The organism is Pantoea agglomerans, assembly GCF_021397715.1.
GTDB lineage: Bacteria > Pseudomonadota > Gammaproteobacteria > Enterobacterales > Enterobacteriaceae > Pantoea > Pantoea astica.
On record NZ_CP090207.1, the window covers coordinates 4,006,578 to 4,183,504 of the forward strand.

A 176,927-nucleotide genomic window follows, 5' to 3' on the forward strand; every position below is an offset into this window, starting at 1 on the left:
GCTCTCGCGAGGTCGCTTCTCTTTGTATGCGCCATTGTAGCACGTGTGTAGCCCTACTCGTAAGGGCCATGATGACTTGACGTCATCCCCACCTTCCTCCGGTTTATCACCGGCAGTCTCCTTTGAGTTCCCGACCGAATCGCTGGCAACAAAGGATAAGGGTTGCGCTCGTTGCGGGACTTAACCCAACATTTCACAACACGAGCTGACGACAGCCATGCAGCACCTGTCTCAGCGTTCCCGAAGGCACCAATCCATCTCTGGAAAGTTCGCTGGATGTCAAGAGTAGGTAAGGTTCTTCGCGTTGCATCGAATTAAACCACATGCTCCACCGCTTGTGCGGGCCCCCGTCAATTCATTTGAGTTTTAACCTTGCGGCCGTACTCCCCAGGCGGTCGACTTAACGCGTTAGCTCCGGAAGCCACTCCTCAAGGGAACAACCTCCAAGTCGACATCGTTTACGGCGTGGACTACCAGGGTATCTAATCCTGTTTGCTCCCCACGCTTTCGCACCTGAGCGTCAGTCTTTGTCCAGGGGGCCGCCTTCGCCACCGGTATTCCTCCAGATCTCTACGCATTTCACCGCTACACCTGGAATTCTACCCCCCTCTACAAGACTCAAGCCTGCCAGTTTCAAATGCAGTTCCCAGGTTAAGCCCGGGGATTTCACATCTGACTTAACAGACCGCCTGCGTGCGCTTTACGCCCAGTAATTCCGATTAACGCTTGCACCCTCCGTATTACCGCGGCTGCTGGCACGGAGTTAGCCGGTGCTTCTTCTGCGGGTAACGTCAATCGACGCGGTTATTAACCACATCGCCTTCCTCCCCGCTGAAAGTACTTTACAACCCGAAGGCCTTCTTCATACACGCGGCATGGCTGCATCAGGCTTGCGCCCATTGTGCAATATTCCCCACTGCTGCCTCCCGTAGGAGTCTGGACCGTGTCTCAGTTCCAGTGTGGCTGGTCATCCTCTCAGACCAGCTAGGGATCGTCGCCTAGGTGGGCCATTACCCCGCCTACTAGCTAATCCCATCTGGGTTCATCCGATAGTGAGAGGCCCGAAGGTCCCCCTCTTTGGTCTTGCGACGTTATGCGGTATTAGCCACCGTTTCCAGTGGTTATCCCCCTCTATCGGGCAGATCCCCAGACATTACTCACCCGTCCGCCACTCGTCACCCAAGGAGCAAGCTCCTCTGTGCTACCGTCCGACTTGCATGTGTTAGGCCTGCCGCCAGCGTTCAATCTGAGCCATGATCAAACTCTTCAATTTAAGTTTGATTTGCTTAAACAAGTTAAGCGGTGCTCATCTGTAAAACGTCATAATGAATTTCATTATGTGTTCACTCGTGAGGCTTGATATTTTTTACGTCCGGAGACGCTGATATCAATCCTGCGAGTGCCCACACAGATTGTCTGATAAATTGTTAAAGAGCAGTGCGAGCAGCGGGTTAACCGTCTGTCGCGAGGTGGCGTATATTACGCTTTCCTCCTTCAGAGTCAACTTCTTTTTGGGAAGTTTTTCTCCGGCGGCGCAGTCTCCTGTGCCTCTCAACCCGGCGGCCGGTAAGCCGTTGTTCCGTGTCGATGGAGGCGCATTATAGGGAGTTCGCGCGGGCTGACAAGCGTTTATTGCAAAAAGATTATCGTTCGAAGTAATTTTCATCAAATCGCGTTATTTCGCTACAATTTGCCTGGTAACTGTGCAAAATCATTGGCAAAACGGCTGACCTGTTGCCAATCGGTGTACTCCACTTCTTTAGTAGAATCGGTCTCGCCACCGGTCATTCGCATGATCAACTGAATCATGACGCGGTCAAACCAGCGATAACGCGGATAATAGAGCGCGCCCGCAAATACCGCACAGCAATCTGGCTGCCACGGCGACTGTGTTAAGAACTTCTGGGTATAGGCATTGGTTTCCGGAGAACGCTTCTCGGGTTTGCGCGCTGTCAGGTTCACAGAGAAGAAGCCACTGGTGCGCTGCTGCAATTCGTGCAGATGCTGCTTAACGAATTTGTCGACTACCGGCTGGAAGTGACCATAACGAATCGATGCGCCAATCAGCACCCGATCGTACTCTGCCCAGTCAGGTGTAGTGGCCTCCTGAATATTCAGCACATCACAGTTCTGCTGCTGACCGATCTGCTCAGCAATATAAGAGGCGATTTTTTGCGTTTGTCCGTCACGGGTCGAGTAGAGAATCAGCGCTTTCATTTCAGCATCCTTTTTTAATTACTCACGCCAGAAGGTCGGCGTGAACAGCACCAGCAAGGTAAAGACCTCGAGACGCCCGAATAGCATGGTGGAGATCAATATCCACTTCGCCACATCATTCATTGAGGTGAAGTTATCCGCGACCACACCCAGGCCGGGGCCGAGGTTATTGAGCGTGGCAGCGACAGCAGCAAAGGCCGAGAAGTCATCCACGCCGGTAGCGATAATGGCCAGCATACTGATCAGAAACACCAGCGCATAAGCGGAGAAGAATCCCCAGACCGCCTCAAGGATACGCTCCGGCAGCGCCCGGTTACCCAGCTTGATGGTGTAAACCGCATTCGGGTGGACCAGACGTTTAAGTTCCCGGTTCCCCTGCTTGCACAACAGCAGGATGCGGATCACCTTCAGGCCACCACCGGTTGAACCGGCACAGCCACCAATAAAGGCGGAGCAGAGCAGCAGCACCGGCAGGAACAGCGGCCAGCGTGCGATGCTGTCGGTGGTGAAACCGGCAGTGGTCGCCATGGAAACCACCTGGAAGAACGCCTGGTTCAGCGTCTGCCAGCCACTGGCGTAAACATTGTGGAACCAGAGCACCAGCGTGCAGATCAACACCAGCGTCAGCTGGACGCCGATAAACATCCGTAACTCCGGGTCACGCCAGTAGACGCGCAGATTACGGCCACTCAGCATGGCAAAGTGCAGACCGTAGTTACAGCCGGAGATCAGCAGAAACACCGCCACGATGGTATTAATGGTGCCGCTATTAAAGTAGCCGATACTGGCATCGTGAGTGGAAAAGCCTCCGATAGCGATAGTCGAGAAGCTGTGCCCTATCGCGTCAAAGGCTGGCATCCCCGCCAGCCACAAGGCCAGCGCACAGGCCACCGTGAGCAGAACGTAGATCAACCACAGGGTCTTGGCTGTTTCGGCAATGCGCGGCCGCATTTTGTTATCTTTCAGCGGTCCCGGCATCTCCGCGCGATAAAGCTGCATTCCTCCGACACCCAGTATCGGTAATATCGCTACCGCTAATACGATGATCCCCATACCGCCGAGCCACTGCAGCATCTGCCGATAGAACAGAATCGCCTTTGGCAGCGAATCGAGTCCGACCAGCGTTGTTGCGCCGGTGGTCGTCAGACCAGAGAACGATTCGAAGAATGCGTCAGTTACCGACAGGTGCGGCTGTTCAGCAAAGATAAACGGCATCGCCCCCACGCTGCCCAGCACCGTCCAGAACAGCACCACAATCAAAAATCCTTCGCGTGGCTTGAGTTCGGTCTTCTGTTTGCGGTTTGGCCACCACAACAGCGAGCCGATCACCAGCGCCATCATAAAGGTCTGGCTAAAGGCCCGACCGGCACCGTCACGATAAATTAATGCGACCAGGCCGGGCAAAATCATCGTCACTGAAAAGAGGATCACCAGCAGACCGACTATGCGGGTAATGGCGCGAAAGTGCATTCAGCCGTTCCTTTAAATAAAAGAGAAGAACATCAAGGTGTGAGCGGGATAAGCGATAACGCGCCCCGACTAAAGTCTGACAGATTTTGCTGGAATCCGTCGATTTGTCCATAAGGCAGAGCCAGCGTCAGTACGATGCGGTCCTGGTACTGGCTGTCAGTGACTTTGCCTTCGACGCGCTGCACCAGCCGTTCGATATCGCTGAGCTGCGCATAGTCGCATTGCAACGTAAACTGTTTCATCGGCACTTTACGCTGTCGCGGCAGTTGCCTGAGGCCCTGCTGCACGCCGCCGCCATATGCTTTCACTAATCCGCCCGTGCCCAGCATGATGCCTCCGTAATAGCGCACCACCACCGCGGTAATTTCACCGATACCGGCCCCCATCAACTGCGCCAGCATCGGTTTGCCTGCAGTACCCGACGGCTCCCCATCGTCCGAGAAACCCAGCTGTTGTGAATCATCTGGCGCACCGGCCACCCAGGCCCAGCAGTGATGCCGGGCAGCGGGATGCTCATTTTTTACCTGCTGGACAAACGCGCGCGCCGCCTCAACGCCGTCGGTGTGGGCCAGCAGCGTAATAAAGCGGCTCTTTTTGATGGTCTCCTCACTGAGGCTGACAGCCACAGCGGGAATATCAAAAGCGTCCATCAGGCCAGATGCAGGTCGCGGGTCATGTTCTCAACGCGATGCGCATGGATCACCACGTTATCCTCAATGCGAATCCCGCCGTAAGGCCTGAGCGCATCAATGGCCTGCCAGTTGAAATGCTGGCTGAAGCGGCCTTCACGCAGCGGCGCCAGCAGAGAATCAATAATATAGAAACCTGGCTCGATGGTTAATACCATGCCGGGCTGCAGCACGCGGGTGCAGCGCAGATAAGGATATTGCGCGGGCGCCGCAAGGTGGGTGCCCTGCTCATCCTGCATAAACCCGGCGACATCATGCACCTGCAGGCCGAGCGGATGTCCTAATCCATGCGGCATGAACGGCCCGGTCAGATCTTCCGCCACCAGCGCCTCTTCGCTGATACCCTGCACCAGCTCGAACTTCAGCAACATCTTAGCGATACGCTGATGCATCTGCAGATGATAATCGGTGTAACGCACGCCCGGCTTCAGCGTGGCGATCAGCGCCAGCTCTTCCGCATTCATCGCCTCGACCATCCGGGCATACAGCGAACCGCTCTGCGCCGCGTAGCTGCGGGTCAAATCCGCGGCATAGCCAAGATATTCGGCACCCGCATCAATTAAGAAGCTGTGGCGCTTTGCCGGCGGCTGATGATCCAGACGGGTGTAGTGCAGCACCGCCGCGTGTTCATTCAGCGCAATGATATTGCCGTAAGGCACGTCGGTATCGCGGTGGCCGGTAGCGGTCAGATAGGCCTGGTTGATATCAAATTCACTTAAACCGGCAGAGAAGGCCTCTTTGGCGGCGCGATGTCCGGCCACGGCCAGCTTCTGCGCCTGGCGCATACAGACCAGCTCATACTCGGTTTTGATGCTGCGATGGTAATGCAGGAAATCGATCACCGCTTTGGGATTGATATTGCCGGAGCTGATGCCAAGTTGCGCTGCCCGCGCATTTACCGGACCGATATAGGCGACATTCTCACGCTGAGCAGGTAGCAGCTGCGCAATCTCATCGGCATTTTTCAGGCCGATGACCTCAATATCTGCGGTCCAGAAACTTTCCGGCAGCGGCTCAACGTTGTGCCAGTAGTCCACCGGCGAGTAAAACCATAACTTCGGTTTATTTACGCCATCAACCCACAGCCAGCAGTTCGGCACCTGGGTCACCGGCACCCAGGCCTTAAACTGCGGATTGACCTTGAACGGATAGGTGTGATCATCCAGAAACACCGTCAACAACTCACCGGAATGGATCAACATCGCATCCAGTTTATTGTGTGCCAGCACCTGCTGCGCCCGTTGCTGCAACGTGGCGATATGCGCGTGATACAAGGTCTTCAGTGAATCCATTGACGTCTCTCCAGTGTCGCGAAATGGCCGCAGTTTAGCATACCCCTTAATCGGATGCCGCGTTGAGAGCGGCTGTGATCTTGTTAGCAAATAAGCAAAGAGCCGTTTGCAAAAAATTAACATCACTCCCACACTCTCGATCATCTGGTATGACCAGATCACTTTTCCGCGGTTTCAGGAGACGCACATGCTCTACCAAGGCGCTAACCTTTCTCTTCGCTGGCTGGACGATGGCATCGCCGAGCTGGTTTTTGATGCCCCTGGCTCGGTCAATAAGCTTGATACGCAAACCGTCGCCAGCCTGGGCGAAGCCATTGCGGTGCTGGAGCAGCAGTCTGACCTGCGCGGCGTGCTGCTCAGCTCAGCTAAACCGGCGTTTATTGTCGGCGCTGACATCACCGAGTTCCTCTCGCTGTTTGACGCACCGACCGAAAAACTCAGTCAGTGGCTGAGCTACGCCAACACTATTTTTAACCGGCTGGAAGATTTGCCGGTGCCGACACTGGCCGCTATCGATGGCTACGCGCTGGGGGGCGGATGTGAATGCGTACTGGCCACCGATCTGCGTGTCGCCACTGCCGACGCCCGCATCGGCCTGCCGGAAACGAAACTCGGTATCATGCCAGGCTTCGGCGGCAGCGTGCGTCTGCCGCGTCTGTTAGGTGCCGACAGCGCCATGGAGATCATCGCCGCCGGTAAAGACGTCGACGGAAACGCGGCGCTTAAACTCGGTCTGGTCGATGCGGTGGTGCACCGCGATAAACTGCGCGAGGCGGGTATCACCATGCTGAAGGCCGCGGCGCTCGATGGCAGTTGGCGCGCGCGCCGGGCACCGAAACTGGCACCGCTGAAACTGAGTCCGATTGAAGCCGCAATGAGCTTCACCCTGGCCAAAAGCATGGTGATGCAGACCGCAGGCAAACATTATCCGGCACCGATGATGGCGGTAAAAACCATTGAAGCGGCCGCCGGTCTTGGCCGTGATGATGCACTAAAACTGGAAAATGCCGCTTTTGTCCCGCTGGCCCAGTCTGACGAAGCGCGGGCGCTGGTCGGTATCTTCCTCAACGATCAATATGTTAAAGGGCTGGCGAAAAAACGCGGCAGCGAAAGCGGCGCGCCAGCGCAGGCGGCCGTGTTGGGTGCTGGCATTATGGGTGGCGGCATCAGCTACCAGTCAGCGTGGAAAGGTGTGCCGGTCAAAATGAAGGACATCAATCCACAGGCGCTGACGCTCGGCATGAATGAAGCCAGCAAGCTGCTGAATAAGCTGCTGGAGCGCGGCAAAATTGACGGCAACAAGCTGGCCAGCGTGATTGCGACCATACAGCCTACGCTGGATTACGCCGGTTTCGAGCACGCCGACGTGGTGGTCGAAGCCGTGGTCGAAAACCCGCAGATCAAAGCGAAGGTGCTGGCTGAAACCGAACAGCATCTGCGTGACGATGCCATCCTGGCCTCTAATACTTCCACCATTCCCATCAGCCAGCTGGCCCAGGCGCTGCAGCGTCCGGAAAATTTCTGCGGCATGCACTTCTTCAATCCGGTGCCGCGTATGCCGCTGGTTGAAGTGGTGCGTGGCGAGAAAACCAGTGAAGCAACTCTGAGCAAAGTGGTGGCCTGGGCCAGCAAAATGGGTAAAACCCCGATTGTGGTCAATGATTGCCCCGGCTTCTTCGTCAATCGGGTGCTGTTCCCCTACTTCGCCGCCTTCAGCCTGCTGCTGCGCGACGGTGCCGACTTCCGTCAGATTGATAAAGTGATGGAAAAACAGTTTGGCTGGCCAATGGGACCGTCATGGCTGCTGGATGTGGTTGGCATTGATACCGCGCATCATGCGCAAAGCGTAATGGCGGAAGGTTTCCCGCAGCGTATGAAGCACGACTATCGCGATGCGATCGATATGCTGTTTGAGGCCGGTCGTTTCGGTCAGAAAAATGGCAAAGGCTTCTGGCGCTGGGAAAACGACAAAAAGGGCAAACCGAAAAAAGTGGCGGACAGCGAGGTCGACACTCTGCTGCAACAGGTTTGTCAGCCTAAGCGGGTCTTCAGCGATGAAGAGATCCTGAATCGCATGATGCTGCCGATGCTGAATGAAGTGGTGCGCTGCCTGCAGGAGAAGATCATCGCCTCGCCGGCCGAAGCGGATATGGCACTGGTGTACGGTCTCGGCTTCCCGCCCTTCCGCGGTGGCGCCTTCCGCTATCTCGATACCTTAGGCAACAGTAACGTGGTCGATCAGGCCCGGCGCTACAGCGCACTCGGCGGCCTGTATGAATTGCCTGAACTGCTGGTGCAAAAAGCGCATCAGCATCAGAGCTGGTATCCCGCCGCCAAACCAATTGACGAAGCCGCGCTGAAAAGCGCCTGAGGGCATGAATATGGAAAATGTGGTGATTATTGATGCGGTACGCACGCCGATGGGACGTTCAAAAGGCGGTGCTTTTCGTCATGTACGTGCCGAGGATCTTTCCGCCCATCTGATGCGTGAACTGCTGAGCCGCAACCCGGCGGTCAATCCTGCCTCGCTGGACGACATTGTCTGGGGCTGCGTGCAGCAGACGCTGGAACAGGGGTTTAACATCGCGCGTAACGCCGCGCTGCTGGCTGAAATACCGCACTCGGTTCCGGCGACGACCGTCAACCGCCTGTGTGGCTCGTCGATGCAGGCACTGCACGACGCGGCGCGCGCCATTATGGTCGGCGATGCGCACAGCTGCCTGATTGGCGGCGTGGAACACATGGGGCACGTACCGATGAGTCACGGCGTCGATTTTCATCCGGGTCTTGGCCGCACCGTCGCCAAAGCGGCCGGAATGATGGGATTGACTGCCGAAATGCTGGCGCGTATGCATCATATCAGCCGTGAACAGCAGGATGCGTTTGCCCTGCGCTCGCACCAGCGCGCCTGGCAGGCCACCCAGCGCGGTGATTTCAAATCGGAGATCGTCGCCACCGCTGGTCACGACAGCGACGGCATTCTCAAACGCTACGATTACGATGAGGTGATCCGTGAAGAGACCAGCGCCGAAGGCCTGGCGGCACTGCGTCCGGCGTTTGATCCGGTCAATGGCACGGTAACAGCGGGCACCTCATCAGCCCTGTCTGATGGCGCGGCCGCGATGCTGGTAATGAGCGAATCCCGCGCCCGTGAACTGGGACTGACGCCACGCGCCCGTATCCGGAGTATGGCGGTAGTTGGCTGCGACCCGTCGATCATGGGCTACGGTCCGGTGCCAGCCAGCAAGCTGGCGCTGAAACGTGCTGGTCTGAGCGTCAATGATATTGACGTGTTTGAACTCAACGAGGCGTTTGCAGCACAAACGTTGCCCTGCATAAAAGATTTAGGTCTGCTGGATCGGCTCGATGAGAAGGTCAATCTGAATGGCGGAGCCATTGCGCTGGGTCACCCGCTGGGCTGTTCCGGGGCGCGTATCAGTACCACGTTGCTTAACATCATGGCGCGACGCGATGCGCAGTTTGGTCTGGCGACCATGTGCATTGGTTTAGGTCAGGGTATTGCCACCGTATTCGAGCGTCTGTAATACGTTGGGTCACTTCTTTGTCCGATTTACCCGCCCGTGATGGGCGGGTTTTTTCTTTCGGCCTGTTGTCGATCAGATGAAGGCGAAAGCATCACCATACATCTGCGACTCCAGTGCACCGCGCTCGGCACAGAAGCGATCGCGCGCGATCTTAGCCATCTCGAAACGGCCAGCAATGTAGATCTCATGCTCGCTCAGCGTACTGAAATCCTGCATCACCGCGGTCAGCACCGTACCCGACCGTCCCTGCCAGCCCGCGTCCGGCTGCTCGACCACCGGAATCACCTTCAGGTTGGGGTGTTTCACCGCCAGCGCATCCAGCTCATCCAGGTCATACAGATGCTTCAGCTCACGTCCGCCCCAGTAGATGGCGATATCACGCTCCGGCTGCTGCGCTAACGCGGTCAGCAGAATGGAACGGGCATAGGAGAAGCCGGTACCGCCCGCGATCAGAATCAACGGTTTGCTGCTCTCTTCGCGCAGCCAGGCATCACCGTGCGGCATGTCGACGGTGATCTGACGATCGTCACGGATGCGATCCATCACCGCCATCGCGTACAGGTTGAGATCGGACGCGCCGATGTGCAGCTCAATGATATCCTTTTCCATTGGCGTTGAGGCCAGTGAGAACGGGCGCTTATCACGCTCATCCATCACCACCATCAGATACTGTCCCGCGCGAAAACTGAAATCCGCTTCCGGAATCAGGCGAACGCGATACACCGTGTCGGTAATCGCTTCAACTGAAGTTACTTTACAGCTTAACGTTGTCATGCGTTCCCTCTGTCGGGTCGTCTTTATGGTTGTGCTCGCCATCAACGCTGTGGCGGCTGATCAAAAATACCTAACTCATCCCAGATAGCGTCAATGCGCGCGGTAATCGCAGGATCTTTTACGATCGGGGTGCCCCATTCGCGCTGCGTTTCGCCCGGCCATTTGTTAGTGGCATCCATCCCCATCTTCGACCCCAGCCCGGAAACCGGTGAGGCGAAATCGAGATAATCGATCGGCGTATTTTCCACTAACACGGTGTCACGCGCCGGATCCATGCGGGTGGTAATTGCCCAGATCACATCATTCCAGTCACGCGCATTAACATCATCGTCACACACAATAACAAATTTGGTGTACATGAACTGCCGCAGAAACGACCAGACGCCAAACATTACCCGTTTGGCATGTCCCGCGTACTGCTTTTTAATGGTCACAACCGCCAGCCGATAGGAGCAACCTTCCGGCGGCAGGTAGAAATCGACAATTTCCGGGAACTGCTTAATCAGAATCGGCACCAGCACTTCATTCAACGCCACACCCAGCACGGCGGGCTCATCCGGTGGACGGCCGGTATAGGTGGAGTGATAGATGGCCTGATGTCGCTGGGTAATGTGCGTCACGGTAAATACCGGGAAGCTATCTACTTCATTGTAGTAGCCGGTGTGATCGCCGTAAGGCCCTTCCGGCGCCATGTCGCCCGCTTCGATGTAGCCTTCCAGCACGATCTCCGCGCTGGCGGGAACTTCGAGATCGTTCGACAGGCATTTCACCACTTCGGTTTTATTGCCGCGCAACAAACCGGCAAACGCATATTCTGACAGCGTATCCGGCACCGGCGTTACCGCACCGAGAATGGTGGCAGGATCAGCTCCGAGTGCCACCGAGACCGGAAAACGTTCGCCCGGATGCGCTTTGCTCCACTCCTGAAAATCGAGCGCGCCGCCCCGGTGCGACAGCCAGCGCATAATCAGACGATTTTTGCCGATGACCTGCTGGCGATAGATACCGAGATTCTGCCGCTCTTTATGCGGACCGCGGGTGACGGTCAGACCCCAGGTAATCAGCGGCGCGGCATCGCCCGGCCAGCACTTCATCACCGGAATGCGCGACAAGTCGACCTCATCACCGCTGAACACCACTTCCTGACAGGGCGCATTACGCAGGCGTTTGGTCGGCATGTTGAGCACCTGCTTAAACTGCGGCATCTTATCGAACAGATCGCGAAAGCCCTTTGGTGGCTCCGGCTCTTTCAGAAACGCCAGCAGTTTGCCTACTTCCCGCAGTGCACTCACCTCTTCCTGACCCATCCCCATGGCGACGCGCTTTGGCGTGCCAAACAGGTTACACAGTACCGGCATGTCATACCCTTTCGGGTTTTCAAACAGCAGCGCCGGGCCGCCGGCACGCAGCGTACGGTCAGCGATTTCGGTCATTTCCAGAACAGGATCAATCGACTGCTTAATTCTTTTTAACTCACCGCGCTGTTCGAGCAGCGCGAGAAAGTCTCTTAAATCGTGATATTTCATGCGGCTTTAGCTTTCCGGCCAGAGTGAATCGGCCATTATAGGGCTGATTATGCGGTTGTGTTGAGGTTTATACGGCAACCTTAATCACAGCGAAAAGGGACCAGCGGCTGCAGCGCGCGGGTATCGTGGTAAGCCTGAATCGGCTCGCCGTGGCGGAATACCTTAAAGTCTTCGTTGCGGACGCTGTGATAGCGTAGCCGATCGTCATGCAGATGCAGAAAACTGCCTTCACGCAGGGCAATGACCGATTCGGCTGGATTAACGGCACAGAACTCCGCCAGCCGCTCGTCGCGTGTTTCGCCCATATGACCGGTGGCGCTGGCATCCAGGTAGTGAGGATTGATCTGCACCGGGAACAGCCCCAGCGCAGGCAGCACCACGCTGCTCCGCACCGGCATATCATTGGTGGTGCGAATCGACGGCGTCGCCACATTACAACCGGCGCTCCAGCCGACGTACGGCACCTGCCGCTCACGCACCGCACGCTGTATCGCCACGATCAGCCCCTGTTCATGCAGCATCTGATTCAGTAACCAGGTATTGCCGCCGCTGACCAGAATCAGCTCCGCCTGGGCGATGGCCTCAGCAGGCGAGGCAAACGCGTCCAGAGTACGCACCGGAATGCCCAGCGATGCACTGAGATCGGCGGCGCGCTGCGTATGATCGCCACGAATAATGGCGTAAGGGATCAGGACTGCCGAACGGATAGCGCGTCGGGCAATCATGGCGTGTAACTGCGGCTGTGCATAACCCAGCAGCGGCGCATCATCCGCCAGCTTGCCGTTGCTTAACAAAAAGAGTTTCATCAGATGATCCTTTTCGCCGGTATGATGGCCATCGAGTCTGATACAGAGCAGGGTGAAACGTCAATTTCCAATCGCCTTTTCTGTCGCTATCCGGCATCTTAAGAAAAGTCTCAGTTTATTTTCTGCGCGGTGCGCTTTTCCCCTGCCCGATGCGCTATAACTCTGGCAGCAGGTTTGCTATTCTTAGCGTCCATTCGATGGGAGCGGTTATGGAATCCTGGTATTTACTCTATTGCAAACGTGGTCAGCTATTGCGCGCGAAGGAGCATCTGGAGCGGCAAGAAGTGAATTGCCTCAGCCCAATGATCGCTCTGGAAAAGATCGTGCGCGGTAAACGCACCACGGTGAGTGAACCGCTGTTTCCTAACTATCTGTTTATTGAATTTGATCCGGAAGCGATTCATACCACCACCATCAGCAGTACGCGCGGCGTCAGTCATTTTGTGCGGTTTGGCACCACGCCCGCCACGGTGCCGCCAGCGGTGATTGAAGCGCTGGAAACCGACGTGCCGCAGATTATGCTCGATCCTGAAACGCCACAAATCGGTGATGAAGTGGTCATCACCGAAGGAACGTTTGAAGGACTGCGCGCCATCTTTGCCGAACCGGATGGCGAAACCCGCTCTATCCTGCTGCTCAATCTGCTGAATAAGCAGGTGATGCGCAGCGTGGATAACAAGCAGTTCCGCAAGATTTAAGCCAGTCTGAACAGCGTACGCGCATTCTGATCGACGCGGGCCGCCAGCGCCTCGCTACTCTCGCCACGCCATGTCGCCACCTGATTCACAATATGCGGTAAAAAGCAGGGCTCATTACGACGAGAGGTTGGCCGCGGGCGCATGTCGCGCGGCAGCAGATAGGGCGCATCGGTCTCCAGCAGCAGCTTGTCAGCCGGAATCAGCGGCAGCATTTCACGCAGTTCAAGTCCGCGGCGTTCATCGCAGACCCAGCCCGTAATCCCCACCGATAACCCCATCGCCAGGCACGCTTCCAGCTCTTCGCGCGTGCCGGTAAAGCAGTGGATCACCGCCCCCGGCAGTTTTGGCAGCCAGGGCGCAACGATCGCCGCAAAGCGCGCATGGGCTTCGCGACAGTGCAGAAACACCGGCATATTCAGTTCGGCTGCCAGCGCCAGCTGCGCCTCAAACGCATACTCCTGTTGCTCATGGGCTGACAGGTTACGGTTAAAATCGAGCCCGCATTCACCGATAGCGACCACTTCCGGTTTCTCCGCCAGCCGGCGCAGCGTGCTGGCGATCTCCGTTGACCATTCACTGGCGTGGTGCGGATGGACGCCCGCGGTGGACCAGCAGAAGCCCGGCTGATCTTCAGCCAGTTTCTGCGCCTGCTGGCTCTCCAGCGCATTGGTGCCGGTAATCAGCATCCCGGTGACGCCCGCTTCGCGCGCGCGTTTAACCACCTTTGGCCGGTCGGAGGCGAATTGCGTGCTGGTCAGGTTTACACCGATATCAAACATAATTTTTCCCACAGTTTACTAAACAAAAACCGCCCCTGAGGGCGGTTCGGATTGATCTCTTCCCGCCGGTGCGGGGCGTAAAGATCGCGTCAGGATTCGGAGTGATGCTCTTCATCCTGCGCCCGACGGCCTTTCCCCACATAGTAACGGGAAAAGAATACGCCGACTTCAAACAGGCAGTACATCGGAATAGCGAGCAAAGTTTGGGAAAAAACGTCCGGCGGCGTCAGTAACATGCCGACCACAAACGCCCCGACCAGAATATAGGGGCGTTTCTTTTTCAAATCGTCCGGGCTGGTAATGCCGGTCCAGCACAGCAGCACGATGGCCACCGGAACTTCAAACGCCACGCCAAACGCCATAAACAGGGTCATGACGAAATCGAGGTATTTGGTGATGTCAGTCGCCATGGTGACGCCAATCGGCGCGGTTTTGGTGAAAAAGCCAAACGCCAGCGGGAAGACGATAAAGTAGGCAAACGCCACGCCGACATAGAACAGGACGGTGCTGGAAAACAGCAGCGGCATCACCAGTTTACGTTCGTGACGATAGAGCGCAGGCGCGATAAACGCCCAGACCTGATAAAGGATCACCGGCACCGCCAGAAACACCGACACAATAATCGTCAGTTTGATCGGGGTGAAGAACGGTGAAGCCACATCGGTGGCAATCATGCTGGAGCCAATCGGCATCTGACTGATCAGCGGCGCCGCCACCAGTTGATAGATATCGTTGGCAAAATAGACCAGCGCCAGGAATATCACCAATACGGCGATGATGCAGTTCAGCAGTCGCTTACGCAGCTCAATCAGATGACTGATGAGCGGTTGGGTATCTTCAACGGCCATTATCGTTCATCACTTGCAGAAGAGGGAGAGGCGGAAGTGCGTGTGGTGGTGTCAGGTTTGTTCACCGGAGCGACGTCAGCGCTCACCGGCGCCTGGGCTGGCGCGCTGGCTACCGAAGCCGGGGACGGATTCCCGGCTGAAACAGCCGGCGCAGCTGGTTGCTGTGCCGGTGCCTGGGCCGGTGCGCTGGCCTGATGGTCAGCCGTCGCAGGCGTCGGCGCCGTTTCTGCCGATGCAGGATGATTTGCCGCCGGCTGCGGCGCGCTGTGCTGTGGCGAGTGGATGGTGTTGGCTTCGTCTTCCTCTTTTTCAATGTCGATGCTCTGACTGACCGAGCGTTTCATTGAATCCGCGGTTTTACGCAACTCTTCCATCGACTCTTTCAGCTCAGGCGATAGCGTGCCGCGGCCCGCTTCTTCCACCTTTTTCAGACTGTCCTGCAGTTCCTGCAGTTTCAGCTCCTGCGCCAGTTCGTTTTGCACATTGGCTGCCAGCGAACGAATCGCCCTGATCCAGCCGACCACGGTTTTCACCGCAACCGGTAAACGTTGCGGGCCGAGTACAATCAGCCCGATCACGAACACCAATACCAGTTCACTAAAGCCAATGTCGAACACGGTTTACACCTGCTTGTCGTTCTTAACGTCTTCTTTGGTCGCCGAAGTCTGCTGTTTGTCCGCCAGCGTTTTGGCGTTGAAGTCAGCGTCCTGTTCTTTCGGTTGATCCTTTTTGTCATCCTCGTCGCCCATGGCTTTTTTGAAGCCACGAATCGAGGAGCCTAAATCTGAACCCAGATTACGCAATTTATTGGTACCGAACAGAAGTACAACAATCACGGCAATAATTAACAATTGCCAAATACTGATACCGCCCATGAGATAGCCTCTAATATTCTGTGAAAAACGATGCGGTAATGCACCACAGAGCGCCCTTTTCAATTCGGGACTGAGCCAGCGACATTACCGTGTTTTAGGCTGAAGTGACAATCAGTTTGTCTTACGCCAGCCGATTAACCATGAGACGATGCCCGCCGCCATCAACACCGCCGGGAACAGGTCCCAGTCCGGTCGTGAAAGCAGCACTGCCGTGCCGCTGAGCAGCAAGGTCGCACCGACACCAAACAGATAGCGTGCCTGATGATGCCGGCTACGCTGCGCATTAAGATCGCCCACTAATTTGTCAACGCTGTGCCGCAGAAGTTTATGCTGACGCATGCTGTCATAAAACAGTTCCGGCAGTTCTGGTAACTTTTCAGCCCAGAACGGCGCTTTCTCTTTCACTGCCCGGATAATGGCGGGCAGGCCGACCTGATCTTTGATCCAGTCTTCCAGGAACGGCTTGGCAGTCTTCCACAGGTCGAGCTGCGGATAGAGCTGACGACCAATCCCTTCCACATACAGCAGGGTCTTTTGCAACAGCACCAGCTGCGGCTGAACTTCCATATTAAACCGACGCGCCGTATTGAACAGATTCAGCAGCACGTGACCAAACGAAATCTCGGCCAGCGGCTTTTCAAAAATCGGCTCACAGACGGTGCGGATCGCAAACTCAAAATCTTCAACGTTGGTATCGGGCGGCACCCAACCTGAGTCAACGTGCAGCTCCGCCACCTTGCGGTAGTCGCGGTTGAAGAAGGCGATAAAGTTTTCCGCCAGATAGCGCTTATCTTCTTTGTTAAGCGAGCCGACAATGCCGCAATCGATGCCGATATACTGCGGATCTTCCGGATGCTCATAGCTGACGAAAATGTTGCCCGGATGCATGTCCGCATGGAAGAAGCTGTCACGGAACACCTGGGTAAAGAACACCTGCACGCCACGCTCTGCCAGCAGCTTCATGTTGACACCGTGCCGTTCCAGCGTGGCAACATCTGAAATCGGAATGCCGTAAATACGTTCCATCACCATCATGGTTTCGCTGCAGTAGTCGGAATAGACTTCCGGCACGTAGAGCATCCGGCTGTCTTCAAAATTGCGGCGTAACTGAATGGCGTTGGCGGCTTCGCGTAACAGGTTCAGCTCATCAAGCAGAGTTTTTTCATAATCGCGTACGACTTCCACCGGACGCAGACGACGACCGTCGGGCAGCAGACGCGGCACCCAGCGCGCCAGGCGGTAGATCAGCTTCATGTCCGCTCTGATCACCGGCAAAATATCGGGGCGAATGACTTTAATCACCACTTTCTTGCCGGTCGATTTCAGCGTGGCGGTGTGAACCTGGGCAATCGAGGCTGACGCCAGCGGTTTGATGTCAAAATCATCAAACCAGGTTTCAATCGGTGCGCCCATAGAGGCTTCGATCTGTGCTTTGGCTTTGACGCCATCAAACGGCGCAACCCGATCCTGCAAAATTGCCAGTTGATCGGCGATAGCTGGCGGGAACAGGTCACGGCGGGTCGACAGCATCTGACCAAACTTGATCCAGACCGGTCCCAGCTGCTCCATCGCCATGCGCATACGCGCACCGGTCGGTTCGTGCGGATGCAGATTAGGTAACCAGAAAATGCAGCGACGCCACAGGCGAAGCGGAAGAGTAAGGCGCGTGTTGGGAATCAGTTCATCAAGGCCATAGGACAAAAACACCTTCATGATCAAATATAAGCGGCGGATCTCTCCAAAACTCATTTTGCCTCCAGCTGCGCCAGACGCGCATTAAGCGCCTCAAGCGAACGTTCCATCGCGTCTACCTCCTCAGAAAACCAGGCTAATTCGAGCGAGCCTGGCGCGACACGCCACTCTTCGGTCAGTACCTGACCGAGGTCATCCTGTCGACGCCCGACTTCGCCTTTCACCAGCCGGAATGCCCGCTGCGCGCCCTGACTGATGCCCTGGGCCGCGATATCACCAACCCAGGGCGCCAGATACTCTGCCGGGTCCAGCTCGGCCAGATCCATCAGCGCGGAAAACTGCTGTACCACCTGCAAATCGCCTTCCACCTGCAGCTCACCGCTGCGAATCAGCGGCGTCAGTTGCTGGCGGTCACGCAGCTTCGGCAAGGTTTTCAGAGAGGTAATCACCGTACAGTCACTGTTGTCCTGCCAGTCAGCCAGCACATCCAGTTGCTGTTCACTGAACACCAGCACCAGCGGATGGGAAAACTCGCTCAGACGCAGCGTCAGGACCTTACCGGTCAGACGCTGCCGTGCCGCCTTCAGGCCGCGATCGCGATACAACATGCGGTTCAGCGCGGTTTCCAGGCCCGCGGTAATCAAGGGCGTTAGCTTCATCACCATCTCACTCAGAACTTAAATCCACGGTGTAAGGCCACAATGCCGCCGGTCATATTGGAGTAAGTGGTATTTTCAAAACCGACGTCGTTCATCATCGCTTTCAGGGTTTCCTGATCGGGATGCATACGGATCGATTCGGCCAGATAGCGATAGCTCTCAGCGTCCTGCGCTACCAGTTGCCCGATGCGCGGCAGAATATGGAAGGAGTAAGCATCATAGGCTTTGCTCAGTGGATCGATCACCGGTTTGGAGAACTCCAGCACCAGTAAGCGTCCGCCCGGCTTCAGCACACGGAACATCGAGGCCAGCGCCTTCTCTTTTTCCGTTACGTTGCGTAAACCAAAGGAGATGGTGATGCAGTCGAAGTAGTTATCCGGGAACGGCAGAGCTTCTGCATTGGCCTGGACGTAATTGACGTTACCGACCACGCCAAGATTGCGCAGTTTTTCGCGGCCCATCTTCAGCATCGAACTGTTGATATCAGCCAGTACAACCTGGCCGGTTTCGCCCACCAGGCGAGAAAATTTAGCCGTCAGATCGCCGGTACCGCCGGCCAGATCCAACACGCGCTGTCCGCGACGTACGCCGCTGCTGTCAATGGTAAAACGCTTCCAGATACGATGGACGCCAAAGGACATCAAATCGTTCATCAGGTCATATTTTGCCGCTACGGAGTGAAACACATCCGCAACTTTGTCGGCTTTTTCGCTTTTGGCGACCGTCTGAAAGCCAAAATGGGTGGTTTCCTGCTGTGATTCATCTGCCATCGGTTTTACCTGCTCCACAAACAATACTTCCCGAAGTGTATCAGAGTCACGGAAGTCAGGCACGCTACGCCCATACTATTCGTGGAGGCGTCTCACACGCATGTCACTGTCATCCGTATCGTCGTCATGATCCGGCTCTTCGGCAGCCGGATGTTCCGGCATTGCCCGCTCCACCAGCTGAGGATTAATCGAACGTTTAACCTCGACCCCCAGCGCACGAAAACCTTCCGTCTGCGCAATCAGGTTGCCGCGCCCTTCGGCCAGCTTTTTCATCGCTTCACGGTAGCTGATTTGCGCCTTATCCAGACTGTGACCAATGCCGCTCATGTCATCGACAAACAGCCGCATCTTGTCATACAGCCGGGTCGCCCGATCGGCGATACGCTGCGCATTGCGACTCTGATGCTCGTAACGCCACAGATTATTAATGGTACGCAGCGCCACCAGCAGCGTGGTCGGGCTGACCAGCATAATGTTTTGCTGCAGCGCCTCGCCAATCAGCTCTGGCTGGCGATCGATCGCCAGCAAAAAAGCCGGCTCGACCGGGATAAACATCAACACATAATCGAGCGATCGTAAACCGGGCAATTGTTGATAATCTTTACGTCCCAGCAGCCGAATGTGGCTGCGCATCGCGCTGACATGTTCCTGAATCGCCTGCTCACGCTCAACCTCATCTTCCGCGTTGAAATAACGTTCGTAGGCGACCAGCGTCATTTTGGCATCCACCACCACATCTTTTCCCTGCGGCAGACGAACAATCACATCCGGCTGCATCCTGCCCTGCTGCTCCGACTGAATGCTGACCTGGGTTTCATACTCATGACCTTCACGCAACCCGGAGGCTTCCAGTACCCGGCTGAGCACCACTTCACCCCAGTTGCCCTGAATCTTGTTGTCGCCTTTTAGCGCTTTGGTGAGGTTGAGCGCTTCCTGCGCCATTTGCGCATTAAGCTGCTGTAACTGGCGGATTTCGTGGGTCAGGGTATGCCGTTCACGCGCCTCCGCGCCGAAGCTCTCATGCACCTGGCGGCGGAAGCCATCCAGCTGTTCGCGCAGCGGACCAATCAGGCTGTCCAGGCTCTGGCGATTCTGCTCATCGACGCGGCGGCCGCTGTTTTCAAAGATTCGGTTGGCAAGATTTTCAAACTGGGCGCTGAGGCGTTGCTCGCTGTTGGTCAGCAGACGCTGCTTCTCTTCGGCAGCGAAGCGGGTCTCTTCAAGGCGGATGGTCACTTCTCGCAGTTCTGCTTCCTGGGCACTGTTAACCTCCAGCTGGTTGCGCAGTTCCCGATTAAGCTGTTCGCTTTCGTTGCGCCAGTAGTCGAGCTGTTGCAGACGCTCATTGGCGCCGCTCAGCGCGCCATGCAGCTGGCGTAACTCCTGTTCACGCTGCTGTGCCTGCTGCTGAAGCTGATCCATCTGCTGCTGCTGGCGCTGCTGCGCCTCTTCCAGCAGACGGCGTTCGGTTAAGAAACTGGCGGCCTGATGCCCGGCACGTAACTGTGCCAGCATCCAGCCAATCCCTGCTCCGGCGAGCGCCAGGCAGACGCTGATAATGATGTGCTGATCCATGATTTCCCCGCGACTCAAGCTGCTGAGGGAAAAGGTAGAGTCGCACTGTATGAATGTCCAGATATATTTACATGCCCTCAACCACTTAGCGCACGGTCACCGTCAGCTTTCCGGCCTGCCACTCATCAATCAGGAAATAGGGCATCGGCAGCAGCCATTGGCCATTTTTCACCTGAGCCGGGTAGTGCCAGCTTTTGCCGTCACCGCTCATTTCTATCTGCTGACGGGCACCGTCGGCGGCATGGGATTGACCGGTGAGGCTGGCAAAGCCGACATTACTGCCGACGTGAAATCGGGGCATCTGCCAGCGCACTGGCGGATGTGCTGGCCACGGCTGCGCCTGATGAAAATGAAACAGTTCATCATGGTTGAGAACACTTTCACGCACCGTTGGCCACAGCGCCGTCTTGAGGAAAGACTGATCGGTAAAGCGTTCGCTGCCGCGGTATTGCGCAATAAATTCGCGCATGGTCTGTTCGACCTGACGAAAAACACCGTGACAGCCGCCCCACATGCCGGCCAGCAGCAGTTCGGTATGGGAGAAGTAGTCGCGCATATGATGGAACCAGTAAGGCGACGCCAGCCAGGCGTTGACCGCCGCCACCTCGCGCTCGGAGAGCAGCGAGTCGGCATCGCGGACGATAAAGCGTTTCACGCCGGGATCGTCCATCACCAGAAAGCGCCACAGCGTCGGGAACAACGTTTTTTCGTGGGACATATCGATCCGCTGAACGTGCGGTTGATCGAGCCGTTGCCAGACATGCTGCGGCACGCTGTCATCCAGATAGATGCGACACACCCAGCCCGGATAGAGCTCAGGCGCCACCTCAACGTTTTTAATCAGGGTTTCGCAGTAACGCGGCTGGTCACCATACAGGCTGAAGGCGATCACATTCTGCTGCGGCTGGCTGAGGTCGATCGGCTCGGGCTGCGCAGCGGGAAACGCAACCCGCGCGCCCTGCCGGAAACGGGCGTCCGATTGCTGCAACGATTCCAGGCCGTAACGCGTCACCTCATCCTGCTTATCCAGCCAGCCACACACTTCGGTCAGGCCATCCAGCCAGGTGGCTGACGCGGTAGCGCGCACCGCCGGTGGCGACTGGTAAATTTTCTGGTAGGTTTTGTAGGCTTTGTGATGCTGACCGAGACGCATCAGACAGAGCGCGTAGTCGCTGAGTACCTGCATCTGATGGGGCTGATAGCGCAGCACCTCTTCGCAGTAGCGGGCAGCCTGCGCATAATCGCCCTGCTGCATGGCGGCGCGAAACTGTGCGGCACTGCTCTCAAGACGGGCATTGAGCGCAACGGGATTCAGGTTAACGGCGGGACGACGAACGGGAATAGTCTTGCGCATCGGGCACTCTCAGCTTCCGTTGAAAGGCTGCGCCGGGGCTATCCGGCAGCAGGCTGGCCTTATGTCCGGCCGTTAACCTGCTGCCTGACAGTAAGGGTTATAACAAGCGGCGAGCCGCTTCAACCACAATTTTTACCGCATCGCTTTCGGTCTGTTTCATCGTCACCGCATCCGGGATCTCTTTCTGGGTACGGTTAACGATCACGCCCGCCACCATGCCGGCTCGCAGCCCCTGGCTGGCGCACATGGTTAACAGTGTAGCGGATTCCATCTCATAGTTGAGGACGCCCATCTCCTGCCACTCTTTCATCGATCCCTGGAAGCGATTCACCACTCGCCCGGAGAAGGTGTCGTAGCGCTCCTGGCCTGGATAGAACGTGTCAGAAGAGGCGGTGATGCCGATATGAGTCTTCGCGCCACAGGCTTCTGCTGCGGCCACCAGCGCCGTGGTACAGGCAAAGTCGGCCACGGCCGGGAACTCCATCGGCGCGAAATGCAGGCTGGCGCCGTCAAGACGCACTGACCCGGTGGTTACCAGCACATCGCCAACGTTGATGTGCGGCTGGATAGCGCCGGTGGTGCCCACGCGCAGGAAGGTGCGTACGCCAAGCTGCGCCAGCTCTTCAACCGCAATAGAGGTGGAAGGGCCGCCGATGCCGGTTGAGCAGACCACCACCGGTTTGCCGTCCAGCTTAGCCAGCCAGCTGGTAAATTCGCGGTGTGAGGCCAGATGCGTGGCATCCTCCATCAGTCCGGCAATCTTCTTCACGCGCTCCGGATCGCCGGGCACAATCGCCAGGGTGGCGCCCTGCAGATCGGCTTTCGTCAGGCCCAGATGGAAAACGTCAGACTGTGTCATTTCAGACTCCTGTTAAGGGAAGGTAGCGCGTCACTCTACGTCAGCACGCCCGATAAATATGTGACAGCATTCACCGAAGAAAATGAAAGTTACATTTATCACTAAAAACAATGTGATGTTTATCACAATATCACATCGGTTTCGCTGACATTGGCTTCGCCGGGGCTGTGTCGGCCTCATCACAGTGTTAAAGAGGTGGATGGTATTGTCCGCTGCTGACTCTGTTACCCGACGTCTGGCTCGCACGGTGTCCGGCCAGGCTATAGTTACGTGATTGCGCCATTGCTTGCACGGAGAGAATAATGAAAACCAGTGATAATATGACACAAAAAGCCGCGGCAGGGACCTTTGCGCCTGCCGTTCTGCCCACCGCTTCTACCACCATTATTACCGACAGTCCGGCGATTCACGCCGGTGAGACCTCAGTGCCAAGCCAGGGCGAAAATATGCCCGCCTTTTATGCCAGACCGAAATCTGCCGACGGTCCGTTACCGGTGGTGCTGGTGGTGCAGGAGATCTTTGGCGTCCATGAACACATCCGTGATATCTGCCGCCGTCTGGCGCTGGAAGGCTATCTGGCTATCGCTCCGGAACTCTACTTCCGCGAAGGCGATCCCAACGATTACCACGATATCCCGACCCTGTTCAGCGAGCTGGTGAGCAAAGTGCCCGATACACAGGTGCTGTCCGATCTTGATCATGCGGCCAACTGGGCGGCGCGTAACGGCGGCGATATCCGGCGTATGGGCATTACCGGGTTCTGCTGGGGCGGCCGCATCAGCTGGCTCTATGCGGCGCACAATCCGCAACTGCGCGCGGCCGTCGCCTGGTATGGACGTCTGACCGGCGATCGGACCATGAAGCAGCAGAAGCATCCTATCGATGTCGCCGTCGATCTTAGCGCCCCGGTGTTAGGTTTATACGGTGGACAGGATGAGGGGATTCCGCTGGAGAGCGTTGAGCAGATGCGTCAGGCGCTGCACGCGGCCAATGCCACCGCGGAGATCATCGTCTATCCCGAAGCCGGACATGCCTTTAATGCTGACTACCGTCCGAGCTACCATGCTGAATCTGCCAGTGATGGCTGGGCGCGGATGCTGGCCTGGTTCAGGCAGTATGGCGTCGCATCGCAATAAGCAAAAAAGGGGCGCTGTGCGCCCCGATATCGTAACAGCCTCGCCGTTCTGACCCGTTTTATGCTGTTTCATCACGCAGCTTCTTCGCCGCCGTCACCATGTTTGCCAGCGCCTGCCGCGTCTCGGTCCAGCCGCGCGTTTTCAATCCGCAGTCCGGGTTCACCCACAAACGCGCTTCCGGAATCCGCTTCGCCGCTTTCCGTAACAGCGCTTCCATCCACTCGACGCTCGGTACGTTAGGCGAATGAATATCGTAGACGCCCGGACCGATTTCATTCGGATAGTCAAAGTGTTCAAACGACGCCAGCAGATCCATGTCGGAGCGTGAGGTTTCAATGGTAATCACATCCGCATCCAGCGCCGCGATAGAATCCATGATGTCGTTAAACTCGCAGTAACACATATGGGTGTGAATCTGGGTTTCATCCCGCGCCACCGCGGCATTCAGGCGGAAAGCCTCGACCGCCCAGCTCAGATAGGCAGCCCAGTCAGACTGATGCAGCGGCAACCCTTCGCGCAGCGCTGGTTCATCAATCTGGATAATGCCAATACCGGCTTTTTCCAGATCGGCGACTTCATCACGCAGCGCCAGCGCAATCTGTTTCGCGATGGTTTCACGCGACACATCTTCGCGCGGGAAAGACCAGCACAGAATCGTCACCGGGCCGGTCAGCATCCCTTTCACCGGCTTGTCGGTCAGCGACTGGGCATATTTCGCCCATTCAACGGTAATCGCTTCCGGCCGGCTGACGTCACCGATGATCACCGGCGGTTTCACGCAGCGTGAGCCATAGCTCTGTACCCAGCCATTCTGGGTAAAAACAAACCCATCCAGATGTTCGCCGAAGTATTCAACCATGTCGTTGCGTTCCGCTTCGCCATGTACCAGCACATCCAGCCCCAGCCGCTCCTGCTCAGCGATCGCCTGTCTGATGTGCTCAGCGATGCCGGTGCGGTAATGATGGCTGTCGAGGCGGCCCTGTTTAAAATCGAGACGCAGGCCGCGAATTTCCGGCGTCTGCGGGAAAGAGCCGATAGTGGTGGTTGGCCAGGCAGGCAGATTAAAGCGCTGGCGCTGTGCTTTTGCCCGCTCGCTGTAACGGCTGTGACGTTCGCTGTCCTGCGGCGTGATGGCCTGCAAACGCTGACTGACCGCGGCGTTATGCACGCGACTGGAGTGCGCACGGGCCCGAATCGGCGCGCTCCAGGCCTCCAGTGACGCGGCATCGTTGCGGTTGAGCGCCTGCGTCAGCAGTGAAAGCTCGGTGCATTTTTGCAGCGCGAAGGCGAACCAGCTTTTCACTTCCTCATCCAGTCGCGTCTCGACGCTCAGGTCGATCGGACTGTGCAGCAACGAGCAGGAGGAGCCAATCCACAGCTGCGCGCGCTGGGCGATCAGCGGCTGCAGACGCGTAAACCAGCGGCTCAGATCGGCACGCCAGACGTTACGTCCGTTGATCACCCCCAGCGACAGCAGCCAGCTGGCCGGTAATTGCTGATTCAGTTGCTGAATATCATCCCGGCCGTGTACCAGATCGACATGCAGCCCCTGCACCGGCAGCTCACGGATCACCTCAATGTTCTGTCCGATGCTGTCGAAATAGGTGGTCAGCAGCAGTTTACTCTGCCCCTGTAGCGCATCAAAGGCGGGCCTGAACGCCTCACGCCATGACTGCGGCAGCTCCAGCGCCAGCGCCGGTTCATCAATCTGCACCCATTCGATGTCACGTTTCGCCAGTTCCGCCAGGACCTGCTGGTAGACCGGCAGAATCGCCTGCAGCAGCGAGAGGCGGTCAAACGGCTCGCCTTTCACCTTACCCAGCCACAGATAGGTGATCGGTCCCAGCAGCACTGGCTTGATGTTGTGGCCCAGCGCCAGCGCCTCATCGACTTCATCCAGCAACTGGGTCCAGGCCAGTCTGAAAGTCTGGCCCTGGGTGAACTCAGGCACGATGTAGTGGTAGTTAGTGTTAAACCATTTGGTCATCTCAGCCGCCGCCGCCGGCTCACCGGTCGGTGCCCGGCCACGGCCCAGACGAAACAGCGTATCCAGATCAACCGAACCGTCTTTATTCTGATGGCGCGCCGGCACGTTGCCCAGCATCAGGCTGGTGGTCAGCACATGGTCGTACCAGGCGAAGTCGCCCACCGGCAGCAGATCGATGCCCGCCTCTTTCTGTTGCTGCCAGTGACGCGCCCGCAGCTCACGGCCCACCGCCAGCAAATCCTGCTGGCTGCTGTTACCGGCCCAGTAGCTCTCCTGCGCTTTTTTCAGTTCGCGACGCAGGCCAACACGGGGAAAACCGAGGGTATGGTTGAGGATTGTCATTCGCTGTTCTCCAGATAATCTTTCACTTTGGCTGACAGCCAAAGATGTTTAGCCGTCCAGATGTTTACACCGCTATAATCTGCGGGTACTGTATGTTCCTCAAGCGCAATATGTTCATTTTCGATGTGAAGGACTCTCATGATCGAACTCAAGCACCTGCGGACGCTTCAGGCTCTGCGTAATACAGGTTCGCTGGCGGCGGCGGCATCCCAGCTTCATCAGACGCAATCGGCGTTGTCCCACCAGTTCAGCGATCTGGAACAGCGGCTGGGATTCCGCCTGTTCGTGCGTAAAAGTCAGCCGCTGCGCTTCACGCCACAGGGCGACATCCTGCTGCAGCTGGCCGAACAGGTGCTGCCGCAGATCCAGCAGGCGTTGCAGGCCTGCCATGAACCACAGCAGACCACCTTACGAGTGGCGATTGAGTGCCATAGCTGCATCCAGTGGCTGACGCCAGCGCTGGATAATTTCCGTCAGAGCTGGCCGCAGGTGGTGATGGATTTCAAATCAGGCGTCACCTTTGATCCGCAGCCTGCGCTGCAGCAGGGCGAGCTGGATGTGGTGCTGACCTCCGATATCCTGGCGCGCTCCGGGCTGTTCTATTCGCCGATGTTTGATTTTGAGGTGCGACTGGTGCTGGCACCGGATCATCCGCTGGCGCAGGTTGAACATATCGCACCCGAGGATCTGGCCGACGAGGTGCTGATGATCTATCCGGTGCAGCGTCAGCGCCTCGATATCTGGCGTCACTTCCTGCAGCCAGCTGGCGTCAGCCCGGCGCTGAAAAACGTCGATAACACCCTGCTGATGATCCAGATGGTCTCGGCGCGGATGGGCATTGCGGCGCTGCCGCACTGGGTGGTGGAGAGTTTTGAGAAGCAGGGGCTGGTGGTGACCAAAACGCTGGGCGACGGGCTGTGGAGCCGTCTTTATGCCGCAGTGCGCGATGGCGAGCAGCGTCAGCCGGTGCTGGAAGCCTTTATCCGCTTTGCCCGTCAGCACGCCTGCGAACATCTGCCCTTTGTGCGGGATGCGCTGCAGCCTGCCGCGTTAATGCAGCGGTAAGTCGCGAGGTACAAACCTGCGCGAGCAACAGTAAAATCCCCTATAATGCGCAGCCTGTCGACTGACCATGAGAAGATCTCACCATGACTAACAACGATATTCTGCGCAGCGTGCGCTATATGCTCGATCTGAGCGATGCCAAAATGGTGGAAATTTTTGCGCTGGCGCAGTGTGAAGTCCCGCAGACGGATATCCAGGCGTGGCTGAAAAAAGATGAAGATGCCGCGTTTCGTCCCTGCCCCGATGTGCTGATGGGCTACTTTCTTAACGGCCTGATCTTTTACCGTCGTGGCAAAAGTGAAGAGATGCCGGCTCCTTCCATTGAGCGCAAGATGAATAACAACATCTTTATGAAGAAGTTGCGCATCGCCTTTGATCTGAAAACCACGGATATCCCTGAAGTGCTGAAACGCGCCAGTTTCACCGTGTCGCAGGCAGAAATCGGTGCGATTTTCCGCAAACCTGACCACAAAAATTACCGTGAGTGCGGCGACCAGATTCTGCGTAACTTCCTGAAAGGCCTGGCGATGATTCAGCGCCCTAAGAGTGGGAAGCCTGCCTGATATCGTGTCATCCCGTCGGCAATAGAGCGCTGCTGCGTAAAGCCGGCGTCAATGCATCCCTGGAGCGCCAGCCGCCGTTTTTGTCCCGGCGGCGGACGCTTTACTTCTCAGCCCGCCCTCTCCTCTTTCATGTTCGCTCTGATCCCCGGTTTAACCGCGATGATGCTGTCACGTCTCCAGGGCTGGCGCGTCAGAAGAGCGAAGCGTCCAGGCCGGATGGCCCGGCCGATCCACAGGGAGGTGAGATTCCTTGCGATCAGGCGCGCCAGCCCGGAAGGCCGCACCTATGCAACAGCCGCTATTTACCGGTGTCAGCGCACCCATTTCACCTTATAACCGGTCACTGCGCCCCACCACCCAGCGCTTATGCACCCACAGCGAGGCGAGGATCACCAGCGCGCCGGCGATAAAGCTCGGCCAGTGCGGCTTCTCCTGCCAGATCGCCAGGTTAACCAGCAGTCCGGCGGGGACGTGCATGTTATTCATGATGCCCAGCGTGCCGGCATCAACCTGGGTCGCACCATAGTTCCACATAAAGTAGCCGAGACCCGAAGCGGCCACGCCCAGCCAGACCAGAATGCCCCATTGCAGCGAGGTGGTCGGGAGTTTCTGCGGATTGCCCCAGATGAACCAGGCGATGACCGCAATCACCACTGCGCCAAGGTAGAACCAGGAAAAGGCGGTGTGCTGCGGCATCGGACGGGTCTCCTGCAAACGCTTGTACCCCACCATACCGGCAGCAAAGCAGATGTTCGCCAGCTGCACCAGCAGCAGGCCAACCCAGAAATTATCGCTGACCTTGTCATAGCGGATAATGGCCGCCCCGGCGACCGCCAGCAGCGCGCTGAAGATATAGCCGATCCGCAGCGGACGGCGGCTAATCAGGTCATAGATCAGGGTCACATAGAGCGGCGTCATCACCGTAAACAGCAAAAATTCCGACACGCTGAGATAGAGGTAGGCTTCAAAGCTCAGCAGATACATCACTCCTAACTGCAACATCCCGACCAGCATATAGAGCAGCAGAGTTGAGGGACGGTAACCGCGCCAGCGCAGAAAAGGCAAAAAGACTATTGCGGCCAGCGCCAGGCGCATCAGTACAGAAAACCAGCTGTCCACCTGGCCGGCAAGATACTCGCCAATCAGGCTGAACGAAAAAGCCCACAGAATAGTGGTGATGATCAATAAGAACACGGTAACGACCCCGAAGTTAACAGAGCGTCAGTGTAAACAATGTGCTGTCGATCGGCTGCACTATCTGGTTTACATCCGATTACTTTTAAAGCAAACAATGCGCAACTGCTGCAACAGCTCAACCCCGCTGTAACATCCCCGTCTCCTGCTGGCGACGTTTTTCCCCGAATGCGCGAAATAAACCATATGGTGATCACTTTCGCTCGTCGCTGTAATAAAACTGTAACAAATGTGTCACGCATCACAGTAACGTCAGGTCACTAATTTTATTCTTTGCGCGAAATGGAACATCACGTCGCCATTTCTTTTTGTCTTTTTTGACCCCACCGCTGGGAATGTAAAAAACCATAATGTGCCCTGGAGGGCCTCACTGATGCTGAGTATTTTTAAACCTGCACCACGTCAGCCGCAGGTAGCAGCGGATCGCGTCGATCCGCTCTACCGTCGTCTGCGCTGGCAAATTTTTATTGGGATCTTTTTTGGCTATGCCGCCTACTATCTGGTCAGAAAAAACTTTGCGCTCGCGATGCCCTATCTGGTCGAGCAAGGCTTTTCACGTGGCGATCTCGGTTTCGCCCTGTCAGGCATTTCGATCGCCTATGGCTTCTCGAAATTCATCATGGGCTCAGTGTCCGATCGCTCGAATCCGCGCGTCTTCCTGCCAGCCGGACTGATCCTGGCCGCGGCGGTGATGTTGTTTATGGGATTCGTGCCCTGGGCCACCTCCAGCATTATGGTGATGTTCGTGCTGCTGTTTGTCTGCGGCTGGTTCCAGGGCATGGGCTGGCCACCGTGCGGTCGTACCATGGTGCACTGGTGGTCGCAGAAGGAGCGCGGCAGCATTGTCTCGGTGTGGAACTGCGCCCATAACGTCGGCGGCGGCCTGCCACCGCTGCTGTTCCTGCTTGGCATGGCGTGGTTCAACGACTGGAAAGCGGCGCTCTATATGCCCGCCTTTGGTGCCATCCTGATTGCGCTCTTCGCGTTTGCCCTGATGCGCGACACGCCCCAATCCTGTGGCCTGCCGCCGATCGAAGAGTATAAAAACGACTATCCGCCAGATTACGATGCCAGTCATGAAGAGGAGTTAACTGCTAAGCAAATCTTCATGAAATATGTGCTGCCTAACAAACTGCTGTGGTACATCGCGCTGGCGAACGTTTTTGTCTATCTGCTGCGCTACGGCATTCTCGACTGGTCGCCGACCTACCTGAAAGAGGTGAAGCACTTCACGCTGGATAAGTCCTCCTGGGCCTACTTCCTGTATGAGTATGCCGGTATTCCGGGCACGCTATTATGTGGCTGGATGTCAGACAAAGTGTTTCGCGGTAACCGCGGGGCCACCGGCGTGTTGTTTATGACGCTGGTGACGATCGCCACGGTGATTTACTGGCTGAACCCGGCGGGCAATCCTGGCGTTGATATGGCCTGTATGATCGTGATTGGCTTCCTGATTTATGGTCCGGTGATGCTGATTGGCCTGCACGCGCTGGAGCTGGCACCCAAGAAAGCCGCCGGCACCGCCGCAGGTTTTACCGGCCTGTTTGGTTATCTGGGCGGTTCGGTGGCGGCCAGCGCCATTGTCGGTTACACCGTTGACTACTTTGGCTGGGATGGCGGTTTTCTGGTGATGATTGCCGGCTGCGTACTGGCGGTGATCCTGCTGTTGCTGACCATGGTCAGCGAGCATAAACACAAGCAGAAACTGGCCTGACGGCAATAAAAAAGGGCCGGTTAACCGGCCCTTTGTTTGCGCGATATCCTCAGGAAAGGTAGAGCGTGCGCAGCGTCTGTGGCACCGCATCATCAGCATTCGAACCGATCACATCCAGCTCCGGCAAGGTATCTTTCAGCCGCTGATGGGCGTTCTGCATGATATAGCCCTTACCCGCCATGCTCAGCATCTCCACATCATTCATGCCGTCGCCAAAGGCGATACAGCTATGCAGCGTATGGCCCAGCTGCTTCGCTACGGCCTCCAGCGCATGCCCTTTCGATACGCCACCCGCCATCACTTCGAGGCAGGTCGGCAGTGAAAAACTGACGTTAACCCGATCGCCCCAGCGCGCTTCAATCGCCTGCTCCATCGGGATCAGATGCTCAGGATCTTCACAGGTAAAAAAGACTTTACTGATGTTATCGGTTGGCAACAGACCCGGTTCATAGACCTGATAGTTAAATACCGATTCACGGAAGTAATCCTGCTCAGCCGGGCGGGAACGGCTGACAAACCACTCATCATCACGGTAAACGTGGGTCAGAATATCGCTGTGATGATACTGCAGACCAAACAGATCATTCGCGATGTCTTCGTCCAGGTTATGGCTGAACACCAGCTCGCCCTGAGCATTATGCACCCGTGCGCCGTTGGAAGTGATCATGTACGCCGGGATAGCCAGGCTATCGCGCATCTGTCCGACATCAATATGATGGCGGCCGGTGGCAAACACGAAATGAATATCCTTTGCGACCAGCTGTTGCAGCGTTTCGCGCGCAAAAGGCGTCAGGCGATGTTCGGGAGAAAGCAGCGTGCCATCCAGATCGGATGCAACGATGTGGTACATGAAAACCTCGGGTATCTGATTCTGCTGGCCGAAGCCAGTCGGATAATGAACGTCAGCGATGCGATGAAAAAAAGTCGATCACTGCATTAAGCGCTTCGGCGCGCATGTTGTCTTTTTCAAACAGGATCTCATGACGCGCACCGTTAATCACGCGCGGTTTATTCCCTTCGCACGGATGACCTGCCGCCGCCATGGCAGCACAAAAGAGATCCTGCGAGCGGTTATCCACCACCTGATCATCACTGGCCTGCAGCAACAGCAGCGGCGTAGTGATTTTATCGGCCTGGCTGATGATGTTGCGACCCGCATGAATGCCTTCGCGCACCCAGTGATACGTCGGGCCACCCACGCGAATCGCCGGATCGTCCGCATAAAAACGCAGGCTGCGGCGATAACGCTCGGCGCTGTGCGTCAGCCGGTTGATGCCAAACGGATGCGCACGCCAGCGTCCGGTACCCAGCGCGTAGCCATCACGCAGTGCCGGCCGTTTCTCAGCCCAGTCGAGGATCCGGTGCGCCAGGAAAGAGGGCAACGGCAGCGCAATGCCAAACATCGGTGCCACCAGCGCAACCGCATGGAAAGCCTGCGGCTGGCGCGCCAGAAACAGCGTTAAAATCGCCCCGCCCATAGAGTGGGCCAGTGCATAACGCTGCTGGTAGTGACCGCTGACAATCTCTTTCAGGTAGAGCGTTTCCAGATCGTCGACGTAGTGGGTAAATTCAGCCACATGACCACGGTGTGAATCTTCCAGCAAACGATCGGATCGGCCCTGACCGCGATGATCGAGGATCACCACGTCGAAACCACAATGAAACAGATCGTACGCCAGCTCAGGATATTTTATGTAACTCTCAATGCGGCCAGGCACGATCAGAATGACACGCCGATGTTGCGGAGAGGTGAAACGCACATAGCGCAGGGTGAGATTCCCGACGCCGATAAACTCACGTTCCTCACGGCGGTGCCAGAAGTCGAGCAGCGGCCCGGTAGCAAAGGCAGCAAAGGCTTTTTCTCGTTGCAACCAACTGGCTTTATGTTGATTCATTCGCCCCCCTGATGACCGGAAAAAAGAGTCTTTAATGCGGTACGTCGGCCATAGCGCCGCGCTTATTTCTGGCGTATTGTGTCACAATTCTGCCGCCAAAGAGAGCGCAACCCATGACCATCGAATGGTGGCTGACCTATCTGCTGACCACCACAATTTTAAGCCTGTCGCCCGGTTCCGGCGCAATCAACACCATGAGTACCGGCATCAGCCACGGCTATCGCGGCACGGTGGCCTCTATTTCCGGTTTGCAGGTCGGCCTGGCGTTGCACATCGTGCTGGTGGGTATCGGTCTGGGGGCGCTGTTTTCCCAGTCGCTGCTGGCGTTTGAAATCCTGAAATGGGCCGGTGCCGCCTATCTGGTGTGGCTCGGCATTCAGCAGTGGCGGTCAGCGGGCGGCATCGATCTTGATGCGGTGGCTAAAGCGATGCCACGCCGTCGCCTGTTCAAACGCGCGGTGCTGGTCAACCTGACCAACCCGAAAAGCATCGTTTTTCTTGCCGCGCTGTTTCCGCAGTTTATCCAGCCACACCAGCCGCTGCTGATGCAGTATCTGGTGCTGGGCGTCACCACCGTGGTGGTCGATATTATCGTGATGATTGGCTACGCCACGTTAGCGACGCGCATTGCAGGCTGGATCAAAGGGCCGAAGCAGATGAAGCTGATGAACCGTATTTTTGGCGGGCTGTTTATGGCGGTGGGTGCGCTGCTGGCAAGCGCCAGAAAAATCGCTTAATCCCTGACGCGCCGACGCACTCAGGTCGGCGCGAAAGATTATCCCTTCTTCCCCTTCTTCGCTACGGCGCTGTCAGTGGCACCGCACGCAGTACCATCATGCCCGGTTTTGAACGCATATATTCCCTGAATGGCGTATCGACAACTTTGCGATTGGCGGCCAGGGAGGAGGCGTTCCTGAACCACAACTGACCATCATGCCGGACAGCAATCCCCACATGGGAGACATCCAGCCCCTGCTGTGTGGCGTAAACGCCCACATAATCGCCGGTTTGGATCTGCTCCAGCACCTGAGGTGTGATTGCCTGGGCCGGGATGTAGGTAATGTGGCGTGATATCACACCCAGGCCCGGCACCCGTTCTGTTCCGTTGGCCTGATGATTGAGTTGCTTCACTACCGTCACCGCCTGTGGGCTGAGGGTGCGGGTGATGTCATTGGCATTGCGCGGACGGTCAGCGAACCAGTCGGAGAAAAAGTGGCGTCGCTTCAGATAGCTGACCTCACCGTCAACGTAGCGGGTTCGAATCAGGTTAGCCTCAAAGCTGGCCCGGTCGTGGCTGCGGCTCAGCGCCTGCACGTAATCCAGCAGCGTGAAACAATCGACACCGTTGAAATTGATCACCAGCACTTCAGGGGTATCAGGCGAACCTGTCAGCGTATTCGCTTGATAGGGTGTCCCGAGAAAAGCAGCAGAAATCTGGCTAATCCTTTCACCCTGCTGCTGATCTGACGTCGGAAGCCCCTGCGCCAGGATCACCGACACTTTATCCGCTTTCGCCGATTCAGGGGCTCGGTAATCGGCAGCATCGTGCGAGGCGCAGGCGCTGAGACAAGCCGTCACTAATAGCAATAACGCGGTGTTGACTCTCATCATCCTCTCCATGAAAAAACAGTCCGTAGACCTGACCTTACCGGAGGTGATGGTTTCATTGATTAACCAATAGTGACTATTTATCTGAGGTTACAACAGCGCGCCATCGGCAGACGCCGAGCGTAACAGCCGTCACTCAGATGAAATATCGGGGAGAGGAGAAGTGAAGTGTATGCCGGATGCGCCACGCGCGCTCCGGCATAACCTGGCGGGATTAGCGAGAGATGATCAGATGAAGACCAAAGCCAGCAAACAGCACGCCTGCCATGCCATCCACCCACTTGGCTAACCGCTGATACTTATTGCGCATCCACGGCATCGCGAAAATGGCAGCCACCAGCGCGAACCAGGCAAAGGTTTCGCCGACAATCAGTAAAAACAGCCCCCAGCGCTCCGCTGCACCGACGTCGTCACCGACAAACAGGGAAAATACGCTGCCGAAGTAGATGATCGCTTTCGGATTCGACAGATTGGTCAGCAGCCCTTTGATAAAGCTCATGCCGCGTTTCGGCAGCTCAACCACCGGCTCATCCTGCTGCGGCTGTTTGTGACGCTGACGCGCTGAACACATCAGCTGCCAGCCCATCCACAGCAGATAAAGGCCACCGCCGACCATAATGATCTGATGCAGCCAGGCCATTTTCTCCAGAATCAGATGCAGGCCCATCAGCGCCACACCGGCCCAGACCACAATCCCGAGCGTAATGCCCAGCACGCCCATCATTGCCTCTTTGCGCGAACGGCTGGCGGCAGTCTGAGACACGAAAAAGAAATCGGGGCCGGGGCTCATCAGAGCCACCAGATGAACCAGCGCCACGGTAGCGAATAACATCAGCATATGCAGTGTCCTTTACTCTTCATCATCAAGGTGCTCTTTGATCATCACCAGGAAAGGTTTGCCAAAGCGCTCCAGTTTACGGTGGCCGACGCCATTGACGCTGAGCATCTCTGAGGCGCTGACCGGCATCTGCTCGGCCATTTCGATCAGCGTGGCGTCATTGAACACCACGTATGGCGGAATATTCTCTTCATCAGCAATCGCTTTGCGCAGCTTACGCAGCTTGGCAAACAGTTTGCGATCGTAGTTACCGCCGTGAAACTTCGCCGGACTGTTGCTTTTCGGCCTGGCGGTAATCAACCGCGGAACCGCCAGCATCAGCGGCACTTCACCACGCAGCACCGGCCGTGCCGCTTCGGTCAGCTGCAGCGCCGAGTGCATGGCGATGTTTTGCGTGACCAGCCCCAGATGAATCAGCTGGCGTAACACGCTGACCCAGTGCTCATGGCTCTGATCTTTGCCCAGCCCGTAAATCGGCAGTTTGTCGTGCCCGAGCTCGCGGATTCGCTGGTTATTGGCTCCACGCAGCACTTCGACAATATATCCCATGCCGAAACGCTGGCCGACGCGATAGATACCGGAGAGCGCTTTTTGCGCCTCAACCAGACCGTCGTAGCGCTTGGGCGGATCGAGACAGATATCGCAGTTGCCGCACGGCTGCTGCCGGCCTTCACCGAAGTAGTTGAGTAGCACCAGACGGCGACAGGTCTGCGCTTCCGCGAAGGCCCCCATCGCGTTGAGCTTATGACGCTCAATATCCTGCAGCGGACCCGGCGCTTTCTCTTCGAGACATTTGCGCAGCCACGCCATATCTGCCGGATCGTAGAGCATCATCGCCTCAGCCGGCAGGCCATCACGCCCTGCTCGTCCGGTTTCCTGATAGTAGGATTCGATGTTGCGCGGAATATCGAAATGTACCACAAAGCGAACGTTAGGCTTGTTGATGCCCATCCCGAATGCCACCGTGGCGACCACGATTTGCAGATCGTCGCGCTGAAACGCTTCCTGCACCCGGGCGCGCTGCTCGCTGTCGATTCCGGCATGGTAGGCACCCACGCTCAATCCACGGCTTTGCAGGCGTGCAGCGGTGTCTTCGACCTTCGCCCGGCTGTTGCAGTAAATGATGCCGCACTTACCGCGCTGATCCTGCACGTAACGCAGCAACTGCTCGGTAGGTTTGAATTTCTCGACCAGCGTATAGCGAATATTGGGGCGGTCAAAACTGCTGATCTGAATCAGCGGGTCCTGCATATGCAACAGGTTAACGATATCGTTGCGGGTGGTTTCATCGGCGGTAGCGGTCAGCGCCATCACCGGCAGCTCCGGGAAGCGCTGACGCATCCGTCCCAGCGCACCATACTCCGGACGGAAATCGTGGCCCCACTGAGAAATACAGTGCGCTTCGTCCACCGCCAGCATGGCGGGCTGCCAGTGCGCCAGATTTTCGAGGAAGTTATCCATCATCAGGCGTTCTGGCGCGATATAGAGCAGCTTAACCCGACCGGTGCGGCAATCCGCCATCACCGTCTGCTGCTGCTCACGCGTCATGGTCGAATTGAGGTAGGCCGCCGCCACGCCGTTGGCCAGCAGTTGATCCACCTGATCTTTCATCAGCGAGATCAGCGGCGAAACCACCAGCGTCAGCCCGTCGCGTACCAGCGCCGGGATCTGATAGCACAGTGATTTACCGCCGCCGGTCGGCATCACCACCAGACAGTCGCGCCCGCTCAGCGCCTGGTTAATGATTGTCTGTTGACCGGGACGAAACTGCTGGTAGCCGAAGGTATCCTGCAATACCTGCTGCGCCAGCGCTTCCTGATTAAGGACTGCCGAGGTTGCCACGCTATTCCTGTCTTTCGTTAGGGATTAGAACAAGTCGTTAAGTGTTACGCCGACACCCAGACGGGTCTGACGATGGTCGTAATCGATCAGCGATTCGCCATAGCCGCTAAATACCTGCGTATAGAAGCGAACGTGCTCCGAGATCGGATAGCTCCAGCCAAACGTCGCGCCGCCATAACCGCTGTTCCAGTTATAGTTGCCTTCTACACTGAAGATACTATCGCCGAGCATGTAACCCAATTTGGCGCGGTAGTAACCCATATATTTGGTGATATCGGGATTATCATCGCTGCTATCCCCTTCCGGAATGCGGTACCAGGGTTTGATCTCCGCCATGAAGTTGCCGTTCTGCGCCATCAGACGTGTATAGACGCGGTTCCAGCTACGTGAAGTGGGGTCGCTACGGCCATTGGATTCATGGTTGAGACCCACCTCAACATCACGCAGGGTCCAGCCCGCGAACGAGTAATCGGTCGCCCAGCCCAGAAAAATCTGCGGCTCATAGTTGGTTTCACGAAACGGGGATGACTCACCGCGATTCGACAACTGCCACCAGGAACGCTGCGTATAAGAGGCCGCCAGCACCGAATTATCACCCAGGATACCGCGCCACAGCGGGAACGCCAGGCTGAGCTGGAATTTTACCTCATCCTTACGGGCATTTTCAGCCCAGTTATAGGAGGAGATCGCCTCTTTATTGAGATCGCTGGTATAGGTATAGAGAAGATAGTTGTTCTCATAAGGATAGAGAACAAACGGGTTGTCATGCTTCTCCAGCAGGTTAGCGATAATGCTGCCACGCACCTGCGGCGCGTCATGAACATCTTTAACCTGAGCTTCGTCCGCCTGCGCCAGTGCAGGAAGTAATACCATAGCCGCCAGCAAGGCGCGATGCTTACGCATAAAATTCTCCGGTGAGCGCTGCGTAGTAAAAAGTACCGAAAGGGTGTGTTAAAAAGCAGGCCATTCTACACACAAATGGCAATGATGATGAGAGCTGATTTCTTAAACTGGAAACCCCCTCGCGAGCGGCATAGAATACACAGCTCATTAACATTACGCGCCCCTCTGGCCCGAATTTTTCAGGACACCGCATCATGTCATCACTCGTGCTGACGCAGCAGGAAGCTCGCCAACTGGTTGGCGAAATTTTCGTGTATCACATGCCGTTTAATCAGGCGTTAGGCCTGGAACTGACGCGGCTGGAGGCTGACTATGCCGAAATCAGTTTTGCCAACAAAACCATGCTGGTCGGCAACACCGCACAGCAGATTTTGCACGGCGGGGTGATCGCCTCGGTGCTGGACGTCGCGGCGGGCATGGTATGCGTCAGCAATGCGCTCACCCGCCAGCAGAGCATCAGCGAAGAGGAGTTACGTCAGCGTCTCTCCCGCATGGGCACCATCGACATGCGCGTTGATTATTTACGGCCGGGACGCGGTGAACGCTTTACCGCCACCAGCAGCCTGCTGCGCGCCGGCAACAAAGTCGCGGTGGCCCGCGTCGAATTACACAACCAGCAGGGCGATTATATCGCCACAGCAACCGCCACTTATCTGATCGGCTAATTTTGCCTGACAACGGAACTGACATGGATACGCAACAAACTCGCCAGGGCGTCGGCTTTGCACTGGGTGCTTACTTTATCTGGGGTATCGCCCCGGCTTATTTCAAACTGGTGAAAGCCGTTCCGGCAACCGAGATCATGACGCACCGGGTTATCTGGTCAGCCCTGTTTATGCTGATCCTGATCTCCCTGACCCGCAGCTGGCCTGGCGTACGCAGCGTGCTGCGCCAGCCGAAAAAAGTGCTGTTGCTGGCGATCACCGCGCTCACTATCGGCGGTAACTGGCTGCTGTTTATCTGGGCAGTCAATAACCAGCATATGCTGGAAGCCAGCCTCGGCTACTTTATTAACCCGCTGATTAACGTGGTGTTCGGCATGCTGTTTTTGCGCGAGCGTTTTCGCCGCTTACAGTGGCTGGCGGTGTTGCTGGCTACCGTCGGCGTGCTGGTGCAGCTCTGGCAGTTCGGTTCGCTGCCGATTATCGCGCTGGGTCTGGCGCTAAGCTTTGCCTTTTATGGCCTGCTGCGTAAAAAGATTCAGGTGGATGCGCAGAGCGGGATGCTGATTGAGACCCTGTGGCTGTTTCCGCTGGCGGCCATCTACCTGTTTGGCTTTGCCGACAGCGCCACCAGCCACTTATCCGCCAATCCGCTGAGCCTGAACCTGAAGCTGGTGGCGGCCGGTATCGTTACCACCATTCCGCTGATGCTGTTCGCCGCTGCCTGTAGCCGCCTGCGTCTCTCCACCGTCGGTTTCTTTCAGTACCTGGGCCCGACGCTGATGTTCGTGCTGGCGGTGGTGTTCTACGGCGAGACTATCACGCCAGACAAAATGGTGACCTTTGGCTTTATCTGGCTGGCGCTGCTGGTGTTCGTCTGTGATGCGGTGGCATTTTCATTCCGTGGCCGGCCGCGCATAGCGTGAGATAAAGCGCGCCATCGCCGGGCCGGTCAACAGGATGGTGAACAGCCGCAGCGTCTGTAATGCCATCACAAATGCCATGTTGACCTGGGTGCCGGCAGCAATAATCGCCACCGTGTCCAGCCCGCCGGGACTGGTGGCGAGATAGGCCGTCATCAGATCGATATGCAGTACCCGCGTCAGCATCCACGCCAGCCCACCACAGAGCAGCATCAATCCAAAGATTGACGCCAGCATCTGCGGCAGCGTACGTAATGCCAGCAAAAAGACCGGTCGGGTGAAGCGCAGCCCGACGCTCCAGCCGATCAGCGCGTACGCCAGCGCCAGCAGCCATTCCGGCACCTGCAAAACCGCTATTTCACTGCTGTGCAATGCCGCACCGGCCAGCGCCGGCAGCAATAAGGCACCGGAAGGAATACGCAGCCGGGTGCCGAGCCATGCCCCTATCAGCATGACCGCCAGCGTCACCGCAAAACCGCGATTCAGCGGCGGGAACCAAATCGTCGAAATGCTGTGGGCTGCATCGCCCAGCCCGATTCGCGCCACCATTGCGGCCGCCGTCGCGACAAACAGCACCCGCAGATACTGCATAAACGCCACCAGCCGCACGTCAGCACCAAAATCACCGGCCATCGCCACCATCGCTGAGGCACCGCCCGGTGACGATCCCCATGCGCCGGTCGGGCCGGGCAGATGACTGAAGCGAACCAGCAGAAAACCCGACAGCCCGCTGGCGGCCAGCGTCAGCAGCAACACCGCCAGCACCACCGGCCAGTCCTGAATCAGCGGCGTCAGAATCGAAGGTGAAAGGCTCTGCGCAATCATGCAGCCCAGGATCGCCTGAGCCAGCAGAAACAGCCGTTTATCAATTCGCAGCGTGGCGCCGGACAGCCCCATCACCACTCCGACAATCATCGGCCCCAGCAACAGCGCGGCGGGCAGGTGAAAAAATTGCAGCACGCCGCCCAACAGCACCGAGCTTAATAACAGCAGTGTCCATTGTGCGCGCAACGAGAGAGCGTCCATAAGAAGTTAATAATTTGTAAAAAGAGGGGAGTAGATTACGCAGAAATGCAGACCGGGACCAGCAAAACGGGCCGTATCAGACGACCCGTTGCACGCTTTATAACCAGTTTTTACGTTTGAAGTAGAGGTAGGGTGCCAGACCCGCCAGAATCATCAGGCCGATGGCGGCCGGATAACCAAAGCTCCACTTCAGTTCGGGCATAAACTCAAAGTTCATGCCGTAGCTGGAGGCAACCAGCGTTGGAGGCAGGAACACCACCGACACCACCGAGAAGATCTTGATGATGCGGTTCTGTTCGATGTTGATAAAGCCCATCGCCGCCTGCATCAGGAAGTTTACCTTCTGGAACAGCGACTCGTTGTGCGGCAACAGCGATTCGATATCGCGCAGGATTTCACGCGCCTGTTCCAGCTGATTGCCCGGCAAACGCGCTTTACGCACCAGGAAGTTGAGCGCGCGCTGGGTATCCATCAGGCACAGGCGCACCTTCCAGCCGATATCTTCCAGTTCGGCTAAGCGGGACAGCGCCAGATCGTACTCTTCGCCCTGCTGACCTTCCATGATCACCCGGCTGAGTTTTTCCAGCGCGCTATAGATGTTTTCAATCTCATCCGCCAGCTGTTCGATTTTGGTTTCAAACAGGTCGAGCAGCAGTTCGAACGCATTGCCGTCAATCAGGGTCTGGTTGCGGGCACGCATACGATAGAGCCGAAACGCCGGCAGTTCGCGTTCACGCAGCGTGTAAAGGCGGCCTTCACGAATGGTGAACGCCACGGTGGAGTTACCGGCGTGATCTTCCGCATCTTCATAAAAGAAGAAGGAGTGGATATGCAGGCCATCTTCATCTTCGAAGAAACGTGCTGAGGCCTCGATATCTTCCAGCTCAGGTCGGGTTGCCAGGCTCTGACCCAGCTCCGATTGCACCCGTTCACGCTCACCCTCTTCCGGTTCGATCAGATCAACCCAGACGGAGGTGGTCAGTTTGTCGTTTTCGTCTTCCAGCTCCAGACGCGTCAGGCGGCTGTGATCCAGTTTAAATGCGCTCAGCATAGCAATACTCCCCATTGCAGACTAAATGGGACAAGGCCGTTCGCCGTTCCGCAAAGCGGAACGGGCAACCTGAACACGGAAACAGAGTTTCAAGGGTAAATCAGTGCTGACTCGTGCGACGGGATTAGTAAAGGGAGGTCGCTGATAACCGCTAAGGCTACCCGCGTAGAGAGGTAGCCTTAGATGTTATTCCTGTTATCCAGGTTAGTGAGCCAGCATCGACTGGGCGTGTCCAAGGCATTGTCCTCTCATGATAATAGTGGGCGCATGTTACGCTGAGACGAAAAAGTCGTCAACCGCAGCTAAAGGGTTTCCAGTTTGGCGTAAGCCGCCACTAACCACTTGATTCCCTGCCCCTGAAAGGCCACCTGCAGGCGGCTGTGCTCACCGCTGCCTTCCAGATTAATGATGGTGCCTTCACCAAATTTTGCGTGGTGAACCCGCTGGCCGAGCGCGAATCCGCTGTCGTTTTTGCTCACCGGCGCGCCCATCCGCTGGTGGTTCACCGGCCGGCTGACGCTGGCGCGTAAGCGCACCTCTTCGATGCACTCTTCCGGCAGTTCGCCGATAAAACGGGAAGGCCGGTGATACACTTCCTTACCATAGAGTCGGCGGGTTTCGGCATAGGTCAGGGTCAGCTTGATCATCGCACGGGTGACGCCAACGTAAGCCAGACGACGCTCCTCTTCCAGCCGGCCGCCTTCATCCAGCGACATCTGGCTTGGGAACATCCCCTCTTCCATCCCGACGATAAACACCTGGCTGAACTCCAGCCCTTTTGCCGAGTGCAGCGTCATCAGCTGCACCGCATCCTGCCATTTGTCCGCCTGGCCTTCGCCCGCTTCCAGCGCCGCGTGCGATAAAAAGGCCTGCAGCGGCATTAAATCTTCATCTTCATCCTGATAGCTGAACTGGCGCGTGGCGGTCACCAGTTCCTCAAGGTTTTCGATACGAGCCTGGCCTTTTTCGCCTTTCTCCTGCTCGTACATCAGCCACAGGCCGGAATCTTTGATCACCCGATCGGTCTGGACGTGCAGCGGCAACTCTGCGGTTTCGGTAGCCAGCGAATCAACCAGTTCACAGAAGCGTTGCAGCGCCGAGGCAGCCCGACCGGCCAGCGCCCGGGTCTGCAGCAGTTCACGCGTCGCCTGCCACAACGTCATCTGCCGTTCACGCGCGGTCTGACGCACCACGTCGAGCGTGCGATCGCCGACGCCACGCGTCGGGGTATTCACCACGCGCTCAAATGCCGCGTCATCATTGCGGTTGGCCATCAGACGCAGATAAGAGAGCGCATCTTTGATCTCCTGACGTTCGAAGAAGCGCATACCGCCATAAATCCGGTACGGCATACTGCTTTGCAGCAGCGCCTCTTCCAGCACGCGCGACTGGGCGTTGCTGCGATAGAGAATGGCGCAATCGTTCAGCGCATTGCCGTTTTCCATCCACGTCTTGATGCGGTTTACCACAAAGCGCGCTTCGTCCAGTTCGTTAAAGGCGCAATAGATGGAGATAGGCTCGCCGTCGCTGCCGTCGGTCCACAGCTCTTTGCCCAGACGTCCGTTGTTGTTGGCGATCAGGGCGTTGGCAGACTTCAGAATGTTATTGGTGGAGCGATAGTTTTGCTCCAGGCGGATGGTTTCCGCGCCGGGAAAGTCCTGCAGGAAGCGCTGAATATTCTCAACCTGCGCGCCGCGCCAGCCATAGATAGACTGATCGTCATCACCGACGATGATCACCCGGCTGCTGTCACCCGCCAGCATACGGATCCACGCATACTGAATGTTGTTGGTATCCTGGAACTCGTCCACCAGCACATTGGTGAACCGTTCGCGATAGTGATTAAGAATGTGCGGCTTGTTGAGCCACAGCTCATGCGCGCGCAGCAGCAGTTCAGCAAAATCGACTAAACCGGCGCGGTCACAGGCTTCCTGATAAGCCTGATAGATGCGCAGCCAGGTCTGTTCGACCGGGTTACCGTAGCTTTCGATATGCTTTGGCCGCAGGCCTTCATCTTTTTTGCCGTTGATGTACCACATGCCCTGACGTGCCGGCCACTGCTTCTCATCCAGGTTCATCGATTTGATCAGGCGCTTGAGCAGGCGCAGCTGATCTTCGCTGTCGAGGATCTGAAAATCCTGCGGCAGGTTAGCGTCCAGATGGTGCGCACGCAGCAAGCGGTGCGCCAGGCCGTGGAAGGTGCCGATCCACATCCCGCCCTGACTGGTACCGATCAGTTGCTCAATACGGTGACGCATCTCGGCCGCCGCTTTGTTGGTAAAGGTCACCGCCATGATCGAGTAAGGTGAGCAGTTCTCGACCGACAGCAGCCAGGCGATGCGATGCACCAGTACCCGCGTTTTGCCGCTGCCCGCGCCTGCCAGCACCAGCAGGTTACTGCGCGGAGCCGCAACGGCCTCGCGCTGTTTGTCATTCAAACCGTCGAGCAGTTCAGAAACGTCCATAAGCCCCGTTTACCAAAGAAGAGAAGCGTCGTCGTCCGGTCTGGTCCGCCTGATGGCAGGCCACGCGTTGCGGCAGCCGGTTGATGCAGCCGGCGGGTTTAAACCCGGCGACCGTCACAAGCGCAGCGCGAAAACTGGGAAGACGACTGGATAAATTTACAGCCATTATAGCAGTGAGGTGAGGGATGCCAACTGCGAAATTTCGACGTGCGGCAGCAGGCGCGCATCCGCGATCTGCATCAGGTTGCCCTGGCGCAGGTTAATCCAGCAGGCCTGCATCCCACAACGCAGCGAGCCCGCCACATCGGTAGTGAGATCGTCGCCGACGTGCAGAATGTGTTGTGGCGCAATGTTCAGCCGCTGCGCCGCCCGCTGATACATATCCTGCCACGGCTTGGCGCGCCCATCCGGTCCGGCCCGCAGCGTGAACTGAAAGTAATCAGCCAGCCCCATTTTTTCCGGGCAGGCATTACCGTTGGTGACCGCCACCAGCGGCACTTTTTCCGCCAGTTTTTTCAGCGTCTGATGGGTCTCATCCGGCATCTCAACCTGGCTACGCCATTGATGAAACACCGCCATCACCTGCTCTGCACCCGCCGTCGCTTCAGCAGCCGACAAGCCAATATTCAGCATCGCCAGCTCAACAGAACGCCGACGCCATTCCGACACGTCGTGATAGATCTCCGGCTCACGCTGTAACAGCTCATCACGCAGCGCCTGATAGGCCTGCGGCGTAAAATCGCGCAGCGCCGGATGAAAGGCCTGCAACGCCGCATGTGACTCAGCGGTGGTCCGGCGGATCACCGGATAGTTATCATACAGCGTGTCATCAAGGTCGAAGGTGATCGCTTTGATGGCAGCCAGCGGACGATAAAACTTCATTCGTTCTTTCCTCGTTTGGCCCGGGGATGCGCAGCATCATAGACCGAAGCCAGATGCTGGAAGTCGAGATGGGTATAAATCTGGGTGGTCGAGAGGTTAGCGTGGCCCAGCAGCTCCTGCACGGCGCGCAGATCGCCGCTCGACTCCAGCAAATGAGTCGCAAAGGAGTGACGCAGTTTATGCGGATGAATATGGCTGGTGACGCCCTGCTTAATACCCCATTCGGCGAAGCGCTTTTGCACGTTGCGCGTCGATATCCGGTTGCCGCGCGTAGAGAGGAACAACGCGTCATCTTCAGCGTTAAAGGCCGCTCGCAGCGGTAACCAGTGCTGGACCCAGCTGACAGCGGTGCGGCCAATCGGCACACGACGCTCTTTGCTGCCCTTACCCACCACCCACACTTCGCCGGAGTCGAGATCGACGTGGCGACAATCCAGATTCACCAGTTCAGAGAGACGCAGCCCGCCGCCGTACATCACTTCCAGCATGGTGCGGTCGCGCACCGCCAGCGGGTCGCTGGGATCGATCTCCAGCAGTTGGTTGACGTCATCCACATCAATATTTTTTGGCAGATGGCGCGCCTTACGCGGCGTCATCACCCCTTTAGCCGGGTTGGCGCTGAGTAAACCCTGGCTGACCTGCCAGTCGAGAAAACTGCGCAGCGCGGAAAGGCGTAACGCGAGGCTGCTGGCGGCCAGGCCGGCGCGACGACTGCGCGCGGCCATGCTGCGCACCTGCGCCGGCTCCAGCTGCGCCCAGCTACTGAGCTTCATCTCATCGGCAATCGCCACCAGCGCCGCCAGCTGGCGGGCATAGCTGCTCTGGGTCAGCGGACTGAGCTGGCGCTCCACTTTCAGGTAGCGCAGAAATCCGTCGACGGCCTCCTGCAGCGCGCTGTTCATGCGCGTTCAACCCAGCGGGCCAGCAAATCAGGCATCATCTGCGACAGGTGCTGCAACAGCAGCGTTCCCATGCCGGATTGATAATGCTGGCTGTCGCGGCTGCTGAAGATCAGCACGCCCAGATCGCCCGCTTCGCCCATCAGGGACATTGCAACCGAACCGATTGCTTTGGCCTGCGGCAACAGCAGCAGTAATTCCGGGCCATTGATATTACCCAGATAGTGATGCTGATTACCGAAGCGCTGAATCCGCAGCGGCTCAAACGCCTGACGTGACAGGCTAAGCTGGAAGAAATCAGAGGGCGCGCCGAGCTGCCATTTATCACTGAACAGGCGCACGTTAGCACCGGCCAGGCCGAGTTCACGCGCCCAGCGATGCAGACGATTAAGCATCTCCTGCAGCGAATCGGCCGCCGCCAGATGGCTTTGCAGCGCCAGCAAGCGATCAAACAGCTCGTGATTGGCGGTCGCCTGCTCCATCAGCAGGGTGATCTCTTCTTCCAGCTGCTGAATGTGGTTACGCTGCCGCGCCATGTGCCACTCAACCAGTGACACGCTGCCGCGCACCGGATGCGGCACCGCCATCTGTTCAATCTGGCGGGCGTTGCGGATGAAGAAATCGGGATTTTGCCGCAGATAATCGCTGACGGCCTGATCGTCCAGCAGAACGGTAGTGTCGGTCTGCTCTTCGATATTTTTCATAGATGAATAAACCCATCGTAGACGTGTGTGGCAGGCCCGGTCATATAGAGCGGCTGACCCGCCCCTTTCCAGGCGATATGCAGCGTTCCACCGGGCAGATCGACGCGCACTTTAGGCGCCAGAATACCCTGCTGAATGCCGCACGCAACGGCAGCACAGGCACCGCTGCCGCACGCCTGCGTTTCCCCTGCGCCGCGTTCATACACGCGCAGACGAATATGTTCCGGACTGATGATTTCCATAAAGCCGACGTTAACGCGATCCGGGAAGCGTTCATGGCTTTCCAGAATCGGGCCCAGCAGTTCAACCTGCGCGGTTTTCACGCTTTCGACCTGAATCACGCAGTGGGGATTGCCCATTGAAACCGCGCCCAGCATCACCGTCTGTTCGGCAACGCGCAGCAGATAGAGATTTTCAGCTTTATTGGCGCGAAACGGCACCTGCTGCGGCTCGAAATTGGGCTCGCCCATGTTGACGCGAACCTGATCGTCCGGCGTAACGCTCAGCACCATCCGGCCGTTTTGGGTACTGACGCGGATGTCGCTTTTGTTAGTCAGCCCTTTTAGCTGAACGAAGCGGGCAAAACAGCGCGCGCCGTTGCCACACTGGGCGACTTCACTGCCATCGGCGTTGAAAATGCGATAGTGGAAATCGAGATCGGGATCGTAAGGCGGCTCAACAATCAGCAGTTGATCAAAACCGATCCCCAGATGGCGATCGGCCAGCCGGCGGATCAGTTCCGGCGAGAAAAAGACGTTTTGCGTCACCGCATCGACCACCATAAAGTCGTTGCCGAGACCGTGCATTTTGGAGAACTGCATTTTTTGCTCCGCCGGATAAGCCATGATATTAGTTCGCTTGCGCGCTCGAATCGCCGGTCACCAGACCGTTCACATCCGCTTTAGATGCATCGGCTTTCTGGCGTTCAGTCGGCGCTTGCTGTTTCTTCGGCTGGTCCTTTGGCGGGAAGTAGAGCGGCCCTTTCAGACCACAACCGGCAAGGCTGGTCACGGCCAGCGCCATCGCCAACAGGCTTATCACTTTCTTCATTCTTTATGCTCTTCATGTCCTTTACCTGGATGCTTATCATCGCAGTTGAAGTTGGAAAAGCAACAGGAAATGCCCGCAAATAGCGTGAGCAGAGTGTCAGGCCAGGAAGATGATGGCCGCCTGCACAGGCAGGCGGCCGATCGCTATTAATGCACCTGATAGCGCGGCTGATAGTCGCCGTTGTCGTTGTCAGGCTGCGAGGCGCACAGCTGGGTCAGCGTCTGGCTGCGGAACGGAATCACCTGGAAACGTTCGCCAGTGTTCACGATCTGATAAAACTGCGGCAGGTTGAAGTTGATAAAACTGGAGCCGTAGGTGAAACGATCGTGCGATGAGGAGTAGAAGCGGCTGACGTCACGCACCAGCTCCTCTTTGCTGCCTTCACAGTGGTGATACACCTCGACCCGATTGGTCTCATCCAGAATGTAGATATTGAAACCACGCTCATCGGTGGTGTTTTCAAAAAAGAACTGGATGATGCCTTCGCTGGCATAGCCGTTCACCACCGGCGGCAGCGGCGTCTGGTTAGTTTCAACCTTGATCGACAGGCCGTGCAGCTTGTTGTTGGAGATGGCACCGTAAAATTCAACCGCGTTTTCCAGCTTCTGTACCGACACACTCATGCGTTCAAAGAACAGTCCCCAGGTCTGGCCCGCCATGCGCAGCGCCTTAAAGCGGCCCGGCTCCTGACGCGTACTGGAGAGACGCAGCTCAATGCATTCCGAGACCAGCTGCTGCACACGGGTGCGGATCAGGCCGCGCAGATGCTGACTGTAGCAGAACACTTCGACCGTATCGGGTGGCGCAGCATCCTGATGCATTTTGCCAAGGATGGTTTTCAGCCCTTCAATCATCGCCTGTTCGCCGCTGAAGTGCAGCGTACGCACCTCATTCCACGAATTACGGTAGAGCAGGTCGATACTGCCGATCAGGCACTGTTGCTGCTGGCCAAAGCTGAACACATCCAGCTTGCGGAAGTCGAAATGCACCACCTGATTGCGAAACGCCGAGGTCGGATCGTGCTCAAGATTGACGATAATCGCGAGGTGGCGAATTTCACACGGACTGTAGAGCGCTTTCGGCGTCGGTGCCGGCAGACGCAGCGGGAAATGACTGGAGACGTCATTGACCAGCTCCTGCAGGCGCGCCAGATCGCAGATCTCATTGCCTTTAATGTGCAGCCGGGTTTTGCGGGTCAGCAGACCGTTAAACCACGCCCACGCCACCAGCTTATTCAGGTAACGGTTATATTCCAGCGGCTGATGGCTGATGATCGAATCCATGTCCGGTGCCTGATTATACAGATACCAGCCAGAGCGATTGGCCCGGCCAGGCGGCACGTGGATAAAGGTCAGATTCGGTTCAGAGAGATCGGGCGAAATCTGCGGATTCACCAGCGTCACTTTGCCCGGCAGTGCTTCAAACGCGGCGTACAGTTTACGGGTCAACACACCGATATCCTGCGGACTTGCGCTGACGCTTAAATTGTTGCGGCGGGCGAAGCGGATCAGATTGCGATAACTCTGCATCATCGCATCCAGCAGTTCGTTGTGCGCTTCACGCACCCGCTCGATTTTCCACTCGGCGCGGTTATCCAGGATGGCAATTTTCTCTTCATCCCAGCCCCACTCTTTCACCAGCTGCAGCAGAATTTCACGCCGCCAGCCGGTGCGATGCTGATGTTCTTCGGTGCTGAGTTTTTCGCACACTTTAAGATAGAAGCAGCGGCGCACCAGATCGAGACGTGGCTGATCGTCCACGCTGGTCAGATAATGGGTGACGCGCTCCAGCATCATGAAGTAGGGATCAAGCCCGAAGCAGATGATTTCGCCGTCGTGCAGACGCTGTTTGATGTCCATCGCCAGCAACTGCGTATTCGGGTATTCCCAGCTGTAGGCTTCCAGCAGCAGCGTTTTCAGCACCGCTTTGTAGGGTGAGTCGATGCTTTTATAGAGCTGCCACAGGCTGGCGCCGAAATATTCTTCCGCCGACAGCGTACCGAGGCCGCCCAGATCGAGCCACTCATTCGGCGTCAACACGCCTTTGGCATACAGCGACATCACGTAGTCGTCGTAATGGTGCTCTTCTTCGCCCGGCACCATATTCCACAGGATACGTTTACCCGCCATGCGCACCGCAGTACGGTAAAACTCATCCAGCAGCAGAATGTGTTGTGTCGAGCCGCAATCTTCCCCGCCCAGATTACCGCTTTCGTTATGCCGGAAACGGTTCTCATCGATCAGGAAAAAGCTCACTTCCACGCCCATGGAGACGCACCACTTCTGCAGCATGGTACATTTACGCTGCAGATTAAGGCGCTCTTCATTGTCCAGCCAGGATTGATGGCAGACCCAGATGTCGAGATCCGACACGCTGTTCTGACCCACAGACGAGGTGCTGCCCATCGAATAGATCGCCGTGATCGGCATTTCGCCTTTTGGCGTATCCGCCAGACGCAGGTCGCTGTCGCCGGTCAAATCGGCCAGCAGCTGACGCTGATTTTCATCAGGCGTGAAGAAGCTGATGCCATGTGGAACGCTACCTTCAAGGTAACCCGGCATCTGCGGATGTTGATAATGTAATAAGGTTGGCAGCAGACTGTAGACGCGCTGAAAAGCGGGTCCCATGGCAGCCAGTGCACGATCGACGCGCAGCTGGTTGATTGCATCCAGTCTCTGTTTCAGTGTCTCAATGTAGAGGTACAAGACGTTTCGCCTGATTGTCCCAGTGTTTAAGCACCCTGTTTCCACCATCTGCCGCTTATGAAGTGTAAAAGTGGGCAGATTATTGCTGGAAACGTGATCAATCTAACACCCGGCAGATTGACCGTAAAGAAAGTTGCGCTACTTAACAGTTTAGCACGTTCTTACTGGCTTCCCGCCTTTTCAGCACCGGTATCAAATGAGGCTTGATAAATCGGGCCTAATCCGCGAGCAGGCCGTTTTCAATCCGTTGAAACTGACAGCATTCCCCCATAGATGATAGGATATTCAGTGAACGATCAAAATGGTTAACAGCATGTTAGACAAAATTTTCAGAATTGCTACAAGACAAAGTCCGCTGGCCTTATGGCAGGCACATTATGTACAGCAACGTTTGATGAGCGCCCATCCTGGCCTGCGCGTTGAGCTGGTGCCGATGGTCACCAAAGGTGACATTATCCTTGATACCCCGCTGGCCAAAGTGGGCGGTAAAGGGCTGTTTGTCAAAGAGCTTGAACAGGCGATGCTGGACGGCCGTGCCGATATGGCGGTGCACTCGATGAAAGATGTGCCGGTCGATTTCCCGCTGGGGCTGGGTCTGGTCACCATTTGCGAGCGCGATGATCCGCGCGATGCGTTCGTTTCTCATCATTATGATTCGATTGATGCCCTGCCGCACGGTGCGGTGGTCGGAACCTCCAGCCTGCGCCGCCAGTGCCAGATCAGTGCGCGTCGCCCCGATCTGGTGATTCGATCGCTGCGCGGTAATGTCGGCACCCGCCTCGGCAAACTCGATGCCGGTGAATATGACGCCATTATCCTGGCCGTCGCCGGTCTCAAGCGTCTGGGCCTGGAAGATCGTATCCGTCAGGCACTGCCCGCTGAGATTTCACTGCCCGCCGTCGGCCAGGGCGCGGTCGGCATTGAATGCCGCATGGATGACAGCACCTTAATCAGCCTGTTACAGGCATTAAACCACGATGATACTGCCGTCTGCGTCAAAGCGGAACGGGCCATGAACACCCGCTTAGAGGGCGGCTGTCAGGTTCCTATCGGCAGTTTTGCCGTGCTGGAAGGCGATGAGCTCTGGCTGCGTGGCATGGTCGGCGCACCGGATGGCAGCGTGATGGTTAGCGGCGAGCGGCGTGGACCGCGCGCGCAGGCCGAACAGATGGGCGTTTCACTTGCGGATGAACTGCTGAACGGCGGCGCGCGTGAAATTCTGCGTGAGGTCTATCAGGGGCAGCCGCCGGCATGACGATCCTGGTGACGCGTCCGGAACCCGCCGCAGCAGAGCTGGTGTCACGCCTGCATGCGCTGGGTAAGCAGGCCTGGAGCCTGCCGCTGATTGAGTTCGCGCCGGGCGTCGATCTGCCTCAGCTGCCGCAAAAGTTAGCGGCGCTGCAGCCTGGCGATCTGGTTTTTATCCTGTCACAGCAGGTTATCCACTACGCTCAACACGCGATCACAGCGTGGCCCGCCGGGCTGGACTATTATGCAATTGGTCGTTCTACTGCACTGGCGTTTCATACCGCCAGTGGCCATCAGGTGACCTGGCCGCATGCGCAGGAAACCAGTGAAGAATTAATCCGGTTAAACACGCTGCAACAGGTTGCCCACAAACGTGCCCTTATTTTACGGGGCGACCCTGGCCGCGAGCTGCTGGCGGACACGTTAACTCAGCGGGGCGCAGAGGTAAGCTTTGCGGCCTGCTATCAGCGCTGTCAGAAGCAGTACAATGGCGCGACAGAAGGCCGGAGATGGCGCGATCGTGGCGTCTCAGTGCTGGTGGTCACCAGCGGTGAAATGTTACAACAGCTTTTTTCGCTGTTCCCCGCAGTTGATCGCGAGGAATGGCTGCTCAACTGCCGACTGATTGTCGTCAGTGAACGTTTGGCTACCCTGGCCGCAGGATTGGGTTGGCAGGATATTCAGGTAGCCGATGGTGCCGATAACGATGCGCTGTTGCGCGCGTTACGCTGAACTTTAACAATGGGATGTGCCACATATGACGGAACAAAAAGACTCCTCCGCCATGGTTGAAGAAACCACCCCAGCGGTTGACCGCTCTGCTGCCAGCAACACCACACCACCCCGTAAAGCAAAAAACGGTGGCATGGTGCTGGGTGCGGTTGCGATCGTCATTGCGCTGGCGATTGGTGCGGGTTTATACCTTAATGGGAAACATCAGGCTGATTTACAGGCACAGACCAACCAGCGCCTGAGCGAGCAGCTTAGCGCGCTCCAGCAGCAGGCCAGTAGCGATAAGCAGCAGCTCACCCAACAGCTGAGCAGCACCGAAACGGCCCTGCAGAAAGCCGAAGCACAACAGGGCGCATCCACAAAAGAGCTGGAAACGCTGCGTGAGAAAGTCGCCGTAATTTCAGGCAACGATGTCCGTAGCTGGTTGCTGGCACAGGCTGATTATCTGGTGAAACTGGCCGGTCGCAAACTGTGGAGCGACCAGGATGTCACTACCGCTGCCGCGTTGCTGAAAAGCGCCGATGCCAGTCTGGCCGATATGAATGACCCGAGCGTAATGAATGTTCGTCGCGCCCTGACTCAGGATATCAGCACGCTCTCTTCGGTCACTCAGGTCGATTATGACGGTGTGATCCTGAAACTGAACCAGCTGTCGAACAACGTCGATAACCTGCGTCTGGCCGATAATGACAGCGATGATGCGCCGATGGATAGCGACGGCGGTGAACTGTCAGGTTCGGTGCGCGAATGGCGGCAGAATCTGGTGAAGAGCTGGCACAATTTTATGGATGACTTCATTACCATCCGTCGCCGTGACAACACCGCACAACCGCTGCTGGCCCCTAATCAGGACGTTTATTTGCGTGAGAACATTCGTTCTCGTCTGCTGATCGCCGCCCAGGCGGTGCCACGCCATCAGGATGAAATCTACAAACAGTCAATCGACACCGTTTCTGCCTGGGTTCGCGCCTGGTACGACACCAATGATGCCGCCACCAAAGCGTTTCTCGCCCAGCTGGATGAGCTGAGCCAGCAGAGCATCAATATGGACCTGCCAGATAATCTGGAAAGCCAGCCGTTACTTGAGCAACTGATGCAAACCCGCGTGCGGAACCTGTTAGCGCAACCCTCTGCCGCTGCTAATCAGCAGGGAGGCTAAGCATGCTTAAGGTATTTATCCTCTTTATCCTGCTGATTGCGGGCGTGGTGCTGGGACCGATGATCGCCGGTCATCAGGGCTATGTGCTGATTCAGACCGATAACTGGAATATCGAAACCAGCGTTACCGGCCTGGTGATTATCCTGATCATCAGCCTGCTGGTGATTCTGGCGGTGGAGTGGCTGCTGCGTCGCGTGCTGCGTACCGGTGCCCGTACCCGCGGCTGGTTTACCGGCCGTAAGCGTCGTCGCGCCCAGCGTCATACCCAGTCGGCGCTGATGAAGCTGGCAGAAGGCGACCATCGTCAGGTTGAAAAGCTGCTCTCTAAGGATGCCGATCATGCAGATGTGCCGGTCGCTAACTACCTGCTGGCGGCGGAAGCGGCGCAACAGCGCGGTGATGAAGCCCGCGCCAATCAGCATCTGGAGCGGGCGGCTGAGCTGTCAGACAGCAACACCATTCCGGTAGAAATTGCCCGCGCGCGAATTCAGCTGGCGCGTAACGAAGATCACGCCGCCCGTCACAGCATCGATCGATTACTGGAAGTCGCGCCGCGCCATCCTGAAGTGCTGCGTCTGGCCGAACAGGCGTATATCCGTACCGGTGCCTGGAGCGCCCTGCTCGATATACTGCCTGCGATGCAGAAAACCCAGGTCGGCGATGACGATCATCGCACTGCCCTGCAGCAGCAAGCCTGGCTGGGCCTGATGAGTCAGGCGATGGCCGATCAGGGTAGCGATGGACTGAAGCGCTGGTGGGGCAATCTGAGCCGTAAAACCCGCCAGGAAACGACGCTGCAGGTGGCGATGGCTGACCACCTGATTGAGTGTGACGATCACGATACCGCGCAGTCAATCGTGCTGGAAGGGCTGAAACGTCACTATGACGATCGGCTGGTGCTGCTGATGCCGCGCATTAAGAGCGGCAATCCGGAGGCGCTGGAGAAAGCGTTACGCCAGCAGATCAAACAACACGGTGCGACGCCGCTGCTACACAGCACGCTGGGTCAGTTGTTGATGCGTCATGGTGAATGGCAACAGGCGGCCGAGGCGCTGCAGCAGGCGCTGGCGCAACGTCCTGATGCGTTCGACTATGCGTGGCTGGCGGATGTGTATGATCGTCTGCATCGTCCGGAAGAAGCGGCGAAAATGCGTCGTGAGGGGTTACTGCTGACGCTGAAGAATAATCCCGGCGGCTGATCGGGCTTAACAGAGTATGAAAGCCGGGCATGCCCGGCTTTTTTGTGCCCGTCATTTACCGTCCGTTCAGTAACACGCAGATAAAAAAACACCTGCCATTGGCAGGTGTAAGATCAGGTCGGTAAGACAACCGGGAGGTACCTGACTCAACGTGGTGTCCGTTAACCCTGTAAGACTTATGCGATACAGGCAGGCAGACAACAGGTACCTAAAAATTGGCTCTGCATCATTCCCAGGTTTATGTTGCATCAGCAAACATAAGAGGTGGAATGAGCATCTACAAAATCATTATTGCATAATTCATGCCAGGTTTATGATTTTTTTTAAAACCTCAATAAATCAGCAAGTTAAAGAATTAACTGAAAGCATCTTGCGGGAGACCTGCCGGGAAGTGTAGGTATTTAGCGACAGCGGTGACTTTCTCTGTCTCTGAATAGAGACAGTTAAAATAAACTGACTGTGAACGCAATAATAACAATGACTTATCTGTCGGCAATTCACGACGCTGCCGATCCAGTTCATACTGCTGGCGAAATCAAAGTGGGATGAATCTGGCTACACGCGCAGACACGCTTCTACCATTGGGCAGGCTTCAGGAAGCATACGCCTTTCGCAAAGACGCAAAAAACGCCTTCACTGGCGGGCTCAGTGCGGGCGATTACGCACCTCATCCCTGAGGTGCGCCCGTAGCCAGGCTAACGCTTTGCGTTGTTTAAAAACGTTCCCCGCGGTTTTGTCTCTGGCCCGCGATGCTTTGCTACAGGCGTATGCTTCCTTCGCTTCACGTCTGGCAGACACATCAGGTACTTAGATTAGCACTCCAGACGGTTGCCAGCCCAAACCAGAGTCAGTCTGCCCGCAATGCAAATGCTCAACGCGCAGGGAATAGGGTCAGAGGAGGAAAGCGTCCCGCGCCAGGGACGGCGCGGGCCGAGCGGCCATGGATGGCATTAGCGCCTTTCCGATCTGACCGTATTCCCTGTGCAGGCTCGAACTTACAGCTACGCTGTTCCTCTGCCCCCTACCCCAATCTCCCGCAGAAATTCTCATCCTCTTTTTATTCAGCCGAAAAAAAACCTGTCTTTTCAGACAGGTTTCTAAAATGGTCGGCGAGAGAGGATTACCCGGCTCTGCGAGCCGCGCCCTGCGGGCCGTTGCTGAAGCAACGTTGTCTCGCTACGCTCGGCTCAAACCTCCTTCGGAGATTCTCATCCTCTTTTTTTACTCAGACGAAAAAAAACCTGTCTTTTCAGACAGGTTTCTAAAATGGTCGGCGAGAGAGGATTCGAACCTCCGACCCACTGGTCCCAAACCAGTTGCGCTACCAAGCTGCGCTACTCGCCGATTTTTTTAACTGTTTTGCCTGGTGCGAAGAGAGGGACTTGAACCCTCACGTCCGTTAAGACACTAACACCTGAAGCTAGCGCGTCTACCAATTCCGCCACCTTCGCGTATCCCAGCAAAATCTGGGGTGGCTAATGGGACTCGAACCCACGACAACTGGAATCACAATCCAGGGCTCTACCAACTGAGCTATAGCCACCACAATACTTAATGTTACAAGTTCAAAACCTGCAGCATCTGAATCTTTACTGCCAACTAACGCGGTAAATCAAACCACCGAAGCTCATGCGCACAAACGATATGGCGCGCCCGACAGGATTCGAACCTGAGACCTCTGCCTCCGGAGGGCAGCGCTCTATCCAGCTGAGCTACGGGCGCGTAGCGCCGTTGCGGATGTGCATACTAGAGATAAGCGCCAATCGTGTCTAGTGCTTTTTCAATAAAAAAACGCGTTTGATTACGCTTTGTGCATTTCGTCGACAAATAGTGCACTTCTCCCGCCGTAACGGGTAAAAACGCGGCATTAATCAGCAATATCAGAGATCGCCCCGCCAGTGATAGCGCAAATATTTCAGCAGTTTTAATTGCCGCCGCAGGCGACTCGGTTGCCTGATCAGCCGGTAGAGCCACTCCAGTCCGAGCCGCTGCCAGATTTTAGGCGCACGCTTCACATGACCGGTGAAAACATCGTAGGTGCCACCAACACCCATATAGAGCGCATCAGGCCATTGAGCACGGCACGCCAGCATCAGCAGCTCCTGACGAGGAGAACCCAGCGCCACCGTCACCAGCTTCGCGCCACTGGCAGCCACGCGGGCAAACAGTGCGTCCTGTTCGGCTGGGGCAAAGTAACCATCCTGCGCCCCGACAATGTTCACATTCCACTGACGACGCAGCTTGTCGCAGGTTTCATCCAGCACCGCCTGACGTCCGCCGATCAGAAATACCGGCGTGCCTTCGCGTCCGGCCCGCTCCATCAGCGCTTCCCATAAATCTGCGCCCGCAATGCGCTGCACCGACGCCTGCGGGTATTTTTTACGAATTGAACGGACGATGCTGATGCCGTCCGGGTAAGCGAACTCCGCCTGCGCTAACAGGTTACGCAATCCCTCATCCTGTTCAGCAGTCAGAATCTTTTCTGCATTAATAGCCACTAAGATGCCGCTGCGCACGCCCTGCGGCGGCATTAAAAAATCCACCGCCGACGGCATACTGTCGAAGCCATACAAGGTGACGCCGCGAATCAGGTACTGCGGCGAGTCAGGTAACTTTGTCATATCTTCCGTCAATCCCAGAGGTTATTCAGGAGGGGCTATGTAACACCCGCCTGCTGCGGTCGCGAATTAAACCAGCGCGATCCAATAACCAGAATAGTAATTTAGCCAGGCCCAGGCAGGCGGCAAAAATAATCGCGAAAAACACCACGCGTGAGCCAAACGCATCCAGCCCTTCACGGGCCAGCACGATCATGTTGAACACCGCACCAAAACAGAAACTTTGCAGGATCGCCCCGCTGTAGCGATTGGTTTCCTGGCAGCCGCGCGCATAGAGCGCATCGAAGGCTTTAATAATCATCCCCACCGCCACCGCGCCAACAGGAATCGCCCAGACGCCACCCATTACCACCAGCGAGCCGATCAGCGTCGGTGAAATGGCCAGTCCCGAGTGGTTGTTCAGCACTTCCCAGGTGAAGTAGTTTGCGCTGTTCAGCACCGCCAGCGGACGATCCGGCCACAGCCAGCTGGGGATAAAGACATAAAAGTCACGCCACAGCGGCGCCAGCCCCTGGAACTCAATACGGGCATAGTTATCCAGCAGTAACGCCAGATTCTCCCACGGCGAGAAGGTATCACGCGTCAGGTAAAGGAAGGTGTAAAACGCTTCATCGCCCATGACGTCGAGGTTGTAACGGCGCAGCGCCAGCCAGAACATTCCGGCAATCGCCATGACGCCTGCGGTCGCCAGCATCCACAGCGTAATCCAGCCGCGGGTGATGCCGATAAACAGAAACAGGGCGAAGGCGATAATAATATTGGCCCGGGTCCCGCCGACCAGCGCATAGGTCAGCAAACCAAACGCGACTGTCACCACCAGAAACAGCAGCCAGTTGCGCTGCGTCGGACGCAAAAAATAGGGGATCAGCATCGCCGGAATAAAGAAATAGAAGAAGCGTTTCAGCGCCACGCCAGAGACTTCACTGGAAAAAATCTGGTTATAGGCGGTCAGGCGGAACAGCAGAAACCCATTGTGGATGAAAAACACCGTCACGGTACCCAGCGCCACCAGCGCCAGAATGACACAGGTCAGATGGGTTTCGACCCGATTCATCTGCAGCCAGGGTTTAGCGGGCGGAGCATTAGCGGGCCTCAGCCGTACCTTATAGCTAACGTAGTAGATGGCATAAAAACCTGTGGCCGACAGCAGCGCCTCCAGCAGTGAGGGCACCGGCACGACCCCGACATTGAAGCGGAACACCAGTATGCTGGTCAGCGGAAAACCAAAGTAGAAGGTCAGTAAAAACAGCAGAGTGAAGAACAGGTGAAAGTTAAAACGCACCCGCTTAAACTCCCGCCAGGTCAGGGTCAGAATAAACCCCAGCGACAGCAGATAAACCATCAGCAGACCGCTAAACTGCATAAGGCTCATGACAACTCCCCTTCGCTGAGGCGTAATGCGTTGCGCCATCCCGCCAGATAGCCGGGGGCAAAAAAGGCGATCGCCTGCTTATCGCAGCCAGCCAGCTGACGGCGTGCTTCGGCAACGACCGCTGGCGTCAGCGCATCCTCACTGAACAGCACCGGCAGCTGCTGCTCCGCTACATCCCGCCAGAACGGATTTTTACGACTCAGAACAAACGGCACGTTGGCCTGAATCAACAGGCATAAAGTCCCGATGCCTTGCTGGCGTTCAAACATAAAATAACCGACATGGCAGCGCGCCAGCAGCGCTAAATAGTTATCAAACGCCATTTTTTCAGTGATCAGGTTCACCTGACCCTGCGGAAACAACGCCTCAGCCGCTGCCTGCACCTGACTGATATAAGCCTGATTGTTCGGCGGATAACCCAACGGCACCTCGATGCGCACCTGGTCGCCAAACTGCGCGCGAATCGCCTTCAATCCATCAATGTGCCGGTTGCTGGGATCGCCTGAATTTCCCAGCAGCAGAGTAAACGTCGGATCGGGCGCAGAGTGAATCGCGACTTCCGGCATGCGGGTCGGGAAATAGAGCAACGCGCCCGGCACCCGACGATGGCGCTGCTGGTAATGATGCAGATCGCCGCGGGTGGCAAAAACCTGCGCCACCCGTCCCTGCGCCATCCGGCGCAGAAAATAGAACAGGCGAAACTTCAGGCTGCGTGAATCTTCATACAGATCGGCGCCCCAGACGTGCCAGAACAGCTGGGAACGCTGCAGCTTACCGCTGAGTAGCGCCAGCCAGATCCAGGGATTGAACTGGCCGTGGCAGAAAAAGCGTTGCTGACGATTGCTGGCCCGCTGCAATACCGCCTGCGCCAGCGCCTTTTTACTGGTAAAGCACTCAATCTGTAAGGCACCGAACGGCGCTACGCTCTCAGGCTGCTGCGTCACCACCATAAAGTGGCGAGGTTTGGCCGCAGGCTGTTCAACGCTCAGTACGTCGTTGAAAAAGCGCAGCACCGTAAGGTTGTGGTGGGGAATATCCGATCCCAGAACGTGAATTAAAGTCATTTTTTCCGGCAATAAATCATAAAGGCGCCACAACACAGGGCGAAATAAGCCATATAGGTAAACATGTAGGCCTGCGCCGCACCCGTTGCGCCATGTAACGGGATCAGCCAGCGTGAGAACAGCGTCAGCAACACAAACTGGCTGATCTCAGTCAGAACATAAAAGCGCAGCGAGGCTTTGGCGATCACCAGATATCCGAAAACGTAGGCGCCCACTTTAAAAACATCGCCACACAGTTGCCAGATAAACAGATCGCGCATGCCGCGAAACGCATCGGAAAACAGCAGGCTGATGGCAATATCACGCAGAACCCAGACGCCAAAACTGGCCACCGCCACCGCCGGCAGCACAAAGCGCAGAGCACGCCCTATTTCCAGCGCGATATCGCGTTTGTTATCCAGTCGCGCCAACGTCGGCAGCAGCCAGACGCTGAAGGTAGCGGTGATAAATTGCAGGTAGGCATCAGAGATGCTGGTCACGCCCTGCCAGAGACCGACCTGCGCCCAGCCCTGCTGCGCCGCCAGCAGGTTACGCATCATCACCCAGGCCACCGGCAGCGTTACGGTGGTAATCAGCGCCATCAGGGTATATTTGGTCAGGTTACGGGCCAGTTCAGGCTGCCATTGCGGACGCAGCCAGCTGAGCGGCAAAGGGATGCGGCGTTTCAGCAGCGCCATCGCCGGTAGAAGCAGTAACGCCGGTACCAGCGCCAGCCCGATCAGTGCGCCCTGATAACCGCCAAACCACCAGCACAGCAGATAGCCGGCGACCCCAATCAGGCTGCCGAGAATCAGCGCCAGCGCATTGCCGCGCGCATCACGATAGCCTTTCAGCAATGCCAGACTAAAGTTCGCCCAGGCAATGCCGAGCTGAAGAAACGCCACCACGCGGATCACGTTCTGATAGCGATCGTGACCAAACAGCGCATGGCTGATCGGCCCAGCCGCCAGCAGGAACAGCAGCGCCAGTACGCCGGAAAAGCCCAGCACCATGGTCGACGCGGTACCGACCAGCGCCCGCAACTGCTCCGGCTGCTGCTGATATTGCGCCACATAGCTGGTCACGCCGTTGAAAATGCCGGCACCGGCCAGCACGCCCAGTACGGTGATCAGCTGACGAAAGTTTCCAGCCTGACCGACGCCTTCCGGCCCGAAGCTGACCGCCAGCAGTTTGACCACCAGTAACCCGGCAACAATTTTTACCAGCGTGGACGAGGCGGTCCACACCGAGGCTCTGGCGAGTGACATCAGGAAAAGAAGCTCAGCAGCGAGCTGATAACCGTGCTCTGGTTATTATCCGACAGGTTGTAAAACAGCGGCAGGCGCAGCAGACGCTCACTTTCCACCGTGGTGAAACGATCGACGCCAGCAAACTGCGAAAAGCGCTGACCGGCGGGTGAACTGTGCAGCGGAATGTAGTGGAACACCGTCAGTATCTCGGCTTCTTTCATCCAGTTGATCAGCGCCTGACGATCGTCCTGATCGCGCAGTTTGATGTAGAACATATGCGCATTGTGCTCGCAGCTGGCAGGGATCACCGGCAGATCGATGCGCCCCTGCTCCGCCAGCGGCTGAAGCGCATCGTAGTAACGCTGCCAGAGACGCAGCCGTTGCTGATTAATACGTTCGGCCGCTTCCAGCTGCGCCCAGAGATAGGCCGCCTGCAGATCGGCCATCAGGTAGCTCGACCCCATATCGCGCCAGGTATATTTATCCACCTGACCGCGAAAGAACTGGCTACGGTTAGTGCCTTTTTCCCGGATGATCTCGGCGCGTTCGACCAGGCTGGCATCATTGATCAGTGTCGCGCCACCTTCGCCGCCGGCGGTGTAGTTTTTGGTTTCATGGAAGCTGAAGCAGCCAATATGGCCGATGGTGCCCAGCGCACGGCCTTTGTAGCGTGACATCACGCCCTGCGCCGCATCTTCTATCACAAACAGATTATGCTTCGCCGCCAGCGCCATAATGGTGTCCATTTCACAGGCCACGCCTGCGTAGTGCACCGGCACGATGGCGCGGGTTTTTTCAGTGATGGCCGCTTCGATCAGCGTTTCATCAATGTTCATGGTGTCTGGACGCACATCGACAAACACAATGCGCGCACCGCGCAGCACAAAGGCGTTGGCAGTAGAGACAAAGGTGTAGCTCGGCATGATCACTTCATCGCCAGGCTGCAGATCGATCAACAGCGCCGCCATCTCCAGCGACGCGGTACAGGAAGGCGTCAGCAGCACTTTTTTGCTGCCAAAGCGCTGCTCCATCCACTGCTGGCAGCGACGGGTAAAACCGCCGTCTCCGCACAGCTTGCCGCTGTTCATTGCCGACTGCATGTACTCAATTTCGGTGCCCACAACCGGGGGTGCGTTAAATGGAATCATGACCTTTCCTGTAGAACCAGTAGGCGGTGCTGTCGATGCGGGCACCGCTGCGTAAATAGAGGCGCATCGCCGTAAGATTGCTGAGCTGAGTGGCGACATGGAGCTGCGCCAGCTGCCGCGCCCGCGCCCAGTCTGCTGCCGCCAGCATCAGCCGCTGACCCAGCCCCTGGCCCTGCGCGTCAGGCAGCACCGCCAGCAAGCCGATGCGGGCATCACCGTCCACTTCACGCAACGAGACGAAACCCTGCAGTTGGCCTGTGGCATCCGCAGCTACCAGGCATTGGTGATCAAAGGTGCCACGCACCGCATTTTCAATCCACTGGGCGTAGAAACGCCCGCTGGCGTCGGGCGCATACCAGGGCGCGCGGAAACGGCTCTGACTGAACAGCTGCGAGGCCGCCTCGCGCAGTGACGGAATCTGCGCCTCGCGCGCAATGCGAATGCCGCTCTGTCGTTCGGTCTGTTTAATCGCCAGCGTCAGGTCCGCTTCGCCTTCCACCAGCTGGAACCGGTGCTGCTGCAGCGTATCAATCAGTGCGGTCTGGCTGGCAGGTACTTTAATCTGCAGCAGCGCGCAGGGATGCTGCAACGCTGCGTCCAGCGCAGTATCACCGTTAGGATCCAGCCGCACGGTGTCGATACCGAAGAACTGGCTCTCCCAGCTAAGGGGATTAATATTGACGTGGACGGGCATGTAATAAATCCAGCAGGTATTGGCCGTAGCCAGTTTTCGTCAGCGCTTCGCCGGCCGCACGTAGCTGGTCATCACTCAGCCAGCTGTTGCGCCAGGCGATCTCTTCCAGGCAGGCGATTTTAAAGCCCTGGCGCTTTTCGACCGTCTGCACAAACATGCTCGCTTCCACCAGGCTGTCATGGGTGCCGGTATCCAGCCATGCGAATCCCCTTCCCAGCAGTTCGACAGTCAGCTCACCGCGCTCAAGGTACATCTGATTAATAGCAGTGATTTCCAGTTCGCCGCGTGACGAAGGTTTCACCTGTCTGGCGAAGTCGACCACCTGATTGTCGTAGAAATAGAGGCCGGTGACCGCCCAGCGGGATTTCGGTTGCGCTGGCTTTTCTTCAATAGAAATCGCTTTAAAGTCATCATCGAATTCCACCACACCAAAGCGTTCGGGATCCATTACCTGATAACCAAACACAGTTGCGCCGCGGTTCTGCTCTGCGACTTTCTTCAGCTTCGGACTGAAGCCCTGGCCGAAGTAAAGATTATCACCCAGCACCAGGCAGCAATTGTCGTCACCAATAAAAGATTCACCGATGATAAACGCCTGCGCCAGCCCATCCGGATGAGGCTGAACCGCGTAACTCAATCGAACACCAAATTCCGTCCCGTCGCCAAGCAGGCGTTCAAACTGCGCCCGATCTTCTGGTGTAGTAATCAGCAAAATATCGCGAATACCCGCCAGCATCAGCACTGACAGCGGGTAATAGATCATCGGTTTGTCATAGACCGGCAGCAGTTGTTTTGAAACTGCACGGGTGATGGGATGTAAACGTGTGCCCGATCCTCCGGCTAAAATGATGCCTTTCATCGCTGCTCCTTTCGCTGTTTATTGCGATAAGCCGAGGCGCTCGCCACGGTAGCGGCCATCGAGAATGGCTTGCCACCAGTCGGGATTCGCCAGATACCAGGCGACTGTTTTACGCATGCCGCTTTCAAACGTTTCCTGCGGCGTCCAGCCTAATTCGCGCGCGATCTTACTGGCGTCAATTGCGTAACGCTGGTCATGGCCGGGCCGATCGGTAACGTAGGTAATCAGGTCGCGATAATGGGCCAGCCGCTGCGGTTTTAGATCTGCCGCCAGCTCTTCCAGCAGGCTGCATACGGTTTCCACCACTTCAATATTACGCCGCTCATTATGGCCACCAATATTATAAGTCTCACCGGGCTTGCCCTGGCTGACCACCTGATACAGTGCGCGGGCATGGTCTTCTACATAGAGCCAGTCACGTATCTGTTGTCCGTTGCCGTACACCGGCAACGCTTTACCCGCCAGCGCGTTAATGATGGTGAGCGGGATCAGTTTTTCCGGGAAATGACATGGACCATAATTGTTTGAACAGTTGGTCACCAGCGTCGGCAAACCGTAGGTTCGGCGCCAGGCACGGACTAAATGATCACTGCTGGCTTTACTGGCAGAGTAGGGGCTGCTGGGAGCGTAAGGCGTGGTTTCGGTGAAGTAATCCTCGCTGCCATGCAGATCGCCAAACACTTCGTCAGTTGAGATATGGTGGAAAATAAACGCCGCTTTGCGTGTAGCATCCAGCGCTTGCCAGTAAAAGCGTGCAGCTTCCAGCAGCTGGTAAGTTCCAACGATGTTGGTTTCGATAAAGGCAATCGGCCCATCAATAGAGCGATCAACGTGACTTTCCGCAGCCAGGTGCATCACACAATCGGGCTGATAGCGGTCAAAGATCTGATCGAGCGCCGGGCGATCGCAAATGTCAGCCTGCTCAAAGTTAAAACGTGGCGAATCGGCGACGCTGCTTAGCGAAGCCAGGTTGCCAGCATAGCTGAGTTTATCGACCACCACGACCTGATGATCAGTTTCGGCAATCAGAAAGCGCACCAGTGCCGAGCCGATAAAACCGGCACCGCCAGTAACCAGAAAACGTTTCATCGCCAGACGCCTTTGGTATCAACCACCCACTGCTGACGGACTGCGGCGGCATCCACTGCGCGGAAAGCGCGGTGATCAACCAGCATCACCAGAATGTCCGCCTGTGCCAGCGCCTGCTCGCTGGAGACCAGCGTGGCTTTGTCATTCAGCACCTCCGGAATCTGATCGATGTGCGGTTCAACCACCCAGCTGGTGCCGCTATGCCAGTCAGCAATCAGTCGCGCAACGCCCATTGCCGGACTTTCGCGCAGGTCATCAATGTCAGGCTTAAAGGCCAGACCGAAACAGGCAATGGTCAGATCGCTGGCACGCTTGCCGGTTTGCGTCAGGCTGTCCGCCACCGCCGTTTTGACCTGATCCAGTACCCATTGCGGCTTGGCGTCATTCACTTCGCGCGCGGTCCGAATCAGACGGGCCAGTTCAGGATTCTGCGCCACGATAAACCAGGGATCGACGGCGATGCAGTGCCCGCCCACGCCCGGGCCAGGCTGCAGAATGTTAACGCGCGGATGACGATTGGCCAGCGCAATCAGTTCCCAGACGTTAATCCCCTGAGCGGCGCAAATCAGCGACAGCTCATTTGCAAAGGCGATATTAACGTCACGGAAGCTGTTTTCGGTCAGCTTACACATCTCAGCGGTGCGGGCGTTGGTTTCCACGCATTCGCCTTTCAAAAATAGCCGATAGAGTTCACTGGCGCGTGCCGAACAGGCTGGTGTCATGCCGCCAATCACCCGATCGTTATTGATCAGCTCTACCATCACCTTGCCCGGCAGCACCCGCTCAGGACAGTAAGCGATAAAAATATCGGGCGTCTCACTCTGCTGCGGGAAACGCAGATCGGGACGCGCAGCCGCCAGCCACGCGGCCATCTGCTCGGTGGTGCCGACCGGCGAGGTAGATTCAAGAATCACTAAATCGCCCGGTTTCAGGACCGGCGCGATCGACTCTGCTGCGGCTTTCACAAAGCGCAGATCGGGCTGATAGCCCGCCTGGAACGGCGTTGGCACCGCAATCAGAAACGCGTCAGCGGCTTCCGGCTGGGTGGTCGCCCGCAAATCGCCGCGCGTCACGGCAGCGTGCACCACCTGGTCTAAATCGGGTTCCACGATATGAATCGCGCCACGATTAATGGTGTCAACCGCACGGGCATTGATATCAACGCCCACCACTTTTTTTCCCTTTGAGGCAAAAACGGCTGCCGTTGGCAGCCCAATGTATCCCAGTCCAATCACGGAAATGGTTTCAAAACTCATAAGTCGGCTCGGTTATCTTTTAAGGCTTGTAAAATACGGCCACAGGCTTTGCCATCGCCATACGGATTATGGGCATGGCTCATCGCCTGCCAGGCGTTATCGTCAGTCAGCAGGGTGCTGACCTCAGCCACGATTCTGGCAATATCCGTCCCCACCAGTTTTACCGTACCGGCATCGACCGCTTCGGGCCGCTCGGTGGTATCACGCATCACCAGTACCGGCTTGCCCAGCGATGGGGCTTCCTCCTGAATCCCTCCCGAATCGGTGAGAATCAGCCAGGCGCGGTTCATCAGCCAGACAAAAGGCAAATACTCCTGGGGCTCGATCAGAATGATATTTTCAATGCCGCTAAGTATACGGTTAACCGGCTCGCTAACGTTGGGGTTCAGGTGCACCGGATAGACGATTTGCGCTTCCGGATGCTGACGCGCAATCTGCGCCAGCGCGCTACAGATGCGCTCAAATCCGTCGCCAAAACTTTCACGCCGATGGCCGGTGACCAGCACCAGCTTCTTGCTGTCGTCGAGGAACGGATAGCGGGCCGCCAGCTGAGCATTCAGATTGGTGTCATCCAGCACCCGATCGCGCACCCATAACAGCGCATCAATCACCGTGTTGCCGGTCACCACGATGCGCGCATCCGGCAGATTTTCCTGCAGCAGATTCTGGCGCGATCGCAACGTCGGTGTGAAATGGAGACGGGCAAGATGGCCGGTGAGTTTGCGGTTTCCCTCTTCCGGCCACGGCGAGGCGAGATCGCCGGTGCGCAGTCCGGCTTCAACATGACCCACAGGGATTTGCTGATAAAACGCCGCCAGGCTGGCCGCTAAGGTGGTGGTTGTGTCGCCGTGAACCAGCACAATGTCCGGTTTGAAGTCGAGCAACACGTTCTTCATGCCCTCTAAAATGCGGCAGGTGATCTCGGTCAGCCCCTGCTCTGGTCGCATAATATTGAGGTCGTAGTCCGGCTGCAGCTGAAACAGGCGCAGCACCTGATCGAGCATCTCGCGATGCTGTGCCGTGACGCACAGCCGCGATTCAAAAGCCGGATCCTGCGCCAGCGCCTGAACCAGCGGTGCCATTTTAATTGCTTCAGGACGGGTACCAAATACTGTCAGAACTTTCACACTGTTTCTCTCAATGACGCTGGTCTGAGATCAGACGCGGACGACGTGTCAGCGCCACACCAGCACCCACCAATGCCCCTACGGCACCCCACATAATCATCATGAACAGGCGGCGCGGACTATCACGCGACACCGGCTCTTCCGGGGTACGCAGGTAACGGTAAGTCTGGAACTTGCTGTTCAGTGTCGGGCCGGCTACCAGCGTGGTCAGCATGGCTCTGTTCTGATCATAGCTTATATCGAAGTTGGGTCCGGTGGCGCGCAGGGTATCAAGCTGCCCCTGTAACACCGGCTTGCCCAGCAGAAACAGATCGCTGTCCGCCAGGTTTTCCCCGGCTTCGCGCGCCTGCTTTTCATTAATCCCCTGCTGGCTGGCGATCTTCAGCGCCTGCTCCAGGCGATGTTGCTGACGCTGAAACACCGCGTTAGCCACATCTTCCTGCCGTTTGACCTGCGCCTGAAGCTGCGCCGTCCGTGCCTGCCAGGCACCTTTAAACTCTTCATTCAGATGGCGTGCCGCCCGCTCGCTGGCGTAAGCAATGTACTGGCGCAGCAGGTTATTGGCATCGCTGGCGGTTTCCGCTTTAAGGCGGACATTGTCCGGCAGGTTATGTGCTGCATCGGCTGGCGTGAACACAATATTGCTGATCATATCGTCGAGCAGCGCGGCATCGTTGTGCGCGTTACCGGTTTTACGGCTTTTATAATAATCGGTTTGCTGCCAGAACTCGCGGCGCGTATCCCACGAGGCGAGTTGCATGGTGAACTCCTGATAGACCTCATCCATCACCGTGGGCGAGGGAGCAGAGAGCGTCAGCGCGTTATTGCGCACATCCAGGTTGGCAAGAAACTGCTGCTGCGCATAGTAAGAGCCCAGCATGTTGACGGTCGGGCGATCGGTAACCGCGGTGGTGCTCCAGACCTGCCTCATCAGCAGGGTCGCCAGCCAGGCGACCAGAGCAAACAGCAGCGCCAGCCCGACAATCCAGCGCTTGCCTTGCCATAAACGGCAACACAGGCCGCGAATATCCAGTTCGTTGTCCACAATCTCAGCAGGCATGGCAGCGTTATCCTTTATCAGCGCTTAGCGGGGTAAATTGTTTTTGGCGTTACGGTAATGGCTCAGACGGCGTTTAAGACGCCGGACACGTCGCGCCACGCGCCAGGCATGCTTCAGGCAGTAGCCGTAAACCATGAAGGCCACCAGGAACAGCAGCAGCATGACCCATTCCGGGATGAACGCCAGGTATTCACCCAATACACCGATACCGGCAAGAATCGCGGCAGCAACGGTGATCAGCACAAAGGCCTGACGTGAGCTAAAACCAGCGCGCATGATCAGATGGTGGATATGCTGGCGGTCAGCAGAAAACGGGCTCATGCCTTTACGCAGACGGCGGTACATAATCGCTACCATGTCCATTAAAGGAATGGCGATCAGCCAGAGTGCGGTGACGGGAGTGATGGGATGGCTCAGACCCTGCGTCGTTTCCAGCAGAATCCAGATGATAGTGAAGCCGATCATTGTGCTGCCGGCATCGCCCATAAACACTTTAAAGCGGCGGCCGAGGAAGCCGAGGTTAAGCAGGATGTAAGGTAACGTGGCGGCGATCATCGCAAAACACCACATGGCGAGGCTGGTCTGGCCATCAAAGTAGAGGATGATGCCCATCGCCGCGAAGGTGACCGAAGAGAGTCCGCCGAGCAGGCCGTCAATGCCATCAACCATATTAAAGGCGTTAATCGCCGCCCAGACGGCAAACAGCGTCAGCACATAGCCAAACGGGCCGACAATCAGTTCAAAGGGGCCGACGATAAACCCAAGGCTCAGCAGATAAAGTTTGGCGCCGGTCATCATCACCACCGCGACGATCGCCTGCACCACGGCACGGATTTTCACGCTGATATCGAAACGATCGTCCAGTGCGCCAACCAGCACCAGCACCCCGGCGCACCCCAGATAGAGCAGCGCATGGGGCAGATAATAATTGGTTATCGCGAAGGTGAAGCAGATACCTGCAAACACAGAAATGCCGCCCACCAACGGAATCGCGCCATGATGGCGTTTACGTGAGTTAGGCTTATCAACCAGACCAATTTTTTTAGCTGCTTTTCGGGCAAAAAAGAGGAAAGCCAGGGAAAAGAGAAAAATTAAACCAAGCTCAGTACTCATAGTGAGTAAATTCACGTTAAACGCTCTCAGCTAACATCACGGGCAACAATACGCGAAACAATGCGCTTATCGCTGCGTCGGATTCCGAATTCTGCATAAAGAGATGCACGAACGGTCATTTATTCGCCACCACTACCACAGTCATTATTAATGCTCCTGCCAGTGTTCAATCCTATAGCTCAGAAATGAAAAACGCCACGTTGAGACGTGGCGTAAGGTCGATTTTCTGCGCATTTAGGCTAAAAAAGCCGAATCTGTGGTTCGGCTTTGCAGTATCGGATTAGGAACGCTTCATCATGTCGAAGAATTCGTCGTTGGTTTTGGTCATCGCCAGCTTGTTGATGAGGAACTCCATCGCGTCGATCTCGCCCATTGGGTGAATGATTTTGCGCAGGATCCACATCTTCTGCAGCTCTTCCTGAGAAGTGAGCAGCTCTTCTTTACGCGTACCGGAACGGTTGTAATCGATCGCCGGGAAGACGCGTTTTTCAGCAATTTTACGTGAGAGATGCAGTTCCATGTTACCGGTACCTTTAAACTCTTCGTAAATCACCTCATCCATCTTCGAACCGGTATCAACCAGCGCGGTCGCGATGATGGTCAGGCTGCCGCCCTCTTCCACGTTACGTGCTGCGCCGAAGAAACGCTTAGGACGGTGCAGGGCGTTGGCATCGACACCACCGGTCAGGACTTTACCTGAAGCCGGGACCACGGTGTTATAAGCACGCGCCAGACGGGTGATGGAGTCGAGCAGGATGATCACATCTTTCTTGTGCTCAACCAGACGCTTGGCCTTTTCGATCACCATTTCAGCAACCTGAACGTGGCGCGAAGCAGGCTCATCGAAGGTCGAGGCGATAACTTCGCCTTTCACCAGACGCTGCATCTCGGTCACTTCTTCCGGACGTTCGTCGATCAGCAACACCATCAGGGTGCAATCCGGGTAGTTATACGCCAGGCTCTGCGCGATATTCTGCAGCAGCATGGTTTTACCGGCTTTTGGCGGTGCCACGATCAGACCACGCTGACCACGACCAATCGGTGACGCCAGATCCAGCACACGTGCCGTCAGATCTTCCGTTGAGCCATTACCCCGCTCCATACGCAGACGTTTATTTGCGTGCAGCGGCGTGAGGTTTTCGAACAGAATCTTATTACGCGCATTTTCCGGCTTGTCGTAGTTAACTTCGTTAACTTTCAACAGCGCAAAATAACGTTCACCCTCTTTAGGCGGACGAATTTTGCCAGAGATGGTATCACCTGTGCGGAGGTTAAAACGGCGAATCTGGCTGGGGGAAACGTAGATATCATCAGGACCGGCGAGGTAGGAGCTGTCTCCGGAACGGAGGAATCCAAATCCGTCCTGTAATATCTCCAGCACGCCATCACCAAAGATGTCTTCGCCGCTTTTCGCGTGCTGCTTCAGGATGGAGAAGATAATGTCCTGCTTGCGCATACGAGCCTGGTTTTCCAGCCCCATATTTTCGCCGAGAGTAATCAGCTCAGCAACCGGCGTATTCTTTAATTCGGTAAGATTCATAGTGATGGGTTCTTAAACTCGGGGTAATACTCGAAATGTTTGTCGTGAATGGTATGGCAATTAATCCATGCCGTTAATGGCTCTTTTCGACTCTTCTCGACGATCATCGTCTGGGATGGCGACCTGGAAGCGAGGAGACGGTCGATTGCGATGCCAGAGTTGGAGCTAACCGTCAGATTGCTAAACCGTTCTATCTTTATAAGGTACAGTGCGACAGGGTTTAACAAGGGAAAACTTTAGATGCTAACTACAAGGTAAGTTCGTAATGCAGTGTTGGTAACTTAGCACGCCTGAAAGCGAACGTCCAGCAGCAGGAGATAAATTCACCACTGCCAGACGTTCAGCCCTGAATTACGCCAGGTTGGCGTTCAGGAACTCTTTCAGCTGGCCTTTAGACAGCGCGCCCACTTTGGTCGCGGCGACTTCGCCATTTTTAAACAGCAGCAGCGTCGGGATACCACGAATGCCGTATTTCGGTGCCGTGCCTGGGTTATCATCAATATTCAGCTTAGCGATGGTCAGTTTGCCATCATACTCTTCTGCAACTTCATCAAGGATTGGTGCGATCATTTTGCAAGGACCACACCATTCAGCCCAGAAATCTACCAGTGTAACGCCGTCGGCTTTCAGCACGTCGGTGTCGAAACTGTCATCAGTCAGATGAACGATTTTATCGCTGCTCATGTTTTACTCCACAAGATTATGCCTGGCGAATTGGCGTAATATAAACCAATGTAGGTTGACTTTATTTCATCGGATACGCTTTCGTAAAGCGATAGTAAGCTGATATTCTACCACACTATGAGCAAAACACACTTAACTGAACAGAAGTTTTCCGACTTCGCCCTGCACCCAAAAGTCGTTGAAGCCCTTGATAGTAAAGGCTTTCAATACTGCACGCCGATTCAGGCGTTAGCCCTGCCCTTTACGCTTTCCGGGCGTGATGTTGCAGGCCAGGCGCAAACCGGTACCGGCAAAACGATGGCGTTTCTGACGTCAACGTTTCATCATCTTCTCTCTCATCCTGCGCCTGAAGGTCGTCAGGTTAACCAGCCACGGGCATTAATTCTCGCGCCAACGCGTGAACTTGCCGTGCAGATTCATGCCGATGCAGAACCGTTAACCGCCTCAACCGGCCTGAAACTGGGCCTCGCCTACGGCGGTGATGGCTACGATAAACAGCTGAAAGTGCTGGAGCAAGGCGTCGATATTCTGGTCGGGACCACTGGCCGTCTGATTGATTACGCGAAGCAAAACCACGTTAACCTCGGTGCCATTCAGGTGATGGTGCTGGACGAAGCCGACCGCATGTTCGATCTCGGCTTTATTAAAGACATTCGCTGGCTGTTCCGCCGGATGCCGGCAGCGACCCAGCGTCTCAGCATGCTCTTCTCCGCCACGCTCTCTTATCGGGTGCGTGAACTGGCGTTTGAGCACATGAACAGTGCTGAATATGTTGAAGTGGAACCGGAACAGAAAACCGGCCACCGCATTCAGGAAGAGCTTTTCTATCCGTCTAACGAAGAAAAAATGCGCCTGCTGCAAACCCTGCTGGAAGAAGAGTGGCCGGATCGCGCCATTGTGTTCGCCAACACCAAGCACCGTTGCGAAGATATCTGGGGCCATCTGGCTGCCGATGGTCATCGTGTCGGCCTGCTGACCGGCGATGTCGCTCAGAAGAAGCGCCTGCGCATTCTTGACGACTTCACCAAAGGGGATGTGGATATTCTGGTTGCGACTGACGTTGCCGCCCGGGGCCTGCATATTCCTGCCGTGACGCACGTGTTTAACTACGATCTGCCGGATGATTGCGAAGATTACGTACACCGTATCGGTCGTACCGGTCGTGCGGGCGCCAGCGGACACTCCATCAGCCTGGCCTGTGAAGAGTACGCGCTGAACCTGCCGGCGATTGAAGAGTATATCGGTCACAGCATCCCGGTCAGCAAGTACAACAGCGATGCATTACTGACTGACCTGCCGCCGCCTAAGCGTCTGGCACGCAGCCGTACCGGCAACGGTCCGCGTCGCGGAGGCAACAACGCTAATCGTCGCGGTGCGCCACGCAACAACAACCGTAAACGTTCGGGTTAAGCTCACCATGCTAAGCGCATCGTCACTTTATGCTGCGATTGATTTAGGTTCTAACAGCTTTCATATGTTGGTGGTGCGCGAGGTGTCTGGCAGTATTCAGACCATCGCGAAAATTAAGCGCAAGGTACGCCTTGCGGCCGGTCTGGATAAAAGCAACCATTTGTCAGCTGAGGCGATGACGCGCGGCTGGCAATGCCTCAAACTGTTCTCTGAACAACTGCAGGATATCCCTCTCGATCAGATCCGCGTGGTGGCAACCGCCACGCTGCGTCTGGCAGCGAATGCGCAGGAATTTCTCGATACGGCGCAACAGATTCTCGGCTGTACCATCAACGTCATCAGCGGTGAAGAAGAGGCTCGCCTGATTTATCAGGGCGTGGCGCACACCACCGGCGGTTCCGATCAGCGTCTTGTGGTCGATATCGGCGGCGGCAGCACCGAGCTGGCGACCGGTGATGGTTCGCATGCCACCGTGTTATTCAGCCTGTCGATGGGCTGCGTGACCTGGCTGGAGCGCTTCTTTAGCGATCGTCACCTGGCGAAGGAGAACTTTGACCAGGCGGAACAGGCGGCGCGCGAGATGATCCAGCCGATTGCCGCGCAACTGCGTGAGCAGGGCTGGCAGGCCTGTGTCGGCGCGTCGGGTACGGTGCAGGCGCTGCAGGAGATCATGGTGGCGCAGGGTATGGACGAGCGCATTACCCTGAATAAACTGCAGCAGCTGAAGCAGCGCGCTATTCAGTGCGGTAAGCTGGAAGAGCTGGAAATTGAAGGGCTGACGCTGGAACGGGCGCTGGTGTTTCCCAGCGGCCTGTCGATTCTGATCGCCATCTTTCAGGAACTCGCTATTGATAGCATGACGCTGGCGGGCGGCGCGCTGCGTGAAGGGCTGGTTTACGGCATGCTGCACCTGCCGATCGACCGCGATATCCGCACCCGCACGCTACAGAACGTCCAGCGTCGTTTTAGCATCGACGTAGAGCAAGCCGATCGGGTCCGCCAGCTGGCAGAACGTTTTTTCCGTCAGGTCTCTACCCTGTGGAAGCTGGATCAGCGCTGCCGTGACCTGCTGCTCAGCGCCTGCGCCATTCATGAGATTGGCCTGAGCGTCGACTTCCGCCATGCGCCGCAGCACGCCGCTTATCTGGTCCGTCACCTCGATCTGCCCGGCTTTACCCCGGCGCAGAAGAAGTTGCTGGCCTGTCTGCTGCAGAATCAGAGCGGCAGTATCGACCTGGCGTTACTGGCGCAGCAGAATGCCCTGCCGCCGCGTCTGGCGGAACGGATGTGCCGTCTGCTGCGTCTGGCGATCATCTTCTCCAGCCGCCGTCGCGACGACACCCTGCCGGCAGTCCGGCTGCAGGCTGACGATGACGCGCTGCATCTGACTTTACCTGATGGCTGGCTGGAGGCGCATCCGCTGCGCAGCGAGCTGCTGGAGCAGGAGAGCCATTATCAGTCCTATGTGCACTGGTTACTGACCCTGTCGTAACCGGCACCCGTTAAGGCAGCCTGAGGCGCGCTGTCGTCGCCTCATCCCCTCTTCCACCGGCTTAGCCTTTCTTCGCCTTATCCAGCATCGCGCGCAGGCCCGCAACCCGACTCTGTCCGGTTTTCATCCGCTCTTCGGCACTCACCACTTTGCGCTCCGTCTCCCACTGCAGATCGTCCTGCGGCAGTTCCAGCAGAAAACGGCTCGGCTCCGGCCGCACCAGTTCGCCATACTGCCGACGTTCACGGCAGAGGGTAAAGGTCAGCTCTTTCTGCGCCCGCGTGATGCCGACGTAAGCGAGACGCCGCTCCTCTTCGATATTGTTCTCATCGATGCTGCTCTGATGCGGCAACAGTCCCTCTTCCATCCCCACCAGAAACACATAGGGGAATTCCAGGCCTTTAGACGCATGCAGCGTCATTAACTGCACCTGATCAAGCTCTTCGTCGCTTTCCCCGCGCTCCATCATGTCGCGCAGGGTAAAGCGCGTGACCACCTGCGCCAGGGTCATCGGTTCATCCAGATCGCTGCCTTCCAGCATCTCCGTCATCCACTGAAACAGCGTGTTGACGTTCTTCATCCGCATCTCTGCCGCTTTCGGACTGCCGGAGGTTTCGAACAGCCAGCTTTCATAGTCGATACCGCGAATCAGGTCGCGTACCGCATTCACCGGCTCGCGTTCGGTCAGCTGGATAATCTCGTTCAGCCAGTGGGTGAAGCGTTGCAGATGTTCCAGTCCGCGTCCGCCCAGCGTCTGACCCAGACCGACATCAAAGCTGGCGTTAAACAGGCTCTTGTTGCGCAGGTTGGCCCATTCGCCCAGTTTTTGCAGCGTCGCCGGGCCAATCTCGCGGCGCGGCGTATTGACGATGCGCAAAAAGGCGCTGTCATCGTCGGGATTGGTCAGCACACGCAGATAGGCCAGCAGATCTTTGATCTCCGGGCGTGAGAAGAACGAGGTACCGCCCGAGATGCGATAGGGAATACGGTTCTGCATCAGAAACTTTTCAAACACCCGCGACTGATGGTTGCCGCGGTAGAGAATGGCGTAGTCTTTATACTGCGTCTTGTTGATAAAATGGTGGGCAATCAGTTCGCCGGTCACCCGCTCCGCCTCGTGCTCTTCACTGTTGGCGGTGACCACCTTCAGTTCACTGCCCAGACCCAGTTCAGAGAACAAGCGTTTTTCAAACACGTGCGGATTATTGGCGATCAGGATATTTGCCGCTTTCAGGATGCGCTGGGAGGAACGGTAATTCTGCTCCAGTTTCACCACCTCCAGCGCCGGAAAATCTTCTTTCAGCAGCACCAGGTTTTGTGGCCGTGCCCCGCGCCATGAGTAGATCGACTGATCGTCGTCGCCCACCACGGTAAAGCGCGCCCGCACCCCAACCAGCAGCTTCACCAGCTCGTACTGACTGGTGTTGGTATCCTGATACTCATCCACCAGCAGATAGCGAATGCGCTGCTGCCAGCGCTCACGCACCTCCTGATTACGCTGCAACAGCAGCGTCGGCAGCAGGATCAGATCGTCAAAATCGAGCACGTTACAGGACTTGAGATGCTGGTCGTAAAGGGCGTAGCAGTGGGCAAAAATTTTATCGCGCTCTGAACTCGCCCGTGCCGCTGCGTGCGGCGGATCGACCAGATCGTTTTTCCAGTTCGAGAGGGTCGAGATCAGCTGCTGCAACAGGGTTTTATCCTCTTCCAGCCACTCTTTCGTCAGCTCTTTCAGCAATCCGAGCTGGTCCTGGTCATCAAACAGCGAAAAGTTGGACTTCATGCCCAGCGCCGCCGTTTCACGCTTGATGATCTCCAGCCCCAAAGTATGGAAAGTGGAGATCATCAGGCCGCGCGCCTCTTTGCGGCCCAGCGTCTGCGCCACACGCTCTTTCATCTCACGAGACGCTTTATTGGTGAAGGTGACCGCGGCGATATGGCGCGCCTGATAGCCACACTCCCGAATCAGATGGGCGATTTTATTGGTGATTACGCGGGTTTTGCCCGATCCCGCGCCCGCCAGCACCAGACAGGGACCGGTAACAAATTCGACGGCGCGTTGTTGGCTGGGGTTTAAACGCATAGGAAAATCGCTCAGTTGAATCAAAAGAAAGGGGTTTATACTGGGCGGCAATTATACACAACCGAGATAGCAACATGGCGAAAACCGCGGCGGCTTTACACATCCTGGTGAAAGAGGAAGCACTGGCAAAAGAGATTCTGGCGAAACTGGCAAAAGGCGGGAATTTCCAGCAGCTGGCAAAGAAGCACTCAACCTGTCCCTCCGGCCGTAACGGCGGCGATCTGGGGGAATTTCGTCAGGGACAGATGGTGCCGGCATTTGATAAGGCGGTCTTTACCTGCCCGCTGTTAACGCCATACGGGCCGGTAAAGACCGGTTTCGGTTATCACATTATCAAAGTGCTCTATCGCAACTAATTACTTCTTCTGCTTCATCTGCTGCAGGACGGTGCTGCACTGGTTGTCTTCGTTATCACTTGGAGAGATCAGTGCCAGCAGCGCCGCTGCCGGCCCCACGACCGCGCCCAGCGCCACGGCAGCGGCACCCCGTGCCAGCAACGGCCCCGTTTTCACGCCCGCATCCGGATTTTTAAAGGTGCCACGCACGTAGAGCGGGGAGCGCAGCGTCACGATGCGGATGCCTTTACTCTCCGGATTCACCGAAAGATCCAGCCGCTCACTGGCGAAGTTTGCATTGCCTGACACATTGATAATCGCGTTCTCGGTATCAAACACAAACAGGTTAGGCGTCGCCACACCATTCTGCAGTTTGAGATCGGTGGCGGCGCAGTTGATGCGCACCTGATCATCACCAAACAGCTTGCCCACCACATAGTTACCAACGTTGAGTCCGGCAATTTCCATCAGGCTGCGGCTAATCAGCCCATCATTCATCAGCAGTTTGAGCTGCCCGTTACTGGTCGCCAGCAGATCGGCCACTGAGTTACCGGTGCCGGTAAAGCTGGCATCGCCATTGAGCTGGCCACGGCTGTTCTTCATCGCCTCGACATTCGGGAAGAGCTGACGCAGCTGCAGCTTACGTATATGAAGGTCAACCCGACCGCGCATCGGCGAGTGATCCCCCTCCAGCCGGATGGTGCTGTTGAGCGCACCGCCCGCCACACCAAAGCGCAACGGGTCCAGCAGCAGATCGCCGTTTTTCAGCTGCAAATGGGTATAAAGATCGCTTAACGGCAGCGAATTGCTGTGTTCGATACGTTTACCGCTGAACTTCACGTCGGCATCCATCACGTCCCAGTTTTTGGTATCAAACTGGTCATGTGGCAATACCCGATCGGCGGGCTGGCTCGATTTCTCTCCGCGCCGGGCTTTTGCCTGCGCGGTTTTGTCGCTGCCTTTGCCGGAATCGACGCCAATCAGCGGACCCAGATCCGCCATCCGCAGCTGGTCTGAAGTCAGTTCACCGCTGAGTCTCGGCCGCGGTTTGCCCTGGCTATAGATCAGCGAACCGTGAATATCGCTGTCACCAATGTGGCCGTTGAATTTTTCATAGCGGTAGACCGCGCCTTTCTCACCACTGAACTTCGCGATCAGGTGACCGTCCGTTTCATACGGAGGAGTGTCAGGCAACAACACGCCGGTCAGCCCGTACAGATTCGCCAGTGTGTCACCCGAGAAGCGCAGCCGCACATTGAGTCCGCCGAGGTTCATCGGGTCCTGAACTCCGCCGGTGACCTGGACCCGCGTGCTGCCGTTACGCAGGTCAGCCTGCACCGGGAACGGCGTGTTCTGACTGCGCAGCGACAGCATCCCGCCTATTTTGCCCTGACCACTGAGTTTCTCGTCGTTATAGGTGCCGTTCGCCTGCCAGCCGAAAACAAAATCGCCCGCGCCCTGCTGCTTATCATCTCCGCCAGCGATCTGCGCGTAAGGCACCGGTTTACCCAGCGGGTTAACCTGGACCGTTACATCGGCGTGGTTGATGGCATCGCGATAGCGGATCTGGCCCTGATCGAACAGGATGTTATCGAGACGGAATGACCAGGCGGAAGGCGCCGCATTCTGATCTTTGCTGTCGCTGTTAGCGAGGTTAAAGGTCCAGTTATTTTTCTTATCCGCGGTCTGAATCAGACGCGCATCGGGTCGCTGCAACTTAATCCACGGAATGAACAGCTCTTTATGCAGCAGCGACAGCGGTGACAAGGTGGCATCGACCCGCTGCAGATGTACCATGGTGACGTCAGCAATATCAGGCGGATTACCCAGCATGATATCTTCCGCATGCAGTTGCGGCCACGGTACCCAGCGTCGCCAGCCCGGTTCCTGCGGATTGCGCGCCCAGTTAACGCCCAGATCGCCGCGTATTGCAAAGGGCCGATTGAGTTCGGTTGAGACTTTCTGATTGATGGTGGGTTTCAGGCGATTCCAGTCAAAGGTGGCGATCACCACGATGATGACCACGATTAACAACAGCAGAATCCCTACTACCCAACTGACTATTTTCCCGGTACGCGACATTGCGCTTTCTCCTTGCACGTTCACTGTCTCCGTTAAAGATAGTCGAGACCGTGAGCAACGGCGTCAGGGAAGCTGGATAGTGAGATGATTCAATTCAGAAAAGGGAAGCGGGCGCGAAAAGAAATAGCCTTGAGCGGCGATGGCGGGTGAGCGTCTGACCTGCTGCCACTCCTCTTCCGTCTCCACGCCTTCAACGATGACGCCATTACAGTAACGGTTGATCAACGCCAGCAGCATCGAAAACAGGCTGCGTCCTTCGTCGGAATTGCGCAGCAGGATAAACAGTTCGCGCGACAGTTTAATGTAGTCATATTTCAGTTCGGTCAGCGCCGAGAAATTGGCCATGCCAGAGCCAAAATCATCCAGCCACAGTGGCCCCAGCTCCGGCATCTGCGCCACCATCTCTTCCTGCGGCAGCACATGGTGCTCTGTGAGTTCAAAGCGTACCCAGGGCAGACGAGCAATCAGGCTGCGGATCGCCGGATGATGCTGCAGCGCTAACAGAGACGGACCATCAATGTTGACCGAAGCGACCACCCCATGTTGTTCGAAAAAGGGTGTCCACTGCATTAACAGTTCGAGTTGTTCATGCACCACATGCAGCCGCTGGGGGATATCCAGCCCGGCAAAATAGGCTTCCGGCGACAGGCTTTTTTCAGGTGCCAACGGATGCGTAATTGCCGTCAGCAGCTCGATTGCCAGCAACCGTCCCGTCACCTGATAAATCGGCTGGAAGCGATAGCATCGTTGGCACTGGTGCCAGAAATGGGGTGTTTCCGGTTGGGCGTTGAGGTCAGTTGAAGATGGTAGCCATTGACGAATACTCTCCATCACCATGGTGTTTTCCTGGTTGGTAACGAGCGCTCAAAATGGGCGACTCAACGGTGATTATCGACCATGCCTGTGATCGCTTGATGAAATGTCCAGCCACATCAAAGCGGGAAGTCTAACAACCTTTGAGCTGACACAATCGCCAAAACAAGCCGAACATAGCGCGCTTTATCTGCCAGATCGGTGCTATTCGTCACCTTAAGTTAAATTAAAACACCGTTTTAAAAGCATTGACGTCTGCCATACCAGACGCGAGACTATGGCGATATTTCACTACAGGTCTAAAACCATGACGCAGAAAAAAATTGCCATTATTGGTGAATGCATGATTGAGCTGTCCGAAAAAGGTGAGAACATTAAACGCGGCTTTGGCGGTGATACGCTGAATACTGCGGTCTACATCGCCCGTCAGGTGGATCAGCAGCAGCTTCGGGTCGATTATGTTACCGCGCTGGGTGTTGACTCGTTCAGCGATCAGATGATCGCCGCCTGGCAGCAGGAAAAGGTCAATACCGATCTGATCCAGCGTCTCGACAATAAAATGCCTGGCCTGTATGTGATTGAAACCGACGCTGAGGGTGAGCGCACCTTCTGGTACTGGCGCAGCGATGCCGCCGCCCGTTACTGGCTTGACAGTCCTCAGTCAGAAGCGATCTGTCAGCAGCTGGCGCACTATGACTATCTCTATCTGAGCGGGATCAGCCTGGCTATTTTAGCCCCAGCCAGCCGCGATAAACTGATGCTGCTGCTGGATCGCTGTCGCGCCAATGGCGGTAAGGTGATATTTGATAACAACTATCGTCCGCGCTTATGGGCCGATCAGGCCAGTGCCCAGGCCGCTTACCGCGCCATGCTCAACCGCACCGATATCGCTTTTCTGACGCTGGATGATGAACATCTGCTGTGGGGCGAACAGCCGCTGGAGGCGGTAATTGCGCGCACGCGTCAGGCCGGTGCCAGCGAAATTGTGATCAAACGCGGCGCAGAATCCTGCCTGGTTGCCATCAGCGACGATCCCCTGATTGATGTGCCAGCGGTCCGTCTGGCAAAAGAGAAGATCATCGACACCACCGCCGCTGGCGACTCGTTCAGTGCCGGTTATCTGGCACGCCGTCTGACAGGTGCTTCAGCAGAAGCGGCGGCACAGCGCGGTCACCTCACCGCCAGCACGGTGATTCAGCATCGCGGCGCGATTATCCCGGCCGGGGCGATGCCCGACTAAACGACGGCTGCGGGCCGGTTATTACGACCACGGATAACCCGCCCGACGCATTATTCCTTCTTAACAGCCCGCAGCGAAATATCCGGTAAATTTCAGCTAACAAAGCGGGCTGTATCGGCCATTTACCTTAAACAAATAAATCATCGTTAATCGCCGGCCCCGCACCGCTAGCGCCTCCAGAACATCTTATAAATTATGTTTTAAAATTAGTGAGTTACTCTTAAAATCCCGCCACCAGGCATAGTCCGAATCTGGCCATTTTTGTCGTTTTCGGATGGACGTCCGCCGGAAAAAAGACCATCTTTTAATCAACAACAGCAGGACGCTGTGCTCTCCGGCCGCGAAAAAAACAATTAAAACACTCCTCGCATCAGGACATGTTATGCACACAGAAATTATTAATATCTGGCCTCAAGGTGATGCGCCAGGCGCCAGCGATTCACGCGCGCAGCCACAAATCATCGATATGGCGAAACAGTATGAGCCTTACGATCGGGCCGCCACTGGCGTACGCTGCCCGGAAATGGCGATCTGGTATCCGGTAGAGTCGAATGGCATTACCCTGCTGGTCGCGCCGGGCGGCGGTTATCATCGCGTGATGATCGACCGCGAAGGAAGCGCGCTGGCGACCTTCTTCACCTCAATGGGCTACACCCTGGCGGTGATGACCTACCGGCTGCCTTATGATGGTCATCACGAAGGTCCCGATGCGCCGCTGGCCGATGCCCAGCGCGCGGTGCGGGTGCTGCGTGAACGGGCACAGCGCGGGCTCAACGGCAAATATATCGTGATGATGGGCTTTTCAGCGGGTGGTCACGTCGCCGCCAGCCTGGGTACCCGTTTCGCCGAGAAGCTCTATCCGGTGCAGGATGGTGCTGAAAACTTCTCGCCGCGTCCGGATGCGATGGTGCTGGTCTATCCGGTGATCAGCATGCGTGACGGCATGGCGCATGAAGGTTCACGCACCCGCTTGCTCGGCGCGTGGCCGGATCAAAAAACCATTGAAGCCTATTCACTGGAAACGCGGGTACACCCGCTGGTGCCACCGACGCTGTTGATTCACGCTGCCGACGACGAATCGGTTTCGGTGAACCATAGCATGGCGTTTTTCGGCGCGTTACGGCAGCACAATGTCCCGGCAGAAGTGCATTTCTATCAGAAGGGCGGCCACGGATTTGGAATCCGCGGCGTGGCAGATTTGCCCCTCGCCAGCTGGCCGATGTTAGTGACCGAGTGGCTCAGGGCGAAAACCTGATTATGCGGCTGGCGGCTGGATGTCGCTGGCGCTGCTGTCCGGCTGGCTGGCATCGTTGCCGGTCGCCGGCACCACAGGCGGTGCCATCACCTTTTCCCACTCACTTTGCAGGCTTTTGACGTTGGTTTCGGCTTCGCCTTCCGGCTGAATCAGCACCATCATCAGCTCCTGGCTCAGTTGCTGACGCAGCTCCTGATTCAGCTGTTCACGGGTCAGACCGGCAAGAAAGGTCTGACGCAGTTTCTGGTACTGCTCCGGCGCGATATCCACCACCGAGTTCCGCTGCGAGCGCAGTCGCTGGCTCATCAACACATCGGTATCGGTGCGGGCATAGGTGGTGAACAGCTTATTCAGCTCCAGCAGCTTCTGCGCCATCAGCGCATCAAACTCCTCCTGCGGTAAACCTTTGTCGCGGACTGCCGCCAGTTCACGCGCCACCAGATTCATGTTCTGCGCCAGCGTCTCATTGCGTGCATCGAGATTGATTGAGCATTGCGCACGCTGGTAAAGCACGCGGCAGTCAAAACCGACCTGCACGCCCTGCGCTTTGCTGTCGCTCAGCGTGCGCTGCACATGCCAGAACAGCGCTTCACGCGCCAGATCGCCCTGCCAGTAACGCTGCAGGTTCTGGGAGTCGCGAATCGGTTGCCACGGCGTATCCCACACCAGCGACAGGCGATCCTGCGTCATTTTGCCGCTGACCAGGTTAACCGGCTCGTGCGGCAGCGGCGATAAGGTTGGCAGCGGCGCAGGGGTTTCACGTTTGCCGGTCAACGGCGAAAACGCTTTGTTGATCTGCTCGGAGAGGCTACGGCTTTCGACATTACCCACCACGTACAGCGTCATCGCATCAGGGGTATACCACTGACGGTAAAAATCATTCAGCTGGGTTAAATCGACCGGGGCACGCGGTTGCGCTGCGGGATCGTGCGCCAGCAATGCCGAACCTTTCAGACGATAGCGCCACCAGACATCCTGGGTATCTTTCGGCCAGGTGGCGACCGGATCGGATGCGGACAGGGCGGTATTCACCACCTGCTCGGTAATCGCCATGTTGCCTGCGGTGGCCGCCAGCCAGTTCAGGGCTTCTTTCAGCAGTTCGGGGCGATTGTTGGGCAGGCTGAGGTTGTATTGCGTGAAGTCATAGGAGGCGATAACGGGCGGCAGCGGATGCTGGGGGTCCATCGCCTGTTGCCATAACGCCCGCTGCTGGTTGGTGTCGAGCGCGGTGTTATGCACCATCGCCAGACGTGGCAGCAGATGGCTGAAGCCCGCCTGTTGCGCACTTTCGACCAGCGAGCCGGTATTCACCACCATACGCAGTTCGATGCGGTCACTGGGACGTTGCGGTGTGGCCAGTAACTGCCAGTTAAATCCGTTATCCAGCTTGCCTTCCTGCCAGGCCGGATCCGGTTGCAGCGTTTCTGCCTGGAGACCATAGCTGGTGGCTGCCAGCACTAATCCACCAACCAAAAGCCGAATTCTGGTGCCCTGCATGTGAACCCCTACTCAAATAATTCAAATATCGTTATCGCTGGCACGTTTTGCCGCTGTTATTAGCGAACCGGCTGGACGCCGAATCGCGCTGTTATCCAATAACAGAGTGTTTGACCACAGGAAGCTCAGGATGTCGCGCAACGAAGTGAAAAACGTCAAAAAAAACAAGTAGGGTTTATTATCCAAATGCCCGCTGTCAGGGCAAGCGACAGCGGGCATTTGTCGGGATTTAAGTGAAAATCAATGATTAAACGGAAGGTTCAGACGCTTTTTTCGCCTTATTCCGGCCAGCAAGCGTGTCATTCAGCTGTTTTTGATCCAGCTGGTCGACCCATTTTGCCACCACCACGGTCGCCACGCCGTTACCCACCAGATTGGTCAGCGCACGGGCTTCAGACATAAAGCGGTCGATACCCAGAATCAGCGCAAGTCCGGCCACCGGCAGATGTCCCACCGCGGAGAGCGTTGCCGCCAGCACGATGAATCCGCTGCCCGTCACCCCGGCTGCCCCTTTCGAGGAGAGCAACAGCACCACCAGCAGCGTGATCTGATGGAAGATATCCATGTGCGCATTGGTGGCCTGGGCGATAAACACCGCCGCCATGGTCAGGTAGATCGAGGTCCCGTCCAGGTTGAAGGAGTAACCGGTCGGTATCACCAGTCCCACCACCGATTTCTTGCAGCCGAGCCGCTCCATCTTATCCAGCATACGCGGCAGCGCAGACTCGGAAGAGGAGGTGCCCAGTACGATCAGCAGCTCTTCTTTGATGTACGCGATAAATTTGAAGATGCTGAAACCGGCAAACAGACGCGCAATCAGCCCCAGCACAATCACCACGAACAGAATACAGGTGATGTAGAAGCAGATAATCAGCTGGCCGAGCTGCACCAGCGAACCCACGCCATACTTACCGATAGTGAACGCCATGGCACCAAAGGCCCCGATAGGCGCCAGCCGCATGATCATATTGATAATGCCGAAAATGACTTTCGAGAAGTTTTCAATCACGTTGAAAATCAGCGTGCCGGTGTTGCCGAGGCGATGCAGTGCGAAACCAAACAGAATGGCGAACAGCAGCACCTGCAGAATGTTACCGCTGGCAAAAGCACCGATCACGCTGTTAGGGATCACATCCAGCAGGAACGCCACAACGCCCTGCTGTTCCGCCTGCTGCGCATACATGGCCACCGCTTTGGCATCCAGCGTCGCCGGATCGACGTTCATCCCGGCACCCGGCTGCACCACGTTGACCACCACCAGACCGATAATCAGTGCGATAGTACTGACAATTTCAAAATAGAGCAGCGCCACCGCACCGGTGCGGCCGACCGCTTTCATACTTTCCATCCCGGCAATGCCGGTCACCACGGTACAGAAAATCACCGGGGCGATAATCATCTTGATCAATTTAACAAAGCCATCTCCCAACGGCTTCATCTGGGTCCCGAGTTCCGGATAAAAATGGCCTAACAAAACGCCGATGCCAATCGCCATCAGCACCTGGAAATAGAGGCTTTTAAAAAGTGAGGTTTTCATAAACAGGTGTCCACTAACGCCGTGAGGTGATGTTGTCGGATTCGTTATTGTGACTGACGGGCAACACAGGCGGCGCCTGACAGTAACCCGAAAATAACACTCTGTTTACGTGATTAATACAGGCTGACAAACCAGCGGGAAATGATACCGACGTAATTCTGAACTGAAACGCTTCAGCATGGGGTTTTGTAACTAAAATTCTCGCAAAATCAATGAATCAGGCAATTATTCCGTCAGTGAGGGTTTTTCAATCCATGCCTGATTGAATCGCGCTACCGGCAGCGCTTCAGCATAAAGGTAACCCTGACCGATGTAGATACCGCGCGCCAGCAGCCAGTCGCGCTGCTCAGCGGTTTCGACCCCTTCAGCAATCACGTCCAGGTGAATAATGTCAGCGATCGCCGCCACGATGCGCACCATGGTGTCATCAACGGGCAGCGCCGCCACAAAGCTGCGATCCATCTTGAGCTTATTGACCGGCAGAGCTTTTAACTGATGCAGCGAATTGAGGTTGGAATAGCCCATGCCAAAATCATCCAGCGCCACCGCGACGCCGGTTTGTTGCAACATCCGCAGCAGCGAGATCGCCTGCTCGGCATCACCGATATGGGCGGTTTCCGTCATCTCCAGCACAAAGGTGCCGGGCGCAATCTGATGGCGCGTCAGCAGCGCCTGCAGATGGGAGACCATCGCGGTATCGCGCAGCTGAACGGCAGAAATATTGACGCTAAGCGGCAGCATGATGCCCTGTCGCTGCCAGCCTGCCAGAATCCGGCACGCCTCTTCAAATACCCAGCGGCCAATCGCGGTAATGACGCCAATCTCCTCCGCGCTGGCGATAAACTCTTCCGTCAGGCCAAAACTGCCGTCCGGCTGACGCATACGCAGCAGCGCTTCCGCGCCAGCCAGCTCGCCGGTTCGCATATCAATCTGCGGCTGCAGGTAGAGCGCGAACTGATCGTCATGCAGCCCCTGCAAAATATCGTGTTCCTGGGTCAGGCGTTTCTGTGCCCGCTCGGTTAATGCCGCATCGAAGAACAGAATCTGATTTTTCCCCTGATGACGCGCCGACATCATGGCGGAGGTCGCGCGATCGAGCAGCTCATTGGCGCTCAGCGGCTGGTCGTCGCGCAGCGCCAGCCCGATGCTGGCGTTAGGTCGCAGCTGCAACTGATGCAGATTCACCGGCTGGTTAAGCCGAATCATCAGGTTGCGCGCCAGCCGCAGCGCGCGGAATGGATTACTGGCGCGCTTCATCAGCAGCACGAAATCGCTGGTGCCGGTCTGAGCCAGCAGCGTGTGGTCATCCAGCGTGCTGCGGATCTTCTCGACCAGGGTCAGCATCAGCGTGTCACGCTGCTCATCACTCAGCACGCCGTTGGCTTCCTGCAGGGTCTCAATACGGATCACCATCAGGCCGAGTGGCTGGTCAGGGTTGCACATATACTGATCGACCAGCGCCAGAAACAGCGCCCGGTTGGGCAGGTCGGTGACGTCAAAATGGGTGGTCAGCCGGCTCATCTCATCGTGTACCGATTCCAGCACCTGCTGATTACGATTGTAACTGCGGATCAGCATGCCAATCTCATCGTCGCGATGGCTCGGCGGCAGCGTCAGTTTGTGGGTCAGAATCGACTGTGGCGGCAGCTCCTGCAGTTCACGCGAGATATTACGCAGCGGATGCACCACCAGCCGGTTAATGCACCAGCTGATCGCTACCGACAGAATCAGCGCCAGCAACAGATAGGTGGTGATCATGGTCGACAGAGTACTGAGGATGAACTGGTAAACGCGGGTCGAGTTAGCCTGCAGCACCAGATAGGCGAGAGGTTTCGGCAGGCCGGTATTCTCGACCGAGTAGAGCGGCAGCGTTATCTGCACCGGCAGCTCAAACAGGCGCGCCACCAGCCGCGGCACCGGTTTTTCGTTTTCAAAGTCAGCGTGCAGCGCCTGGAAGGCGTTGGGCAGCACCACATCGGCACGCGATAAAATCCCGGCGGGCTTCAGTGAGTGAAGAATGCGTTCGGCCTGCGGAATATCGGCTCTCAGTACCGCTTCCGAGAGCGGCTGACGCACGGTATGAGCGATATTCTCCATCTGCTGGGCGTAGTCAATCCTGCGCTGCTGCACAAAATGAAACAGTTGGATGACGATAAAGATGCTGATGGTGATAACCGCAACCAGCGAAACCGTCGCCATCTGCTTTATCGTAAGTGACCGGCTTACCCGCAAAAATTCTCTCCTGACGATGAAAAAAGCCCAGATAGCAGACAGTACAATGCCCGCCAGTATATCCCATAAACTGACTTTTTTACCGTCTGAAAAGTCCGGCTTTTTCCCGGTCGGGATTATTTGAAATCCGCGTAAGGGGTCAGCGGCTGTGGCGGCATATCCAGATCCCCTTCCCAGCCAGCGGCAGAGTAACGCACGTAAATAAGCCCGTGACTTGGGGTATAGTCTTTCGCCTGTTGAATATCGACGCCCACCCCGATAAACCAGTCGGGCGTGATACGACGTTCAACCACGCCCTGCAGCGTATACCCGGTGCCGCTACCGGTGCTGCTGGCGGAAACGGGATTGCTGGCAAGGGTAAAACCGGGATTGACCGGATAGCGCTGCTGCGCATCGGTTTTCGAATGTGACCAGGAAACCGAGCCGCCCAGGTCGAACGACCAGTTTTCCGTACGCTGTCGCCAGGTGACCGGCACGGAAAAGGAGAGATACTGCTGCGGACTGTAGTAGCCGCCCTGACCGAAGGTGTAATCGCTGAGATCCTTCTGGTAGTGCCAGAGCATGCTGTTCAGCCCGACGGTGGCCCGGCGATTATCGCTATTAATGAGCTTGTAGTAGTAGCCGGCCATTAAGCGCTCGCGACTGTTATCCGCAACGTTTTTACCGGTGATCTGATGCGCGCTGATGTCGCCCCAGACACCGTGCGCCCCACCCTGATCGTAACTCAGCCCGATGCTGCCACCCGTTGCCACTACGCCGCCCCAGCTTTTTCCACCGTTGGTCGCTGGATCGCGCGCGCCCGAATAGGAAAGCAGCGAACTGGCGATCGGCCGTCGCGAGGCGGTCAGCGTCACGCCAAGATCTCTGACGTCAGTTTTCCAGCTCAGACCGCCGGTCCAGTTGGTCACCTCAAAGCCCAGCGGCGTGGTACCCAGATCCGCTGACCAGCGGTCATTATGCCAGCCGACGCCCAGCGCGGTGCCCTCGGCGCGCTGACTGGCATCGCGGCTGCATCCGCCGGAACTGGCGTCGTCGCAGCTACCAAACTGCTCGTTGAAGCTGCCGTTGCGGGTGGAAAAACTCCCTGCCGAGACGTCCACCCGGTCGAGACGGAAAAAACCGCGTCCGTCGGCAAACGGACTTTCCGCCTGTAGCATGGTGGTATGGGCAGTAAAGTCGGAGACCCCAGCCGTACCCTTATTGCGCGAATAATCCTGCTGCACCGTCAGCGTGGTCTCACGCTGACGATAGAGATCGGCGGTGTCGCTGCGAATACTGCGCTTCAGCCAGTCATCCTGGGCCTGAGTGCGTGTCGCGCGGCTGATACTTTCGCCGCTGCCGATACCGCTGGCTGTCATCGCCTGACGATAATCCGCCAGTGCGATCTCTGGCTGCTGCTATGTGCGCTCCAGCCGGGCCGCATCACGAAACACCAGTGCCTTATCCTGTGAAGGCGGCAGTGACGCAGCGCGCTGCTTCAGGCTGGCAAAGCGCACGGCAGCCTGCGTGGTTTCGCCCACCGCCTGCCATGCCAGCGCGGCGCGGCGATCGGCATTAAGAGTGTTGGGCTGGGCTGGCTGCTGCTCAAGTGCCTGCCGTGCTTCACCGGTGCGCTGGAGCGCGACCAGCGCTTCGATTCGTCCCAGCGCTGCGTCGCCGCTATCCGACTCGCGCGACAGCACCTGCTGATAGGTCTCCAGTGCCTGCTGCGCATCCCCGCGAGCCAGCGCCCAGTCGGCCAGCGTCAGGTCGCGTCGACTGGAAACCGGCTGCTGGTAAAGCAGCATCACCGCTGCCGGCTCCTGCCCTGCCGCACGAAGCGCTTCAGCGCTGGCAAAAATTTTATCCTGCCCGAGCCGGTCAGCCAGCTCATGCATATTGCTGTTCCACTGCGTTTCAGGCAGGCGATGCAGCGTTGCCAGTGCGGCGTCATCATTATCCCGGCTGGAAAGGTAGAGTGCGGCGGCGTAGACCGCAGTCGCATCTCCGGGATGCTGCTGTTGCAGCGTCGCGATCTGCGCATCCGCCTGTTGGGTGGCCCCACCGTCGCGTAGCGCGCTCGCCAGCCGATAACTCAGCCAGACGTCATCCGGCTGCAACGCCAGCGCCGCCCGATACTTCTCTGCCGCCTGCGGCCATTTATTCTGTCGGGCGAGCGCATCGGCCTCGGCGCGCAGACTGTCACTGCGTAGCGCGCGCAACGTTCCCGCCATCTCGCGCTGCTGCGCGGCAGGTAGCGTACTGATAAACTGCATTACGCGGGCAGGCGACTCGGCCTGATAAAGCCCGGCCAGGCGACGCACGGTGGTGGTGTTGGTCGCGTCAAGCCGCAGCGCATGCTGCCAGAACAGTTCGGCACCTGCCGCATCTTTACGCGCCATCGCCACATCGCCCATGCCAATCAGGGCATAGCTGTAGGTGCTATCAATTTTCTGTGCGGCGCGGTAAGCGCGTTCGGCTCCCTCAACGTCATGCTGCGCCAGCGCCTTGTCGCCCTGTTCGACCGCCAGCCAGTAACGGTTAGTCTGCAGCAGCGACTGCCATTTGCCGATCAACGTGCTCTGCTTGCCCGCCTCAACGGCGCGCTCCAGCCAGAGCACCGCCACATCACGATGGCCGGCGCGTGCCTGAGTCTGCCCCATTGCACCCATCAATTCGGCGTCGTTGGGGTTATCCTTCACTGCCCGGCTAAGCGCTGCCATTGCATTATTGACATCGCCCGCCTCGACCAGCGCCAGGCCACGCATCCGTTCGCGATAGGCGGGATCGGCGAGCTGCGCCTGCTGCTTCGCCAGCACATCGGCGCCCTGCTGGTGTGCGTCGCCGTCGATAAAGACAGCCAGATAAGCCTTTAACTGCGCCACGCTGCTGTCGCTGACCGGCTGATCGTTGATTTGCTGCAGCCAGAGATCGGCGGCGGCGGCGCGTCCGCCGTTGCTGTTTGCCAGCTTTTTCAACTGCGCTATCGCCTGCGCCGGCTGCTGTTGATCAAATGCCATGCGTGCAATTTGCAGCTCAACCCCGATATTGCCCGGGTAGCGCTGCTCCAGCGCCTGCAGCTGCTGGTAAGCGACGCTCTCCTGACCGGGAATGCGTGCCAGCAGCCGCCAGTATTCCAGCGCCGTATTTGCATCCGGAAAAACCCCGCCGAACAACGCATCGTAAGCACTTTTCGCCTCCGCCAGGTGCCCCGAAGTGGCGAGCAGGCGCGCCTGCTGTAGCTGCTGCCGCCCATCCGACGACATCAGCGTCAGGCCGACGGCTGATTCACGCGTCGCGGCCGAGTCGGGCGCAACCTTTTTCAGCTGCTCCAGTAGCATCTGCGCTTTAGGGATATCGCCCTGACGCAGCGCCAGCCGCAGGCGAGCCGCCAGCACCTGCGGATTATCGGGATCGATCTTCTCAAGCCGGTAGAGCGATTGCTGCACCAGATCGTATTTGTTGGTCGACTCGCCGGTGCGTACCTGTGACAGCAACCATTCGACCGGCGACACCTCCGGTCCGTCGACCGGTGCAGCCAGCCCCGGCAGCGCACTCAGTGCGCCGAGCAGCATGCCTGCCCGCAGCACCCGGGCGTTATTCATCTTCATCCAGTAAACGACGACGGGTAATAATTCGCATCAGACGCCAGGTCATCAGCGCGAACAGCACCACCACAAAGAGTGCGCAAAGTGCCAGCCAGAAGGGATGGATTGAGAGTAGCGACCAGAGACGCTCCCACCACGGCAGATGACCAACGTAGTAGCTCTCTCCCACGCGCAGACTGTTAACCCCTGACTCGCGGATCACCACGGTGGAGCCAGACATCGTGCCACGCTTGCCGCTGTCACCCATCGCCTCGTTGAGCAACTGCCAGCTGCGCGGCGTGCCATCGGCGAGCAACGCGACAACGCTGCGCTGATCGTAAAAAGGTGACTGGAAGCCAATCACTGTTGCCAGCGGGCCGCGGGAGCTGATAGTCGTCGTGCTTTCTGCCGCCTGCTCGCGCTGACTTTGTGGGTTCACCTCCGGAGTGATCCGTCGCACAGGCTCTTTCAGCCAGCTGGCGGTAGCGTCAACCAGCGCAGGGATCTGCTGGTCATCCTGAAGATCTTTAGGGATGACGCCGATCATCAGCAGATCAACATCCTGCTTCTTCGCCGTGTCCCAGTCATCGGTCAACTGAACGCGCAGCGCCGGATAGCCGGTTTGCGCACCCATATTGCCCAACGTATTCAGCAGCGTGCTGACCTGTTCTGCATCGGGCTTTGGCGGCATCAGTACCAGGGTTTGCGCCAGATCGGCGTAGCGGCTGAACGGAAAGCCCGCATTCGCCCACGCGCGCAGCGACGGCATTTCGATGTAGTGGCGATAGCCGGAAAAATCGATGCTGGAATTGTCGTCCACCACCACATGATGCGTAATCGGCGTTGCGGTTTCGCAGCGCCCATCCGCGTTGCCGCTGATGGTAATGTTGGCGTAATCAAAATCGAAGCGCAGCTGATTCACTACCCCGAGGCGCAGCGCCGGAATCAGCAGCTCATGGCTCTTGTCCAGCATTCCCTGTATCAGCGGAATATGCAGCAGCTGCTGACCCGTGGTGTTTTTCGGCGGCAGCGGATAATCCTGAATGAACTGATTATTCAGGTTGACCGCCAGCCGTGAGCCATCCGACTGGAAAGGCGCGGTATAGCGATAGCTCAGATCCATATCGATACCGCGCGCGCGAACCAGGAAGAGATCGGGCGGCAGATTGAGGGTCAGACTAACGGGATTAGGCTGCACCCCATCAGACTGCAACTGATTCTCATATTGCGTCAGTTCGGCGAAAGTGGTGCGGCGATCGGTTCGCACCCAGTTAGGTGCGTCATAGGCCTGGCGCGGGGAGAGCAGCTTAACGCTGTCGATGGTTGAGATATCGCCGCGCAGCAGCAGCTCACCCTGGGCGATACCCTGAACCGCCGTCAGCAAGTCCTCATCATTGCGTCCCAGAATCAGCAGCATTTTTTCATACGGATTATCGGGCTGGCTGACAATCTCTACTGTGGGTTTCGCCACCGGCGGCAGATCTTTCAGAAAATCCGGGCGCGCATCGTTGGTGGCAAACACCACCGCATGCTGCTGTTGCGGCAGCTGATTGTAGAGCACCGGAAAGCGCTGCCCGCGCCAGCCCGTTTTGCTGCCAAACCAGGAAGCAAGAATGGCGGCGGCCCGCTGCTGCGTGACATCCGGCTGGGCGCTGAACACCATCGGCAGGGTCAGCGGTCGCGTATCCCGCGAATCAAAAAAGGGTTCGGGAAAGTGAGAGAGGTCATTTTTCAGCGGCAGTTTTTGCAGCGTCAGATCGATGCCGCTCTGTTTGCCGATATCCAGCCAGATTGCGCTATTGGCAGGATTTTCACAGACGTTGGCGTAGTGGCCCACCAGCTCGAAACGCACGCGGTTAAAGTCGGTAATGTAACGCGGATCTATCGACAGCTGCGTCTGGGTCTCTTTACCCAGCTGTTCCGGCGTCAGGGTGATCAGACCGACCAGCTCATCATTGAGATAAACCTTCAGCTGCGACAGCGTCGGCAGCAGTGCGGGCGAAGGCCGAAAGCTGAGGTTCAGCAACGCGCGCGTCACCACCTCATCGCTACGCACACCGAACTCAATCTGTCCGGTGGTGCGGGTGCCACGCAGCGTCATGCTGCCTGGCGGCGGTGCCAGCTGGGCAAAGCTCAGCTGGCTGTTCCGCAGCGGTGCGCCGTTATCCTGCGGTAAAGATTGCACAGGCGTTACACCATTGATGTTTGCGGGCACGTCCTCCTGCGCGGCGGCACAGCTTAACGTTGCACTGCCCAGCAGCAGAGCGGCAAACCACCTGTTTACTCTCGGTATCGTCATATCATCAACTCAATGCGTTTTTTGAAGCCGGCACACGTCCGATGCCTTGTGGCAACAGCGAGGCCAGCCAGCTCACCCCAACGGTAAGCAGGTTAAACAGCCGACGTAACTGCGGTGGGCCATATTCCGCCAGGCGCAGGTAACCTTTGAAACCGAGGATCATGATATCGGCGAGGCTTTGCACCGGTTTATCTTCCGGAAAACCGTCCTGCCACAGCGCCCAGGTATCGGCGCGGGCGAAGGTACACTGGATAAATTCAATATGCTGCTGGGTGGTCAGCTGATGGAGACGCACGCCAGCACGGTGGCCAAAGACACGCTGCACCTGGCACGGGAAGCTGAACTCCTGCTGTCCACGACGCAGCAGCAGCCACACTTTTTCATTCTCCCGCAGCGCATCCGGCTCGCGCATCTCCAGCCCGACACCGCCGTCAGAGTAATCACGCAGCGTACAGGGCAGCATATGACCATCTTCGCGTGCAATGGCGGCCGGCATGGCGATCTCCACCCGGTGCGCCTCACGGATCTGCCGTGCTTCAACCGAAACCGCTACCGCACCGCCAAGAATAATCATGTTGTAGAGCACCCAAATCAGGCTCACCCATACCGTCAGTACCTCATTGGCCGGACCGTGCTGCATGCGCCAGAACGCCATCAATACCCCCGCGAGGTTGAGCAGCACCAGCAGCATATAGGGCTTGGTTATCACCCAGTCCAGATGCTGCTCCTCCACCAGCCCGCCTTTTGCGGTGACGTTAAACTTCCCTTTATGAGGATTGAACAGCGCCACGGTGGTAGGCCGGGCGATATACCAGGCCAGCACCGTCTCGTAGACCTCGCTCCAGAAAGAATGTCGCCAGCGTCCCTGAATACGCGAGTTGGTGAGGCTGGTATGCAGCATATGAGGCAAAACATAAATGGCGATCGCCAGTGCAGGCGCGTAGATGATGTAGGCATGACAGAGCAGAAACGCCAGCGGCGCCAGCAGGAAGACCAGCCGCGGAATGCCAGAGAGAAAATGCAGCATGGCGTTGGCATAACAGAGCCGCTGTACCCACTTCAGCCCCTTACCAAACAGCGGGTTATCAAGGCGGAAGATCTGCACCATACCGCGTGCCCAGCGGATACGCTGTCCGATATGCGCTGACAGACTTTCGGTCGCCAGTCCGGCCGCCTGAGGAATGCGGATGTAGGCAGAGGTGTAGCCGCGCCGGTGCAGACGCAGCGAGGTATGGGCATCTTCGGTAACGGTTTCCACCGCAATACCGCCAATTTCATCCAGCGCGCTGCGGCGCAGCACGGCGCAGGAGCCGCAGAAAAAGGTGGCATCCCAGGTATCATTACCGTCCTGCACCAGCCCATAAAAGAGCGAACCCTCATTGGGCGTACGACGAAACCGCCCGAGATTGCGCTCAAACGGATCAGGCGAGAAGAAGTGATGCGGCGTCTGCATCATCGCCAGCCGGGGATCTTTAATAAACCAGCCCATGGTCATCTGCAAAAAGGCGCGCGTCGGTACATGGTCACAGTCGAAAATCACCACAAATTCGCTGCGGCAGTACTTTTTCAGCGCGTGATTGATGTTGCCGGCCTTGGCGTGCTCATGGGTGGGACGGACGACATAGTTGATACCCACGCTGGCGGCAAAGTCGCGGAATTCCGGCCGGTCGCCGTCGTCGAGCAGATAGATATTCAGGCGGTCTTTCGGCCAGTCGATGCCCATGGCAGCGTAGATGGTGGGTCTGACCACGCTGAGCGGTTCGTTGTAGGTTGGCACCAGCAGATCGATGCCTGGCCACTGATCCCGATCGACAGGCATCGACACCGGCTGACGGTTAAGCGGCCAGAGCGTCTGAAAATAGCCCAGCACCAGCACCACCCAGGCGTAGGTCTCTGCCGCAATAAGCAGCAGACCAAACACCAGACTCAGCGGATCGTCCCAGTTCAGCGTCGAGGTATAGCGCCACCAGAGGTAGCGGCACGATACGGTCAGCGACAGCACAATCAGCATCATGGTCGGGAAACGCCCCGGTACGCGTCGTACCAGCATCGCCAGGCTCCAGAGCAGTACCACAAAGATAAACTGCGTCATCAGACCAAAGGGCTGGCTGATACAGAGCAGCGCCAGCAACGTGGCAAACAGGGCGGTGACGGCGAAGAGGCTGCGTCGCACCAGCGGCGACAGCCGCTTCAGCCACTGTTCGATGCGCACATCGATTCCCTGGGTCTGTGAGTGGGCAACGGCCCTGTCCAGCCAGCGGTAGCCATGATGGCGCCAGCCAGACAGCGCACCGAGGCCGCGGAAACCGCCACGAGCGCGATCGCTCTGCGGCAGGATCACCAAAAGCCACAGCGTCTGGATCAGATAGCGCAGGATATCCAGTGGTCGCGGCCGCTCCGGCGAAATGTGCGGATAGAGCCGGCGGCGCTGCTGAATAATCCGCTGCCAGCCCGGCGTTTCGAAGCGAAGCAGCATCAGGCCCAGCACCGACCAGAACAGATGGAGCGCACTGGCGAAGCGGGACGCGCCATTGCCTCGTGCGGTGGTGTAGCCCCTGTGCAGCGATTGCCAGGCGGGCGCGGTTAACAGCCAGCACAACGGATTCAAGAGCTCACTCCATTCAGATTGAGCAGCAGCCAGCTTGCCAGCGTGATGATCTCTTCACTGACCAACGCATGTGGCCGGTATTCGCCGACCGGCTGCTTCATCATCAGCGCTTCTGCCAGCGCCTCATCCCGGTGGATCAGCAGCGGGATCAGCGGATTCAGCGAGGCCATCCAGAGCTGATGAAGATCCTGCTGCAGACGGCTGTTGGCATTAAACTGATTGATAATAAAACGGGTGCGCGCCGGGAACTGACGCTGGCTAAGCCGCAAATGGCAATTCGCGTCTGGCTGAGTGACGCACAACAGGCTGTCCAGCGTCGGATAGAGCGTTTCATGCCAGGGCAGGGTATCGGCAGGCAAATCGAAAATAATCCACTGATAGCGCGCCCGCAGGTCCGGCAATGCCTGGAGCAGCGGCGCGGCGATCGCCTCATTCTGTCTGGCAATAGTCAAAGCATGCTGATGGGAAAGCACCCCATGAGGCAGCAAATCAGGACCATCGGGATAGCGAAGCCCGCTGTGCTGCCAGTCACCGCCCTCACAAAGTGCTTTCATCCAGCCATTATCCTGCTGAGCGGGCAGATTAAAATGCACGCCGAGCTGGCTGACCGGGGAGCCATCGATCAACAATACTCGCTCGCCGAGTGCCGCCAGCGCCCAGCCCAATCCGGCACAAAGAGAAGTCGTGCCGACGCCGCCCCGTACGCCCTGAAGCGCGATCTGCGGCATCAGCGATCGGTCTCAGACTGGCTGGCAAGGGTTTCCGCTAACAGCGGCCAGCGCGACACGATCGCTTTCAGGCGCTCTTCCCGCGCAATGTCGACATAGCGGAAAGAGTGCAAAGAAAACGCATCACGCAACGCACTAATATCATCCTGACGATCGCCATCAGCGGCAACAGGGTTATAGAGATTGTGGTTTTTCATTACTGTTCGCCAAAAATAAAACAACGTCACACTCAGGATGACGGACTGCGCGTAAAGGAAAGTTGAAAAACATTTCCAGAAACGCGGCAATTGCAGAACAATGTGAGCCGGCCTGTGATTAGCAATGTTTAAATTTCTCAGGTTACATCCCGGCCTGTCTATAATAAGCTAGCCTGGACTGGAAAAATAACGAATTCAATATGAAAAATTCTTTTTCGCTGGGGCTGTTGCATGTTCAGCCTGAATTAACGGCATTGCAAACGCCTGGCTGTTATTGGGTGACCTGTGCGCGGCAGGATGACGCCCGCACTTTTATTCGACAGGTAATTTCACATCAGCAGGCCGTAACGCTGATCAGCGCTGACCAGCCACCGCGTGATTTACTGACGCCCGACCCCATTGGCGGACCCGATCGTATCCCGCTGTTTTCTCTTTCCAAAAGCAAAGGCAGTTTGTTGCAGCTGGAAAGTGATTTTCTGCGCACGCTCGGCAGTAAAAATGGGTTAGTGATATTTAATAGCAACACAGCGCAATGGGATAAGCTTGATGACGCAGAATTATCCCGCTGGATAAAGGGCATGCGTCAGACGCTGCATAAAAGAAAGCTCACCCTTTTAATCGTGACCTCCGGCGCCACAATAATAAATCTGAGTAATCATCTTCAGCGTTATTTTCGTCAGCTGGATGGCGTTGCGCATTTGAGCTTTCAGCAGGATAGCTGGCAGTATCGAATTAACTGGTGGTATACCGCGGAACGCCTGCTTGCCGATCGGGCAATACGTCTGGGCTGTGAAAATGAACGCTTTTTTACCTTAAATGAAAAGCAGGAACCGCTGAGCCTCAACGACGAGCAGCATTATCTTGCGGACAACATCGTGCTCGAGGGCGCACCGCCGCTTTCACGCCAGTGGCAACTGTTCGAGGATAATGAACAGGTCTGGTTGCGGGCGCAGCAGGCCAATGCCGCAACGGTGATTTTCAGCCTGACCCGCAGCGAATATATCAACGAACTGGCGAAGATGGTGCACAGCCTGCGTCGTACACGCGGCAACGGCCTGAAAATTGTGGTGCGCGAGATGGGTGCCAGCCTGCGTTATAGCGACGAACGTCTGCTGCTGGCCTGCGGTGTGAACGCCATCGTCCCGACCAACGCCACACTGTCGCGCTTTCTGACCACGCTGGAGGGCCTTCAGGGACAGGTGTTTAACCGTCGCGTTCCCGCCAGTCTTGAGGCGTTAACCGCTTCGTTGCAGCCTCTGCATGAGAAAGGCTACCTGCGTCTCGACGCCTTCTGTCAGTCAGTCGGCCAGTTGATCAGCAATACCCTGCTGCCGGAAAATGATAAGGGCCTGCTGGTCGCGTTGCGGCCGGTGCCACAGCTTAAGCCTCAGCAAATCCTGACGCTCTGTAAACCGCGCCGCTTTGGCGACCTGGTCACGGTGCTGGAAGATCGTGTCATCCTTTTCCTCTCTTCCTGCCGCTACAACGACCTTGATAAAGCATTGAAATATATCTTTTCTCTGCCTCACGACGAGCTGTTTGCTAACCGGATGGTCTGGTTTGAGGATAATCAGATCCTCGCGGAAGTCAGCAATATCAAGAAACTGACGCCGATGGCAATTCAGGATCTGACTCCGGTATCAGAGACGGTCCGCGCCGCCGTTGAGAGCCGGCCTGAAACAGATGAACGCGCTGCACCGCAGCCCATCACTTTATTGCCGGAGAACAAAGCCTGATGAATCTGATGGACTGGGTACAAATTGCGCTACTTATTCTGGTTATCCTGCTGTTTTTAAAGCCGTTATATCAAAAATGGCTACCCCGTCGCTGGAACGGCATCATGAATCGCCTGTTGCCGGCGCGCGCGCTTAAATCGGAAGGTCACTGGCAGCGTCAATCCTCTGAAACGGATAGAAAAAATTAATGAATACTGATCAACCTGCGGCGGCCTCCTCTTCCCGCTTCTGGTCCTCCTGGCGCGGACTGGGCGGCTGGAATTTCTACTTTTTACTGAAGTTCGGCCTGCTGTGGTATGGCTATCTCAATTTTCACGCCCTGAGCAATCTGGTGTTTCTCGCCTGGCTGCTTTTTCCGTTACCCTCGGCGCGCCTGCATCGCATCCGCCAGTTGATCTCGATTCCGGTTGGCATCGCGCTGTTCTGGCACGACACCTGGCTGCCAGGACTCAGCAGCATACTCAGCCAGGGCGATCAGCTGGCGGGCTTCTCTGCGGCCTATCTGCTCGACCTGGCCGATCGCTTTATTAACTGGCAAATGGTGGGGGCCGCCTTTGTGCTGCTGGTTCTCTATCTGTTTGTTTCACAATGGATTCGCATCACGGTGCTGGTTTCGCTGATGCTGATCTGGCTTAACGTGCTGACGATTGCTGGCCCGGCGATGTCGCTGCTGCCGACCCGGACGGCCACGCCACAGGTTGTATTGAATCAGACGCCCAGCGGCGGCCAGCCAGCCGCCACGCCGGACGGTCTGGAGCAGTCTGCGCCGCCGACCAGCGCAAATCTCACCGCCTGGCTGAACCGCTTTCATGAAAGTGAACGCCAGCGCGTGACGCATTTTCCCGACAATCTGCCCGCCGATTCGCAGCCTTTCGACATCCTGGTGATCAATATCTGTTCGCTCGCCTGGTCTGATATGGATGCTTCTCAGCTGCGTAACCATCCGCTGTGGCAGCATTTCGACATCATGCTGAGCAATTATAACGCCGCAACCAGCTACAGCGGACCGGCAGGCATCCGACTGCTGCGTGCCAGTTGTGGCCAGACCTCGCATAGCGATCTCTATAAACCTGCCGATCCGCGTTGCTATCTGTTCGACAATCTGGCGAAGCTGGGCTTTAAAGAGCAGTTGATGATGGATCACACCGGCGTATTCGGTAACTACCTGAAGGAGGTGCGCGAAGGCGGCGATATTCAGGCACCGCTGATGTCACAGGCGGGTATCACACCAGAACTGACATCATTCGACGGCTCGCCGGTCTTCAACGATGCGCAACTGATGCAGCGCTGGCTGGACGACCGCAGCAAAAGCAGCGATGCGCGCAGCGCCACTTTCTACAATCTGATCCCGCTGCACGACGGCACCCGCGAACTCGGCAGCACCAAAACCGCGCCGTGGAAGCCGCGCGCGCAACTACTTTTCGATCAGCTTGATGCCTTTATGACGCAACTGGAGAAGTCGGGCCGACGGGTGATGGTAATGGTAGTGCCTGAGCATGGCGCAGCATTGCAGGGAGATAAGATGCAGATGTCCGGCCTGCGCGATATTCCCAGCCCGGATATTACTCACGTACCGGTAGGCATTAAGTTCGTCGGAATGAAGGCGCCGCATCAGGCTCAGCCATTGAACATTGATGCGCCAACCAGCCTGCTGGCCTTATCAGAGATTGTGTCGCGCGTCGTAGATGGGCAGGTTTTTAATGCCCCGAATGTGAATATGTCGGTGCTGACTGACAAGCTGCCGCAGACGCCGGTGGTGTCGGAAAATGACGGTGCGGTGGTGATGATGTATCAGGGCAAACCCTGGATCAGGCTGAACGGCGGCGACTGGGTCGCCTATCCGCAGTAACGCGTAACCGCCGGGCTGCAGAGCCGTGACCCGGCAGTTAAAGGCGGAGCAGGCGCGGCGCCTGCTCCCTGTGAGCGCGTGGCTGTCGGTGGCAGAACAGCGGCCAGCGCCGCCATTCTGCTGGTTATCAGCGCTTCTCCTGAAACGCCTGCCAGGTCAGCAACTGCAGACTGGCAGAAAAGTAGTTCTGATCCGCAGCCAGCTTATCGCTCAGATAGCCGGTTTCATTCAGCGTCAGGTCACGTACCGCCAGCAGTCCGCCCTCAAGATGGTAAGGTGCAGGGGCATTCGCCAGCACGTCGAACCAGGCGGGTGTCAGCATGCGGCTGTAACCCTGCCAGACGCGCTGAAACGGCACCAGTGCCAGGCTGTGCGGGTCATACCACCAGATGTTCAGCGGCACGCGAATCGCATCGTAACTGAAGCGGTTCGAGTAGCCGACGGCCGGGGCAACCGAACCGTCGGCATTCAGTGCGACCCAGTCCATTGGCAGCCCGGTTTTGCCAAAGCTCAGCTTACCCAGCAGATCAAAGCCATCGTTAATCAGCTTATCCCAGACCTGAAGATGGCTGTGTTCACCAAACTCGCGCCACGCCTGAAACAGGAAGTAAGAGGGATTGAGCACCACATAACTGACTTTGTTAAAGCCCTGCGCACCCGGCAGCATCACGGTGTGGCCGCCAAAACTCGTGACATCCAGCCTGATAATGGCGCGCTGAATACGGTCAGATTCCTGCTGGTAGCTCTCCACCTGCCATTTCTGTGCAGCACGCTGTAGTGCCCAGGCCAGCAACACATCGCCATCCGAGGCGTTATTTTTGTCGGCGACCGGGTTGTCACTGCCTGGCACGTAGCGCCAGTAGAAGAGATCGGTCTGCGGATTACGCAGCTGGCTGCGCGTCCACTGCCACAGCCGATCGAAGGTGGCGCGATCGTTGTTGGCCACCGCCAGCAACATGCCATAACCCTGACCTTCGGTGTGGCTGACGTTGTTATTGGCGGTGTCAGTGATCCGCCCTTCTGAGGTCACAAAGCGACTTTTAAAAGTCTCCCAGCCGCTGGCATTGGCCTGCGCGCTGCAGGCCAGCAGTAAAACAGAGCAGAGCCAGACCCGCCAGAGTGGATTACGTTTCATTTCCGATCCTATTGATATCGATAGTGCAGCGTGCTGCCATCGTTGAGTTCAAGCGTAACCGGCACAATGCTGCTGCCGCCCTGGCCCTGCAACCAGCCCGAAAAAAGTCCGGCCATCACCGCACCAAACGCCGCCTGCCAGTCAGCCGGAGAGTGGGTGTTGTCGCCTGCCGGTAAGGCGTGATACGCAATCAGCAGCGCCTTCTCTTCCGGCTGAAGCTGCACAAAACCCCAGTTAAACCGCGCCAGTTGCAGATTGCACTCGCGCTCCAGATCCTGCACGGTACGCGACTCTGGCAAAGGATAGCGGGTCGCCAGCGATTCCCCCATCTTATAGAGAAAGGCTTCTGCCTCCTGCTGACCGGCGTTGGCGATCATCCCGTCAATCAGTACGCTGACCAGGTCAAACCAGCCCGGCTGATAAGGATGCGATACCCCCGAATGCTCACTCATTACTTCTCTCCGAACAGGTAACGGACATAGAGCTGCGCGCTGCTTTCGTTGTAGTCACCAAAGGTGTCATAACCCAGCTGGCCGCCAATCGTCACATCTTTATTGAGTTTGTAGTCCGCCCCGGCGTGCAGGTTGTAGCCGATGCCGTTTTTGCTGCTGCCTGAATAGTAAGCGTCTTTCACGCTGCCGCTGGCGGCAAGGGATTCCAGCTCTGACTGCAGGCTGGCATCCGCCGGGAAGTACGCGCTTTTATCCTGACTGTAGGTCTGATAACCGGCTGCACCGCCAATATTGACCTTCAGATCGTCAAATTTGCGGGAGAACTCAATCGGGAAGGAGACCGACGCATAGTTCTGCGGGCTGAAGTAGCCGCCCTGACCGTAGCTGAAATAGCTGAGGTTTTTCGAGAAGTCCATCCATGACAGACTCATGCCCACTTTCAGCTCGCGATCGTCAGTGTGGAACGGACGGAGGTAGGCGCCGGCCGTCGCCTGCAGGTTGTTGTTGCTGGCGACATTCTCGCCAAGGTAGCTGTACGCGCCCGCACCGGCGTAGAAACCCGCATCGCCATTGTCGTAGCTTAACAGGGCGTTAGCGCCGTTTTTGGTGACGCGTCCCCAGCGTTTGCCGCTGGCTTTATCTTCTGCGCCGACGTAAGAGAGCAGGCTGTCGGTAATCGCGCGACGTTCACCGGTCAGGATCAGCGTCAGGAAGTCGGTGAGTTTCGGTGACCACTGCACGCCACCAACCAGGGTACTGAGATCCTGGCCCAGCGGCGTACTGCCGATATCCACTTTATAGCTGTCGCCCTTCAGCGCCAGATTCAGCTCCACGCCCGAAGCGGTTTGCGAATCGGTGGTGGCGTTCGGCAGGTCATTCACCGTTGCACCGCCTGCGGCCACTACCCTGCCCTGACTCAGCGCATTGGTGCCGAAACGACGCCAGGCATCGGCTGCGCCACTGCCCGCCGTAAGTGACACCGGCGTGGCGGTAAAGTCGAAGCGCGCCGTTTCAAACGGCACGGTAGAGAAGGTCAGCGGCGCTTTAGCTTCCGTCAGCTTGCTCAGGCCCGACTCGCCATCACGCCCGCGCACCTGCACCATGCCCTGACTCCAGCTGCCGGTTTTCTCCTGCAGCGAATCCATCATGGTGTCGACATCGTGCAGAATCTGTGACTGCCGGGAAACAGTTTCGCCGCCCGCGGCCGGTTCACCCTGCGTTGTCACGCCAGCGGCAACGCCCGCAGGTGCCGCCTGCCACGGCAGCACGGTGCCGTAGCTGGATGGTGAACGTCCCACCGGCGAAGTATCACGGTTGATAAACGGATTATCCGCCAGCGCCAGTCCGCCCACGGTCGGCACGCTGCCAGGCTGCGCGCCCTGCAGGCCAATCAGCTGACCGCGCGCTGAACGCAGATAAGCCATCGCCTGAGAATGCTCGCCATTGGCTTCCGCCACCCGCGCCAGCAGCAGCAGACGATCCGGTGTCTGAGTCGTACTGTTAAGGCCGCGACTCAGCTCATTAGCGCGCTGCACATTGTTCTGCGCCAGCGCGACGTTGATGGCCCCGACGCGCGCATCCTGCGTCGGCGTATCCTGGGTCATCAGGTAGTCATAGACCACGCCCGCATCGCGGTTCATCTTGCCGTCCTGGTAGAGACGGGCCATCGCGAACATCAGATCGCGGTTCTGCGGATCCTGCTGCAGTGCACCAATCAGCTTGTCATACGCCACCGCGTACTGACGCTGCTGTCGCAGGCGATCCACTTCGTTAATCAGATAGCCATTGCGAATACCGGCCAGCTGCGTCGGCGTACTGCGCGCCTGCAGTTCCGGGTTGCTGAGGAAACGCTGCGCCTCACTGCCGAGGCCCGCCTGATTCAGCACCATCATCTGCGCGGCATAATCGCCCGCATTGCCCTGCACGCCACGCTGCAGGTTAGCCCGCACCACCGAAACGGCGCTGGTGAGATCGCCCGCCTGCGCCAGCTTCTGCGCCAGGTTTCCGGCATCAACCGGGTTGGTGGGTGGATTAACCGTGAGCGCCTTCAGGGTATTGGCGGCGGCAGCCGTCGCGCCCTGCGCCAGATACTGGTCGGCCGTGCTCATCTGCAGATTGAAATTAACCCGCTGCGCCAGTTCACGCATCGCCGCCGTCTTCGCGTTAGCGGGAATGCGCGACAGCAACGTGCTGGCCTGTTGCCAGCCGCCGCTTTCGCTGGCGTTAAGCGCACCGGCATACAGTTCGCTGGTGCTGGCCCCGTTACGCATCACCGGCTGCATTACGTTGGCCGCCTGCAGCGTGTCGCCCTGCTGACGGTAGAGCCGGGCTAAATCGAGCCGCAGCCAGCCATCCGTGGGATAGCGCTGAATACCCTGCTGCAGCGTCGCAATGGCAGCGGCATTGTTACCGGCCGCCAGTTGACGCTTCGCCTGCTGACGCAGCGCATCGGCTTCATTGGCCCGTGGCGTGACGCTCTGGCGCACGCTGTCCGGCAGTGCCCCCAGCAGCGTGTTAGCTTCGGCGCCCCGATTCTGCTGACGCAGAACGTAGAACAGCCCCTCTTTGGCGCTGCGGTTATCCGCATCGCTTTGCAGAATAGTGCGATAGAGTTGCTCCGCCTGCTGCGGCTGATTGGTGCGGCGCAGCACGTCGGCGCGGAACAGTCTGGCGGCCAGCCCTTTTTCGCCGTCAGCCTGCACCAGTGGTTCGCTTAATGTCAGCGCCTGCGCCGTGTCTCCGCTTTTCAGTGCCTGCTGGGCGCTGGCCAGCTGTGCATAAAAACGCGCATCGTCAGCCTGCTGCTGACGCGATGAACCCTGATCGCCGCCGAGCTGAGCAGACCGCTGCAGATAATCCGCCGCTTCCTGATAACGTCCGGCTCGCTGGGCCACATAACCCATGCCCGCTAACGCATCGGCATCCTGCGGATTCGCGCTCAGTACTTTTTCAAAGCTGGACTGCGCACCGCCGACGTCACCGCTGTTGAGCGCGCTGAATCCGGCCCCTTTTTCTGCGCCGCCGACGTTTTTACGGTAGTAGTCGATCACCGCTGAATCCTGCGGATGACGTTGCTGCCAGGTCTGATAGAGCGCCGCATCTGACGGCTGTGGACCGAGCCACAGCAGCGCCTGACGCAGTGAGCGGTCGGCATCCTGATTACCGCTCGCCAGCGAACTCAGCACCTCAATGCCTTCGCGACGGGTCGGTTCCTGATAGGTCAGCGCTTTACCCAGCGCCAGCCGCGCGCCGGTGTCCTGCGGATGCTGAGCCGCAAACTGGCGCAGTGCCTCAACCGCCTGCGGCAGCAGCGTACGGTCGCCCGCCATAGTAAGGTAATATTCTGCCGCGACGCTGGGTGGCGGCGCATTGCCGCTGAAGGTGTTGCGCCAGGTCTGTAACGCCGCCGGAATGTTGCCGCTGCGCGCCTGCTGACGCGCCAGCGCAAGCTGCGCCTGCGGAATGGTCTGCATCTGGCGCGCATTATCCAGCTCGCCGAGGTGCGGATCGTTGGGGGAGACCTGGCTCAGCCGGGCGCGATACTGCGCCGCCGCCGCAGTGTCGCCGCCCTGCTGTGAATAGAGCGCCAGCAGGTAGAGCGCCTGAGTGTTGTTGGGTTCAACCATCAGCACCTTTTGCAGTGAGGCTGTCGCCAGGTCGTCATGCGCTTTCTGATGCCAGTAAGAGGCCTGATCGAACAGCGCCTGCAGCGCCGGGTTGGCGCTTTCCGCCGCCAGCAGCGGCTGTGACAGGGCCAGCGCGCTGCCCAGCAGCAACGCCTTACGGATACCGGCACTTAACAGATTTTTTTTCATTGTTATTATCCTTACTTCCTGCCGGAATCACGATCGGGCTTCGGGTTCAGACGCCGCCAGGCATGACGCTTCAGCATCACCCAGGCCGCACTGCCCACCAGCGCGGAGAGCAGCATCGCCGCCACCGCCAGCAGCACCGAGTGCTGGTTGGCATACCACACCACCATCATGTACCAGGGCAACTCACCGCTGGGGAACTGCGCGCCGACGCGGAAACTGCGAATGCCGTTTTCATCGGTAATAATCGCGGTATCGCCACGAATGCCGGCGTTAATCTGCGCCGAACTCAAATCGTTATGCAGTCGCAACAGCTGATCGTCGCTGGTTGCCACCGTCATCACCACCAGCCGATCGCGGTTCCATGGCGATCGGTAGCTGAGGAAGCCTCGCCACGCTTCGTTGGAGGAGAAGTAACGATCGGCATCCAGCTGCTGACGACTCCAGTCACCGGTCAGCCAGCCGCGTAATTTTTCCAGCGTGTCGGGTTCTTTCACACCAAAGGTGCTGCTGGTGGCGTCATAAGGGGAAGCCGCCAGCATCGCCTGATTAAAAGCGCTGTTGCCGGTGGTGCTCACCGCCAGCAGATCGCTCTGCTGTATGCGCGCCAGATGGGTGCCGCCGCTGGGCAGGCCAAACAGTACCTGATTCTGTGTCAGCGCCAGACCGGTGGCTTTACCAGCCCGCGCCGCCAGATCCAGTAGCGTTGACAGTTCAGCATCGCTGGGCGTTTCCGGCAGCAGCAGCGTGGTCTGGCTGAAATCGGCCAGACGTGAGAACGGAAAAGAGGCACCCACAAAGTAAGAGAGGTTCGGCAGCATGCTGAAGTGACGGGTATGGCTCAGATCGATCCATGAGTCCTCTTCAATCCGGCTTTTGATGTTGTTGTTCAGTAACACACCGCAGGGCGCATCAGCCCGCGGTTTGATATTGAAGTAGAGCGCCAGCTGGTTATCGCCATAGATCAGGTAGGGTTCGAGATTAAGCTGATACTGCTCCTGACGCGCATCACCGCCCAGACGGTGCCAGGCGTTCTCCAGCAGGCCGACTTTGTTCACCGTCAGATTGCGCAGAAAAGTACCGTTGAGCATGACGTTAAGGAAAGAATTATCCTCATCGATCCAGCTTTCGGACGGGAAGCGATAGTGCAGATTGACCGGCACTGTGTCGCCATCCCACAGGAACAAATCAGGCGCGGCGCGGAAATTAACACGCAGCGCATCATGCCAGATGCCGCTGCTGGTCAGACTCTGATCTTTACGCAGCAGTTCGCTCAGCCGTACCGGGCGGTCAGTGTTAATCCAGCGTGGAGCATCGTAAGGTTTGCGGTTTGCAATAGTCTGCGCAGGGACCTGCAGTTGACTCTCATCAGTCGTCAGTGGCTGCGTCGTCAGACGGTTCGCCGCCTGACGCAACTGCTCCTCATTGTTGCCACTGACCAGCAGCAATTTGTAAACCGGATTATTAGGATTATCCACCACCTGCAACATCGGACCGTTACTGGCCGGGAAAGTCAGGGTGCCGATCCGGTCACCAGGATGACCAAACAGGATGCCGTTTTGTTCCGGCAGTTCGCCGCGCACCACCGGGAAACGGATGCCGCGATAATCACTCTGAATGCCAAGCCAGGATGCCACCAGTGCCGCCGCGCTGACGGCATCGGCTGAAACATTGCTGGCAAAGCCCACCGTCACGGTGGACGCCGTCATCCGCTGAGGATCCAGGAAGGGGCGCGGGAAATTACGCAGGCTGGTGCCGATATTGAGCTTCTGGCCCTCAAGGTGCAGCGACGTGTTCGGCAGAATGGTGACCTGATACTGCTGTGCGCTCTCTCTTTCACACAGCAACTTGTCCGCATCATTGATTTTAAAACTCAGGTTATTCGCCGACACCACCATCGCCGCCGGAATATCCAGCTCATAGTCGCTGACATCGCTGTCCGTCGCACTCAGCGGCAGCGTGCCGAGCGGCTGACCATTCAGCATCAGCTGCAGCGACGTATTGCGTGCCGCCAGCGCAGCAGAGACGCGCAGCGTCAGATTAAGTCGCGCATTGGTGATGACTTCATCGCCGGGCAGGGTGAAGGTGATGCCCGACTGAAGCTGACCGCCGGTCAGCGTGATGCCGCGCGACTGGCCCATCTGGGCCACTGAAATAGCACTACTGATCGGCTGATTGATGGCAGCCGCGATCGGCGGCTGCGCTTCTGCAACCGGCGCAGCTACCTGACCTGGCGCGTAGGGCAGCGCACTGGCGGCCGCTTCCAGCGCGGGATCGGCACTGCTCAGGCCTTGCGGCAGGGGCACCGCGGACAGCGCGCTGCTGTCCTGGGTCACCGCGCCGGTGGCGGCCATCGGCGCGGTGGTCTGGGCAGAAGCCGCCGCCTCACCGGTCGATGACGCGGTCTGAGGCGTTGAAGTCGCGTCATCGGTCACTGAAGATGGCGGAGTTTGTGATGTCGCCTCGCTACCTGGGGCGTAAGAGGCGTTCACCGCGGGTGCCACGGCATTGGGTGATGCACTCTGTGGCGCCGATACCGGTGCAGATTCTGCGGACGGTGTCGCAGATGGCGCATTTGCCGCTGGTGACACGGACGGCATTGCAGACTCTCCACCGCTGACCGGGACCGCTACCTGGTCTGAACCTGCCGTCTGGCTGGAACCCTTATTCATGGGTGCCACAGATGCCGCATCGCTGGCCGGAGCCTGATTTGTCGCGGGTGCAATGACGGTGGCATCGGCAGGCTGCGTGCTGGAAGCAGCATCAGGCGGCGTCGGGGCTGAACTGTTTACCGGCGCAGCACTGCTGTTATCAGTAACAACCGGCGTTTCCGCGCCAGCGGGCGTCAGCCATAACGCTGCGGTCAGTGAACTGACCAGCAAAGTTTGCGTCAGGATCTTCATGCCGCCCCATCCTTTTTCGCCGCCGCGGCAACCGGGTCGACATTTTTACGTTTATCGTGGCGGCCTTTCCAGGTCAGCCAGAACAGCTCAAAGACGGTACGGATAATAGTGCCTAGCGAAATCAGCGGGTTGTCCTGCTTATACTCCGGCTGGATCCAGGCATCCGCACGAGCCAGCACCACACGGACCAGTTCGCGACGTCGCGCCAGCGGCATCGCCTCAAAGCGCAGACGGATGCTCTCATCATCGCCGGAAATCTGACTGACCGGGATAGTGATCGCGCCGGATTTCAGCAGCAGATCAATCTCTTCAATCTCATCAGTTTCATGACGTCCATCGGGTGCATCAAGCTGCGCGCCGCCCATCGAAAGGTTGCTGGTCTGGGTGCGCGATGAAATGCCGCTGGCGTAATGAATAATCGCCGGGATTTGCACCTCAACACGGATGGTTTTTCGCACCTGCTTGGTTTCGCGCGCCACGGCAATCGCCGCCATCAGAATGATCAGGCTGAAGATCGCCCAGCCGACGTTGAGCGCGATAACGTAAGGATCGACGCCAAAATAGTCATGCATCACCGCACGCACCACGCCAGCTACAATGCCAATGCCCAGCAGCAGCGCCACAATCACATGTGGACGCACGATGTGGAAATCGAAGAAGCCCTGATCCAGCACGCCGCCTTTATCGGTCACGTTAAACTTGCCATGTTTTGGCGACAGCAGGGTCAGAATGGTCGGGATCACCAGATGGAAGCACATCACCGTCTCGTAAATCTCACCCCAGAAGGTGTAGCGGAAACGGCCATTCATCCGCGAGTTAACATAAAGCGACATCACCAGATGCGGCAGCACGTAAGCAAAAATCAGCGACGCGGAGGAGTGGATGATATTGAGATTAAACAGCAGATAGGCCAGCGGTGCCGTCAGAAAGGCAACACGCGGCAGACCAAACTGGAAGTGCAGCATGGCGTTGAGGTAACACAGGCGCTGCTGCCACTTCAGGCCACGGCCAAACAGCGGGTTATCGACGCGGAAAATCTGCGTCATGCCACGCGCCCAGCGGGTACGCTGAATGATATGCAGGCCCAGACGTTCTGTTGCCAGACCGGCAGCCAGCGGGATCGACAAAAAGGCTGAGCCCCAGCCCAGTCGCTGCATTTTCAGGGCGGTGTGTGCATCTTCGGTCACGGTTTCAACGGCAAAACCGCCAATCTCTTCCAGCGCTGAACGACGGATAACCGCACAGGAGCCACAGAAGAAAGTGGCATTCCAGTTATCGTTACCCTGCTGCACCGGGCCATAAAACAGCGAGCCTTCATTTGGAATGCTGCGTGCGGCGCGCAGGTTACGCTCAAAGGGATCGGGAGAATAGAAGTAGTGCGGCGTCTGTAGCAGCGCCAACTTCGGATCTTTCAGGAACGGTCCGACCGTCGCCTGCAGGAAGGTGCGCGTCGCCACGTGGTCGCAGTCGAAGATGCAAATCAGCTCACCTTTGGTGATTTTCATCGCATGGTTGAGGTTCCCGGCTTTGGCATGTTTGTTGTCGTCACGGGTGATATAACCCACGCCGACATCCGCCGCAAAGCGGGCAAACTCGCTGCGCTTGCCATCATCCAGCAGATAGACCCTGATTTTGTCACGCGGGTAGTCGATGCACTGCGCCGCGAGTACGGTGTCGCGCACCACATCAAGACTTTCATTGTAGGAAGGCACATAAATATCGACCGTCGGCCACAGGCTGGTGTCGTCCGGTAAGGGTTCAATCGTGCGTTTTAATGGCCAGGTGGTTTGCAGGAAGCCAAGAATTAAGATCAGCCAGACGTACAGCTCCGCCAGATACAAGCCAATGCCTAAGATAGCTTCAACTTCGGAATTAAAGTGCAACGTCTCGGTGGTCCGCCACCAGATATAGCGGCTGGACATCAGCGCAGAGAGAATCACCATCACCACAGTTATTTTGCGGCTCTTGCTGAAACCCAATAAAAACATCATGCCGATGCTGATCAGACCAAAAATATACTGTTTCTGGCTGTCCATTGGCGTAATGATGATCACCGCGGCAACGGGTGCAAGCACCAGCAGCAGCAGGTAAAACCCGATTTTACTCATGATTCACCCTGAGAAGAGCTGTATAAGTCAGTCGCCTGGCGGAAGCCGACTAAAAGTGGTTTGTGCGGATGGGAGCCTGAACTTCGCCATTACCCACGGTGATATTCAGAATGCTGCTGACCCTTTTCGCGATCAGTTCAATATCAAATGCCGCTGCGGAGGCGGGACTGAAATCGTAAACAGACTGCTGCGAAGCATTGGCTTCACCCACACTTTCATCACGGTGAACCACGCCCAGTAAATTATCGCCCAGGCGCTGCTGCATAAATGCGGTGACATCGCGATTGATATTCCGGCGGTTGTCACACTGGTTAAGGATAAAATAGTGACCCTGCTTATTATTGAGAGGTTTACCGATCATCCGGTTCTCTTCAATCTGCGGTAATAACGATACTGATGCGGTATCGGCTAACATCACCACTAAATGCATATCGGCCAGCGCCGTCATTGCTTTAAGGGCGGGGCCTGGGCCAGGCGGGAAATCAGCCACGATCACCAGGCCGGGATAATTGAGCACCGTATCCAGACCGCGCTTAATAAAGTGGGGATCTTTCATCAGGTTCTCTTCGAACCGTTCACGCTGCGGCTCCGTGACGTCGCCATAGGGCAGCACAAAGATATTGCCGCCGGTGGTAAGAATCGACTGGCTCCAGTCCGCCTGCTCTTCTGAGCGCGCCACAAATCCGCGGCCATCATGAAGCGGCACGCCAAAGTGAAGACGCAGTGCATTCTGCACATCAAAATCAATCGCCAGAACTTTGCTACCGGAACGCGCCAGACTCCAGGCCAGATTCGCCGCCAGCGTGGTTTTCCCCACGCCCCCCTTCGGCGAGCACACACAAACTAATGGCATAGCGCAATCTTCTCCAGTAACGGTTTGAGTAAGGTTTCTTTCGGCAGATTAATCTCGCGCGAGCGGAACAGCGCACCAAATCGTCCTGGCTCAGAATGGGTGGCGGTGGGTGCGACGACGGGCTGAAGATCCGCCACGGTGGCAGGCCGGACAGGCTCAGCACGCAGCATGGTCGCAGGCTCAGCCACAGCCACTTTTTGCAGCGGTGGCGGTGGCGGAAAGAGTGATGAAGGGCCGCGTTCAGTCGTGCTGGTTGCTGGCAGGTTATTGCCTGACAGGCTATCGAGAATCGAGGTGCGGGCTGCCATTGCCGGTTGCGCAGTGAGTGCGGCATGTCGTGCCGGTGTCCCAGCCGGTGGAGCCGTGAACTCATCACCACGCAGCGGCTGAGGTTGCGGCAGGTCAATACGCTCGCCGCCGCCAAACGGAGTCTGATGTTCTTCTTTCGCCAGCTGGCGAATCAATGCCCATTTACTGTGTTCCGCCGCCTCCTGCGTCTGGCCAGACATATCTTTAAAGTCGATGTCGAGCGTTTGCGTTTTCTCTTTAAAACGCTGCAAATCATCGTAATTATTCTTCATTGGCCATGGCCTGCAACAAGGTGGGAATTTTCCTGGAATATAGCACATCCGCTTAAACTCGGTGAGAAAAATCTGATTACAAAAACAGCAAATTCAATAAAATAGTTTAATCAAAAAGATTCGATAGGGGCGGTAAATAGCCGATGATGGGTGCTTTTGGTCAGAAATTAATAAGTCAGGCTTACGTGAAATTGTTTCGCCCGATTGTTACATTCATTCGATCCGGTTAACTCATCTTACGCATGGCACAACCAGCGTGGTTAAGATGAGATTAATCCCCGTTGCTGACGAAACCCTTCACCTGATCTGACGCTGACGTCAGCATGAAAAAAGCCGGTGAATCGTTGAGGATACTTATCGGTTTCTGCCGGAAATATCATCAGAAAAATCATTGGTTAATGTCGGTAACGAAACAACAGCGGCAGAGAAAGGTGGCGAGGAAGAGGAGGCAGCAACGGCAAGCGCTGGCGGGTAAGTTGCGTTAAAAAAAGGCTCCAGCAGGAGCCTTTTGGTGAGTTAACCGACTTTTTCAGCCGCGCCGACCGGCTGATTTTCATCCTGGTCAACGGCAAAGCAGGCGATCTGCTGTCCGCCGTAGCTTTTCAGCTTCGGTTGCAACTGAACGCAGGTGCCAAAACGGCGGCGGCAGCGCGCGTTGAAAGCACAACCCGGTGGCGGACTGAGCGGGCTCGGCAGTTCGCCGGTCAGCTTGATCCGCTCACGGCGATCATCCGGATTGAGACGCGGCGTGGCCGACAGCAACGCCTGAGTGTACGGATGGCGCGGGTTGGCAAAAATCGCCTCTTTGCTGCCCTTCTCAACACAGCGGCCGAGGTACATCACCATCACTTCATCCGCAATGTGCTCTACCACCGACAAATCGTGCGAGATAAAGACGTAGGAAAGTCCCATATCCTGCTGCAGATCCATCATCAGGTTCAGCACCTGGGCGCGCACCGACACGTCGAGCGCCGAAACCGGCTCATCGGCAATCAGCACGTCCGGATCGAGCATCAGCCCGCGGGCAATCGCAATACGCTGGCGCTGACCGCCGGAAAACATGTGCGGATAGCGGTCATAATGCTCGGTCTTCAGGCCCACTTTCGCCATCATCTCCAGCGTCTTCTCGCGGCGCTCGGCTTTGGTCAGCTGGGTGTTGATAATCAGCGGCTCTTCCAGAATCTGACTCACTTTCTTGCGTGGGTTCAGTGAGCCATAAGGGTTCTGAAAGACGATCTGGATTTTCTGACGACGCAGTTTCTGCGCCTGCGGATCGTGCTTCAGCAGATCCTGCCCATGCCAGTAAAGCTGTCCTTCGGTCGGGGTTTCAATCATCGTCAGCAGGCGGCCCAGCGTGGATTTCCCACAGCCCGACTCGCCAACGACCGCCAGCGTTTTGCCGCGCTCCAGATTAAACGAGACGCCATCCAGCGCTTTCACCAGACGTTCCTGACCAAACAACCCTTTCTTCACCGGGTAGTGCTTTTTCAGATCGATCGCCTGTAACAAATACTCATGCTTGGTTGTTTCATGACTCATAAGTCGGTCTCCCGGCATCGTCCAGCGGATAGTGACACTTGGACTGGCGGCCTGGAATGGTGCGCAGTTCCGGTTCTTCCTTGCGACAATGGTCCGTCGCGTAAGGGCAGCGTGGGTTGAGCAGGCAGCCAACCGGGCGATCGTATTTGCCCGGTACCACGCCCGGCAGCGAGGCCAGACGGGCTTTATCGGCCGCGAACTCCGGCAGCGCACGCAGCAGCGCCTGGGTGTAAGGATGACGCGGCGCCTTAAAGATATCGCTCGCCTTGCCGCTCTCCACCACCTGACCGGCATACATCACAATGATGTGATGCGCGGCTTCAGCCACTAACGCCAGATCGTGGGTAATCAGGATCAGCGCCATATTCTCCTGCTGCTGTAACTCCAGCAGCAGTTCGATGATCTGCGCCTGAATAGTCACGTCGAGCGCGGTGGTCGGCTCATCGGCAATCAGCAGTTTGGGTCGGCAGGCAATCGCCATGGCGATCATCACACGCTGGCTCATCCCACCTGACAACTGGTGCGGATAAACATCGAGTCGTGACGCCGGATCGGGAATCCCCACCTGGTTCAGCAGGTCGATCGCCCGCTGACGTCGGGTGCGTTTATTGCCGCCCTGATGCACTTTAATCGCTTCCATAATCTGGAAACCGACGGTGTAACAGGGATTGAGGCTGGTCATCGGGTCCTGGAAAATCATCGCCACTTCCGCGCCCACCAGCTGGCGGCGCTCTCGTTCGGAGATGCGTTTCAGGTCGCGCTGGTTAAACTCCAGCTTTTCCGCCATCACTTTGCCAGGGAAATCGATCAGCCCCATGATCGCCAGTGAGCTGACCGATTTACCGGAGCCGGACTCACCCACAATGCCGACCACCTGGCCCTGCTCAACCTGATAACTGATGCGGTCGACCGCCCGGAACGGTGCTTTTTCGTCGCCGAAATGCACCGACAGTTTGTCTACATTTAATAACGCCATCTCGGTGCCTCTTTACTGCTTGAGTTTCGGGTCGAGTGCATCACGCAAACCATCGCCCATCAGGTTAAATGCCAGCACGGTCAGCAGAATGACTAATCCAGGGAACGTCACCACCCACCAGGCACTTTGCGCATACTGCAATACGTCGGAGAGCATGGTGCCCCACTCCGGCGTTGGCGGTTGCGCACCCATACCGAGAAAGCCCAACGCCGCCATATCGAGAATGGCGTTGGAGAAACCTAACGATGCCTGCACGATCAGCGGTGCCAGACAGTTAGGCAGAATATTTACAAACATCTGACGCAGCATACCGGCTCCGGCGACGCTGGAGGCGGTCACATAGTCGCGGTTTACCTCCACCAGGACCGCGGCGCGGGTCAGACGGATGTAGTGCGGCAGCGCCACAAACGTCAGGGCGATAGAGGCGTTAACGATCGACGGACCGAAAATGGCCACCAGTACCAGTGCCAGCAGCAGGCTGGGCAGCGCCAGCATGATATCGACCAGACGCATAATGGTGGCATCCACCACGCCGCCGAGATAACCGGCCAGCAGGCCGAAGATCACGCCGAAAATCAGCGACAACACCACCACCAGACAGCCAACCAGCAGCGACAGGCGCGCGCCGTACATCAGACGCGACAGCACATCGCGGCCGACATCGTCGGTGCCAAGGATATAACTCCAGCTTCCGCCTTCCTGCCAGACCGGCGGATGCAGCAGCGCATCACGGAACTGCTCAGCTGGCGCATGAGGTGCCAGCAGATCGGCGAACACCGCCACCAGTAACATAATGATGATGTACGCCAGGCCCACCACGGCGCCTTTGTTACGCTTAAAATAGTGCCAGAATTCCTGAAACGGGGTCATCGGCTTGGGTGCAGCGGTTACGCTGGCGGGATCAACAACAGACATGATGCCCCCTTATTTCTTATGACGTATGCGCGGGTTAACCACGCCATACAGCAGATCAACCAGCAGGTTGACCAGGATAATCAGTACCGCCGTCAGCAGCACGCCGCCCTGCACTACCGGATAATCGCGGCGTTGCAACGCTTCGATCAGCCAGCGACCCAGACCTGGCCACGAGAAGATGGTTTCGGTCAGTATCGCGCCGGCCAGTAAGGTGCCGACCTGCAGACCAATGACGGTTACCACCGGCAGCATGGCGTTACGCAGCGCATGTACCACGATAACCCGCATCCGCGTCAGCCCTTTGGCGCGTGCGGTACGGATGTAATCTTCCCCCAGCACTTCCAGCATCGCCGAGCGCGTCATACGTACAATCACCGCCAGCGGAATGGTGCCGAGCACGATGGCAGGCAGAATCATGTGCATTACCGCATCGTGGAAATCGCCCGCTTCGCCCCAGAAAAAGGTATCGATCAGCATAAAGCCGGTCAGCGGCATGGTGTCATCAAGGAAGACAGTGTCGCCGACGCGACCAGAAACCGGCGTCAGGTTGAACTGCACCGACACCAGCATGATCAGCATGATGCCCCACCAGAAGATCGGCATTGAGTAGCCGGTCAGTGAGATCCCCACCGCGGTGTGATCGAAGATTGAGCCGCGTTTCACCGCCGCCATCACCCCAACCGGAATGCCGACCGCGACCGCAAACAGCATGGCGCAGACGCCCAGCTCCAGCGTGGCTTTAAAGCGCGGCACAAACTCATCCCATACCGGGATGCGGCTCTTGAGTGAAATACCCAAATCGCCGTGTAATACGCCGTTAATGTAATGCAGATACTGTTTCCACAGCGGCTGATCAAGGCCTAACAGCGCCATTAATTGTGCATGACGTTCAGGGGAAATACCGCGTTCGCCCGCCATGATCAGCACCGGATCGCCGGGGATCATGTGAACAAATGCGAAGGTGAGTAATGTAATACCGATAAACGTTGGGATGACAAGGCCCAAACGTCGGAGTATGAACTGCAGCATAATCCGGGTTCTCTCTTGTCCGCGCGACCGTCGCCGCGAGGGTAGTTATTGCTTACATCTGACGATCGGGTAGGCCCGACCGCGACGCAGACAGGCTGCGCCTCTACCGTTTCCAGTAAAACAGGGAGATAAAGCCGGAGCGACGCGCAGCCGCCCCGGAAAAGGCAACAATTATTCCTGAATGTCTACCTGGGCAAAGTAGTGTCCGCCAAGCGGATCGACTTTGTAGCCGGAGACTTTCTTGCTGACCGGTTCATAGACCGTTGAGTGCGCGATCATCAGCGCCGGTGCCTGGTCATGCATGACAACCTGTGCCTGTTTGTAGTACTCGATGCGCTTCGCCTGATCGGCGGTGGCGCGAGCTGGCTGAATCTGATCCTCGAAGGATTTATCGCACCAGCGCGAGTAGTTAGAGCCATCTTTCGCCGCTGAACAGCTGAACAGCGTGGCGAGGAAGTTATCCGGGTCCCCATTATCGCCGGTCCAGCCCATCATTACGGTCTGGTGTTCACCGGCTTTGGCACGCTTCAGATATTCGCCCCACTCGTAGGTGACGATTTTGGCTTTCACGCCAATCTTCGCCCAGTCGCTCTGAATCATCTCCGCCATACGGCGCGCGTTCGGGTTGTAAGGACGCTGTACCGGCATCGCCCACAGGTCAATGGAGAAGCCGTCAGCCATGCCCGCTTCTTTCAGCAGCGCTTTGGCTTTTTCAGGATCGTAAGCGTAATCTTTCACCGCGTCGTTGTAGCCCCACATGGTCGGTGGGATCAGGTTTTTAGCCGGCTGGCCAGCACCCTGATAAACGGCATCAATGATCGCCTGTTTGTTGACCGCCATGGTCAGGGCCTGACGCACTTTCAGGTTATCCAGCGGTTTTTTCTCAACGTTGTAAGAGAGATAGCCGACGTTCAGGCCCGCCTGCTCATACAGGTTGATGTTTTTGTCCTGCTTCATGCGCGCAATGTCAGCCGGGTTTGGATACGGCATCACCTGACATTCACCCTTCTGCAGCTTGGCGTAACGCACCGAGGCGTCAGGCGTAATTGAGAAGACTAAGCGATCGATTTTTGGTTTAGTGCCCCAGTAATCCGGGTTGGCTTTATACAGAATGCGCGAATCTTTCTGATACTGCAGCAGCTGGAACGGGCCGGTACCGACCGGGTTCAGGTCGACCTTCTGCGGCGAGCCAGCTTTCAGCATGTTGTCCGCGTACTCTTTCGACAGAATAGAGGCGAAGTCCATACCGAGATCCGCCAGGAATGGCGCTTCAGGACGGGTCAGCACAAAGCGCACGGTATGATCGTCCACTTTTTCGATTTTGCTGATCAGGTTCGGCATATCCATGCCTTCGAAATATTCGTAGCTGCCGCCGGAGACGCCATGATAAGCGTTGTTTTTATCCAGCTGGCGTTCAAAGGTGAACACCACATCATCCGCGTTAAATTCGCGCGTCGGTTTGAAATCTTTGGTGGTTTGCCACTTCACGCCTTTACGCAGGTGGAAAGTGTAGGTTTTGCCGTCGTCGCTGACATCCCACTTCTCGGCCAGCGCTGCGTGCAGCTCGGTGGTGCCGATGGTGAACTCAACCAGACGGTTGTAGATCTGGCGTGAGCTGGCGTCGTAAGTGGTACCTGAAGTGAACAGCTGCGGGTTAAAGCCTTCCGGAGAACCTTCTGAACAGTAAACCAGGGTTTTTGCCTGAACACCGGCGGCGACAGTCATAGCAATCAGGCTCAGACCGACCTTCAGCATCCCGGATTTAGCCAGGGAGTTGATCATGCTTTTGCTCCATTGTGATGTGATGTTGTGTGCATTGCCCGACCTCTGATTTTTTTATGCGGTTCAGGCGTACCACCGAACGGGTGGTTAAAGTGCACTACGTTTTTTTTGTTTTTTCTGATGCCATGGAATCACTCAGAAAATTCCGTAACTGCGGCTTTATTGACGCATCAATTTGTCAACAGTTGCAATGAACGTCAATACAACGGTTAGTTATTTACACAGAGTGTGAGGGATAGCAAGCAACGGTAAAAAAAACCCTTTCCGGATAAAAGCCATACAATGCACAGCGCCGGTCGCTTATTTTCCAGACATTCTGCTGGAAGCGTGGTTTATCGCTAGTGATTCTCACCGCTAAAAAACTTAAAACTTTTACCGGCAAATGTTGAATAACTGAACGATTCACCGTGCGTTATGACGTTCAGCCAGCGGAATATGCTGGTCCCGAAGCATAAGAAATCAGCAACTTGCCGATTTCGGTCATAAGAAGAACGTGTCACGAATTATGATTGCATCTCTTGCATGGCAAGGCCTGCCAGAGGGAAAGCGGCGATAACAACGGCGGATGAGCGGAATACGTAGCGGATGGGATTTATTGGAACTTTCTGGAAGATAGCAGCCAGAAGCTGAAGTTTGTCAGCACTCTGAAGCGGCTGCCAGTCGTAAAGCGAAGGGAGCATACGCCTGTCGCAAAGCATCGCGGGCCAGGGACAAAAACCCCGGGAGCGCTTTTGAACAACGCAAAGCGTTGGCCCGGCTACGGGTGCACCTCAGGGATAAGGTGCGTAATTGCCCGCGCTGATCCCACCAGGGATGGCGTTTTTGCGTCTTTGTGAAAGGCGTATACTCCCTGAAGCCCGCCCGGCGTTAAGAGTGTGAATGCTTAGCGGTTAGATCGAGACTGCTTCAGGAACACGGGCAGATCGGAAAGGCGCTTAAACCATCCCTGGACGCTCGGCCCACGCCGTCCCTGGCGTGGGACGCTTTCCTCCACTGCCCGTGTTCCCTACGCCTTGAGTTTATGCGCTGCGGCCAGATTCACTCGGGTTTAAATCTGTCAGTGGTCTGAGATGCTTCTGTAAGTACCTGATGCGTCTGCCAGGCGTGAAGCGAAGGGAGCATACGCCTGTAGCAAAGCATCGCGGGCCAGGGATGGCGTCTTTGCGAAAGGCGTATGCTCCCTGAAGCCCGCTCAACGAAAAATCCGTACCTTTCATTCTCTTTTCTACAGACGAAAAAAAACCTGTCTTTTCAGACAGGTTTCTTAAATATGGTCGGCGAGAGAGGATTCGAACCTCCGACCCACTGGTCCCAAACCAGTTGCGCTACCAAGCTGCGCTACTCGCCGATGGGGGCGCATGTTACTGCGACCCCCGATCAGCGTCAACCGCTTTTTGCGCTTTTGCCGCCGATCGCCTGGAAAGCACGCGGTTAGCGGCAATCCAGCCGCCGTCACACCCTTTCGCTGTTGTTATTACAGCGGTTTAGCCGGATGGGTAGCCGGTGCCTGACACCAGTTATTGGCTGGGTTGATCCCGCCATCGGGTGAGGTATAGCCCAGACAACCGAGAATGGTATCGAACAACTCCACATGACGATGGGTTTTGCCGACGCGCTGCTGCGCCTGCAAGCGCTCAAAGTTGCTGCGGTTCTGGCTGTCGGCCAGATACTTATCAGACGCCCACACGATCATCGGCACGCGGAACTGCTCCGGTGGTGCCATTTCACGCGGTGTGCCGTGCAGATGCATGTTTTCGCTGATCGATTCACCGTGGTCAGCGGCATAGAAGACAATCGCCTTCTTATCACGCAGCTGATCCAGCACGCTGTCGAGCATACTATCGACATACAGCACTGAGTTGTCATAGGCATTAATCAACTGCGCCTTGCTGCAGGTTTCATCCACGCCCATACATTCCGGCTGATACTTCGCAAAACTGCGCGGATAACGCTGGGAATAGAGATAGTGCGAACCTTTGGTATGCAACACCACCAGATGCTTACCTTTCGGGAAACGATCCAGTGACGCCTTCATCTCCGGCACCAGCAGCATGTCGTCGACTGCTTTACCCTGGTTACGCTTCTCTGAACCAATCTGCTCACGGAAGGCAAAGTTATTGGCGTTGATATTGTCGTAGAACCAGACCTCGCTCTGCATCGCAAACAGCTCAGAGGTAAAGCCCAGCTCTTTCATCACCGCAAACACGTTCTGCTCTTTCAGCGTGCGACCCGGATTATCCATGGTGCCGCCTTCGCGTACGAACATGCAGCGCAGCGACAGTTTGGTCGCGGTATCGCAGGATTCACCGCGGAACGCCACCAGGTTTTTCTCTTTCGACAGTTTAGGTGTGGTATCGCGATCGTAGCCCAGCATCCCCATGTGATCCCAGCGGGTGGTTTCGCCAATCACAAACACCACATAGGTGTCGTCCAGCCCGGCAGGCGCGACGTAGGTAAATTTTTTCGCCGGATCGAGCAGTTCCTCGCTATTCAGCGACTCATCTATGCGGGTCCAGGCGAACAGCCCCACCGCTGCCAGCCAGTTCGAAGGCAGATAAGAGTGCGCCACTACACCGCCGTAGCTCGGCAAATCGATGTTGGTGATCTCTTCGTTATTCTTCTGCTGCTTGTCGAAAAACCGAATTGGCAGCCAGACCAGCGCCACGCACAGCAGCATAATCAGGGTGGGTTTCAGGCGCTGTCCTGGCGTACGCAGCTGTTCATTCAGCGTCATACTCAGTTTATTACGCCAGATCATTAACAGCGGCAGTGCGCTGACCAGCACCATCCACAGGATGAAATGGTAGCCAATCACCTCTTTGGAGAGATCGGTATCGGTGGTCATCACCGATGCCACAATGCCGTAGCCAATCACGACGTTAAAAAATGCCATGTAATAGGCGGCAGCAACAGAAATCAGCACAATCAGCGTGGCCAGCACGCGATAAAACCACTTTCCACCCAGCGACAGCAGCCGCATCAGGAAGAAAGTCAGCAGCACAATTGCTACCACTTCGGTTACAGCAGTCAGCCAGTTGGTCACCGTCGATTTCGTCAGGAAACCGTCAAAACGGCGATAAAAAATCGGTAAATTCAATAATATACCGAGATAGAGCGCAAGCAGGAGCGACAACTTTTGCTGCGTTAAGGTTTTAATATAATTCATGAAAAATGGAGTTTCCCCGGAATGAAGCGCTTTACCAAATCTTTAATGTGACTACCGAAACGCGGCAGAGTTCGCTGAACAAGCGGACCGGACCAGATGAAGGAAAATTCTGAACGGATTTATGGGCTATAACGCGAGGTGGCTCAGTAAAACATGGCTGCAGTAGTTAGACCAGAAAATAATCTTTGTCGAGCCGATTAGCACATTTTTTGTACAATCGATATAACTGGTCAGATTTCAGACTGCAAACGGGGTTAAAAAGCGGGTACGGCGCGACGGGCGGGAAAGAGAGCGGGCCGGAGTAGCGGCCCGCTGCACGCTTAGCGAATAATATTCAGCGTCACGTCGATGTTATTACGGGTTGCGTTTGAGTACGGGCAAACGATATGTGCCGCATCAACCAGCTTCTGCGCTTCCGCTTCATCCATCTCTGGCAGGTGAATGTTCAGGGTCGCTTCGATACCAAAGCCGTTGGGAATCGGACCGATGCCGACTTCGCCTTCAATCCACGCCTCTTTCGGCAGGGTGATTTTGTCGCGGCCAGCCACAAATTTCATCGCACCCAGAAAACAGGCTGAGTAGCCCGCTGCAAACAGCTGCTCAGGGTTCGTCACTTCACCACCTGCACCGCCCATCTCTTTTGGTACGCCCAGCTTCACGTCCAGCACACCGTCAGAGGAAGTTGCACGGCCATCACGACCACCGGTTGCTTTGGCTTTTGCGCGGTAAACCACTTGTTCTAAAGACATGACATTTCTCCGTTACGCTATTTAATCGCTCACTACTTGTAACGCCGTAATGAGGCGGTGAGGTTCAACGGGCGCGGGACGCCCGTCAGTAAGATTTATCGTGATCGGTTCAGGTTGTCGCGTAAGTCATCCAGCTGCCCTTTCAGCGCCAGCAGCGCATCATCGTCACAGGCGGTGGCACATTTGACCGCTTCCGGAATCGCTTCCGCCTTGCTGCGCAAAGCCCGGCCAGCCTCCGTCAGCGTGACCGCGACCTGACGCTCATCCTGTCGGGTACGCTGCCGCATAATCAGGCCCGCACTCTCCAGGCGCTTCAGCAGCGGCGTCAGGGTGGCTGAATCCAGGAATAGCTGCTCGCCAATCTCTGAAACCGTAAGATCGTCCTTCTGCCACAGCACCAGCATCACCAGATATTGCGGATAGGTGATGTCGAGTTGGGTCAGCAACTGGCGATAGACCTTATTCATCGCCAGATTGGCGGAATAGAGGGCAAAGCAGAGCTGCTGATCGACCAACAGTGGCATCGTTTTCACTTTTTTGTCATCTTGATCACTGTTCATAAGATTCAATATAGATAGCGCGCTAGATAATTGCAAGCAAAATTTTTTTAATCCGGAGTAAACGCATGCAGAATTCACTGGAAGAACAGGCGCGACGTTACGCTACGCAGGCCCACGCCGACGCCGGTCAGCGCCGCAAATATACGGATGAGCCCTATATTGTTCATCCGGCGGCAGTGGCGGAATTAGTTCGCAGCGTCAGCGATGATGATGCGCTGCTGGCCGCGGCCTGGCTGCACGATACGGTGGAAGATACGCCGACCACGCTGGGCGATATCGAAAATCTGTTTGGGGCGCGGGTTGCCAGCCTGGTCGGGATGCTGACCGACAGCGCACCGGCGACGGCTAAGAACCGGGCGGCGCGTAAACTGGCGCACTTTCGCCATACCGCCGATGCCAGCCCGGAGGCGCAAACCATCAAGCTGGCGGACATCATCGATAACACCCGCGCGATTGTGCGCTTCGATCCCCACTTCGCCCGCATCTATCTGGTGGAAAAACAGGTGCAGATTGCCTTGCTGAAACAGGGCGATGCACAGTTATGGCAACAGGCATCGACCATTATCGAAGCGGGTATCGCCCAGCTGGGACAGCCGCCCTACAACGTGCCGGACAGCTGGTTTGAGAAACAGGCGGCTAAATACCGCGAACTGCGCTAAAAAAAAACCCGCCATGGCGGGTTCCTTTGGATTTTTTCTTCATTATTCCAGCAGTTGCCGACCCAGATAGGGGTTGGCATGCAACAGCTTCATTAACTTCTGTGCCGTAGCGGAAGGACGGGTACGTCGGGCTTCCCAACTTTTTACTGAAGAAACGCTTACGCCCATCACTTTTGCAAATTCATCAACCTGCATGCCGGTCATTTCGCGCAGACGCTGTGGCTCTGGCACGGCAGGTTGGCGTTGAATAGATAACTCAGCGGGACGGTTGTCACGTGTCAAAACAATCTGCTCAAGGCTGCTGAGCAATTCAAACATCGGGTCTTTTAATTCCATAGAGAACTCCTTAAAAACTCACTATGAAGCACGTGAAAGTAGAGAGGTACGAGTCTGAAGTCAGACTCTGAAACCGGGCCTGGTCAGGCTGTATCCCGCAAGGGTTTGTTTTTGTTATGAGAGAAACCACTACGGGACACAGCCTGCTGTGCACTGCTTGTAAACATGTCAGGTCAATGCAACAAATGCCGGGAAGCTAAGTATGGATAGAGACCTGACGATTTGCCGCGCAATTTATAATTATTTTTTTATCTTTTCTTAGCCGAAAAAGTTCCAGCGCCACTAAATAGTTGAGGCTATTATCTTTTTGCCTCAGCAAGCGGTAAAAAAATCAAATTATGTTTGGTAGTAATGTGGCTGCCGTCATGCTTTATGGCAGCATATTGTCGATTCTGTGAGGAAATACACTTCCTCATGAATGAGTGCAAAATATACGCCAATGGCTCACTTCTTAAACATTTATATTCACTCTATTAATCAAATTAAGAATAGTCCTGGGATGGCAGACCCGGTCTGCGCGGCACAGCTCACATCCACAGTCTGCCGATTCTTCTACTCTGCCCGGACCCGCTTCAGCGCCGGTGGCCGCAACCAGCGTGAAAGCGCCTTTTACGGGTGCGGATGCCGGGCAGCAGGTGAGCCCGTTGCGCTGCCGTGGTGCGTCTGCTAGCAGGCAGCCAGCTAATCAATCAGAAGGAACAGCAATGAGCGATATCGATTTCAATGTGAGTTATGCCTCTCATCGGGTGCCGATGATGGGTCGTCATGCTGTGGCCACCTCACAGCCGCTGGCCGCCCAGGCGGGTATGCGCATGTTGCAACAGGGCGGTAATGCGGTGGATGCCGCGATTGCCACGGCGATGGCGCTGACTGTGGTCGAGCCGACCGGCAATGGCATCGGCAGCGATGCCTTCGCCATCGTCTGGGATGGCCGCGAACTGCACGGGTTAAACGCATCAGGCCGTTCGCCAGCGGCATGGAACCCACAGCGCTTTGCCGGTCATCACGCCATGCCGGAAACCGGCTGGGAGTCGGTGACGGTGCCTGGCGCGGTCTCGGCGTGGGTCACGCTGGCGCAACGTTTTGGCACGCTGCCGCTGACAACCTTAGCCCAGCCGGCAATTGACTATGCGCGCCAGGGTTTCCCGGTTTCGCCATTGATTGGTCATCTCTGGCAGCGCGGCTACGACAAACTTCGGGATCAGCCCGGCTTCAGTGACTGCTTTGCGCCACAGGGCCGTCCGCCGCGCATTGGTGAGTTGTTCCGCAACCCGGCCCAGGCCCGTACGCTGCAGCAGATTGCCGATACCCAGGGCGAGAGTTTTTATCGCGGTGAACTGGCGCAAAAGATGGTGGCTTTCGCTCAGGAGCACGGTGCAGCACTGAGCCTCGACGACCTCAACAAACATCGCGCTGACTGGGTGACATTACTGTCGCGCCCGTTTGCCGGCGGTTCGGTGCAGGAGCTGCCGCCCAACGGGCAGGGCATCGCCACGTTAATCGCCCTTGGCATCCTTGAGGCGTGGGACATTGGCCGCTATGCGCCCGATTCACCGCAGTGGCTGCATCTGTCGATTGAGGCGATGAAACTGGCTCTGGTCGATCTTGAGCGTTACGTCACTGATGAAGACCACCTTGAATTTCCGGCAGATCGCCTGTTAAGCGCCGACTATATCCGTCAGCGGGCAGCACTGATCGATCCGGCACAGGCCGGTGACTTCCGGTTTGGCTCACCGCAGCAGAGCGGCACTGTCTATCTCTCCACCGCCGATGCCAGCGGCATGATGGTGTCGTTTATCCAGTCTAACTATATGGGGTTTGGATCGGGCGTGGTGGTGCCGGATACCGGCATCAGCCTGCAAAATCGCGGCGCCGGCTTTTCCCTCGATCCGCACCATCCCAACGTGGTAGCGGGCGGTAAGCGGCCGTTCCACACCATTATTCCCGCCTTCGCGCTGGATGGTCAGGGTCAGCCGCTGATGTCGTTTGGCGTGATGGGCGGCCCGATGCAGGCGCAGGGGCATCTGCAACTGGCGCTGCGGATTATGCTGCATCGACAGAATCCGCAGGCGGCGATCGATGCGCCACGCTGGCGCGTGGTGCAGGGCCGTGAAGTGGTGTTTGAATCGACACTCGATCGCAATACCCTCAGCACCCTGCGCCGCATGGGACACCATGTGGTACTGGAAGATCCGCTGAGTAACTATAATTTTGGCGGCGCCCAGGCGATACTCCGCGATCCGCAGGGCTTCTATATTGCGGCGACCGAAAGCCGTAAAGATGGACAGGCGCTGGTCTTCTGACGCCGCGCCAGGCCGCAGCGGTGCGCCGATTCAGCCGTTATCGGGTTGACGCGCACTGTGGCCGGACAGTGCAGCCGCATCTCACTGATGGTTTCACATTGTGCCGTGACGCGGGTTTGTTCTATTCTTTAGGCCATTCTTACCTGGACATCAGCCAGTTTCACCGACAGGAGTTGAACGTATGGCTTTAGGACTCACACGCCTCTGGGCGCGCGGCGCTATTGTAGTCGCTGGCGCGCTGATCGTGCTGCAACTCACCGCTTGCGGTGATAAAGAGGGCGAGCAGCGCAAAGCATTTACCGATTTTCTACAGAATACCGTGATGCGCAGTGGCGAGCACCTGCCGAGCCTGAGCGAAAATCAGAAGCAGAGCTTTGGTAAATTCGCCAGTGATTACGCCATCCTGTATGGCTTCTCACAGCAGGCAAATAAGGCAGTCGATCAGGGGATGCGTCCGGTAGTCGATGAGCTTTCAGCCATTCGCGTGCCGCAGGATTACCTCAGCCGTCGCGATTCGCTGCGTCAGGCGAACAGTGCGCTGGTGATTGTCACCCAGCAGATCGAAAGCGCCAAAATGCAGGCAGACAGCAGTAAAGCCGCGCTGAAGCAGGAAGACGAACTGAAAAAAGTCTACGATACCGCCTATAACAAGGTGGTCACCGTGCCGGCGAACCAGCTGATCCCGCTGCTGCCACAGCTGCAGGCGCTGAGCCAGGCGGCGGTGCAGACCGGTGATTTCCTGCAAACTCAGGGCACCCGCGTCAGCTTTAATGAGGGCGGCGTGCAGTTCCCGACCCAGGAGCAGGCGTCACAGTACAATGCGCTGATGAGTACCTTATCAGCCAATGCCCAGGCGCTGACCCAGGCGCAAGCGGCCGTTCAGGGTGGTTTACAGTAAGCACATCAAGCGGCAGGCGTTGATCGCCTGCCCTTTTCCCTTCCGGTTTGCCGCCTTTCTTTCCCTGCTTTTCTGTGGCCTGACGAAACTGTGATCGGGCGCATTTTTGACCAAAAATAGTTTGTGATCTAAGTCACATAGTTATAACAAACTGCTGCCCGCCATTTGTGACCAGAGTCACAAACAGACCGGTTTTGCGGTTAAAATCTGCCCACCTACAGATTATTCTGAGTTAATTTTGTGACATCGATCACTAAAAACACCCCCGCACCCACCTGGATTACGTGATCTAAATCACACTTCTTCTGACCGCTACGCAGCGTCATATTCGCGTGATAGAGTCCGGCTGCATACAGTAATACCACCGGCTGACTGTCGGGGTGGCTAAACAAAAACAAGCGCGCTCTCCTATTGCAGCGCGTCTCAATAAGGGGTGGGTTTATGTCCTCATCAGTGAAGGTCAAAGTACAAAGCTTTGGTCGCTTTCTGAGTAATATGGTGATGCCGAATATCGGGGCGTTTATCGCCTGGGGTATCATCACTGCACTGTTTATTCCAACTGGCTGGATCCCTAACGAAACGTTAGCCAAACTGGTTGGCCCGATGATCACCTATCTGCTGCCGCTGTTGATCGGTTTTACCGGTGGACGTCTGGTGGGCGGCGACCGCGGTGGCGTGGTCGGTGCTATCACTACCATGGGTGTGATTGTCGGTGCTGACATGCCGATGTTCCTTGGCTCGATGATTGCCGGTCCGCTGGGCGGCTGGGCGATCAAGTCGTTTGACCGGGCCGTTGACGGCAAAATCAAAAGCGGCTTCGAGATGCTGGTCAACAACTTCTCTGCCGGCATTATCGGTATGCTGCTGGCGCTGCTGGCGTTCCTGGCTATCGGTCCGCTGGTTGAAGGTCTGTCACACATCCTCGCGGCGGGCGTCAACCTGATGGTGCAGAATAACCTGCTGCCATTAACCTCGATCTTCGTTGAACCGGCGAAAATCCTGTTCCTGAACAACGCCATTAACCACGGCATCTTCTCGCCGCTCGGCATTCAGCAGGCCAGCGAAGCGGGCAAGTCCATTTTCTTCCTGATTGAAGCGAACCCAGGTCCGGGCATGGGCGTGCTGATGGCCTATATGTTCTTTGGTCGCGGCAGCGCGAAACAGTCGGCCGGTGGTGCAGCCATTATTCACTTCCTCGGCGGCATCCATGAGATCTACTTCCCGTATGTGCTGATGGCACCTCGTCTGCTGCTGGCAGTGATCCTCGGCGGTATGACCGGCGTCTTCACCCTGACGCTGCTCAACGGCGGTCTGGTCTCCCCTGCTTCACCGGGCTCCATCCTGGCGGTGCTGGCGATGACGCCAAAAGGCGCTTACTTCGCCAACATTGCGGCCATTGTGGCAGCCTTCGCCGTCTCCTTCGTGGTCTCTGCCATCCTGCTGAAAACCAGCAAGGTGAAAGAGGATGACGATATCGAAGCCGCGACGCAGCGCATGCAGGATATGAAAGCCCAGTCTAAAGGTCAGTCTGCAGCAGGCGCCGCGGTTGCCAGCGATGCCATGAGCGTTGAGCTGAACCATGTGCGTAAAATCATTGTCGCCTGTGATGCCGGTATGGGTTCCAGCGCTATGGGTGCTGGCGTACTGCGTAAAAAGGTGCAGGATGCCGGTTTAAGCAACGTATCGGTGACCAACACGGCGATTAACGCCCTGCCGGGTGATGTTGATCTGGTGATTACTCACCGCGATCTGACCGAGCGCGCGATTCGTCAGGCACCTCATGCGCAGCATATCTCGCTGAATAACTTCCTCGACAGCGCGCTCTACAGCACCCTGACCGAGCGTCTGGTGGCGGCGAACCGCAGCGAAGTACACCGTGAAACGGTGAAAACGGCGCTGTCTGACAGCTACGACGAAGGTAATGCGCACCTGTTTAAACTCGGTGCTGACAACGTCTTCCTCGGCCTGAGTGCCAGCAACAAAGAGCAGGCGATCCGTTTCGCCGGTGAACAGCTGGTAAAAGGCGGCTATGTTGAGCCGGAGTATATTGAAGCGATGCTGGCGCGTGAAAAACTGACGCCGACCTACCTTGGAGAGTCAATTGCGGTGCCGCACGGTACGGTCGAAGCGAAAGACCGCGTGCTGAAAACCGGCGTGGTGTTCTGCCAGTATCCGGCAGGCGTGCAGTTCGGTGATGATGCCGAAGATGTGGCACGACTGGTTATCGGTATTGCCGCCCGCAATAACGAGCATATCCAGGTGATTACCAGCCTGACCAACGCGCTGGACGATGACCGCGTGATTGAAACGCTGGCTAACACCACCAGCGTACAGGAAGTGCTGGATCTGCTGTCAGGCAAACCGCTCACCGCGTAAGCTAATGGTATTTTCCCTGGGGCGGTCAGGCCCGTCCCGATTCCTGGGGCGGGCGTGCCCGCCCCATCGTCATTTGATATGGGTCAAAAATTATGAAAGCGTTACATTTCGGAGCAGGAAACATTGGTCGGGGCTTCATCGGTAAATTACTGGCGGATGCAGGTATCGAACTGGTTTTTGCTGATGTGAATCAGGCAGTGCTGGATGCACTCAACGCGCGTCATGAGTATCCCGTTCATGTGGTTGGCGAGCAGGCCAAAGTGGAAATGGTCAAAGGCGTCAGCGCGGTCAACAGCACCAGCGACGACATCATTACCCTGATCGCTGAGGTGGATATGGTCACCACGGCGGTCGGCCCGCAGATTCTGGAGCGTATTGCAGGCAGTGTGGCTAAAGGTCTGGCAACACGCAGCGACAACGGCAACACCCGTCCGTTAAACATCATCGCCTGTGAAAACATGGTGCGCGGCACCAGCCAGCTGAAACAGCATGTGCTGAAGGCACTGCCGCAGCAGTATCACGCCTGGCTGGAACAGCATGTCGGTTTTGTGGATTCGGCGGTCGATCGCATCGTGCCTCCCTCTGAGGCGGGCAGCAGCGATCCGCTGGAAGTGACGGTAGAAACCTTCAGCGAATGGATTGTTGATAAAACCCAGTTCAAAGGCGATCTGCCGGCCATTCCGGGCATGGAGCTGACGGATAACCTGATGGCGTTCGTCGAACGTAAACTCTTTACCCTGAATACCGGTCATGCCATCACCGCCTACCTCGGCCAGCTGGCGGGTCATCAGACCATCCGTGATGCGATCCTGGATGAAAAAATCCGGGCAACGGTTAAAGGCGCGATGGAAGAGAGCGGCGCGGTGCTGATTAAGCGTTACGGTTTTGACGCGGATAAACATGCGGCCTATATCCAGAAAATCCTGGGTCGCTTTGAGAACCCTTACCTGAAAGATGACGTTGAGCGCGTTGGTCGCCAGCCGTTGCGTAAGCTGAGCGCAGGCGACCGCCTGATTAAACCGACGCTGGGCACGCTGGAGTACGGTTTACCGCACGCCTGTCTGGTGCAGGGCATTGCCGCCGCGATGCACTATCGCAGCGATCAGGACCCGCAGGCTCAGGAGCTGGCTGCCCTGCTGGCAGAAAAAGGTCCACAGGCCACGCTGGCGGAAATTTCCGGGCTGGATGCCAACAGCGAAGTTGTGACGGCTGTGGTGAGCGCCTGGCACGCTATGGCATAATGCGCGCGTGTTAGTGACGCAAGCCGGGTGCAGTTCGCCTGCGCCCAACGGCGGTATCAACCCTATGCAGGCAATAATGGAAGAGAAGCAAGCTTTTGAAAACCGGGTGCTTGAGCGCCTGAACGCCGGTCGCTCGGTGAGAAGCTTTCTGATCGCCGCTGTTGAGCTATTGGCTGAAGCGGTCAATTTGCTGGTATTGCAGGTATTCCGCAAAGATGATTATGCCGTCAAATACGCGGTGGAACCGCTGTTACTGGGCAATGGTCCGCTGGGTGAACTGTCGGTGCGGCTCAAGCTGATTTACGGACTCGGCGTCATCAGCCGGCACGAATATGAAGATGGTGAACTGCTGCTGGCGCTGCGTGAGGAGCTGGATCACGACAGTGGCGATTATCGTTTTACCGACGATGAGATTCTCGGTCCGTTCGGTGAGCTGCACTGCGTGACGGCCTGGCCGCCTGCGCCGGTATTTAACACCGACGACGCGGAGCTGCGCAGCATGCAGCAGCAGCGCTACCTGCAGATGGTACGATCTACCATGGTGCTGTCGCTCACCGAACTGATTTCCCGCATCAGCCTGAAGCAGGCGTTCAAAAAGTCCGCCAGTTAAATCCTGTCAGGTGCCGGGCCGGTGCCTGACATCGCCATAACCTAACCGGGAACATACGCCAGATTTGGTGTATCCTTTGCCTGTTTTCCTCAACGAGTTGTTGTCATGAAAGAGCAAGAAAAAAACGAAATCAAACTTCTCAGCGATAAGCTGGACGCCCTGAACCGCAAAGAGCCGCAGTTACTGGAATCGGGTGATGTCGAGAAACTGGGCGCGCTGCTGAAAGAGAAAGAGACGCTGGTCATTGAGATTGAGCGTCTGCGCGGTCAGCGGGTTGAAAAACTCAGTGCCGAGGCGCAGAAGCTGCAAAAAATGGGCTTCAGCCGCGAAATTACCAAAAAAGAGCAGGCAAATCTGGGCGCGCTGAAGAAAAGCGTGCGCGGCCTGGTGGTGGTGCATCCAATGACCGCGCTGGGACGTGAGATGGGGCTGACCGCGATGACCGGCTTCGCCAGAACCGCCTTCTGATCGGCCGATCAGGCAGCGGCCTGATCGACCCGTTGCTCGCCGGCGGTGGCATACACCTGCTCCGCCAGCGCATCCAGCATCTCATAACGACGGCGGTATTCTGCCCGCTTCTTACTGGCAATCTCTTCCAGCGTTTTACGCGGCAGTCTCAGTGGCAGCGTAAACATTCCATCCTGTCGCGCTTCACCGTTCAGTGACAGCCAGAACTCGCTGTAGCTGGCAAAGAACTTATCCCCCTTGCTGTGACGATAGCGCAGGCTTCGGAAAACGTGGGTCTCATCACCGACTGCCAGAATATTTTCCACACCGCACTGCTGCGCAACAATAAATACCACTTCCATCAACAGACGCTTCGGAAATAGACCGTGTGCCGCTTTGGTCGCCTCGCGAATAACATCATTGCTGATATGTTTCCGCGGACCCTGTAATCCACCAATTAATAAGGTGCGTTTTTTATTCTCGTTAATAATTGAGAATGAAAGCGAAGCAATAATTTCACCGTTATAACGCAGCACCAGCGTCACCTCGCCTTCCCGGTCAAAATAACCTGAACTGCAGGAGAGTAAAAACGCTTCATCATGTTTACCGTTCAGCGAAGCCAGCAGATTATCACCGGCGCTTTGCAGCAACTGGCGCAACATCGGATTCGGCAGGTTATTCATCAGGGTATAGTGATCCAGTATCGCCTGAGCGCGCGCAGCGATGCTGATACCGGAACGCAGATAGGGCCGGTGCAGCTTGGCGGGCAGCAGCCCCTGGGTGCTCATCAACAGTCCGATCTGCGGCAATTGCGACAGCTGATGTAAATAATGGGTGGTGGTCAGCGGCGATATCAGGCTTCTTAACACAAATTTCAGCCGGAAACGCTTACTCAGCCACAGCTTGTCAGGAATATATTTCCCGCTGATTAACTGAAAAAACAGCGATGCAGAAGAATCCGTGGTGGTTTCGTGAGTAGTTATAATTGACATAGTTATCGACACGCAGTGAGCAGGAATGTCACTGAGGATAAAACAACCAATGTCAACGGCAGGTTAATGTGCCGTAAGGTTAAAATTCACCGTGGTCAAAAAGCACCGTTTGTTGATTTTTGGTTTAATTTGGGGCAACGCGAATTAAAGATAAAAAAAACCGGTGAAATAAATTTCACCGGTTTTTTGTTAACGCGGGATTAACTTACTGAGCAGCAGCAAAGCGGGCTGCCGCTTCGTCCCAGTTAACCACGTTCCAGAACGCTTTGATGTAGTCAGGACGTTTGTTCTGATACTTCAGGTAGTAAGCGTGCTCCCACACATCCAGGCCAAGGATCGGGTAACCTGAAACGCCGGCGATCGCTTCGCCCATCAGCGGGTTGTCCTGGTTAGCAGTAGAGACCACCGCCAGCTTGTCGCCTTTTTTAACCAGCCACGCCCAGCCTGAACCGAAACGGGTTGCAGCCGCTTTCTCAAACTCTTCCTGGAATTTTTCTACGCTACCGAAATCTTTTTCGATCGCCGCTTTCAGGTCGCCCTGCAGCGTGGTGCCGATTTTCAGGCCTTTCCAGAACAGGCTGTGGTTAGCGTGGCCGCCAGCGTTGTTGCGCAGTGGGCCTTTTTTGTCAGCTGGCAGCTGATCCAGTTTGGTGATCAGCTCATCGACCGGCAGATTGGCAAATTCAGTGCCTTCCAGCGCCGCGTTCGCGTTGTTCACATAGGTCTGGTGATGTTTAGTGTGATGGATTTCCATCGTCTGCTTGTCGAAATGCGGTTCCAGTGCGTCGTATGCGTAAGGCAGGGATGGCAGTGAATAACTCATGTTCTTCCTCTCCATTTAGTATTTGAGCAGCACGACGAATTCGGGACGTGCCGCGTAAGCAGTCGAATCATTATAGTTAAATTCATGTAGCGTAAAAGGGTAATCAATGCCCTATTAACCATAAGGATTTGAGGAATATGGCAAAAGCAACCCGTTGTTTTTACTGACTGCCGCCTCAGATGCGCCTTTTCAGGCCGCCCGGCTCGTCTCTCTCAGGGCCGTAACAACGGCGACAGCGCCCCTTTTGCCCGCCAGGGATCAGCGCCCCAGCTCGCGCAGCGCGCTATCCAGCGCCCCGACCAGCCAGTCGATGTCGCTCTCCTGAAACGCCAATGGCGGACGCAGTTTCAGCACATTCCCATACGGACCGGCCACCGATGTCAGCACCCGATGCTCACGCAGTTTCTCAATCAGGTCCAGCGCCAGCGCTTTGTCTGGCGTTTTGCTGTCACGATCGGTCACCAGTTCAAAGCCGATAAACAGCCCGGCGCCGCGCACATCCCCGACGCAGTCATAACGGTCCATCAGGCTGCGCAGTTCGGCCAGCAGTTTCGCGCCCACCACACGGCTGTGTTCCTGCAAGCCCTCTTCGGTGATCACGTTCAGCACCGCCTGCGCCGCGGCCATCGCCACCGGATTACCGCCAAAGGTATTGAAGTAAGGAATCGAATCGCTGAAGGCGGCCAGCACCTCACTTTTTGCCAGCAGACCCGATACCGGAATGCCATTCCCCATCGGTTTACCGGTCGTGATGATATCCGGCACCACATCGTGACGACCAAAGCCCCAGAACGCATCGCCGGTGCGACCAAAGCCGGGCTGCACTTCATCGGCGATAAAGATACCGCCGTTGGCATGAACGACGTCCACTGCCCGCTTCAGGAAACCGCGCGGGTCAGGCAGTACGCCGTCAGAAGAGAAAATAGAGTCTGCCAGAAAACCGGCAAATTTAATGCCGTGCGCCGCCATGTCATCAATCTGCTGCTGAATCTGGTCGGCAAACCATTCGCCCAGATCGGGCGCATCAACCCGATAAGCATCCGGCGGCATCACCAGCCGGGTGGTAGCCGCCAGCGGCTGTCCGCTGCCAAGCGCCGGTGAAGCGCCGGAGGTGAGCTCACTGGTGCCGTGATAGGCCTCCTGACTGACGATAATGCCGCTGCCGCCGCTAAAAGCGCGCGCCACGCGGATCGCCAGATCGTTCGCCTCAGAACCGGTACACATGTACATGGCGCGATCGATCGCCGCAGGAGTGGTGGCCAGCAACGCTTCACTGTAATCGAGAATATTTTCATGCAGATAGCGGGTATGGGTGTTCAGCATTTTCATCTGCTGCGTCACCGCCTCAATCACCGCCGGATGGCAATGACCAATGCTCGCCACGTTGTTATAAACGTCAAGATACTTGTCGCCTGCCGCATCCCACAGATACTGCCCTTCACCGCGCACCAGGTGCACCGGCTTGCGATAGAACAGGCGATAAGATTCGCCGAGCACTTTGCTGCGTTTTTCGGTCATCCTGCGCGTGTCGCTATCCAGCGCATCCGCATGTTCAGCACGAAAACTGTTGGTATCCATAATGGTGGAACGCGTGGCCATGGTAACTCCCGTTGCGAGGTGAAGTGGTTGAGGCTGATAACCCATCATGCCTGCCTGCGCTAAAAATGCAACCAAATACACAAATACAACCAAATACACATGACGACATCCGGGTACTCAGGTAAGCTTAGTCACTGATTCAGCCGACTTTCGCACTGCGCGCAATAAGGAATGACCATGCTGCAGGAAACGCGCCTTCAGCGCATCCGGGCGCTGCTGACCCACTTAAATCAGGTCAGTACCGAGCGCATCATCCGGGAACTGGGCGTATCACGGGAAACCGCGCGCCGCGATATTATTGAGCTGGAAGCGCTGGGGCTGGCACGCCGCGTTCACGGCGGTCTGGTGGCGATCGAGACGCCGCCTGAGCCGCCGCTGACCGTGCGGCGTACGGTGCAGGCGAGAGAAAAACGCGCCATTGCCCGGGCGGCGGCAGATCTGTTGCAGCCGGGTCAGACGCTGTTTCTGGATGCAGGCAGCACCACCACGCTGCTGGCGGAGGAGCTACGCGCCCTGTCGGGCCTGACCATCCTCACTAACAGCCTGCAGGCTGCGCTGGCGCTTAGCGCCGGAGAGGAGCATGACGTGCTGGGGAATGAGATTATTTTGCTGGGCGGGACGTTGTCAGCCGGCGCGCAGCAGACGCGCGGCGAAATAACCGTGGCGGAGATCGTACGTTATCGTGCCGACGTTGCGCTACTGTCGCCGGTCGGGATTGAGGCGAGTCGCGGCGCCACCAGCTTCCATCCACACGAAGCGGCGATTGCCCGGGCGATGGTGCAGCAATCCGCCGCGACGATCCTGCTGGCCGATCACAGTAAGCTGGGCGTGGTCAGCCGTACGGTTTACGCCGCACCGCAGGCGATCGCCACGCTGATTACCGATGGCGGCGCTGAGGCCTCCACTGCGCTGGCGGCGCTGCAACAGGCACTGCCGCAGGTGATAGTGGTTTAAATCAGGCGTTGTGGATGGCTGTAAATGGTGGCGCGTCCCGGCTTGCTGAAGCCGACCAGCGTCAGGTTGCAGCGCTCAGCGACCTCCACCGCCAGCCGGGTGGCGGCCGAGACGGCAAACAGGATTTCGACGCCGCACATGGCGGATTTTTGCACCATTTCGTAGCTGGCGCGGCTCGATACCAGCACCGCGCCCTCGCCCCAGACGGACTGGCTGCGATAGCCCAGCAGCTTATCCAGCGCCACATGGCGGCCCACATCCTCACAGCCGCCCGCCAGCTCTCCATCCGGCTGTACCCACGCGGCGGCATGGGTACAGCCGGTTTTCTGTCCAACCGGCTGGTAATTTTTCAGTTGCCCCAGCGCCCGATCCAGCTGCGCCAGCGCGAAGGTCTGGGTAAACGGTAACGGCGCCAGCGGTTTACCAATCTGATCCAGCTGTTCGACACCGCAAACGCCACAGCCGGTACGGCCAGCCAGCGCACGACGCTGCGCTTTCAGCGCCATAAAGCGACGACTGGAAAGCTCAATCTGCACCTCGATACCGTGACAACCCGGCACCACATCCATGCCGAAAATATCCTCTGGCGCGTCAATAATGCCTTCCGACAGCGAAAATCCCAGCGCAAAGGCCTCCAGATCTTTTGGCGTGGTCATCATCACAACGTGGGAGATGCCGTTATAGACCAGCGCCACCGGCACCTCTTCCGCCAGCCAGTCAGGCTGAGCCACCGCGAGGTCAGCGCGCTGCCACACCAGCGTTTCGCTGATACCTGCCTGAGTTGTTAAATCTTCGCCGGGAGTTTGCAGAATAGCTTTCAAGGAGTACGACCTGTTGTTAACAAATAATGAAATGCGGCTGTTCGCGCTGTCGGGTTAAACGGCAACGACAGCCACTAATTTTGCCCTCACACCGGGTACAGCGCAAATAAACCACAAGGCATTTGATGCGGTTATTTATCGCCGGATCGCCCCAGCCACGCCCGCTGGCGGCAGAATGCGAATGATTATTTCTCCCGATTTAACATTCGTGAGCATTCAGGAGCCGTAATTTTGGCCCGCCGCTGAAAATTGTCTTGCGCAGTAAATCCGTTGCTAAAAAATTTTAACAAAATGTAAATGCCGGATTACTAATGCCTAACCTCTTGACCCTGGTCAACTTACAGGCAGATAGGGCTGCTATTTTGCAAGGCTTCGCAATGGAGCCAATAAAGAAGAACGAAAATGCAAATTAACAGACGGAGTTTCTTTAAACTCTGCGCCGGCGGTTTAGCGGGCACCAGCGCAGCATTATTAGGTTTCGCCCCGGCAACGGCGTTAGCCAGCGTCCGGGAATATAAACTGATCCGCGCCAGAGAGACGCGTAATAACTGCACCTACTGCTCGGTGGGCTGCGGCATGCTGATCTACAGCCTGGGCGACGGCGCGAAAAACGCCAGCGCCTCGATTTACCACATTGAAGGCGATCCCGATCATCCGGTCAGCCGCGGTTCTCTCTGCCCGAAAGGCGCAGGCGTGCTCGACTTTATCCACAGTGAGCAGCGGCTGAAGTACCCGGAATACCGCGCGCCAGGCAGCGATAAATGGCAGCGCATCAGCTGGAATGAGGCCTTTGAGCGCATCGCCCGGCTGATGAAGCAGGATCGCGACGCCCATTTCCAGACCACTAACGCTGCCGGCGTCACGGTTAACCGCTGGCCGACCACCTCGATGTTATGTTCTTCGGCCGCCAGCAATGAGACTGGCCTGCTCGACCACAAATTTGCCCGCGCGCTCGGTATTCTGGCGCTGGAAAACCAGGCCCGGCTGTGTCACGGTCCGACGGTTGCCGCGCTGGCACCCAGCTTTGGTCGCGGTGCAATGACCAATAACTGGAACGACATTAAGAACGCCAATGTGGTGCTGATCATGGGCGGTAATCCAGCCGAAGCGCATCCGGTCGGGTTTAAATGGGTCATCGACGCCAAAATCCATAATCAGGCGCAGGTGATTGTGGTCGATCCACGCTTTAACCGTTCCGCCGCCGTGGCCGATTTCTACGCGCCTATACGCGCCGGTAGCGACGTGGTGTTCCTGATGGGGGTGATCAACTATCTGCTGCAGCATGACCACATTCAGCATGAGTACGTGCGGGCCTTCACCAACGCCGCGCTGATTGTTGATGAGGGCTACAGCTTCAGCGACGGTCTGTTCAGCGGTTACGATGCCGCCACCCGCCAGTACGATCGCCAGAGCTGGCACTATGCGCTGGATGAAGCGGGTCATGCGCAACGCGATGAGAGCTTCAGCCACCCGCGCTGCGTGCTCAACCTGCTGAAAGCCCACGCCAGCCGCTATACCCCGGAAATGGTGGCACGCCTGTGCGGTACGGCGCAGGAGAGTTTCCTCGCGGTCTGCCAGCAGCTTGCTGCCACCAGCGTGCCCGATCGTACCACGACCATTCTCTATGCGCTGGGCTGGACCCATCACACCAACGGCTCGCAGATTATCCGCACTGCCGCGATGATCCAGTTGCTGCTCGGTAATATTGGTATGCCTGGCGGCGGTATCAATGCGCTGCGCGGCCACTCCAACGTGCAGGGTTTTACCGATCTTGGTCTGCTGTCGCAAAGCCTGCCGGGCTACCTGCCGCTGCCGTCAGAAAAAATGACCACTCTGGCGAGCTATCTGCAGAAAGCCACGCCGGCGGCGTCCCTGCCGGGCCAGGTCAACTACTGGCAGAACAGCGATAAGTTTTTCGTCAGCCTGATGAAGAGCTTCTATGGCGATAACGCCACGGCAGAAAATCAGTGGGGCTACGACTGGCTGCCTAAGTGGGACAAAAGCTACGACTGCATGGCGCAGGCTGAGATGATGGAACAGGGCGAGCTGAACGGCTGCCTGATTCAGGGCTTTAACCTGCTGGCCGCCTTCCCGGATAAAAATAAAGCGGTTCGGGCCCTTTCCCGACTGAAATATATGGTGGTGATCGACCCGCTCAGCACCGAAACCGCCAGCTTCTGGCAACATCATGATGAGTTTAACGACGTCGATCCGGCCAAAATCCAGACCGAAGTGTTCCGTCTGCCCTCTTCCTGTTTCGCCGAAGAGTCGGGATCGGTGGCTAACTCGTCGCGCTGGTTACAGTGGCACTGGGCTGCCGCTGAGCCGCCGGCTGAAGCGCTGCATGATGGCAAAATCCTCGGCAATCTGTTTTTGCGTCTGCGCGACCTTTATCGCCAGGAAGGCGGGACCGCACCTGAACCGTTGATGGCGATGCGCTGGGATTACCAGGACCCCGCGGACCCCTCACCGGAAGAGGTGGCGCAGGAGAGTAACGGCCGCGCGCTGGCGGATATCTACGATGACAGCGGTAAGCTACTGCTGAAGAAAGGCCAGCAGCTCAACGGCTTTTCGGAACTGCGTAATGACGGTACCACCGCCAGCGCCTGCTGGATCTACGCAGGCAGCTGGACGCCGCAGGGCAATCAGATGGCGCGACGCGATAACGCCGATCCTTCCGGGCTGGGCGCGGTCTCCGGCTGGGCCTGGGCCTGGCCCGCTAACCGGCGCATTCTCTACAACCGCGCCTCTGCCGATAGCCAGGGTAAAGCCTGGGACCCGCATCGCCGCCTGATTGAGTGGGACGGTGCGCGCTGGCAGGGCATCGATGTGCCGGACTATCCGGTAACCCTGGCACCGCAACAGCAGGCCGGGCCCTTTATCATGCAGCCCGACGGCCTGGGTCATCTGTTTGCGCTGGATAAAATGGCGGATGGCCCGTTCCCGGAACACTATGAACCGATGGAAAGCCCGCTGAGTGATAATCCGCTGCATCCGCAGCAGCGTCACAGCCCGGTTGTCCGGCTGTTCCGCAACGATGCTGCCAGTCTGGGTGAGGCCGCGGATTACCCCTGCGTGGCGACCACCTACTCGATCACTGAGCTGTTCCGCCACTGGACCAAACATGCCTTGCTGAACGCCATTGCCCAGCCGGAGCAGTTTGTCGAAATTGGCGCTGAGCTGGCCGAAGAGAAAGGGATTCGCGCCGGTGACCGCGTTAAGGTCTCTTCACGCCGCGGCTACATCAAAGCCAAAGCGGTGGTGACGCGCCGACTGCCGCGTCTGATGATTGACGGTAAGCCGGTCGATACCGTGGGCATTCCCTGTCACTGGGGCTTTGAAGGCACAACGCGCAAAGGCTTTCTCGCCAACACGCTGACGCCTTCGGTTGGCGATGCCAACTCACAGACCCCGGAATACAAGGGATTTTTAGTGAAAGTGGAAAAAGCGTAACGGTGGATGACAATGGCTTACCAGTCACAAGATATTATTCGTCGCTCAGCGACCAATGGATTTACCCCGCCGCCGCAGGCGCGCGATCATCAGCGCCAGGTCGCAAAATTAATCGACGTCACCACCTGCATCGGCTGTAAGGGCTGTCAGGTCGCCTGCTCCGAATGGAACGACATTCGCGATGAGGTCGGACATAACGTTGGGATCTATGACAACCCCACCGATTTAAGCGCCAAATCCTGGACGGTGATGCGCTTCTCCGAAGTGGAAGAGAACGGCAAGCTGGCGTGGCTGATCCGCAAAGATGGCTGTATGCACTGCGCCGATCCCGGCTGCCTGAAGGCCTGCCCTTCGGCGGGCGCGATCATTCAGTACGCCAACGGCATTGTCGATTTCCAGTCAGAACAGTGTATTGGCTGCGGCTACTGCATCGCCGGCTGCCCGTTCAACGTGCCACGGCTGAACAAAGAGGATAACCGCGCCTACAAATGCACCCTGTGTGTCGATCGCGTCAGCGTCGGCCAGGAACCGGCCTGTGTGAAAACCTGCCCGACCGGTGCCATTCATTTCGGCAGTAAAAGCGACATGCTGACGCTGGCCGCCGAGCGGGTTGCTGAACTGAAAGCACGCGGTTACGCCCAGGCGGGCGTCTACAACCCGGCAGGCGTGGGCGGAACACATGTGATGTATGTGCTGCATGACGCCAGTCAGCCGCAGCGTTATCACGGGTTACCTGCCGATCCGCATATCAGCCCAACCGTCACCTTCTGGAAAGGCATCTGGAAACCGCTGGCCGCCGTCGGCTTTGCCGCCACCTTCGCGGCTTCGCTGTTCCACTATGTCGGCGTGGGCCCGAATCGGGTCGAAGAGCATCACGATGACGACGACGATCGTCCGGAGGAGCGCAAATAATGAAACATTCCGATCGCCTGGTGCGTTACCGCGCTGTGGAACGCATTAATCACTGGATTGTCGCCTTATGCTTTGTCATGGCGGCACTGAGCGGGTTAGGTTTTTTCTTTCCCTCATTTAACTGGCTGATGCAGATATTTGGCACGCCACAGCTGGCGCGTATCCTGCATCCGTTTGTTGGCGTAGTGATGTTTGCCGCCTTTATGCTGATGTTTTTACGCTACTGGCGACATAATCTGATCAACCGCGATGACCTCTACTGGGCGAAAAATATCCACCGTATTGCCCTGAATGAAGAGGTCGGTGATACCGGTAAATATAACTTTGGTCAGAAGTGTGTGTTCTGGGCTGCTATCATCAGCTTAGTATTGCTGCTTGTCAGCGGCATTGTGATCTGGCGACCTTACTTCGCGGGCGCGTTCACTATTCCGCTGATCAGACTGGCGTTAGTGGTGCATTCGGTGTCGGCTACCGCACTGATCGTGGTCATCATGGTGCATGTCTATGCCGCGCTGTGGGTCAAAGGCACGCTGACGGCGATGATTGAGGGCTGGGTCAGTTCAGACTGGGCCAGACACCACCATCCACGCTGGTATCGTGAGCAGCGTAATCCGCCTATAAAACAGGAAAAACGCCCCTGATGAGCATTCGCATTATCCCGCAAGATCAGCTGGAGAAGAGCGAAAAAACAACGGCGGAGATGATTCCGCCGTTACTTTTTCCACGGCTGAAAAACCTGTATAGCCGTCGTGCTGCGCGACTGCGTGACCTGGCGGCTAAAAATCCTCTGGGCGACTACCTGCGTTTTGCTGCGGTGATCGCCGAAGCGCAGGAAATTGTGCTGTATGACCATCCGCTGCATATGGACCTGCGGGCGCGGCTGGAAGAGAGCGCCCGCGAGGGCAAGCCGCCACTGGATATCCACACGCTGCCACGCGACACGCACTGGCAGCGGTTACTGCACTCGCTGATTGCGGAACTAAAGCCTGAGATGAGCGGCCAGGCGCTGGCGGTGCTGGAGAATCTGGAGAAAGCCTCTGCCACGGAACTGGAAACGCTGGCCAGCGCCCTGTTTGCCGGCGAGTATGCCAGGGTGAGCAGCGACAAAGCGCCGTTTATCTGGGCCGCGCTGGCGCTGTACTGGGCGCAGATGGCCGCGATGATCCCAGGCAAAGCGCGTGCTGAGATGGGCGATCAGCGGCAGTTTTGTCCGGTGTGCGCCAGTATGCCGGTCGCCAGTGTGGTCCACATGGGCAACCACGACGGCGCGCGGTATCTGCACTGCAACCTGTGCGAAAGTGAGTGGTATGTGGTGCGCAGCAAATGCACCCAGTGTGAACAGACCCGCGACCTGCACTACTGGTCGCTTGACAGTGAACATGCGGCGGTGAAAGCGGAGAGTTGTGGCGACTGCGGCACCTATCTGAAGATACTCTATCAGGAAAAAAATCCGGCTATCGAACCGGTCGCCGACGATCTGGCGTCGCTGGTGCTGGATGCCCGGATGGAGCAGGAAGGCTTTGCCCGTAGCAGCCTCAACCCCTTTATGTTTCCTGGCGAATCGTAGCTAACCTGGAGGAACCCGATGAAACTGATTGGCAGCTATACCAGCCCGTTTGTGCGTAAGATTTCGATCATTATGCTGGAAAAAGGCATTATCTTTGAGTTCGTTAACGCATCGCCTTACAGCGATGACAGTCACGTTCCGCACTACAATCCGCTGGGAAAAGTTCCGGCGCTGGTGGCTGACGATCAACAAATCTGGTTCGATTCCAGCATCATCGCGGAGTTTCTCGAACTACGCAGCGATGCGCCCGCCCTGCTGCCTGCCGATCCCCATCAGTCACTGCAGATCCGTCAGCTGGAGAAGCTGGCAGATGGCGTCAGCGACGCCGCGCTGGTGATTGTGCGTGAGCAGATGCGGCCAGGCGATCAGCAGTCGGAAGAGGTGCTGCTGCGTAACCGCGAGAAGATCCAGCGCAGTCTCGATATGCTGGAGAAAATCGCCGCAGAGGGAAAATGGCTCAATAACGGCCAGCTCAATCTGGCTGATATCGCCACCGGCTGTATGATCGGCTACCTCAATTTTCGTCGCGTAGTGCCGAACTGGTGCGTGGAACGACCTGCGCTGGTAAAACTGGCCGAGACGCTATTCCAGCGCGAGAGCTTTGCACGGACAACGCCGCCTGCGGCGTGACGGATTGCTGAGCCAGACTTGCCGACGCGGTAAAATGGCGTTCGGCAAGGTATTCTGATGTCACTCTATTGCCGGATATAGACGGAATCCACCAGCACTAACAGCCGATATACCCGATGAATGACCAGAATAGTATGAAGAGACTACGTATTCTGGCTTTCAGCTATCCATCTTTGCGCCTCGTTATTCCCGAGCAGTTCTCTTCGGTTTATCTCCTGTAAGATCTTTTCAGGCACATGTTCTGCATCAGATATTATTGGATTAGGAACGATTATCTGGCTTGCATTTTCATAGCCGGGCGCCCATAAATTGTTATTATCTGATACCTGTTTATAAACAGAAATCAACCTCTTCTTCCATGCTGCGGAAATATGTACAACAGCAGTATCTGGCGATATAACTATATCAGCCTCATGAATCAGCGCCATCATATGGTGCAATGTACTAAAGGGATTGATAACTGCATTATCAGGGAGTGGGATCGTTAATTCTCGTCGGTGATCAAGTACAATGAACCTGATGCCAGATGAATTCTGGTTTATCCTATTAATGATATCTGACAACTGCTTTTGCGAGAAATTTCTCTCCGGACATCCGGCAAAAGCATTGACGATCACTTTCGTCGCATGCTTCATGTCTTTAAGAAAATGCTTTACTTCGCTGAGGACGATACCCGGAATAGGCAGGTGATAGGCAACTGGATCGATCGCATTGATATTTAAAAAATCAGTAATCAAACAAAAAGCGTTAGTGACATGCTTTTCCTCAACGTTAAATGCAATAGTGTGATTATAATGATTAATAAAATTCTTTTTATTTAAACCGATAGCAAACCTTGCATTAATCTGTCGTAAAAGCCTTATCCGGTGTACGGGCGTCTCGAATAAGCAGAGGTCAATAATCAGATCGTAATTATTCTCTTTGAGCACTTTAACCACTGATTTTGCAACGTTGTGATTAAATCCTTTCAGAAAGCACTCATTAGTGCTCTCTTCTGCTTCATAGACGTTTCGGATACAGGGATTATCTTTAATCACCATGCTGGTTGCTTTAGTCAGCAGTAAATCAACGCTGTAACCTGCCTCATAAAGACATTTTATAAGCGGTGTAGAAACCACTAAATCACCAATTTTCCCTTCATTTCGCAAAAGCAATATCGTTTTAACCGAGGTAAGATCAATGGCTTTTTTTTTGCGATTGTCCCATAGCATTTTAGCAATATATATCCTGGCGTTAATTTTCACCTGTTTGAGATAATAATTCTTTCTTCTGTTCCACTGTCTTAATCGGGTAATAAATAAATCCGGATATATAAAAAACAATCTTTTCTTCATGATGCCCTCCATTTTACGTGAATGTTATCCATTACTCATGAGCAGGAAGATAAAATACATAAAACAAATGGATAAAAACATCATGTAAAGCACAAACCATAAGGTTTACGTTTTTTATTGCCAATGGGTGTTTCATGATTGTTGTGCAATTTTTAAATATTTTTTGAATGGTCGGTAAATCGATACGATAAACCCCTGGCCTTTTATCCAGCCGGATTTGAGACGGGTTAGCATCATTTCCAATATTAGTGGTGCCCTGGATCAGCTATTCCTGGGTAATACGCAGCCGGTACAGGCATCAATCAGTTTCTAGTTTTTTTTGCTGATCTCGATGTACATTCTAAACACGCCCTGACAGCCACCACCCGATGCTTCAAATTCAGAGAGTTCTGTATCAAAGTCCTGGCTTCTGTGGTGTGCAAATTATTATTCTCAATTGCATTTTTAACCTCTGCGCACCCGCTAGAGCATTTGCCGTACAGTCCCCCACGACTCCGCCCGCACGACCCGCTGCTGACGTCCCCAGCGCAATCATTGTCTGACGCTGCTCTTAGTCCAGGTCCTCACGCTTAACGCCCGGCTACATCTGCTGTGCGAAGTACTCGCCCATTACTGCGCCCGAGGCGCCCGTCAGGGCTGAGTTGCCCGCCGCATACGAGGTCACCGCACCCAGCACCGCGTACGCCATCAGGTTCGCCTGGACATTGACCTTACCGTTCGCATCTGTTGTCAGCTCATGTATCTTTTCCGCCAGGTACGGCGCTGCCGCCCCTGCTGCTGTTTTTGCTGTCGGTGCTCTGCGTGTTCCGTGCCGACTGCAGCAGGATGTCCCGCTATGCATCAAGCCCCATGTCGCCGCTCTGCGCCGTACCGTTTTTGCCGGTTGCCGTGACGGTCAGGTTCCGGCCCGCAGTCAGCGTGCTGCCCTGCTACTGGAAGCTCGCGGTACGCGTCTCGCTTTTCGACGACTGGCTGCCGTACGAGGCGCTGATAACGTCACCCTCCCGCCCGATCACCGTCACGCTCTGCTGCCCGCTGAAGGTACTGCCAGTGCTGGCCTCACAATCCTAATCGTGCAGGCTGCGCATTTTATCAGCACTGAAGATCCTGTCATTACCCGTTAAGGTAAAGAGGCGATAAAGATTTTGCAGACAGATTAAAAGCTGGCTGATGTGGATTCAAAGCAGGAAAATCAGCCCTCTTACAGGTACATATAACATCAGGAAGAAGGGATACACACAAATCAGGCAAAAGGAGAAAAAAATCTGTTTTTCAGAGACGCCTCTCAATCTATTACCTGACTTCCAACGGGTTTATATAGAAGAAGGTGTATATTTGAACAGGAGAAAACAGAGAAGGGAGAACGTAACGAGAGATTTTTAGCGCGTCTGCTACGGGTTGCACCCCGTAACAGACGCTGACCACAACTAACTGATTGGGAGTTAATTATGGCTAACACGCATCATAAGTCAGGGACCCGTACGTCCACAACCGCCGCTGGTGAATCGCGGGCATATTATTACAGAGTGGGATACCGGCCTAATAAAGGCCAGCCGAACCCGCTGCCGCAGCTCACCATCAAGGGCCGCTGGCTGGAAGCGCTGGGATTTACGACCGGGCAGAAGAACGAGGTGATCCCGGCTGCGGGGCAGCTGATTATCCGGCTGGCTGAGGTTTAATCGGCAGATAAAAATATCCCGGCTCGATTGAAGTGCACCCCTACTCGTTGGATATCCAACGAGTAGGGGGGTGCACTTCAGATTGGCTGAGCTCCCAACTGATTACACTGAGCTTTTTTGTAACTGACTCACTATTTTACTTATTGTATTTTCTGGCAATGTTTTTTCATTTATATGCTTACCATCATCTGTACTCCAGAGCAGACGATCTCCTGTACTTGTTTTGAGGAGGTACAGGTAACAAGCATTATCTTCCATAGCAGTACATGTCATATCGAATAATCCATCAATCAGTTCAGTACCATCGCCGGTAAAATAGCTTTCTGCATTCCTATATAAACTATCAGCATCGATACTCAAATCATTTATACAAAGCTCATCCAATGGTGCATTACAATAAAAACTAAACGTAGTTTTTAACTCTACAGGCTCGATAGCATGAAACAGCCTTTCACCATCTATATATAGTGAAAAAACCCCATTTCTCCACGTATCTCCAGGGATATTCCAGGCTTCAACTACATCAAATTGAAGCGCAAAACTAAATGGATCACCATAGATCATTTTATTTTCACTCCAAGCTGTTTCTGTACATCACTGGGTATCTGTTTCCCAGTTAATGGATTTTTTTCATCACCAGAACTCCCATTCCAATGATATTCACCATTTGTACCTTCAAAACGGTGAACATTACCTTTACTATCAACAGAAAACCTGACTTCCTTATTTGGATATTTTTTTGAGCTTGAAACAGAAGACTCAAATAATTTCAAAGAATCTTGAGGTTCAATTCCTGCATTAGGTCTATTACCTAATTGTCCAGCAGTATGCTTGGGATTTGATTTATAAACCAAGCCATTCGAAGCTACTGTCGCCTTCGGAGTCGGTAATGCACTGCCTTTCCCAGCCTTATTCATCCCGCCCAGTGCACTTAGCGCCACGCCCGCAATAATATCCGCCTGAGCCTGATCAAGGCCATATTTCGCCATGATCTGCTCTGACACGTTATTGCTGGCAACGATCCCGTCTGCGTCCATCTGGTGCGCCCAGGTTGCTGTCAGATCGTAGACCATCTTGATCGGGATATCTTCGCCCATTGCCCGATCTATTGCCTGTTTCACCGCCATGCTGTCGGCCAGCACATCGCCGTATTTCTGCTGGCAGGTCGCCGGGCTGGTTACGCAGTCGCTTATAAGCTGATTCTGCTGTGCGGTACTCAGTTCTTCGTACTTAGTAATAATACCGCTACAGTCACCGCCGCCAGCCTGACACTGCTTCATTTCAGCAGACCAAGTATCTATCTGCTTGCTGCTTAGATGATTATTCTCAACAGCATTTTTTCCCGCCTGAGCCCCCGCCACCGCATCCGCCGTGCTGTCACCAACCACGCCGCCCGCCAGACCCGCCGCCAGCGTACCCAGCGCACTTATCGTCTGCCGCTGCTCCTCAGACAGGTCACTGCGCTTAACCCCCGGATACAGCTGCTGCGCGATATACTCACCCATTGCCGCGCCCGAGGCGCCCGCCAGCGCCGAGTTGCCCGCCGCATACGAGGTTACCGCACCCAGCACCGCGTGCGCCATCAGGTTCGCTTCGGTATTAACCTTGCCGTTCGCGTCCGTGGTCAGCTCGTGTATCTTTTCCGCCAGGTACGGTGCCGACGCGCCGCTTATCGCCTGCGCCACGTTCCCGCCCGACAGGCCCTGCACCGCCGCCGTCACCGCGCTGATGGCCCGCTGCACCTTACCGCCGGTACCGAATCCGCTGTCGGCGAACGCCTGATTGTAGAAGTTGCTGTAAACCTGTTTACTGACGTCGTCTGCGCTGTACTGCTTCGTCGGATCCTTGGCTTTAAGCTCAGCCAGCGCCCTGTCGCGGTCGGTCTGCGTGACGCCGGACATCTTATCGTTCGCCTTCCGGGTTGCGATGATCTCACCCTGCGTCCGCGCAATATCGCCCGCCTGGCTGCCGATTTCCCCTATCAGCTGAGCCGCCTTCAGCCGGTTCTGCTCCTTCTCCTTGTCGAAGATGGTCTCAAGACCCGGATTCGCATTTTCCACGTCGCGGCTTAAATCTGCAACGTCCTGCGCCTGTTTTTCCTTATCGCGGATAACGATGGTGCCTTCGCTCACCGCCGACTTCGTAGTGGAGTCCGCGCTGCCGCTGTCGTTCAGTCCCGCCAGCATCCCGTTCGCCATGTTGCCGGCGAACTGACCGCCCACGCTGCCGCCGGTGCTGATGCCCGCGCTCTGGTGCTCCACCTTATAGTCCGCGTGGTTCTCAATATCGCCGAAGCCCAGCGTGCCGGTGTCCAGCCGGTTTTTATCCGCCGTCGCCGTACTCGCGATGACCGCCCCGTCGAGCTGGGTGTGCTCACCCACGGTCACGTCAAAGCCGCCCTTCCCGGCGAAGATGCCGGTCTGCTCCGCCACGCTCTGCCAGGTGCTGTGCATCTTATCCCGGCTCACGTTCGCCGACCCGGTCATTGAGCCGAAGGTGACGCTGCCGCCCGCGCTGGTGCTCTGCTGTCTGCTGTCGTAGCGGTCGCTGTCCTGCTCCGAGGCCAGCGTCAGGTTGCGGCCCGCGTCCACCTTCACGCTCTCACCGCTGGCCTGCGCGCCCCTGAGCGTGGTGTCGCGCCCGCTGGTCAGGCTGAGCCGGTTGCCCGCGTCCAGCGTGGTCTCGCTGTGCGTCAGCCCGTTGCCTTTTTCACTGCCCTTCGCCGCGTTGACGCTCGCCGACACGCTGATGCCGTAGCCGCCCGACCCCGCGCCGATACCGACGCCGGCGCTGCCGCCTTTGCTGCTGTTTTTGCTGTCGGTGCTCTGCGTGTTCTGCCCCGACTGCAGCAGGATGTCCCGCGACGCATCAAGCCCCAGGTCGCCGCCCGCCTTCAGCTGGCTGCCGGTGATGCTGATGTCGCCGCTCTGCGCCGTATCGTTTTTGCCGGTTGCCGTGACGGTCAGGTTCCGGCCCGCCGTCAGCGTGCTGCCCTGCGACTGGCTGCTCTCGGTACGCGTCTCGCTTTTCGACGACTGGCTGCCGTACGAGGCGCTGACGCCGATGGTGTTGCTCCCGCCTTCTCCGCCGTTCTGCAGCCCGTCCATCTGAGCCGCCTGTGCCGCCTGCACCCCATTCAGCGCCGCCTGGGTGTTCTGCAGCGCGCTGACCCGACCGTCGCCCGACTTCCTGGCCTGCTGCGCGCTGCTCACCGCCGTGTTGAGCGCGCTGCCCGCCGTGCCTGACAGGGCGATGCTCAGACCGCTCTGTTTCTGCTCGAAGGTTTCCTTACGGCTGCGTGAATCAACGCCCGGGTCGACAGTTACGCTGTCGCCCGTCAGGTTCAGGTCCTGACCCGCCACCAGGTCTGCGCCGCCGACGTGCAGCCGGTTGCCCGCCGTGATGTTCACGCTGCCCTGGCTGCTGCCGACGGTGCTGACGCTCTGGCTCTGGGTCGTGCCCTTCTCATCGATTTCATGGCGGGTGGACTGCTTGCCGATAGTGAAGCCGATGCCGCCGCTGCCCAGCAGCCCGCTCTTTTTCTTTTCTTTCAGCTGGTAGTGGCTGTCGGTCTCGGTTGCCGCGCCGATCTCCACGTCGCGCCCGGCCCGCAGACTGACGTCCCGATCGGCAGCCACCGCCGATCCGGTCACCGTCAGGTCGCGTCCGGCGATGACCGTGACGCTTTCGCCGCTCAGCAGGCTGCCGTTCTCACGGGTGGTAACGTCCCGCGTCACGCTGTGACCGCTGCTTTTTTTCAACAGACTTTTATTCTCTGAGCGCTCTTCGCTGTAAAACGACTCACGTTCGGTGGCGCTGTTCAGCACCACGTCCCGCTTCGCCTGCAGCCCGACAGCGCCCTGTTCGCTGTGAAGCGTACTGCCAGTGACGGTAACGTCGTTCTCCCGCCCGATCACCGTCACGCCCTGCTGCCCGCTGAAGGTGCTGCCGGTGCTGCTCTCACGTGTGCTTTCCTCCTCGCGGTGGCTGCGGGTATTGCCTTCGCGCTTGTTCTCGCTGTCCTGAGCTAACAGGCTGGCGCGCGCATCTTTAATGGTGACGTTCTGCGCGCTGACGCCAATGCGGCCCCCGGTACTGTCGACCTGCGCGCCTTCGGCCAGCAGGTTATTACCCGCCACCAGCGTCACACCCTGAGCGCCGCTCAGGGTGCTGAGCAACAGACGATCTTCCTGGCGACTGTTGCTGACCGACGAGGTGCGGCTGTCAGCCTCAAGATGGGTGGTATTGGTGGTGGTTTCAGCCCTGATAGTGATATCGCCCGCTGCCTGCACATCGAGCTGGCCGCCAGCATTGGCCTGACTGCCGGTGAGTGTGACGTCCCGCCCGGCTGAGAGAAGGAGATTGCCTCCGGCGTTGAGTTCACTGCCGAGCGCCTGCTGCCATTCACCACTAACATGCGCCAGCCGTGAACCAGCCTCTTCCATGCCGTCGCGGGTACGGTTCCCCATCGAGCCCGATATGAAAGCAAGATCCGCGGTATGGCTGCTTTTCGCAGCGGTAATGGTCAGGTCGTTGCTTGCCAGCAAGCTGAGATTATCGGTGGCATCCAGCTTCGCTCCAGCGAGCGTTATATCAGTACCGCTGAGACGAATATCATCGGCGCTCATCGTCGCCTGACGCAGCGCATCCTGCAAATTAGTGCTGATTGTCAGTTGGTCGGCCCGCACATTAATGCTGCCCGCCTTGATATCGCCGCTTTGATGCAGAAACTCTCCGGCATCGATGGACAGCGCCTTGTCAGCAAACAGGTTAGCGGCATTGGTCACGCTGTCGGCCGAGAGTTGCAGGTTGCCTCCACCAATCACTGCCCCATCCCCGGTTAACCGCAGCGTGGTCTGTGCCAGATAAACTTTCGGCACCCACACTGTCTGAGGGCCGTCTGCCGTATCAACAGTTTCGCTGACCAGCCAGACGATATCCTGTTGCAGCGCCGCGATTTGTGGCGGCGTCAACGCCACGCCCGGCACCAGATGGAAATCCTGCGCCACTTTAGAGCCGTTGTTCATCAACTCCTGATACTGCGCCATCGCATCCCAGCCGTTAACGGAAGGCCTGCCGGTCAGTTTCAGCACCTGCTCGCGCACCAGTCGCTGCTCGTAGAAACCGTCACCCAGGCGTTTATGCACCAGTGACGGATCGTAACCCACCTGTTCGAGCAGATAGTCGCTGCTGATAAATTTGCTCTGGCTGGTAAAGCGCTCGTCAGTCACCACCAGATACGGGCTGCCCGCCGCGGTATGCTGACTGAACAGGCCGTTATTGGGGAGGGTTGTGGCGACTCTTTCCAGTTGTTGCAGCGCCGTCAGGGCCAGCTCTGCCGGTAACAGCGGTCGTCCTGGCTGAGATGGGGAGCTGAGGCCGGACTGCGTAAGCTGGCCGCCCGCTGCAAGTTCTGTGTCGCCGTCATGACGGGCAATGCCGTCTACGGCAAAGGCCAGCGGATTTCGTTCATACTCCGCACGCTCAGCGTCCACTGCCTGCAGCGCCGCTTCAAGCTGGCTGATCTGCGCCTGATTAACCGTGGTGTTGGTGATGCTGAATCCGTTTATCGTGACGTTTCCGTTGCCGGTAATGATGCCGTCAACGGTTGCCAGGGCGGTGGTCTCATCGGAATTGAAGGTCGGATACCAGTGATGGGTATCCTTGTCATAGTGATCGACAATCACTTCCTGCCGTCGCTCATTGACCGAATAGCCCCGGTTATCTACGCTTCCCCCACCTTCATGTGTCAGGTTGCCATTGGCGGTAATAACGCTGGCGTCATTGAGCAACTTATCCGTGATGCGCAGGATCATGTTGCCACCCGCCAGAATACGGGCTCCGATGCCTTCGCTTACCAGTTGGTCGCGTGTAACCGTGCCAGTAGCAGTACGCTCACGCAGATTATTGTAATCGGAGACAAACGGCGCACTATCGATGTCGATGTGACGTTCCGGGTCCCACTGTTCAATTTGCCCAATGTTATGTTCGCGCCAGAAGGTATTGTGATAAGGCGTCGGGGCACCCTTCTGGCGGTATCCACGGGTCTCATAAAAAGTCATGGCATAGCTGCCGTCGGCGTTGGGTTTAAGCGCCAGATAATTTATCCACAGCTCAGTCAGTTGACCTTGATTGTTTTTGACACGCACCTGAGCGCGTTTGCCCGCCGCGTCAATCGCCAGCAGCGTGCCGTAAGGATTACTCTGCGCCGCTGCCTCATCCTGGAAAGTCAGTTGCTGTGTGGTCGACGCCATGGTGCTGAGATCGGTGCTCACTGCTGAGCCGTAAGATCGCCAGTAGTAGTTATATCGATGCCACTTGTAGTCGCTGGTCTCAGCCTCACGCTCTATCACCAGCCCTTCGCGCAGGTTATCGAGCCGCCGCGCCTCAATCGTTGCATCACCGTCCGTTTCGATAAAACTTGCCCGATTCTCAATCAGGTCATCACTGTGAAGGTGCATCCGGTCGCCGCTATAGAGCAGAGCGCCGTCCCGGTTGGTCAGGCGCTCACCGGTCTGCAGCGTCAGACTTTCAGTCGCCGCGATGACTGCAGGCTGTCCATGGTTGTCAATCACCCGGCCACGCACGGTGACCTCATCGCCCATCACGGTGGCGCTGTTATCCAGCGAGTCGACATTCAGCGTCAGGGCATCAGCTTCAAGACGCCCGCTGTTCAGCAGCGCACCGGTAGTGAGCTGAACTGTTTTGCCCACCAGCATCGCAGGATTGGTTATGGCCGAGGCATTCAGCACCAGATTACCCGGCAGCAGCCAGTCAACCAGGTTAGTCAGTGCCCCGCTTAGAGAGAAGGTTACCGTCCCGTTACTGCTGATAGTTTCGCCCGCGTTGTGGGTATAGTCCTGTTGCGCGGTCAGCGTCAGCGCCTGCAAGCCCAGCAGCGTGCCGTCCTGATTATTGAAAGAGTGTGCATGGATGCTCAATACGCCAGCACTCTCCAGCCTTCCGCTCTGATTGAGCAGCACCAGCGGTGAATCAGTCGGTGAGAGATCACCGTTGATGGTGAGGTCGCCATTCGCCAGCACACGTCCCTGCCGGTTGTCCAGTTGTGCAACACCGCGCAACATGAGCGTACCAGCGCTTTGCAGCCGTCCGGCGCTGTTATCGATATCACGGACAGAAATGTCGGTGTAGGTGGTGCCGAGTAACAGGCCACCGTCGCGGTTGATAAAGCGATCGGCCTGCAGTGAGAGTCCCGCCTGGCTGCTGATCATGCCCTGTGAACGGTTATCGATCGCCGTGGCGTTCAGCACTAAATCCTGAGTGGCGACCATCTGTCCGCTCTGGTTGTTCAGCTGCGTGGCATTCAAAGTCAGCACCGCCCCGCTGTGAACTTTGCCCTGCTGATTATTGAGCGTGTCGACATGATAGAAGCCCGCGCCCTGGCTGATCAGCGTGCCGCTGGCATTCTCCAGCAGCCCGGTAGTCAGGTTTATCGTCTCAAGACTGCTGAACACGCCCTGACGGTTATCGATCGTCGCGGCATTGATTTGCTGTCCGCCGTTGCTGCGTACCGCACCGCCACTGTTATCAATCTGACCAGACAGCTGCAGGGTAAGCTGTTGCTGACTGTCGATGTTGCCGCCTGCGTTGTTCAGTACCTGCGCATCCAGCTGAAATACTTCGCCGCTCTGCACTTTACCGGCCCGGTTATCCAGATCACCGGCCAGGTTCAGCCGTGACTGCCGCTGACTATAGAGCAGACCGCCCTGGGTGTTATCAAGACGCGCAGCGGTGATAGTCAGCGCCTCACCAGACAGCCACTGGCCGCCCGTATTGTTTATGTTACCGGCGCGACTACCGTCGGTCTGACCTTGCACCGTCAGTTGCTGCTGGGCAGAAATCTTACCGGCAAGGTTGTTGATGTCCTGAGCAACACGTAACACCATACCAGCAGCCGATTGCAGCACGCCGCTGGCGTTACTGAGCCAGTTCGCCGTGAGTTCCGCCTGCTGCTGACTTTGCACACTGCCCGCCGTGTTATCGAAACCGGCACTGGTGGCAGTCCAGCTCGCCTGGCTGCCCATCCAGCCCTGGGCATTGCCCATCTCCTGCGCCTGGAGGGTCTGGTTTAACCGGCTGAAAATTCGGCCATTGCTGTTATCCAGACGGCCGGAGAACTGCATATCCAGCGTGTCCAGCGCATTGATCGCGCCCTGAGCATTCAACAGATTCGCGGCGCTGGCCTGCGTGCGGCCATTGCCGGTAAGGCTGCCGCCCTGATTGTCCCAATCGCCCGTCAGATTGAGCGTAAGTGCCTGCTGGCTAAAAATCAGTCCTGACTGGCGATTGGTCAGCGATCCACCCTGCAGGAGAAGATCGCCACCGCTTTGCAACGATCCGCCATCGTTATTAAACAGCGTCGCTGCGGTGCCACGGATCGCGAGCGCGTTTTGCGCCGTGAGTTTGCCACCCTGGTTGAGAATAGTGCCGTGGCTGGTAAGGGCGAGATCACCGCCAGATTGCAACCGGCCGCTGCCGTTATTGAGCTGGTCTGCCGTCGCCGTAACCCGCTCACCGCCCTGCGCCATACCGTCACGGTTCTGCCAGAGTCCGCCGCTGTTGAGGGAGAGATGATGGCCCGCTTCGATCCAGCCGCCGCTGTTATCCAGGCCCTGTGGCGTCGCCAGGCTCAGATCATGCAGCGCAATCAGTTTGCCCCGGGCATTATCGATCTGGCTGGTGTTAAGCAGCAGTGATTTACCGCTGATTTCACCTGAACGGTTGCTCAGCTGGCCCGAGGTATTCAGCGTCAGCTGCTGGCCGCTGAGGATCTTACCTGCCTCATTCTGCATCTCACGCGCCGCCAGTGTGGTCAGATCGTTACTCTGAAGCGTTCCACCACGGTTATTGAGTTCGCCATCGGTACGGATAGTCAGTGCGTCACCCGCACCCAGTAGCCCCTGTGTGTTGTCAATCCCCTGACCGGCAATGAGATCCAGCGTCTTCTGGCCAATCACTTTGCCCTGAGTATTATCGAAGCTGCTGCTGTTCACCTTCAGCGCGGTGCCGCTGATTTCACCTGTGCGGTTGCTGATCTGATCGTGCACGGAGAGGCTTAATTGCTGGCTGGAGAGCAGTTTGCCGTCGTCGTTATTGAGGCTGCTGGCTTGCGCGCTGAGCTGCGTTTCGCTTTGCGCCGTGCCGCCACGGTTGTTCCATTCACCGGTGTGAATATCCAGCGCCCCGCGCGCTACGATCTGGCCAGCCTGATTGTCCAGTCCACTTACTGTCAGGCCGAGGTCGCGCTGGCTGACGATCTCGCCCTGCGCATTATTCAGATGCTGCACATTCAGCAACAGCTGACCGCCGTTCAGGGTGCCAGACTGATTATTCAGGTCAGCACCCGCGCTGAGCGTCAGCGCATCACCGGCCAGCAGTTTACCCTGACTGTTGTTAACAGCCGCGCTGGCATTCATAGTCAGTGCCGCCTGGGTTTTGACGGTACCACCCTGGTTAGTCAGGCTGCCTGTTTCAAGCACCAGATCGCCGTTGTTACCCAGCTCACCCGCGGTATTGTCGAGCAGACCGTCAATCCGCCAGGTTTGCGCCACGTTGTCGAGTGCGACCATGCGCCCACGCTGGTTATTCAGGGAGGCGGCCCGGAAGCTGAGCTGCCGGCTCTCAATCGTTCCGTCGCTGTTATCCAGCCCACCACTCAGTGTGAAGCGGCTTTCGCCACTTCCGGTCTGTGACCATCCGGCCTGCTGGCTGAACAGGCTGCGTCCATCGATCTGCCAGCGCCCGGCGCTAATCTGCGCCTGCTGCGCCTCAATATCACCTGCCGTGTTAATCACCAGCTCATCACCATTGATCACCGCCTGACGCACGGCAACACCCCCTTCCTGAGCCGTCAGCGTTGCGCGGCTGGCCGCGATCTGAGCGCCACTGAGATCGACCCGGCGTCCGCGCACGCTGACCTCTTTTTTGCTCAGCAGGCTACCGCTTGCGCGAATGACATCCTGGCTCTCAAGCTGCAGATTAGCTTCCTGCACAACCTGGCTGCTGGCATCGCTGCCTGCCAGCAGGTGTCCGCTGCTCTGTATGCCGCGGGCCGCGGTCAGCCGCACATCACCTGCCGCCGCCAGGGTGCCGGACTGAGTGATTCCGCCTTCGCGGCTCCGGACCGTCAGCTGACCACCACTGTGGAGTTTGCCCTGATAGTCAATATCCTCTCTGGCCGCCAGGCTGATGTCGCCTCCAGCCTGCGTCACGCCATCCTGTGCCGCCGATTGCCAGACGAGCTTACCTTCGCTGCTCACCACCAGCGTTTTGCCCGCCTGAACCTGGGCATTCTGATTACGTACGCCAACGCCCGCTTCGGTGCCAATCATGCGGATCTGGCCGCTGTACATGCCGCCCATCTGCCCCATGTCGATCGCCAGTTCAGGTCTGGCGCTGCCGTCGTCAGCCAGCGGTGTGACCGTCTGTGCGTCTGCGCTTACGCGGTTGCGACCGGCCACCACCGCCAGCTCTTTTTTGGCCCAGACGCCCGCATTGATCTCCACCGCGCGGGCCAGTACATCAACGTACTCAGTATCATGACGGGGATCGCCGTTGAGTCCGCCGCCTTCAATGCGCACCACGCCACGTTCGACCTGATAACCCGCCAGGCTGCCGTCAGCATTGAGTTGTGGCTTGCCAGTGGTCAGCGTCATGCGGCCGGCGTTGATGGTGCCGCATCCGTTACAGACGATCCCGGCCGGGTTGGCAACGATCACCTGCGCCCGTCCGCCCGCCACTTCCATATAACCACGTAGCTGGCTGGGATTATTGCTGTTTACTTCGTTGATGATCACCCGCGCCGCTGGGGCGTTTGGGTTGAGAACCGGGTTGCCCTGAATCATTCCGGCCAGTTGTGTTGAGGTCATCACTGCGGAGTTATTCAGGATGGCGCCATTCTGCGCGACGTCGAATTGCTGATACTGGTTATGCGAGATACCCGCCTGATTGGGGGCCGTGATATTGACCTGTGGCAACCCGTTCTGGGTAGCGATGATATCCGGCCGCTGTCCTGGCGTAGCATTACTATCCGCTACAATGCCGTTCGCCATTGCTGGCCCGGCAAACAGGGCCAGTCCAAGCAGCCACGTCGCACGGCGTAGAGTGACCCAGAGGCGCGCCGAACCGTTGCCACAACTCTGGCCCGGTTCAGTGCTGCAACTGCGGGCCAGTTCCGATACCACACGGAGTTCCCCATGGGTACGGCTGAAGATAATACGATAGCAATGTTTATTCATGGGTCACATCCGTGAGAAAAAGCGGTCCATTCAAATCGTTAGCGAAGCGGGAAAGCGGGCTTTGCCGATCAGATTTCCAGATTAATGCTAAAACCTGCCGTTACGCCTGAAGTATGAAAGCCTGCAGGCTTATAGAGCGGCATACCAGCAAACAGGTCATAGCTGAACCGTTGCCATAGTGCGCCACGCACGCCAAGTGCGCTGCCAGCCAGTTGATGTCCAACCAGGTAGTGCGTGCCGGGTCCGCTTACCCGGCCATAATCGGCAGCCAGATAGAGCTCATGTCCGCGCGAGAAAAGATTCCAGCCGATTTCATTACGCCACAGCAGTCCTTTTTCCCCCGACAGCATCTGTTCACCATCGAAGCCGCGTACCGTATAGCGGCCAGCAATCGCCATTCGCTCCTGCGGCGTCAGGGCATTCGGACTCCATTGTCCCCGCACGCTGCTGTAAACCCGCCAGGGCTGCTCGCCCACGGCGAAAGGCTGATTAATGCTGAGGTCGCCCAGCAATATGCCGGTACGTGCGCTGCCCTGATGTCGCGACTCTTCCGGCGCAGGAAGCGCATTAAACGCACCGGTACCGCGCCGCCAGGCAATATTAGCGTCCAGCGTGCTGCTGCCCAGGTAGCTATGCTGATTCAGGCCCAGCTCCCAGCGCGCGGTGCGCCGCTTTTGCTGCTCAATATCGATATCGTTGACGGCGTTGGTGGCGTGCTTTCGATAGCCGCGCAGGTTAAGCGTGGTTTTGTGCGACCGATCGCGGTAGAGCAACCGGGAGACCGTGAGCTGGACATTGTCGCTCTTGCCGCTGTAGCGCAGCACCTCGTTGGCATTGGGGATGTTCTGGTGATAGGTGTAGTCGTTGTAGTTGGCGGAAACGGCCCAGTATCCTATCGGGAAAAAGTAATTCAGGGTGTGCGAGCGGTTGCCGAAAGGCCCATGCTCAAACAAATTTTTGCCGATGTTGGCGTAGAACAGATCGTTCTGCGCAAAAGGCGCATCCACTGCGAGGGTGGCGGAACCGAGATAGCGCCCGGTAGTTCTGGAGCCGCTGTCATCCAGTCCCAGACTGAGCCGCACCGGGCGGCCTTCCTGCCAGTTGACCTGCAGATCGCTGGTGGCTTCCTTGTCGCCAGGCACGATTTTAATGTCGGCACTGGCACTCGGCACCCGCTTAAAGTTCTCCAGACCCTGCTCAATATCCCGCAGATTCAAAATATCGCCCGATGATGCCGGAATCGCATTCCACAACCGTCCGCGCCAGGACACCGGTTCATCAAAGCGGATCTTGCTGATACGGCCCGGCTGTAACGTCAGCGTTAACACACCTTTGGTCAGATCCTGCTCCTGCGCCATCACGCGAGTGGTGACATAGCCTTTGGCGAGAATCGCATTCTGCACTTTGTTGATGGCGAGGACGATCCCCTGGCTGCCCAGGCAGCGGCCGGTGGCGTCTGCGGCGGCATTGAGCGCCCACTGAAACTGGCTGGCTGCCTCGCCAGTCAGTACAAGGCGATCAACGATAAAACAAGGATGCTCACTGGCAGGATAATCGGGCAGCAATCTGTCGGGCCGGGGAAGATGCTCATTAGCCTGCGGCGCATTCTGCTGTTGCAGCGCACGTTCACGCGCCTGCTGACGCAACTGCTCGCGAGCATCAATCGCCTGACTTTCCTGTTGGCGGGTGTCTGCTGGCGTGGCCGCCAGCAGGGGTAAAACGCAGCTAAACAGCGATCCCGCCAGCACGACGAATAAACGCGTTAGCGATAACCTGAGGAATAAAAAAATTCGTTTCATGAAAATCCATTTCATTAATTTTAACCGGCTGTAATTACTGGCGAATTATCTACCTGAAAATCAGAAAAACAATAGAATATCTTTTTTTCAGGCGGTTTCTTAACAAGAGGATTACCGAAATATATTACGTGTAATGCGGCCATTTAATTTTTGTAATAATCTGATATGGATGGGCCGTTTAATTTAAATTTATGTTGGCAAAGGGGCGTTATAACGATTATTTATTGCTTTATGAGAATTGAGGTTATTTAAAGGTTGAAAACAGTTGCCGTCAGATAACAGGCAGAAAAGGCTTTAGAGGCGGGAAAACTTAATAAAAAAAGGGACGATAGCTCGTCCCTTTTCCATACTGCACTGAAAGGTTTACTGCAGCAGCGAGATATCCGCCACCTGCAGGAACAGTTCACGCAGTTTCGCCAGCAGCGTCAGGCGATTAACCCGCACCGCCGGATCATCCGCGTTGACCATCACCTTATCGAAGAAGTTATCTACGGCTTCACGCAGCTGCGCCAGTTCAATCAGCGCATCCTGATAACGGCCTTCGGCGAAGTAAGGCTGCAGCTTGCTGCTCAGCGCGGTGACAAAGGTCGCCAGCTGAATCTCTTCATTCTCTTTCAGCAGCGACGCCTGCACGCTGTCACTCAGCGTTTCGGTCGATTTTGCCAGAATGTTAGAGACGCGCTTGTTGGCGGCGGCCAGCGCAGCGGCGGCATCCAGCGTACGGAAATGCGACACCGCTTTCATGCGGGCATCGAAGTCTGCCGGACGGGTCGGACGACGCGCCAGTACCGCCTGCAGCGTATCAATGCTGTGACCTTCTTCCTGATACCAGGCGCGGAAGCGGCCCAGCATAAAGTCGATCACATCATCCACCACGCGAGCGTTGCTCAGCTTGCTGCCATACAGACGCACCGCTTCTTCGGTGAGGGTTTGCAGGTCGAGCGGCAGGTTCTTCTCAACAATAATACGCAGCACGCCCAGCGCCGCACGACGCAGTGCGAACGGATCTTTGTCGCCTTTTGGATGCTGACCAATGCCGAAAATACCGGCCAGCGTATCCATTTTATCGGCAATCGCCAGCGCACAGGCGACCGGGCTGGAAGGCAGCGCATCACCGGCAAAGCGTGGCTGATACTGCTCATTCAGCGCCACCGCCACATCTTCGGCTTCGCCGTCGTGGCGCGCGTAGTGCATCCCCATCACGCCCTGAGTGTCGGTGAATTCGAAGACCATGTTGGTCATCAGGTCACACTTCGACAGCAGGCCGGCGCGGGTGGCGTGATTCACATCGGCACCAATTTCACCGGCAATCCAGCCCGCCAGCGCCTGAATGCGATCGGTTTTATCACGCAGCGTGCCCAGCTCTTTCTGGAACAGCACCGTTTCCAGCCGTGGCAGATGATCTTCCAGACGCTTTTTGCGGTCGGTATTGAAGAAGAACTCCGCATCGGCCAGACGCGGACGCACCACTTTCTCGTTACCCCAGATAATCTGGCGCGGATCGCTGGATTCGATATTGGTGACAAAAATGAAGTTCGGCAGCAGGTTGCCGTCATTGTCATACACCGGGAAATATTTCTGATCGCCTTTCATGGTGTAGACCAGCGCTTCAGCCGGCACCTTGAGGAATTTCTCTTCAAAGGTGGCGGTCAGGACGACTGGCCACTCCACCAGCGACGTGACCTCTTCCAGCAGGCTGTCGCTGAGATCGGCATTACCGCCCAGACGGCGCGCGGCCGCTTCGGCATCAGCCTTGATCATCGCTTTACGGGTCTGGTAGTCGGCGATCACTTTACCGCGTTTCTCCAGCACATCCGGATACTGATCGGCATTATCAAGGGTGATGTCCTGTTCGCCCATGAAGCGGTGACCACGAATAGTCCGCGCCGAGTCGATGCCCAGAATGGTGGCCGGGATCAGCTCTTCGCCGAGCAGCAGGGTCACGGTGTGAACCGGACGGACAAACTGCACATCGCTGTCGCCCCAGCGCATCAGTTTTGGCACCGGCAGTTTGCTCAGCGCGGTAGCGATCATCGCTGGCAGCAGGGTTTGCGCAGCTTCGCCCTTAACCTGGGCGCGATAAACCAGCCATTCGCCTTTATCGGTGCTCAGACGTTCAGCCTGATCAACGGTGATACCGTTACCGCGTGCCCAGCCTTCTGCGGCTTTGGTGGCGTTACCGTCGGCGTCAAACGCCGCGCTGACCGCCGGACCGCGTTTTTCCACTTCCCGATCGGGCTGGGAAGCGCTGAGGTTAGCGACTTTCAGCGCCAGACGGCGCGGCGCGGCAAACCAGGTCACCTCACCGTGGTTCAGGTTAGCGGCATCAAGTTCCGCAGTAACCTGCGCAGCAAAGGCTTCAGCCAGGCTGCGCAGGGCTTTTGGTGGCAGCTCTTCGGTGCCGATCTCCACCAGGAAAGTTTTGTCAGTCATGGCTGCCTCTTACTTTTTGTTATTGCACATCGGGAAGCCCAGTGCCTCGCGAGAGGCGTAGTAAGCTTCAGCCACGGCTTTCGTCAGGGTGCGGATACGCAGAATATAGCGCTGGCGCTCGGTGACCGAGATCGCTTTGCGTGCATCCAGCAGGTTAAAGCTGTGTGCGGCTTTCAGGATGCGTTCGTAAGCGGGCAGCGGCAGCGGTTTTTCCAGCGCCAGCAGATGCTGCGCCTCTTTCTCGTACTGCTCAAAGCAGGTAAAGAGGAAATTGACGTCGGCGTATTCGAAGTTATAGGTGGATTGCTCCACTTCGTTCTGATGGAACACGTCGCCGTAGGTGGTTTTACCCAGCGGACCGTCGCTCCACACCAGATCGTAGACGCTGTCGACGCCCTGGATATACATCGCCAGACGCTCCAGGCCATAGGTGATCTCACCGGTCACCGGCTTGCACTCCAGGCCACCGACCTGCTGGAAGTAAGTGAACTGCGTCACTTCCATGCCGTTGAGCCACACTTCCCAGCCCAGTCCCCAGGCACCCAACGTCGGGTTTTCCCAGTTATCTTCCACAAAGCGAATGTCATGCACCGTCGGGTCCATACCCAGCTCTTTCAGCGACCCGAGATACAGCTCCTGAATGTTGTCCGGTGACGGTTTAATGATCACCTGGAACTGGTAATAGTGCTGTAAGCGGTTCGGGTTCTCACCGTAGCGACCATCGGTCGGACGGCGAGACGGCTGCACGTAAGCGGCGGCGATCGGCTCCGGGCCGAGTGCGCGCAGGCAGGTCATCGGGTGTGAAGTGCCAGCGCCTACTTCCATGTCCAGCGGTTGAACAATGGTGCAGCCCTGACGTGCCCAGTAATCCTGCAAGGTCAGGATCAGGCCCTGAAAGGTCTTGGTATCAAACTTTTGCATGTTGAATTTGCACGCGATTGGCTAGATGAAAAAAGAGGGCAACAGTATACCCTTTGACCGCGCGATGTGCAGCCGGAAATCCTGTGCGGTTGCGGCGCGGTTTCACCGTAATCGCCTGTTGCAGCCATACAGAGGTCTCTGAATCCTGCGGCTAAAGGTTGTTGCCATCGCCGCGCCTGGCTACCCTTCTTCGCACGGACGCTATGCGCAAGAGGACGCCATGCCGCAGAAGATTTACTGGATCGATAATTTACGCGCGGTTGCCTGCCTGATGGTGATCGTGATCCACACCACCACCTGGTATATCACCGGCCCCATGGCGGTAACCGGCGCCAGCTGGGATGTTGCTAACCTGCTGAACTCCGCCTCACGGGTCTGCGTACCGCTGTTTTTTATGATCTCCGGCTACCTGTTTTTTGGTGAGCGCAGCGCGCAGCCGCGCCACATGATACGGCTGGTGCTCTGCCTGTTATTTTACAGCGCCGTGTCGCTGGCCTACATCACCTGGCTGACGCCGATCAGTGAAGGGCGCTCGATTCTGAAAATGCTGCAAAAGCCGGTTTTTTATCATCTGTGGTTCTTTTTTGCGCTGATCGGCATCTATCTGATGTCGCCGCTGATACAGGTGAAAAGCGTGCAGGCGCGTTATGTGGCGCTGCTGGTGCTGGTGCTGGCGGTACTGGCCAATCCCAATACCGTCAGCCAGTCGCTGGGGCCGTTTCACTTTCTGCCGGTCAACCTTTATGTCAGCGGTGACAGCATCTATTACCTGCTGTATGCACTGTTAGGACGGGCGATCGGCACCATGGAGACGACAAGACGTGGGCTGACGCCTGCCGCCACTGGTGTATTTATCGCCTGCGTCATAGGCATTGCGCTGGGCACAAAGCAGGCGTTACGGGTCAACGGGGCGTTTAACGACACCTGGTATCTCTACTGCGGGCCTCTGGTATTTATCGCGGCGATTAGTCTGCTGATGGTGTTTAAAAATGCGCTTAACCAGCGCGCGCTGCCGGGTTTAGCGCTGATTGCGCGCTATTCACTGCCGATCTACGGTTTTCACGCGCTGTTTATCCACTATCTGCGTACCCATCATTACGACGATATGTCACGTCCGTGGCTCGATCTGCCATGGGTATTCGGCGTCACGCTGGGCGGCAGCCTGCTGCTGGCGATGGTACTTAAACGCGTCGATAAACGTCACTTCGTCAGCTGACGGGCTGCGCGCGCTGCTGACACGACAGGCCGGGCCCGGCTGAAGCCTGTTATACCAGGTCCCAGCCGCGGGCGCGCCACAGCGCGGGCAGCTCCGCCATGTTGTCGAATCGCGTCACCAGCGGATGATCCAGTTCCGGGTTATGCGCATCGGCGCAGTAGTAGAAGACCGGAATACCGGCGGCAATGCCGGCACGCGCGCCCGCTTCAGAGTCATCCACCAGAATGCAGCGCTCAATCGCGACCTGCATCTGCTCGGCAGCGTGGTACATCAGTTCCGGATCGGGCTTCCAGTGCAGAATGTCATAACCGCTGTAGAGACGGTCAGCAAACCGCGGCAGCATGCCGGTTAAGCCCAGCGAGTGCTGCATCTTCTTCACCGTTCCGTTCGACACCACGCACATCGGCACTTTGATCTGCTCAACCAGCGCTTTCGCGCCGTCGATCGGCTTGAGATGCTGGTCAAACAGCTGTGCCACTTCGGCACGATAGGCGGTTTCCACCTCTTCCATCGGTAACGACGTCTGATGCGCTTCACCGACGTCGCGGATGATGTCGTACAGTTTGACGCCTTTATACTGCTCAAACATCTGCTGCAGCGACAGGTCGATGCCATAGCGGGCGAAGGTATTGACGTAGGCCTGGGTACAGAGCAGTTCGCTGTCCACCAGCGTGCCATCGCAATCGAAAAAGACGCATTCTACTGACATCAGACTCTATCCTTTGATTTTATGGGCGTCCCTCACTCTACCGTACTGAGCGAAGATTGCGAGAGTGGCAATCGGTTGCGAAAAATCATTGTATTGGCCTGGTAAAATCGCCAGGATACGCGCCGATGATTTTTTCTTCTGGATGGATGGCATGAGCAAGCAAGGCCTTTTGCAGCGCATCTTTAAACTGCAGGAACATGGCACCACGGTGCGCACCGAAGTGATCGCAGGGGTAACCACCTTTCTCACCATGGTTTACATCGTCTTTGTGAACCCGCAGATCCTTGGCGTGGCCGGTATGGACACCCAGGCGGTGTTTGTCACCACCTGCCTGATTGCCGCCTTCGGCAGTATTCTGATGGGGCTGTTTGCCAATCTGCCGGTGGCGCTGGCGCCGGCGATGGGGCTGAACGCCTTTTTCGCCTTTGTGGTGGTGGGCGCGATGGGCTATTCCTGGCAGGTCGGCATGGGCGCGATCTTCTGGGGTGCGGTGGGCCTGCTGATCCTGACGCTGCTGCGGGTGCGCTACTGGATGATTGCCAACATTCCGCTGAGTCTGCGCGTCGGCATCACCGCCGGGATTGGTTTGTTTATCGCCATGATGGGGCTGAAAAATGCCGGCATTATTGTGCCCAATCCCGATACGCTGGTGGCGGTAGGCAACCTGACTTCGCACAGCGTACTGCTGGGCGCGCTGGGTTTCTTTATTATCGCTATTCTGGCGTCACGTAATATCCATGCCGCCGTACTGATCTCTATGGTGGTCACTACCGCCATTGGCTGGATGCTGGGCGACGTGAAGTTTGTTGGCCTGTTTTCCGCGCCGCCGGCCATCAGCTCAGTGGTGGGCCAGGTCGACATCAAAGGTGCATTCAACATCGGCATGGCTGGCGTCATCTTCTCCTTTATGCTGGTCAATCTGTTCGACTCCTCCGGCACGCTGATCGGTGTTACCGACAAAGCCGGGCTGACCGATGAAACCGGCACCTTCCCGCGTATGCAGCAGGCGCTCTATGTTGACAGCATCAGCTCGGTCAGCGGCGCGCTGGCAGGAACCTCTTCGGTCACCGCCTACATTGAAAGCACCTCGGGCGTCGCGATTGGTGGCCGGACCGGTTTGATGGCGGTGGTCACCGGCGTGCTGTTTTTGCTGGTGATGTTCCTGTCGCCGCTGGCGGCCATGGTGCCAGGCTACGCCGCAGCCGGTGCGCTGATTTATGTCGGCGTTTTGATGACCGCCAGCCTGTCGCGCGTGCGCTGGGATGATTTGACCGAAGCGGTGCCCGCTTTCGTCACCACCGCGATGATGCCGTTCAGCTTCTCCATTACCGAAGGCATTGCGCTGGGCTTTATCGCTTACTGCGTGATGAAACTTGGCACCGGCCGCTGGCGCGAAATCAGCCCTTGCGTGGTGATTGTCGCACTGCTGTTTGTGCTGAAGATTGTGTTTATCGACGCACATTAACCGCCGCAATAGCCGCATCAGGCCGCTCCCGTCAGGGCAGCGGCCTTTTTTATTTCAGCACCCCAAGCTGACGCAGATGGGCAAAGCTGGCGTCCGTTGCGCCCTGCGGATGAAACTCCAGGCTGACCCAGCCGTCATAGTTGAGGTTATCCAGCAGCGTGAACAATCGCCCGAAATCGACTTCGCCGCTGCCGGGCTGGTGACGACCGGGAACGTCCGCAATCTGGATATGCGCGATACGGTCGATAAAGGCGGGCAGCACGCGATACGGATCTTCACCGGCGCGCAGCGAATGCCAGAGGTCATATTGCACCGCCAGATTATCACTGCCGATCTGGTCAAACAGTCGCACCGCCTGCTCCACGCCGGAGATCACCGCGCCAGGCACATCACCGTGATTAATCGGCTCCAGCACCAGTTGAATGTCATGCGCCCTGAGCGCGCTGGCCGCCAGGGCAAAATTTTCGCGCAGGGTAGGCAGAGGATCGCCCTGTCCCGCAGCCGGTCCTGACGGGCAGTTAATACGTGGCGGTTTCAGCTGCTGCCCATAGCTCACCGCCTGGTCGATAGCACGGCGGAACTCCTCACGCCGCGCCGGTTGCGCCGCGAATCCACGGTCACCGGCATCCCAGTCACCCAGCGGCATATTAAACAGCACCAGCTGCTGCTGATTGCGATCCAATGCCTGCTGGATATCGGCGCTTTCCAGGCCATAGGGGAAGAAAAATTCGACCGCCTCAAATCCGGCTTCAGCGGCGCGATCGAAGCGTTCATAAAACGGATATTCGGTGTAGAGCATGGTCAGATTAGCGGCAAAACGAAGCATAGTCTCTCCTGTAAGGTGTCGCCCGGCAGCCTAACCGCCAGGCGAGAGCGGTTAGCTGATTTGGGTGCTGCCGGTTGGCAACGGCGCGGCCGGCGGCGCAAAACGGATAAACAGCGTGCCGACCACGTAGAGCGCGGCGCACAAGGTAAAGAAGGTCAGCACACCGCCATAGCCGCCGGTGAGCTGCAGGATCAGGCCAGCGAGGATCGGCACCAGAATGCCGCCCACGCTGCCCGCCATATTCATAAAACCGCCGACCAGACCGGCGCGCGCCGGATGGGCGATCAGCGCCGGAATGCTCCAGTAGATACTGCCGCCGCCGGTCAGGAAGAAGGAGGCGACCGACAGCATCGCCACCGCGGTAATCGGGTTAGCGACATCCGGCAACGCAAAGAAGATCAGCAGCGTAACGCCGCCCGACAGCGCAATCAGGCTCTTCACCACCGTTCCGTGCTGAAAGCCACGCTTCACCAGCGCATCGACGGCGAACCCGGCACCGAGTGATCCTGCTGCGCCCAGCATAAAAATCACAAAGGTGGCGTTACCGATGGAGCGCAAATCGAAGCCGCGTGCCTGCGCCAGATAGCTGGGTCCCCAGGTCATCAGGCCAAAGTAGATCATCGCCCAGGTCGCCCGGCCAAACATCAGACCGCACAGCGATCGCCAGTCGACGCCCGGACCGGCTGGCGGCGGCGCATCCGGCTGCGCACCCTCGTCACGACCCTGTCGTATCTGCGCCAGTTCGGCGGCGTTAACCCGTGGGTCCTCTTCCGGACGATCGCGCAGCTTGTACCACGCCAGCAGCGCCAGCGACATGCTGAACAGGCCGGCGACGATAAACGCCAGCCGCCACGAATCGAGCATGTCGATCAGATAGGCGATGATCAGTCCACCAAACGCCACACCCAGCGGGCTGCCGCAATCCATGATGGCTGCGCCGCGGCCGCGTTCCGATTTCGGCATCCAGCTGGCATTCATTTTGCCGCCGGAGGGCGAAATCGGCGTTTCGGCAACGCCCAGCGCAATGCGGGCGAAAATCAGCGACAGTCCGCCCGTCGCCAGCGCCAGCCCAATCTGGCTAAGGCCCCAGAGTATGCTGGAGAACGTCAGTACCTTACGCGGACCAAAGCGGTCCAGCGCCCAGCCGCCCGGCACCTGCAGCAACGCGTATGACCAGAAAAAACTGCTGAGAATCAGTCCCTGCATGGCAGGCGACAGGTGAAACTCATCTTTGATAAACGGAATGCCGATGGAAAGCGTAATGCGATCCATCAGATTGACCGCCAGCAGGACAAAGAGTACGGCGAATATGCGCCAGCGAACCCGGGTGGGCTGGGCCGCGGTATCGGAATCAGGGTGTAACGCTTGCATAACTTTCTCCCGCTTGTCAGTGGCGATGCCGGAAGCATTCCGGACACTGAACATATGTTCATTAACATATCTTATGTATAGCCATTAAAGCGGATTCTCAGAGAAAAGATTTGCGACAGCTCACACTTCCGTAAATGCAGTCAAAAAGGGCTGCAACAGGACAATAATCTGAATAATAGCGCCATATCATTGATAACGGTGACTAACCAGTTGGGCAAAAAATCCCATCACGCCGTCAAAAATGTGAAGTCAGCCGCATTAATCCCGGCAACATTACGCTTTTCTTGATGAACAAAAGTTTTCATTAATAACTTATGAATAAATCAGGAGGCAGGATGAAACAGACCGCGCTGGTGCCCTCAGCTCATATTGCTGAGCTGTTCTTTCCGGATATGCAGGATGAAAGCAAAGTCGTCGATATAGCTCAGCACCTCAGTCAGCAGCCATTTTATCGTTTCATTGAAACCGGCATGGTGATGCAAGCGGCGCAGGCCCGACGACTGCGGGATATCAGTGAAACGCAGCAGGTGAAGCTGACACAGTGGATGACCTTTGTGTTGAATCAGCAAGGTCTGAACCTCAGCAGCCCTGATCCGATTCAGCGTAAGCGCAGCATGAAACGGGCCTGCGAACTGGTGCATCGTGCTGCCGACTGTGGCGCAACCCGGATTGCCTTCGTCAGTGGCAGCGATCCCGGCGAGGCACTGCGCGAAGCGGCCAAAAGTGCACTCGGCGAGACGCTGGAACAGATCGGTGAAGTGATGAGTCAATACCCGCAGATGATCATGCAGCTGGAGCCGCTGGACCGCTTCGCCCATAAATGCCAGCTCATCGGCCCCACTGACGAAACCCTGAACTGGATGAAGCCGCTGCGCCGGACCTGTCCACGGCTCTATCTCGCCTGGGATAGCGCGCATGTGGCATTGAATCAGGAAGATCCGATCGCGGCTCTGCGTCAGTCCGGATCGCTGATCTCACAGCTGCATTTATCCAATGCCATACTCGATCCGCACGATCCGGGTTACGGCGATCACCATATGCGTTTTGGCGCGCCTGGCTTCCTGACGCCCGCCGTGGCGGCGGAGATTGTGGCCGCAGCCCGTCAACTGCCGGACGATCCGCTCTTAGAGGAGCGCAGCATTGCAGTGGAGATGCGCACCACCGATCGGGACGATCGCTGGCAGACCGAGCTGGCGTGCCGGGATTTTCTGCAACAGGCACTCGTCGGGGCAGCGCAGACAGCCTGACACCGCCGGTACGCCGCGTGCGTACCGGCTAAGGAACGGTCCGTTAGTGGTCTGCAGCCAGCCGATAACCCAGCATCTTTTCCAGCGCCAGCCGCGACCGGATTAGCACTTCAAGGCTGATGCCCGGATCAACCGGCTGGTCAGCCCGCTGCGGCCAGCTGTCGGGCTGGCGGTGCATTCGCAGAGGGATCTCCAGGCTGGCCGGGATAGCATTTTCCGCCAGCGCCTGAAGCAGCGGCGCATAATTGAGTTCACCTTCTCCAATCGGCGGGAAATGATATTCTCCATTCTGCCGCATCACATCTTTAAGGTGGCAATGCCGGGCGCCAGGCAGCATCGTCAGCGCCTCAGCGATCGGATCCTGCTGCGGACAGAGCGACACCATGTTGCCGGGATCGAGATTAAATGCCACCGCCGGATGGCTGACGGCCTCCAGCAGCGCGAAGCCATCCTCCGCCAGCGCAAAGGCGTCATAGTCCGGATCGCCCCCATTCTCGATACACAAAATGCAGCCCGCCTCTTCGGCAATCGGTGCCATGCGTCGCAGGTTATCTATTAATGCCGCACGATCATCGCGTCGCGCGGTGCAGGCGTTAAGATAGCGGGCACCAATCTGCTGAGCAAAAGCCACCCGCAGACGGAATTGCTCCACCGCATCCGGGGCTGCCAGATTAATGGTGCAGCCAAGTGCATGCATCTTCAGACCATATTGCTGTTTAAGATCGTTGATGCGTGCGGCATTCTCCCGGCCAAACAGGGCCGGATCGAGTTGCCCGACATAGCCCTGATTGTAAGCCAGCTCAATGTAAGCAAAACCCGCGTCGCGTACGGTACGAAAGGCAACTTCCGGCGAATGCCCATCGAACATGGCGCTGTTCACGCCCAGCTTCATTTTTTCCATCATCCTCTCCTCAGGCGCGGCCACTGACGGCAGCGCTGGTGATCCTCTGCTTAACAAAAGCTCACCTTGATTACTTGTGTTCAACTTTATAGAAACAAACAGCGCGGAATGAAGTGATGACGGTCACAAAAGCCTGCATCAAGCCCACGAGGTAGCAGCGTTGCGGTCGGGATCACAGCCAAAAATATGAATTTTTTCAGTGATATTGTCACAGATGGGTCAGCGCAGCAGCCGCATGAACAGATGAAAAACTTCTTTTCTTCTGATCGTAATGTTGGGGTTTTACGCGATACGCAGGTGGTGCTCAGCCGCTAGATTTCGGGATGCAGACTGCGTTCGGTAGGCAGGCTGGTCAGCCGCAGAGCGCGGGGACCAATATTGGGTTTACTCATTTCCACTTCGCGTAAAACGATCCACTGGTGGTCATTATCCATCTCCCACAGATGCAGGCGCTGGGTCGCCGGTGAAAGCGCACAGGACCAGACCAGCGTCGGCTCAGCATCGCATACCACCTGAATATCCGGAAAGAGTGATGAGCGCAGGCGGCCTGCGCCTGGCAGCAGACGCAGTGAATCCAGCCCCTGCTGGCGCTCACCTGTCAGCTTGAGAATGCTCTGGCGCAGCGTCCAGATTTGCGTCACGGCTTCGACAAAATCCTGCTGGGCATTAATCCAGGCGATCTCGCCGGAGGTTAATCCCTGCATCAGCTGCTCCTGAGTCTGGCGGCTGCGCGCCCGTACAATTTCCATATCCAGCCCGGCGCGTCCGCCCTCTTCAGCCAGCAGCACGCCGACCATATTACCGGCATAGGCAATGCTGAAATCAGGCAGATCGCTGTCAGCAAAAGCGGGTCGCCCGTTGCTGTCGGTAATCAGGCGCGGCAGCTGATTAATGCCATAAACCCGCAGCATCAGTTGCGCCAGCAGCGTACGCGCGGCAAGAAAACGTCCACGGCGCTTATCAGCAAACTGCTGTGCCGTGTCAACGATATCCTGGGGAATGCGCATATCTTCTGCAGAAAAGTCGGGATTGCCCGTCCAGCGTACAAAATGACCAGCCATCTGTCGCTCCGTGAAAATGGTCAGATAATCATCAGCTGCATTGTAAGAATTTTCTTAGCTTAATGCACCCGGCATCACACAGATTGGGGTAAATTCGGAATAGGACGAGCCATCAGAGAGAATTTGCGGCGCTGAGTTTTCAATCGTGCCACAAGAAGCGTCGCGACGGGCATCGCGACGCTGAGCGCATCAGGCGAAACGGCACGCCTGCTCAAAACTGAGGCGCGGCAGACGCGGGTGCAGTTTTGATGCTTCACCATAGCCGAGGTTAATCAGCAGGTTAACCTGATACTGACCGTCGGGGAAAAAGGCGTCATTGACTTTGGCCGGATCAAAACCGGACATCGGGCCGGCATCCAGCCCCAGCGAGCGGGCCGCCAGAATCAGATAACCCGCCTGCAGGCTGCTGTTACGGAAAGCGGTCTCTTTCGCTGCTTCCGGGCTGCCGGTAAACCAGCTGCGGGCGTCAGCATGCGGGAACAGCGCGGGCAATTGTTCATAAAATTCGCGGTCCCAGGCGACAATCACCGTGACCGGCGCGCTCATGGTTTTTTCGAGGTTGCCGGAAGAGAGCGCCGGTTTCAGCTTCTCTTTGCCTTCCGCCGAGGTCACGAAAACAAATCGCGCGGGCGAGCAGTTTGCCGAAGTCGGGCCCAGCGCCGTTAAGGCATAGAGCTGCTCCAGCAGGGCGTTATCGACTGGCTTAGCCTGCCAGTAACTGTGGGTGCGGGCGTCGGTAAACAGCGTGTCCAGTGCGGCAGTGTCGAGCGGTGTACTCATGCAACTCTCCTGTGTCAGGCGAAAAATTTCGCCCAAGGGTATCCACGTATAGGGTTTGCGTCCGGTCCGGCGGAATGAGGCGGGGATTGTTCACCGCAATCCGTAGCCGCACGTCAGATCGGCGCTTCAACCGTTATACGGCAATGCCGGGCCGCCGCAAAATAACATATCAGCAAGAATCACCGCAGGCAGGATGCAAAAGGATGGCGGTGGCGTGATTAGCGAGAGGAAGGATCAGGCCCGACGGCGGGAGGCCGTCGGGCCGGCAAATCAGCGGTTATTTACCGATACAGAAGCTGGAGAAGATGCGGCCCAGCAGATCGTCAGAGGTGAACTCGCCGGTAATCTCGCTTAGCGCCTGCTGTGCAAGGCGAAGCTCTTCTGCCAGTAACTCACCGGCCCAGGCACCCAGCAGCTGCGCTTTGCCCTGAAGTAAGTGAGTCGCCGCTAACTCCAGCGCCTGAAGATGACGACGACGCGCCAGGAAGCCGCCTTCCATATTGCCGGCGAACCCCATGCTTTGCTTGAGATGGTCACGCAGTTGATCAACGCCCGCGCTGGTCCGGGCCGACAGCCGAATCAGTGAGTGACCATTTACTTCAGTCAGCCCGAGAGGTTCGCCAGTGACATCCGCTTTATTCCGCACCACGGTAATCGGCAGTTCAGGCGGCAGACGTGAGACAAAATCGGGCCAGATGGCGGCGGCTTCGGTGGCATCGGTCGTCGTGCCGTCCACCATAAACAGCACCCGGTCAGCCTGTTCGATCTCCTGCCAGGCGCGCTCAATCCCGATACGTTCCACTTCGTCGCTGGCCTCACGCAGACCGGCGGTGTCGATGATATGCAGCGGCATGCCATCAATATGAATATGCTCACGCAGCACGTCACGGGTGGTACCTGCGATATCCGTGACGATGGCGGCATCCCGGCCCGCCAGCGCATTCAGCAGGCTCGATTTGCCCGCGTTAGGCCGTCCCGCAATCACCACTTTCATGCCTTCGCGCAGCAGGCTGCCCTGACGCGCCTCAGCCCGCACGCCATCCAGATCGGCCATCACCGCATTCAGCTGCGCTTCGATTTTTCCGTCAGAGAGGAAATCGATCTCCTCGTCCGGGAAGTCGATGGCGGCTTCAACGTAGATGCGCAGATGAGTCAGCGCTTCCACCAGTTGATTGACGCGGGTAGAGAAGACGCCCTGCAGCGAATTGACCGCCGAACGGGCCGCCTGCTCTGAGCTGGCATCAATCAGATCGGCTATCGCCTCGGCCTGCGCCAGATCGAGCTTATCGTTGAGAAAGGCGCGCTCAGAAAACTCACCAGGCTGGGCGATGCGTACGCCGGGCAGCGCCACGATGCGCTTCAGCAACAGATCGAGGATCACCGGGCCGCCGTGGCCCTGCAGCTCCAGCACATCTTCACCGGTAAACGAGTTTGGCCCCGGAAACCACAGCGCAATACCCTGATCCAGCACGCTGCCGTCGGCATCGGTGAACGGCAGATAGTCGGCATAGCGTGGCTTAGGCAGTTTGCCCAGCAGCTGCTGTGCCACCTCGGCGGCTCGTGCGCCAGAGACGCGCAAAATGCCGACGCCGCCGCGTCCGGGCGGCGTGGCCTGGGCAACAATAGTATCGCTGTGGCTCATAAATTCTCTCTCGCTACAAAAAACAAAGGCGGTCGCTTTGACCGCCTGAGGATAGACCGTTTAGGGCGGGATCGCTCCCGCTTTACATCGCTTAGGCTTTCTTCTTGTCGCGGCTATGCAGACCGCGTTTTTCCAGGCCGCGATAAATCAGCTGCTGCTGGAGAATGGTCACCAGGTTGCTGACGATGTAGTACAGCACCAGACCTGACGGGAACCACAGGAAGAACACGGTGAAAATCACCGGCATGTAAGTCATGATCTTCTGCTGCATCGGATCGGTCACGGTGGTCGGTGACATCTTCTGAATGAAGAACATGGTGATGCCCATCAGAATCGGCAGGATGTAGTACGGGTCCTGCGCAGAGAGGTCATGGATCCACAGCACAAACGGCGCGTGACGCAGCTCTACCGAACCTGACAGCATGTAATAGAGCGCCAGGAAGATAGGCATCTGAATCACCAGCGGCAGACAGCCACCCAGCGGATTCACCTTCTCTGCTTTATACAGCGCCATCATTTCCTGGCTCTGCTTCTGCTTGTCATCACCCAGACGTTCACGCATCGCCTGAATCTTCGGCTGCAGCATACGCATCTTGGCCATCGAGGTGTACTGCGCTTTGGTCAGCGGGTACATGATGCCGCGCACGATGAAGGTGATCACGATAATGGAGAAGCCCCAGTTACCGATAAAGCTGTGGATAAATTTCAGCAGTTTGAACAGCGGCTGAGAGATAAACCACAACCAGCCGTAATCCACGGTCAGATCAAGGTGCGGCGCAATCGCTGCCATCTTGTCCTGAATTTCCGGGCCGACCCACAGAGTCGCACCAAGGTTCTGCTGTGCGCCCGCGGCAATCGTCACCGGCGCAGATTTGTAGCCAATCGCCGCCACGCCATTACCCAGGTTACTGGTATAAAGGGTGTTAGTGCCTTCGGTACGCGGAACCCATGCGGTTGCGAAGTACTGCTGCAGCATCGCCACCCAGCCGTTGCTGGTGGTGGTGCTCAGGTTCTCGTTATCGGCGATGGTGTCGAATTTGTACTTCTCATATTTCGACTCGCTGGTGGAGTATGCCGCACCACGGAAGGTATGCAGTGCAAAGTTGTTGCTGCCGGTATCACGGTGCTTAGGCAGATCAATGGTCTGCTTCAGCTGGCCAAACAGCGACACTTCCAGCGGCTGCTGGGTGGTGTTGTTGACGTGATAGTCGACGTTAACCGCATATTCGCCACGCTTGAACACGAAGGTTTTGGTGTAAACCACGCCGTTCTCAGCGGTATAAGTCATCGGCACACGCAGCTCGGACTGGCCTTCGGCCATCTCGAAGTGATCCTGCGTGGTGGTGAACAGTGGACGTGCGCCATTGTTCGGGTTGTCCGGGCCATTACGGCCGGTCAGACCACTCTGTGCCTGATAAAGGAACGATGGCGTCGTTTCAAGCAGCTGGAACGGCTGGTCGGAACCCAGTTTGTCCGGGAAAGTCAGCAGCTGTGCTTGTTCAACATCACCGCCGCGGGTGTTGATATTTAATGACAGGACATCAGTCTTAACGGTGATCGTCTGGCCCTGACCGCTGGCCGGTACACCCTGACTGGCGGCATCACCCGCTACGCTGTTTGTGTTTTGTGTGGTCTGCGTCTGCTGTGGCTGCGGAGCGTGGTCCGTCTGCCAGGCTTGCCAGATCATAAAAGACACGAACAGAAAAGCGATGAGAAAGAGATTGCGTTGCGAATCCATCGTTAATGTTCTCTGGTATCAAAGGTTTTTGGCGGCACAGGATCGTCACCACCCGGGTTCAAAGGGTGGCATTTTAATACGCGTTTTAACGTCAACCAACTGCCTTTTATCACGCCGAACCTGCGTAATGCCTCAATTCCGTATTGAGAGCAGGTCGGATGAAACCGACAGTGTGGTCCCAGTAATGGACTGATGCCGCGTTGATAGACGCGTATCAGGACGATCAGGAGCCGCGCGCCAGGCGACAGTGACGACGCCATAATTTCTCCAACGCTTCCGCCAGCATACGGTTATCCAGATCGGCAACCCCCTTCTTCGCGACCACCACGAAGTCCATCGACGGCAGTTCATGTTGACGCAGACGAAAACTTTCGCGGGTCAATCGCTTGATCCGGTTGCGTTCGTGGGCGCGTTTCACATGTTTTTTAGCGACGGTGAGACCGATGCGGGGATGCCCCAGCGCGTTAAGGCGGCCGAGAATAGTAATTTGCGGCGTGCCAGCCCGTTGTGGCTGCTGGAAGACGAAAGTGAAATGAGTGGGAGTTAACAAGCGTAACTCCCTGGGAAATGCGAGCTTACCCATCAGGGTTAGCTTTATTACTTAGAAACGGTCAGACGAGAACGGCCTTTAGCACGACGACGTGCCAGAACCTGACGACCATTTTTTGTAGCCATACGAGCACGGAAACCGTGTGAACGGTTGCGCTTCAGTACGGACGGTTGAAAAGTGCGTTTCATGGCGGTTTCTACCTAAACTTGAAAATTTTCACTGGGTGACGCGTTTCGGGCCAATAAATCGACCGACGCCTCAATGTGTCTTTAATAAAGAGGCGGGATTGTAATAATTGTACAGTCCCGAGTCAATTTACTTCGCGTGCAGCAGTACCTGAAAACACGGATACAGCCCGCTGAGTCCGGGCATTGGGCTTAACGCGACAACGCCGGGTGACGAATTATACGGGCTCCCGGTCAAAGCGCAAGGATCGTACCGGATCTTATTGCGATCAAATTGGCGGATCGTGGGGATAAAACGAGAAGTCGCCCGAAAATCTGACGCATTCAGCCAGATTCCTGCTGGTTTTTCCTGCAACTGGCGTAAACTTCTCTGCGCGCCTTTCGCCTGTGGATAAAAAGGATCAAAACTGTGTAGAAAGGGAAGATCTCTGTCTCGCTTTGCGCTATGATCCGCCCTTCCGCTGACGATCCTCCGGTGATTGCAGGATGGAAAACCGCTGATAGCGGTCGCAGGCGCTTTCTTACGTCTGTGTCAAAAATGAACGTTTCTTAGAGTAACGCCTACTATTCTTATCGAATTTGTACGAGTGGAGTCCGCC

The 176,927-nt window shown here is 56.9% G+C and carries 137 protein-coding genes, 5 tRNA genes, 1 rRNA gene, 1 other RNA gene and 1 pseudogene (1 of these 145 only partly in view); 40 read left to right on the forward strand and 105 right to left on the reverse strand.

The window, feature by feature from the left end:
* From LZU96_RS19020 to pepQ, 5 genes are all read right to left on the reverse strand, one after another.
* Nucleotides 1-1,273: ribosomal RNA gene (locus tag LZU96_RS19020) — 16S ribosomal RNA — on the reverse strand (it extends 269 nt beyond the left edge of the window).
* A 410-nt stretch (nt 1,274-1,683) separates the two neighbouring features.
* Nucleotides 1,684-2,217, reverse strand: coding sequence for a menaquinone-dependent protoporphyrinogen IX dehydrogenase (hemG, locus tag LZU96_RS19025; RefSeq protein WP_233985614.1), 534 nt, complete (start codon nt 2,215-2,217; stop codon nt 1,684-1,686).
* Nucleotides 2,218-2,235: 18 nt separating this feature from the next.
* A complete protein-coding gene (trkH, locus tag LZU96_RS19030) occupies nt 2,236-3,687 on the reverse strand; it encodes a Trk system potassium transporter TrkH (RefSeq protein WP_094120821.1) in 1,452 nt (483 codons plus the stop codon).
* Nucleotides 3,688-3,719: 32 nt separating this feature from the next.
* Nucleotides 3,720-4,337, reverse strand: a complete 618-nt coding sequence (locus LZU96_RS19035) for an IMPACT family protein (RefSeq protein WP_233985615.1) — start codon at nt 4,335-4,337, stop codon at nt 3,720-3,722.
* Nucleotides 4,337-5,668 (reverse strand): Xaa-Pro dipeptidase, encoded by a 1,332-nt coding sequence (gene pepQ, locus LZU96_RS19040; protein WP_233985617.1) that lies wholly within the window; start codon nt 5,666-5,668, stop codon nt 4,337-4,339. Before pepQ ends, LZU96_RS19035 begins: the two co-directional genes overlap by 1 nt.
* Nucleotides 5,669-5,855: 187 nt before the next feature.
* Here pepQ and fadB point away from each other — a divergent pair, with 187 nt between their 5' ends.
* Nucleotides 5,856-8,039 carry a fatty acid oxidation complex subunit alpha FadB gene (gene fadB, locus LZU96_RS19045; RefSeq protein ID WP_233985618.1) on the forward strand — a complete coding sequence of 728 codons (2,184 nt, stop codon included), beginning with the start codon at nt 5,856-5,858 and terminating at the stop codon, nt 8,037-8,039.
* A gap of 10 nt (nt 8,040-8,049) precedes the next feature.
* Entirely contained in the window at nt 8,050-9,213 is a 1,164-nt protein-coding gene (gene fadA, locus LZU96_RS19050; RefSeq protein ID WP_233988237.1) for an acetyl-CoA C-acyltransferase FadA, read from the forward strand.
* Between the two features lie 72 nt (nt 9,214-9,285).
* Here fadA and fre read toward each other — a convergent pair whose 3' ends face one another.
* The 3 genes from fre to pepE form a co-directional block, all read right to left on the reverse strand.
* On the reverse strand, nt 9,286-9,987 hold the full coding sequence (fre, locus tag LZU96_RS19055) for an NAD(P)H-flavin reductase (RefSeq protein WP_233985619.1): 702 nt from the start codon (nt 9,985-9,987) through the stop codon (nt 9,286-9,288).
* Between the two features lie 41 nt (nt 9,988-10,028).
* Nucleotides 10,029-11,513 (reverse strand): 4-hydroxy-3-polyprenylbenzoate decarboxylase, encoded by a 1,485-nt coding sequence (ubiD, locus tag LZU96_RS19060; RefSeq protein WP_046289563.1) that lies wholly within the window; start codon nt 11,511-11,513, stop codon nt 10,029-10,031.
* Nucleotides 11,514-11,593: 80 nt separating this feature from the next.
* Nucleotides 11,594-12,319 carry a dipeptidase PepE gene (gene pepE / locus LZU96_RS19065; protein ID WP_233985620.1) on the reverse strand — a complete coding sequence of 242 codons (726 nt, stop codon included), beginning with the start codon at nt 12,317-12,319 and terminating at the stop codon, nt 11,594-11,596.
* A 209-nt stretch (nt 12,320-12,528) separates the two neighbouring features.
* On the opposite strand from pepE, the gene rfaH reads away from it, so the two are divergent.
* Nucleotides 12,529-13,017 carry a transcription/translation regulatory transformer protein RfaH gene (rfaH, locus tag LZU96_RS19070; protein WP_094120813.1) on the forward strand — a complete coding sequence of 163 codons (489 nt, stop codon included), beginning with the start codon at nt 12,529-12,531 and terminating at the stop codon, nt 13,015-13,017.
* Here the strand turns inward: rfaH and tatD are convergent.
* The 10 genes from tatD to udp all read right to left on the reverse strand — a co-directional run bounded on the left by tatD (nt 13,014) and on the right by udp (nt 22,428).
* Nucleotides 13,014-13,796 carry a 3'-5' ssDNA/RNA exonuclease TatD gene (tatD, locus tag LZU96_RS19075; RefSeq protein WP_233985622.1) on the reverse strand — a complete coding sequence of 261 codons (783 nt, stop codon included), beginning with the start codon at nt 13,794-13,796 and terminating at the stop codon, nt 13,014-13,016. The two genes, rfaH and tatD, sit on opposite strands and share 4 nt — an antisense overlap.
* An 89-nt stretch (nt 13,797-13,885) precedes the next feature.
* Nucleotides 13,886-14,644, reverse strand: coding sequence for a Sec-independent protein translocase subunit TatC (gene tatC / locus LZU96_RS19080; protein ID WP_233985623.1), 759 nt, complete (start codon nt 14,642-14,644; stop codon nt 13,886-13,888).
* Complete coding sequence (gene tatB, locus LZU96_RS19085; protein ID WP_233985625.1) at nt 14,644-15,261, reverse strand: Sec-independent protein translocase protein TatB; 618 nt, start codon at nt 15,259-15,261, stop codon at nt 14,644-14,646. The genes tatC and tatB overlap by 1 nt, the downstream gene beginning before the upstream one ends.
* Before the next feature lie 3 nt (nt 15,262-15,264).
* The gene (tatA, locus tag LZU96_RS19090) at nt 15,265-15,519 is read right to left on the reverse strand and encodes a Sec-independent protein translocase subunit TatA (protein ID WP_094120809.1); all 255 of its coding nucleotides are present in this window, start codon (nt 15,517-15,519) and stop codon (nt 15,265-15,267) included.
* 111 nt (nt 15,520-15,630) lie between these two features.
* Nucleotides 15,631-17,268: a ubiquinone biosynthesis regulatory protein kinase UbiB gene (gene ubiB / locus LZU96_RS19095; RefSeq protein WP_233985626.1), complete on the reverse strand. Its 1,638-nt coding sequence runs from the start codon at nt 17,266-17,268 to the stop codon at nt 15,631-15,633.
* Nucleotides 17,265-17,870: a ubiquinone biosynthesis protein UbiJ gene (ubiJ, locus tag LZU96_RS19100; RefSeq protein ID WP_233985628.1), complete on the reverse strand. Its 606-nt coding sequence runs from the start codon at nt 17,868-17,870 to the stop codon at nt 17,265-17,267. The genes ubiB and ubiJ overlap by 4 nt, the downstream gene beginning before the upstream one ends.
* A gap of 11 nt (nt 17,871-17,881) precedes the next feature.
* Nucleotides 17,882-18,640: a bifunctional demethylmenaquinone methyltransferase/2-methoxy-6-polyprenyl-1,4-benzoquinol methylase UbiE gene (gene ubiE, locus LZU96_RS19105; RefSeq protein ID WP_094120807.1), complete on the reverse strand. Its 759-nt coding sequence runs from the start codon at nt 18,638-18,640 to the stop codon at nt 17,882-17,884.
* Between the two features lie 75 nt (nt 18,641-18,715).
* Nucleotides 18,716-20,215, reverse strand: coding sequence for a DNA recombination protein RmuC (rmuC, locus tag LZU96_RS19110; RefSeq protein ID WP_233985629.1), 1,500 nt, complete (start codon nt 20,213-20,215; stop codon nt 18,716-18,718).
* Between the two features lie 85 nt (nt 20,216-20,300).
* Nucleotides 20,301-21,569 (reverse strand): tetratricopeptide repeat protein, encoded by a 1,269-nt coding sequence (locus LZU96_RS19115; protein WP_233985630.1) that lies wholly within the window; start codon nt 21,567-21,569, stop codon nt 20,301-20,303.
* A 97-nt stretch (nt 21,570-21,666) separates the two neighbouring features.
* Nucleotides 21,667-22,428: a uridine phosphorylase gene (gene udp / locus LZU96_RS19120; protein WP_031375022.1), complete on the reverse strand. Its 762-nt coding sequence runs from the start codon at nt 22,426-22,428 to the stop codon at nt 21,667-21,669.
* Between the two features lie 302 nt (nt 22,429-22,730).
* Here udp and LZU96_RS19125 point away from each other — a divergent pair, with 302 nt between their 5' ends.
* Complete coding sequence (locus tag LZU96_RS19125; protein WP_233985631.1) at nt 22,731-23,564, forward strand: dienelactone hydrolase family protein; 834 nt, start codon at nt 22,731-22,733, stop codon at nt 23,562-23,564.
* A 58-nt stretch (nt 23,565-23,622) separates the two neighbouring features.
* Here the strand turns inward: LZU96_RS19125 and metE are convergent, their stop codons facing one another.
* Nucleotides 23,623-25,893, reverse strand: a complete 2,271-nt coding sequence (gene metE, locus LZU96_RS19130; protein ID WP_233985632.1) for a 5-methyltetrahydropteroyltriglutamate--homocysteine S-methyltransferase — start codon at nt 25,891-25,893, stop codon at nt 23,623-23,625.
* Nucleotides 25,894-26,031: 138 nt separating this feature from the next.
* Between metE and metR the strand changes: the two genes are divergently transcribed.
* A complete protein-coding gene (gene metR / locus LZU96_RS19135; RefSeq protein ID WP_233985633.1) occupies nt 26,032-26,958 on the forward strand; it encodes an HTH-type transcriptional regulator MetR in 927 nt (308 codons plus the stop codon).
* An 83-nt stretch (nt 26,959-27,041) separates the two neighbouring features.
* A complete protein-coding gene (locus LZU96_RS19140; protein WP_233985634.1) occupies nt 27,042-27,521 on the forward strand; it encodes a DUF1456 family protein in 480 nt (159 codons plus the stop codon).
* Nucleotides 27,522-27,851: 330 nt separating this feature from the next.
* Here LZU96_RS19140 and LZU96_RS19145 read toward each other — a convergent pair whose 3' ends face one another.
* On the reverse strand, nt 27,852-28,715 hold the full coding sequence (locus LZU96_RS19145) for a carboxylate/amino acid/amine transporter (RefSeq protein ID WP_233985635.1): 864 nt from the start codon (nt 28,713-28,715) through the stop codon (nt 27,852-27,854).
* 373 nt (nt 28,716-29,088) lie between these two features.
* Between LZU96_RS19145 and glpT the strand changes: the two genes are divergently transcribed.
* On the forward strand, nt 29,089-30,429 hold the full coding sequence (gene glpT / locus LZU96_RS19150) for a glycerol-3-phosphate transporter (protein WP_233985636.1): 1,341 nt from the start codon (nt 29,089-29,091) through the stop codon (nt 30,427-30,429).
* Between the two features lie 49 nt (nt 30,430-30,478).
* Here the strand turns inward: glpT and yigL are convergent, their stop codons facing one another.
* On the reverse strand, nt 30,479-31,279 hold the full coding sequence (gene yigL / locus LZU96_RS19155) for a sugar/pyridoxal phosphate phosphatase YigL (protein WP_233985638.1): 801 nt from the start codon (nt 31,277-31,279) through the stop codon (nt 30,479-30,481).
* 52 nt (nt 31,280-31,331) lie between these two features.
* Nucleotides 31,332-32,324 (reverse strand): lysophospholipase L2, encoded by a 993-nt coding sequence (gene pldB, locus LZU96_RS19160; RefSeq protein ID WP_233985639.1) that lies wholly within the window; start codon nt 32,322-32,324, stop codon nt 31,332-31,334.
* Nucleotides 32,325-32,437: 113 nt separating this feature from the next.
* Here pldB and rhtB point away from each other — a divergent pair, with 113 nt between their 5' ends.
* Nucleotides 32,438-33,061 (forward strand): homoserine/homoserine lactone efflux protein, encoded by a 624-nt coding sequence (rhtB, locus tag LZU96_RS19165; RefSeq protein WP_094120799.1) that lies wholly within the window; start codon nt 32,438-32,440, stop codon nt 33,059-33,061.
* A 61-nt stretch (nt 33,062-33,122) separates the two neighbouring features.
* Here the strand turns inward: rhtB and LZU96_RS19170 are convergent, their stop codons facing one another.
* The 4 genes from LZU96_RS19170 to pldA all read right to left on the reverse strand — a co-directional run bounded on the left by LZU96_RS19170 (nt 33,123) and on the right by pldA (nt 37,515).
* Nucleotides 33,123-33,932: a DUF1460 domain-containing protein gene (locus tag LZU96_RS19170; protein ID WP_233988238.1), complete on the reverse strand. Its 810-nt coding sequence runs from the start codon at nt 33,930-33,932 to the stop codon at nt 33,123-33,125.
* Nucleotides 33,933-34,146: 214 nt separating this feature from the next.
* The gene (rhtC, locus tag LZU96_RS19175) at nt 34,147-34,770 is read right to left on the reverse strand and encodes a threonine export protein RhtC (RefSeq protein ID WP_233985641.1); all 624 of its coding nucleotides are present in this window, start codon (nt 34,768-34,770) and stop codon (nt 34,147-34,149) included.
* A 12-nt stretch (nt 34,771-34,782) separates the two neighbouring features.
* Entirely contained in the window at nt 34,783-36,612 is a 1,830-nt protein-coding gene (gene recQ / locus LZU96_RS19180) for an ATP-dependent DNA helicase RecQ (RefSeq protein WP_233985643.1), read from the reverse strand.
* Nucleotides 36,613-36,636: 24 nt separating this feature from the next.
* Nucleotides 36,637-37,515, reverse strand: a complete 879-nt coding sequence (gene pldA / locus LZU96_RS19185; protein WP_233985644.1) for a phospholipase A — start codon at nt 37,513-37,515, stop codon at nt 36,637-36,639.
* A 194-nt stretch (nt 37,516-37,709) separates the two neighbouring features.
* Between pldA and LZU96_RS19190 the strand changes: the two genes are divergently transcribed.
* Together LZU96_RS19190 and rarD are read left to right on the forward strand one after the other, a co-directional pair.
* Nucleotides 37,710-38,180: a thioesterase family protein gene (locus LZU96_RS19190; RefSeq protein WP_233985645.1), complete on the forward strand. Its 471-nt coding sequence runs from the start codon at nt 37,710-37,712 to the stop codon at nt 38,178-38,180.
* Nucleotides 38,181-38,203: 23 nt separating this feature from the next.
* Nucleotides 38,204-39,103, forward strand: coding sequence for an EamA family transporter RarD (gene rarD / locus LZU96_RS19195; RefSeq protein WP_233985646.1), 900 nt, complete (start codon nt 38,204-38,206; stop codon nt 39,101-39,103).
* Here the strand turns inward: rarD and LZU96_RS19200 are convergent.
* The 10 genes from LZU96_RS19200 to LZU96_RS19240 form a co-directional block, all read right to left on the reverse strand.
* A complete protein-coding gene (locus LZU96_RS19200; RefSeq protein WP_233985648.1) occupies nt 39,074-40,126 on the reverse strand; it encodes an AbrB family transcriptional regulator in 1,053 nt (350 codons plus the stop codon). The two genes, rarD and LZU96_RS19200, sit on opposite strands and share 30 nt — an antisense overlap.
* Before the next feature lie 97 nt (nt 40,127-40,223).
* Complete coding sequence (gene corA, locus LZU96_RS19205) at nt 40,224-41,177, reverse strand: magnesium/cobalt transporter CorA (RefSeq protein WP_233985649.1); 954 nt, start codon at nt 41,175-41,177, stop codon at nt 40,224-40,226.
* Between the two features lie 179 nt (nt 41,178-41,356).
* Nucleotides 41,357-41,413, reverse strand: a complete 57-nt coding sequence (gene ysgD, locus LZU96_RS23635; protein ID WP_353846917.1) for a YsgD/CorL family protein — start codon at nt 41,411-41,413, stop codon at nt 41,357-41,359.
* Nucleotides 41,414-41,479: 66 nt separating this feature from the next.
* Complete coding sequence (uvrD, locus tag LZU96_RS19210) at nt 41,480-43,642, reverse strand: DNA helicase II (protein ID WP_233985650.1); 2,163 nt, start codon at nt 43,640-43,642, stop codon at nt 41,480-41,482.
* Nucleotides 43,643-43,807: 165 nt separating this feature from the next.
* Complete coding sequence (gene yigB, locus LZU96_RS19215) at nt 43,808-44,524, reverse strand: 5-amino-6-(5-phospho-D-ribitylamino)uracil phosphatase YigB (RefSeq protein ID WP_233985651.1); 717 nt, start codon at nt 44,522-44,524, stop codon at nt 43,808-43,810.
* Nucleotides 44,521-45,426 carry a tyrosine recombinase XerC gene (gene xerC, locus LZU96_RS19220; RefSeq protein WP_233985652.1) on the reverse strand — a complete coding sequence of 302 codons (906 nt, stop codon included), beginning with the start codon at nt 45,424-45,426 and terminating at the stop codon, nt 44,521-44,523. Before xerC ends, yigB begins: the two co-directional genes overlap by 4 nt.
* Nucleotides 45,423-46,127, reverse strand: coding sequence for a DUF484 domain-containing protein (locus LZU96_RS19225; protein WP_233985653.1), 705 nt, complete (start codon nt 46,125-46,127; stop codon nt 45,423-45,425). The genes xerC and LZU96_RS19225 overlap by 4 nt, the downstream gene beginning before the upstream one ends.
* A complete protein-coding gene (dapF, locus tag LZU96_RS19230) occupies nt 46,124-46,948 on the reverse strand; it encodes a diaminopimelate epimerase (RefSeq protein ID WP_233985654.1) in 825 nt (274 codons plus the stop codon). The genes LZU96_RS19225 and dapF overlap by 4 nt, the downstream gene beginning before the upstream one ends.
* A gap of 28 nt (nt 46,949-46,976) precedes the next feature.
* Nucleotides 46,977-47,177, reverse strand: a complete 201-nt coding sequence (gene lptM, locus LZU96_RS19235) for an LPS translocon maturation chaperone LptM (protein ID WP_031375042.1) — start codon at nt 47,175-47,177, stop codon at nt 46,977-46,979.
* A gap of 146 nt (nt 47,178-47,323) precedes the next feature.
* A complete protein-coding gene (locus LZU96_RS19240) occupies nt 47,324-49,882 on the reverse strand; it encodes a class I adenylate cyclase (protein ID WP_233985655.1) in 2,559 nt (852 codons plus the stop codon).
* 313 nt (nt 49,883-50,195) lie between these two features.
* On the opposite strand from LZU96_RS19240, the gene hemC reads away from it, so the two are divergent.
* Genes hemC through hemY form a run of 4 tightly spaced genes read left to right on the forward strand, consistent with a single transcriptional unit; the run spans nt 50,196 to nt 54,220 of the window.
* The gene (gene hemC / locus LZU96_RS19245; protein ID WP_233985656.1) at nt 50,196-51,137 is read left to right on the forward strand and encodes a hydroxymethylbilane synthase; all 942 of its coding nucleotides are present in this window, start codon (nt 50,196-50,198) and stop codon (nt 51,135-51,137) included.
* Entirely contained in the window at nt 51,134-51,862 is a 729-nt protein-coding gene (gene hemD, locus LZU96_RS19250; protein WP_233985657.1) for a uroporphyrinogen-III synthase, read from the forward strand. Before hemC ends, hemD begins: the two co-directional genes overlap by 4 nt.
* Nucleotides 51,863-51,887: 25 nt before the next feature.
* On the forward strand, nt 51,888-53,021 hold the full coding sequence (gene hemX / locus LZU96_RS19255; RefSeq protein ID WP_233985658.1) for a uroporphyrinogen-III C-methyltransferase: 1,134 nt from the start codon (nt 51,888-51,890) through the stop codon (nt 53,019-53,021).
* A 2-nt stretch (nt 53,022-53,023) separates the two neighbouring features.
* Nucleotides 53,024-54,220, forward strand: a complete 1,197-nt coding sequence (gene hemY / locus LZU96_RS19260) for a protoheme IX biogenesis protein HemY (RefSeq protein ID WP_233985659.1) — start codon at nt 53,024-53,026, stop codon at nt 54,218-54,220.
* Between the two features lie 1,103 nt (nt 54,221-55,323).
* Here hemY and LZU96_RS19265 read toward each other — a convergent pair.
* The 19 genes from LZU96_RS19265 to trxA form a co-directional block, all read right to left on the reverse strand.
* Nucleotides 55,324-55,453: non-coding RNA, RtT sRNA (locus LZU96_RS19265), on the reverse strand.
* A 34-nt stretch (nt 55,454-55,487) separates the two neighbouring features.
* Nucleotides 55,488-55,564 (reverse strand) — tRNA-Pro (locus LZU96_RS19270).
* Nucleotides 55,565-55,584: 20 nt separating this feature from the next.
* A tRNA-Leu gene (locus LZU96_RS19275) sits at nt 55,585-55,671 on the reverse strand.
* A 16-nt stretch (nt 55,672-55,687) separates the two neighbouring features.
* A tRNA-His gene (locus LZU96_RS19280) sits at nt 55,688-55,763 on the reverse strand.
* Nucleotides 55,764-55,865: 102 nt separating this feature from the next.
* A tRNA-Arg gene (locus tag LZU96_RS19285) sits at nt 55,866-55,942 on the reverse strand.
* 158 nt (nt 55,943-56,100) lie between these two features.
* Complete coding sequence (wecG, locus tag LZU96_RS19290) at nt 56,101-56,841, reverse strand: lipopolysaccharide N-acetylmannosaminouronosyltransferase (RefSeq protein ID WP_233985660.1); 741 nt, start codon at nt 56,839-56,841, stop codon at nt 56,101-56,103.
* A gap of 25 nt (nt 56,842-56,866) precedes the next feature.
* Nucleotides 56,867-58,210, reverse strand: coding sequence for an ECA oligosaccharide polymerase (wzyE, locus tag LZU96_RS19295; RefSeq protein ID WP_233985661.1), 1,344 nt, complete (start codon nt 58,208-58,210; stop codon nt 56,867-56,869).
* On the reverse strand, nt 58,207-59,274 hold the full coding sequence (locus tag LZU96_RS19300; RefSeq protein WP_233985662.1) for a TDP-N-acetylfucosamine:lipid II N-acetylfucosaminyltransferase: 1,068 nt from the start codon (nt 59,272-59,274) through the stop codon (nt 58,207-58,209). Before LZU96_RS19300 ends, wzyE begins: the two co-directional genes overlap by 4 nt.
* Entirely contained in the window at nt 59,271-60,521 is a 1,251-nt protein-coding gene (gene wzxE / locus LZU96_RS19305; protein WP_233985664.1) for a lipid III flippase WzxE, read from the reverse strand. The genes LZU96_RS19300 and wzxE overlap by 4 nt, the downstream gene beginning before the upstream one ends.
* Complete coding sequence (gene rffA / locus LZU96_RS19310; RefSeq protein WP_233985665.1) at nt 60,521-61,651, reverse strand: dTDP-4-amino-4,6-dideoxygalactose transaminase; 1,131 nt, start codon at nt 61,649-61,651, stop codon at nt 60,521-60,523. Before rffA ends, wzxE begins: the two co-directional genes overlap by 1 nt.
* A complete protein-coding gene (rffC, locus tag LZU96_RS19315) occupies nt 61,638-62,345 on the reverse strand; it encodes a dTDP-4-amino-4,6-dideoxy-D-galactose acyltransferase (RefSeq protein WP_233985666.1) in 708 nt (235 codons plus the stop codon). The genes rffA and rffC overlap by 14 nt, the downstream gene beginning before the upstream one ends.
* Nucleotides 62,323-63,204 carry a glucose-1-phosphate thymidylyltransferase RfbA gene (rfbA, locus tag LZU96_RS19320; RefSeq protein ID WP_233985667.1) on the reverse strand — a complete coding sequence of 294 codons (882 nt, stop codon included), beginning with the start codon at nt 63,202-63,204 and terminating at the stop codon, nt 62,323-62,325. Before rfbA ends, rffC begins: the two co-directional genes overlap by 23 nt.
* An 18-nt stretch (nt 63,205-63,222) precedes the next feature.
* Nucleotides 63,223-64,293, reverse strand: a complete 1,071-nt coding sequence (gene rfbB, locus LZU96_RS19325) for a dTDP-glucose 4,6-dehydratase (protein ID WP_233985668.1) — start codon at nt 64,291-64,293, stop codon at nt 63,223-63,225.
* The gene (gene wecC / locus LZU96_RS19330) at nt 64,290-65,549 is read right to left on the reverse strand and encodes a UDP-N-acetyl-D-mannosamine dehydrogenase (protein WP_233985669.1); all 1,260 of its coding nucleotides are present in this window, start codon (nt 65,547-65,549) and stop codon (nt 64,290-64,292) included. Before wecC ends, rfbB begins: the two co-directional genes overlap by 4 nt.
* Nucleotides 65,546-66,676 (reverse strand): non-hydrolyzing UDP-N-acetylglucosamine 2-epimerase, encoded by a 1,131-nt coding sequence (gene wecB, locus LZU96_RS19335; RefSeq protein ID WP_262287777.1) that lies wholly within the window; start codon nt 66,674-66,676, stop codon nt 65,546-65,548. Before wecB ends, wecC begins: the two co-directional genes overlap by 4 nt.
* 10 nt (nt 66,677-66,686) lie before the next feature.
* The gene (gene wzzE / locus LZU96_RS19340; RefSeq protein ID WP_233985670.1) at nt 66,687-67,736 is read right to left on the reverse strand and encodes an ECA polysaccharide chain length modulation protein; all 1,050 of its coding nucleotides are present in this window, start codon (nt 67,734-67,736) and stop codon (nt 66,687-66,689) included.
* 24 nt (nt 67,737-67,760) lie between these two features.
* Entirely contained in the window at nt 67,761-68,849 is a 1,089-nt protein-coding gene (wecA, locus tag LZU96_RS19345; RefSeq protein ID WP_233985671.1) for a UDP-N-acetylglucosamine--undecaprenyl-phosphate N-acetylglucosaminephosphotransferase, read from the reverse strand.
* 280 nt (nt 68,850-69,129) lie between these two features.
* Complete coding sequence (gene rho, locus LZU96_RS19350) at nt 69,130-70,389, reverse strand: transcription termination factor Rho (protein ID WP_031375060.1); 1,260 nt, start codon at nt 70,387-70,389, stop codon at nt 69,130-69,132.
* Nucleotides 70,390-70,740: 351 nt separating this feature from the next.
* Nucleotides 70,741-71,073 carry a thioredoxin TrxA gene (gene trxA, locus LZU96_RS19355; protein WP_003851963.1) on the reverse strand — a complete coding sequence of 111 codons (333 nt, stop codon included), beginning with the start codon at nt 71,071-71,073 and terminating at the stop codon, nt 70,741-70,743.
* Nucleotides 71,074-71,190: 117 nt separating this feature from the next.
* Here trxA and rhlB point away from each other — a divergent pair, with 117 nt between their 5' ends.
* Together rhlB and gppA are read left to right on the forward strand one after the other, a co-directional pair.
* Nucleotides 71,191-72,483, forward strand: a complete 1,293-nt coding sequence (gene rhlB, locus LZU96_RS19360; protein WP_094120961.1) for an ATP-dependent RNA helicase RhlB — start codon at nt 71,191-71,193, stop codon at nt 72,481-72,483.
* 7 nt (nt 72,484-72,490) lie between these two features.
* Nucleotides 72,491-73,975: a guanosine-5'-triphosphate,3'-diphosphate diphosphatase gene (gene gppA / locus LZU96_RS19365; protein WP_233985672.1), complete on the forward strand. Its 1,485-nt coding sequence runs from the start codon at nt 72,491-72,493 to the stop codon at nt 73,973-73,975.
* 61 nt (nt 73,976-74,036) lie between these two features.
* Here the strand turns inward: gppA and rep are convergent, their stop codons facing one another.
* Nucleotides 74,037-76,058 carry a DNA helicase Rep gene (rep, locus tag LZU96_RS19370; protein WP_233985673.1) on the reverse strand — a complete coding sequence of 674 codons (2,022 nt, stop codon included), beginning with the start codon at nt 76,056-76,058 and terminating at the stop codon, nt 74,037-74,039.
* 74 nt (nt 76,059-76,132) lie between these two features.
* On the opposite strand from rep, the gene ppiC reads away from it, so the two are divergent.
* On the forward strand, nt 76,133-76,414 hold the full coding sequence (gene ppiC, locus LZU96_RS19375; protein ID WP_010257386.1) for a peptidylprolyl isomerase PpiC: 282 nt from the start codon (nt 76,133-76,135) through the stop codon (nt 76,412-76,414).
* On the opposite strand, the gene LZU96_RS19380 is transcribed toward ppiC, so the two are convergent.
* Both LZU96_RS19380 and pdeH read right to left on the reverse strand, forming a co-directional pair.
* Complete coding sequence (locus tag LZU96_RS19380; protein WP_233985674.1) at nt 76,415-78,475, reverse strand: AsmA family protein; 2,061 nt, start codon at nt 78,473-78,475, stop codon at nt 76,415-76,417.
* Between the two features lie 63 nt (nt 78,476-78,538).
* Nucleotides 78,539-79,312: a cyclic-guanylate-specific phosphodiesterase gene (pdeH, locus tag LZU96_RS19385; protein WP_233985676.1), complete on the reverse strand. Its 774-nt coding sequence runs from the start codon at nt 79,310-79,312 to the stop codon at nt 78,539-78,541.
* A 283-nt stretch (nt 79,313-79,595) separates the two neighbouring features.
* On the opposite strand from pdeH, the gene LZU96_RS19390 reads away from it, so the two are divergent.
* A complete protein-coding gene (locus LZU96_RS19390) occupies nt 79,596-80,528 on the forward strand; it encodes a sugar kinase (RefSeq protein ID WP_233985677.1) in 933 nt (310 codons plus the stop codon).
* A gap of 382 nt (nt 80,529-80,910) precedes the next feature.
* Entirely contained in the window at nt 80,911-81,783 is an 873-nt protein-coding gene (locus tag LZU96_RS19395; protein ID WP_233985678.1) for an alpha/beta hydrolase, read from the forward strand.
* Here the strand turns inward: LZU96_RS19395 and LZU96_RS19400 are convergent, their stop codons facing one another.
* The 8 genes and pseudogenes from LZU96_RS19400 to bcsR all read right to left on the reverse strand — a co-directional run bounded on the left by LZU96_RS19400 (nt 81,784) and on the right by bcsR (nt 96,447).
* Nucleotides 81,784-83,280 (reverse strand): M16 family metallopeptidase, encoded by a 1,497-nt coding sequence (locus tag LZU96_RS19400; protein ID WP_233985679.1) that lies wholly within the window; start codon nt 83,278-83,280, stop codon nt 81,784-81,786.
* 247 nt (nt 83,281-83,527) lie between these two features.
* On the reverse strand, nt 83,528-84,817 hold the full coding sequence (locus tag LZU96_RS19405; protein ID WP_233985680.1) for a dicarboxylate/amino acid:cation symporter: 1,290 nt from the start codon (nt 84,815-84,817) through the stop codon (nt 83,528-83,530).
* A gap of 225 nt (nt 84,818-85,042) precedes the next feature.
* Nucleotides 85,043-87,049, reverse strand: coding sequence for a biofilm formation regulator HmsP (hmsP, locus tag LZU96_RS19410; RefSeq protein ID WP_233985681.1), 2,007 nt, complete (start codon nt 87,047-87,049; stop codon nt 85,043-85,045).
* 116 nt (nt 87,050-87,165) lie between these two features.
* Nucleotides 87,166-90,633: pseudogene (gene bcsC, locus LZU96_RS19415) on the reverse strand (cellulose synthase complex outer membrane protein BcsC).
* Nucleotides 90,626-92,914, reverse strand: coding sequence for a cellulose biosynthesis cyclic di-GMP-binding regulatory protein BcsB (gene bcsB / locus LZU96_RS19420; protein ID WP_233985682.1), 2,289 nt, complete (start codon nt 92,912-92,914; stop codon nt 90,626-90,628). Before bcsB (LZU96_RS19420) ends, bcsC begins: the two are co-directional and overlap by 8 nt.
* 4 nt (nt 92,915-92,918) lie before the next feature.
* Nucleotides 92,919-95,522: a UDP-forming cellulose synthase catalytic subunit gene (bcsA, locus tag LZU96_RS19425; protein ID WP_233985684.1), complete on the reverse strand. Its 2,604-nt coding sequence runs from the start codon at nt 95,520-95,522 to the stop codon at nt 92,919-92,921.
* Nucleotides 95,519-96,250 carry a cellulose biosynthesis protein BcsQ gene (bcsQ, locus tag LZU96_RS19430; RefSeq protein ID WP_010257415.1) on the reverse strand — a complete coding sequence of 244 codons (732 nt, stop codon included), beginning with the start codon at nt 96,248-96,250 and terminating at the stop codon, nt 95,519-95,521. Before bcsQ (LZU96_RS19430) ends, bcsA (LZU96_RS19425) begins: the two co-directional genes overlap by 4 nt.
* Nucleotides 96,250-96,447, reverse strand: coding sequence for a cellulose biosynthesis protein BcsR (bcsR, locus tag LZU96_RS19435; RefSeq protein WP_010257416.1), 198 nt, complete (start codon nt 96,445-96,447; stop codon nt 96,250-96,252). The genes bcsQ (LZU96_RS19430) and bcsR overlap by 1 nt, the downstream gene beginning before the upstream one ends.
* A 200-nt stretch (nt 96,448-96,647) precedes the next feature.
* Between bcsR and bcsE the strand changes: the two genes are divergently transcribed.
* From bcsE to bcsG, 3 genes are read left to right on the forward strand one after another with little or no spacing between them, the layout of a single operon-like run.
* A complete protein-coding gene (gene bcsE / locus LZU96_RS19440) occupies nt 96,648-98,183 on the forward strand; it encodes a cellulose biosynthesis protein BcsE (protein ID WP_233985686.1) in 1,536 nt (511 codons plus the stop codon).
* Nucleotides 98,183-98,371, forward strand: coding sequence for a cellulose biosynthesis protein BcsF (bcsF, locus tag LZU96_RS19445; RefSeq protein ID WP_010257418.1), 189 nt, complete (start codon nt 98,183-98,185; stop codon nt 98,369-98,371). The genes bcsE and bcsF overlap by 1 nt, the downstream gene beginning before the upstream one ends.
* Complete coding sequence (gene bcsG, locus LZU96_RS19450) at nt 98,371-100,032, forward strand: cellulose biosynthesis protein BcsG (RefSeq protein WP_233985687.1); 1,662 nt, start codon at nt 98,371-98,373, stop codon at nt 100,030-100,032. Before bcsF ends, bcsG begins: the two co-directional genes overlap by 1 nt.
* A 127-nt stretch (nt 100,033-100,159) precedes the next feature.
* Here the strand turns inward: bcsG and LZU96_RS19455 are convergent, their stop codons facing one another.
* From LZU96_RS19455 to LZU96_RS19530, 16 genes are all read right to left on the reverse strand, one after another.
* Nucleotides 100,160-101,167: a glycosyl hydrolase family 8 gene (locus LZU96_RS19455; protein WP_233985688.1), complete on the reverse strand. Its 1,008-nt coding sequence runs from the start codon at nt 101,165-101,167 to the stop codon at nt 100,160-100,162.
* A gap of 8 nt (nt 101,168-101,175) precedes the next feature.
* Entirely contained in the window at nt 101,176-101,619 is a 444-nt protein-coding gene (gene bcsD / locus LZU96_RS19460; protein ID WP_061901880.1) for a cellulose biosynthesis protein BcsD, read from the reverse strand.
* Complete coding sequence (locus LZU96_RS19465) at nt 101,619-105,434, reverse strand: cellulose biosynthesis protein BcsC (RefSeq protein WP_233985689.1); 3,816 nt, start codon at nt 105,432-105,434, stop codon at nt 101,619-101,621. The genes bcsD and LZU96_RS19465 overlap by 1 nt, the downstream gene beginning before the upstream one ends.
* An 11-nt stretch (nt 105,435-105,445) precedes the next feature.
* Nucleotides 105,446-108,334 carry a cellulose biosynthesis cyclic di-GMP-binding regulatory protein BcsB gene (gene bcsB / locus LZU96_RS19470; protein ID WP_233985690.1) on the reverse strand — a complete coding sequence of 963 codons (2,889 nt, stop codon included), beginning with the start codon at nt 108,332-108,334 and terminating at the stop codon, nt 105,446-105,448.
* Entirely contained in the window at nt 108,331-110,442 is a 2,112-nt protein-coding gene (gene bcsA, locus LZU96_RS19475; protein WP_233985692.1) for a UDP-forming cellulose synthase catalytic subunit, read from the reverse strand. The genes bcsB (LZU96_RS19470) and bcsA (LZU96_RS19475) overlap by 4 nt, the downstream gene beginning before the upstream one ends.
* Nucleotides 110,443-110,491: 49 nt before the next feature.
* Nucleotides 110,492-111,295, reverse strand: a complete 804-nt coding sequence (gene bcsQ / locus LZU96_RS19480; RefSeq protein ID WP_010671647.1) for a cellulose biosynthesis protein BcsQ — start codon at nt 111,293-111,295, stop codon at nt 110,492-110,494.
* Nucleotides 111,286-111,876 carry a cellulose biosynthesis protein BcsO gene (bcsO, locus tag LZU96_RS19485; protein WP_233985693.1) on the reverse strand — a complete coding sequence of 197 codons (591 nt, stop codon included), beginning with the start codon at nt 111,874-111,876 and terminating at the stop codon, nt 111,286-111,288. The genes bcsQ (LZU96_RS19480) and bcsO overlap by 10 nt, the downstream gene beginning before the upstream one ends.
* Nucleotides 111,877-112,392: 516 nt before the next feature.
* Nucleotides 112,393-113,415, reverse strand: coding sequence for a dipeptide ABC transporter ATP-binding subunit DppF (gene dppF / locus LZU96_RS19490; protein ID WP_233985694.1), 1,023 nt, complete (start codon nt 113,413-113,415; stop codon nt 112,393-112,395).
* Nucleotides 113,405-114,391, reverse strand: coding sequence for a dipeptide ABC transporter ATP-binding protein (dppD, locus tag LZU96_RS19495; RefSeq protein ID WP_233985695.1), 987 nt, complete (start codon nt 114,389-114,391; stop codon nt 113,405-113,407). Before dppD ends, dppF begins: the two co-directional genes overlap by 11 nt.
* Nucleotides 114,392-114,403: 12 nt before the next feature.
* Nucleotides 114,404-115,306, reverse strand: coding sequence for a dipeptide ABC transporter permease DppC (gene dppC, locus LZU96_RS19500; protein WP_094120946.1), 903 nt, complete (start codon nt 115,304-115,306; stop codon nt 114,404-114,406).
* A gap of 9 nt (nt 115,307-115,315) precedes the next feature.
* Nucleotides 115,316-116,335, reverse strand: a complete 1,020-nt coding sequence (gene dppB / locus LZU96_RS19505) for a dipeptide ABC transporter permease DppB (RefSeq protein ID WP_233985696.1) — start codon at nt 116,333-116,335, stop codon at nt 115,316-115,318.
* Between the two features lie 171 nt (nt 116,336-116,506).
* A complete protein-coding gene (gene dppA / locus LZU96_RS19510) occupies nt 116,507-118,117 on the reverse strand; it encodes a dipeptide ABC transporter periplasmic-binding protein DppA (RefSeq protein WP_233985697.1) in 1,611 nt (536 codons plus the stop codon).
* 1,271 nt (nt 118,118-119,388) lie between these two features.
* Nucleotides 119,389-119,465 (reverse strand) — tRNA-Pro (locus LZU96_RS19515).
* A gap of 126 nt (nt 119,466-119,591) precedes the next feature.
* A complete protein-coding gene (gene eptB, locus LZU96_RS19520) occupies nt 119,592-121,283 on the reverse strand; it encodes a kdo(2)-lipid A phosphoethanolamine 7''-transferase (RefSeq protein ID WP_233985698.1) in 1,692 nt (563 codons plus the stop codon).
* Between the two features lie 320 nt (nt 121,284-121,603).
* On the reverse strand, nt 121,604-122,032 hold the full coding sequence (locus tag LZU96_RS19525; RefSeq protein WP_233985699.1) for an organic hydroperoxide resistance protein: 429 nt from the start codon (nt 122,030-122,032) through the stop codon (nt 121,604-121,606).
* 95 nt (nt 122,033-122,127) lie between these two features.
* Nucleotides 122,128-122,592 (reverse strand): MarR family winged helix-turn-helix transcriptional regulator, encoded by a 465-nt coding sequence (locus LZU96_RS19530; RefSeq protein WP_233985700.1) that lies wholly within the window; start codon nt 122,590-122,592, stop codon nt 122,128-122,130.
* A gap of 65 nt (nt 122,593-122,657) precedes the next feature.
* Between LZU96_RS19530 and LZU96_RS19535 the strand changes: the two genes are divergently transcribed.
* A complete protein-coding gene (locus LZU96_RS19535; RefSeq protein WP_233985701.1) occupies nt 122,658-123,251 on the forward strand; it encodes an HD domain-containing protein in 594 nt (197 codons plus the stop codon).
* Between the two features lie 42 nt (nt 123,252-123,293).
* Here the strand turns inward: LZU96_RS19535 and LZU96_RS19540 are convergent, their stop codons facing one another.
* A complete protein-coding gene (locus LZU96_RS19540; RefSeq protein WP_094119881.1) occupies nt 123,294-123,587 on the reverse strand; it encodes an HTH-type transcriptional regulator in 294 nt (97 codons plus the stop codon).
* Nucleotides 123,588-124,291: 704 nt separating this feature from the next.
* On the opposite strand from LZU96_RS19540, the gene LZU96_RS19545 reads away from it, so the two are divergent.
* From LZU96_RS19545 to LZU96_RS19570, 6 genes are all read left to right on the forward strand, one after another.
* Nucleotides 124,292-125,890 (forward strand): gamma-glutamyltransferase family protein, encoded by a 1,599-nt coding sequence (locus tag LZU96_RS19545; RefSeq protein ID WP_233985702.1) that lies wholly within the window; start codon nt 124,292-124,294, stop codon nt 125,888-125,890.
* 181 nt (nt 125,891-126,071) lie between these two features.
* Nucleotides 126,072-126,788 carry a DUF3053 domain-containing protein gene (locus LZU96_RS19550; RefSeq protein ID WP_233985703.1) on the forward strand — a complete coding sequence of 239 codons (717 nt, stop codon included), beginning with the start codon at nt 126,072-126,074 and terminating at the stop codon, nt 126,786-126,788.
* A gap of 441 nt (nt 126,789-127,229) precedes the next feature.
* Nucleotides 127,230-129,164, forward strand: a complete 1,935-nt coding sequence (locus tag LZU96_RS19555; RefSeq protein WP_233985704.1) for a PTS mannitol transporter subunit IICBA — start codon at nt 127,230-127,232, stop codon at nt 129,162-129,164.
* Nucleotides 129,165-129,256: 92 nt separating this feature from the next.
* Complete coding sequence (gene mtlD / locus LZU96_RS19560) at nt 129,257-130,405, forward strand: mannitol-1-phosphate 5-dehydrogenase (protein ID WP_233985705.1); 1,149 nt, start codon at nt 129,257-129,259, stop codon at nt 130,403-130,405.
* Between the two features lie 64 nt (nt 130,406-130,469).
* The gene (gene mtlR / locus LZU96_RS19565; protein ID WP_233985706.1) at nt 130,470-131,015 is read left to right on the forward strand and encodes a mannitol operon repressor MtlR; all 546 of its coding nucleotides are present in this window, start codon (nt 130,470-130,472) and stop codon (nt 131,013-131,015) included.
* 105 nt (nt 131,016-131,120) lie between these two features.
* Nucleotides 131,121-131,483, forward strand: coding sequence for a YibL family ribosome-associated protein (locus LZU96_RS19570; RefSeq protein WP_233985707.1), 363 nt, complete (start codon nt 131,121-131,123; stop codon nt 131,481-131,483).
* An 8-nt stretch (nt 131,484-131,491) separates the two neighbouring features.
* Here the strand turns inward: LZU96_RS19570 and LZU96_RS19575 are convergent, their stop codons facing one another.
* The 3 genes from LZU96_RS19575 to LZU96_RS19585 all read right to left on the reverse strand — a co-directional run bounded on the left by LZU96_RS19575 (nt 131,492) and on the right by LZU96_RS19585 (nt 134,876).
* A complete protein-coding gene (locus LZU96_RS19575) occupies nt 131,492-132,454 on the reverse strand; it encodes a VirK/YbjX family protein (RefSeq protein WP_233985708.1) in 963 nt (320 codons plus the stop codon).
* A 205-nt stretch (nt 132,455-132,659) separates the two neighbouring features.
* A complete protein-coding gene (gene sodA / locus LZU96_RS19580) occupies nt 132,660-133,277 on the reverse strand; it encodes a superoxide dismutase [Mn] (RefSeq protein ID WP_031375573.1) in 618 nt (205 codons plus the stop codon).
* Nucleotides 133,278-133,535: 258 nt separating this feature from the next.
* Nucleotides 133,536-134,876 carry an aspartate aminotransferase family protein gene (locus tag LZU96_RS19585; RefSeq protein WP_233985709.1) on the reverse strand — a complete coding sequence of 447 codons (1,341 nt, stop codon included), beginning with the start codon at nt 134,874-134,876 and terminating at the stop codon, nt 133,536-133,538.
* Nucleotides 134,877-135,053: 177 nt separating this feature from the next.
* Here LZU96_RS19585 and LZU96_RS19590 point away from each other — a divergent pair, with 177 nt between their 5' ends.
* Nucleotides 135,054-135,830 carry a DeoR/GlpR family DNA-binding transcription regulator gene (locus LZU96_RS19590; RefSeq protein ID WP_233985710.1) on the forward strand — a complete coding sequence of 259 codons (777 nt, stop codon included), beginning with the start codon at nt 135,054-135,056 and terminating at the stop codon, nt 135,828-135,830.
* On the opposite strand, the gene fdhD is transcribed toward LZU96_RS19590, so the two are convergent.
* A complete protein-coding gene (gene fdhD / locus LZU96_RS19595) occupies nt 135,827-136,651 on the reverse strand; it encodes a formate dehydrogenase accessory sulfurtransferase FdhD (protein WP_233985711.1) in 825 nt (274 codons plus the stop codon). The two genes, LZU96_RS19590 and fdhD, sit on opposite strands and share 4 nt — an antisense overlap.
* A gap of 402 nt (nt 136,652-137,053) precedes the next feature.
* Here fdhD and fdnG point away from each other — a divergent pair, with 402 nt between their 5' ends.
* From fdnG to LZU96_RS19620, 5 genes are read left to right on the forward strand one after another with little or no spacing between them, the layout of a single operon-like run.
* Nucleotides 137,054-140,104, forward strand: a complete 3,051-nt coding sequence (fdnG, locus tag LZU96_RS19600; protein WP_233985712.1) for a formate dehydrogenase-N subunit alpha — start codon at nt 137,054-137,056, stop codon at nt 140,102-140,104.
* A gap of 12 nt (nt 140,105-140,116) precedes the next feature.
* Nucleotides 140,117-141,016: a formate dehydrogenase subunit beta gene (gene fdxH / locus LZU96_RS19605; protein WP_233985713.1), complete on the forward strand. Its 900-nt coding sequence runs from the start codon at nt 140,117-140,119 to the stop codon at nt 141,014-141,016.
* On the forward strand, nt 141,016-141,657 hold the full coding sequence (fdoI, locus tag LZU96_RS19610; protein WP_233985714.1) for a formate dehydrogenase cytochrome b556 subunit: 642 nt from the start codon (nt 141,016-141,018) through the stop codon (nt 141,655-141,657). The genes fdxH and fdoI overlap by 1 nt, the downstream gene beginning before the upstream one ends.
* Nucleotides 141,657-142,583, forward strand: coding sequence for a formate dehydrogenase accessory protein FdhE (gene fdhE / locus LZU96_RS19615; protein WP_233985715.1), 927 nt, complete (start codon nt 141,657-141,659; stop codon nt 142,581-142,583). The genes fdoI and fdhE overlap by 1 nt, the downstream gene beginning before the upstream one ends.
* Before the next feature lie 18 nt (nt 142,584-142,601).
* A complete protein-coding gene (locus tag LZU96_RS19620) occupies nt 142,602-143,213 on the forward strand; it encodes a glutathione S-transferase (RefSeq protein WP_233985716.1) in 612 nt (203 codons plus the stop codon).
* A gap of 143 nt (nt 143,214-143,356) precedes the next feature.
* On the opposite strand, the gene LZU96_RS19625 is transcribed toward LZU96_RS19620, so the two are convergent.
* On the reverse strand, nt 143,357-144,547 hold the full coding sequence (locus tag LZU96_RS19625; RefSeq protein ID WP_233985717.1) for a glycosyltransferase family 9 protein: 1,191 nt from the start codon (nt 144,545-144,547) through the stop codon (nt 143,357-143,359).
* Nucleotides 144,548-144,941: 394 nt separating this feature from the next.
* Nucleotides 144,942-145,082: a VENN motif pre-toxin domain-containing protein gene (locus LZU96_RS23640; RefSeq protein ID WP_233985718.1), complete on the reverse strand. Its 141-nt coding sequence runs from the start codon at nt 145,080-145,082 to the stop codon at nt 144,942-144,944.
* Nucleotides 145,083-145,273: 191 nt separating this feature from the next.
* Between LZU96_RS23640 and LZU96_RS19635 the strand changes: the two genes are divergently transcribed.
* Together LZU96_RS19635 and LZU96_RS19640 are read left to right on the forward strand one after the other, a co-directional pair.
* The gene (locus LZU96_RS19635; protein ID WP_233985719.1) at nt 145,274-145,618 is read left to right on the forward strand and encodes a hypothetical protein; all 345 of its coding nucleotides are present in this window, start codon (nt 145,274-145,276) and stop codon (nt 145,616-145,618) included.
* A gap of 377 nt (nt 145,619-145,995) precedes the next feature.
* On the forward strand, nt 145,996-146,226 hold the full coding sequence (locus tag LZU96_RS19640; protein ID WP_233985720.1) for a SymE family type I addiction module toxin: 231 nt from the start codon (nt 145,996-145,998) through the stop codon (nt 146,224-146,226).
* Nucleotides 146,227-146,328: 102 nt separating this feature from the next.
* Here LZU96_RS19640 and LZU96_RS19645 read toward each other — a convergent pair whose 3' ends face one another.
* From LZU96_RS19645 to glyQ, 5 genes are all read right to left on the reverse strand, one after another.
* Nucleotides 146,329-146,790 (reverse strand): immunity 42 family protein, encoded by a 462-nt coding sequence (locus LZU96_RS19645; RefSeq protein WP_233985721.1) that lies wholly within the window; start codon nt 146,788-146,790, stop codon nt 146,329-146,331.
* Nucleotides 146,787-157,484, reverse strand: coding sequence for a hemagglutinin repeat-containing protein (locus tag LZU96_RS19650; protein ID WP_233985722.1), 10,698 nt, complete (start codon nt 157,482-157,484; stop codon nt 146,787-146,789). The genes LZU96_RS19645 and LZU96_RS19650 overlap by 4 nt, the downstream gene beginning before the upstream one ends.
* A 68-nt stretch (nt 157,485-157,552) precedes the next feature.
* Entirely contained in the window at nt 157,553-159,283 is a 1,731-nt protein-coding gene (locus tag LZU96_RS19655; RefSeq protein WP_233985723.1) for a ShlB/FhaC/HecB family hemolysin secretion/activation protein, read from the reverse strand.
* A 363-nt stretch (nt 159,284-159,646) separates the two neighbouring features.
* Entirely contained in the window at nt 159,647-161,716 is a 2,070-nt protein-coding gene (glyS, locus tag LZU96_RS19660) for a glycine--tRNA ligase subunit beta (RefSeq protein WP_233985724.1), read from the reverse strand.
* A gap of 9 nt (nt 161,717-161,725) precedes the next feature.
* On the reverse strand, nt 161,726-162,637 hold the full coding sequence (glyQ, locus tag LZU96_RS19665) for a glycine--tRNA ligase subunit alpha (protein ID WP_233985725.1): 912 nt from the start codon (nt 162,635-162,637) through the stop codon (nt 161,726-161,728).
* 220 nt (nt 162,638-162,857) lie between these two features.
* Here glyQ and LZU96_RS19670 point away from each other — a divergent pair, with 220 nt between their 5' ends.
* Nucleotides 162,858-163,853 carry an acyltransferase gene (locus tag LZU96_RS19670; RefSeq protein ID WP_233985726.1) on the forward strand — a complete coding sequence of 332 codons (996 nt, stop codon included), beginning with the start codon at nt 162,858-162,860 and terminating at the stop codon, nt 163,851-163,853.
* Nucleotides 163,854-163,902: 49 nt separating this feature from the next.
* On the opposite strand, the gene yieH is transcribed toward LZU96_RS19670, so the two are convergent.
* Nucleotides 163,903-164,562 carry a 6-phosphogluconate phosphatase gene (yieH, locus tag LZU96_RS19675; protein WP_233985727.1) on the reverse strand — a complete coding sequence of 220 codons (660 nt, stop codon included), beginning with the start codon at nt 164,560-164,562 and terminating at the stop codon, nt 163,903-163,905.
* A gap of 151 nt (nt 164,563-164,713) precedes the next feature.
* Between yieH and LZU96_RS19680 the strand changes: the two genes are divergently transcribed.
* Complete coding sequence (locus tag LZU96_RS19680) at nt 164,714-166,027, forward strand: NCS2 family permease (protein ID WP_233985728.1); 1,314 nt, start codon at nt 164,714-164,716, stop codon at nt 166,025-166,027.
* A gap of 49 nt (nt 166,028-166,076) precedes the next feature.
* On the opposite strand, the gene LZU96_RS19685 is transcribed toward LZU96_RS19680, so the two are convergent.
* Both LZU96_RS19685 and LZU96_RS19690 read right to left on the reverse strand, forming a co-directional pair.
* On the reverse strand, nt 166,077-166,853 hold the full coding sequence (locus LZU96_RS19685) for a hydroxypyruvate isomerase family protein (protein WP_233985729.1): 777 nt from the start codon (nt 166,851-166,853) through the stop codon (nt 166,077-166,079).
* Nucleotides 166,854-166,904: 51 nt separating this feature from the next.
* Nucleotides 166,905-168,224: an MFS transporter gene (locus LZU96_RS19690; RefSeq protein ID WP_233985730.1), complete on the reverse strand. Its 1,320-nt coding sequence runs from the start codon at nt 168,222-168,224 to the stop codon at nt 166,905-166,907.
* Nucleotides 168,225-168,559: 335 nt separating this feature from the next.
* On the opposite strand from LZU96_RS19690, the gene LZU96_RS19695 reads away from it, so the two are divergent.
* Nucleotides 168,560-169,471, forward strand: coding sequence for a sugar phosphate isomerase/epimerase family protein (locus tag LZU96_RS19695; protein ID WP_233985731.1), 912 nt, complete (start codon nt 168,560-168,562; stop codon nt 169,469-169,471).
* Nucleotides 169,472-169,514: 43 nt separating this feature from the next.
* Here the strand turns inward: LZU96_RS19695 and LZU96_RS19700 are convergent, their stop codons facing one another.
* From LZU96_RS19700 to rpmH, 8 genes are all read right to left on the reverse strand, one after another.
* Nucleotides 169,515-170,375 (reverse strand): sugar phosphate isomerase/epimerase family protein, encoded by an 861-nt coding sequence (locus LZU96_RS19700; RefSeq protein ID WP_233985732.1) that lies wholly within the window; start codon nt 170,373-170,375, stop codon nt 169,515-169,517.
* Between the two features lie 308 nt (nt 170,376-170,683).
* Nucleotides 170,684-171,433, reverse strand: a complete 750-nt coding sequence (locus LZU96_RS19705; protein ID WP_233985733.1) for a 4'-phosphopantetheinyl transferase family protein — start codon at nt 171,431-171,433, stop codon at nt 170,684-170,686.
* 189 nt (nt 171,434-171,622) lie between these two features.
* Nucleotides 171,623-172,213: a malonic semialdehyde reductase gene (locus tag LZU96_RS19710; protein ID WP_233985735.1), complete on the reverse strand. Its 591-nt coding sequence runs from the start codon at nt 172,211-172,213 to the stop codon at nt 171,623-171,625.
* Between the two features lie 277 nt (nt 172,214-172,490).
* Complete coding sequence (gene mnmE / locus LZU96_RS19715; RefSeq protein WP_233985736.1) at nt 172,491-173,855, reverse strand: tRNA uridine-5-carboxymethylaminomethyl(34) synthesis GTPase MnmE; 1,365 nt, start codon at nt 173,853-173,855, stop codon at nt 172,491-172,493.
* Nucleotides 173,856-173,946: 91 nt separating this feature from the next.
* Nucleotides 173,947-175,593 (reverse strand): membrane protein insertase YidC, encoded by a 1,647-nt coding sequence (yidC, locus tag LZU96_RS19720; protein ID WP_094119857.1) that lies wholly within the window; start codon nt 175,591-175,593, stop codon nt 173,947-173,949.
* Between the two features lie 2 nt (nt 175,594-175,595).
* The gene (yidD, locus tag LZU96_RS19725; protein WP_072051038.1) at nt 175,596-175,853 is read right to left on the reverse strand and encodes a membrane protein insertion efficiency factor YidD; all 258 of its coding nucleotides are present in this window, start codon (nt 175,851-175,853) and stop codon (nt 175,596-175,598) included.
* A complete protein-coding gene (gene rnpA / locus LZU96_RS19730; RefSeq protein WP_008926396.1) occupies nt 175,817-176,176 on the reverse strand; it encodes a ribonuclease P protein component in 360 nt (119 codons plus the stop codon). Before rnpA ends, yidD begins: the two co-directional genes overlap by 37 nt.
* Nucleotides 176,177-176,190: 14 nt before the next feature.
* The gene (gene rpmH / locus LZU96_RS19735; RefSeq protein WP_003849659.1) at nt 176,191-176,331 is read right to left on the reverse strand and encodes a 50S ribosomal protein L34; all 141 of its coding nucleotides are present in this window, start codon (nt 176,329-176,331) and stop codon (nt 176,191-176,193) included.
* Between the last annotated feature and the right edge of the window lie 596 nt (nt 176,332-176,927).

Excerpts from the sequence above, each read along its gene's own strand:
- fdxH (WP_233985713.1), top strand. The coding sequence starts at position 140,117 with ATGGCTTACCAGTCACAAGATATTATTCGTCGCTCAGCGACCAATGGA.
- wecC (WP_233985669.1), bottom strand. The coding sequence starts at position 65,549 with ATGAGTTTTGAAACCATTTCCGTGATTGGACTGGGATACATTGGGCTG.
- LZU96_RS19405 (WP_233985680.1), bottom strand. The coding sequence starts at position 84,817 with ATGAAAACCTCACTTTTTAAAAGCCTCTATTTCCAGGTGCTGATGGCG.
- LZU96_RS19540 (WP_094119881.1), bottom strand. The coding sequence starts at position 123,587 with ATGGAATTAAAAGACCCGATGTTTGAATTGCTCAGCAGCCTTGAGCAG.
- dppA (WP_233985697.1), bottom strand. The coding sequence starts at position 118,117 with ATGATCAACTCCCTGGCTAAATCCGGGATGCTGAAGGTCGGTCTGAGC.
- LZU96_RS19575 (WP_233985708.1), bottom strand. The coding sequence starts at position 132,454 with ATGTCAATTATAACTACTCACGAAACCACCACGGATTCTTCTGCATCG.
- LZU96_RS19535 (WP_233985701.1), top strand. The coding sequence starts at position 122,658 with ATGCAGAATTCACTGGAAGAACAGGCGCGACGTTACGCTACGCAGGCC.
- metE (WP_233985632.1), bottom strand. The coding sequence starts at position 25,893 with ATGACAATCCTCAACCATACCCTCGGTTTTCCCCGTGTTGGCCTGCGT.
- yieH (WP_233985727.1), bottom strand. The coding sequence starts at position 164,562 with ATGTCAGTAGAATGCGTCTTTTTCGATTGCGATGGCACGCTGGTGGAC.
- ubiD (WP_046289563.1), bottom strand. The coding sequence starts at position 11,513 with ATGAAATATCACGATTTAAGAGACTTTCTCGCGCTGCTCGAACAGCGC.
- fre (WP_233985619.1), bottom strand. The coding sequence starts at position 9,987 with ATGACAACGTTAAGCTGTAAAGTAACTTCAGTTGAAGCGATTACCGAC.
- rarD (WP_233985646.1), top strand. The coding sequence starts at position 38,204 with ATGGATACGCAACAAACTCGCCAGGGCGTCGGCTTTGCACTGGGTGCT.
- bcsF (WP_010257418.1), top strand. The coding sequence starts at position 98,183 with ATGAATCTGATGGACTGGGTACAAATTGCGCTACTTATTCTGGTTATC.
- bcsQ (WP_010671647.1), bottom strand. The coding sequence starts at position 111,295 with ATGCCATTAGTTTGTGTGTGCTCGCCGAAGGGGGGCGTGGGGAAAACC.
- LZU96_RS19380 (WP_233985674.1), bottom strand. The coding sequence starts at position 78,475 with ATGTCGCGTACCGGGAAAATAGTCAGTTGGGTAGTAGGGATTCTGCTG.
- trkH (WP_094120821.1), bottom strand. The coding sequence starts at position 3,687 with ATGCACTTTCGCGCCATTACCCGCATAGTCGGTCTGCTGGTGATCCTC.
- bcsD (WP_061901880.1), bottom strand. The coding sequence starts at position 101,619 with ATGAGTGAGCATTCGGGGGTATCGCATCCTTATCAGCCGGGCTGGTTT.
- dppF (WP_233985694.1), bottom strand. The coding sequence starts at position 113,415 with ATGAGTCATGAAACAACCAAGCATGAGTATTTGTTACAGGCGATCGAT.
- udp (WP_031375022.1), bottom strand. The coding sequence starts at position 22,428 with ATGACACAGTCTGACGTTTTCCATCTGGGCCTGACGAAAGCCGATCTG.
- mtlD (WP_233985705.1), top strand. The coding sequence starts at position 129,257 with ATGAAAGCGTTACATTTCGGAGCAGGAAACATTGGTCGGGGCTTCATC.
- LZU96_RS19125 (WP_233985631.1), top strand. The coding sequence starts at position 22,731 with ATGAAAACCAGTGATAATATGACACAAAAAGCCGCGGCAGGGACCTTT.
- LZU96_RS19525 (WP_233985699.1), bottom strand. The coding sequence starts at position 122,032 with ATGTCTTTAGAACAAGTGGTTTACCGCGCAAAAGCCAAAGCAACCGGT.
- pdeH (WP_233985676.1), bottom strand. The coding sequence starts at position 79,312 with ATGGTGATGGAGAGTATTCGTCAATGGCTACCATCTTCAACTGACCTC.
- dppB (WP_233985696.1), bottom strand. The coding sequence starts at position 116,335 with ATGCTGCAGTTCATACTCCGACGTTTGGGCCTTGTCATCCCAACGTTT.
- rmuC (WP_233985629.1), bottom strand. The coding sequence starts at position 20,215 with ATGGATCAGCACATCATTATCAGCGTCTGCCTGGCGCTCGCCGGAGCA.
- bcsR (WP_010257416.1), bottom strand. The coding sequence starts at position 96,447 with ATGAAAAACCACAATCTCTATAACCCTGTTGCCGCTGATGGCGATCGT.
- hemD (WP_233985657.1), top strand. The coding sequence starts at position 51,134 with ATGACGATCCTGGTGACGCGTCCGGAACCCGCCGCAGCAGAGCTGGTG.
- LZU96_RS19530 (WP_233985700.1), bottom strand. The coding sequence starts at position 122,592 with ATGAACAGTGATCAAGATGACAAAAAAGTGAAAACGATGCCACTGTTG.
- bcsA (WP_233985692.1), bottom strand. The coding sequence starts at position 110,442 with ATGAGTAAAATCGGGTTTTACCTGCTGCTGCTGGTGCTTGCACCCGTT.
- LZU96_RS19705 (WP_233985733.1), bottom strand. The coding sequence starts at position 171,433 with ATGGCTGGTCATTTTGTACGCTGGACGGGCAATCCCGACTTTTCTGCA.
- LZU96_RS19650 (WP_233985722.1), bottom strand. The coding sequence starts at position 157,484 with ATGAATAAACATTGCTATCGTATTATCTTCAGCCGTACCCATGGGGAA.
- LZU96_RS19670 (WP_233985726.1), top strand. The coding sequence starts at position 162,858 with ATGCCGCAGAAGATTTACTGGATCGATAATTTACGCGCGGTTGCCTGC.
- pldA (WP_233985644.1), bottom strand. The coding sequence starts at position 37,515 with ATGCGTAAGCATCGCGCCTTGCTGGCGGCTATGGTATTACTTCCTGCA.
- hemX (WP_233985658.1), top strand. The coding sequence starts at position 51,888 with ATGACGGAACAAAAAGACTCCTCCGCCATGGTTGAAGAAACCACCCCA.
- ubiJ (WP_233985628.1), bottom strand. The coding sequence starts at position 17,870 with ATGAAGCTAACGCCCTTGATTACCGCGGGCCTGGAAACCGCGCTGAAC.
- LZU96_RS19585 (WP_233985709.1), bottom strand. The coding sequence starts at position 134,876 with ATGGCCACGCGTTCCACCATTATGGATACCAACAGTTTTCGTGCTGAA.
- rhtC (WP_233985641.1), bottom strand. The coding sequence starts at position 34,770 with ATGCTGATGTTATTCGCTACCGTGGCGCTGGTTCATCTGGTGGCTCTG.
- glyS (WP_233985724.1), bottom strand. The coding sequence starts at position 161,716 with ATGACTGACAAAACTTTCCTGGTGGAGATCGGCACCGAAGAGCTGCCA.
- dapF (WP_233985654.1), bottom strand. The coding sequence starts at position 46,948 with ATGCAGTTCTCCAAAATGCACGGTCTCGGCAACGACTTTATGGTGGTC.
- glpT (WP_233985636.1), top strand. The coding sequence starts at position 29,089 with ATGCTGAGTATTTTTAAACCTGCACCACGTCAGCCGCAGGTAGCAGCG.
- tatA (WP_094120809.1), bottom strand. The coding sequence starts at position 15,519 with ATGGGCGGTATCAGTATTTGGCAATTGTTAATTATTGCCGTGATTGTT.
- wzzE (WP_233985670.1), bottom strand. The coding sequence starts at position 67,736 with ATGCCTGCTGAGATTGTGGACAACGAACTGGATATTCGCGGCCTGTGT.
- LZU96_RS19640 (WP_233985720.1), top strand. The coding sequence starts at position 145,996 with ATGGCTAACACGCATCATAAGTCAGGGACCCGTACGTCCACAACCGCC.
- hemC (WP_233985656.1), top strand. The coding sequence starts at position 50,196 with ATGTTAGACAAAATTTTCAGAATTGCTACAAGACAAAGTCCGCTGGCC.
- LZU96_RS23640 (WP_233985718.1), bottom strand. The coding sequence starts at position 145,082 with ATGATTGCGCTGGGGACGTCAGCAGCGGGTCGTGCGGGCGGAGTCGTG.
- LZU96_RS19625 (WP_233985717.1), bottom strand. The coding sequence starts at position 144,547 with ATGAAGAAAAGATTGTTTTTTATATATCCGGATTTATTTATTACCCGA.
- LZU96_RS19710 (WP_233985735.1), bottom strand. The coding sequence starts at position 172,213 with ATGAGTACACCGCTCGACACTGCCGCACTGGACACGCTGTTTACCGAC.
- LZU96_RS19620 (WP_233985716.1), top strand. The coding sequence starts at position 142,602 with ATGAAACTGATTGGCAGCTATACCAGCCCGTTTGTGCGTAAGATTTCG.
- bcsB (WP_233985690.1), bottom strand. The coding sequence starts at position 108,334 with ATGAAGATCCTGACGCAAACTTTGCTGGTCAGTTCACTGACCGCAGCG.
- LZU96_RS19140 (WP_233985634.1), top strand. The coding sequence starts at position 27,042 with ATGACTAACAACGATATTCTGCGCAGCGTGCGCTATATGCTCGATCTG.
- fdnG (WP_233985712.1), top strand. The coding sequence starts at position 137,054 with ATGCAAATTAACAGACGGAGTTTCTTTAAACTCTGCGCCGGCGGTTTA.
- lptM (WP_031375042.1), bottom strand. The coding sequence starts at position 47,177 with ATGAAGAAAGTGATAAGCCTGTTGGCGATGGCGCTGGCCGTGACCAGC.
- LZU96_RS19300 (WP_233985662.1), bottom strand. The coding sequence starts at position 59,274 with ATGACTTTAATTCACGTTCTGGGATCGGATATTCCCCACCACAACCTT.
- yidC (WP_094119857.1), bottom strand. The coding sequence starts at position 175,593 with ATGGATTCGCAACGCAATCTCTTTCTCATCGCTTTTCTGTTCGTGTCT.
- corA (WP_233985649.1), bottom strand. The coding sequence starts at position 41,177 with ATGCTGAGCGCATTTAAACTGGATCACAGCCGCCTGACGCGTCTGGAG.
- LZU96_RS19455 (WP_233985688.1), bottom strand. The coding sequence starts at position 101,167 with ATGAAACGTAATCCACTCTGGCGGGTCTGGCTCTGCTCTGTTTTACTG.
- LZU96_RS19695 (WP_233985731.1), top strand. The coding sequence starts at position 168,560 with ATGAAACAGACCGCGCTGGTGCCCTCAGCTCATATTGCTGAGCTGTTC.
- wzxE (WP_233985664.1), bottom strand. The coding sequence starts at position 60,521 with ATGTCACTCGCCAGAGCCTCGGTGTGGACCGCCTCGTCCACGCTGGTA.
- glyQ (WP_233985725.1), bottom strand. The coding sequence starts at position 162,637 with ATGCAAAAGTTTGATACCAAGACCTTTCAGGGCCTGATCCTGACCTTG.
- LZU96_RS19390 (WP_233985677.1), top strand. The coding sequence starts at position 79,596 with ATGACGCAGAAAAAAATTGCCATTATTGGTGAATGCATGATTGAGCTG.
- wzyE (WP_233985661.1), bottom strand. The coding sequence starts at position 58,210 with ATGAGCCTTATGCAGTTTAGCGGTCTGCTGATGGTTTATCTGCTGTCG.
- LZU96_RS19465 (WP_233985689.1), bottom strand. The coding sequence starts at position 105,434 with ATGAAAAAAAATCTGTTAAGTGCCGGTATCCGTAAGGCGTTGCTGCTG.
- yidD (WP_072051038.1), bottom strand. The coding sequence starts at position 175,853 with ATGGCGTCGTCACTGTCGCCTGGCGCGCGGCTCCTGATCGTCCTGATA.
- LZU96_RS19035 (WP_233985615.1), bottom strand. The coding sequence starts at position 4,337 with ATGGACGCTTTTGATATTCCCGCTGTGGCTGTCAGCCTCAGTGAGGAG.
- LZU96_RS19645 (WP_233985721.1), bottom strand. The coding sequence starts at position 146,790 with ATGATCTATGGTGATCCATTTAGTTTTGCGCTTCAATTTGATGTAGTT.
- LZU96_RS19170 (WP_233988238.1), bottom strand. The coding sequence starts at position 33,932 with ATGAGAGTCAACACCGCGTTATTGCTATTAGTGACGGCTTGTCTCAGC.
- LZU96_RS19590 (WP_233985710.1), top strand. The coding sequence starts at position 135,054 with ATGCTGCAGGAAACGCGCCTTCAGCGCATCCGGGCGCTGCTGACCCAC.
- fdoI (WP_233985714.1), top strand. The coding sequence starts at position 141,016 with ATGAAACATTCCGATCGCCTGGTGCGTTACCGCGCTGTGGAACGCATT.
- xerC (WP_233985652.1), bottom strand. The coding sequence starts at position 45,426 with ATGAACAGCGCGCTGCAGGAGGCCGTCGACGGATTTCTGCGCTACCTG.
- trxA (WP_003851963.1), bottom strand. The coding sequence starts at position 71,073 with ATGAGCAGCGATAAAATCGTTCATCTGACTGATGACAGTTTCGACACC.
- LZU96_RS19555 (WP_233985704.1), top strand. The coding sequence starts at position 127,230 with ATGTCCTCATCAGTGAAGGTCAAAGTACAAAGCTTTGGTCGCTTTCTG.
- ppiC (WP_010257386.1), top strand. The coding sequence starts at position 76,133 with ATGGCGAAAACCGCGGCGGCTTTACACATCCTGGTGAAAGAGGAAGCA.
- wecG (WP_233985660.1), bottom strand. The coding sequence starts at position 56,841 with ATGACAAAGTTACCTGACTCGCCGCAGTACCTGATTCGCGGCGTCACC.
- LZU96_RS19545 (WP_233985702.1), top strand. The coding sequence starts at position 124,292 with ATGAGCGATATCGATTTCAATGTGAGTTATGCCTCTCATCGGGTGCCG.
- bcsO (WP_233985693.1), bottom strand. The coding sequence starts at position 111,876 with ATGAAGAATAATTACGATGATTTGCAGCGTTTTAAAGAGAAAACGCAA.
- eptB (WP_233985698.1), bottom strand. The coding sequence starts at position 121,283 with ATGAATTATATTAAAACCTTAACGCAGCAAAAGTTGTCGCTCCTGCTT.
- yigL (WP_233985638.1), bottom strand. The coding sequence starts at position 31,279 with ATGTACCACATCGTTGCATCCGATCTGGATGGCACGCTGCTTTCTCCC.
- rnpA (WP_008926396.1), bottom strand. The coding sequence starts at position 176,176 with ATGGGTAAGCTCGCATTTCCCAGGGAGTTACGCTTGTTAACTCCCACT.
- fadB (WP_233985618.1), top strand. The coding sequence starts at position 5,856 with ATGCTCTACCAAGGCGCTAACCTTTCTCTTCGCTGGCTGGACGATGGC.
- LZU96_RS19395 (WP_233985678.1), top strand. The coding sequence starts at position 80,911 with ATGCACACAGAAATTATTAATATCTGGCCTCAAGGTGATGCGCCAGGC.
- hemY (WP_233985659.1), top strand. The coding sequence starts at position 53,024 with ATGCTTAAGGTATTTATCCTCTTTATCCTGCTGATTGCGGGCGTGGTG.
- rpmH (WP_003849659.1), bottom strand. The coding sequence starts at position 176,331 with ATGAAACGCACTTTTCAACCGTCCGTACTGAAGCGCAACCGTTCACAC.
- tatD (WP_233985622.1), bottom strand. The coding sequence starts at position 13,796 with ATGTTTGATATCGGTGTAAACCTGACCAGCACGCAATTCGCCTCCGAC.
- rho (WP_031375060.1), bottom strand. The coding sequence starts at position 70,389 with ATGAATCTTACCGAATTAAAGAATACGCCGGTTGCTGAGCTGATTACT.
- dppD (WP_233985695.1), bottom strand. The coding sequence starts at position 114,391 with ATGGCGTTATTAAATGTAGACAAACTGTCGGTGCATTTCGGCGACGAA.
- LZU96_RS19690 (WP_233985730.1), bottom strand. The coding sequence starts at position 168,224 with ATGCAAGCGTTACACCCTGATTCCGATACCGCGGCCCAGCCCACCCGG.
- bcsB (WP_233985682.1), bottom strand. The coding sequence starts at position 92,914 with ATGACGATACCGAGAGTAAACAGGTGGTTTGCCGCTCTGCTGCTGGGC.
- rffA (WP_233985665.1), bottom strand. The coding sequence starts at position 61,651 with ATGATTCCATTTAACGCACCCCCGGTTGTGGGCACCGAAATTGAGTAC.
- rfbB (WP_233985668.1), bottom strand. The coding sequence starts at position 64,293 with ATGAAACGTTTTCTGGTTACTGGCGGTGCCGGTTTTATCGGCTCGGCA.
- rffC (WP_233985666.1), bottom strand. The coding sequence starts at position 62,345 with ATGCCCGTCCACGTCAATATTAATCCCCTTAGCTGGGAGAGCCAGTTC.
- rfbA (WP_233985667.1), bottom strand. The coding sequence starts at position 63,204 with ATGAAAGGCATCATTTTAGCCGGAGGATCGGGCACACGTTTACATCCC.
- LZU96_RS19655 (WP_233985723.1), bottom strand. The coding sequence starts at position 159,283 with ATGAAACGAATTTTTTTATTCCTCAGGTTATCGCTAACGCGTTTATTC.
- pepE (WP_233985620.1), bottom strand. The coding sequence starts at position 12,319 with ATGAAACTCTTTTTGTTAAGCAACGGCAAGCTGGCGGATGATGCGCCG.
- LZU96_RS19200 (WP_233985648.1), bottom strand. The coding sequence starts at position 40,126 with ATGGACGCTCTCTCGTTGCGCGCACAATGGACACTGCTGTTATTAAGC.
- ubiE (WP_094120807.1), bottom strand. The coding sequence starts at position 18,640 with ATGGCAGATGAATCACAGCAGGAAACCACCCATTTTGGCTTTCAGACG.
- LZU96_RS19685 (WP_233985729.1), bottom strand. The coding sequence starts at position 166,853 with ATGCTTCGTTTTGCCGCTAATCTGACCATGCTCTACACCGAATATCCG.
- rep (WP_233985673.1), bottom strand. The coding sequence starts at position 76,058 with ATGCGTTTAAACCCCAGCCAACAACGCGCCGTCGAATTTGTTACCGGT.
- LZU96_RS19550 (WP_233985703.1), top strand. The coding sequence starts at position 126,072 with ATGGCTTTAGGACTCACACGCCTCTGGGCGCGCGGCGCTATTGTAGTC.
- rhlB (WP_094120961.1), top strand. The coding sequence starts at position 71,191 with ATGAGCAAAACACACTTAACTGAACAGAAGTTTTCCGACTTCGCCCTG.
- mnmE (WP_233985736.1), bottom strand. The coding sequence starts at position 173,855 with ATGAGCCACAGCGATACTATTGTTGCCCAGGCCACGCCGCCCGGACGC.
- rhtB (WP_094120799.1), top strand. The coding sequence starts at position 32,438 with ATGACCATCGAATGGTGGCTGACCTATCTGCTGACCACCACAATTTTA.
- LZU96_RS19400 (WP_233985679.1), bottom strand. The coding sequence starts at position 83,280 with ATGCAGGGCACCAGAATTCGGCTTTTGGTTGGTGGATTAGTGCTGGCA.
- mtlR (WP_233985706.1), top strand. The coding sequence starts at position 130,470 with ATGCAGGCAATAATGGAAGAGAAGCAAGCTTTTGAAAACCGGGTGCTT.
- pepQ (WP_233985617.1), bottom strand. The coding sequence starts at position 5,668 with ATGGATTCACTGAAGACCTTGTATCACGCGCATATCGCCACGTTGCAG.
- hemG (WP_233985614.1), bottom strand. The coding sequence starts at position 2,217 with ATGAAAGCGCTGATTCTCTACTCGACCCGTGACGGACAAACGCAAAAA.
- fadA (WP_233988237.1), top strand. The coding sequence starts at position 8,050 with ATGGAAAATGTGGTGATTATTGATGCGGTACGCACGCCGATGGGACGT.
- LZU96_RS19700 (WP_233985732.1), bottom strand. The coding sequence starts at position 170,375 with ATGATGGAAAAAATGAAGCTGGGCGTGAACAGCGCCATGTTCGATGGG.
- ubiB (WP_233985626.1), bottom strand. The coding sequence starts at position 17,268 with ATGAGTTTTGGAGAGATCCGCCGCTTATATTTGATCATGAAGGTGTTT.
- rfaH (WP_094120813.1), top strand. The coding sequence starts at position 12,529 with ATGGAATCCTGGTATTTACTCTATTGCAAACGTGGTCAGCTATTGCGC.
- tatC (WP_233985623.1), bottom strand. The coding sequence starts at position 14,644 with ATGGCCGTTGAAGATACCCAACCGCTCATCAGTCATCTGATTGAGCTG.
- LZU96_RS19190 (WP_233985645.1), top strand. The coding sequence starts at position 37,710 with ATGTCATCACTCGTGCTGACGCAGCAGGAAGCTCGCCAACTGGTTGGC.
- uvrD (WP_233985650.1), bottom strand. The coding sequence starts at position 43,642 with ATGGACGTTTCTGAACTGCTCGACGGTTTGAATGACAAACAGCGCGAG.
- LZU96_RS19225 (WP_233985653.1), bottom strand. The coding sequence starts at position 46,127 with ATGAAAAATATCGAAGAGCAGACCGACACTACCGTTCTGCTGGACGAT.
- wecA (WP_233985671.1), bottom strand. The coding sequence starts at position 68,849 with ATGAGTACTGAGCTTGGTTTAATTTTTCTCTTTTCCCTGGCTTTCCTC.
- gppA (WP_233985672.1), top strand. The coding sequence starts at position 72,491 with ATGCTAAGCGCATCGTCACTTTATGCTGCGATTGATTTAGGTTCTAAC.
- LZU96_RS19115 (WP_233985630.1), bottom strand. The coding sequence starts at position 21,569 with ATGCGCAAGACTATTCCCGTTCGTCGTCCCGCCGTTAACCTGAATCCC.
- bcsQ (WP_010257415.1), bottom strand. The coding sequence starts at position 96,250 with ATGCCGCAGATCGCGCTTCAGGGCGTACGGGGCGGCGTCGGCACGACT.
- LZU96_RS19680 (WP_233985728.1), top strand. The coding sequence starts at position 164,714 with ATGAGCAAGCAAGGCCTTTTGCAGCGCATCTTTAAACTGCAGGAACAT.
- yigB (WP_233985651.1), bottom strand. The coding sequence starts at position 44,524 with ATGAAGTTTTATCGTCCGCTGGCTGCCATCAAAGCGATCACCTTCGAC.
- sodA (WP_031375573.1), bottom strand. The coding sequence starts at position 133,277 with ATGAGTTATTCACTGCCATCCCTGCCTTACGCATACGACGCACTGGAA.
- bcsG (WP_233985687.1), top strand. The coding sequence starts at position 98,371 with ATGAATACTGATCAACCTGCGGCGGCCTCCTCTTCCCGCTTCTGGTCC.
- pldB (WP_233985639.1), bottom strand. The coding sequence starts at position 32,324 with ATGAATCAACATAAAGCCAGTTGGTTGCAACGAGAAAAAGCCTTTGCT.
- bcsE (WP_233985686.1), top strand. The coding sequence starts at position 96,648 with ATGAAAAATTCTTTTTCGCTGGGGCTGTTGCATGTTCAGCCTGAATTA.
- dppC (WP_094120946.1), bottom strand. The coding sequence starts at position 115,306 with ATGTCTGTTGTTGATCCCGCCAGCGTAACCGCTGCACCCAAGCCGATG.
- LZU96_RS19570 (WP_233985707.1), top strand. The coding sequence starts at position 131,121 with ATGAAAGAGCAAGAAAAAAACGAAATCAAACTTCTCAGCGATAAGCTG.
- metR (WP_233985633.1), top strand. The coding sequence starts at position 26,032 with ATGATCGAACTCAAGCACCTGCGGACGCTTCAGGCTCTGCGTAATACA.
- fdhE (WP_233985715.1), top strand. The coding sequence starts at position 141,657 with ATGAGCATTCGCATTATCCCGCAAGATCAGCTGGAGAAGAGCGAAAAA.